We start from the raw sequence: 223913 nt of genomic DNA on the forward strand, positions 1-223913 counted from the left end.
GGACACCTTGCAACGCCCCGCAATGCCCGCCCGAGACACGTCCGTTATGCGGACTGGGGTTCCATGGGGCGGGACGGTCCCTTAGATTGCGTGCGCATGACGCCAGGTGATCAGTGAGGGGACGGAACGCCGTATGACACAGGAGAAACAACCAGTGGTCACCCCCGTGCGGGTGGTGGTGGCGCTCTGCCTGTTCGCGCCCTTCGTCGCGATGCTCTGGGTCAGCTCGTACGCGAAGGTCGAGCCGAAGCTCGCGGGGATCCCGTTCTTCTACTGGTACCAGATGGCCTGGGTCGTCATATCGACCGTGTTGACGATGGTGGCGTACAAGCTGTGGCACCGTGACCAGCGGTCCCGCAAGGGGGGTGCGTCGCAGTGAAGGACGGCGTGAACGGCGTCGCGCTCGCCGTCTTCATCTTCTTCTTCCTGGCCGTCACGGTGATGGGCTTCATGGCCTCCCGCTGGCGCAAGGCCGAGAACGAGCACAGCCTGGACGAATGGGGCCTGGGCGGCCGGTCGTTCGGCACCTGGATCACCTGGTTCCTGCTGGGCGGCGACCTCTACACGGCGTACACCTTCGTCGCCGTCCCGGCGGCGATCTACGCGGCGGGCGCGGCGGGCTTCTTCGCCGTCCCGTACACGATCCTCGTCTACCCGCTGATCTTCACCTTCCTGCCGCGCCTGTGGTCGGTGTCGCACAAGCACGGCTACGTCACCACCTCGGACTTCGTGCGCGGGCGGTTCGGTTCGAAGGGCCTGTCGCTGGCGGTGGCCCTGACCGGCATCCTCGCCACCATGCCGTACATCGCGCTCCAGCTCGTCGGCATCCAGGCGGTGCTGGACGTGATGGGCGTGGGCGGCGGCGAGACCACGCACTGGTTCATCAAGGACCTGCCGCTGCTGATCGCGTTCGGCGTCCTCGCGGCGTACACGTACTCCTCCGGGCTGCGCGCGCCCGCGATGATCGCCTTCGTCAAGGACACGCTGATCTACATCGTCATCGCGGTGGCGATCATCTACATCCCCATCAAGCTGGGCGGCTTCGACGAGATCTTCAGCAAGGCCGGCGAGGCGTACGCGCAGATCAACCCGGCGACCGACAAGCCGCGCGGCGCCCTGGTGCCGGGCGAGATGGGCCAGTGGGGTTACGCGACCCTCGCGCTCGGCTCGGCGCTGGCGCTCTTCATGTACCCGCACTCGATCACGGCGACGCTCTCCTCGCGCAGCCGTGACGTGATCCGCCGCAACACCACGATCCTGCCGCTGTACTCGCTGATGCTGGGTCTGCTGGCGCTGCTCGGCTTCATGGCGATCGCGGCGGGCGTGAAGGTGCAGAACGGCCAGCTGGCCATCCCGCAGCTGTTCGAGAACATGTTCCCGGACTGGTTCGCGGGCGTCGCCTTCGCGGCCATCGGCATCGGCGCGCTGGTCCCCGCGGCCATCATGTCCATCGCCGCCGCCAACCTCTTCACCCGCAACATCTACAAGGACTTCCTGAAGCCGGACGCCACCCCGGAGCAGGAGACCAAGGTGTCCAAGCTGGTGTCGCTGCTGGTGAAGGTGGGCGCGCTGGCCTTCGTCCTCACCATGGACAAGACCGTCGCCATCAACTTCCAGCTGCTGGGCGGCATCTGGATCCTCCAGACCCTGCCGGCGCTGGTGGGCGGCCTGTTCACCCGCTGGTTCCACCGCTGGGCGCTGCTCGCCGGCTGGGCGGTCGGCATGGTCTACGGCACGGCCGCCGCGTACGGCGTCGCCAGCCCGACCCAGAAGCACTTCGGCGGCTCGTCCGCCGAGATCCCCGGCATCGGCGAGATCGGCTACATCGGCCTCACGGCCTTCGTCCTCAACGTCCTGGTCGTGGTCGTCCTCACCTTCGTCCTCAAGGCCGTCAAGGCCCCGGAGGGCATCGACGAGACCTCGCCGGAGGACTACACGGCGGACGCGGGCGACCCGGGCGTCCAGGTGGAGCTCCCCAAGGCCACGGCGGGCTCGGGCCACTGACCCATCCGCGTACGACGGGCCGTCGCGCCTCCCTCACGGAGGCGCGGCGGCCCGCTTCGTTGTGCACTCTGGCCCCATGGACATCACCATCAGGGCGGTACGGCCGGAGGAGCACGCGGCGCTGGGCGAGCTCACGGCGCAGGCGTACCTCGCCGACGGGCTGCTGGCCTTCGCCGACAGCGACGAGTATCTGATCGAACTGCGGGACGTGGCCGGGCGGGCCGCCGGCGCCGAGGTCCTCGTGGCCGTGGAGCGGGGCGGCGTGGAGCCGGACGCCGTGGAGCCGGGCGCGCCCGGCCGGGGCGAGCGGCTGCTGGGCGGCGTGACGTTCGCCCCGGGCGGCGGGCCCCTGGCCGAGCTGGCGGGGAACGGCGAGGCCGAGATCCGGATGCTCGCGGTCGCGCGCGAGGACCGGCGGCGCGGCGCCGGGGAGGCGCTCGTCCGGGCGTGCGTGGAGCGGGCACGGGCGGCGGACGGCTGCCGCCGGGTGGTGCTCTCCTCCCAGCAGGCGATGCGGACCGCGCACCGCGTGTACGAGCGGCTGGGGTTCGTACGCACCCCGGAGCGCGACTGGACGCCGGTCCCGGGGGTGACGCTGCGTACGTACGCGCTCGACCTCTGACCGGCGCGTCTTGTGGTGGCCGACACAAGATGTGGGGGGTGGCTCAGCGGCCGCCCCCCACATGTATGCTCATCTCGCTGTCGTCGCAGGGGAATCCGGTGCGAATCCGGAACTGTCCCGCAACGGTGTGTTGGTGTGCCTTTGGGCACCCACGAGTCCGAGCACCTGCCGGCAGCGCGCCCGGACCGTCCGGCCCGGGTGCCCAGACGTCCGGGCCTCGCGGAATGGGCCGGTGGACGCGGATACGTGCGCCCCCGTGCCGGAGGCGCCCCGCTCTGCCGTGCCCCGCCGCCGGTGGCCCCGAGCCGAGCGAGGGAGAGCCCCACGTGACCATCGCGCCAGCCGATCCGGTGTCAGCGAGCCAGAGCGACGGGAACGACGCGGGCGACGGTCCCGGGACCGTCCTGCTGCGCACCCTGACCGACCTGACCGCCGACCTCCCCGACACCGACCCCGGCCGGGTCGCCGCCGCCGCGCTGCGCGGCCGGCACGCCGGCTCGGACGAGGCGGAGCTGCGGGAGCTCGCCACCGAGGCGGCCGCCGGGCTGATCGCCGAGGACCCGGCGTACTCGCGGCTCGCGGCCCGGCTGCTGACCATCGGCATCGCGGCGGAGGCGGCCTCGCAGGGGGTCACGTCGTTCTCCGGCTCCGTCGCCGTGGGGCACCGCGAGGGGCTGATCGCCGACCGCACCGCCGACTTCGTCCGCGTCCACCGCGAGCGGCTGGACGGGCTGGTCGACCCGGCGGCCGACGACCGGTTCGGCTACTTCGGGCTGCGGACGCTCTACTCCCGCTACCTGCTGCGCCACCCGATCACGCGCAAGGTCATCGAGACGCCGCAGCACTTCCTGCTCCGGGTGGCGGCCGGGCTGGCCGAGGACGACAGCGTCCGCGCGCTGGACGAGGTCGCGGCGCTGTACGGCCTGATGAGCCGCCTCGACTACCTGCCCTCCTCCCCCACGCTGTTCAACTCCGGTACGCGCCACCCGCAGATGTCGTCGTGCTACCTGCTGGACTCGCCGCTGGACGAGCTGGACTCGATCTACGACCGCTACCACCAGGTGGCGCGGCTCTCGAAGCACGCGGGCGGCATCGGCCTGTCGTACTCGCGCATCCGCGCCCGCGGCTCGCTGATCCGGGGCACGAACGGGCACTCCAACGGCATCGTGCCGTTCCTGAAGACCCTCGACGCCTCCGTCGCGGCCGTGAACCAGGGCGGGCGGCGCAAGGGCGCGGCCGCCGTGTACCTGGAGACCTGGCACGCGGACATCGAGGAGTTCCTGGAGCTGCGCGACAACACCGGCGAGGACGCCCGGCGCACCCACAACCTCAACCTCGCGCACTGGATCCCGGACGAGTTCATGCGCCGGGTCAACGCCGACGCCGCGTGGTCGCTGTTCTCGCCGGCGGACGTGCCCGAGCTGGTCGACCTGTGGGGCGAGGAGTTCGACGCCGCCTACCGCGCCGCCGAGGCCAAGGGACTGGCCCGCAAGACCATGCCGGCCCGTGACCTGTACGGGCGGATGATGCGGACCCTCGCCCAGACCGGCAACGGCTGGATGACGTTCAAGGACGCCTCGAACCGTACGGCCAACCAGACCGCCGAGCCCGGCACGGTCGTCCACTCCTCGAACCTCTGCACCGAGATCATCGAGGTGACGAACGACGGCGAGACGGCCGTCTGCAACCTCGGCTCGGTCAACCTGGGCGCCTTCGTCAACGGCGGGGACATCGACTGGGAGCGGCTCGACGCGACCGTCCGCACCGCCGTGACCTTCCTGGACCGGGTCGTGGACATCAACTTCTACCCGACCGAGCAGGCCGGGCGTTCCAACGCCAAGTGGCGGCCGGTCGGCCTGGGCGCGATGGGCCTCCAGGACGTCTTCTTCAAGCTGCGCCTGCCGTTCGACTCCCCCGAGGCGCGCACCCTGTCCACGCGCATCGCCGAGCGGATCATGCTGGCGGCGTACGAGGCCTCCGCCGACCTGGCCGAGCGCAACGGCCCGCTGCCCGCCTGGGAGCAGACCCGCACCGCGCGCGGTGTGCTGCACCCCGACCACTACGACACCGAGCTCACCTGGCCGAAGCGGTGGGCGGCCCTGCGCGAGCGCGTCGCCGCCGTCGGCATGCGCAACTCGCTGCTGCTCGCCATCGCGCCGACCGCGACCATCGCCTCGATCGCCGGTGTGTACGAGTGCATCGAGCCGCAGGTCTCCAACCTCTTCAAGCGCGAGACGCTGTCCGGCGAGTTCCTCCAGGTCAACTCGTACCTGGTGGAGGACCTGAAGCGGCTGGGCGTCTGGGACGCGCAGACCCGTGAGGCGCTGCGCGAGTCCAGCGGCTCGGTACAGGGCTTCTCCTGGGTGCCGGAGGAGATCCGCACGCTGTACCGCACGGCGTGGGAGATCCCGCAGCGCGGCCTGATCGACATGGCGGCGGCCCGTACGCCGTTCCTGGACCAGTCGCAGTCGCTGAACCTGTTCATGGAGACGCCCACCATCGGCAAGCTGTCGTCGATGTACGCGTACGCCTGGAAGCAGGGCCTGAAGACGACGTACTACCTGCGTTCGCGCCCGGCGACCCGGATCGCCCGCGCCGCGTCCGCGGCACCCACCATCCCCGTGCAGCAGGCCGCCGACCCCGAGGCCGTCGCCTGCTCCCTTGAGAACCCCGAGTCCTGCGAGGCCTGCCAGTAATGAGTTCCCCCGAAAAGAACCTTCTCGACCCGGGCTTCGAGCTGACTCTCCGCCCCATGCGCTACCCGGACTTCTACGAGCGCTACCGGGACGCCATCAAGAACACCTGGACCGTGGAGGAGGTCGACCTCCACTCCGACGTCGCCGACCTCGCCAAGCTGACGCCCGGCGAGCAGCACCTGATCGGCCGGCTGGTCGCGTTCTTCGCGACCGGTGACTCGATCGTCGCGAACAACCTGGTGCTGACGCTCTACAAGCACATCAACTCGCCCGAGGCGCGGCTGTACCTGTCGCGGCAGCTGTTCGAGGAGGCCGTGCACGTCCAGTTCTACCTGACGCTGCTCGACACCTACCTGCCCGATCCGGAAGACCGTACGGCCGCCTTCGCCGCCGTGGAGAACATCCCCTCCATCCGCGAGAAGGCGCAGTTCTGCTTCCGGTGGATGGACTCGGTCGAGAAGATCGAGCGGCTGGAGACGAAGGCCGACCGCCGCCGCTTCCTGCTGAACCTGATCTGCTTCGCCGCCTGCATCGAGGGCCTGTTCTTCTACGGGGCCTTCGCCTACGTGTACTGGTTCCGGTCGCGCGGTCTGCTGCACGGCCTGGCGACCGGCACCAACTGGGTCTTCCGTGACGAGACGATGCACATGAACTTCGCGTTCGAGGTCGTCGACACCGTCCGCAAGGAGGAGCCGGACCTCTTCGACGACGAGCTCCAGCAGCAGGTCACCGACATGCTGAGGGAAGCGGTGGAGGCGGAGCTCCAGTTCGGTCGCGACCTGTGCGGCGACGGCCTTCCGGGCATGAACACCGAGTCGATGCGCCAGTACCTGGAGTGCGTCGCCGACCAGCGCCTGATGCGCCTCGGCTTCGCGCCGGTGTACGGCTCGGAGAACCCGTTCTCGTTCATGGAGCTCCAGGGCGTCCAGGAGCTCACGAACTTCTTCGAGCGCCGCCCCTCCGCCTACCAGGTGGCGGTGGAGGGCTCGGTCGACCTCGACGAGGACTTCTGAGACGCCGACGGGCCCCGCTCACCGGGTGAGCGGGGCCCGTCGAGCCGTACGGCGGCTCAGTCGTTGGCGACGACCGGGTAGCGCGGCGTACCCGCCTCCATCTGCTTCAGCGCGTCCTTGCGGTCGCGCTTCGACAGGCGGTCGATGTACAGGTACCCGTACAGGTGGTCCGTCTCGTGCTGGAGGCAGCGGGCGAAGTACCCGGTGCCGCGCACCTTGATGGGGTTGCCCTTGGCGTCCTGCCCGCGCACCACGGCGTAGTCGGGCCGGGCCAGCGAGGCGTACGCCGTCGGGACGGACAGGCAGCCCTCGTTGGAGTCGTCGAGCACGCGCAGCTCCGGCGGCAGCTCCTCCAGCACGGGGTTGCAGACGACACCCACGTGCCGGACGCCCTCGTCGTCCGGGCAGTCGTAGACGAAGACCTTCAGGTCCACACCGATCTGATTGGCCGCCAGGCCGACGCCCTCGGCGGTCCGCTGGCTGGCGAACATGTCGTCGATCAGCCGGGCCAGCGAGTCGTCGAACTCGGTGACGTCCTTGCACTCCTTGTGGAGCACCGGGTTCCCGACGACGGTGATCGGGCGGGACGTGCCGCGCTCCCGGTGGGCGCGCTCGCGCTCCTCGCAGTCCTCCGTGTCGATGATGAAACCCTCGTCGTCGACGTACGGATCCGTCTCCTGCTGCGCCATGTCCGCCTCTGCGCCTTTCTCAGTACCCGATGCATGCATGCTGATGTGCTGGTACAGCCTACGACCCGGCTCAGCAGACTTCTTCGAGATCGCGCCACTCACGGCTGTCCGGGCTGTCCGCCACCCAGCCGTCCAGCAGCCCGCGGACCAGGCCGGCGGGCGCCGCGATGCCGCACTCGCGCTCCGGCACCCACAGTTCGCCCGGCGAGCGGTGTCCGAGCGGGCCCGGGTGCCCCGGCTCGCTGTGGTCGTGCGGGTCCAGGTGCTCGCCCTCGCCCTCGGCGCTCGGCATCCGCGACTCGGAGCAGGGCCGGCACAGCAGCCGTACGGACGAGGACCAGTCCTCGGCGGCGAACCCGGCGTCGGCCGCGAGCCGTTCCAGGGCGTCCCGGTCGGCCTCGGTCGCCGCCTCCAGGAGCACCACCCAGGTCGGTACGGGGGACGGCGCCCACAGCTCGATCTCGTCGAACACCGGGAAGCTGTGCCCGGCGGACGTGGTGCGCTCTCCATGGGGGACCCCGTCGTGCAGCACGACCTCGCCCCAGCGCCGGCCCGAGGACGGCAGCGGAATGGAGAGCACCTCTATCCGGGCCGGGTCGAGCCGTCGGCCCCACACCACCTCGGCCTCGCCCTCCGGCGACAGCCGTACGGCGGCGCTGCCCAGCTCCATCCCGGTCGGCTCACCGCCCGCCGCGGCGGCCCCCGGCACCTTCAGGCCGTACGCCTGCCAGGCGCGGCGCGCCAGCGGCCAGTCCTGGAGCGCGGTGGCGGCGATGCCGACGTTCCACCAGTCCGGGGCGCCGGTGTCCTTGTCGAGGAGCGCGACCGCCCGCAGGCCCGCCGTGCGCGCCTGCTCCCAGTCGTGCCGGAACTTGTGCAGCAGCGCCAGGTTGAACCAGGACTCCGAGAGCCAGGGCTCCAGGTCCGCCGCCCGCGTCAGCAGCGCGCCCGCGTCCTCGTACCGCCCGTCCCCGATCAGCGTGAACGCGCGGTCGGTGGCCTGCCGCCACGAGGCGGAGGGCCGATGCCGTACCTTCCCGAAGATCCTCACGATTCCCGCCTGCCGGTCTGCCGGTCGCTTTCGCTGAAGGTCTCTGCCCCCGGACACCCTCTTGTTCGCATCCAACCATGCCGGGTCGGGCGCCCGCTCATTACCCATGGGTTACCCAGCTGCGCGACCGGTGACGCAGCCCCGGGCCACCACCCTGGCCAGGGCTTCCACCACCGCGGGGTGGTAGTCGCGCGCGGTGCCCAGCCTCAGCTGCTCCAGGGCGGTGAGGGATCCCTGGGCGGTTTCCCCGGCCAGATCGTCGTACGCGTTGACGGCGCGGACGATCCGGGCGGGCGGCGGCTGCTCCCGGTACGGGTCGGCCTGCCGCTCCACGACGACCGCGACGGCCGCCGGCACGCCGGTCTGGCGCACCACGGCCCCGCCGAGGAGGGCGATGCGCCGCTGCTCGGCGGCCGGGAGGAGGGCGGTGGCCCCCTCCGGTACGGGGTCTACGAGGGACAGCTGTCCGATGTCGTGCATCAGCGCGGCGTACTCCAGCACGGTCAGGTCGGGCTCCGACAGGCCCAGCTCCCGCCCCACGGCGAGGCTGAGCGCCGCCACCCGGTGGGCATGTCCCGGGGTCGTGTACCCGGCGATCTCGGTGGCACGCGCGAGGGAGGCGATGGTCTGGCGGTACGTCGCGCGGACGGCGGCGTACCGGCGGAAGGACAGCTGGGTGAGGAGCAGGGGTACGCAGAAGAGGGGAAGCGCCCACAGTCCGGCGGCCGCGACGGCGAGGGCGATGACGGCGCCGGTGGCGCACACCGCGGAACCGACGCCGAGCAGGGCGCGCAGTTCGTCGCGGAGGAGGGGCCCGTACCGGTAGCCCGTGCGGGCGCGCAGCATGAGGGCGGCGAGGACGGCGTCGCACAAGGCGGTCAGCACCAGCAGGAGCGCCAGGAACAGGGCGTAGTAGGGGCCCTGTCCGACGGTCTCGTCCAGTCGTCCGGAGTTGTAGAGGGGCTGGAAGCAGACGGCGGCGAACGCCGTGGTCAGCACCCGGCGGGCCAGGTGGTCCAGCGCCGGCCCGCAGCCCCGGGCGACGTGCGGTACGGCTCCGACGAGCGCCCCGGCGAAGACGACGGCGATCGTCTGGAGGACCCCGTGGGTGGTGGGCCGCCCGGCGGACTCGCCGAGCAGGGCGTACGCGAGGGCCCCGGCGGCGCCGAGGGGCGCGGCTTCCCGGCCCCAGGGCTCCGCGAGCACGGGCCCGGCCGCCACCCCGGGGCGGGCGGCCCAGCGGGCGAGCTCCCCGACGGCGATGAGCAGGCCGAAGGCGAGCGCGGTGCCGGGCTCGGCGACGCCGTGCCACAGCGTCCAGGCGAGTCCGGCGGCGGTGAGCGCGGCGGCGGCCGCGTGGGCGGCCCCGAGCGCCCTCACCGGGCCCGGCCCCGCGCGTCGCGGCCCCGCATGTCTCCGTCCCGCTCGGCGCCGTCCCGTGCGGCGGCGTCGGGCACGTCCTCGGGCGCCGGTCCCGGGGGCCGGGGCAGGTCGCGTGGTGGAGGGACGTTTCGGCGCGCCGGGTCGCGGGAGTCGTCGGCGGTGACCGCCGGCTCCCAGCCGTGCCGCTCCAGCGCCCGCACCAGGGCCCGCACCATCCGGGGGTCGAACTGCGTGCCCGCGCAGCGCTCCAGCTCCGCGAGCGCCGTGGCGACCGGCCGCGCGCGCCGGTAGGAGCGGGTCGACGTCATCGCGTCGAAGGCGTCCGCGACGGCCACCACGCGCGCGAACTCGGGGATCTGGCGGCCGCGCAGCCCGTAGGGGTAGCCGCTGCCGTCCATCCGTTCGTGGTGGTGGAGGATCGCCGCCCGCGCCTCGCCCAGGAACCCGATGCCGCGCACCATCTCGTGCCCGTACTCCGGGTGCAGCTCGATCACCCGCCGCTCCTCCGGGGTCAGCGGTCCGTCCTTGCGCAGCACCCGGGTCGGCACGCCGAGCTTTCCGACGTCGTGGAGGATCCCGGCGAAGCGGATCACCTCAAGGCGCGCCTCGTCCATGCCCAGTTCGCGGGCGATCAGCACCGACGCGTGGCCGACGCGCTCGCTGTGGCCGCGGGTGTAGGTGTCCTTGATGTCGACGGCCTGGACCAGCGCCCGGATCGTCGCCTGGTGGGCGGCGCGCTCGCGGTGGTACTGCGCGAACATCCAGCAGGAGACGTACATCGGCAGCAGCACGAACAGCGCGGCGGGCCAGCCGTACGGGCTGCGCCACAGCACGGCCATCATCAGCCCGGCCAGCCCGTGCACGGCGTGCGGCGCCAGCGAACGCGGCAGCAGCCCGCGCCAGGCGCTGCGCACCGGCAGGCGTTCGGCGGTGGCGAGGATGCCGCCGTCGAGGGCGGTGAGGACGAGGCAGAAGGCGAGCGCCGAAAGGCCGGCGGGGAGCAGGACGTACGGGAAGCCGGGCGCGGCCGACAGGGCGTCGGGGCGGCCGCTGCCGAAGGCGACCGCCGTCTGCGCGGCGGCCCACGCGGCCGCCCAGGCGGCGATGGCCAGCCGTGCGGCGCGCCAGATGCGGCGAGGGGTGGCGGGCCGGTGCTCAACGGGGGCGGTCAGCGCCCCGGGCACGGCCACGAGGGCGGCCGCGGCGGGCGGCAGCAGCAGCGCGGCGGCGAGCAGGACGGGGAAGAACGACCCGGCGCTCACCGGTACGGCGGAGCCGCCCGGGACGCGCCCGGTCGCCCGCCCGATGACCGACCACCGGGCGGGCCACTCGCAGAAGGCGTAGAGCGCGGCGAGGAGCACGACCGCGCCCCAGGGGGTCTCGGCGGCCGGGTCGAACGCGGGCAGCGCGCACGCGGAGGCGCACAGTACGGCGCCCGCGATGTATGCCCACGCCCCCACCGGAATGCCCGCCACCGTTTCCGCCTCCCGCCGGCCCTCCGAATCGAGCGCCAGGCTACGAGCCGGTGGCCTCCCGGTGGCGGCGGACGGAATCGATTAGCCCCTTCGGGTGACCACGCCCCGCGGTCGACCGGCGCGTGCGGACGACCGGCGCGTGCGGACGACCGGCGCAGTCGGCCCGGGCCTACTCCTGGGTGGCGGGGGCGGGCCCGGCGGACACGTCGTGGTCGGGCACGGTCTCGCCCGCGCGGATCAGCTCGATGCGCCCCATGACCTTGGCCCGCAGGTCGCTCGGTACGTCGTCATGGCCGCAGCACCGCTTGACCAGCTTCTTCACGGCCTGTTCGAGCCCGTACTTCTCGAGGCACGGGGAGCACTCCTCGAAGTGCACCTCGAACTTGGTGCAGTCGCTGTCGGGCATCTCACGGTCGAGGAACTCGTAGAGATGGTCCAGGACCTCTGCGCATTCCGTCTCGTGCGGCTCTCCGCAGCTCATGAGCCCGAGCCTTTCCCGTTGTTCGACGACTCTCCGGCGCCCGCGGGGACCAGGCCGCGTTCGCGGGCGTAGTCCTCGAGCATGCCGCGCAGCTGGCGGCGGCCACGGTGCAGTCGGGACATCACCGTACCGATGGGTGTCCCCATGATGTCCGCGATCTCCTTGTACGCAAAGCCCTCTACGTCGGCCAGATACACGGCGATGCGGAACTCCTCCGGGATGGCCTGGAGGGCTTCCTTCACATCGGAGTCGGGCAGGTGGTCCAGCGCCTGCGACTCGGCGGACCGCAGACCGGTGGACATGTGCGACTCGGCGCGGGCGAGCTGCCAGTCCTCGATCTCCTCCGCGGCGCTGCGCTGGGGCTCGCGCTGCTTCTTGCGGTACGAGTTGATGAAGGTGTTGGTAAGGATCCGGTACAGCCAGGCCTTGAGGTTGGTCCCCTCCCGGAACTGGTGGAAGGACCCGTACGCCTTGGCATACGTCTCCTGGACCAGGTCCTCGGCGTCGGCCGGGTTGCGCGTCATGCGCAGGGCCGCCGAGTACATCTGGTCGAGGTAGCCGAGGGCGTCCCGCTCGAAGCGCGCGTTGCGCTCGGACTCCGTCTCCTCGGGGCCTTCGTTGGTCCCTGTGTCGGTCCCAGTGACCGGACCCACCTCCTCCAGCGCTGTGGCGAGACCGAGTGCGGACCCGCTCGAATCGGAGAATAGTCGACCTTCCGGCGCCAGTCCCTTCAGATTCGCTCCGCCCGATGCCCGGACAGGGACGGTCCTGGCCGCGGGAAGCACGGTCCAGTCGAGCTCAGTGGCCTCGGACCGGCTCGGGCAGCTGATCGAACCCATGCGACGGACTCCCTCTCCTGGCTCTGCTCTGTTCACCGACGCCCGTCACAACAACGCCCCGGCCGCTTCTCATTCCCGCAGGCCACTCACCCACTTCGCGACCGCCCCGGTGATGACCGCGAGCGCCTCCTCCTGGGTCACCGCCGCCCGCTTCGGCACGGCGAACCCGTGGTCCCCGTAGGGGACCTCCACGAGCTCGTACCGCTCCCCGGGGCCTGCCTCCGGGAACTCCGCCGGCCTGCCGAAGGGGTCGTTCCCGCCCTGGACGACGAGGGTCGGTACGCCCGCGCCGAGGAGCTCCTGTGCGCGGGAGCTCTCCGGCCTGCCCGGCGGGTGGAGCGGGAAGCTCAGCGCGAGGACGGCGCGGGCGCCCAGCTCGCCGGCGGTGCGGCAGGCGACGCGGGCCCCGGCGCTGCGCCCGCCGGCCACGATCGGCAGCCCGGGCACGCGCAGGGCGGGCCAGAGGTCCCGCCAGGCGGCGTCCAGGGTCTTGGGCGCGGGGGCGAGCTTCTTCCCGGCGACGCGCCACGGCTGTTCGACGAGGGCGACGGTCACCCCGGCGGCCGGCAGGCTCGCGGCGAGCGCCCGCAGGTCCCGCGCCTCGACACCGCCCCCTGCGCCGTGGCCGAGGGCCACGACGAGGCGGGCGTCGCCCTCGGCGGCGTACCAGGTGATACGGGCGTCGCCGACGCCGGTCGGCACGATCTCACTGTTGGTCACGGTGCCATGGTGCCAAGCCGGGGCCCTGGAACCCGGTCCTCAGAAGAGGGTTTCCTCCACCGGGCCGGGCAGCTCCTCGACCAGCTCGGGGCCGTTGTTGCGGACGTTGCTGACGGCGGGCGTCACCGGATAGGCCCGCATCAGGCCGGCGGGCGGCGGCGTGAGCAGCGAGCGCAGGTCCTCCACCTCCGTACGGGCCGGGTCCAGCCAGGCGTCCCAGCGGTCGGGCGTCAGCATCAGGGGCATGCGCGGGTGGATGTCCGCCAGCGAGCGCGGGCCCTCGGCGGGGGCCACGCCCAGGGGGTCGGTGTCCGCCTCCGTGGTGATCACCGAGCAGGTGGCCCACCACGCCTGCGGGTGGTCGGGCGGAAGGGTGGGGTCGCGCCAGAACTCGTACAGTCCCGCCATCGCGAAGACCGAGCCGTCGGCGGGCGTGACGAAGTACGGCTGCTTGCGCGTGCGCTTGCGCTTGCCCTGCTCCTCCAGCTGCCGCTCGTCGGCGCCGGTCACCCACTCGTAATAACCGTCGGCGGGCAGGATGCACCGGCGCGTGGTGAAGGCCTGCCGGAAGGAGGGCTTCTCGTGGACGGTCTCCGCCCGAGCGTTGATCATCCGGGCGGCACCCTCCGGGTTCTTCGCCCAGGACGGGACGAGCCCCCACTTCAGGGCCCTCAGCTGCCGGACCGGGCGCCGGGAGTCCGCTCCCTTGAGGGGGCGTTCGAGGACCGCGTAGACGTCCTTGGTGGGAGCCACGTTCCAGTCGGCGTCCAGGGTCTCCTTGGGATCCCACTTCTCGACGCCGAAGAGACCCGTCAGGTCCTCGGGCCTCCGGCTCGCCGCGTACCGTCCGCACATCGTCTGACCACCCCTCCTGTGTGTGCGCACACGAGCCTAGGACGTGTGCGCGACGGACGGGGCTTGAGTCCGTGCCCGCCGGACGCGGAGGATGCTCCGTACGCCCACGACTCCAGGGAGCCGCCCCACCATGGACAGCACGAGCCTCGCCGCCCTCTGGGACCGCCTCATCGGTACCCAGCCGGCCCCCGACAGGTGGCTCGTGATCGCCACGGCCGTCGCCGCCCTCGCCGTCACCGCGCCGCCCGGGATATGGCGCCTCGCCCGCAACGCCATCACCATCGCCCACGAGGGCGGCCACGGCCTGGTCGCCCTGGTCAGCGGCCGCCGTCTGCAGGGCATCCGGCTGCACTCCGACACCAGCGGCCTGACCGTCAGCCGCGGCAGGCCGACCGGCCTGGGCATGATCCTCACCGCGGCCGCCGGCTACACCGCGCCGCCCCTGCTCGGCCTCGGCGGCGCCTGGCTGCTGGCGGCGCACCGCGTCACGCTGCTGCTGTGGGTGGCGACGGCGCTCCTCGCGGCGATGCTCGTGATGATCCGCAACGCGTACGGGGCGCTCACCGTGATCGTCACCGGCGCGGCCTTCCTGCTGGTGTCGTGGCTGACGGGACCGGACGTCCAGGCGGCGTTCGCGTACGGCGCGGTGTGGTTCCTCCTTATGGGCGGTGTACGCCCCGCCTTCGAGCTCCAGGCGAAGCGGCGGCACGGCGGGGCGCCGGACTCGGACGCCGACCAGCTCTCGCGGCTCACCCACGTACCGCCCGCTCTGTGGCTGTTCTTCTTCCACACGGTGTCGGTGTGCTCGCTGATCGGCGGGGGGCGCTGGATGCTGGGGCTGTGAGCACCGCGGTCGGCCGGCCGGTCAGCTGATCATGACAATCCGGCGCAGGTGACCTCTGGCCATAGGGCCCGTCTAAAGTGAGGGGCATGACCGATAGCAGCCCCGTGCCCTCCGATCTCTGGCCCGCTCCCCACGCGCGCGGAGCCGTCGACGCGACCGTCACCGTGCCCGGGTCCAAGTCGGTCACCAACCGCGGTCTGGTCCTCGCCGCCCTCGCCTCCGAGCCCGGCTGGCTGCGCCGCCCGCTGCGCTCGCGCGACACCCTGCTGATGGCCGAGGCCCTGCGCACCCTGGGCGTCGGCATCGAGGAGGGCGTGGGCCCCGACGGCACCGGCGAGCGGTGGCGGATCATCCCGGCGGGCCTGCACGGCCCGGCCACCGTCGACGTCGGCAACGCCGGCACGGTGATGCGCTTCCTGCCTCCCGTCGCCGCGCTCGCGGACGGCCCGGTCCACTTCGACGGCGACCCGCGCTCCCACGAGCGGCCGCTGCACGGCGTGATCGACGCCCTGCGCGCCCTGGGCGCCCGCATCGACGACGACGGGCGCGGCTGCCTGCCGCTGACCGTGCACGGCAGCGGCGCCCTGGACGGCGGCCCGGTGGAGATCGACGCCTCCTCGTCCTCGCAGTTCGTCAGCGCCCTGCTGCTGTCGGCGCCGCGCTTCAACCAGGGCGTCGAGGTCCGGCACACCGGCTCCAAGCTGCCGTCCATGCCGCACATCCGGATGACCGTCGACATGCTGCGCGCGGTCGGCGCCCAGGTCGACGAGCCGGAGACGGGCGGCGAGCCGAACGTGTGGCGGGTCTCCCCCTCCGCGCTGCTCGGCCGCGACCTGACCGTCGAGCCGGACCTGTCCAACGCGCAGCCGTTCCTGGCCGCCGCCCTGGTCACCGGCGGGCGGGTCACCATCCCCGACTGGCCGTCCAGCACCACCCAGCCCGGTGACGCGCTGCGCCGGATCTTCACCGAGATGGGCGGTTCCTGCGAGCTCACCGAGCAGGGCCTGACCTTCACCGGTACGGGCGCGATCCACGGCATCGACGTGGACCTGAGCGAGGTCGGCGAGCTCACGCCCGGCATCGCCGCGGTCGCCGCGCTCGCCGACTCGCCGTCGACCCTGCGCGGCGTGGCCCATCTGCGCCTCCACGAGACGGACCGCCTGGCCGCGCTCACCAAGGAGATCAACGAGCTGGGCGGCGATGTCACCGAGACGGCGGACGGGCTGCACATCCGTCCCCGCCCGCTGCACGGCGGCGTCTTCCACACGTACGACGACCACCGCATGGCGACGGCCGGTTCGATCATCGGCCTCGCCGTCGACGGCGTACTGATCGAGAACGTGGCGACGACCGCCAAGACCCTGCCCGACTTCCCGCAGATGTGGACCGGAATGCTCGAGGCCTGACGACATGCGCCGCTACGGCAAGCACACGGACGAGGACGACATCCGTTCGCGGCCCAACCGCAAGGGCAACCGCCCCCGCACCACCATCCGCCCCAAGCACGAGGACGCGGCGGAGGGCATGGTCCTGACCGTGGACCGGGGCCGGCTGACGTGCCTGGTCGACGGCCGTACGGTCATGGCGATGAAGGCCCGGGAGCTGGGCCGCAAGGCCGCCGTGGTGGGCGACCGGGTGTCGCTCGTCGGTGACCTGTCCGGCAAGAAGGACACGCTGGCCCGGATCGTACGGATCGAACCGCGCTCGTCCGTCCTGCGCCGTACGGCCGACGACGACGATCCGTTCGAGCGGGTCGTGGTCGCCAACGCCGACCAGCTGGCCATCGTTACCGCCCTCGCCGACCCCGAGCCGCGGCCCCGGCTGGTCGACCGCTGCCTGGTCGCGGCGTTCGACGGCGGCCTGGAACCGCTGCTGGTGCTCACCAAGTCGGACCTCGCCCCGCCCGAGAAGCTGCTGGAGCTGTACGGCGCGCTCGACATCCCGTACGTCGTCACCAGCCGCGAGGAGCTGTACGACGGGCACACCGCCGCCGACCGGGTGCGCGAGTACCTCGCCGGCCGCACCACCGCGTTCGTCGGCCACTCGGGCGTCGGCAAGACGACCCTCGTCAACGCGCTGGTGCCGGAGGAGCGGCGCCGGCTCACCGGTGACGTCAACGCCGTGACGGGACGGGGCCGGCACACCACCACCTCGGCGCTGGCCCTGCCCCTCGACCGCGCGGACGGATGGGTGATCGACACCCCGGGCGTGCGGTCCTTCGGGCTGCACCACGTCGATCCGTCCCGGGTGATCAACGCCTTCCCCGAGCTGGTGCCGGGCACCGAGGGCTGCCCGCGCGCGTGCAGCCACGACGAGCCGGACTGCGCACTGGACGAGTGGGTGGCCGAGGGCCACGCGGATCCGGCGCGGCTGTACTCGCTGCGGCGACTTCTCGCCACGCGTGAGCGACGCGAAGGCGACTGAGTCGCGCACGTTTGCGTTTCCCGCCGCCCGACGAGTGCATAATCGCACCAAGTCGGGCCAAGTCCGACGAAGCAGTCACGGATCACCACGGACGCGGGAGGCACTGTGAGGACGGCGTGGCTGCTGGTGATCGTCGCGGGTTTACTGGAGACGGGTTTCGCGGTCTGCCTCAAGCTCTCGCACGGCTTCACCCGGCTGTGGCCGACGGTCGCCTTCGCCTGTTTCGCGCTCGGCAGCTTCGGCCTGCTGACCCTCTCGCTGCGGAAGCTGGACGTCGGCCCGGCGTACGCCGTGTGGACCGGCATCGGAGCGGCGGGGACCGCCATCTACGGCATGATCTTCCTCGGTGACCTGGTGTCCGTACTGAAGATCATCTCGATCACGCTGGTGATCGTCGGGGTCATCGGCCTCCAGTTGTCCGGCTCCTCCCACTGAGGCGCGACGACGTACGACAGCGCGAGGCGTACGAGCAGCTCGCAGGCGTCCCGGTCCACGCCCGGGCCCGCCGCCTCGCCCAACCGGTCCCGCACCGCCGCCACCAGTTGCCCGGGCGCCGGGGCCCCCGCGTCGGCCCGGCGCTGCGCCGGGGGTCCCGGTACGCGCGTACGGGGCCGAGCGGGGCCCGGCACGGGGAGCCGTTCGCTCCAGCAGCCGGTGAGCAGGGCACGCAGGAGGGGTCTCGCCCGGGCCTCGCGGACGGTCCATTCGGTGAGCGAGAGGAACCGGTCGACGGGGTCGGTCCGTTTCGTGGGGTCGGTCCGTTCCGTGGGGTCGGTCCGCTCGGCGAGGATCCGTTCGACGCCGCACAGATACGCGTCGGCCTCGTGCCGCACCAGGGCACGGGCCAGACCCTCCTTGCTGCCGAACTCGTTGTAGAGGGTCTGCCTGGACACCCCGGCGGCGGCCGCGACCTCGACCATCCGGACCGCCGGCCAGGGCAGGTCCGCGAGCGCCGCACGGGCGGCGTCGAGCAGGGCGTCTCGGGCAGTGGGCATCGTCACCTCCCAGACCAGCGGCTCACCACTAAGGGGGTGTCCTGGCGGCTCTGCGCTCAGAGTTGACGGGTGGCCACGCACTGTCAAGACTCCCTGCGGAAGGTGCCGGTCCACCGGGATAGAGTGCGGGCCATGGCCGATTACCACGATGATCTGCGTCTTGCCCACGTCCTCGCGGATGCCGCCGACGCCGCCACCATGGACCGGTTCAAGGCGCTCGACCTCAAGGTCGAGACCAAACCGGACATGACGCCGGTGAGCGAGGCCGACCGGGCCGCCGAGGAGCTGATCCGGGGCCAGTTGCAGCGGGCGAGGCCGCGCGACGCGATCCTCGGCGAGGAGTACGGCGTCGAGGGCACGGGCCCGCGCCGCTGGGTGATCGACCCGATCGACGGCACCAAGAACTACGTCCGCGGCGTACCCGTGTGGGCGACGCTGATCTCCCTCATGGAGGCGGGCGAGGGCGGCTTCCAGCCGGTGGTGGGCGTGGTGTCGGCCCCCGCGCTCGGGCGCCGCTGGTGGGCGGCGAAGGGGCTGGGCGCGTACACCGGGCGGAGCCTGTCGTCGGCCACGCGCCTCCATGTGTCGCAGGTGGCGGACGTGTCCGACGCGTCGTTCGCGTACTCCTCGCTCAGTGGCTGGGAGGAGCAGGGCCGTCTCGACGGCTTCCTGGACCTCACGCGTGCGTGCTGGCGTACGCGCGGCTACGGCGACTTCTGGCCGTACATGATGGTCGCCGAGGGCTCGGTGGACATGTGCGCGGAGCCGGAGCTGTCGCTGTGGGACATGGCGGCGAACGCGATCGTGGTGCAGGAGGCCGGCGGTGTCTTCACCGGCCTGGACGGCAAGCACGGCCCGCACAGCGGGAACGCGGCGGCGTCGAACGGCCTGCTGCACGAAGAGTTGCTGGGGTACCTGAACCAGCGCTCCTGACGACCATGGCGCGCACGGAGCGTCGTGGCGTATGTGCGCCAGGTGATGCAGACCCCTTGTTGCGGCACCACCGGGCTGCCACTCTGAGAGTCCCCCCACTTGTGAACTTGTGAACCCGTTCTCGAAGTGAAGGTTCACCCAAGGAGGTGGCTCCATCCATGCTCGTCCGTGACGCCATGAGCACGGTGGTCCTCACCATCGGACCCGCGCACACACTCCGCCAGGCGGCCGCCCTGATGGCGGCGCGCCGCGTCGGCGCGGCCGTCGTCCTGGACCACGACACCAGCGGCCTCGGCATCCTCACCGAACGCGACATCCTCGTATCCGTCGGCGCCGGCCAGAACCCGGACCTGGAGACCGCCGGTGCACACACGACGACCGACGTGGTCTTCGCCGCCCCGGAGTGGACCCTGGACGAGGCCGCCACCGCCATGGCGCACGGCGGTTTCCGGCATCTGATCGTGCTGGACGGCACCGGCCCGGTCGGCATCGTCTCCGTGCGCGACATCATCCGCTGCTGGGCGTCGCCCGTACGGCGACGTGAGGCGGCGGCCGTCCTGGCGTAGGCCGCTGCCGGCGGGCGGCCGACAAGCACCGACGGGCACCGGAAGGCCGGAGGGCCGGCCCCCTTGCGGGAGCCGGCCCTCTTCCTACGACAAGCGATCCAGTGCTGTTCAGCCGCGCAGGGCCTGGACCGCGGCCTCCAGCCGCTTGCCGAAGTCTCCGTCGGCCTGACGGAAGTTGTTGATCGCGCGCTCGACGATGTCGTCGCGCGAGACCTTGGCGATGAAGCCGGAGAGGTTCTCGATCAGACGGTTCTTCTCGTCCTCCGACATCAGCCGGTAGAGGTTGCCCGCCTGGACGAAGTCGTTGTCCTCGGCGTGGACGGGCGCCGGCTGCTCGCCGGTCGCGCCGGTCACCTGGATCGGCGCCCACAGCGGGCGGTCGATCTGGTGCGGGCCGCCGAAGCTGTTCGGCTCGTAGTTTTTCGCGCCCTTGTGGCGGCCGTCGTACAGGAAGCCGTCACGGCTGTTCGTCCGCGCCTCGGTGGCGTGCGGGCGGTTCACCGGCAGGTGGTCGGCGTTGATGCCGACGCGGTAGCGGTGGGCGTCGCCGTACGCGAAGAGGCGGCCCTGGAGCATCTTGTCCGGCGACGGGCCGATGCCCGGCACGAAGTGGGCGGGGCTGAAGATCGACTGCTCGACCTCGGCGAAGATGTTCTCCGGGTTGCGGTTGAGCTCCAGCTTGCCGATCTCGATGACCGGGTAGTCCGCGTGCGGCCACACCTTGGTCAGGTCGAACGGGTTGAAGCGGTACGTCGCGGCGTCGGCGGCGGGCATGATCTGCACCCCGACGGTCCAGGACGGGTACTCGCCGCGCTCGATCGCCTCGCGCAGGTCACGCTGGTGCGAGTCCGGGTCCTCACCGGCGAGCTTGTTGGCCTCGGCCTGGGTGAGGCACTTGATCCCCTGGTCGGTCTTGAAGTGGTACTTGACCCAGAAGACCTCGCCGGCCTCGTTGTTCCACTGGAAGGTGTGCGAGCCGAAGCCGTCCATGTGGCGGTACGAGGCGGGGATGCCGCGGTCGCCGAAGAGCCAGGTCACCTGGTGCGTCGACTCGGGCGACAGGCTCCAGAAGTCCCAGACGTTGTCCGCCTCCTGCGAGCCGGTGTACGGGTCGCGCTTCTGGGTGTGGATGAAGTCGGGGAACTTGATGGCGTCCTTGATGAAGAACACCGGCGTGTTGTTGCCGACGAGGTCGTAGTTGCCCTCTTCGGTGTAGAACTTCAGCGCGAAGCCACGCGGGTCGCGCACGGCGTCGGCCGCGCCGAGGTTGCCCGCGACGGTCGAGAAGCGGAGGAAGACCTCGGTCTCCTTGCCTATCTCCGAGAGGAACTTCGCGCGGGTGTACGGGGTGACGTCCGCCGTCACCTTGAAGGTGCCGTACGCACCGGCGCCGCGCGCGTGGACCACGCGCTCCGGGATGCGCTCGCGGTTGAAGTGCGCGAGCTTCTCCAGCAGCAGCTGGTCCTGGACCAGAACCGGACCACCGACGCCCGCGGTCTCGCTGTTCTGGTTGTCGGCGACCGGCGCGCCGGCCTCCGTGGTAAGCGGTCCCTGCGTCACGTGCGCCTCCTGCGTCATTCCTGCAAGTCCTGTCCCTTGGCTAATGCCGTTCCCGATCCTACAATGGACATTGTCTAAGTCAAGCGTCTATCCAAAGCCACACCCGTTCGGGACTGAGTCCCCTCCCTGTTAGGCTGGTCTGCATGAGCGACCTGTTGGAACGACTGCGCGGACGCGGCTGGCGTATGACCGCGCAGCGCCGTGTCGTGGCCGAGGTCCTCGATGGCGAACACGTCCATCTGACGGCTGACGAGGTCCACGCGCGCGCGGTGGAGCGACTCCCGGAGATCTCCCGAGCGACCGTGTACAACACGCTGGGTGAGCTGGTGTCACTGGGCGAGGTCCTGGAGGTCTCCACGGACCGCCGCGCCAAGCGGTACGACCCGAACGCCCACCGCCCGCACCACCACCTGGTCTGCGCGCAGTGTGGCGCGATCCGCGACGTGCACCCGTCCGGTGACCCGCTGTCCGACCTGCCGGACACGGAGCGCTTCGGCTTCACGATCTCGGACGTGGAGGTCACGTACCGCGGCGTGTGCCCCAACTGCGCGACTGCCTGACTCGTCTTGACTCGCCCTGACCGTCTTGCCGAAAAGGCCCCCCGGAGAACCGGGGGGCCTTTTCGCATGGTGCTTTCGCATGCGGGCGACGGGCGTGATGCGACGCGCACATGCCGAAGGCCCGGATCCATCAGGATCCGGGCCTTCGGTTTCAGTAGCGGGGACAGGATTTGAACCTGCGACCTCTGGGTTATGAGCCCAGCGAGCTACCGAGCTGCTCCACCCCGCGTCGTTGAACACAACCTTACGGGACGGCGTGGACCAGCGCAAATCCATAAGGGGGCCTTGGAGAGTGACCCGCGTTACGCGACGGGTCGCGCTACGCCGTGAGCTCCTGGTGCAGTGCCTCGCTCAGCCGCGCCGCCCGCTCGGCCACCTCCGCCGGGCCCAGCTCGACCGCGCGCGTGCACCAGCGGCGCCCCTCGGCCAGCTCGCCCCGGCGGGCGGCGAGCAGCGCCAGGCGCAGGGCCGCCCGGCCGTGCCCGGCACGGGCGGCGCGGGTCCACCACAGGGCCGCCTCGCGCTCGTTCCCGTCGCGGGCGAGGAGCAGGCCGAGGTTGAAGGCGCCGTTCCGGCTGCCCGCCTCGGCGGCCACCCGGTACCAGCGGGCCGCCTCGGTGGTGTCGCCGCGCGCGGCGGCGAGCATGCCGATCCGCACCTGGGCGCGGCGGTGGCCCTGCTCGGCCGCCCGCTCGTACCACTCCTCGCACTCGCTCTTGGCCGCCTGCGGCTCGCCCAGTGCGGGCGCGCCCGGCGGCGGCTGGCGCGCGTCGAGGACGCTGGCCAGGCGGAACGCCGCCTCGGCACTGCCGCCGCCCGCGGCGATCCGCAGGTGGCGCTCGGCCTCCTGCTCGTCGCCGTCCCGGAGCTTGGCGATGCCGACCTGGAGCGCGGCCTCGGTGTGGCCGGCCGCGGCGGCGCGCTCGTACCAGGTCAGCGCCGTACGGTCGTCGTCGCGGCCCGCGTAGAGGATGCCGAGGTTGAAGGCGGCGTCGACGCTGCCCGCCTCGGCCGCCTTGGAGAACCAGGGCTCGGCGCCGTTCGGGTCGCCGCTCTGGAGGAGCAGGATGGCGAGGGCGTTGGCGGCCTCGCGGTGGCCGGCGTAGGCGGCGCGGCGGTACCACTGCTCGGCCTGGGCGACGCGGTTCTGGGCGGCGTACAGCAGCCCGAGGTTGTACGCGCCGTTGACGTCGCCCGCGTCGGTGGCCGCGCGGTACCAGCGCTCGGCGGTCTGGTGCTCGCCGCGGGCGGCGTGCAGGGCGCCCAGCGCGTTGGCGGCGTTGCCGTCGCCGTCCTGGGCGGCGCGCAGCCACCACACGGCGGCGCTGTCCTCGTCGCCGGCGTCGCGCAGCAGGAAGCCCAGCGCGCAGGCGGCGCGGGGCTCACCGTCCTTGGCGGAGGTGAGGTACCAGCGGCCGGCCTCCTTGAGCTCGCCGCGCTTTTCGAGGATGGCGCCGAGGTGGAGCGCGGCGCGGCGGTGCCCGCGCGCGGCGGCCTGCCGGTACCACTGCTCGGCGGTCTCGGTCGCGGCTCCGGCGCTGAAGCGGGTGCCGGTGCCGGTGCCGGCGCTGAGGCGGGTACCGGTTCCGGGGCCCGTGCCGGTACCGAGGCGGGTGCCGGTGCTGGGACCCGTGCCGGTCGCGGTGGCGCCGTCGCCCTGCTCCTCCGCCTTGCGCTCCAGGGCGCGGGCGAGGCGGTAGGCGGCCTCGCGGTGGCCCTGTTCGGCGGCGGCGCGGAGCCAGCGCTCGGCGCCGACGTCGCTGCGGTGCTCCAGCAGGTCGGCGAGGGCGTACGCGCCGAGGGCGTGGCCCTGCTCGGCGGACTGGCGCAGCCAGTACTCGGCGGCGGGTTCGTCGCCGCGCTCGCGGTGGTAACGGCCCAGCGCGTGTGCGGCGGCGGCGGAGCCGGCCACGGCGGCGATGCGCCACCAGCCGGCGGCCTCCTCCGCGTATCCGCGCTGGTGCAGCAGGACACCCAGGTTGTTGGCGGCGGCACGGTCGCCGTCGGCGGTGGCCGCGCGCAGGTACGGCTCGGCGCCGTCGAGGTCGCCGCGGCGCAGCAGCATGGCTCCGAGGATGCTCATCGACGCGGTGTCGCCGGCGTCGGCGGCGCGACGGTGCCGTGCCTCGGTCTCGACGGCGTCGCCGGTCTCCGCACCGTCCACAAACCGCCCTGTTTCCAAAAGCGTTGCCCTGTCCCCCATGAATTCCATCGTCGCACCACCCGCAAACCGCGTACACCTGGTATACCGCAGCCAGTGAGGTCACTTCAGCGTTTTGTCGACATGCCCACAGGGAGACAAGTCAAACACGAGTCACTCCAACTGCCCCCACCCGGCCGCCGCTTGGCGCGTCGTACCGTGCACTCCCCCGGCACACACCAAGGGCCCGGATCTCGAAAGATCCGGGCCCTTGGCTTCAGTAGCGGGGACAGGATTTGAACCTGCGACCTCTGGGTTATGAGCCCAGCGAGCTACCGAGCTGCTCCACCCCGCGTCGGTGAAACCACAGTATCACGACGCGGGGTGGGCCTTTAACCTGCGGGTTTCTGGTCGGCGGGCTTCTGGTCCGCCGGCTTGCCGTCGGTCGGCTTCGGGTCGGCGGGCTTTCCGTCCGCCGGCTTCTGGTCGGCCTTGGCCGCCGCGTCCGCCGCCGCGGCGCGCCGCAGGGCGTCCGCGAGGGCTTCCTGAGCCTTGCCGTACGCCGCCCAGTCGCCCTTCTTCAGCGCCGCCTCGCCGTCCGTGAACGCCTTCTGCGCGTCCGCGATGGCCTGCTGCAGCGCCGCGTCGCCGGTGGCCGGCGGCTTGGTGGTGTCACCCGGCGGGGGCGGCGTGGTGGGCGTGCTGCCCTCCACCCCGAAGACCGCGTTCAGCGCCTTGGCGAGGTTGTCCTCGAACACCGTGGTGTCCTTGGTGGTGTCGCCTTCCGGCTGGTCCGCGTCGACGTACGACACGGCCACCTTCTTCAGCAGCGGATAGAGGGCGTTGCGGCCCTGCGCGTACACCGGCTCGACGTACAGGAACCCGCCGTCGAGCGGCACCGTCAGCAGGTTGCCGTACTGGATGTCGGAGTCGGCGCCCTTCATGTCGCGGACGAACTGGGCGACGGACGGCAGGCCGTTGAGCTTGCTCTGGACCTGCGCCGGGCCGGGCACGTCCTGCGTCACCCGCAGCAGCCTTATCCGGCCGTACTCCTTGCTGTTGGCGTCGGCGTCGACCGCCATGAAACCGCCCAGGTTGGGCCGCCCGTTGGGGGTGAACGTCGTCGTCAGCGAGAAGCGCTGCGCCGTGTCACCCGGCATCTTCATGCTCAGGTAGTACGGCGGAACGGCTTGGCCGTTCTTGTTGGTCGGGTCGTCCGGCACCTGCCAGGCGTCACTGCCGCTGTAGAACTGCGCCGCGTCCTTGACGTGATAGCGGGTGAGCAGCTCGCGCTGGACCTTGAACATGTCCTGCGGGTAGCGCAGGTGCTCCTTGAGGTCCGCCTTGATGGCGTCCTTCGGCTGGACGGTCCCGGGGAACGCCTTCATCCAGGTCTTCAGGACCGGGTCCTCGGTGTCCCACTGGTACAGCTTCACCGTGCCGTCGTAGGCGTCGACGGTGGCCTTCACCGAGTTGCGGATGTAGTTGACCTGGTTCTGCTGGGCGACCACCGCGCGGGTCTCGTTGCCGGCGGTCAGCGAGTCCGTGGTCGTCGTACCCAGCGTCGTACGGGACGCGTACGGGTAGCCGTTCGTCGTCGTGTAGGCGTCGACGATCCACTGGATGCGGCCGCCGACGACCGCCGGGTAGGCGTCGCCGTCGATGGTCAGCCACGGGGCGACCGCCTCGACGCGCTGCTTGGGCGTGCGGTTGTAGAGGATCCGCGAACCGTCGCCGATGGCTCCGGAGTAGAGGATCTGCGGCTCGCTGAAGGCCACCGCGTACGCCGCGCGGTTGAAGGTGTTCTCGAGGCTGACCCCGCTCTTGCCCTTGTAGCTGGTGGTCTTCTCGCCGTTCTGCTCGTAGTCGAGCTCCTTCTGCGGGCCGCCGACGATCGAGTACTGCTCGGTCTTCTCGCCGTAGTAGATCCGCTGCTCGTACGTCTTGAGCTGGCCGGAGGTGGGCAGACCGGCCTCGGTGAAGACGGGCGAGCCGTTGGCGTCCGTCCCCGTGCCCGTGGCCATGATCGCGCCATAGCCGTGGGTGTACGTGAAGTGGTCGTTGATCCAGTTCCGCTTCGGGATGCCGCGGATGTTGAGCTCGCGCAGACCGACGACCGTGTCCTTGCCCTGGTACCGGTCGACGTCCAGGGTGGTCGGGAACTGGTAGTACTTCCGGCGCTGTTCGAGCTGCTGGAAGGTGGGCGAGACGATGTTCGGGTCCACCACGCGGTAGCTGGCGGCCGAGTCGGCGTCGCTGCGCAGCTTGTCCTTGGCCTTGACGGTCGACTTGCCGGAGTAGTTCTCCGGCTCCGCCTCGTCGATGTCGTACGCCTTGCGCGTCGCCTCGATGTTCTTGGCGATGTACGGGGCTTCCTTGGCCTGCTCGTTCGGCTGGACCTGGAACTTCTGCACGATCGCCGGGTACAGCCCGCCGATGAGGATCGCCGACAGCACCATCAGGCCGAAGCCGATGACCGGCAGCTGCCAGGTGCGGCGCCAGAGCGTCGCGAAGAACAGCACGGCGCAGATGGCGGCGATGCAGAAGAGGATCGTCTTGGCCGGCAGGTAGGCGTTGGCGTCCACGTACCGCAGGCCCGTCCAGTTGCCGGTCGCCTTGAAGTCACTGGACTTCACGGCGAGGCCGTACCGGTCGAGCCAGTACGCCACGGCCTTGAGCGAGACGAAGACGCCGAGGAGGACGGAGAGGTGTCCGGTGGCGGCTCCGGTGGCGCGCGCGCCGGGGCTGGTGATGCGCAGCCCGCCGTACAGGTAGTGCGTCAGGGCGGCGGCGATCAGCGACAGCACGGTCGCGGCGAAGCCGAAGCCGAGCAGGAACCGGTACCAGGGCAGGTCGAAGGTGAAGAAGGAGACGTCCAGCCCGAACTGCGGGTCCTTCTGGCCGAACGACACGCCGTTCACCCACATCAGCCAGGTGCGCCACTGGCCGGAGGCGGAGGCGCCGGCGATCAGCCCGACCAGGGCGGTGATCGCCAGGAACACCCACTTCTTGTAGGGCGCCACGCCCATCCGGTACCGGTCCAGGCTCTGCTGCTCCAGCGACATGGCGCTGAGCGGCGGGCGCAGCCGGTGGGCGAGCCAGATGTTCAGCCCGACGGCGGTCGCCATGAGCAGGCCGAAGACGGCGAACAGGCCGATCTTGGTCCACAGGGTGGTGGTGAAGACGGAGGAGTAGTGGACCGACCGGTACCAGAGCCAGTCCGTCCAGAACCCGGCGAACATGACGAAGAGCATGGCCAGCACGGCCAGCACCCCCAGCGTCATGAGCAGGGTGCGGGCCCGCCGGGACGGCCGGCCGACTCTGATCCGTGGCCCGGTCGGGCCTCCGCCGCGGTCCGGCATCTGGAAAGCCAACGTGCGCCCCTCGAAGTTCGCGGTCGTGTCTGAGCGGGCCCAGCGAGCGTAGGGCCCACTGATGCAACTTACTCAGGCTTTACCTAGTTCCCGTATCCGGGTGGAAAGGAGGCAGGATATTGCCCATGTCCAACGTTTCCCCCTCCGGCCCCCCGATGGCCGCCAGTCCGCTCACCCGCGCGGTGCTCGAAATCGACGAGTACGCGTCCGGCCTCGGCTGGGACCAGCCGGCCCGGCTCTTCGCCCTCGTCGACACCGCGCGGTTGCGCTCCCAGGAGCCGGGACTCGCGTCCCAGCTCGGTCTCGACGCGGACGAGGCCGCCGCGCCGCTCACCCCGATCGAGCAGGACGAGATCCCCGCCGACCGGCCCCTCGACGAGTTCCTCGCCACGATCGCGTGGCCGGATGCGGTCGCCGGGTGCGCGATGACGGTGGAGCGGCTGATGCTGCCGCCGTCCGCCGAGGCGTCCGTGCCGGAGGGGCTCGACGAGGCGGCGCTGGCGAAGTGGGTCGCCGGCCACCCGGACCGCCAGGAGGTCCGGATGACGGTGGCGGTGCTGCGCAACGGGGCCCGGGAGTCGGCGCTGCGGCTGCGCGAGAAGGACTCGCCGACGGAGGTCCTCACGGGCGCCGACCTGGTCCCCGGCTTGGCGGAGGCCCTGGCGGCGACGTTCGAGGGCTGAGTCGGCTGCGCTGAGACGGCGCGGGTACGGAGGGGGCGCGGCGGATGCCGCGCCCCTCGTATGTGCGCCGTTCACGGCGCAGGCGACCTCTCTACGGCGTGACAGCGCGTACGGCGCTTACGACGCCGAGCAGCTCGGGAGGCCCGCGGTGTCGCCCTTGCGGACCTTTTCCAGGGCCTTCACCGCACCGTCGATCGTCTCCACCTTGATCAGGGTGAGGCCGTCGGGCGTGTCCGAGGCCGCCGCGGCGCAGTTGTCGGCGGGCGTCAGGAAGTAGCGGGCGCCCGCGTTCCGCGCGCCGACCAGCTTCATGTCGATGCCGCCGATCGGGCCGACCTTGCCCTTCTCGTCGATGGTGCCCGTACCGGCGACGAACGTGCCGCCCGTCAGGTCGCCGGGCGTCAGCTTGTCGTAGATGCCCAGCGAGAACATCAGGCCCGCGCTGGGGCCGCCCACGTCGGCGAGCGAGATGTCGATGGGGAACGGGAACGCGTGATCGACACCGGCCTGGATGCCGACGATCGCCCGGTCGCCCTCGGGTGACTTCTTCGTGGTGATCGTGATCTGCTCGGTGGTGGTGGGCTCCTGGCCCGCCTTCTCCGCCGCGGCCGCCGCCTTCGCCGGGACGATGGTGAAGACGACCTTCTCGCCGGGCTGGTGCTTGGTGACCAGCTTCGCGACGTCCTGCGGCTGCTTGACGGCCGTGCCGTCCACCGCCTTGATGACGTCGCCGGCGTGGAGCGTGCTCTCGGCGGGGCTGTCCTTCTGGACGGAGGAGACCACGACCCGCGACGCCACCGGGATCCCCAGCTGCCCGAGCGCGGCCACCTTGGCGCTCTCCTGGGACTGGCTGAACTCCTCGGCGTTCTCCTGGGAGGACTGCTCCTCGGTCTTGCCGTTCGGATAGAGGGTCTCGTGCGGCACCACGACACTGTCGTGGGCGAGCCATCCGTACACGGCCTCGACCAGGTTCATCCTGTAGTCCGCACCGGTGACCCTGACCGTCGTCATATTGAGATGCCCGGACGCCGGGTACGTCTTGTGGCCGGAGATCTGCAGCACCGGCTCGCCGCCGGACTCACCGAGCGTGTTGACCGTCGGTCCCGGGCTCATCTCGGAGTACGGCACCTTGATGAACACGCCCGCGCAGAGCAGCGCGATGAGGATGAGGGTCGAAGCGAGCATCGTCGCAGTGCGGCGTGGCATGGAACGACAGTACGGGACGCGTCTGTCAGTGCACCCCTGGGGCCGGTCCGTACGGGGTGACTCCCGGGCCCTCAGACGGGGCCGCCGCGGGAGTGGGACTTCTCCATCGCGTCACGGAAGCGGGCGTACCCGGCGAGCTCGGCCACGTCCTCCGTGGTACGGGTGCGCGAGGCCCAGCTCCCCCATATCGCGGCACCGATGGCGGCGAACAGCGGAATCAGCAACCACGCCAGAACCGCCATCGCGACCTCCCGTCCCCATGAGCGAACGCCACCGGCTCACTCGCCACTGGCTGATCAGCAGATTAACCATCCGCCGTTTCAACGCTCGTGCCCGGGGTGCGGTTACGCAAATCGGACGATCGTCCCACCCGACCGGAGCTCCGGTCGGCCTCCGAGGCTCAGCAGGCCCCCACCCACTCCTCGGTGCCGTCGGAGAACCGCTGGTGCTTCCAGATCGGCACCTCGTGCTTGAGGTCGTCGATCAGCTTGCGGCAGGCCGCGAAGGCCTCCGCGCGGTGCGGGCACGACACGCCCACGACCACCGCCAGATCCCCGACGGCCAGATCGCCCACCCGGTGCACCGCGGCCAGCGCACGGACCGGGAACTCCGCGACGACCTTCTCGGCGACCCGGCGCAGCTCGGCCTCGGCGCTCGGGTGGCTGGAGTACCCGAGGGCGTCGACGTCGGCGCCGCCGTCGTGGTTGCGCACGGTGCCCACGAAGAGCGCGGTGCCGCCGGCCGCGTCGTCACCGACGGCCTGGAAGACCTCGTCCAGGGACAGCGGGGTGTCGCGGATCTCCAGCAGCCGGATCGGGTCCGCCGCCGCGTGCTCGCCGGGGTGGTCGTACGTGGGTGCCATACCGCCCATCGTGCCGCACGGCACTGACATCGCGGAATAGCGTTTTCGCCCGGCCCGTCCACGTGCGCGTTGGAGCCTTCTACAGCTCCGGCCGGTCGGCGCTACAGGCCGCGGCGCCTGCGGGCCCGCCGTACCAGTGCCGCCGTGCCGAGCAGCGCCACCGTCGCGCCCGCCGCGCCCGCCGCGGTCGCATCCTTGCGGCCGAGGCGGCGTCCGGCGACCGTGTGGCGGCCCTGGACCTCCTCCAGGAGCGCGGCGAGGACCTCCTCGTTGGTCCAGCGCGGGCGCCAGCCGGCGTCGTGCAGCCGTCCGACGCTCACCACCCAGGGGTGCATCGTGTACGCGAGGTCACCGGCGGGCGACGGCGTGAGGCCGATCCGGTGCAGGCGGGCCGCCGCGCCCAGGGCCACCGCGGACGGCAGCTCCATGCGACGGATGCCGCTGAGCTCCTCGACCTCCTCCTGCTCCAGCCAGCCGTCGCAGCCGACGGCGAACTCCCCCTCGACCTTCTCCAGCGCCGCGTACTCCAGGGCGCTGACCAGGTCCTCGACGTGGCAGAACTGCCAGGTGGGATGGGATCCGGCCACCACGAGCAGGCGCGGCGACTCGAAGTAGCGGGTCAGCGCCGTGTCCGTACCGCCGCCGACCAGGACGGTGGGGCGCACGACCGTGACGTTCAGGCCGGGGTGCGCGCGGGGCGCCCGGCGTGCGAGGCGCTCGATCTCCAGGAGGTCTCCCACCCCGGTGGCCTCGGCGGTGGCCCGCAGCTCGGCGTCCTCGGAGAGCGGGACGTCGTTGTCGGGCAGTGCCCCGTAGACCATGGCCGACGTGCACAGCACCACCCGGTGGACGCCCGCCGCCGCGGCGGCGGTCAGCACGGTCTGGGTGCCGCGGACGTTGTACGCCGTGCGGGCGGCCGCGTCGGTCTCCAGGTCGAGGTCGAGGGCGAGGTGCACCACCACGTCCGCGCCGCGCAGCTTCTCGGCGATGGCCGGGTCCCGGACGTCCAGGATGTGCCAGTGCGCTTCGGAGACCTCGCCTCTGCGCTCGTCGATGGCGATGACCTGCTTGATCTGCTCGGACTCGACGAGGCGCCGGGTCAGCAGGTCACCGACGCCGGAGGCGGCACCGGTGACCGCGACGACGGGCCGGCGGGCGGCGGACTGGGTTGAGAGGTTTCGCGCTGCGCGAACCTGCGGATCTGGGGAACTCACCGGGCGTCTCCAGCGGTTGTCTTCAGTACGTACGTGAATGACGCGTACGTACCAGGTGGCGTCCATCCTGCCGCAGGCCAGGACTCAGTGAAGCACCGAGCCCATGTCCGGCTCGGATGTCTACGCTGGTGGTGTTGTCGGGCAGCCGCCGCCGGCAGGAGCCGGCGGCCCTACGAGCCGAGGAAACCCGTGAGTGACACCCCATTCGGATTCGGCCTTCCGCCGGAGGAGCCGGAGGACGGCGACGAGGGCAAGAAGAAGCCCTCCGAAGGTGACAAGGGTGCCGGTGCCCCCGGCAACCCCTTCGGGTTCGGCGGTCTGCCAGGTGGCATGGGCGGCGCGGACAACCCGTTCGCCGCGATGTTCGGCTCGCTGAACCCCAACGATCTGGGGGCGGCCTTCCAGCAGCTCGGCCAGATGCTGAGCTACGAGGGCGGTCCCGTCAACTGGGACATGGCCAAGCAGATCGCGCGCCAGACGGTCGCCCAGGGCACCTCGGACGGCACCAAGGACTCCAGCGTGGGTCCGGCCGAGCGCGCCGCGGTCGAGGAGGCCGTGCGTCTGGCGGACCTGTGGCTGGACGGTGTGACGTCCCTGCCGTCCGGTGCGCACTCGGCCGTGGCGTGGAGCCGCGCGGAGTGGGTCGAGGCGACGCTCCCCGCCTGGCAGCAGCTGGTAGACCCGGTCGCCGAGCGCGTGGGTGCCGCCATGGGCGACGTCCTCCCCGAGGAGATGCAGGCCATGGCCGGGCCGCTGCTCGGCATGATGCGCTCCATGGGCGGCGCCATGTTCGGCCAGCAGATCGGTCAGGCCGTGGGCGTGCTGGCGGGCGAGGTGGTCGGCTCGACGGACGTCGGCCTGTCCCTGGGCCCGGCCGGCAAGGCCGCGCTGCTCCCGCTGAACATGGAGGCCTTCGGCAAGGACCTCGGCGTCCCGAAGGACGAGGTGCGGCTCTACCTGGCGCTGCGGGAGGCCGCTCACCAGCGGCTCTTCGCCCACGTGCCGTGGCTGCGCTCGCACCTGTTCGGCGCGGTCGAGGGGTACGCACGCGGGATCAAGGTCGACACGACCAAGCTGGAGGACGCGGTCAGCGGTCTGGACCCGTCCAACCCGGAGCAGCTGCAGGAGGCGCTCCAGCAGGGCATGTTCCAGCCGGAGGACACGGCCGAGCAGAAGGCCGCGCTGGCCCGCCTGGAGACGGCGCTGGCGCTGGTCGAGGGCTGGGTGGACGCCGTGGTGCACGAGGCCGCGAAGTCCCGGCTGACGTCGGCCGCCGCGCTGCGCGAGACGCTGCGCCGGCGCCGGGCCTCGGGCGGGCCGGCCGAGCAGACCTTCGCCACCCTGATCGGCCTGGAGTTGCGTCCGCGCCGCCTGCGCGACGCGTCCCGGCTGTGGGCGTCGCTGACGGACGCGCGCGGCGTGGACGGCCGCGACGACCTGTGGCAGCACCCGGACATGCTGCCGACGGCGTCCGACCTGGACGACCCGGACGGCTTCGTCCACCGCGAGCACCTGGACTTCTCGGAGCTCGACAAGATGCTCGGCGAGGCCGCGGGCAACCAGGACCGGCCCGAGGGGCCCCAGCGCGACGACGAGGACGACACCGACAAGTGAACCTGCACGACGACGCCGTCCTCGTACTGAAGGCGTACGAGGACCAGCCCGAGCTGCGGCAGCTCTATCTCGATCACCTGGCGGCGCACCCGGACGGCATGTGGAAGGCGTGCGAGGCCGGGCACCTGACGGCGAGCGCGCTGGTGGTCGATCCGGCGCGCGGCCGGGTGCTGCTGACCCTGCACAAGAAGCTCGGCATGTGGCTGCAGATGGGCGGGCACTGCGAGCCCGGCGACGAGACCGTGGCCGCGGCGGCGCTCCGGGAGGCGACGGAGGAGTCGGGGATCCCCGGGCTCGCGCTGCGTCCGGGCGGGCCGGTGCGGCTGGACCGGCACCCGATCCCGGCGCCCTGCCACTGGCACCTGGACCTGCAGTACGTGGCGGTCGCGCCGCCGGACGCGGTGGAGGCGATCAGCGAGGAGTCGCTGGACCTGCGCTGGTTCGCGTACGACGAGGTGGCGGCGGTGGCCGACGACTCGGTCGTACGGCTGGTGGAGGCGGCCCGGACGGTTCCGTAGCGGCGAGGGGCGGCTGGCCCTGGCGGCCGCCCCTCACCCGCCCACGGCGGTCAGTTCCAGGCGTTGTTCTGGTTCTGGGCGTGCGCGCCGTGCTGGCCCACGCCGAACTGCGCGCCGACTCCCTGCCCGATCTGGGCCGCCTGCGGCGGCATGACCTCGCTGGGCTGGACGAGCACGAAGCCCTGCCCCAGGAAGCTCAGCTCCCAGCCCTCCCCCGTGGAGCCGCGGCGGCGGCGCACGCTGGAGGAGTGGGTCTGGGCCTGCATCTGGACGCGTAGCGACGACGACCAGGCGACGACCGCGTCGGAGTCGACGCTGACGTACTTCTCCGGCGTGACGTGCATCATCAGCGGCTGTCCGGAGGTCATCAGGGCGACCTGGCCGCGGCCGGAGATGTTCAGCTGGTACTTGCCGGAGCCGGAGATGCCGTACTGGCTGTCCACGGCGATGACCTCGGTGTGCAGGGTGGAGTCGAGCGCCAGCACATAGGCGCTGTCCACGGTCATGCCCTCCTGGTCGACCTCCACGACGTGGATGTACTGCGCGAGGTTGGCGAAGTAGACGGTGCCCTGGCCGGAGCAGCGCATCAGGTCCAGGCCCTCACCGGTGTTGGCGCGGGCGCGGCGCTGCGTCTGGTTCTGGTACTCACCGTCGAAGTCGATCAGTCCCTGGTAGGCGACCATGGCCCCCTTGCGGGCGAGGACGTCGTCGTGGCCGGTGAGCGCCACCCGCAGGAGCTGCGGGTTCTGGACGGCGTACCGGTCCTGGGTCTGCTGTTCCGTGTAGCTGAAAAGCGGGCTCTGCATGATGTGTTCTCGCTCCCCTCAGCCCCGGATCCGCAGGCGGTCGGTGCTGTCCTCGCTCGGCTGTACGACGACGATGCCCTGGCCGGAGAAGGCCATCTGGTACGCCTCCCCGCTGCCCCGCCCGATCAGGGAGGAGGCCTTGAAGCTGCGCTTGCCCTTCACCTTGAGCGTCGGCGACCAGGCGACGAGCGCGTCGGGGTCGACGTACGTCTCGTCCTCGCCGCGGCCGCAGTCGACCACGATCGGGGTGCCGCGCGAGGTGAGGGCGACCCAGCCCGTACCGGCGATCTGTACGTTCCACAGGCCCTGTCCGGCGAACTTGGCCAGGCCCTTGACCCTCTCGGCGCCCCACTGGAGGTGCGCGTCGAAGGCCAGCACGTTGGTGCCGTTGACGGAGATCGCGTCGTTGTTGAGGTTGATGACCACGACGTCGGCGCCGTAGTCGGCGAGGTACAGCAGGCCGTCGCCGGAGCACTTCATGATCGGTGCGCCTTCGCCGGTGATCCACTGGGAGGCGATCTGGCGGACGGCGGGCGGGTTCGGCTCGTACTGGACGAAGCCCTCGTAGGACACCATCGAGCCGGTGCGCGCGTACAGGTCCTGGCCGGAGGCCATGGCGACCTTGAGCATGTGGCGGCCGTGGTTCTCCATCCGGGCCGCGACGGGGGTGGGGGCGTAGCCCGCGAGTTGCTGGTTCATTCTTCGGGCTCCCTCAGACCTCGTACGGCTGGACGACGATGAAGTTGCCGGGGGCGCCCCGGAACTGCAGGTTGACGGTCTCCCCGCTGTGGCCGGGGTACGCGTTGCGGCGCAGCCGGACCTGGCTGGAGAGGATCACCTGGGACGCCGACGACCAGGCGACGACGGCGTTGCAGTCGGCGAAGGTGGTCGGTGTGACGGGGAGGACGACGGGGACGCCGTGCGTCTTGACGACGACCGTGCCCGTGCCGGTGAACTGCATGGTGAACAGCGCGCCGCCCGGAATGCCGTGGCCCTCGATGCGGCGGACCTCGTACTGCAGCGACTCGTCGAACGCGAGGACGTTCTCGGCGGAGACGCAGATGCCGTCGCCCTGGAGCTCGATGGGGTGCAGGTGGGCGCCGTTCTCGGCGAGGAAGACCTGGCCGCGGCCGGTGCAGCGCATCAGCTGCATCTCCTGGCCGGTGGCGTTGCCGACGATGCGGCCGGAGAAACCGGCGCCCTTGTAGCCGAATTCGACCTTGCCCTGGTACATGACCATGCTGCCCTGGCGGGCGAGGACGGGCGTGCCGCCCATGGCGAGGTCGACCCGCATGAGCTGCTGGTTCTGCGGGGTCCAGCGCTGGCCGGTGGCGGTTTCGCGGTACTTCTGGAGCGCCGCCTCCAGTCCGGCGCCGCCGCTCGGCGCCATGCCGGCGGGCGGCTGCTGGCCGTACTGCGGCTGACCGTAGGCGGGCTGTCCGTACTGCTGCTGGCCGTACGGGGCCGGGGCCGGCTGACCGTACGGGGCGGGGGCCGGGGCCGGCTGGCCGTACGGCGGGGTCTGGCCGGGGACCTGGCCCTGGCCCGGGCCGAAGTGCGGCTGCTGCGGCGGCTGTCCGTACGGCGACTGTCCGGGCGGCGGCGTCGGCGTGGCCGGCGGGGCCATCGGTGCGGCCATGGTCGGGGCGGCGTGCATGGGCTGCGGCGCGGGCGCCGGGGGCTCCGGGGCGGGCGCGGGCACTGGGGCCGGGGCGACCGGGGCGACCGGGGCGACCGGGGTTCCGAACGACGGTGCCGGCTGCGGCGGCTGAGCCTGCGGCTGGGCAGGTGGTGCGGAGGGGGCGGGCGCGGCAGGTGGGGCGAACGCGGGCGGGGCGAAGCCCGGCGCCGCGGTCTGCGGGGCCTGCGGGGCGGCGGGCTCCTCCTCGGCGACCTCGCCGCCGAAGTTCTTGAGCAGCGCCTCCAGGCCGCCGTCGAAGCCCTGGCCGACGGCGGCGAACCGCCAGACGTCCTTGAGGTAGAAGTCGCCCAGCATGACCGCGCGCTCGGTGCTGAACTCGGCGCCCGTGAAGGCGTACCGCGCCACTTCCTCGCCGCCCGCGACGATGCGGATGTGTCCGGGCCCGACCTGCGACATCTGTCCGGCGCCGTCGATCGTCGCGGTGAAGGACAGCTTGTGGATGTGGGCCGGGACGCGGTCGAGCGTGACACGGAAGGACTCGGTGTCGCCGGCCTGCGGGCCCAGGAGCTGGATGGACTCCTCGGGCGACTTCGGCTGGTTGAAGAAGATGAAATACCGGTCGTCGGACAGCCGTTCGTCGGCGTCGAGACCGAAACAGCTGATGTCGAAGGTCAGACCGGGCGCCGCGATCTGCACACCCACGTACAGATCGGTCCCGGGCGTCAGATCACTGATCTTGGCCTTGTGGCCGCGTTGGAATTCCCTGGCCATGCGTAACGACCGTCCCCCATCCCGAAACATGAATCCGTCGCGCCAGGCTAACGGCTCCCTACGACATCGGGCCAAGCCGGTACACGTTCGGTACAGGATCGGTGAATATCACTCTCCGCGACCGGGCGGTGGATGCGGCAGGCGGGCCGCCGCGACGACGCCTTCGAGGTAGCCGCGGGCCCGCTCGGTGCGGGGGTACGCCTCCAGCAGCCGCCAGAACCGCGGCCCGTGACCCGGCACCAGCAGGTGGGCCAGCTCGTGGACGAGTACGTAGTCGATGACGTACTCCGGCATGCCCTGCAACCGGTGCGAGAGGCGGATGCTGCCCTCCCCCGGTGTGCAGGAGCCCCAGCGGGTGTTCTGATTGGTGACCCACCGCACGGACGTCGGCCTGGCCCGGCCCTCGAAGTACTGGTCGGACAAGCGCGCGGCGCGCTCGGCCAGTTCGCCGTCGCCCGGGGTGCGCTTGCTCTCCTGGGCCGCGAGTTTGTCGAGCATCACGGTCACCCAGCGGCGCTCCTCCGCCTCCGACATGCGGGCGGGGATGAGCACGATCGTCCGGTCGCCCTCGCGGTAGGCGGATACCGTCCGGCGGCGCCGGGAGCTCCTTCGGACCTCGACCGCGCCGGCCCCCGGAGGGCGTGACGGGTCGCTGGTCAGACTGGGCTGCGGGTCGGCGGGCACGCCCCGACGTTACCCGCTGTCAGCGGGGGAAGTCCTCCCTCCGGCCGGGTTCCCGCATGATCCATCCATAGCCCGCACCATTTGAACGACTAAACGACTAATACCTCGGCCCTGTGGACAACTTTCCACCGGTATCGGCCGCGACGGGCATTCTGGCCGCAACGGATCAACGGGGATTCGGGCAGGGATCACGGGGGCGGATATGCATCCGATGGTGAAGCCCGCACTGCGGCGGGCATGGCGGAATCTGCAGTACGTGCAGTTCGGGACGACACCGGCACACGCGGTGGTGCTGGGCCCGGTGGATACGACGACGGGCAGTCTGCTCGGCCTCTTCGACGGGACGCGGGGGCTGGGGCTCCTGCGTGAGGAGGCCCGGGCGCTGGGGCTGCCGGAGGGCCGGATGGAGGCGCTGGTGGCCCGGCTGGCGGGGGCGGGGCTGCTGGACGACGCGGCGGCGGGCGATCCGGCGGCGGACGCGCTGCGCAAGGAGGACGGAGCGCTCGACCGGCTGCGCGCCGACCTCGCGTCGCTCTCCGTCGTCCACCGCGAGCCGGGCGGCGCGATACGGCGGTTGGCGGCCCGGCGCTCGATGCGGGTGCAGGTGCGGGGCGCGGGGCGGGTGGGCGCGAGCATCGCGGCGCTGCTGTCGGCGTCCGGGGTCGGCCGGGTGGAGGTGCTGGACGGCGATCGCGTGGAGCCGTGGGACGTCGCACCCGGCGGGCTGCCGGCCCAGGCGGTGGGCGAGCGGCGGGACGCGGCGGCCCGGCGGCTGGTGAGCCGGGCGGCACCGGCCGGCCGCGCGCCGCGGACCGTACCGCGGGCGGGGCGGCCGGCGGGCTCGGAGCCGGGTCTGTCGCTGGTCGTGGTGGCTCCGCGGGACGGGCTGTCGGCGTACGCCCCGGACCCGTTGACGGCGGACGACTGGGTGGCCACGGGCACACCCCATCTGTACGCGGGGGTCATCGAGGCCACGGGTGTGGTGGGGCCGCTGGTGCTGCCCGGTGGCACGGCATGCGTACGGTGCCTGGATCTGGAGCGGGTGGACCGCGACCCGGCGTGGCCGCGGATGCTGGCGCAGTGGCGCTCGGGCCGGCGGAGCCGGGTGCCGGCCTGCGACCTGGGCCTGGCGACGGCGGCCGCGGGGCTGGCGGCGGCGCACGCGCTGGCGTTCCTGGACGGGGAGCTGCCGGCGAGCACGGGGACCCGCTGGGAGACGTCGCTGCCGCTGCTGGACTGGCGGGCGCAGCGGATCGCCCCGCACCCCGACTGCGCCTGTGGCGCGGCGGGCCGCGGCGAGGGGGAGCACGCCTCGGAGGCCGGGGCCGCGCAGGACACAATGGCGGGGTAACGGCGTCAACGCAGTCATGCCGGAGGCAACGCGGCACGGCGGCCTGGGATGTGGAGGGGCAACATGTCTGATCTTCCCCGGAAGGCGGTCACCCGTACCGCCAAGTTGGCCGCGTTGCCGCTGAGCTTCGCCGGTCGGGCCACATGGGGGCTGGGCAAGCGGATCGGCGGCAAGTCGGCGGAGATAGTGGCCCGGGAGCTGCAGCAGCGGACGGCGGACCAGCTGTTCCGCGTGCTGGGCGAGCTGAAGGGCGGCGCGATGAAGCTCGGGCAGGCGCTGTCCGTCTTCGAGTCCGCGCTTCCGGAGGAGGTCGCCGGGCCCTACCGTGCGGCGCTCACCAAGCTCCAGGAGGCGGCTCCGCCGATGCCGAGCCGTACGGTCCACTCGGTGCTGGAGGAGCGGCTGGGCGCGGAATGGCGCGAGCTGTTCCTGGAGTTCGAGGACAAGCCGTCGGCGGCCGCGTCGATCGGCCAGGTGCACCGGGCCGTGTGGCACGACGGCCGTCAGGTGGCGGTGAAGGTGCAGTACCCGGGGGCGGGCGACGCGCTGCTGTCCGACCTGGCGCAGCTGAGCCGCTTCGCCCGGCTGCTGGGGCCGCTGGTTCCGGGCATGGACATCAAGCCGCTGATCACCGAGTTGCGCGACCGGGTCGCGGAGGAACTGGACTACAGCCTGGAAGCGGAGGCACAGCGGCAGCACGCGGCGGAGTTCGCCGACGATCCCGATGTGGTGGTGCCGGATGTGGTGCACCAGTGCGAGCAGGTGCTGGTGACCGAGTGGATCGAGGGCATACCGCTGGCGGAGATCATCACGGACGGTACGCCGGAGCAGCGGGACCGGGCGGGGCAGTTGCTGGCGCGGTTCCTGTTCTCGGGGCCCGCCCGCACGGGTCTGCTGCACGCCGATCCGCACCCGGGGAACTTCCGGCTGCTGCCCGCGGCGGACGGTGGCGAGGGCGAGTGGCGGCTGGGGGTGCTGGACTTCGGAACGGTGGACCGGCTGCCGGGCGGTCTGCCGGACACCATCGGAACCTGCCTGCGGATGACCCTGGAGGGAGAGGCGGAGACGGTCTACGGACTCCTGTGCGCCGAGGGGTTCGTCAAGGAGACGATCGAGCTCGAGCCGGACGCGGTGCTGGAGTACCTGCTGCCGATCATCGAGCCGGCGGAGGTGGACGCGTTCACCTTCACGCGCGGCTGGATACGTGCCCAGGCGGCACGGATCGCCGATGTCCGGTCTCCCGCGTACCAGTTGGGCAAGCAGCTCAACCTGCCGCCGTCCTACCTACTGATCCACCGGGTGACGTTGAGCACGATCGGGGTGCTGTGCCAGCTGAACGCGACGGTGCGGCTGCGGGACGAGCTGGAGTCGTGGCTGCCGGGCTTCCTGCCGGAGGACGACGGCGAGGACGACGCGGCCGTGGTGGAGGCGCAGGCCTGAAACGGCCGGCGGGGCGGCGCCGGGCCCGCCGGCCGGCGGGCCCCGTCACCACCAGGCGGAGTCGAGTCTGCTCTCGATGGCTCTGAGGTGGGCGCGGGCGCAGTCGTCGCAGAAGTAGCGGCGGCTGCCGTTCTCCACGGAACAGGTCCAGGTCACCGGCAGCTTGTCGGCGGTCTTGCCGCAGCGGGAGCACACCACGCTCTGCTTGCCCTGCGGCTCGGGGGGAGGAGTCCGCTCGTTCACTACGAGACGATAACCCCGCCCGGGCCGGGGCCGCGTGCAACGCACCGCGGGGGCCGGTCCGTTCGGACCGGCCCCCGCGAGGTTCCACTGTCTGGCTCAGTGCCGTGGGGCACTTAGTGCATAACAGCCATGGCCAGAGCACGGCGGGCGCGCAGCGAGACACGCTCGGCGCGGCGCTGCATACGGCGGGCGGCGACCAGGCGCACGGCCTGGCGTTCCGCGTTCACTTCCCGCATGCGCTCGTGCATATGGGCACGGGCCAGGGCTTCTTGGAGGAGTTGCATCTCACGGTTCCTGTTCTGACGCGAGACGTTCGCGCCGATGGTGGTGGCAGCTGGGGTGGTGGCGGAGCCGTTGGGCTCGCTCGCGGAAGAGGACATGGGGGCCTGCTTCTGGGGATCGTGCGTCAGGGGGCGGTCGATGGTTCCGGCAGTGGCGTTCATGCCACGACCGGGTTCTTGCGCGGGCGGCCACGCGGCCGCTTGCGGGCGACGACGACGCCCTGGACGAAGAGCTCACCGCCCCAGACGCCCCACGGCTCGCGCCGCTCCTTGGCGCCCGCCAGGCAGGCCTCCATGAGGGGGCAGGTCCGGCAGAGGGACTTGGCGTACTCGACGTCGGCCGGCGACTCGGCGAAGAAGACCTCGGGGTCGTAAGCACGGCAGGGAACGGGTACGCCCAGGTTCTCGATGGCGTCGTCGAGCGCGGTGAGCGCGGTGAGGGGGGTCAAAGCGGGGTCCTCCGTGAGGCCGGGCGGTGTGATCGTCTGTGAAGGCGGTACGGACGGGGCGTGCGCTTCGAGTTGCACGGTTCTGTCTTCCTCGTCTGGTCGGTCCGGCCTGTTGGCCGGTGGGCTGGTACCGGGTTCTGCCTTGTCCCGAGGCCCCTTCGCTCCGTCTCCCTCATCAGGGAAAACAGAAGGGCCGCGGATCCCGGGTGGGGTTCCGCGGCCCTGAAGGCGCCGGCCTGATGCTGGATCAGGCTGGATCACTCCAGGGTTCGAGCCCACGGAAGGCCCACATCGTGTGGTGGTGCTGCGTCTGCTTCTTGGTTCCGGCACTGGCCGCCGCAAAGGCATAGGCCTGGGCCTGTGCCTTCACTACTGCTGCTTCCAGTGCCTTGGTCGGTCGCTCATTGCGCTCCCGGACGGGAAGATCCGTCGGAAGCATGGCGGGACGCTCGGCCACGAGGCCGGACATACCGGTGCCAATGAACGCCGAACCGGAGAGGCCGAGCGAGCAGGCGGAGACGACCGAGTGACCGGTCAGTTTGGCGGTGGTGCTGATGGGGCTGGTGTTGATGCTGATCACTGGAATCGCCTCCTCTCGGCGTCTTGGGGGGATCGGTTGGAGCCGGTCCCACGCGTATTCGGATAAGTACAGCACAAGGACAGGGCTTCAGAGAAGCCGCTGTTCTCGTGGTTAAGAACCTATGGGGATCACTGCTGTGGGCGCAAACTATTTTTCCGACGAGTTTTCAGGAGTCCTCCCCTCCGCTCTCGCCGACCTCCTGACCTGCGCAAATGGCCAGAACGTCGGCGCCGAAGCGGTCCAGTTTGCGCGCTCCGACGCCCGAGATGGCGGCGAGCTCGCCATCGGTCGACGGCACGGCCTCCGCGATCGCCATCAGGGTCTTGTCCGTGAAGACGCAGTACGCGGGCTGGCCGAGCTCCCTGGCCTGCTCCGACCGCCACTCGCGCAGGCGCTCGTAGAGGCCCTCGTCCATGTCGGAGGGGCAGCCCTCGCAGCGCATGAGCTTCATCTCGCCGGCGTCGGTGAGGGTGCTGCCGCACACCCGGCACTGCACCGGGCCCCGGCGCTTGCGGCGGGAGCCGCCGCTGCCGCGCTCGACGCCGCCGCCCCCGCCGGCGGTACGGGTGCCGGGGGACGCCGAGCCGGGGCGCAGTCCGGCGAGGAACCGGGTGGGGCGGCGGGAGGCGCGGCCGCCGGGCGAGCGCGACAGCGCCCAGGACAGCGACAGGTGCAGCCGGGCCCGGGTGACGCCGACGTACAGCAGGCGGCGCTCCTCCTCGACCTGCTCGTCCGTCTTGGCGTAGGTGATCGGCATCATGCCCTCGGTGAGGCCGACCAGGAACACGGCGTCCCACTCCAGGCCCTTCGCCGCGTGGAGCGAGGCGAGGGTGACGCCCTGGACGGTGGGGGCGTGCTGGGCGGCGGCCCGCTCGTCGAGCTCGGTCACCAGGTCGCCGAGCGTGGCGTCCGGGCGGGCGCGGGCGAAGTCCTCGGCGAGCCGGACCAGGGCGGCCAGCGACTCCCAGCGGTCGCGGACGGCACCGGAGCCGGCCGGGGGCTCGGTGGTCCAGCCCTTGGTCGACAGCACGGCCCGCACCTGCGAGGGCAGGTCGTCGGCGTCGTCGAGCAGCGAGTCGTTCCCGCCGGCGCGGGCCGCGCCGCGCAGGGCGACGCCCGCCTCGCGCACCTCGGCGCGCTCGAAGAAGCGCTCGGCGCCGCGCAGCTGGTACGGCACGCCGGCGTCTGCCAGGGCCTGCTCGTAGACCTCGGACTGGGCGTTGATCCGGTAGAGCACGGCGATCTCGCCGGCCGGCACCCCGGCGGCGATCAGGTCGCGGATGCGGCGGGCGGTGCCCTCGGCCTCGGCGGGCTCGTCGGCGTACTCCGTGTAGGCGGGCTCGGGGCCCGGGTCGCGCTGGGAGATCAGCTCCAGGCGGTGCTCGGCGGCCCGGCCGCGGGCCTGGGCGAGGAGCCCGTTGGCCAGGTGGACGACCTGCGGCGTCGAGCGGTAGTCGCGGACGAGCTTCACCACGGTGGCGTTCGGGTGGCGGGCGCGGAAGTTCAGCAGGTGGTCGGGGGTGGCCCCGGTGAAGGAGTAGATCGTCTGGCTGGCGTCGCCGACGACGCACAGGTTGTCCCGGTCGCCCAGCCACAGGTCGAGGAGCCGCTGCTGGAGGGGCGAGACGTCCTGGTACTCGTCCACCACGAAGTGCTGGTACTGGCGGCGGATCTGCTCGGCGATGTCGTGGCGGTCCTGGAGGATGCCGACGGTCAGCAGCAGCACGTCCTCGAAGTCGATGACTCCGCGGTCCCGCTTGAGCTGCTCGTACATGGCATAGATCTGGCCAATCTCGGCGGGGTCGCGCGGGGCGTCGCGCTGGGCCTTGGCGACCGCGGCCGGATAGTCGGCGGGGACCGTCTGGGTGACCTTGGCCCACTCGATCTCGCTGGTGGTGTCGCGCAGCTCATTGCGGTCGAGCCGGATGCGGCAGCGCGCGGCGGCCTCGGCGACCAGCTGGATCTTGCGCTCCACCAGGCGGGGCAGATCGCCACCGACCACTTTCGGCCAGAAGTACTGGAGCTGGCGCAGGGCCGCGGAGTGGAAGGTGCGGGCCTGGACGCCGCCCGCGCCGAGCTGGCGCAGCCGCCCGCGCATCTCTCCGGCGGCCCGGTTGGTGAAGGTGACGGCCAGCACACTGGCGGGCGCGAGTATGCCCGCCCGCACGCCGTACGCGATCCGGTGGGTGATCGCGCGCGTCTTGCCCGTGCCGGCACCCGCCAGCACGCACACCGGACCGTGCAGGGCCGTCGCCACCTCGCGCTGCTCGGGGTCGAGCCCGTCGAGCACCGCGTCGGCCGTCTGGGGGACCTGCGGGAAGAGAGTGGAGTCCGTTGCTGCTGTCACCCTGCCATGCTGCCAGGTCGGCGACGGCGGTCCCGCCGGTTGTCCACAGGACGGGGGTCCCGGTCGTATTAATCCTCTCGCTCGGCCGCTCGGTGCGACCCCGGGAATGACGGGCGGAGGGCGTACGTTCTGTCTCCTGGTGCCGCAACCGGCCGGCACCCACCCCCAGTGAACGCGAGGAGCGCAGAGACGATGCAGGGCACCCTGACGATGTACAGCACGACGTGGTGCGGCTACTGCCGGCGGCTGAAGAGCCAGCTGGACCGCGAGGGCATCGCGTACACCGAGATCAACATCGAGCTGGACCCTGAGTCGGCCGCGTTCGTCGAGAAGGCCAACGGGGGCAACCAGACCGTGCCGACGGTTCGTGTAGTTCCCACCAACGGTGGCGACGAGGTCGTCATGACGAACCCGAGCCTTGCCCAGGTGAAGCAAGCTCTCGCCGTCTGACGCTCCCCAGCACTGCGCCCCCTCTGGTCGAGGTACCGGAGGGGGCCGCTCTGTATGTAGAGGAGCGGGCAGTGGGCTGCGCACGCCTGCCAACCGCTGCCCGGCCGCCACAGCCCCGTACAGGGATCGCTGGACCACTTCATGCAAGGACGTGCATACCCACGTTCGTGCATGGACGCGTATGCATGACGCCCGTACGGTCGTGTCCAACGGCTCCAGCCGGGGCCACAGACCAGGGGGTTACGCATGTCCGAGCGTGCAGGACTTACCCGCCTCACCGGCAACGGGAACGGGGAGTGCGGGCAGGGCGACTGCCCGAACGTGTACCTCACCGAAAAGGGATCGTTCGTGGTGCAGGGCGACATGTTCAACGGGTTCACTCCGCCCGAAGGGGAGGGGCTTGTCGAGATCCCGGCAAGCGTGCTGAGGGAGGCTTTCCGTGTTCTTGGATGGTGAGGACTGGCAGGCCAAGTTCCGCGACTTCCGTACGGAAGCGTGGCGGCTGGAGACCCTGCCGACTTACCGGGTACCGCAAGAGGCTGAGGAGTTCTCCCGATTCCTGGCCGGCGAGCGGTTCCCGGGACCGTACGAGGATTCATGGACGGAGATGATCCGGCAGCGCAAGGAAAATGGGGGAAGTGTCGGGCGAGTGCACATCCTGACTCGACCGCTTTCCGACTACCTGCGCTTCGAGTTCGAGCGGTACTACCGCCATCAAGCACCCATCGGGGAAGACATCCGAATCCTCGACGTGACCGAGCGGGAGAATCCGCTCCCGGGAGTTCAAGACTTCTGGATGTTCGACCGCTCCACGGTCGTCCTCATGCACTACGAAGAGGACGGAACACAGATCGGGCGAGAGCTGTACGAGGGCGACCCCACACCGTTCATCGAATACCAGCGCATCGCCATCGCCGAGTCCGTCCCCTTCCTCGAATACGCGGAGCGCGTGACAGGGTGACGTTCGAGCCCGAGGAGTTTGGCCAGTCCTGGCAAGAGTTGGGGGCCATGCTCCGTGGTCTACGCAAAGCGGCCGGTCTCTCCGGAGACCGGCTTGCCGCGCGTTGCAACATGTCGCAGTCCAAGGTGAGCCGCATTGAGAACGGCCGGGCACGGCCGAGTCTCCTTGACATCGAGACCCTGTTGACTGCCCTCGACGCCCCACCCCAAGTCGTGGCGGAGGTGTCCGCGCTTGCCCGGACGGCGAACACGGAATGGCAGGATGCGAGAGCGCTCCGGAGAAAAGGGCTCGACAAGAAGCAACGAGAGTTGGCAGGACTCGAAGCGTCGTCGGCGGAGTTCCGGTTCTTCCTGCTCTCCATGATTACGGCTCTGCTCTCGACGCCTGAGTACATTCGGGCCAGCCTCGCTCACATCCCCGGAGACCACAGCAAAGCCATCGCCAGGAAACTGGAACGGCAAGAAGTCCTCTACGACCGGTCCAAGCGATTCACGTTCATTCTGACCGAGCAGGCGGCACGGTCCCCGTTCCTGCCTCCAGATGCGATGGCTGTGCAGCTTGACCGACTGGCATCACTTACTCATCTACCCAACGTGCGTCTTGGAGTGATCCCACTCGACACCCCAATGCCGGGATGTCCGCTGAATACCTTCACCATCTACGACGACCGATTGGCCACGGCGGAGATGTCGACAGGCGTGATGGTGTTTCGTGACCCGAGGGACGTACGGGCATACGCCGAGGAATTCGCCGGATACGAGGAACGTACGCTGTTCGGGGAGAGCGCCAGAGCGAAACTCTCGGAATGGTCGGCTGCCTGTCGAGCGTGATCTTTACCCAATGACGTGACTGGAGTGCACGAACGACCATCGCTCGGCGGATCATTGCTGGGCACGGACAACCCATGCCAGGGAGGTTCTCGGATGGCGGCACGCAGACAGCAGGGCTCCACGCTCTCGCCCTTTCAGCGGGAGCCTGCGCCCGTGCCCGGCTGTTCGGAGTGTCTCGGGCTGGCGAATCGTCGGCAGAACGCGCGGTCGGTGTCGGATCACAGCGCGGTGACGGACGCGAACGTGTACCTGCGTCGGCACCTGAAAGCGCAGCACGGGGAGGGGTGAGCGATGGCTACGCGCTCCGTGCTGCGGCATGTGAGACACCGGATCACGCAGCACCCGGACACCGACGTGACCTTTGAGGCCGAGTGTCTGTGGTGTGAGTGGAAGGCGACGCCTTCGACGGATGGCGCGGCGGTCGACGTGGAGTGCATGAGCCACACCGGGCGGAGTGGACACAAGGGTTTCCGGCGGATCTGCACGTCGTTCGCGATGGTGGTCCGGGACGAGTGACTGACAGACCCCCGGTGTGCTGAGGGGACGGCGAGCACCACGGCCCGACGCGCGCCGGAAGGGGCGCGGTTCGAGCGACATGCGCCCCTGTGCCTGCCTCTGTCGGCTCCCCCGTGGTCGGCAGGGGCAGGCATCGTGACGCCTGTCAGACGGCGTGACACACCCGTGCATGACAGCGGCCCCCGGCAGGGGAGCCGAGGGCCTGTCTGGTCCGCTGTGCGCCTGTCTCAGGCGCTCTCGCCGAGATGACGGTAGAGGGTGGCTCGGGAGATCCCGAGAGCCTTGGCAATGGCGCTCACGCTCTCGCCCTTCGCCTTCCTGGCACGGGCCACCGTGAGCACGTCCTCATCGACCACGGACGGCCGTCCGCCGGTACGACCCTGCGCCTTGGCTGCGTCCAGTCCGGCACGGGTGCGCTCCTTGATGAGGCTGCGCTCGAACTCGGCCATGGCTCCGACCACCTGAAGCATGAGCCGGCCGTCTGCCGTGCCGGGGTCGATGTTGGCCAGTGCACCTGTGAGCACCTTGAACCCGATGCCCCGCTCTCGAAGGGTGTCGACCATGGTCACAAGGTCGATGAGGGACCGGGCGAACCGGTCCAGCTTCCACACGCACAGGGTGTCGCCAGGCCGGGCGTAGTCGAGTGCGGCCGTCAGCTCAGGCCGGTTGGTGTTCTTGCCCGATGCCTTGTCCTCGAAGATCCGGGCGCAGCCTGCGGCCGTCAGTGCGTCGCGCTGGAGCTGCGCTTCCTGGTCGTCGGTGGAGACGCGGGCGTAGCCGATGAGCTGACCGGTGATCGTGTTCGTCGTCACGATCGAGACTGTCTCAGAACTCGTCTCAATACGTCAAGCCTGGGACGGAAGTTTCGAGACGGGTTTTGAACAGTGCTGCGCCCCCTTCCGGGGCGCCTGTCGTCTCGTCTCACAAACCTTGGTTTTCGAGACGCCCTGTCGTGATCACTCTCCGCGTTGCTCGTGGTCCTGGTGCTCGCGCTCGACGCCTTCGGCAGTGGGGCGCTGGCACGCCCCGTCACGCCTGCTCCAGGGGGACGGCGAGCGGACGGCGAGGCGTACGAGCGCGACGGCGAAGGGGGTGGGGTATGACCCCTTGAGCCCGGCAAGAGGGACCGCCGGGTCTTCCCGGCAAAGATTGCGCCACCATTCCAAGGTCGATCAGGCGCGGCGGGTGGAGAAGCACCACCGGTAGACCTTGGCGGCCTCCCCGCTGCCACGGTTCCAGGGTCGATTCATGCGGCAGTGAAGGCGCGAGCCCCAGGAAAAGCCCAGGTCAGACCCGGTGAGCCGCCTCGGCCGGCACCGGACGGATGCACGAGAACGCGACGTCGTACGCCCTCCCCGGAACGGGGCCAGGGAGGGCGCGCCGCTACGGCCTACGCGCCGTCATCCCTCATGCCGGGGCGGTCCGCGCAGTACGCCCACGCAAGGGCGAGCGCCGGGCGGGTGGTCGCAATCCCACTGGCCACCATGCGCGGCGCCGTGGTCGAGTCGAACAGTCGGTGACAGGCACGGCACAGGGGCAGGTTCCGCATCGGATCCGTGGTGTACGGCCTGCCCGCCTCCCTGCCGTTGTCCATGCGCTTCTCGTCCGGGTCGGTGTGCGAGTACGCCCAGTCCCGCGCCTTCCCTCCGCACTTCCAGCACCGGTACGAGCTGGCACTACCCCGCTCCGCCTTCGTGCGGTTGTGCGCACCGTCGTACGTGATGCCGCCCCCCTTCGCCCGTGGGTCGGGGTGCTGGCTCCGGTCCGAGCAACGCACTGTTGCCCCACTTACGAGGTTGCTCAGGCCGTACTCTCGCACGGTGCCGCAGTCGCACCGGCAGACGACGCGCTGAGAACCGTTCACCTCACCGCGCCGCTCGACCAGCACGAGACTGCCGAAGCGGTGCCCCGGCTTGTAGAGCTGCCGGTTCGGCCGGGTCTTGGGGTAGCCCTTGCGGGCATACGAGGAACGCCCCGCCTCCCTGTCCCTCCGCCGACGCGCCCGGTCTCGGCAACGCTCTCCGCAGTACCGAGCCTGCGGACGCTTGCCCGTCAGCGCTTCTCCGCAGTGAGTGCAACGGCGAGGGTCTGGCGTTGTCTTGGCCTTACTCAAAAGCGAATCGTCTCCTTCCAGGGTGGCGGCCGTAAGGCCGCCCCATCTGCTTACGTCTTGGGCTTGGGCCTTGCTCCCTCCATCTCTTCGCCGCCGCTCCCCCGAAGGGGGCAAAGTAGAAAGAGAGGACGCGAACGTTTTCCCAGGTCAGGGCCCATGTGGGTACGCGCCTGAGGTGTACTTGGTACACGTGGGAGGCGTACCCCCTCCGCCTACTGGCGGTCCTTGTGCACCCGGCAGAGGACAGGCGCCCCCTTCTCCTTCTGGAACAGGTGGCGAGGCAGGACGAGGCACGCGGCCGACGACTGCGGCGACACGAGGTCCAGCGCCTTCGCACGACTTACCGCGCCGGTCGTGCTCTGCTTGCTCAGCGGCTTGCCGTGCTTGTCGGCGAGGATGGCCGCGAGTTCGCCAGCCTGAAAGCTGGCGTGCCCGTCGCGGTCGGCCCATCCGATGGCGGCGTACTGGACGCGGTAGTGGTTGATGTTCCTCGCGTCCCGTGCCATGCGGCGGAACTCGTGCTGGGCAACGGCGCCCCATGGCCGGCCGTTACCGAAGTAGATCGCCACCCGTTGCGGCTCCCTTCCTGTGAGGCGCACGCGGGTGCGCCAGCGACCCCCGCCGGACGGCGGGACATGTGTCTCCCTTCTTCGCGGGGGTGGCCGTGCGGGAGGCACGACGCTTCACAGGTGGGCGCCCAAGGCTTCGGGCCTGGACTCGGTCTCTTGCGGTCGGGAGCGACGGCGGCGACCTGGCCCGGCATCGTACAACATGCTGAAACGGGAAAGGCCCCCGTGGTCGGGGGCCTTCCTTGCTTGCTCGCCAGCATCAGGCGGGAGCCGTGACCTTCTCGGCCTCGCCTGCTGCCTTGGCTTCCTCTTCGGCCTTCGCTCGCTGCGCGGCACGTTCGGCTTCGAAGTCCTCCCAACGACTGACGATCTCCCACTCCGCACCCGTAAGCGTCTTGGGCTTCTCGTACGCATTGCCATGCAACGAGATGGGCGTGATCGGTGAGAGCACCTGAGAAGCCTTGGAGGGAAGATCCCAGTAGGAAATTCCCTGCTGCTTGATGTTCGCGATCAGGTCGCCGGGGTCGATGGCCAGCACGTCACGTCCGAAGTAGGCCTTCACCCTGTGCTTGTTCAGCCATTCGCGCCGTTCATCGACAGTCGACCGCTGCCACCATTCCGCGTAGCTCTCTCCCGTGGGAACCCACACGGTCACAGGCTTGGGTCCTTCCTGAGTGGTGATCTTCTCCCGGTCCTGGGCAAGACTGGTCATCTGAGAAGCGTAGGCGGTGGCGCTCATTTGTCCCTGCTGGAACTCCTTGTTGAGCTGGTTCATCTTGCCGTCGATTACCGCCAGCTTCGCTGCCCGACTCCGGTCGATGGTGGTACTGGACTCCATCCTTTCAAGGTGTCCGATCTCTCCGAGCAGAGTGGATTCAAGCCAGGGGTAAAGGTCCTCGGCCCAAAACGTTTGCTTCGGGCACGCCTTGATTCCCTTGCTCTTGTTCCCGTGGCACCGGTACCGCTCACGCTTGCTCTTGGACGGGTCACCCTTGACGTAGTAGATGGGGTTCTTGCACAGGAGGCAGAAGGTTACGCCCACCGTGGGGGACGTAGACCCCTTCTGCTTCTTGTACTTGACGGTTTCGACGGAGGCTTGCAGCCTCTCCCACTCCGCGTCATTCAGCACGGCCGCAGACCTCATCACGGGTGTACCGTCATCGTTGCGTACGATCGAGCCGTCAGCACGGGCGTACTCTCCGAGAAGTGACCGGCTGGTCAATACCGCCTGCACAGAAGTCGGGGTCCACTTGCTTCCTCGCGGCGCGGGATTGGCAAGCCGAGTGGTGCTCTCACCCGCAGCCGCACGAATACGGGCGATGTCCTGCGTGGTGGGAACACCCTCCGCATTGAGCCAATCAGCGACGGCGGAGAAGTTCGGTTCCTTGTTGAAGCGCCGGATCATTTCCAGAAGCGTCGGCCCATACTCAGGATCGAGTTCGAGAGTAAATCCGTCTTCCCCCTTGATCGCCCTGCGACCGAACGGCACCAGACCACCGGGCCATCGACCACTCTTCCGCATGGTTTCCCGTGACGCCTGAATGCGAGACTTGATGGCTTCGAGTTCTGCTTCCGCCACCACGGCAAGGATCTTGGCGATCGTCTTTCCCCACGGCTTCGAGAGATCGAATCCCTCTTCGCAGGAGATGAGTCCCTTACCGTTCGCTTCGCACCACTCGATGATGTCGGAGAGGTGGCGGACCGACCGAGCGATACGGTCGATCTTCAGCACGATGATGTGGTCGAATTTGTCTTTCTTGTTGTTGAGCCAATCCCCCAACGACGGACGCATCCACGGCGAAATGGATGCGGAGACGTCGATGTCGACGGCGAAGTCAACAAGGTCCATTTCCTCGGCGTCGGCCCGCTTGCTGATACGGGTACGCTGCGTCTCCTCGCCGGTCTGGTTCTCGTTGCCGACCGACAGGCGGACCACACCAAGAGCCCTGGGCTTGTCGCTCACCCTTGCCCCTCCCACGAACAGGGGGCGGCCCCCTGGCCGCCCTCATCCGGAGGGAACTCTACAGACCGTGCCGACCGTGCTCTTCGCGGACGGCACGACGCTGACGAACCCCTCGCTGGCCCAGGTCAAGCAGAAGATCGGCGCCTGACCGAAACCGGTCCGGCCCAAACCGGTCCGGCCCAAACCGGTCGAGCCGAAACCGGGCCGAAACCGGTCGGGCCGGGCCCGCTCAGGCCGCGTTTCCGGGCCTCGGGAGCGGCTTGCCGTACCAGAGCTCGATCAGTCGGGCCGCGATCGAGATCCCGTACGGGGGAAGAACCTCGCCGGACTCGAACGCGGCCCGCAGCTCGTCACGGGAGAACCAGCGGGCCTCCTCGATCTCGTCGCCGTCCACGTTGATCTCGTAGGAGGTGGCGCGCGCCATAAACCCCAGCATCAGGCTGGAGGGGAAGGGCCACGGCTGGCTGGCGACGTACTCCACCTCGCCGACCGTCACGCCGGCCTCCTCGTAGACCTCGCGCGCGACCGACTGCTCGATCGACTCGCCCGGCTCCACGAAGCCCGCCAGTGTGGAGAAGCGGCCCTCCGGCCAGTGGACCTGGCGGCCCAGCAGCGCGCGGTCCTGGTCGTCCGTGACCAGCATGATCACCGCCGGGTCGGTGCGCGGGTAGTGCTCGGCCCCGCAGGCGGGGCAGCGGCGGATGTGGCCGGCGGCCGCGATCACCGTGCGCTCGCCGCAGCGGGAGCAGAACCGGTGCATCCGCTGCCAGTTCTCCAGCGCCACCGCGTGCACCATCAGCCCCGCGTCGCGCGGCGACAGCAGCAGTCCCGCCTCGCGCAGACCGGCCGGGCGGGCCGACTGGTCCATGCGGCCCGGCAGCGCGTCCTTCTGCAGCGCGAAGTAGCTGACGCCCTCCTCGTCCGTCCCCAGGAAGTACCGGTGGGTCTCCGTGACCGGGGCCTCGAAGGACGGCGTCATGACCAGTTCGGTGCGGCCGTCGGGGGTGTCGTCGACCAGGGCCTGGCCGCCGGAGACCACGAACACCCGGGTCGTCGGGTGGCTCCACGCCGCGGCCAGCCACGCCTCGTCGAGGCGGTGGTGTGCCGCGCGGTCGATGCCGCTCGGGGCCGTCAGGCTGATCGGCCGGTGCGCTTCGTTGCTCATGGTGGTCACTGGTGGTTCCAACTCCCCCGGGTGAATGGGTGTCTGTTCAGCGGAGTGCGGCGGCGGGCTGTGCCGCGGACGGCGCCGCGGGCAGTGCCGTCGAGAGGTCGCTCCAGAGGTGGGCGGTCGCCTCCACGCCCTTGAGCAGCAGGTCGAGCTCGACCTTCTCGTTCGGCGCGTGCCAGCCGTCGGACGGTACGGAGATGCCGAGGAACAGCACCGGTGCCCCGAGGACGTCCTGGAGGTCGGCGGCCGGGCCGGAGCCGCCCTCGCGCGTGAAGCGGATCTTGGCGCCGTCGAAGGCCGTGCTCATCGACCGTGCGACCGCCTGGAGGGCCGGGTGGCCGAGCGGCGTCAGGCACGGGCGGGTGGGGGCGCCGAAAACGATCTCGTGGCGGATGCCCGCCGGGAGGCGGGCGGCGACCCAGTCGCGTACGGCCACTTCGAGCTTGTCCGGGTCCTGGTCCGCGACCAGCCGGAACGACAGCTTCACCTGGGCCGTGGCCGGGACGATCGTCTTGCCGCCGGGGCCCTGGTAGCCGCCGCCGATGCCGTTGACCTCGGCGGTGGGGCGGGCCCAGACCCGCTCCAGGGTGGTGTAGCCGGCCTCGCCGAGGGTGGCGTACGACTTCGCCGTGGTCAGCCAGGACGCCTCGTCGAAGGGGAGCTCCGCGATCAGCTCGCGCTCGCGGTCGGTGAGCTCCGCGACGTCGTCGTAGAAGCCGGGGATCGTGACGCGCTCGTCCTCGTCGTGCAGGGCGGCGACGAGGCGGGCGGCCGCCGTGGCCGGGTTCGGGACGGCGCCGCCGAAGGCGCCCGAGTGCAGGTCCTGGTCGGGCCCGTACAGCGTGATCTCGCAATCGGCGACGCCGCGCATGCCGGTGCAGACGGTGGGCGTGGTCTCCGACCACATCCCGGTGTCCGAGACGATCACGGCGTCGGCGGCGAGGCGGGCGCGGTGCCGTTCGACGATCTCCCGGAAGTGCGTCGAGCCGGACTCCTCCTCGCCCTCGATGAGCAGCTTGAGGTTGACGGCGGGGGCGGTGCGGCCGGTCAGCGCGAGGTGCGCGCGGACGCCCAGGGTGTGGAAGAACACCTGTCCCTTGTCATCGGCGGCGCCGCGCGCGTAGAGGCGGTTTCCGAGGATGACGGGCTCGAAGGGGTCCGTGTTCCAGCCGTCCTCGCGGGCCGCGGGCTGGACGTCGTGGTGGCCGTAGACCAGGACCGTGGGTGCCGTCGCGTCCCCGGAGGGCCACTCGGCGAAGACGGCGGGGGCGCCCGCGCCGTCCCCGGTCTCCCAGACCTCGGCGACCGGGAAGCCGGTCTCCGTCAGCTTCGCGGCGAGCCACTCGGCACTGCGCCGTACGTCCGGGGCGTGCGCGGGCTGCGCCGACACGGACGGGATGCGCAGCCACTCGGCGAGGTCGTCGAGGAAGGCGGCGCGGTGCTGCTCTATGTACGTACGTACGGTCTGGACGGCGCTGTCCGGGGTGTCGCTCATGCCCTTGAGCCTATCCGGGATCGGGGGTCGGCCCGCCGGGCGTCCCACGGAGCAGGATGCGCTCGATCTCGGCGCGTCCCGGCAGGTGGTCCGGGCGGACGACGTCGCCCGTGCGGACGTAGACGAAGGCCGCGCCGACCGCCTCCGGGGGGAGCCCGTGCCGCTCGGCCCAGGCGAGGCGGTAGACCGCGAGCTGGAGGGGGTCGCCGGTGTGGGAGCGGTTCGTCTTCCAGTCGACGATCTCGTACGCGCCGGTGTCGCGGTCCCGGTACACGGCGTCGATGCGGCCGCGGACGACGCGGCCGGCGAGGGTGAGCTGGAAGGGCGCCTCCACGCGGTACGGGGTGAGGTGGGCGTACGGGGTCCGCTCGAACGCCTCCTTCAGCGCGGCGAGGTCCCGTTCGTCGGCGATCTCGGGCTCGTCGGCGTACGCCTCGCCGCCGGGCAGCTCGTCGGGCCCGAGCATCGGGAGCGGCACCGCGTCGAAGCGGGACTCCACCCAGGCGTGGAACCGCGTCCCGCGGCGCGCGGCGGGCTGCGGGGGGCGCGGCATGGGCCGGGCGAGCTCCTGAGCGAAGCCGTCGGGGTCGGCGGCGAGGCGCAGCAGCTGCGAGGCGGACAGGGACGCGGGGAGGCGCACCTCGCGCGTGGTGGCGCGGGCGCGGAGGAGCTCGGCGGTGAGGGCGTCGAGGTCGCGGTCCCAGGAGGCGATGGTGCGGCCGTCCTCGGGGGTGAGCCCCTCCCCCACCCGGCCGCCCCTTCCCGGAACCGGGGGTACGCCCCCGGGGCGCGCGGCGGGGCCGTCGGCGGCTCCCGCGCGCCGGGGCGCGGGCACGGCTCCGGTGCCGACGGCGGAGCCGGAGCCGGTGGCGGTGCCGGTACCGGCGTCAGCCCCCGGTCCGGCTCCGCTGTCGGTACCGGCGGAGGGCGGCCCGGGTGCGACGGCGTCCCAGTCGTCCCAGTCGTCCCAGTCCGCGAGGCCGTCGGGCCAGGCTTCGTCCACGTCGACGGGGTCGTCCGGGTCGACCGGCTCATCCGGGTCGACCGGCTCGTCCAGGTCGAAGGGTCCGTCCGGGTCGGCGGGCTCGTCGGGCCACGGCTCGTCGGGGTCGGGGTCCGCGGCGGCCGCCGCCGGAGGCGCCGCATCGCCCTCGGTGTCCAGGTACCGCAGCACCCGCTCCGCGGCCGTGCGGCGGCGGGCGAGGGACGCCGGGTCCAGCGGCAGGGGCCAGGGGCGGTCCGCCGCGGACTCCTCCAGGGAGGGGTTCTCGGCGCCCTCCTCGGGTTCGTCGGCCCAGGCCTCGATCTCGCCGAAGCCCGCCGCGCAGTGGTCGTACAGGGCGTGCAGGAACGGGGACGGGCCGCGCGGGCGCTTCTGGGTGGGGCCCCACCAGTGCGCGGAGGCCAGCAGGAGGGAGCGGGGGCGGGTGAAGGTCACGTAGCCGAGGCGAAGCTCCTCGGTGTGCTGGTGGTCCTTCATGGCGTTCTTGAAGGACGTGAGCGACTTCGCGTCCCAGTCCTCGATCGCCGGGAGGGTGGGGGCGTCACCGCGCAGCGCGTGCGGCAGGACCTGCGGCTGGGCCGTCCACGACTCGCGTGACCTGGTGCTGGGGAACTGGCCGGTGACCAGGCCCGGGACGGCGACGACGTCCCACTCCAGGCCCTTGGACTTGTGGGCGGTCAGGACCTTGACGGTGTTCTCGCCGCCCGGCAGGGCGTTGTCGAGTCCCTTCTCGTACTGGGCCGCGGTGCGCAGGAAGCCCAGGAACGCCAGCAGCGTCGCCTCGCCGTCCAGCGAGGCGAAGCGGGCGGCTATGTCGAGGAAGTTCGAGAGGGTCTCGCGGCGGCGGGCGGCCAGGGCGTGCGGGGAGGCGGAGAGCTCGACCTCCAGGCCGGTGGTGGCGAGGATCCGGTGCAGGACGTCCATCAACGGGTCGGCGAGGGAGCGGCGCAGGTCGCGCAGCTCGGCGGCGAGGCGGGCGAACCGGACCCGGGCGTCGGCGGAGAAGGGCAGGCCGTCGTCCTCGCCGCCCCCGTCCAGGAAGGTGTCGAGGGCGTCGGCGAGGGAGACGACCTCGGCCGGGTCCACGCCCTCGACCGCCGCCGCCAGCCGCTCGTCGGGGTCCGTGGCGCCGTCGCGGTCCCGGTGGACCAGGAGCCGCGCGCGGCGGCCCAGCAGCGCCAGGTCGCGGGGGCCGATCCGCCAGCGCGGGCCGGTGAGGAGGCGTACGAGGGAGGCGTTGGCACCCGGGTCCTGGAGGACCTCGCAGACGGCGACCAGGTCGGCGACCTCCGGGAGGTGCAGCAGCCCGGAGAGGCCCACGACCTCGACGGGGATGTCGCGTGCGACGAGCGCGGCCTGGATCTCGGGGAAGTCGGTCGCCGTACGGCACAGGACGGCGATCTCGCCCGGCTCCTTGCCGGTCCGTACGAGGTGGGCGATGGAGTCGGCGAGCCAGGCGATCTCCTCCGCCTGGGTGGGCAGCAGCGCGATCCGCACCGTGCCGTCGCGCTCGGCGCCGGGCGCGGGGCGCAGGGCCTCCACGCCCGCGTGCATGGCGCGCAGGGGGGCGGCGAGGCCGTTCGCGAGGTCGAGGAGGCGGCCGCCGCTGCGGCGGTTCTCGCTGAGCGCGAAGCGGGTGGCGGGGGTTCCGTCCGCGTACGGGAAGTGCTCGGGGAAGTCGTCGAGGTTGGCCACGGAGGCGCCGCGCCAGCCGTAGATGGCCTGGCAGGGGTCGCCCACGGCGGTGACGGGGTGGCCCGTACCGCCGCCGAACAGGCCGGACAGCAGGAGGCGCTGTGCGACGGAGGTGTCCTGGTACTCGTCGAGGAGGACGACACGGAACTCGTCGCGCAGGATCCGCCCCACCTCCGGGCGGGTCATGGCGAGCTCGGCGGAGAGCGCGATCTGGTCGCCGAAGTCCAGCAGGTCGCGCTCGCGCTTGGCCGCGCGGTAGCGGATGACGAGGTCGGCGAGCTCGCGGCGCGCGGCGGCGGCCTCGGGGACCTTGCGCAGGTCGGCGTTGGTGAGGCGGGCGTTCTCGAGGGCGGCGAGGAGGTCGGCGTCGTACGCGAGGAGGCCGGCGGGGCGTACGAGGTGTTCGGCGAGCTCGGAGTCGAGGGCGAGCAGGTCGCTGACGAGCGTCGGGAACGACTTGGTCAGCGCCGGGTACGGGCCGGGTGCCTCGCGCAGCACGCGGGCGGCCAGCTGGTAGCGCGTGGCGTCGGCGAGGAGGCGGGCGGTGGGCTCCAGGCCGAGGCGCAGGCCGTGGTCGGTGAGCAGCTGGCCGGCGAAGGCGTGGTACGTGGAGATGCGGGGCTCGCCCGGCGGATTGTCTGGGTCGATGACGTCGGGGTCGGTGATCCCGGCCCGTACGAGCGCCTTGCGGACGCGCTCGGCGAGCTCGCCGGCCGCCTTGTTGGTGAAGGTGAGGCCCAGGACCTGTTCGGGCGCGACCTGTCCGGTGCCGACCAGCCAGACCACCCGGGCGGCCATCACCGTCGTCTTGCCGGAGCCGGCTCCGGCCACGATGACCTGCGGGGCGGGCGGCGCGGTGATGCAGGCCGTCTGCTCCGGGGTGAACGGGATGCCGAGAAGCTCCTTGAGCTGCTCGGGGTCGGTGAGGCGAGTGGTCACGGTCATCGAGGCTAACCGGCCCCACTGACAGTCCCGACCCGACGATCAGCCGACGATCAGCCGACGGCCGGCCGACGGTCGGTCGGCGGTCGGTCGGCGGTCGGTCGGCGATCACTCGACGATGTGGCGGCCCTCGGGGCGGGCGCTGCACGAGGCCCGGAACGCACAGTGGTCGCAGTGCTTGCCGGTGGCCGGGGTGAAACGTTCGTCCAGGACGCGTCCGGCAGCGGTGGCGAGGAGGTCGCCGACCCACTCGCCGCTGAGCGGCGCCTGCGCCTGCACCTTGGGCAGCGCCTCCCCGCCCTCCTTCTTGGGGGCGGCCTGGCGCAGGTGGACGAGTTCGGCGCCGCCGGGTTCGGGGCGGCGGCCGTCGAAGACCTCGTCGACGGCGCCCTCGCGGACGGCGAGCTGGTAGACGGCGAGCTGGGGGTGGTGGGCGACCTCGTCCTTGGTGGGTGCCTGCTTGCCGGTCTTGAAGTCGACGACGTAGGCACGGCCGTGCTCGTCGGCCTCGACGCGGTCCATGGAGCCCCGGATGCGCACCTCGTACCCGCCCGCTTCGAGGGTGACGTCGAAGTCGTGCTCGGTGGCCGCGGGAGTGCGGCCGGCACGGTCCATGACGTGCCAGCGCAGGAACCGCTCCAGCGCCACGCGCGCGTGCTCCTTCTCCTGGGCGGACTTCCAGGGGGCGTCGAAGGCGAGCGCGTCCCAGACCGAGTCCAGGCGCTCCATGAGGACGGCGAGATCGGCGGGGGTGCGGCCGGAGGCGACCTCGTCGGCGAGGACGTGGACGACGTTGCCGAAGCCCTGGGCGGCGGTGGCCGGGGCGTCCGCCTTGACCTCCCGGCCCAGGAACCACTGGAGGGCGCAGGTGTTGGCGAGCTGCTCCAGGGCGCTCCCGGAGAGGGCGACGGGCCGGTCGCGGTCCCGGAGGGGCACGGCGGAGTGCGTCGGGTCGTACAGGCCCCACCAGCGGTAGGGGTGGGCGGCCGGGACGAGGGGCTGGCCGTCCTCGTCGGTGAGCGCGGCGAGCCGGGCGAGGCGCCGGGCGGCGGCGTCGCGCAGCTCCTCGGACGCCTCGGGGTCCACGGTGGTGGCGCGCAGCTCGGCGACGAGCGCGGCCACGGCGAGGGGGCGGCGGGGACGGCCGGTGATGTCCTTCGGTTCGACGCCCAGCTCGGTGAGGAAGCGGGAGGGCTGGTCGCCGTCGTCGGCGGGCGCCTTGACGGCGGTCACGACGAGGCGGTCGCGCGCGCGGGTGGCGGCCACGTAGAAGAGCCGGCGCTCCTCGGCGAGGAGTGCGCCGGGGGTGAGCGGCTCGGCGAGTCCGTCGCGCCCGATGCGGTCGGCTTCGAGGAGGGAGCCCCGGCGGCGCAGGTCCGGCCAGAGGCCCTCCTGTACGCCGGCGACGACGACGAGGCTCCATTCGAGGCCCTTGGAGCGGTGCGCCGTCATCAGCCGGACGGCGTCGGGGCGGACGGGCCGCTTGGTGAGGGTGTCGGCGGCGATGTCCTGGGCGTCGAGCTCCTCCAGGAAGTTCAGGGCGCCCCGGCCGCCGGTGCGCTGCTCGGCGCGGGCGGCGGTCTCGAAGAGGGCGCATACGGCGTCGAGGTCGCGGTCGGCGTTGCGGCCCGCCGCGCCGCCGCGGAGCGCCGCCCGCTGGAGCCTGGCCGGCCAGGGGGTGCCGTCCCAGAGGAGCCACAGGGCCTCCTCGGCGGTGGCGCCGGCCGCGAGCAGCTCGCGGGTACGGCGCAGGAGGCCGCCGAGCCGCTGGGCGCCGCGCGCGTAGGCGGGGTCGTGGGCGACGAGCCGCTCGGGTTCGGCGAGGGCGCGGGCGATGAGCGTGTCGGAGGGCGGCGGCAGCTTGTTCCCGCCGGCCCGCTCCTCGTCGCGCAGCGCCCGTCCCAGACGCCTGAGGTCGGCGGCGTCCATGCCGCCGAGGGGCGAGGTGAGGAGGGTGATGGCCGTCTCGGGGTCGAGCCACGGCTCGTCACCGGCTCCGTCGGCCGCCTCATCGGCGGGGGTCTCGGGCTCGGCGGCCCCAGGTTCTGCGGCTTCCGGCGCGGCAGCCTCGGGCACGGCGGCCCCAGGTTCTGCGGCTTCCGGCGCTGCGGCCTCGGACGCGGCGTCCGCGGCGGCCTCAGCGTCTTCGGGCGCGGCGTCCGCGGCGGCCTCAGATTCTGCGCCGTCCGGTGCCGCCGTGTGCCGCAGCGCGGCCGTCGCCGTGGCGCGCAGGGCCGTCAGCAGTGGGGCCACCGCGGGCTCGTGGCGCAGGGGGATGTCCGGGGCGTCGACCTCCACGGGCACGCCGGCGGAGGTGAGGGCGCGGCGCAGGGAGGGGATCGTACGGGCACCCGCGCGGACGAGGACTGCCATCTCCTGCCAGGGCACCCCGTCCTCCAGGTGGGCGCGGCGCAGGATGTCCGCGATGTTGTCGAGCTCCGTGGAGGGGGTCGGGAAGGTGTACGCCTCCACGCGGCCGCCCGCGCGCACCGCCGCGAGCTCGCGGTGGGCGCGGACCTTGTCGGCCGGGAGACGCGGCAGGGGCATCCGCGCGGTCAGCAGACGCGTGGCGGCCAGCAGGGCCGCGCCCGAGCGGCGGGAGGTGGTCAGGACCGCGACCGGCGCGGGGGCGCCGTCCGCGCGGCGGAAGGTGTGCGGGAAGTCGAGGATGCCGTTGACGTCGGCGCCCCGGAAGGCGTAGATCGACTGGTCCGGGTCACCGAACGCGTACAGGGTCCGCCCGCCGCCCGCGAGCGCCTTCAGTAGGCGGACCTGGGCGGGGTCGGTGTCCTGGTACTCGTCGACGAAGACCGCGTCGTACGCGGGCAGCGTCACGGAATCCGCCAGCAGCACGGCCCGGTGCACCAGCTCGGCGTAGTCCAGCACGCCCTGCATGTCGAGCACGTCGAGGTACTCGGCGAGGAACTGCGCCGCCGCCGACCAGTCGGGCCGTCCCTGACGCGCCGCGAAGGCACCGAGCGCGCGCGGATCCAGGCCGAGCTCACGCGAGCGGGCCAGTACGGCGCGCACCTCGTCGGCGAAGCCGCGCGTGGTCAGGCAGGCCCGCAGCTCGTCGGGCCAGTGGACCCGGGCCAGGCCCTCGCGCTCCAGGTCCAGCTGGCCGGCGAGCAGCTCACGCACGGCGAGGTCCTGCTCGGGGCCGGAGAGCAGCCGCAGCGGCTCGGCGAACAGCTCCGCGTCCTGGTGCGCGCGGATCAGGGCGTAGCAGTAGGAGTGGAAGGTGGTGGCCTGGGGGGCGCGTGCGCCGGGGATGCGCGCCGCCATCCGGTCCCGCAGCTCCACCGCCGCCTTACGGCTGAAGGTGAGCACCAGGAGCCGTTCCGGATCGGCGCCCTGGGCGATGCGGGCGGCGACCGCCTCCACCAGGGTGGTGGTCTTGCCGGTGCCCGGTCCGGCCAGCACCAGCAAGGGCCCGTGGGCGTGGTCAACCACCGCACGCTGCGATGCGTCCAGGAGAGGGGGGTTCACGGGAGCCGGCGGGGTACGCACCAGCCGGTACGCGCCGGGAGTGCGCTCCCGGTACGGCGTACGCCCGGTGGTGGTGGAGGAGGAGCTCACGTTGGATCGCCGGTCCTGGTGGGTGTGCTGGTGGTGAAGGGCAACAACGTTACGCGGACGGCGGCACCGTCATGCGCCGCTCGCCGCATCACCCCCGGGCACATCACCGAGAGAGATGTCACCCGGGGAGGCGTCACCGGCAGGGACGTCACCGGGAGAAGTGTCTCCGCCGTCCCACCGTGCCCGTCGCATGTCGAGGCGCGGCATGTGCCCCTCCTCGGTCCTCGGGGCGGGGCGCAGCGGGGTGCCCTCCTCGCGGTAGTGCGCGAGCGCCCGCTGTTCGTGGCCGGGCAGCAGCCGCCCGTCGGCCCGCACCACGCGCCACCAGGGCACGGCGCCGCCGTACAGCGTCATGACGCGGCCGACCTGACGCGGCCCGCCCACCCGTCGCCCACCACCACCCTCGCTCGAGAGCGCTTCGCGCTCCTCCTGTGCCACCCACTCGGCGACGTCCCCGTACGTCATCACCCGGCCGGGCGGAATCAGCTCGGCGGTCGCCAGCACCCGCTCCGCGTACTCCGGAAGCTCCTGCGCACTCATTCGGACCATCCTGCACCAACCCGCCGGCAAGACGGTCCGTGCACCCTGATGCCCCCCGCCGACGCCAGGGCATGCCACCATCTTCCGGGCGGTGAGGGCGGTGACCGGTGATACGAGATCAACAAGACAGAGGCACCATGAAGGGGCAGGATGTACGGCCTCTCGGGGAGAAGCAGAAGGAGACGGTATGCGTGAACGCGGAGGGGCCCATCGACCGCGTCTCCGGTGACGAGCCGCTTCTCGCCGCCCGCGTACACCGCCCGTCCGATCTGCTGCGGCTGCTCATCGGTCTCTTCGCGATCGCCGTCGTCCTGGCCATCGCCGCGTTCGCCCAGGCCACCACGTCCGGCCTGGAGCAGGACATCAACGAGCGCACCGGCCAGGCGTCCGACCTCTTCGTCAAGCTCGCCGGTCTCGCGTCCAGCATCGCCGTCCTCCTGGTGCCCGTCGCCTTCGCCATCGAGCGGCTGATCAAGCGGGACGGCCTGCGCATCGCGGACGGCGTGCTCGCCGCCGTACTGGCGCACGGGGTGACGCTCGCCACCGACCTCTGGGTGGCCAGGGGCGCGCCCGGCACCATCCAGGACGCGCTGACGCAGCCGCAGGCCGGGGGCGGTCTGACCGACCCCGTGCACGGCTACCTGGCACCGGTCATCGCCTATATGTCGGCCGTGGGGATGGCCCGCAGGCCGCGCTGGAGGGTGGCCCTGTGGGTGGTGCTGCTGCTCGACGCGTTCACCATGCTGGTGGCGGGGTACACCACTCCCCTCTCGATCATCCTCACCATCCTGATCGGCTGGACCGTCGCCTACGGCACGCTCTACGCCGTCGGCTCCCCCAACGTCCGGCCCACCGGGCAGACGCTCCTCGCCGGTCTGCGCCACGTCGGGTTCCGTCCGGTCAGCGCGATGCGCGCGGAGGACGTGTCCGAGTCGGCCGAGCAGGGCGACCGGGGCCGCCGCTACATCGTCACCCTGGAGGACGGCCCTCCCCTCGACGTCACGGTCGTCGACCGCGAGCAGCAGGCGCAGGGCTTCTTCTACCGCCTGTGGCGCCGGATGACGCTGCGCGGCATCACCACCCGCCGGTCCATCCAGTCGCTGCGGCAGGCGCTGGAGCAGGAGGCGCTGCTGGCGTACGCGGCGATCGCCGCCGGGGCCAACGCGCCGAAGCTGATCGCCACCTCCGAGCTCGGACCGGACGCCGTGATGCTGGTGTACGAGCACCTGGGCGGCCGCTACCTGGACGCGCTGGCGGACGAGGAGATCACCGACGAGCTGGTGCGGGGCGCCTGGGAGCAGGTCAGGGCGCTGCAGTCGCGGCGCATCGCCCACCGCAGGCTCACGGGCGACGCGATTCTGGTGGATCGTTCCGGCAAGGTGATCCTCACGGACCTGCGGGGCGGGGAGATCGCCGCCGGTGATCTGGTGCTGCGGATGGACATCGCGCAGCTGCTGACCACGCTGGGCCTGCGGGTCGGCGCGGAGCGCGCGGTGACCGCGGCCGTCGAGGTGCTCGGCCCCGACAAGGTCGCCGACTGCCTGCCGCTGCTGCAGCCGATCGCCCTCAGCCGCTCCACCCGCGCCACGCTGCGCAAGCTGGCCCGGGAGCGCGCGGAGCGCGAGCGCGAGGCGGTCCTCAAGGCGTCGGACGAGGCCCGCCAGGCCCGTCTGGAGGCCGCGGCGGAGCACGGGCAGCCGGAGGGCGCCGTCAAGCTCGTCAAGGACGAGAGGGCCGAGCGCAAGGCCGTACGGGCCGAGAAGCAGGCCGAGAAGCGGGCGCTGGACGAGGCGCTGGACGAAGCCCGCGAGGAGGACCTGCTCGCTCAGATCCGGCGGCAGGTGCTGCTGATCAGGCCGCAGGCGCCGGTGGAGCCGGTGCGGCTGGAGCGGATCAGGCCCCGCACCCTGATCAGCCTGATCGCGGGGGCCATCGCGGCGTACTTCCTGCTGTCGCAGATCGCCCGTACGCCGCTGTCGACGATCGCCGAGGCGCACTGGGCGTGGGTCGCGATGGCCGTGCTCTTCTCCGCGCTGAGCTATGTGGCGGCGGCGATGAGCCTGCTCGGGTTCGTACCGGAGCGGGTGTCGTTCCTGAGGACGGTGGTGGCGCAGGTCGCGGGATCGTTCGTGAAGATCGTGGCGCCGGCGGCGGTCGGCGGCGTGGCGCTGAACACCCGCTTCCTCCAGCGGTCGGGCGTACGACCCGGGCTGGCGGTGGCGAGCGTCGGCGCCTCGCAGCTCTTCGGCCTGGGCGCGCACATCCTGCTGCTGCTGGCCTTCGGCTACCTGACGGGTACGGAGAAGACGCAGGACTTCACGCCGTCCAGGACGGTCATCGCGGGCCTGCTGACAGTCGCCGTGCTGGTGCTGGTGGTCACGGCGATCCCGGCGCTGCGCAAGTTCGTCTCGACGCGGCTGCGCTCGCTGTTCGCGGGTGTGGTGCCGCGCATGCTGGACGTGCTCCAGCGGCCGGTGAAGCTGCTCACCGGCATCGGCGGCATGCTGCTGCTGACGGCCATGTTCGTGCTGTGCCTGGACGCCTCGATCCGCGCGTTCGACCAGGGCGACCAGCAGCTGAGCTACGCCAGCCTCGCCGTGGTGTTCCTGGCCGGCAACGCGCTGGGCTCGGCGGCGCCGACGCCCGGCGGTGTCGGCGCGGTGGAGGGCGCGCTCACCTTCGGCCTGGTGGCGGTGGGGCTGCCGCTGGAGGTCGCCACGCCGGCGGTGCTGCTGTACCGGCTGCTGACGCTGTGGCTGCCGGTGCTCCCGGGCTGGTTCTCGTTCAACTACCTGACGCGGAAGGACGCGCTGTAGGAAGGACGCGCTCCAGCAAGGACGCGCTCCAGGAAGGCCCGGTGCCGGGCCCGGCCACCCGCATGGACCGCCGTCGCGGGCGGCCGGCCGGGCACCGGCGCAGCATGGAGGCATGCCGACGCCCACCCGCGCCCACCGGCGTACCGCCGCGCTCGCCGTGGCGAGCGCCGCGACCGCCGCCGCCGTCCTGCTCGCCGCCGGCTGCTCCGACGGCGGCGGGGACGGCGGGGGCCCGGACCGGCCCACGGACCTGGCGGCCCAGGAGCTGGAGTGGTCCCCGTGCCGTGCCCCGTCCGTCGGGGAGGGCGGTGGAACGGCCCCCTCCCCGCTGCCGGGGGGCGGGCGGTGGGAGTGCGCCTTCATGGACGCGCCGCTCGACTACGAGGACGTGGAGGGCGACACGATCGAGCTGGCCCTGATCCGGGCCAGGGCCACCGATCCGGCCCGGCGGATCGGCTCGCTGATCTTCAACTTCGGCGGGCCCGGCGGCTCCGGCATCACCGCCCTGCCCTCCTCCGCGAAGGACTTCGAGGAGCTGCGCGCCCGGTACGACCTGGTGAGCTTCGATCCGCGCGGGGTCGGCCGCAGCGAGGGCGTGGAGTGCCAGGACGACCGGGAGCTCGACGCGTTCTTCGCCCTGGACGCGTCACCGGACGACGCCCGGGAGGAGGAGGCGTACGAGAAGGCCCTGAAGGACTTCGCGGCCGCCTGCGAGGAGAACTCCGGCCACCTGCTGCCCCACATCGGCACCGTCGACGCCGCCCGCGACCTGGACCTGATCAGGGCGGTGCTGGGCGACGACAAGCTGCACTACTTCGGCATCTCGTACGGCACCGAACTGGGCGGCGTCTACGCCCACCAGTTCCCCGAACGGATCGGGCGCGCCGTCTTCGACGCCGTCGTCGACCCCTCCGGGACCGTCGCGCAGGGGTCGGTCGCCCAGGCGAAGGGGTTCCAGCTGGCGTTCCGCAACTTCGCGGCCGACTGCGTCAAGCGCGGCGAGGCGTGCAAGCTGCCCGGTGGCAGCGTCGAGGAGGTCGAGAGGTTCGTCGCGGACCTGCTCGCCCGGCTCGACGAGAAGCCCGTCGCCGGGATGGGCGACCGCAAGCTCACCCAGACCCACGCGGCCAACGGCATCGTGCAGGCGCTGTACTCCAAGGAGTTCTGGCCGTACCTGGAGCAGGGCATCGACGAGGCCGACGGCGGCCAGGGCGCGTTGCTCCTCGCCCTGTCGGACTCCATGAACGGGCGCGACCAGAACGGCAACTACAACAACCTCCAGGCGGCGAACACGGCCATCAACTGCGTCGACGACAAGGCCCGGTTCTCGTTGGAGGACACCAAGAAGAAGCTGCCCGAGTTCCGCGAGGCGTCCCCGCTCTTCGGCACCTTCCTCGGCTGGCGTCTGAGCGGCTGCTCCGGCTGGCCCGTGCCCGGCACCTGGGACCACCCGGACGTCGGCGCGAAGGGCGCGGCGCCCATCCTCGTCATCGGCAACACCGGCGACCCGGCGACGCCGTACGGGGGCGCCAAGAGGATGGCGGAGGCGCTCGGCAAGGGCGTCGGGATCGAGGTGACGTACCGGGGCGAGGGGCACGGCGCCTACGGCACCGGCGACGCGTGCGTACGCAGGACGGTGAACGACTACCTGCTGGACGGCAAGGTCCCGCGCTCGGGGACGGTCTGCCCGTAGGCGGGGGGACCGCTCGGCGTCGTCACTGTCAGTGGCCGGGCCTACGATGGGCGGTCCAGTGCACACGTTGGGGGGACACATGTCCATGCGGGTACGAGCAGGGGCCCTCGCCGCGGCCGCCGTGCTGCTCGCCGGCGCGGCGGCCGGCTGCAGCTCCGAGGCGGGTTCGGGCACCTCGGGTGGCGGCGGTGAACGGCCGGCACCCGAGCGGCAGGCCCCGACCGGGCAGGCGGCCACGCTGCCCGCCGCGCTCACCGGGCAGCGGCCGGAGTGGCGCGCGTGTGCCGCGCCCGAGGGTGGCGAGCGGCCCGGCGGGGAGTGGCGGTGCGCGAGCGTCAAGGTCCCGCTGGACTACAAGCATCCGGAGGGCGAGACGATCAGCGTCGCGCTGATACGCCAGGAGGCGAAGGACAAGGACCGGCGCATCGGCTCGCTGCTGTTCAACTTCGGTGGCCCGGGCGCCTCCGGCGTGGAGCTGCTGCCCCAGTTCGCCGACCAGTACCGCAAGCTCAACGCACGGTACGACCTGGTCGGTTTCGACCCGCGCGGGGTCGCGGGCAGCGCGGGCGTGCGGTGCCGGGACGACAAGGAGCTGGCCGCCGCCGAGGCGAGCGTCGACCTCACACCGGACACGGAGGCGGAGACGGCCGCGTTCCTCCGGGACGGCGCCGACTTCGGCAAGGACTGCGCCGCCCGCAACGGCAGGCTGATCCCGCATCTGACGACCTCCAACACCGCCCGGGACCTGGACCTCCTGCGGCACGTGCTGGGCGACCGGAAGCTGAACTACTTCGGCATCTCGTACGGCACGCAGCTCGGCGGCACCTACGCGCACCTGTTCCCGAAGAACGTCGGCAGGACGGTCCTGGACGCCGTCGTCGACCCGACGGCCGACTCGGTGGCACACGCCCGCCACCAGACCACCGGGTTCCAGCGGGCACTGGACAGCTACCTCACCTCGACCGGCGAGAGCGCGAAGGCGGGCACCGCGCGCGTGGCCGGGCTGCTGCAGCGGCTCGACCGGCAGCCGCTGCCGACGAGCAGCGGCCGGCAGGTCACCGACAGCCTGGCGCTGACCGGCATCGCGCAGGCGCTGTACGCGGAGAGCCTGTGGCCGCAGTTGACGGGCGCGCTGGAGGAGGCCGAAGAGGACGGCACCGGTGACAAGCTGCTGGAGCTCGCCGACTGGTACAACAACCGCGACGGCAGCGGGCACTACAGCACCCAGGCCCATTCCCAGCGGGTGATCTCCTGCGCCGACAGCAACCGGCGGCCGACGACCGACGAGGTGAAGGCGCTGCTGCCGGAGTTCCGGCGGATATCCCCGGTCTTCGGCGACTTCCTGGCGTGGGACCTGGCCGGCTGGTGTGCGGACTGGCCGGTGAAGGGTGAGGCCGCGCGCTCCGCGGCGAGCGCGCCGGGCGCGGGCCCGATCCTCGTGGTGGGCACCACGGGCGACCCGGCCACGCCGTACGAGGGGGCGCAGAGGATGGCGGCCGAGCTCGGCGCGGGCGTCGGCGTCCTCATCACCAACAAGGGCGAGGGGCACGGGGCGTACGGTTCGTCGTCCTGCGTGACCGGGACGGTGGACGACTACCTGCTGGACGGCAAGGTGCCGGCGAACGGCACGACCTGCTCGGCGTGAGGCGCACGCGGAGGGGCCGGATCCAGCCCCGGATCCGGCCCCTCGGCGTGTGAACGGTCAGAAGACCGGCTCGGTCAGTAGACCGGCTTCTCCGGCTCGATCTGGTTGACCCAGCCGATGACGCCGCCGCCGACGTGCACCGCGTCCGCGAAGCCCGCCGACTTGAGCACCGCGAGGACTTCCGCACTGCGGACACCCGTCTTGCAATGCAAGACGATCTTCTTGTCCTGCGGCAGGTCCTGGAGGGCGCTGCCCATCAGGAACTCGTTCTTCGGGATCAGCCGGGCGCCGGGGATCGAGACGATCTCGTACTCGTTCTGCTCACGGACGTCGATGATGTCGATGCTCTCGCCCTCGTCGATCCACTCCTTGAGCTGCTTGGGAGTGATCGTCGAGCCGAGCGCCGCCTCCTGGGCCTCCTCGGACACGACGCCGCAGAAGGCCTCGTAGTCGATGAGCTCGGTGACGGTCGGGTTCTCGCCGCAGACCGCGCAGTTGGGGTCCTTGCGGACCTTGACCTGGCGGTACTGCATCTCCAGGGCGTCGTAGATCATCAGGCGGCCGACCAGCGGGTCGCCCACGCCGGCCAGGACCTTGATCGCCTCGGTGACCTGGATGGAGCCGATGGACGCGCACAGCACGCCCAGCACGCCGCCCTCGGCGCAGGAGGGGACCATGCCCGGCGGCGGGGGCTCCGGGTAGAGGCAGCGGTAGCAGGGTCCGTACTCGGACCAGAAGACCGACGCCTGGCCGTCGAAGCGGTAGATCGAGCCCCAGACGTACGGCTTGTTGAGCAGCACGCAGGCGTCGTTGACCAGGTAGCGCGTGGCGAAGTTGTCCGTGCCGTCGACGATCAGGTCGTACTGGCTGAAGATATCCATCACGTTGTCGGCTTCGAGCCGCTCCTCGTGAAGGATCACGTTCACGTACGGGTTGATGCCGAGGACGCTGTCCCGCGCGGACGCGGCCTTGGAGCGGCCGATGTCGGACTGGCTGTGGATGATCTGGCGCTGCAGGTTCGACTCGTCGACCTCGTCGAACTCCACGATGCCGAGCGTGCCCACGCCGGCCGCGGCCAGGTACATCAGGGCGGGCGAGCCGAGGCCGCCGGCGCCCACACAGAGCACCTTGGCGTTCTTCAGCCGCTTCTGCCCGTCCATCCCGACATCGGGGATGATCAGGTGGCGGGAGTACCTGCGGACCTCGTCTACGGTGAGCTCGGCGGCCGGCTCGACCAGGGGTGGCAGCGACACGGGGACTCCGTTGGTCGGTAGTCAGTACGGTTGTTCTCCCCGTAACACTGCCACGGCCCTCCTCATTCCGAGACACCCGGTCCGATACGCGAGACGATTTCGTCCCAGTAGCCGGGCAGCGCCGCGAATGGACTGGTTTGTCCGACCCGGTCTTCCGCCTGGTCGGTGAAGAAGATCGTCCCGGCGCCCTGCCACCGGGCGATGCGCAGCGCCTCGTCGAGATGGGTGCGCGGCACCCCGTGGACGAGGTGCACGAACCGTTCGGGCGGATGGTCCGCCGTCCACTCCGCCGCCTGCGACCAGCGGTAATCCGCCCAGGATCCAGAGAAGGTCACCAGCTGGCCGGCGAGCCGCGCGTACCCGGGGTGGGAGGGGCCGCCGTGGCCCAGCACCAGGTGCCCGCCGTCGGCGTGGTCCAGGAGCACCTCCAGGGTGCCCGCCGTACGCCGGACGTCGGCGAGGTGCGCCCGGTCCGCGGGACAGCGGTCCAGCAGGAAGCCGTCCACCCGGTACCAGTCGACGTACCGCTGGGCGTCGGAGACGACCTCCTCGAAGGGCCGGGCTCCGTGGCACAGGTCCAGATGCCCGAGGACCGTCACGCCGGCGTTGCGCAGTCGGCCCGCCGCCTCCAGGCAGTGCGGGTCGGGGCGCGTCCCGGGGCCGCCCGCGACATCGAGGACGACCCAGTGCAGCGGCGTGCCCGGGCGGGTCAGCGCGGCCCATTCGGCGGGGGCGACCAGCGGGTGCGCGTAGCCGGGCACGCCGAGGCCGAGCCGGTCCGGCCCGGTCGCGGAGAGGGCCGTGCCCTGCGCCGTGCCCAGGGCGGTGCCCGGGAGCATGCCCTGCGCGGTGCCCGGGACCATGCCCTGCGCCGTACTCCGTGTCGCGCCCTGCGCCGTACTCCGTGTCGCGCCCCGCAGCCAGGCGCCCGTCCCGGTCAGATGCGGCATGCCGCCTCCATCCAGATGTCGGCGAGGGACTCCTCCAGGTTGATGCGGGGCCGCCAGCCGAGCCGGTCCCGCGCGGTGCGGACGTCCGCCTGCTGCCAGCTGCCGCATCCGTCGGGGTACGGGTACGGCGGGGCGGCGGCCAGGTGGTCCGGCAGGCTTTCACCGCGCTGGGCCCCGATGGCCGGTCCGCCGACGGGGCCGCCGAGGGGCCCGCCGAGGGAGGGGCGTCCCGGCGGGGCGTCCAGCTCGTGCAGGGAGCCCGCGAAACCGGCGACGCGCGCGAGGACCGCGGCCGCGTCCCGGAGCCGTACGGCACGGCCCGTGCCGATGTTGACGATGCCCTGCGCGGCGGAGAGGGACGCGGCGTGCACGGCCCGCGCCACGTCCCGTACGTCGACGAAGTCGCGCTGCGCGCCGAGCCCGCCCAGCTTCAGCTCGCCGTCGCCGGCCTGCATGGCGCGGCGCATCGCCTCCGCGAGCCGGCCGAGCGGGGACGCGGCCGGGGTGCCGGGCCCGACGGGCGAGAAGACCCGCAGGACGACGGCGTCCAGACCGGAGCCGAGGACCAGCTCGGTGGCGGCCAGCTTGGACACGCCGTACGGCCCGCCGGGGCGCGGCACCGCGTCCTCGGCGGTGGAGGAGCCGGGCTGCGAGGGCCCGTACTCGGACGCGCAGCCGACCTGCACCAGGCGGGCCCCGCAACCGCTGCGGCGCAGCGCCTCGCAGACGGTGGCGACGGCCACGGTGTTGTGCCGGATCAGGTCGCGCGCCCCGCCCCGGGTGGTGCCGGCGCAGTTGATGACCACCCCGGGGTGGACGGCGTCCAGGAACCGGGTGAGCGCGCCGGGGCTGCCGCCGGCGAGGTCGAAGCGCACGTCGGCGTCGTCGCCGCGCCCGAGGGCGGTCAGGTGCACGGCCGGGTCGGCGAGCAGCCGGTCGGCGACGAAGCGCCCGATGAATCCGTTGGCACCGAGCAGAAGCACCCTCATCGCGCGGCCCCTTCGTGCCGACCGGCCGTTGCTGGGGTTCGGGGTGTCATGTCTGTTCTCTCCTAGGGGTGGTGTGACGGGGTGGGGCTGTACGCCGCGCCCGTACGGTGTCGGCTCCGCGAGCGGGCACGGCGAAGGCGGGCGCCGTGGGGGTCAGGGCGCCACGTGGGCGGAGGCCCGGCCGAGGACGGCCGCGGCACGCGCCAGCAGGGCCAGCGCCGCCACGCCGCAGGCGAGCGCCGGTACGGCTCCGGTCCCCCAGGCCACGACCGCGGCCTCGACGGGCCGGGCGAGGACGTCGCAGCCGGGCAGACGTCCGGCGAGCAGGGAGGCCGGTGCGAGCGCCTCGGCGGCGCAGGCGCCGAGCAGCCCGGCGGCGGCCGGCTCGGGGAAGCCGTGGACGGTGAGCAGCCGGGCGGCGAAGAGCAGGACCCCGAGGGCGACGGCGGCCAGGAAGCCGCTGACGCCGCCGAAGGCGCCCCAGCCGCCCAGGCCACCGCCCACGCCGCCACCGGAGGAGTCGGAGCCCGCCGGCCAGGCCGCCGCCACGGCCGAGCCCGCGGCCGGCAGCAGGGCGACCAGCGCCGCCGCGTACAGCACGACGACGAGGGCGAGGAGCGGGCGTACGGCGGCGGCGACGTCACGCAGGGTCCGGCCGGCCGCGAGCCGGCGGCGCGCCCGTACGGCGAAGAACCGCGCGCACCAGGCGGCGGGCGCCACCGCGAACGCCAGGCCCACCAGCGGTGCCGGGGCCGGGGGCCACGGCTCGTCCGGGCCGCCGCGGAGGAGCGCGGCGAGCAGGCCGTCGCCGTACGCGGCGTACGCGAGCAGCAGCAGGCCGGGCCAGGCGCGCAGGACGGGGAGCGTGCGCCGGGCGCGCGGCCGCAGCGGCCCGCGCCGCAGGCACCCGGCGAGCGCCGCGGCGGCACCGACGGCCCCGGCCACGCCGACGGCGGTGCGCACCGCCCCGTCCGTCACGGCGACGCCCGCCAGCGCGGCCGCGCAGACGGCGCCGGGGAGCAGCGTGAGCAGCACCCACGCGTACCGCCGCCAAGACGCCTCGGAACCGGGAACGGGAACTGCAGGGGTAGGGGAAGGAACGGCAGGGGCAGGAGGCCCGGCGGCACCTTCGGCGGGGCGGGGCACACGCGCGTACAGCTCCTCGGCCAGCGAGAAGACGTCACGGTGCCGGAAGCGGGCGGCGGTGCGGTCGGTGATGCCGTACGCCTCCAGGCCCGCGGCGATGTCCAGCGGGTCGACGGCGCGCTCGCAGAGCTTCCGGTGGCGGAGCAGCAGCGTCCTGACGGGGTCAGCCACGGCCGCCTCCCGCGTGTGCGCCGACGGGGCGCTCGACCCACCCGGGGGCGCCGGGGCGCCCGGTCCAGGTGCCCTGGAGGAAGTCCTCGGCCGGGAGGGCGAAGGGCACGGGGTCACCGGCGGCGTTCACCGCCTCGGTGGTGCGCCGCGCCGGAGTGTGCGACAGCAGCTCCAGGTAAATGCCGCGAAATGCCGCCACGTTCTGCTCGGCGGTGAACAGTTCGAGCGCCCGGGCCCGTGCGGCGGCGCCCAGGCGCGCGCGGCGCGCGGGGTCGCTCAGCAGGGCGAGGCAGGCGTCGGCGAGCACCGGCGCGTTGCGCGGGGGGACGACCAGGCCGGTGCCTCCGATGACCTCGACGACCGCGCCCACGTCCGTGGAGACCGTCGCCCGGCCGCAGAGCATGGCCTCGACGAGCCCGGCCGGAAAGCCTTCGGCGGCGCTCGACAGGACGCTCACACCGCCCGCCGCGTACGCCTGCGCCGGACCGCCGGACCGCCGCTCGAACACCACCGGCGCATCGGACGGACCGGAGGGGCCGGAGGGACCGGACGGACCGGACGGACCGGACGGACCGGAGGGGATGAGCCGTGCCGCCAGGGCCTCGCAGTGGGCGAGGTACGCCGCGGAGTTCCGCCCGCGCCCGGGTTCGGTGATCACCCGGAGCCGCGCGTCGGGCTCCCGCTCGCGCACCCGGGCGAAGGCGTGCAGCAGCGTGATCAGGTCCTTGGCGGGTTCGACGCGCCCCACCCACACCAGCGTGCGCGCGACACCGGGGTCCAGGGTGTCCGCCGCCTCGCCGACCGCCGCGAAGGGTTCGGCGTCGATGCCCGCGTACACCGTGCGCAGCTTGGCGCGGTCGGCGCCGCACCGCTCCTGCCAGCGGCGGGCGTGCGTGGTGCCGGGGGTGATGACGGCGGCCTGTCGGTACACCTCGGCGGCGTGGAGGCGGTGGAAGGAGGCGAGCAGGGTGCGTACGGGAGCGCTCAGGCGCGCGTCGGCACCGGCGAGGTAGTGCGCGCGCAGCTGTACGCCGTACTCCGTGACCAGCAGCGGGACCCCGAAGAAGCGTTTGGCCAGCAGCCCGGCCAGCGCGGGGCGCCCCGCCGACGTGGCGTGGCACAGGTCGACGGCGCCGAGTCCGTCCTCCTCGCCGTACCAGTCGAGCGAGAGGGGGCGCAGGGCGCGCTCCAGCCGGTCGGTGACGGCGAGGAGTTCGGTCACGGTGACGCCGTGCAGGCCCCGGCGTGCGCCGGGCGCGCGGCACGCCGACTCCAGGGCGCGCAGGGCGGTCTCGGAGCGCAGCGCCGGGGCGAGGCCGCCGCTCTCGCGCGCCAGCTCCGCGAGCCCGTACAGCGCTTCGGCGAAGGAGCCGCCCGCGTCCTCCCGGGTGCCGCACACCGCCTGCGCAAGCTGCCCGATGTGCGCGGCGAACCGGCGGCGGGCGTGCCGTCCGGGACGGCGAAGGCGACCGTCCACCGCGGGCTCCCACAGGGCCGCCGTCCGCACCCGCGCGACCTGCGGCGGGAGGGAGACCCAACCGCCGTCCTCCTGGCGGGCGCTGCGGCTGAGCGCGTAGACGTCGACGACGTGCTGCGCGAGCCCGCGCACGAGCCGGTCGCACCAGAGCCCGCCCTCGTGTGACGCATACGGGTACCCGCCCTCGGCCAGCAGTCCGATCCGCACGAGCACACCCCCGATCTCCCTTGAGTACGGCCGCCGTTCAGCCCGGCGGCGCGCGGCTCGGACGAACGTAAGCGGATATGCCGATGGCGCGACGGACGGTTGTCCATCGCGCCACCGGAAGGGGTGAATGCACGTAACTTTCCCGTACGCGACGCGTTTGGTCGCGCTACGGGGCAGCCCTCTCACCCATGGTGAGGGGGCTGCTCAGGAATCGCCGGGGTAGACCCAGGGGTTGGGCCGGCACTTCACGCCGTCGATCTCCAGCGACTTGGTCTGCTGCTGCATGACCGGCGCGAGCGCGCCCGGCGTGCGGCACGTGACGTGGTTGTGCCCGAGGCGGTGCCCGACCTCGTGGTTGATCAGCATCTGCCGGTACGCGTACATGGCGTCGGCGCCGTACGTCTCGGAGCCCTGCGCCCAGCGGTACGCGTTGATCATCACGCGTTCGGTGGCGGCGGAGTCGCACGAGACGTTGTCGATCGTCGTGTCGAGACCGGACTTGGCGCACCAGACGCCGGTCGTGCCGGGGCTGGCGAGGGTGACGACGAACCGCGCCTCGCCGCTCGACACCCGCTCGAACGCCATGGCACCGCCGTGCGCCCAGCTGCGGTCGTCGTTCAGGGTCTTGTGGACCGCCTCGGCGAACAGCCGCGCGTCGAGCCCGAGCCCCTTCTCCACGTCGACGCGGTAGCGCACCTTCTCGCCCCGCCCGGGCGCCTTGTCGAACCCGGGGACGACCTCGAACGCCCCGGACCCCTTCAGCGCCGGGTCCATCGGGAACTGCCGGGTCATGAGCTGCTCGTACGTCGCGGGCGCGGCCGGCTGCTCCACCCGGCCGGCCTCGGACGGCACGGCACGGCCGTCGGCGCGGTCGGAACGGTCGGAGCGGGCGGCCGAGCCATCGTCGTCACGCGGGGCGGCCTCGCCCACCGACCGGTTGGCGGAGAGGTCCGGTCCGGTGCCGGTGACCTGGCCGGCCACGACGACCGCGAGGACCGTGGTGACGGCGGCGGCCGCGATGCCGGTGACGGTGCGGCCCTTGCCGGACCTGCCCTCCTTGGGGGCGGTGGCCGATGCCTCCTCGGGCCGCTCCTCCCCCTGGTCCGTCCGCCGGGCGTCCTCGCCCCGGCCCTGGTCGAACGCTTCCACGAACTCGCGCCGCGGTCCCGGTATCCGCGCCCCGGCACCCACGCCGCTCCGGGGCCCCGGCGCCGTACGGGGTGCGCCCTGCCAGTCGCCGTACCGAGCGGGCTGCTCCTGGTGCGGGTGCTCGGGGTGGCCGCCGCGCGCGTGCGGGGCCTGGTGCCGCTCGTCGGCGTACGCCCGCGGCGGCTCGTACGCCTCCGGCGCCTCGTACGGCCAGGGAGGCGGGGAGGCGGGAGAGGCCGGAGACGTGGGCGCGGCGCCCTTGCGGCGCCTTCCGGTGCCGGGGCCGGGTACGGCTCCGGGAGTGGGTACGGCGCCGGAAGCGGGTACGGCGCCGGGAGCGTGTGCGGGCCGCTCCGCCGGGGCGGGTGCGCCCTCGCTCCCGGCCGGCACGGCGGGAGCGGAGGCGGCGGAGGAGCCCTTGCGACTATGTCGTCCCACGCCCTGGATCAGCTCCCGCCGTCGTCGTCGCCACCGCCACCGCCAGGGGCGTCGCTTTCGTCGATCAGTTCCCGTACGGCCTTCGCGACCGTCTCCGGATACTCCATCATCGCGACGTGCCCGGCGTCCGGAAGCGTCAGCAACCGCGCGTCGCGGAAGGCGGCCGCGGCCCGGCGCGCCATGCGGAACGAGACGAGCTGGTCGCGCCCGCCGTACACCAGCAGCGTCGGCGCGAGCACCCGCTCCGCCTGCCGCCACAGGTTGTGCTGGCCGCCCACGGTGTACGCGTCGACGATGCCGCGCGCCGAGCGGGCCATGGCGTCCCAGAAATAAGGGAGGGCGAGGCGCCGCTCCATCTCCTCCACGGCGTTGCGGAAGCCCTCGTCGGTGACGCGGCCGGGGTCCCCGTAACAGAGGGACATCACACCCCGGACGCGCTGCTCGGCCGTCCAGTCCCTGGTCAGCCGGGAGAACAGCGTCGAGACGCCCGGCAGCGCGAGCAGCGCCGTCGGCCAGGCGCCGCGCTGCGGGCGGAGCTCCGGCAGCGCGGGCGAGACGAGCGTCAGGGTGCGGACGAGGTCGGGGCGGACGGCCGCGACGCGGGTGGAGACGGCGCCGCCGAGCGAATTGGAGATGAGGTGGACCGGCCCCCGGTCGGCGGCGTCGAGGAGCCGGATGACGGCGCGGGCGTGCGCGGTCACCGAGTAGTTGCCGTCGTCGGGCGGCGGCGAGTCACCGAAGCCGGGCAGGTCGACCGCCTCGCCGTCCACGCGGTCGGCCAGGAGCGGCATCAGCGCGGACCAGTTCTGCGAGGAGCCGCCGAGCCCGTGCACGTACAGCGCGGGCGGCAGTCCGGCGCGGGCGGCGGGCCGCGCGCGTACGGTCAGGGTCAGTCCCGGCAGCGCCACCGTGCGCAGCCGCTCGCCCTCCGCGACCCGCACGGTGCTCACCCGCGGCGCCGCCGCGGCGGCGGCAGGGGTTTCCGGCAGCTCGGTCGAAGACATGCGGCAATGTTACGAGACGATCACGCGGCGATTGCTGTGTCGGCCATCACAGATCGCATAGCGCCGTTCACGGGTACCTCCTAGGCTCGTAGAGACGGGGCATTTCGCCCAGGCCCCCGCCCGTCCACGTGAAAGGGAGCCCATGACCGTCGACCCGACCGACTTCGAGACCTTCGACGAGACCGCCGACGAGATCGCGGACGAGACCACGACCGGCGCGTTCACCGAGGAGACCCCGGAGGCGGACGCCGCCGAACAGCACACGGAGCTGCGGCCGCGCGAGGACGATCCGCTCACCCGCATCGACCCGGCGCTGGTGAACCCGGCCGACGCGGCCGAGCAGACGCGGGTGGTGGACCTCGACGAGGACGACTACCGCTGAGACGACTACCGCCGGCGGCCGACCAGCGGTGGTTTTGGCCTGTTTGACATCGTTAAAAGTTGAATCTGATGGCACCAGGGAGCTACCACGAGCGTCCGGTACGTGAAATTCTGCGCTCGCACCGCGCACAGCCGGGTTACCCAAAAGTACGATGGCGGGCGTGGCGCACAGCGCCACATGGATCGATTTTGGGAGGCGGCGTGACAGCCATCGAGCAGACAGAGGCGGCGCGCCCGAGGGGTACACGCCTGCCGCGCCGTGCCCGACGCAACCAGCTTCTGGGCGCGGCCCAGGAGGTCTTCGTCGCCCAGGGGTACCACGCGGCCGCGATGGACGACATCGCGGAGCGCGCCGGGGTCAGCAAGCCGGTGCTGTACCAGCACTTCCCCGGGAAGCTGGACCTGTACCTGGCACTGCTGGACCAGCACTGCGAGTCGCTGCTGCAGGCGGTCCGTACGGCGCTCGCCTCGACGACCGAGAACAAGCTGCGGGTCGCCGCGACGATGGACGCGTACTTCGCGTACGTGGAGGACGAGGGCGGCGCGTTCCGCCTGGTCTTCGAGTCCGACCTGACCAACGAGCCGGCCGTGCGCGAGCGCGTCGAGCGGGTCAGCCTCCAGTGCGCCGAGGCGATCTCGGACGTCATCGCCGAGGACACCGGCCTGTCCAAGGACGAGTCGATGCTGCTGGCCGTCGGGCTCGGCGGCGTGTCCCAGGTGGTCGCGCGGTACTGGCTGTCCAGCGAGTCGTCGATCCCGCGCGAGCGGGCGGTGCAGCTGCTGACCTCGCTGGCCTGGCGGGGCATCGCCGGCTTCCCGCTGCACGGCTCGGAGTCGCACTGACACCCGACGTGTTCGCTGTTGGCGTGTTCGACTGACGGCTGCCGGGTCCCCTCTCCGGGCTAATGTGTGCTGCGTACGGCGCGGCGAACCGCGCAACGCTGACCGTTCGGAGGGACATAGCCGTGGAGGTCAAGATCGGCGTGCTGCACGCGCCCCGGGAGATCGTTCTGGAGTGCGGGCAGTCGGCCGCGGACGTCGAGGCCGCGGTGGCCGACGCTCTGGCGGGCAAGGCGCAGCTGCTCAGCCTGACGGACGACAAGGGCCGCAGGGTCCTGGTGCCGGCGGACCGTATCGCCTACGTGGAGATCGGCGAGCCGGCGGCGCGCCGGGTGGGTTTCGGCGCGCTCTGAGACGTACGGGGCCCACGGGACCGGTACGAGGAAGGCCCGGCGGATGCCGTCGCATCCGCCGGGCCTTCCTCATGCCGTGTCACCGGTCGACGACCGGGCCGACGGTCCGGTCGGCTCGACCAGGGTTGTTTCGGTCACTGATCGGGTAGTACGGCCTACGACCGTTTTGCCCGCCCGGCCCCACCGCGAGGTGATCAGTTGTGCTCGTGGAAGCTCTCGGCTCCGTCGTGCTCGGACTCGCACTCTCCTGGGCTGCCCTCCAGCGGCTGGCCGACCGGCTTCCGCCGCGCCGCGCGGTACTGATCGCCGGCGCCCTGGGCGGGCTGTTCGGCGCGCTCGTCACCCACGCGGCGCTCGGGCCGGGCTTCGTGCTGGGCACCCTGCTGGGTGCCCTCGCCGTGGACGCGGTCGTCCTGTCACTGCTGCTGCGGCCGACCCGTCGGCTGCGCCGCACGGCGGCGACGTAAGCCCGGCGGCGTAAGCCCGGCGGCGACGTAAGGCCAGCGGCGCGAGTGCGGGCGCCAGGGCAGGCGTCAGGGCCGGGCGCCAGAGCAGCGTCAGGCCGCGAGGCCCAGCGCCGCCATCCGCTTGGTGTGGGCCTTGGTGATCCGGGAGAACATCTCGCCGACCGCCGCCAGGTCGAAGCCGTCCGCGACCCCGCCCACCAGCATCGTCGACAGCGCGTCGCGCTCGGCGACCACCCGCTGGGCCTGCGACAGGGCCTCGCCCATCAGACGGCGCGCCCACAGCGCGAGCCGGCCGCCCACGCGCGGGTCGGCCTCGATCGCGGCGCGCACCTTCTCCACGGCGAAGTTGCCGTGCCCGGTGTCGTCCAGCACCGCCAGCACCAGCGCGCGCGTGTCGGAGTCCAGGCGGGCGGCGACCTCGCGGTAGAAGTCGCTGGCGATCGAGTCGCCCACGTACGCCTTGACCAGGCCCTCCAGCCAGTCGGACGGCGCCGTCTGGCGGTGGAACTCGTCCAGCGCCCTCGCGAACGGCTCCATCGCGGACGTCGGGTCCACGTCGATCGCGGTCAGCCGGTCCCGCAGCCGCTCGAAGTGGTGGAACTCCGCCGACGCCATCTTCGCCAGCTCCGCCTTGTCGGCGAGCGTCGGCGCCAGCTTCGCGTCCTCGGCGAGCCGCTCGAAGGCCGCCAGCTCGCCGTAGGCGAGCGCGCCGAGCAGGTCCACGACCGCCGCGCGGTACTGGGGCTCGGCGGAGGCGCCGGCCCAGTCGAGGGCGGCGATCCCGGTCGGTTCTGCGGTCGGTTCTCCGGCCGGTTCTCCGGCGGTGGCGGAAGCGGTGGCGTTGTCAGGCGTCTCCATGAACCGCACAATAGCCCGCCCGTCGGCGCCCGCACGGGCGAGCCCGGCGCACGCCCGGCGCGACGCCGCGGCGGCGCGGGCTCCGACGCCGTCGAGTGTGACCTGCCCCTCGTTATGAATTGGCCCAACACAGATGCGCGAATCCGGGGTACAGTGATATTGCGCCTGCTGAGTATTCAGTCGTCTTCGTACACATACTCGGCGGGCCATCTCATGAATGAGGATGCCCGGTCGGTGGCCCGATCGGCTCCGACCCGACAGCCCTCGGGGCGCCTGGTGCGCCACTTGAGGGGCCCCTCAGCGGTATGACGCTCGAGCGACGGCAGTGGTCCCGCGCCACCCGACTGCGGCCTTGACGGCCTGCGGCCGGCCGTAACTGGCACGGTAAGACCCCCAGCGTTCGCCTCGTACCGCGTCTCACAGAAGAGGCAGCACCCTGACTACGACTTTCCGAGAGCTCGGGATCCTCCCCGAGACCGCCGAGGCGCTCGAAGCCGTCGGCATCACGACGCCGTTCCCCATCCAGGAGATGACCCTCCCGGTCGCGCTCTCCGGCACCGACGTCATCGGCCAGGCCAAGACCGGCACCGGCAAGACGCTCGGCTTCGGCCTGCCGCTGCTGGAGCGGGTCACCGTCCCCGCGGACGTCGAGGCGGGCCGGGCCACGCCCGGGCAGCTGACCGACGCCCCGCAGGCCCTCGTGGTCGTCCCGACCCGCGAGCTGTGCACCCAGGTCACCAACGACCTGCTCACCGCCGGCAAGGTCCGCAACGTCCGCGTCCTCGCGATCTACGGCGGCCGCGCGTACGAGCCCCAGGTCGAGGCGCTGAAGAAGGGCGTCGACGTCATCGTCGGCACCCCCGGCCGCCTGCTCGACCTGGCCGGCCAGCGCAAGCTGGACCTGTCCAAGGTCAAGGCCCTCGTCCTCGACGAGGCCGACGAGATGCTCGACCTGGGCTTCCTGCCCGACGTCGAGAAGATCATCAACATGCTTCCGGCGAAGCGCCAGACCATGCTGTTCTCGGCGACCATGCCGGGCGCGGTCATCGGCCTGGCCCGCCGCTACATGTCGCAGCCCACGCACATCCGCGCCACCGCGCCGGACGACGAGGGCGCGACCGTGGCGAACATCGCGCAGTACGTGTACCGCGCGCACTCCATGGACAAGCCCGAGATGGTCTCGCGCATCCTCCAGGCCAACGGCCGGGGACTCGCGATGATCTTCTGCCGTACGAAGCGGACGGCCGCCGACATCGCCGAGCAGCTGGAGCGCCGCGGCTTCGCGTCCGGCGCGGTCCACGGCGACCTCGGCCAGGGCGCGCGCGAGCAGGCGCTGCGCGCGTTCCGCAACGGCAAGGTCGACGTCCTCGTCTGCACCGACGTCGCGGCGCGCGGCATCGACGTCGACGGCGTCACGCACGTGATCAACTACCAGTCGCCCGAGGACGAGAAGACCTTCCTCCACCGCGTGGGCCGCACCGGCCGCGCGGGCCGCAAGGGCATCGCCGTCACGCTGGTCGACTGGGACGACATCCCGCGCTGGCAGCTGATCAACAAGGCGCTGGGCCTGGACTTCCACGACCCGGTCGAGACGTACTCGACGTCCCCGCACCTGTACGCGGACATGGACATCCCCGAGGGCACCAAGGGCGTCCTGCCGCGCGCCGAGCGGACCCGTGCGGGTCTGGACGCGGAGGAGCTGGAGGACCTGGGCGAGCCGGGCGGCCGCGGCCGTTCGCCTCGTACGTCGCGCTCGTCGCGTTCCGACCGCCCGGAGCGTTCGGGCCGCTCGGACCGTTCGGAGCGCTCGGACCGTTCGGAGCGTTCGGAGGACGCGGCTCCGGCGCGGACGCGCACCCCGCGCCAGCGCCGCCGCACGCGCAGCGGCGCCCCGGTGGCCGCGGACGCCGCGGTGACCGCCGCGGCGACCGCGGTGGAAGAGGCTCCCGCCTCGGACGCGCCCCGCACCCTTCGCCGCCGTCGGCGCACCCGTGTGGGCGCGGCGTCGGAGACGGCCCCGGTGACGCCGGTGGCCGCGGAGCCCCAGGCCGCCGCTCCGGTGGCCCAGGCGACCGAGGCCGCTCCGGTGGCCGAGCCCGTCGCCCAGCCTGCCGTGGAGCCCGTCGCGGAGGAGCCGGCGAAGCCGCGCCGCCGCACGCGCAAGAAGGCGGAGCCGGTGGCCGAGGCCGCGGCGGCGCCCGCCGAGGTGGCCGAGGCCCCTGCCGCCGAGGCTCCGGTCGAGCCGAAGCCGCGTCGTACGCGGAAGAAGGCGGAGCCGGTGGTGGAGGCCGCGGAGGCCGAAGCGCCGGCCGAGGCCAAGCCCCGCCGCACGCGCAAGAAGGCCGTCGCCGCCGAGCCCGCCGCCGAGACCGCGGAGGCACCCGCCGCCGAGGCGAAGCCCCGCCGCACGCGCAAGAAGGCGGAGCCGGTCGTGGAGGCCGCGGACGCCGAAGCCCCGGCCGAGGCGAAGCCCCGCCGCACGCGCAAGAAGGCCGTCGCCGCCGAGCCGGCCGTCGAGGCCGCCGAAGCGCCGGCCGAGGCCAAGCCCCGCCGCACGCGCAAGAAGGCCGTCGCCGCCCAGCCCGAAAGCTGAGTGCTGAGCGACCCGGCTTCGATGGCCCCCGCGTCCTCCTCCCGGAGGCGCGGGGGCCATCGCCTTGTGCAGGGCCCACCCGACCCACCGGTAACCTCGGGGCATGAGCCGGCCGCCCACGTTCACGCCACCCCCCTGCGCCCGCGCCTCCCGTCTGCGGACCGCGCGCGGCGACTTCGCCGTCCTCGACGCCCGCCCCGCCGAGGGCGTCCCGGTGAGGGGCACCGCCCTGCTGCTGCCCGGGTACACCGGCAGCAAGGAGGACTTCATCGCGATGCTCCAGCCGCTCGCCGACGCGGGCTACCGGACCGTCGCCGTGGACGGCCGGGGCCAGTACGAGACCAAGGGCCCGGACACCGAAGGCGCCTACGCGCAGGCGGAGTTGGCACGCGACGCGATCGCGCAGGCCGAAGCGCTCGGTAACGACGGCGGCAGCGGGCCGGTCCACCTCCTCGGGCACTCGCTCGGCGGCCAGATCGCCCGCGCCGCCGTCCTCCTCGACACCGCGCCCTTCGCCACGCTCACCCTCATGTCGTCCGGCCCCGCCGAGGTCGCGCCCGCCCAGCAGCAGAAGATCAAGCTGCTCGGCGACGCGCTGCGCGTCATGACCATGGACCAGGTCTGGGAGGCCATGCGCGCGCTCGACCCGCCGGAGGAGGCCGAGTACCTGCGCAGCACCCGTGAGGACCTGCGGCAGCGCTGGCTGCGGCACCACCCGCTCCAGCTGCTGGTGACGGGCCGCCGGCTGACCGTGGAGCCGGACCGGGTCCACGAGCTCGCCGCCCTCCGCCCGGCCCTCCCCTTGCACGTGGTGTCCGGCGAGAGCGACGACACCTGGCCCGTCCCGCTGCTCGACGCCATGGCGGAGCGCCTCGGCGCCCACCGCACGGTCATCGAGGGCGCCGCGCACTCGCCGAACACCGACCGGCCGGCGGAGACCGCGGCGGCCGTCGCGCGCTTCTGGGATACCCGGGGGTCTCGGCGGCAGGAGCTTCAGAACCGCGACTGAAGCTGCTGCCAGAAGCCGTCCCGCAGCGCCCGCCGCAGCACGGCGTGCCCGCGCAGCGAACGGCTCAGCAGCCGTTCGGCCTCCATCAGGAGGTCCTGGTCCACGGGCCCGGGCAGGTACGGGTGGCTCGGCAGCAGCTCGGCCATGGTGACCGGGCCCCGCTCCGCGAGCCAGGTCTCCGCGATCCGGGCGCCGAGGAAGCGCACCTCGTCGCGCGACGGCGGCGGCTCGCCCTCGTTCTCGTACGTCGTGACCGGGCGGCGCGTGACGTACGGGCGGCAGAAGTCCAGGTCGAAGGCGCGCCGGCTGTCGACCTCCCACAGCAGCGGCTCGGCCTGGTTGCGCCCGTCCGCCGCCTCGATGCCCCACAGGTGCACGCGCGCGCCGTAGCCCTGGGCCGCCTCGACCGCCGAGACCAGGTCCTCGTCGCCGCCGACGAGCGCCGCGTCGCTGATGGCGCGGTGGCGGGCGAGGGACTCCAGGTCGGAGCGGATGAGGGAGTCGACGCCCTTCTGCTGGTTGTTGGCGTTGAGGTTGCCGAGCCGGACCTTGACGTCGGGCAGTTCGGCGATGGCCTGCTGCTCGGGCGTGTGGATGCGGCGCCTGGCGCCGTCGTACCAGTACACGCGCAGCAGCCGGCTGTCGGCGAAGATCGTGCGGGCCTTGTCGATGAAGGCCTCGATCAGGCCCTCGGCGTCGAGGTCGAAGGCGCGCCGGTCCTCGGTGCCCGCCACCAGCAATCCGGCCGAAGCATAGACGTAACCGGCGTCGACGAAGATGGCATGCGTCGAGGGCGTCTTCGCCACCTCGACGAGCATGCGCTGGAGGAGCTCATTGGTGCGCTCCAGGCGACGGGACAGCTCGGCGGCTTCGTTCGCGGTGGGTTCGTTCACGGCGGCTTCGTTCATACCGGCTTCATTGTCCGTCGGCGGCTGACATGCCGCCAGTAGTTAGACACGTAAAAAATTTCCTTAGCGTAGGGAATGTTTAAGGTACGCAGGTCGTTGCACCCGTATGGAACACGACGAAGGGAGAAGCCCGTGCGCTTTGAGATCATGCGACTCGACGACGTCGACGGCACCGCCGTGGACAGCACCGTCGTGGACGCCGCCTCCGTCAACAGGATGGTGCAGCAGGCCGCCGCTATCGGCCAGCGCATCTATATCCGCCCGGCTGAGACCACGGCGTCGTAAGCGCCTGGGCATCGCCCACACACCGCCGCGCCCCCGCACGGAACGACTCCGAGCGGGGGCGCGGTCGTGCGCGGACCGCCGCGTCACGCGGCCTGGATCGTCTGCATCACGCCGTTGATGATCTGCTGCACCGCGATGGCGGAGAGCATCATGCCGGCGAGCCGCGTCACCAGCACCACACCGCCGTCCTTGATCACCCGGATGATCACCAGCGAGTAGCGCATGGTCAGCCACAGCACGACGTGCATGGCGGCGATCGCGCCCCAGACCGAGATCTGCTCCCCGACCCCGTCCGCGTGCTGCACGGCCAGGATGACGGACACGATCGCGCCGGGTCCGGCGAGCAGGGGCATGCCGAGCGGGACGAGGGCGACGTTGACGTCCTTCGTCTGCTTCGGCTCGTCCGTCTTGCCGGTGAGCAGGTCGAGCGCGATGAGCAGCAGGAGCAGCCCGCCCGCGATCATCAGCGCGGGAACGGAGACGTGCAGGTAGTCCAGGATCTGCTGGCCGAGGATGCCGAAGACGGTGATCACGCCGAACGCGACGGCGACCGCCTGCCAGGCCATGCGGCGCTGCGTCTTGGCGGGGCGGCCGGAGGTCAGGGCCAGGAAGATCGGGGTGATCCCGGGGGGATCCATGATGACAAAAAGGGTGAGGAAGAGGGAGCCGAAGACGGCAGCGTCGAACACAGTGTGGCCTTGCGGGAAGAGGTGCGAACAAAAAGGGAGGGGGGAGGGCGTCGCGGTTCACGGGCAGCGGAGGAACGCCCGGGCCGCCCACCACGCGGGGTCGTCACGGGCGTCCTCCCCCGGAGCTACGCCGGGGAGGGACCCCCGGTGCCCGGCACCGGGAACGCGCCGGTGGCGCGCCGGGTGATCTCGCCGTAGATCTCCGGGTCGGTGGTGTACTCGCCGAGCCGGCAGGTCTTGCGGCTGCCGTGGTAGTCGCTGGAGCCGGTGGTCAGCAGTCCGAGGTCCCCGGCGAGGCCGCGCAGCCGCGCGCGCGTCGGCTCGTCGTGGTCCATGTGGTCGACCTCGATGCCGTCGAGGCCGTGCGCCGCGAGGTCGGCGAGGACCGCCTCGGGCACGGTGCGGCCGCGCTTGACGGCGAGCGGGTGCGCGAAGACGGTGACGCCGCCGGCCGCCTTGACGAGGCGGATGGCGGTGTACGGGTCGAGCTCGTGCTTCTCGACGTACGCCCGGCCGCCGTCGGCGAGCCACTCGGGCGTGAAGGCGTCCGAGACGGAGCCGACGACACCGAGCTCGACGAGCGCCTCGGCTATGTGCGGGCGGCCCACGGAGCCGTCGCCGGCGATGGCCGCGACGCGCTCCCAGGTGACCGGTACGCCCAGCTCCTGGAGCTTGCCGACCATCGCCCGGGCGCGCGGCACACGGTCGTCGCGCACGAGCTCGCGCTCGCGGGCCAGCTCGGGCTCGTCCGGGTCGAAGAGGTACGCCAGCATGTGGACGCCGACGCCGTCGATGCGGCAGGAGAGCTCGGCGCCGGTGACGAGGGTGAGCCCCTCGGGGGTCGCCGCGAGGGCCTCCGCGTATCCGCGCGTGGTGTCGTGATCGGTCAGCGCGACGACGTCGAGCCCGGCCGCGGCGGCGGCGCGCAGCAGCTCGGCGGGGGTGTCCGTACCGTCCGAAGCCGTGGAGTGGGTGTGCAGGTCGATGCGCACGACGCGTGACTCCGGGGCTCGGTGACGGACAGGGGACACCCCAGGATAACCGCCCCGGAAGCCGCGTTCCGCACGTCAGAGCAGGCGTGGCGTCAGCGCGCCGCACGGCAGGAGCTCGACCTCCGCGCCCGACTCGCGGACGTCGGTCAGGACGAGTTCGTCGTACAGCAGCATCCCGGAATGCTCCGGCCAGACGATCGCCCACAGCCACAGCCCACGCGCCTCGCCCGCGAAGACCGCGCGGTCCTCGGGCGCGTCGGTGACGTGCCACAGCGGTGTGGGGCGGCCGGCGGCGAGGACCTTGGTCTGCGGCGGTTTGTCGCCGCAGATGTGCGGGCCCGGGTCGGGGCCGTCGATGCCCGCGTACCGCGCGCCGAGGCCGACGCCCAGCTCCTCGGCGATCAGCAGCAGCTCGCCGACGCCACCGAGCGGGCCGGGGCCCGAGCAGGCGACGGCGGTGGCGCGCCCGCCGCTGCGGTCGTCACCGGCGTACGCGACCCCGGTGAAGAGCCAGCCGAGCGGCAGGGGCCAGGGCATCCAGACGGGGACTCTCGCGCGGTGCGTCACGACGCCGAGCGCCTCGACGCTGGGTGGCAGCACGGGCTGCAGCGGGTGCACGGGGCCGTGCACGGCGCACTGCCAGGAGTCGGAGAAGAGGCCGGGCGCCCGGACCCGGCCTCCGCACTTCGGGCAACTGGGTTCGCCCCTCATAGCGTTCAACGGTCCTACCCTGCCGTCGCCGCGTCAAGGACGATCACCCTTCCGGTGTGCCATCCGGCCCAGGAAAAGTACATGTAATTTGCATCCATTAGCCTCTCTAATTTATTGTGTGCATACAGCACTCATCTCTGACTCCGGAGAGGACACCCCCGCATGACGGCTCAGGCACCCGACCCCCTCGACGCGGGCGCACAGGGCGGGCGCGGCATCCTGCGCCAGCCGAGGGCGGTGTGGGCCACCGCCGGCGCGTCCGTCGTCGCCTTCATGGGCATCGGACTGGTGGACCCGATCCTGCCGTCCATCGCCCAGGGCCTGCGGGCCACGCCCAGCCAGGTCTCCCTGCTCTTCACCTCGTACTTCCTGATCACCGCCGTCGCGATGCTGGTCACCGGCTTCGTCTCCAGCCGCATCGGCGGCCGCCGGACACTCCTCGCCGGCCTCGCGCTGGTGATCGTCTTCGCCGCCCTGTCGGGCACCTCCGGCTCGGTCGGCGAGCTCGTCGGCTTCCGGGCGGGCTGGGGACTCGGCAACGCGCTCTTCGTCTCGACCTCGCTCGCCGTGATCGTCGGCGCGGCGGCCGGCGGCAGCGCGGCGGCGATCCTGCTGTACGAGTCGGCACTCGGCCTCGGCATGGCGTGCGGGCCGCTGCTCGGCGCGGTCCTCGGCGACGCGAGCTGGCGCTACCCGTTCTTCGGCACCGCCGCGCTGATGGCGATCGGCTTCCTGTGCATCGCCGCGTTCCTGCAGGAGCAGCCGAAGCCCGCGCGCAAGACGGCGCTGCTCGACCCGCTGCGGGCGCTCGGGCACGGCGGTCTCGCCTCCGCCGCCGCGTCGTCGTTCTTCTACAACTACGCCTTCTTCACGGTGCTGGCCTTCACGCCGTTCGTGCTGGACATGACGCCGTACCGGTCCGGCGCGGTCTTCTTCGCCTGGGGCGTGCTGCTCGCGGTCTTCTCCGTGCTGGTCGCGCCGCGCCTCCAGGAGCGGTTCGGGTCGCTGAAGGTGCTCGCCGGCTCGCTCGTGCTGCTCGCCGCCGACGTCGTCGTGCTCGGGTACGGCGACCACACCACGGCCGTGGTGTGCACGATCCTGTCCGGCGCCTTCATCGGCGTGAACAACACCGTCTTCACCGAGTTGGCCCTCGGTGTGTCGGACGCCCCGCGCCCGGTGGCGAGCGCCGGCTACAACTTCGTGCGCTGGTTCGCGGCGGCCGCCGCCCCGTACTTCGCGCCGAAGCTCGAGGAGTGGAGCGACGTCCACCTGCCGTTCCTGGTGGCGGGCGCGGCGGCGCTGATCGGCGCGGGCATCGTGCTCGTACGGCGGCGCTCGCTGGCCCACGAGGCCGAGGAGCACCTGGAGGCCCGGCCCGAGCCCGCCCTCGTCAACTGACGTACGTCAGTCCAGGGTTACGGACCTGCGCAGCGGATCGCGCAGGTCCGTACCGGCGTTGAGCCACCGTTCCTGGAGCGCCTGCGCGCCGTGCACCCGCTTCCACGCCGCCTCGTTGGGCGTCATCGGCAGCAGCGGCAGGAACCGCACCGGGTCCCTCGGCTCGTCGAGTTCGAGGTCCTCGACCAGGCCCCCGGACTCCGCGACCAGCACGGAGCTGAACGGCGCGCCGGGCCACAGCGGTTCACCGAGGTCCAGGGACGCCCCCGGCGCCACGACCACGCCTTCGACCTGCGGCGAGGCGGCCAGCACGGCCAACGGGCGCAGCACCTTGTCGGTGTCGGCGATCCCCGCCCGTACCGTGAGGAGAAGCTCCGCGCGCGGGCCCTTGACCGGGTCGGCGAGCGCGGCCGTGGGATCGTTCATGGGCTGGGCCGACATGCCGAGGGTGGCGTACCGCACCACATCGCCCTCGGTGAAGCGCAGCACTTCGATGCGGTCCGTGCCGAGGAAGGTCACGGCGGCGCGCGCGTCCGGTTCACCGAGGGCGGTGCGCAGCCGGGCCTCGACCAGTGCAAGAACTTCTTCCATCCGCCGAGCATAAAGCGCGTATGGAATGGGCAAAGTAAGGGATTGACCGTCAGTCGGCTGATAGTCTTGGCCGCTGGTCGGGGCAGCAGGCCGAGCCTGCTTTCCAGCCCCGACGACACGTCGTCCCCCACGGGGGACCGGCCGGAGGAGGTGGGGCTGCGGTGGATCGAAGTCGATCGTGCAGTACCAACGGTTCTTCCGCCCGCTGCCCGGCTTCCTGGGCTTCCGCTCTGTGAGCTGAGGCACACCAGCCACTCCACACACGGCGACGCGCACGACGGAAGAGCACACCCTTTTTTGCCTGTCTGTAGCGAACGCCGTCACCGCGAGCACACCGCGGTGCCGCCCGCTTTGCGGACGTCATGACGCCACGTCCCCATTCCGGGCTGCGCCGGCCTTGTCCCGCGCCGCGCCGACGGCCTCTCCGTGAAGGAGCCAGCCATGTCGATGATCCGTGACCTGCGCGCAGCGGTACGCCCGTCCCTGCGCAAGCGCACCGGAGCCCCGTACAACGCGTACAACTCGTACGACGCCACCCGCGACCCGTCGGCGTCGAGCGCCGTCGTCGACTGCGCCGTCTACCGCGACGGCCGCCGCCTCAAGGAGGAGGCGTGCCTGACGCCGCGCGAGGCGATGCGGCAGGTGCGCGAGGGCGGCGGATTCGCCTGGATCGGGCTGCACGAGCCGACGGAGGCCGAATTCGCGGGCATCGCCGCCGAGTTCGGGCTGCACCCGCTGGCCGTGGAGGACGCGGTCCACGCCCACCAGCGGCCCAAGCTGGAGCGGTACGACGACACGCTCTTCACCGTCTTCAAGACCATCCACTACGTGGAGCACGCCGAGCTCACCGCCACCAGCGAGGTCGTCGAGACCGGCGAGGTGATGTGCTTCACCGGCCGGGACTTCGTGATCACCGTCCGGCACGGCGGGCAGGGCTCCCTGCGCAACCTGCGCCACCGGATGGAGGGCGAGCCCGAGCTGCTGGGCAAGGGCCCGTCGGCGGTGCTGCACGCCATCGCCGACCACGTGGTGGACGGCTACATCGCGGTCGCCGACGCCGTCCAGATCGACATCGACCAGATCGAGATCGACGTGTTCTCGCCGCCGACGAAGGGCTCGACGCGCGGCGCCGACACCGGGCGGATCTACCAGCTCAAGCGTGAGGTGCTGGAGTTCAAGCGGGCGGTGTCGCCGCTGCTGCGCCCGATGCAGCTGCTGAGCGAGCGGCCGATGCGGCTGGTGGACCCGGACATCCAGAAGTACTTCCGGGACGTCGCCGACCACCTGGCCCGGGTCCAGGAGCAGGTCGTCTCCTACGACGAGCTGCTGAACTCCATCCTCCAGGCGAACCTCGCGCAGGCCACCGTCGCGCAGAACGAGGACATGCGCAAGATCACCTCCTGGGCGGCGATCATCGCCGTCCCGACGGCGGTGTGCGGCGTGTACGGCATGAACTTCGACTACATGCCGGAGCTGCGCTGGAAGTACGGCTACCCGCTGGTGCTGGCCGGCATCTCGGTCATCTGTTTCGTCATCCACCGCACCCTCAAGCGCAACGGCTGGCTGTAGCGGCCGGCGCGGCTTCTTCTAAGCTGCGGGGCATGACACACGACGCGCTGCTCGGCCCCGCCCTCGTCGAGGAGGCCACCAAGAAGTCCGGCCTGATCTGGGTACGCGGCGAGGGCGGCCCGGCGCGCGCCCTGTGGCACGTGTGGCACGACGGCGCCGCGTACGTCATCGGCGACGGCCCCGGCGAGCAGCCGCTGCCCCCGGGTCTCGCCGACGGCTCCGCCGCCGAGGTCACCGTGCGCAGCAAGGACAAGGGCGGCCGGGTCGTCGCCTGGACCGCCGCGGTCACCGAGCCGGCGCCCGGCTCGGAGGAGTGGCGGGCGGCCGTCGACGAGCTCAAGGGCAAGCGGCTGAACGCCCCCGACGCCGAGACGATGACGGACCGCTGGGCCCGCGAGTGCCGCCTGCTGCGGCTGACCCCGGGTGAGGCGACGACGGCCCACCCCGACGGCTCGCTGTCGGCGGTCCCGCTGCCCAGCCCGGCGACCACCCGCCACCCGATCCCGGCAGCGCTGCCGCGGCTGCTGCTGAAGCGGCGCAAGCAGGCGAAGAAGGGCTAGTCGCTGGTGCGCGGCAGCTGGCGGCCGTAGTCGAGGGTCTCGTCCTTGGCGGGCTCCGCCAGGGGGAAGTCCTGGTTCCAGTCGGAGAGGGCCACCACGCCCCCGCCGCCGCCACGGGCGAACTGCAGGGGGTACGGGGTGCCCTCCAGGGACACGTCCAGCGTGCCGCCCTCGCCCGCCTTCCCGCCCGAGACCTTGATCGTGCGGATGCCGCCGATCTTGTCGCGGTCGCCCTTGACCACCTCGCCGTGCAGCTCCAGCAGGCCGCCCAGCAGGACGTTCATCTCGGTGAAGCCGCGCAGCTGCTTGTACGAGGGGTCGTCCTGCGGGACCTTGACGTACTTGTCGTCGAGCTTGTCCGCCGCCTGTGTGTCGGACTCGTCGGGCCCCTTCTCGTCCGACTCGCTCTCCGCGTGCGTCCAGAAGTCCGCGTCCGCCTTCAGGAACAGCGCGTCGCCGACCCGCAGCAGCTCGAAGGTGCTCGTACGGGAGGAGACGGAGCCGGTCGCGCCGGTGGCCTTCAGCCGCATGTCGAGCTTGTACGTGCCGCCCTTGCTGACCAGCGTCCCCGACAGCCGGACCGCCTTGGCGGTGTCCGCCGCGCCCTGGGCCTTGGTCTCGATCTCCGAGGCGGACAGCTTGCCCAGCCCGTTGGTTCCCGCGTCCGGGTCCTCCTCGCCACCGCACGCGGTGAGCATCGCGGTCAGTCCGGCGCAGAGTGCGACGGGGAGGGATGCCCGGACTGCCCGGCGGGCGCGCGAAGCCGGGGGGAGAGCGGTCACCTGCGCACTGCCTCTCGTCTGCTGGTGAGGGGTTGTGAGACCGCAGCGTACCGGGGCCTTCCGCGGGGTCCGGCAGAGAGCCGGACGGACGCCCTGCCTGGGCGACCCGCATCGGGACGGGCTAGCCTGAATCGTCGTAAAGCACTCATCGGTGTCGATTTCCGGCCGCCCGGTGGGACGGTGGCGGGCGAGGAGGTGTACGGCATGGCGTCAGGCACCGCCCGGGTCTTCGTCTCCCACCTCGCCGACGTCCCCGTCTTCGACCCCAACGGGGACCAGGTGGGCCGCGTCCGCGACCTCGTCGCGATGCTGCGCGTCGGCCGCCGCCCGCCCCGGCTCCTCGGCCTGGTCGTCGAGGTGATCGGCCGGCGCCGGATCTTCCTGCCCATGACCCGGATCACCGGCGTGGAGTCCGGCCAGGTCATCACCACGGGCGTGCTCAACGTCCGGCGCTTCGAGCAGCGCCCCACGGAGCGCCTGGTCCTCGGCGAGCTGCTCGACCGCCGGGTCCGGCTCGTCGAGGACGGCTCCGAGGTGACCGTCCTCGACGTGTCCATCCAGCAGCTCCCGGCCCGGCGCGACTGGGAGATCGACAAGGTCTTCGTCCGGCGGGGCGGCGGCGGGGCGCTGCGCCGCAAGGGCGAGACGCTGACCGTCGACTGGTCGGCGGTGACGGGCTTCTCGCTGGAGGAGGAGGGCCAGGGCGCGGAGAGCCTGCTCGCCACCTTCGAGCGGATGCGCGCGGCCGACCTCGCCAACGTCCTGCACCACCTGTCGCCCAAGCGCCGCGCCGAGGTCGCCGCCGCCCTCCACGACGACCGGCTCGCCGACGTACTGGAGGAACTGCCCGAGGACGACCAGATCGAGATCCTCGGCAAGCTGAAGGAGGAGCGGGCCGCGGACGTCCTGGAGGCGATGGACCCGGACGACGCGGCCGACCTGCTGTCCGAGCTGCCCGAGGCCGACAAGGAGCGGCTGCTCACCCTGATGCGGCCGGACGACGCCGCCGACGTACGCCGCCTGATGGCGTACGAGGAGCGGACGGCGGGCGGGCTGATGACCACCGAGCCGATCGTGCTGCGCCCCGACGCGACGGTCGCCGACGCCCTCGCGCGCGTACGCCAGCGGGACCTCTCCCCCGCGCTGGCGGCGCAGGTGTACGTCTGCCGGCCGCCCGACGAGACGCCGACCGGGAAGTACCTGGGGACGGTGCACTTCCAGCGGCTGCTGCGCGACCCGCCGTTCACGTTGGTGTCGGCGATCATCGACACCGACCTGGAGCCGCTCTCCCCCGACACCCCGCTCCCCGTCGTGACCAGCCACCTCGCCACGTACAACCTGGTCGCCGCCCCCGTCGTGGACGACGGCGGGTCGCTGCTCGGGGCCGTCACCGTCGACGACGTACTGGACCACCTGCTGCCCGAGGACTGGCGCGAGGCGGAGTTCGACCCCGAGGGCGGGGTGTCGCATGGCGGCTGAGCGCAAGCACGACCGGACGGAGCGCGCGGACCGCATGGACCGGGTGGAGCGCATGGACCGGGTGGGCGAGGCGCCCGCGCCGCGCATCCGGCTGGACCAGCCGCGCATCCGGCGGCCCAAGCTGCTGCCGGCGTACGACCCCGAGGCCTTCGGGAGGCTCTCGGAGCGGATCGCCCGCTTCATCGGCACCGGGCGGTTCCTGGTCTGGATGACGGTGGTCATCATCGTCTGGGTGCTGTGGAACGTCTCGGCGCCCGGCCACCTGCGCTGGGACGAGTACCCCTTCATCTTCCTGACCCTCGCCCTGTCCCTCCAGGCCTCCTACGCGGCCCCGCTGATCCTGCTGGCGCAGAACCGGCAGGCCGACCGGGACCGGGTCACGCACGAGCAGGACCGCAAGCAGAACGAGCGCTCGATCGCCGACACCGAGTACCTGACCAGGGAGATCGCCGCCCTGCGCATGGGCCTGGGGGAGGTCGCCACCCGCGACTGGATCCGCTCCGAGCTGGAGGACCTCGTACGGGAGCTCGACGAGCGGCGGGAGGCCTCGGCGCGCGGAAGTGACGAAGGCGACCGCTGACGGGCTTACCGGAGGCCGGGGGCGGCGCCGTACCATCTCCGTATGGTTACGGAAGACGCGGTGCGCGAGGCACTGGCGACGGTGAACGACCCCGAGATCAACCGACCGATCACTGAACTCGGCATGGTCAAGTCAGTGGAGATCGGTGCGGACGGTGCGGTCGCCGTCACCGTCTACCTCACGGTCTCCGGCTGCCCGATGCGCGAGACGATCATTACCCGCGTGACCGAGGCCGTCTCCCGCGTCGAGGGCGTCACCGGCGTCGACGTCACGCTGGACGTGATGAGCGACGCGCAGCGCAAGGAGCTGGCCGCCGCGCTGCGCGGCACCACCGCCGAGCGCGAGGTGCCGTTCGCCAAGCCCGGCTCGCTGACCCGCGTGTACGCCGTGGCCTCCGGCAAGGGCGGCGTCGGCAAGTCCTCCGTGACCGTGAACCTGGCCGCGGCGATGGCCGCCGACGGGCTGAAGGTCGGCGTCGTGGACGCCGACATCTACGGGCACAGCGTGCCGCGCATGCTCGGCGCGGACGGCCGCCCGACCCAGGTCGAGAACATGATCATGCCGCCGTCGGCCAACGGGGTGAAGGTCATCTCCATCGGCATGTTCACCCCGGGCAACGCCCCGGTGGTGTGGCGCGGCCCGATGCTGCACCGCGCGCTCCAGCAGTTCCTCGCCGACGTGTACTGGGGCGACCTGGACGTGCTGCTGCTCGACCTGCCGCCGGGCACCGGCGACATCGCGATCTCCGTCGCGCAGCTCGTGCCGAACGCCGAGATCCTCGTCGTCACCACCCCGCAGCAGGCGGCGGCCGAGGTGGCCGAGCGGGCCGGCTCCATCGCCGTACAGACCCACCAGAAGATCGTGGGCGTCGTCGAGAACATGTCGGGCCTGCCGTGCCCGCACTGCGACGAGATGGTCGACGTCTTCGGCACGGGCGGCGGTCAGAAGGTCGCCGACGGCCTGACGAAGACCACGGGCGCCACGGTGCCGGTCCTGGGCCAGATCCCGATCGACGTACGGCTGCGCGAGGGCGGCGACGAGGGCAAGCCCGTCGTGCTGTCCGACCCCGACTCGCCGGCGGGCGCGGCGCTGCGCGCCATCGCGGGCAAGCTGGGCGGCCGTCAGCGCGGCCTGTCGGGCATGTCGCTGGGGATCACCCCGCGCAACAAGTTCTGATCGCGTACGCGTGAGAGGGGGCGGCCTGCGGGCCGCCCCCTCTCATGTGTCCGGCGCCGTCGCTACGTGTACGCCGTGATGTCCCGGATCACCGCGAAGCCCAGGCCGTAGGCGCTCATCCCGCGGCCGTACGCGCCCAGGTGGACCCCGGCCCGTGTCGTGCCCGCCAGCACCCAGCCGAACTCGGACTCGCGGTAGTGGAACGGCACCGGCACGCCGTCGACGGGCAGCGACAGCGACGTCCAGGGCTGGCCGGTCAGGCCGTCGGCGAGCTCGAAGGCGGTCTCCGTCTGCTGGTCGAGCCAGTTGTCGCGCAGCGTGTGGTCCAGCTGGGGCGGCCACGTGTACGCGAGGAGCCCGGAGCCGGCCAGCCAGGCCGCGGAGGAGACGCTCGTGGCGTCGAGCACGCCCGTGCCGTCGCCGCTGCGCCGTACGGGGTTGGCGGCGACCGTGACGACCACGGCGAAGCGCTCCCGGTCGGCGGGGGCGCCGATCGCCTCGGGCCTTATCGACGGCTCGTCGCCGTGGCCGGTCGAGCCGTGCTGGACGGTGCCGTCCGCCGAGACCCCGACCTGCATCAGCCAGCGCGGGCCGGTGAACGCCTCGTCGAGGCCGTACCAGGGGAAGGGCGCCCGCAGATAGCCGTCCACCGTGCGGCGGGCGCCCGGCACCCCGTCGGACGCGGATCTGGCGCTGGGTGCGGCGCTCTGCGCGCCCACCCGACTTGTCGTCTCCATCTGTCCGGCCGCCTCCTCGATACGTGGACAGAGGGAGAGCTTAGCCACCGCGCGCCGCGGAAGGGCTCAGGTGGCGTCGGCGTCGAACGGGGGACGCTCGCCCGGCTCAGGGGTGTCGCGCTTCTTCAGCAGATCCGGGCCGCCTCCGTTGACGGTCGCCGGGACGGAGGAGTCGCCGCGGTCGTTGACCGCGTCCGCCACCTCGGTGATCTCCTTCTTGAGATCGAAGCTGCTGCGGATCTCCTTGAGGTCCTCGTTCTCGGTGAGCTGCTTGCGGATGAACGTCTTGGGATTGAGGTCCTCGAAGTCGAAGTCCTTGAACTCGGGGCCGAGCTCGCTGCGGATGTCCTGCTTGGCGTTCTCCGAGAACGAGCGGATCTTCCGGATGAAGCGGGCGGCGTCCTGGATGACCTTCGGCAGCTTCTCCGGCCCGAAGATGAGCACGGCAAGGACCACGAGCGCCACGAGCTCGAATCCGCCTATGTCGTTGAACACCTTGCCGCTCCTTCACAGGGTCCGGTTCCACAGGGGTCGGTACCGAGGGCCCGGGGCCCGCTCCACGGTACCTGGCCGGGCTGCCGGGACGGTACCTGGTGGTTACCGTCAGGTTGCCGTTCCACCACCGGCGGCAGCCACCGCCTCGGTCATCGCCTCGGTCATCGCGGCAGCCACCGCCTCCGTCATGGCGTCAGTCATCGGAGGACGAGCCCAGGGTGAGCGTCTTCGTCTGCTCCTTGCCGCCGCGCTCCAGCGTCAGCCGGAGCCGGTCGCCGGGACGGTGGGCGCGGATCTTCACGATGAGCTCCTCGCCGCTGTGCACCCGCTGGCCGTCCACCTTGGTGATGACGTCGCCGGGGCGGACGCCGGCCTGCGCGGCGGGTCCGCCGGGGACGACGGACGGGCTGCCGTCCTGGGCCTTCTCGCCGACCCGGGCGCCGTCGCCGCCGAACTTCATGTCGAGGCTGACGCCGATGACCGGGTGCGTGGCCTTGCCGGTGTTGATCAGCTCCTCGGCGACGCGCTTGCCCTGGTTGATGGGGATGGCGAAGCCGAGCCCTATCGAGCCCCCCTGGCCGCCGTCGAGACCCGCGCCGTTGTCGGCGGCGCGGATGGCGCTGTTGATGCCGATGACCCGGGCCTTGGAGTCGACGAGCGGGCCGCCGGAGTTGCCGGGGTTTATCGGCGCGTCGGTCTGGAGCGCGTCGACATAGCTGACGTCGCTGCCGTCGCCCTTCTCGCCGCCCGCCGTGATGGGCCGCTCCTTGGCGCTGATGATGCCGGAGGTCACGGTGTTCTGGAGGTCGAAGGGCGCGCCGATGGCGACGACCGGGTCGCCTACGCGGACGTTGTCGGAGTTGCCCAGGGGCAGCGGCTTGAGGTTCGAGACGCCGGTGACCTGGACGACCGCGAGGTCGTAGCCGCTGTCCTTGCCGATGAGCTTGGCGGAGGCCGTCTCGCCGCCGCTGAACGTCACGGTGATGTCGCCCGAGGTGCCGGCGGGGTCGACGACGTGGTGGTTGGTGAGGATGTGGCCGCGCTCGTCGAGGACGAAGCCGGTGCCGGTGCCCTGTTCGCCGCCGCCGCTCACGTGGATCGTGACGACGCTGGGCAGGGCGCTGGCGGCGATGCCGGCGACGCTGTCCGGGGCCCGGCCGGAGCCCTCGGGGCCGGCCTGGGGCAGCTCGACGGTCGTGAGCCCGCCGTGGCGCTCGACGTACGCGCCGACGCCGCCGCCGAGTACGCCGCTGACCAGTGCGAGCAGCAACGCGCCGGTGAAGGCGAGCCCGCGCCGCGGGGCCTTGCGGGCGGGCGGCTCACCGGCGTGCGTGAGCGGCTGCGGACGGCCGCCGGGGCTGCTCCAGGGGTCGTACTGCAGCCACTGCGAGGGCGCTCCCGGAGTCCCGTACGCGGGAGGTACGGCGGGTGCCTGCGGCGCCGGGGGCACCGGTGTGCCGTGCGGCGGGGTCGCCACCGGCCGCTGCACGGGCGGCGCGGGCGCCCAGGGCCCGGGCTCCCCGTACGGCGGCGTGCGGTACTCGTCGGGCTCGTGCAGCGGCTGCGGGCGCGCGGCCGGTGCGGGCTCCGCGGCCTGTACGGCCTGTACGGGCTCGGCGCCCGCCGGTACGACCGGTGCCGCCTCCGCGACTGGTACGGGCGTCGCAACCGGTACGGGCTGGTGGTCGGGCGCCGGGGCGGGGCGAGCCGGACGGCTCCACCATTTCGGCTTCGGACCGGTGGGCTTCCCGTCGTTCATGTGCTCCCCGCTGCGGCGCTGCTGTCCCGTCCCGCGCCCCAGCGAGCTGGAGGCGCCCTGCGGCATGGATTCAACCAGGTCCGGTGGTCCCGCGCAGGGCTCCCGGTCAGCGTCGGGCGATCAGTGGCAGAACGCCCGACGACGGTGTGGCCGTGGCGACCGGTCCCAGCCCCGGGGCGTTGGCGAGGTGGAGCAGCGGGGCCAGCGGCGCCGGAGGGGCGACCCCGGTCAGCGCGGTCGGCGGGAGGGTCGCCGGGAGAAAGGGAGGGGCTCCCGACTGCCGCGACTGCGCCCGTACGACCGGGGCGGGCGTGACGGCGCCGTGGGCGGCGCCACTGCCGTTGCCGTTGCCGTTGCCGTTGCCCGGGAGGCTGCCGCGGCGGCGGTCACTCGCGGAGTTGGTGGTGGCGTTCGCCGCCTGGCCGGGGGTACGCAGCGGGTTGACGCTGTTGCCGCCCTCGCCCCGGGCGTCGAGCGTGGCGGCCGTGGGCAGCGCGCCGCCCAGGGCGATCGCCGCGAACGACACGGCGCTCGCGGCGGCGAACGCGAACCGGCGGCCGCGCCACGGCGAGCGGTCCGCGGCCGGGCGTGCCACGTCGTGCACCTCGTGGATACGGAAGCCGGAGCCGGGCCCGCCGGGCAGCGCGAAGCCGTCGTGGGTCACCTCGAAGACTCCGTCGGCGAAGGGTCTGCGCCCGGCCGGTCCGCTCGGGCCGCCGCCGGAGCGTCGTTCGTCGTCGTCATCGCGGCCGACAGGACCCCCGGGCAACCCCTGGAGGCGTGCGAGCAGCCCCTCGGAGGGCGGCGGCGGGGCGGCCTGGGCGAAGACGCTCTTCACCCGGCGCTGGGCGTCGGCCTCGGCCTTGCACCGGGCGCAGGTGGCCAGGTGCGCGAGGACCCGCTCGCGGGCGTCATGGCCGAGCTCGCCGTCCACCAGCGCGGCGAGCCGGTCCCCCAGATGCTGCTCCGCGGGGGTCGGACGTGTGCCACTCACGCGGGTCCGCCCTCCCCGCCCACGGCCGCGAACGCGCGCCCCTCGGCGCGGGCCTCGGGCGACCGGTGCTTGAGGGCCTTGCGCAGGTGGGAGCGGCCGCGGTGGATGCGGCTGCGGACGGTGCCGAGCTTCACCCCGAGGGTCGCGGCGATCTCCTCGTACGACAGCCCCTCGATGTCGCAGAGCACGACCGCGGCGCGGAACTCGGGCGCGAGCGTGTCGAGCGCCTGCTGCACGTCGGCGTCGAAGTGCGTGTCGTGGAAGGCCTGCTGCGGGGACGGCTCGCGGCTGGGCAGCCGCTCCGCCGCGTCGTCGCCGAGCGCGTCGAACCGGATGCGCTGCTTGCGGCGGACCATGTCCAGGAAGAGGTTGGTGGTGATGCGGTGCAGCCAGCCCTCGAACGTACCCGGCGTGTACGTCGACAGGGAGCGGAAGACGCGGACGAAGACCTCCTGGGTGAGGTCCTCCGCGTCGTGCTGGTTGCCGGTCAGGCGGTACGCGAGGCGGTAGACGCGGCCGCTGTGCGTGCTGACGATCTCCTCCCACGAGGGCGGAGCCCACGCCTGCGATTCCGCATCCGAGGCGAAGGTCGCGGTGGTGGGTGCGGAGTCGTCGACGGCGTGAGAACGGTCAGCGGTGTAGGTCACGGATTTCGGCTCACCCGCCGACCTGAGAAAGCGCCGCAGCAGCGGCACTCCTCCCCGATCCACAGGCGCAGCCGCACCTCCCCTGTCGGCTCTGGTGGTGTCCAGTGGAGCCCCTACCATAGCCACCTCGCCCGTTAGCTCCGGATAAGAATCTTTACGTGAATTTGGGACCGTCTCCCGTGTCTTGGTCCCTCTGCCCCTCCCTAACGCCCGGTCCCATCTGCGGGTTCCCGGCCCCGAGCGGATACAGTCACCGTTGCGCCAACTACGGGGACAGGAGAGGGTCATTACCGCCAACCGGCAGACGAGCTGGGCGTTCGCCGACGCCTTTGTCGCCGAGGACGAAGCACTGCGCTGGGCCCGTGACCGGGCCCGGGAGGCAGGGCTGCCCTCGGTGTCGCCAGGCACCGGCGCCGCGCTGCGTTTGCTGGCGGCCACCGCGGACGCCAAGGCGGTGGCCGAGATCGGGACCGGGACGGGGGTGTCCGGGATCTACCTCCTGCACGGCATGCGCCCGGACGGCGTCCTGACCACGGTGGACCCGGAGCCGGAGCGGCAGCAGTTCGCCAAGCAGGCCTTCCGGGCGGCCGGCTTCGCGGGCAACCGCGCCCGGTTCATCCCCGGCCGGGCCCTGGACGTCCTGCCCCGGCTCGCGGACGGCGGCTATGACCTGGTCTTCTGCGACGGCGACCGCACGGAGTGCCTCGACTACCTCGCTGAATCGTTGCGCCTTCTGCGGCCCGGCGGGCTCGTCTGCTTCGAGGGCGTCTTCGCGGACGGCCGCACGGTCGACTCGGCGGCCCAGCCGGCCGAGGTGCAGCGCCTGCGGGAGCTGCTGCGCACCGTACGGGAGAGCCAGGAGCTGCTGCCGTCGCTGCTCCCGGTGGGTGACGGCCTGCTCTGCGCGGTACGGCGCGGCTAGAGGGCGTCCAGGCCTGTCTTCCGGATCCCGCACGGGAACACGACGGCCCCGGCGCGTACCTCCACGCCGGGGCCGTCGGAAAAAAACTGCGCGCAGTGTCAGGCCGTGACCTTCTCCAGCGCCTCGCCCAGTGCCTTCGCCTCGTCCGGAGTCAGCTCGACGACAAGCCGACCGCCGCCTTCGAGCGGAACGCGCATGACGATGCCCCGCCCCTCCTTGGTCACCTCGAGCGGGCCGTCGCCCGTCCGCGGCTTCATGGCCGCCATGCTCGTTCCCCTTCCTGAAACCAGCTCATCGTCGCCGACGGCCCTCTGGCATGGGCACGCATCACCGGCATCGAACACATTGCTTCCAGGTCATTATCCCGCATGGCGGGACCCGATGACCAACATCGGACCGCATCGCTTCCGCAACGCGCTCTCGCAAAACCGCATAATTCGGCGATCCGCCTGCGATACTTCGCCGCTGCGTACGGCCGCGTCACCGGAGTTTCTTTGACGCAGGTCACATGGAGGGGGGCGGAGATCTCCGCCATGCTGAGCGGACATCGTCGTCATCGAATGAGGGGATCCGCCATGGCCGACACCGTGCTGTACGAGGTGAGCGAGGGGCTCGCGACGATCACGCTCAACCGGCCGGACGCCATGAACGCGCTGAACATCGACGCCAAGGTGGCCCTCCGGGACGCGCTGCACGCCGCCGGCGACGACCCGGCGGTACGGGCCGTGCTGCTGACCGCGACGGGCCGCGCCTTCTGTGTCGGCCAGGACCTCAAGGAGCACATCTCGCTCCTGGGCGACGGCTCCGGCCGGACCATGAGCACGGTGCGGGAGCACTACAACCCCATCGTCCGGGCGATCACCGGAATGGAGAAGCCGGTGGTGGCGGGGGTGAACGGGGTCGCCGCGGGAGCCGGTTTCGGCTTCGCGCTCGCCGCCGACTACCGCGTCGTGGCCGACACCGCGTCCTTCAACACCTCCTTCGCCGGCGTGGCGCTGACCGCCGACTCGGGCGTCTCCTGGACGCTGCCCCGCGTGGTGGGCCCCGGGCGCGCCGCCGACCTGCTGCTCTTCCCGCGGTCGATCAAGGCACAGGAGGCGTACGACCTGGGCATCGCGAACCGGCTGGTCCCGGCGGCGGACCTGCCCGCCGAGGCCGCCTCGGTCGCCCGGACCCTCGCCTCGGGCCCGACGCTCGCGTACGCCGCGCTGAAGGAGTCCCTGGCGTACGGCGCGTCCCGGACGCTGGAGGAGGCGCTGGAGAAGGAGGACGAGCTCCAGACGAAGGCGGGCGCGTCGGAGGACCACACCATCGCGGTCCAGGCCTTCCTCGCGAAGGAGCAGCCGAAGTACCTCGGCCGCTAGCCGGAAACCCCCTAGGCCCGGCGGGCCACGCAGTCCGCCAGGTGGTCGTCGACCAGTCCGCACGCCTGCATCAGGGCGTACGCCGTCGTGGGGCCGATGAAGCGCAGCCCGCGCTTCTTCAGGTCCTTCGACAGCGCGGTCGACTCCTCCGTCACCGCCGGCACCTCCGCGATCGTGCGGGGCGCCGGCCTTCCGGCGCGGTCGGGGGCGTGGCCCCAGACGAGGGCGTCGAGCTCGCCGGGCGCCCAGTCCGCCAGCAGGCGCGCGTTGGCGAGGCAGGCGTCGATCTTGGCGCGGTTGCGGATGATGCCCTCGTCGCCGAGCAGCCGCTCCCGGTCGGCGTCGGTGAACTCGGCCACGGCCTCGATCCGGAAGTCGGCGAAGGCGCGGCGGAAGCCCTCGCGGCGGCGCAGGATCGTGATCCAGGACAGGCCGGACTGGAAGGCCTCCAGGCAGAGCCGTTCGAAGAGGGCGTCGTCGCCGTGGACCGGCCGCCCCCACTCCTCGTCGTGGTACGGCACGTACTCGGTCGCGGAGACGCCCCAGGGGCAGCGTGGCCTCCCGTCCGGGCCGGGTACGACTCCGCCGGTCACCGGCCCGGCTCCTCGTCGTCCCCGGAGCGCGTTTCCGGACGGGTTTCCGGACGGATCTCCGGGCGCGTTTCCGGGCGCGTTTCCGGGCGGGCGGGCCGCTTGTCGAAGAGGTCCGGCCCGCCGACCGCGGTGGCCTGCGCCCCGGCGAGCGCCGCCTCCAGCTCGGCGATCCGCGCGTCCCGCTCGGCGAGCTCCGCGCCGAGCCGGCTCAGCACGTCGTCGACGTCCGCCATCCGGTACCCCCGCGGCGCGACCGGCAGCCGCAGGGCGTCGACGTCGGCGCGGCCCACCGGGCGGGTCAGCGGCAGCGGGTCCACCAGCTGCTCGGGCGCCGCCTCGGGAAGGACCTCGCTCTCACCGCCGCCGACCACCGCGAGGGTGACCGCGGCGATCACCACGACCATCGCGATCATCAAGAACCAGAACACAGGCGTGCCTCTCCCGGTAAGAGCCGAACCGTCCGCTCCCGATCGTGCCATGCGCCACCGACAGCTAAGGTCGCAGTCGACGTAACGCGAGGAGGACGTACGGGATGCTGCGCTTGGGACGGCGTGAATTCGGCGCGCACGAGCCGGTGATCATGGCGATCGTGAACCGGACCCCGGATTCGTTCTACGACCAGGGCGCCACGTTCCGCGACGAGCCCGCGCTCGCCCGCGTCGAGCAGGCGGTGGCGGAGGGTGCCGCCATCATCGACATCGGCGGCGTCAAGGCCGGCCCCGGCGAGGAGGTCTCCGCCGCGGAGGAGGCGCGCCGCACGGTCGGTTTCGTCGCCGAGGTGCGGCGCCGGCATCCGGACGTCGTGATCAGCGTGGACACCTGGCGGCACGAGGTCGGCGAGGCGGTCTGCGAGGCGGGTGCGGACCTGCTGAACGACGCGTGGGGCGGCGTGGACCCCAAGCTCGCGGAGGTCGCCGCGCGGTACGGCGCGGGCCTGGTGTGCACGCACGCGGGCGGCGCGGAGCCGCGCACGCGGCCGCACCGCACCACGTACGACGACGTGATGGCGGACATCCTGCGCGTCACCGTGGGTCTCGCGGAGCGCGCGGCAGCGCTCGGGGTGCGGCGCGACGGGATCCTCATCGACCCGGGCCACGACTTCGGCAAGAACACCCGGCACAGCCTGGAGGCGACGCGCCGCCTGCCGGAGATGGTGGAGACGGGCTGGCCGGTCCTGGTCTCCCTGTCCAACAAGGACTTCGTCGGCGAGACGCTCGACCGGCCGGTCAAGGAGCGCGTCCTCGGCACGCTGGCCACGACGGCGGTCTCGGCCTGGCTCGGCGCGCGGGTCTACCGCGTCCACGAGGTCGCCGAGACGAGGCAGGTCCTCGACATGGTGGCCTCCATCGCCGGCCACCGGCCGCCGGCCGTCGCCCGCCGGGGGCTGGCGTAGGCGTGGCGAGGGGCCGGGGCACGAGCCCCGGCCCCTCGCAGCGCGGACCGGCTAACGCGGAGTCGCGCCCGTCTCCTTCGTCACCAGCGCCACCGCCTCGTCCACGTCGTCCGTCACGTGGAAGAGCATCAGGTCCCGCTCCGAGGCCTTGCCCTGCGCGATGACGGTGTTCTTCAGCCAGTCGACCAGGCCGGACCAGTACGCCGTGCCGAAGAGCACGATCGGGAAGCGGGTGACCTTTCTGGTCTGCACCAGGGTGAGGGCCTCGAAGAGCTCGTCCAGGGTGCCCAGGCCGCCCGGCAGGACGACGAAGCCCTGCGCGTACTTCACGAACATCGTCTTCCGCACGAAGAAGTAGCGGAAGTTGACGCCGATGTCGACGTGCGGATTCAGCCCCTGCTCGAAGGGCAGCTCGATGCCGAGTCCGACGGAGATGCCCTTCGCCTCGCGCGCGCCCTTGTTCGCGGCCTCCATCGCGCCCGGCCCGCCGCCGGTGATCACCGCGAAGCCCGCCTCCACCAGCGCCTTGCCGATCCGGACGCCGGCCTCGTACTCCGGCGAGTCCACCGGTGTGCGGGCGGAGCCGAAGACGCTGATCGCGCCCGGGAGTTCGGCGAGGGCGCCGAAGCCCTCCACGAACTCGGACTGGATGCGCATGACGCGCCACGGGTCGGTGTGCACCCACTCGGAGTCGCCCGCGGTGTCCAGCAGCCGCTGATCGGTCGTACCGGGCTGCACCTGCTCACGGCGGCGCAGCACCGGCCCCAGTCGCTGTTCCGCGAGCGCCCGCAGTCCTTCGGCCTCGGCCTCGGGGTTGCCCATGACCTGCTCCCTCCGCTGAACATCGTTTCCCGCTCAGGGTAGGGCGACGCACATGACGAATGGCGAAATTACGGTGGTCAGGCAGTGAGCCAGTCGTACAGGCGCCGCTCGCAGTGGGTGATCTTGTCGACGGCGACGTGCTCGTTCCGCTTGTGCGCGAAGAGCGGGTCGCCGGGGCCGTAGTTGACCGCGGGCACGCCCAGCGCGCTGAACCGGGCCACGTCCGTCCAGCCGAACTTGGGCCGCGCCGCGCCGCCCACGGCCTCCATGAAGGCCGCCGCGGCGGGGTGCGAGAGGCCCGGCAGGGCGCCGCCGGTGTGGTCGTCGACCACGAACTCGTCGACGCCGCAGTCCGCGAAGACCTCGCGCACGTGGGCCTCGGCCTCCTCCATGGAGCGGTCGGGCGCGTAGCGGAAGTTGACGACGACGGTGCACTCGTCGGGGATCACGTTCGTCGCGACGCCGCCCTCGATGCCGACGGCGTTGAGCCCCTCGCGGTACTCCAGCCCGTCGATCACCGGCCGCCTCGGCTCGTACGCGGCCAGCCTGGCCAGGACGGGGGCCGCGGCGTGGATGGCGTTGGAGCCCATCCAGGAGCGCGCGGAGTGGGCGCGCTCGCCCGTCATCCGCAGGTGGACCCGGAGGGTGCCCTGGCAGCCGCCCTCGACCTCGCCGTCGGAGGGCTCCAGCAGGATCGCGAAGTCGCCCGCCAGCCACTCGGGGTGTGCGGCGGCCACATGCCCGAGGCCGTTCAGGTGGGCGGCGACCTCTTCGTTGTCGTAGAAGACGAACGTCAGGTCGCGGTTGGGCTCCGGCACGGTCGCGGCGATGCGCAGCTGGACGGCGACGCCCGACTTCATGTCCGAGGTGCCGCAGCCCCACAGGATGCCGTTCTCGTCCAGGCGCGAGGGGACGTTGTCGGCGATCGGCACGGTGTCGATGTGCCCGGCCAGGACGACGCGCTCGGGGCGGCCCAGGTTCGTACGGGCGACGACGTTGTTGCCGTACCGGTCGACCGTCAGGTGCGGAAGGGTCCGCAGCGCCTGTTCGATCGCGTCGGCGAGGGGCTTCTCGGTGCCGCTGACGGAGGGGAAGTCGACGAGCGCGGCGGTGAGCGCAGGACCGTCCAGGGTCAGGTCGAGCGTGGCTGCGGAGGCGGTCGCGGGCATGGTCTCGGACATGGTGACGAGCCTATCCCGGCCTCCAGTACGGTGGGCTCGTGTCCGAGTCCACCCGCCCCCGCAACCCCAGGATCGTCCGCACCGCCGTCGCGTTCGCCGTACTGCTGGCACTCGCCGGGTACGTGGTGGCGCAGTACATGACGACGGGCAAGGGCGGCCCGCAGTGCACGGTGGGCACCGGCTCGCACACGTACCGGCTCACCCCCGAGCAGGCGTCGAACGCCGCGACGATCTCCGCCGTCGGCACCACGCGCGGGCTGCCGGAGCGCGCGGTCACGATCGCGCTGGCGACCGCCCTGCAGGAGTCGGCGCTGCGCAACATCCGGCACGGCGACCGGGACTCGATCGGCCTGTTCCAGCAGCGCCCGTCGCAGGGCTGGGGCACCGTGGAGCAGATCATGGACCCGGTCTTCTCGGCGAGCCGGTTCTACGAGCGCCTGGCCGAGGTCCCGGGGTACTCGCGCCTGCCGCTGACGGTCGCCGCGCAGCGCGTGCAGCGCAGCGGGTTCCCGCAGGCGTACGCGAAGCACGAGCCGGACGCCGCGCTGCTGGCCGCCGCGCTGACCGGGCGGTCGGCGGCGTCGCTGACGTGTACGCCGGGCAGCGCCGTACCGGAGGCGGGCGATCCGGCGAAGGTGCGCGCGGAGTTGGTGCGGTCGTTCGGCGAGGAGGTGCTGCCGGAGGCCCAGGGCGCGGCCTCCTCGGAGATCGCCCTGCCGGTGGCGGCGCTGGTGGAGTCCGCCGGGCCGGAGGGCACGGCCACGGGCGACGACGGCGCGGAGGGTTCGCGGCGCGGCTGGGAGCTGGCGCAGTGGGCGGTGGCGCAGGCGGACGCGCTGGGCATCGCGGAGGTGTCGTACGCCGGCCGCGTATGGAGCGTGGAGCGGTCGGCCGAGGGCTGGCGGGCGGATGACGATCCCCGCGAGCCGGGCGATGCGCACACCGGCGAAGTCCGTATCCGGGTCGCACAGTAGCCCGTATCCGGGTCGCACAGTAGCGCTGGAATTCACTCTCCCGAATTACTCGGCGGCTCCCCCTCGCCCTTTTTTCCGCCGACCTCGCGCCGCCCCTCGCCGATCCTCGCCCTTTTCCTTGCGGCGCCTGGGAAGTGACGGTTCTGCGCAGGGTTGCGGCCCCTCGCCCCTACACCTCACTTTGCCCGTTTTTGCGTGAAGCAGATAATGCGATGCATTACCAACTCTTTACCTTGGGCCACCGCAACCTCCCCCGCCCTCCGACCGGTTGTCACAGCGTCCGATCGTCGGACAGACAACGACCTCTCCCGTCGAAGGAGCATCATGTCCCTCCCCCTGACCCGTCGGATCGCCCGTGCCGCGCTGCTGATCGCAGCGGGCGCAGCTCCCGTGGTCGGTGCGGCCGGCTCCGCAAACGCCGTGGATCTGCCCCAGGCCACCGACCTCGGCGGCGTCTCCAGCCTCGACACCGCTTCGGCCTCCGACACCGTGGGCGGCGCCTCCCGTGGCGCCACCGACCTGGCCGGCGAGGCCGGCGGCTCGGCGGTGAAGAAGTCCGTGCCGGCCGTCGGCGACACCGTCGCCAAGACGGGCGAGACCACGACGCCCGCCGCCCAGCAGGCCGTCGGCGACGCCGCGGGCAACGCCGGTGACCTCGTCGGCGGCGCCGCCTCCGCCGCCCCGACCGACGCGCTCGGCGGCGGCCTGCCGGCGGCCCCGCAGCTCCCGGCCGGCGGGCTCCCGGCGCTGGGCTGACGCCGCCGCGTACACGCCGAAGGGCCCGGGGAGCGGCGCATCCGCTCCTCGGGCCCTTCGTGGTGCGTGTGCCGGGCGGGCGTCAGCCCAGCCGCTTCACCGCGGCCTCGATCCGCTCGTCCGTGGCCGTGAACGCCACCCGCACGAACCGCTCCCCCGCCTCGCCGTAGAAGTCCCCCGGCGCCACCAGGATCCCCGACTCCGCCAGGTACGCCACGGTCTCCCAGCACGGCTCGTCGCGCGTCGCCCACAGGTACAGGCTCGCCTCGCTGTGCTCGATCCGGAAGCCGTGCGACTCCAGGGCCCCGCGCAGCGCCGCGCGCCGCGCCGCGTACCGGGCACGCTGCTCCGCCACATGGGCGTCGTCGCCGAGCGCCACGACCGTCGCCGCCTGCACCGGCGCGGGCGTGATCATGCCGCCGTGCTTGCGGATCTGCAGCAGCTCGCCGAGGACGGCCTCGTCGCCCGCGAGGAACGCGGCGCGGTAGCCGGCCAGGTTGGAGCGCTTGGAGAGCGAGTGGACGGCGACGATGCCCTCGTACGAGCCGCCGCAGACGTCCGGGTGCAGGACGGAGACGGGGTCGGCCTCCCAGCCGAGCTCCAGGTAGCACTCGTCGCTGAAGAGCAGCACGCCGTGCTCGCGCGCCCACGCGACGATCCGCACCAGCTCGTCCTTGGCGAGCACGCGGCCCGTCGGGTTGGACGGCGAGTTCAGCCACAGCAGCTTGAGGTTGAGCCCGGCCGGGTCGAGCTCCGTCGGGTCGTCGTACACGACCGGGGTCGCGCCGCACAGCCGCGCGCCGACCTCGTACGTCGGGTACGCGAGCCGCGGGTAGGCGACCGCGTCACCCGCGCCCAGCCCCAGCTGCGTGGGCAGCCAGGCCACCAGCTCCTTGGAGCCGACCACCGGCAGCACGTTGGTGTGCGCGAGCCCGCGCCCGCCCAGGCGCCGCTCGCACCAGCCGGTGATCGCGTCGCGCAGCTCGGGCGTCCCCCACACCATCGGATAGCCCGGCGAGTCGGCGGCGCCGGCCAGGGCACGCCGGATCAGCTCGGGGACGGGGTCGACCGGCGTACCGACGGACAGGTCCACGATGCCGTCCGGGTGGGCGGCGGCCGTCTTCTTGTACGGCTCGAGCTTGTCCCACGGGAAAACGGGCAGGCGCGAAGAGACGCGCGAGGAGGCGGGGGACACGGTGCGGGCTCTCTTTCTCTACGTACGGCTTCTCTGCGTACGGCTTCTGTGCGTACGGGTACGGCGACCACGGCCACACCCGTACGGCCAAACACGTCGGTCCCGTACAGCGGACGAAGCCGTACGGGACCGAGGGCGCGCCGTCAGCCGTTAGGGTTGGCCGGAAGCGCGGCGATGAAGGGGTGGTCGCGCTCGATCAGGCCGAGCTTGGAGGCACCACCCGGCGAGCCCAGGTCGTCGAAGAACTCGACGTTCGCCTTGTAGTAGTCCTTCCACTCCTCCGGGGTGTCGTCCTCGTAGAAGATCGCCTCGACCGGGCAGACCGGCTCACAAGCACCACAGTCGACGCATTCGTCCGGGTGGATGTACAAGGACCGCTGGCCCTCGTAGATGCAGTCGACGGGGCACTCCTCGATGCACGCCTTGTCCTTCACGTCGACACAAGGCTGTGCGATGACGTAGGTCACGCTGTCGTTCCTCCTTGGTAGGGCTCTGGCTTGCGCGGGAGCGCGGCGTCGTCGATGCCCGCACCTAGTATCTCCGTTCTTGGTAACGATCCGAACATGAGGGGCGCGCGGAGCTGTGGAATTCACTGCTGGCGGACGGCTGGAGGTCCGCATCACCCCAGCTGACGTGGGGAAACGCGTCTCCGTCCGCCGGTTGGGCGACCCCGGTGCGGGCCGGGAGACGTTCACCGACGCGGTCGGCGTTCTCACATCATGGGACAAGGGTGTGCTGCTGATCACACGCCGGACCGGTGAGACCGTCCGCATCCCGGAATCCTCGCTGGTCGCGGGCAAGGTGGTCCCCGCGGCGCCGGCCCGCCGCCGCGGCCCCGCCGCCGACTTCCCGGAGCTCGCGCCGGTGCTGGCGCGCGCCTGGCCGCCGGTGGAGAGCGAGCCGCTCGGCGAGTGGACCCTGAGGGCGGCGTTCGAGGAGGTGCCGCCCGAAGGGCGTCCGGGAGGGGTGGTGGCCGGGCGACGGGTGGGCTTCACGCGGCGGGCCAACTCGGCGCTGCCGCTCGGCGATCCCGGCATACCCCTGGACGAGGCGCTCGCGCGGGTGCGCTCCTGGTACGGGGAGCGGGGCCTGCCGCCGTACGTGCAGGCCGCGACCGGGGCCGAGGGCACGCAGGAGCGGCTGTGCGCGGCGTTGGAGGAGCGGGGGTGGCGGCGCGAGGTGACCGCGGAGGTGCGGATCGGCGCGCTCGCGCCGGTCGCGGGCCTGGTGGAGCCGGAGGGCGTCGTCCTGTCCCGGGAGCTCGACGAGGCGTGGCTGCGACGGTACAACCGGTCCGGGGTGCCGGGGCCGCACGTGCTGAAGGTGCTGGCCGGCGGACCGTCGGTGTGGTTCGCCTCCGTACCGGACCCGGAGGGCGGCGAGGTGCCGGCCGCGATCGGGCGGTGCGTCGTCGACGGGCGGTGGGCCGGCTTCGCGGCGGTCGAGGTGGACCCGGCGTACCGGCGCCGGGGGCTGGCCACGGCGGTCATGGCGGCGCTGGCGCGCCGCGCGCTGGAGGAGGGCGCGTCGGCGGCCTGGCTCCAGGTGGAGGAGGACAACGGCGGTGCCCGCGCGCTGTACGACGGGATGGGCTTCGCCCTCCACCACCGCTACCACCACTTCCGGTCCCCCGAATCGGGTACGTGACCGGTATGCAACACACGAGCGAATGGCAGCGCCGGTTCGCCGAGGCGGCCCGCGAGGAACGGCCGGACCTGGCGACACTGTGCCTGCTGGTGGGCGCGGAGGCCGACCCGGAGCTGGGCGAGGCCGGGATCGACGCCGCCGAGATCGAGCTGGACCGGCTGGCCGGGCTGGTGCCGTACGGCCTGCGCGAGCCGCATGACTGGGCCGCCGCGCTCGCCGAACTGCTCGGTGAGCGGTGCGGCTTCCACGGCACGCCCGGCGACTACGAGCGTCTGGAGTCGTCGCTGCTGCACGAGGTGCTGCGGCGCCGCCGGGGCCTGCCGATCCTGCTGTCCGTCGTCTGGATCGAGGTGGCGCGGCGGGCGGGAGCGCCGGTGCACGGCGTCGCGCTGCCGGGCCACTTCGTCGTGGGCTTCGGCGGACCGGACGAGCGGGTCCTGGTCGACCCGTTCGACCGGGGCCGGCTGCTGACCGGTACGGACGTGGAGCTGCTGGTGGCGGGCGCGACCGGCGAGCCGCTGCGCCCGTCGATGCTGCGCCCCGCCGACCCGTTGGACGTCGTGCTGCGGATCCTCAACAACATCCGCGCCTGGGCCGCCGCCCGGCCCGAGTGCTCGCACGTGGCGCTGTGGGCGGTGGAGCTGTCCCTGCTGCTGCCGTCCCATCCGGCGCGGCTGCGGTACGAGCGCGCCCAGCTGCTCATCCAGCGGGGCGACTTCGTCGCGGGTGCGGCGGAGATGGACGCGTACGCCGAGGTGGTGGCGGGGGTCGAGCCGGTGGCGGCGGGGAAGATCCGGGACCTGGCGCGGGCGGCGCGGGCGATGCTGAACTGACGGCCCTCCCGTCGCGAGGTCCTAGTCGCGGTCGACGTGCTCGCGCAGGATCCGGCCGTTCGCCGCGTCGACGTCGTACGTCGTCTTGTACCAGTCCTTGGTGGTGACGACGTCGACGGACCAGACGAGGCGGTTGGCGTCGTCCTCGTCCAGCTGGACCGCGGTGACGGTGCCCTTCCTCTTGTCGGTGGCGGTCTTCGCGGCCTGCTGCGGGGTCCGCTTGGCCCGGCCCAGCCGGCCGGTGAGCTCGCGCTTGTCGTCGGCGTCTTGGCCGGGCTCGACTCGGGAGCGGGTCACCTTGCCGGTGACGGCGTCGATGTGGAGGGTGCGTACGGTGCCGTCGGTGCCGGCGACCTTGGCGACCCACTCGGGCGCGCCGGGTGTGGGGCTGGTGCCGGGGCCCGGGCTCGCGGGGGTCGGCGTGGCAGGGCTCGGGTTGAACGGGTTCGCGGTGTCCCCGGGGCTGGGCGATCCGGGGCTGGGGCTCGCGGCGGTCGCGCGCTTGAGCTCGATCTCCACGAGCTTGCCCCGCCGCACCTCGCCGACCGCCGTCGCGGCCGCCTTGTCCCAGCCGACCTTGGCCGCCGGGACGAGGGCCTTGCGCTCGGCCTGGTCCTGGGTGAGGCGCGGGCTCGGCGTCGCGTGCGTGGGGGTGGGCGCGGCGGCACCGGCCCGGTTCGTCTCTTCGGCCCCGCAGGCGGTGACCAGCGCGGCGGAACCGGCGAGGGCGCACACGGCGGCGATGGCACGGACACGGAGGGTGCGGTTCGTCACGCTCATGTGGCCACCCGTACCGCCGGCGCCGGACCGCCATGCGGAGGGAGCGGAAGCCAACCCGATCGGCCGAAGCCGTCACCGGGGCCCGCGTCCGTGTGGCCGGGGCTCCGGTGACGGCCGGCGCTTCGCCCGTTACGGGCAGCTGAGGCGGGTGTCGCCCGGGTCGGTGGTGCAGGTGTCGGAGTCGGGGCCTCCGTTGACCCGGGAGTTGTTCACGGTGGTGGTCGCCGTGGCGGTGTTGTCGCCGAGGTCGGGGCCGTCGGGTTCGGTGGTGGCGTCGACCGTGGGAATATCGGTCAGCGTGCCGGTCGACCGCGGCTCGGCGCGTTCAGCGGACCGAACCGCCCGCCCTCGGGGAGGTGTTCGGGCCTGTCGCGGCCGACCTGCCCGAGAGAGACGATGACGCACCCTTCCCTCGCCCGGCTCACCGCCCTCGTGCCTCCCCCCTCGACCCGCCGGAGCCCCGACTGGGCGCCCGTCGAGGCCGCACTCGGCAGTCCGCTGCCCGACGACTACAAGCGGATCATCGAGACGTACGGCGGCGGGGTCTTCGACGAGACCATCTGGGTGCTCGAGCCGGGCTGCTCCGACGAGGACTACGACCTCCTCGCCGAGGCCGAGGCGTGCGGCGACGCACTGGCCGGGCTCTGGGCCGCGGGCGAGCCCCAGCCCGCCGCACTCCGGGCCGAGGGCGCACGGGTGATCCCCTGGGCGTACGTCGAGGGCGCCGGCCACTACCTGTACTGGCTCGCCGGGCCGGGGCAGGAGCCCGCGGAGTGGACGGTGCTGCTCAACGAGGGGCGAGGGCCGGAGTGGGAGCACCACGCCCTGACGTGCGCCGGCTTCCTGGTGGGGGTGCTGACGGGCGAGGTCGAGTCCTGCTACGTCGGCGGCCTGGCGGACGGGCCTCACACGTTCACGCCGAACGCCGACATCCTGTGAGAGCGCCCCTGCGCGCCGCGCAGACGCAAGGAGCCCCCGCCCGGTCCGGGCGGGGGCTCCTTCGCGTACGGGAGGGTCAGCCCTCGCCGTCGAGGTCGATCTCCTCCGTGCGCTCCGCCGGGGTCTTGCCCAGCAGGGCCGTCTGGAGGGCGTGGGCGACGTCGTCGGCGGAGACCTGGTGCTGCTTGCCGTCCGCCTTGGTGATCATGACGCCGTCGAAGACCCCGTCCAGCAGGTCGTTGATCGCCTTCTTGTCGTAGACCTCGACCAGGCGGCCGTTGACCGGCTTCATGGAGAGGATCTTCGGCAGCGAGCGGCCCGGGCCGAACTGGATCTGCTTGCCGCCCGCCTTGATCGTGACGAGGCCGGACATCGCGGGCTTGGCGAACTCGTTCATCGCCCGGTCCAGTTCGGCCTGGGTGATCGTCGGCTGCTTGGTGGTGACGGGGAGCTCGACGACGTTCTCCTTGCCCGTCTCGACCTGGGCGCGGTACGCGTCGCGCACCGAGATCATCGAGCGCGGGACGTCGAGCGACTTGCCGGCCTTGCCCGGGACCGCGACGGGCTTGTTCGGCTGGAAGGTGATCGTGCCCTCGGTGGCCGAGCCGGAGGCGCCCGCCAGGTCCGTCAGGGCGACGCCGAGCTTCTCCTCGTCGACCGGGAACACCGGCTGGGCCGCGCGCTCGGCGCCGAAGAGGGAGCCGATGACGGAGACGGGGTTGTAGTCGCTGCCCGCGGCCGCGCGGACCGTCTCCTCGGCGTCCAGGGAGAGGCCCGCCTTGTCCGGGGCCAGCTCCTCCTTCTCGCCGCCCACGGACAGTTGGAGCGGGGCGGTGGCGCGCTTGCCGAAGGCGGCTTCCATCTTCTGGACCGCCTCCTCCTTCGTACCGCCGCCGATGTCGACGCCGAGCACCGTGGTGCCCTTCGGGACCTCGGCGTGGTTGAGGAGCAGGCCGGCGCCGTACGCCACACCGGCGAGGCCCACGACGCCCGCACCGAGCAGGACCAGCTTGGAGCGGCCCTTCTTCTTCGGGGCCGGGGCGGCCGCGGGGGCCGGTCGCGCGGGCGCCGGGGCGGCGGCGGGCTCGGCGGTGGCGTGGGTCGCGGCCACCTGGGCCGGGCCCGTCACCGGGAACGGCGAGGGGGACGGGGACGGGGCGCCGTGGTCGGCGGGGATCACCGGGAGGCCGCTGGTCAGCGTGTCCCCGGAGACGTGCCCGCCCGGCGGCGGACCCACCGGACCCGGAGCCACCGGACCCGGGGCAACCGGACGACCCGGAACCGGGGTGTAGGCGTGCTCCGCGGGCTCGGGGGCCGGCTTCTGCGGTGTCAGTACGGCGGTGTCGTCCGACATGCGCGGGACGGTGTTCATGGAGCCGGTCGCCGGGCCGGTGGTCGGCCCGTTGGGGCCGCCGCCGTGGCCGGGCCCCTGCCCTGGGCCGTACGCCGGCGCGTCCACCGTCCCCACGAGGTCCCGGAGGGCCGACGCGGGCGCCTCGGGTGCGGGCGCCTGGGGCGCGGGGGCGGCGGGCTCGGGTGCGGGCGCGGGGGGCTTGCGCGGGGCGAACCAGTCGCTCGCCGGCTTGTCCTGCGCCGGAGCCGGGCTCTGCGCCGGGCTCTGCGCCGGGACCTGTGCCTGCGCCCGGCCCTGCGACGGGGCCTGGGAGCGCGCCTGCGGCGCGTCCCCGGCGGGCTCCGGCGCCGCCGCGGACGCCGCGGTCCCGGCCCCGGCGTCCGCCTCGCTCATCGGCTTGCGCATGACGACTGGCGGGATCGGCCGCGAACCCGGGATGTTGATCCGGATGCGCGTCGTCAGCGTGGTTTCGGTCCTGGGCTCGTCCGGCTCCGCGACGGCCCGGGCCGCCTCCTCCGGAGCGTCGTACTGGCGCGATCCGTACGGCGGTGTACCCGAGGGGTACGCGGCTCCGCCGCGCCCCTGGGGGCCGGAGGACGAACTGTCAGTTTCACGACTCAAAGCAGGTTCTCCCGGTTGGCTCCGCCGCCCGCACTCACACCCGCGGGCGCCCGGCGGCGCGCACCACCATACTGGCCGCCGCCGGGACGTACCCCGTGCCCGGGAGAACCGGAACGGTCATTCCGGACGAAGTCCGGCGGGTCCGGGCACGTCACACGCCAAGTCGGCCGCTCGGGCCGCCCGATGGCGGCACCCGCACCATGGTGGCGCAGATCACAGCGACCGCCATCCCGCCCAGCAGGTAGACCAGCTCGACGACGCCGCCCGCGAAGGCCCCGTCGCCCTCCGGGCGGCCGAGGTTCAGCAGCAGGACGGCGACGAGCCAGCCGGCCCCGGCCGCCCCCACGCCCGCCGGGGTGCCGGTGAGGCGCAGGGCGCCGTAGAAGAGGCCGGCGGTGCCCGCCAGTGCGAGCAGCAACCCGCCCGGCACCCAGGCGCCTTGGACCAGCGAGCCCGCGATGCCCACCAGGAAGCCCAGGACGGCGAGGCCCGCGTACGAGGCGGCGCGTGCGGCGCTCACGCCCCGGTCCCTTCCGCGTGCGCCGCGCGCCCCGGGAGCGCCGCAAGCCCCGAGAGCCCCGCGAACAGGTCGTGTTCCCGCTCCCCGGCGGGCGCGCCGGAGCGGCCCTGCACCAACTGGTAGTACTCCGTGGTGAAGAGGGGTTGGCCCAGCTTGTTCGAGAGCGCGAAGAACGCGCCCTCCACGGTGATTTGCGTGGCGTGCGCCCGCATCGCGGCCGCCTTCCGCTCCGCGTACGCCGTCCCGTCGATCTCCGCCGTGACGAGGGTGTCGTCGGACCCGTCGTCCACGAGGCCGGGTACGTCCTCGACCGCCGCCACCTCCGGGAAGGCGCCGGCCGCGCGCAGCCGTGCGAAGCCCTCCTCGGCGACCGCCCGCGGCACCCGGTTCCAGTAGATCTTGGCGATCTCGTAGGGGTCGCCGAGGTCGCGCCGGTAGGCGGGTTCGGCGGCGAGTTCGGCCGCGCGCATGGCGACGCGGTGGGCCTGGATGTGGTCGGGGTGGCCGTAGCCGCCGTCGGGGTCGTACGTGATGAGCACCTGGGGCCGTACGGAGCGGATGACCTCGACCAGGTACGGCGCGGCGTCGTCCACGTCCGTGTGCCAGAAGGCGCCGTCGCGGTGGTTCTGCGGGGCGCCCATCATCCCGGAGTCGCGGAAGCGGCCGGGTCCGCCCAGGAAGCGGTGGTCGGTGACGCCGAGCTCCTTCATCGCGGCGGCCAGTTCGCCGACGCGATGAGGGCCCAGCCGGTCCTCCCGGTCGGGTGCGAGATGGGCGAGGCCGGGCGGGATGACCTCGCCCTCCTCGCCCTGTGTGCAGGTCACCAGGGTGACCTGGGCTCCCTCGGCCGCGTACTTGGCCATCGTGGCGCCGTTGTTGATCGACTCGTCGTCGGGGTGCGCGTGCACCAGGAGCAGACGACGGGAGGGCAGTTCCGTCATACGGACACCCTAGAACGGACGGGGTGCCCGGTACGGACGGACGGCGCCCTAGGACGGCCCGCGACGGGCGTCTAGAACTTGATCCCGCCGATCATGCCCGCCACGTTGGTCGTCAGCTCACTGATGGTGGGCGCGATGGAGGAGCTCGCCAGGTAGAAGCCGAGCAGCATGCAGACGGCCGCGTGCCCGCCCTTCAGCCCCGACTTCTTGATCAGCAGGAAGACGACGATCGCCAGCAGCACAACCACCGAAATCGAGAGTGCCACGGCGGTTCACCTCCATAGATATTCACGTCGGACCGGGCAGCGCGCATGTGCCGGAGGGTACATACCCATCTGGCCGTACGGATCATAACTATCCGATCTCACGCATCGATCGGTGCACGGCAGCACATGGGGGCGCACGACCGCTAGTTTCGGACGCATGACCTCCAGGCAACAGACCTCAAGGCAACAGCTTTCGTTCCCCCGTCAGTACGCCAGGACCCAGCGCTTCACCCTCGGCGCACCCCGGGCGTTCACCGTCTCACCCGACGGTCACCGGGTCGTCTTCCTCCGCTCACCCGGCTCCACCCACCGCGCCCACCAGCTGTGGCTGCTCGACCTCGAGGGCGAGCCGCGCGAGCGCCTCGCCGCCGACCCGGAAGCGCTGCTCGGCGGTGCCGAGGAGCAGTTGCCGCCGGAGGAGCGGGCGCGCCGCGAGCGCAGCCGGGAGGGCGCGGGCGGCATCGTCGGCTACGCGGTGGACGGCGCGGTGGAGTTGGCGGCGTTCGCGCTGTCCGGACGCCTGTTCGCGGCGGAGTTGCGCGCCGGGACGGCGCGCGAACTGCCCGCGCGCGGGCCGGTGATCGACCCGCGCCCCTCCCCCGACGGCCGGCACATCGCGTACGTGGCGCAGGGCGCGCTGCGGGTGACCGGCGCGGACGGGGAGGGCGACCGGGCCCTGGCGGAACCGGAGGACGCGCACGTCACCTACGGGCTCGCGGAGTTCGTCGCGGCCGAGGAGATGGGCCGCTCGCGCGGTTTCTGGTGGTCGCCGGAGTCGGACCGCCTGCTGGTCGCGCGGGTCGACGACAGCGACGTACAGCGCTGGTGGCTCTCGGACCCGGCGCATCCGGACCGGCGGCCGGCCGAGGTGGCCTATCCGGCGGCGGGCACGGCCAACGCCGACGTACGGCTGTGCTTCGTCGGGCTGGACGGGTCCCGTACGGAGGTGGAGTGGGACCGGGCGCGCTACCCGTACCTGGCGCGGGTGCACTGGTCGTCGGCGGGGGCTCCGCTGCTGCTGGTGCAGGCGCGGGACCAGCGGACGCAGGCGTACCTGGCGGTGGACACGGCCTCCGGGACGACGCGGACGGTGCACGTGGACGAGGACCCGGTGTGGCTGGAGCTGCTGCCGGGGGTCCCCGCCTGGGCTCCGGACGGCCGGCTGGTGCGGATCGCGGACGAGGCGGGGGCCCGGGTGCTGGCGGTCGGCGACCGCGCGCTGACCGGGGCGCAGACGCAGCTGCGGGCCGTGCTGGACGTCGGCGACAACGATGTACTCGTCCAGGCGTCGGCGGGCGAGGAGGCGCCCGGACCGGATCTGGAAATTGGCGAGATTCATGTGTACCGGGTCAATGAACTCGGCGTCGAAAGACTGTCCGAGGGCGCGGGGGTGCACTCGGCGGTGCGGTGCGGTGCGGTGACGGTCCTGGCGTCGTCGCGACCCGACGCGCCGGGGCAGACCGTGCGGGTGCTGCGCGACGGCAAGCCGGTGGCGGAGATCGCGTCGTACGCCGAGACGCCGGTGCTGTCGCCGCGCCTGACGCTCACCGAGTCGGGCCCGCACCGCATCCCGTGCGCCGTGCTGCTGCCGCGCGGGTACGAGGAGGGCGACGGGCCGCTGCCGGTGCTCCTGGACCCGTACGGCGGGCCGCACGGGCAGCGGGTGCTGGCCGCGCACAACGCGCACCTGACGTCGCAGTGGTTCGCCGACCAGGGGTTCGCGGTGATCGTGGCGGACGGGCGGGGCGCGCCGGGGCGGTCGCCCGCCTGGGAGAAGGCGGTCAAGGACCGGCTGACGCTGACGGTGGACGACCAGGTGGAGGCGTTGCACGGGCTGGCGGACCGCTTCCCGCTGGACCTGGACCGGGTGGCGATCCGGGGCTGGTCGTTCGGCGGCCTGCTGGCCGGTCTCGCCGTGCTGCGGCGGCCGGACGTGTTCCACGCCGGCGTGGTGGGGGCGCCGGTGACCGACCAGCGCCTGTACGACACGCACTACACCGAGCGGTACCTCGGGATGCCGCAGGAGGCGCCGGAGGTGTACGAGGCGAACTCGCTGGTGGGCGACGACGGTCTGGTGGCGCCGCAGGAGCCGGCCAGGCCGATGATGATCATCCATGGTCTGGTGGACGACAATGTGGTGATGGCCCATACGCTCCGGCTGTCGTCGGCGCTGCTGGCGGCCGGCCGACCCCATGAGGTGCTGCCGCTCACGGGCGTGACGCACATGACGCCGCAGGAGCAGGTGGCCGAAAACCTGCTGCTGCTCCAGGTGGACTTCCTGAAGCGGTCGTTGAACCTGGCCTGAGAAGGCGACCGGCCGGGGCGAGCTCGCTGCGCCCCGGCCGGTCCACGGCACCCGCACGGCCGTACGCCCTCCAGACTGGCGTGTCCGTATATCGGAGCGAAGTCCGTGCCGTTACCCGGCTGTTAAGCACTGAGTGCCCGTCAGGTGAGCCGGTCAGAGGGACGGCCCGGGCGCCACCACCCGCCTCTCCTCCGCGAAGTGGCAGGCCGAGTCGTGCCGCGCCGGGCCCTCCCGGTGCGCCAGCGGCACCGGCACGGCCAGCGGCGGCACCTCCAGGGCGCAGGTGTCGCGCGCCTTCCAGCAGCGGGTGCGGAAGCGGCACCCGGAAGGCGGGTCGGCGGGGGACGGCACGTCACCCGTGAGCAGGATCCGCTCGCCCCGCGACGCCCGCGCCGCCGGGTCGGGCACCGGCACCGCCGACAGCAGGGCCTGGGTGTACGGGTGCGTGGGGTGGTCGTAGATCTCGGTGTCGGTGCCGGTCTCGACGATCCTGCCGAGGTACATCACGCCGACCCGGTCGGAGATGTGCCGCACGATCGACAGGTCGTGCGCGATGAAGACGTAACTCAGGCCGAACTCGTCCTGGAGGCGCTCCAGCAGGTTGATCACCTGCGCCTGTACGGAGACGTCGAGGGCGGACACCGGTTCGTCGGCCACGATGACCTCGGGGCGCAGGGCGAGGCCGCGCGCGATGCCGATGCGCTGGCGCTGGCCGCCGGAGAACTGGTGGGGGTAGCGGTTGATGTACTCGGGGTTGAGGCCGACGACGTCGAGCAGTTCCCGCACCCGGCGGCGCCGGTCGCCCTTCGGCGCGGCCTCGGGGTGGATCTCGTACGGCTCGCCGACGATGTCGCCGACCGTCATGCGCGGGTTGAGGGAGGTGTACGGGTCCTGGAACACCATCTGGATGTTGCGGCGGACGGCCTTGAGGGCGCGGCCGGAGAGCCGGGTGATGTCCTCGCCCTTGTACAGGATCCGCCCGGCCGTGGGCCGTTCGAGGCTGACGAGCATCCGGGCGAGGGTGGACTTGCCGCAGCCGGACTCCCCCACGATGCCGAGCGTCTCCCCCGCGTCCAGCGTGAGGTCGACGCCGTCGACGGCCTTGACGGCGCCGGTCTGCTTCTTGAACAGGACGCCCTGGGTGAGGGGGTAGTGCTTGACGAGCCCGCGCACCTCAAGAATCGGCGGCATCGAGGGTCTCCTTCCAGAAGTGGCAGGCGCTGCCCCGTTCGTCGGACACCTCGTGGAGCGGCGGTTCGTCGATGCGGCACACGTCGCGGGCGCGCGGGCAGCGCGGGTGGAAGGGGCAGCCGGGCGGGATGTCCAGCAGGCTCGGCGGCAGGCCCTTGATCGCGTACAGCTCCCTGCCCTTGTCGCTCAGGCGCGGGATCGAGTCGAGCAGCCCGGCGGTGTAGGGGTGGGCGGGGGCCCGGTAGAGGTCGTGGACGGGCGCGGTCTCGACGATCCGGCCCGCGTACATGACGGCGATCCGGTCGGCGACGTCGGCGACGACGCCGAGGTCGTGGGTGATGAGGATCAGTCCCATGCCGAGGTCGCGCCGCAGCTCGGCGAGGAGCTCCATGATCTGGGCCTGGACGGTGACGTCGAGGGCGGTGGTGGGCTCGTCGGCGATGATGAGGGCCGGTTCCAGCGCCATCGCCATGGCGATCATGATGCGCTGGCGCATGCCGCCGCTGAACTGGTGCGGATACTGCCCGACCCGCTCGCGGGCCGCCGGGATGCGGACCCGGTCCATCAGCTCGACGGCCTTGGCGCGGGCGTCGCGCTTCGACATGCCCCGGTGGACGACGAACATCTCGCCGAGCTGGTCGCCCACGGTGAGCACCGGGTTGAGCGCCGACAGGGCGTCCTGGAAGACCATCGCCATCTCGGCGCCGCGGATCCGGCGCCGGGCGTCCTCCTTGAGGGTGAGCAGGTCGCGGCCCTTGAAGAGGATCTCGCCGCCCGTGATCCGGGCCGGCGGCGTGTCGAGGATGCCCATGACGGCCTGCGCGGTGACGGACTTGCCGGAGCCCGACTCACCGAGCACGGCGAGTGTCTCGCCGGCGTCGACCGCGTACGAGACGCCGTTGACGGCCTTGGCGATCCCGTCGCGGGTACGGAACTCCACGCGCAGGTCGCGTACCTCCAGCAGGGTGTCGGACATGGCGGCGGCTCCTGGGGATCAGCGCAGCTTCGGGTCGAGGGCGTCGCGCACGGCGTCGCCGAGCATGATGAAGGCGAGCACGGTGAGGGACAGGGCTCCGGCCGGCCAGAGCAGCATGTGCGGGGCGTTGCGGATCTGCGGGGCGGCGTTCGAGATGTCGATGCCCCAGGAGACGGTCGGCGGGCGCAGGCCGACGCCGAGGAAGGACAGCGTGGCCTCCAGGGCGATGTACGTGCCCAGCGCGATGGTCGCCACGACGATGACGGGCGCGACGGCGTTGGGCGCGACGTGGCGCAGCAGCATGCGCCCGCTGCCCGCGCCGAGCGCCCGCGCGGCCTGGACGTAGTCGTGCTCCCTGGCGGTGATGACGGCGCCGCGGGCGATGCGGGCGACCTGGGGCCAGCCGAGCAGCACGATGAAGCCGACCACGGGCCACACGGTGGAGCTGGTGACGACGGAGAGGAACACCAGGCCGCCGAGGACGACGGGGATGCCGAAGAACACGTCGGCGGTGCGCGACAGCAGCGCGTCCGACCAGCCGCCGAAGAAACCGGCGAGCCCGCCGAGCAGGCTACCCAGCAGCGCGGCGCCGAGGGTGGCGCACACGCCGACGGTGATGGAGGCGCGTGCGCCGTACACCGTACGGGTGTAGACGTCACAGCCCTGGGTGTCGTACCCGAACGGGTGACCCGGTGCCGGGCCCTGCTGCGACCTGGACAGGTCGCAGCGCAGCGGGTCGCCGGAGGTGAGGATCTGCGGCCAGAGGGCGATCAGGACGAGAAAGACGATGAGGAGGGCGGAGACGACGAAGACGGGGTTGCGGCGCAGCTGGTGCCAGGCGTCGCTCCACAGGGAGCGGGGGCGGCGGTCGTCGGCCCCGAGCGTGCCGGCCTCGGCGACGGCGAGGTCCATGGCGCCGCCCGCGCCGGTCGGGGCGACGGCGTCGAACCGGTCGCGTGCGGGTTCAGGCATAACGGATCCTCGGGTCCAGGACCGCGTACAGCAGGTCGACGAGCAGGTTCGCCACCAGGAAGACGATGACCAGGATCGTCACGAAGCCGACGACCGTGGGCGCGTTGTTGCGGAGGATGCCCTGGTAGAGCTGGTAGCCGACGCCGTGGATGTTGAAGATCCGCTCGGTGACGATGGCGCCGCCCATGAGCGAGCCGATGTCGGCGCCGATGAAGGTGACGACGGGGATGAGCGAGTTGCGCAGCACGTGCCGGGTGATGACCCGGTGGCGGGGCAGGCCCTTGGCGATGGCGGTGCGGACGTAGTCGGCGCGGAGGTTCTCGGCGATGGACGTACGGCTCAGGCGGGTGACGTACGCCAGGGACACCAGCGCCAGCACGGTGCCGGGCAGGAGCAGTTCGTCGAAACGGGCGTCCGGGGAGACGGAGGGGCGCACCCAGCCCCACTGCACGCCGAGGAGGTACTGGAGGAGGTAGCCGGAGACGAAGGTGGGGACGGAGATCACCACGAGCGTGAGGACGAGCAGGCCGGTGTCGAGGGGACGGCCGCGCTTGAGGCCGCTGACGACGCCGAGGGTGATGCCGATGAGGACCTCGATGACGATGGCGACGAGGGTGAGGCGGAGGGTGACGGGGAAGGCGGAGGCCATCAGTTCGGTGACGCGGCGGCCGTTGAAGGCGGTGCCGAAGTCGCCGCGGAAGATCTGGCCCATGTAGAGCAGGTACTGCTTCCACAGGGGTTCGTCGAGGTGGAGTTCCGCGCGGATGCGGGCGGCGGTGGCGGGGTCGGGTTCGCGGTCGCCGAAGAGCGCGGCGACCGGGTCGCCGAGGGCGTACACCAGGAAGAAGATGAGGAAGGTGCTGCCGATGAACACCGGGATCATCTGGAGCAGCCGCCGGATCACATAGCGTCCCATGGGAGCTCCGGTCGTCGTCGGGCGCGGTCGGGGCGGAATGCTCGCGCGGGCGTCAGCTGACCTTGATCCGGTCGTAGACCGGGACGCTGAACTGGTTCAGGGCCACGTCGGACAGGCGCTCGGAGTAGCCGGCGCTGCCGTTCTGGTACCAGAGCGGGATGACCGGCATCTGCTCCGCGAGGATCCGCTCGGCGGCCTGGAAGTCCTTGACCGCCTGGGCCTGGTCGGTCGTGCGGTTGGCCTTGTCGACGAGCGCGTCGAACCGCTGGTCGCTGAACTTGCCGTGGTTGGCGGAGCCGCCGGTGTAGTACAGCGGCTGGAGGAAGTTCTGGATGAGCGGGTAGTCGGCCTGCCAGCCGGAGCGGAAGGGGCCGGACATCCGGAAGGTCGTGGTGCGGTTGCGGTAGTCGGCGAAGGTGCCGACGGGGTCGACGGTGCAGACGGGCCCCTTGTCCAGCGCGTTGTTGACGCTGTTGCAGACGGCGTCCATCCAGGCGCGGTGCGAGCCGGTGTCGACGTTGGAGGTCAGCGTCAGCCGCCCGCCGGGCAGGCCGCCGCCCTCCTCGATGAGCTTCTTGGCCCGGGCCGGGTCGTACGCGCACGTGTCGCCGCACAGCTGCGTGTGGCCGCCCTCGCGGCCGAGGGCCGGGGAGGTCCAGTCCTTCGCGGGCGTCCGCGTGCCCTGGTAGATCTGGCGGGTGATCTCGTCGCGGTTGATGGCCATGGACAGGCCGCGGCGGACCTTCTCCATGCCGGGCTTGGCCCACTCCGGCCGGTACATCGGGAAGGCGAGGGTCTGGAGGATGAGGGCGGGCTGGTTGATGTAGCGGTCGCCGAGGTCGTTCGCGGCGTTCTTCAACTGCTGCGCGGGGACGTCGTCGACGAGGTCGAGGTTGCCCGCCATCAGGTCGGTGTAGGCGGTGTTGTTGTCGGTGTAGACGACGAGGTCCACGCCGCCGTTGCGCGCCTTGTCGGGGCCCCGGTAGCCGTCCCAGCGGCGCAGCTTCATGGCGGAGCCCTTCTGGTACGACTCCACGGCGTAGGGGCCGTTGCCGACCGGCTTGTCCAGCCAGCCGTCGTGGTCGGTGAAGAAGGCGCGGGGCAGCGGGACGAACGCGTGGTAGCCGAGGGTCTCGGGCCAGCTGGAGAAGGTGTCCTTGAGCGTCACGGTGAAGGTCCGGTCGTCCTTGACGACCAGTCCGCTCATCGTCTTGGCCCGGGGGGCGCCGGAGGTGGGGTGGACGTCGTCGTAGCCGGCGATGTCGCTGAAGAAGGGCGCGTTGTTCTGCTTGTTGTCGATGTGCGCCGCGTAGTTCCAGGCGTCGACGAAGGAGCGGGCGGTGACGGGCTCGCCGTTGCTGAAGGTCCAGCCGGGCTTGAGGGTGATGGTGAAGTTCTTCGAGTCGGTCGTCTCGATCTTCTCGGCCAGCAGGTCGCGCGCCTCGCCGGTCTCGGGGTCGTACCGCTTGAGGCCGCGGAAGACCATGTCGAGGACCTTGCCGCCCTGGACCTCGTTGGTGTTGGCCGGCTCGATGGGGTTCTGCGGGTCGCCCCAGGAGGAGCGCACGATCCCGTCGGCGCCACCGTCGGCGGCGCCTCCGCCGCAGGCGGTCGCCGCGAGGGCGACGGCCACGGCGCATGCGGCCGACCTGACGTACGTGGCTCCGCGCATGGGGTGCCTCCCGTGGGGGGTCGTCGGTCCCCGGGCCTCCGTCCTCGGTCCCGGCCTGGACCCACATACCACCGCATACCGGGCGGGCCCGCACGCCCATCGCGTCCGCAGGAGTGGCGGGGGCACGCGAAAGGGCCCCGTTCCGCCGCGGGTGCGGCGGTGCGGGGCCCTCGGGCGCACAAGCGGCGCTGCGCCGTGGCGCTACACCGTCTTCTTCGGCGTCGCCTCCGCCTCCAGGGCGGCCAGCGCCGGGTCGAGGACGATGTCCTCGCCGCGCGCCTCGGTCGTCGGCTCCTCCGGGAAGTGGCACGCCGTCAGGTGACCGTCGCGGTTGCCCTCCACCTGGACGAGCGGCGGCTCCTCGCTCGCGCAGATGTCCTGCGCCTTCCAGCACCGCGTACGGAAGCGGCAGCCGGACGGCGGCATGATCGGGGAGGGCACGTCTCCGTAGAGGCGGATGCGCTCCCGGCGCTCGGTGTCGAGGTCCGCCTCCGGCACCGCCGACAGCAGGGCGTGCGTGTACGGGTGGCGCGGGCGGTTGTAGAGCGAGTCGCGGTCGGCGACCTCCACCACCTTGCCGAGGTACATCACGGCCACGCGCTCGGAGAAGTGGCGTACGACGGCGAGGTCGTGCGCGATGAACACGAACGCGATGCCCATGTCCCGCTGGAGGTCCTGGAGCAGGTTGACGACCTGCGCCTGGATGGAGACGTCCAGCGCGGAGACCGGCTCGTCCGCGACGATCAGCTTCGGCTCCAGGGCGAGCGCCCGGGCCACGCCGATGCGCTGCCGCTGGCCGCCGGAGAACTCGTGCGGGAAGCGGTTGTAGTGCTCGGGGTTGAGCCCGACGATCTCCAGCAGCTCCCGGACGCGCTTCTCACGGCCGCCGGGCGGGTTGATGCCGTTGATCTCCATCGGCCCGGAGATGATCGTGCCGACGGTCTGCCGCGGGTTCAGCGACGCGTACGGGTCCTGGAAGATCATCTGGATCTCGGACCGGATCGGCGCCAGCTGCTTGCGCTTGGCGTGCGTGATGTCCTGGCCGCGGTAGGTGATGGTGCCGCCGGTCGGCTCCAGCAGGCGCGTCAGGAGCCTGCCGGTGGTCGACTTGCCGCAGCCGGACTCGCCCACCAGGCCCAGGCTCTCGCCGGGGTAGACGGTCAGGTCCACGCCGTCGACGGCCTGGACCGCGCCCACCTTCCGCTTGATGGGGAAGCCCCCCATGATCGGAAAGTGCTTGGTCAGTCCTTTGGTCACCAGCAGCGGCTCGGCCGAGGACCGGTCGCGCTGCTGCGGCACCGCTTCGCCGGCGGCCTTGGTGGTGTTGTTCTCGCTCATGGTCTTTAGCCCCAGTCGCCGGTCGTCAGCCCAGCCGGGGCTGAATCGTCTCGATGAAAACCTGCTGCTTCCGCTCGGGCGCGAGGTGGCACGCCGAGCCCCGTCCCGCGGGCAGCAGCGGGCGTTCGGTCACGCAGCGGTCGCCCTCGACCAGGTCCCGGAACTCGCACCGCGGGTTGAACGGGCAGCCGGGCGGCGGGTTCAACAGGCTCGGCGGAGAGCCGGGGATCGGGCGCAGCGGCTCGTTGACGTCTCCGGACAGGCGGGGCATGGAGCTGAGCAGACCCCAGGTGTACGGGTGCTGGGGCGCCTTGAGCACCTCGCGCACGGAACCGCGCTCCACGGCCCGGCCGGCGTACATCACCAGCAGGTCGTCGGCCATGTTGGCGACGACGCCGAGGTCGTGGGTGATCAGGATGATCGCGGAGCCGAACTCCTGCTGGAGGTCCTTGAGCAGGTCGAGGATCTGCGCCTGCACGGTCACGTCGAGGGCCGTGGTGGGCTCGTCGGCGATGAGCAGCGCGGGGTTGCAGACCAGCGACATGGCGATCATGGCGCGCTGGCGCATACCGCCGGAGAACTGGTGCGGGTAGTCGTCGACGCGCGTCTCGGGCGACGGGATGCCGACCTTGCCGAGCATCTCGATGGCCCGGTCGCGGGCCTCCTTCTTGCTGGCCCCGGTGTGCTTGCGGAACGGCTCCGAGATCTGGCGGCCGATCGTGTAGTACGGCGACAGGGCGGTCAGCGCGTCCTGGAAGATCATCGCCATCTTGTTGCCGCGCAGCGTCTCCAGCCGCTTGGTCGGGGCGTCGGTGATCTCTTCGCCGTCCAGCTCGATGGAGCCGGTGATCGTGGTGGAGCGCGGGTTGTGCAGGCCCAGGATGGACAGGTTGGTCACCGACTTGCCGGAGCCCGACTCGCCGACGATGCCCAGGGTCTTGCCCGGCTGGAGGTCGAAGGAGAGCCCGTCCACGGCCTTGACGATGCCGTCCTCGGTGGAGAACTGGACACGCAGGTCGCGCACCGACAGGAACGCGTCCGGCTCGGTCGGGGCCGGGGCGTCCTCGGTCTTGGTGAGTGTGGTCACGGTCGTTCTCCTAGGACAGACGCACGCGCGGATCGATGATGGCGTACAAGGCGTCCACGATGATGTTGAACAGAAGGATGAGGGCGGCGCTGAAGACCATCACGCCCATGGTCAGCGGCAGGTCCTTGTCGACGACCGAGTCACGGGCGAGGCGGCCGATACCCGCCAGGCCGAAGGTGAGCTCCGTGACCATGGCGCCGCCGAACAGCGCGCCCAGGTCCATGCCGAGGATGGTGACGATCGGGATGAGCGAGCCGCGCCACGCGTAGCGGAAGAAGACGAAGCGGCCCGACATGCCCTTGGCGCGGGCGGCGCGGACGTGCTCCTCCTGGAGCTGCTCGATCATCGTGGAGCGGGCCATACGCGTGTAGTTGGCCGTGAAGATCACCGACATCACGAGCCAGGGGATCAGCAGACCCATGAACCAGCCGCCGGGGCTCTCGCTGAACGGCACGTACTTCGGCTTGTTGAGCCAGCCCGTGCTGTAGACGAAGATGCCGAGCACCACCGGGCCGAGGAAGTAGATCTGCATCGAGGACAGCACCAGCGAGCCGCCGCTGAAGATCTTGTCGACGGCGGTGCCCCTGCGCCAGGCGGCGATCATGCCGGCGGCGAGGCCGACCGTCAGGAAGACGACGAGGCCGCCGAGCGAGAGCGAGACCGTCAGCGGGAGACGGTCGATGATCGTGTCCCACACCATCTGCTGGTTGTCGAAGGAGACACCGAAGCAGGGGGCCGCGCAGTGGCCGACCGAGAACTCGCGTCCGGCGAAGATGCCGACCATGTACGCCCAGAACTGCACCGGCACAGGCTGGTCCAGGCCCAGGTTCTTGTGAATGATGGCCAGCGCGTCAGGCGTGCAGTTCTTGCCGCAGGCCAGCAGTGCGGGGTCCTGCGGGATGGCGAAGAACATGAAGAACGTGAAGGCGCTGATCAAGAAGAGGATCAGGACTGCGCCGAGCGTCCGGCGCAGAAGGAATCGAAGCATGGCTGGTCGCTGCTCTCAGGACGGCGGCTGTGAGGGGTCGTGCGGGGGCCGGGGTTTTCCGGGGGTGTGCGCTCCGCCGGGCGCACACCCCCGGAAAACCGGCCTGCCTGAGCTGTCGTTACTTCTTCAGGTACAGGCGCGTGATGTCGATGACGCTCATCTCGTGCGAGTAGCGCGCACCGCCCACGTTGGAGCCCTGGATCTGCAGCGACTTGGTGAAGTACAGCGGAGCCGCGGGGTTGATGCGCTCCACGATGTCGTGGTGCAGCGCGGTCCACGCCTTCTGGGCCTCGGCCGGGTCCGTGATCTTCTTGATGCGGGCGATCTCGGCGTTCACCTTGGGGTCGTTGATGTGGGAGTACACCGACGAACCGTCCTGCAGCTGCGTACCGTCGAACAGCGGCGGGATGACCGTGGACATGGACGGCCAGTCCTGGCCCCAGCCGGTCATGTAGAGGTCGAGACCGTTGTCGACCTTGCCGACCTGCTCGTACCAGGTGGCGCCGTCGATCTCCTTCTTCTGGACGTCGAGTCCGATCTTGGTGAGCGCGTTCTCGATGACCACGGCCTGCTGCTGACGCTTCGGCGTGTTGGCGTAGGCGTAGACGACCTTCTTGCCCTCGGCGCCCGCCTCCTTGATCAGCTTCTTGGCCTTCTCGACGTCACCGAGCGGCTTCTTCAGCTTGCCGAACGGGTCGTAGTCCTTCTCGAAGCCCGGAACGGTGGGGGCGATCAGGCCGGTGGCGATCTCGCCGCCGTACGCGCCGCCGTCAGGCTGGAAGACGTTCGCGTTCGGCATCGCCAGCGCGATGGCGTCGCGGACCTTCTTGTCCTTCATCCGGTCGAGGTTGAAGTTCAGCTGCCAGACGTAGGGCTGGTAGCCCTGGATCGTGCGCTTCTTCGCCTCGGGGTTGGAGATGACGTTGCGGACCTGGGTCGTGGCGACCGTGCCGGTCAGCTGGATGGCGTTCTGCGCCTCACCGCGGTCGGCGAGGATCGCCTTCGTCTGGGCCTCGTCGTCCAGGTTGAAGGAGATGTCGAAGCCGTCGACGTACTGGTGACGGACCGAGTCGGTCTTGGGGTCCCAGTGCGGGTTCTTGACGAGCTTCATCGACTTGCCCGGCTTGAACTCGGCGATCTTGTAGGGGCCGAGGGAGCTGGGGGCGGTGTCGTACTTCTCCTTGGTGTCGGCCTTCTGCGGCACGATGGAGTAGCCGACCATGGCCAGCGCCTGCGGGAGGTCCGCCTGCGGCTCCTTGAACTTGAAGACGACCGTCTTCGGGTCCGGCGTCGCGAGGACCGTGTCCGGCAGGTGCTTGCCCTTGTACGGGCCGTCGGGCAGGGCCTTGCGGTACGTGGTGCCCTCACCGGACAGCCAGTTCTGCAGGTAGACCGGGCCGTCGGTGACGAACGGCGCGTACAGGCGCTCGATGGTGTGGCGGACGTCGGCCGAGGTGATCTCGGTGCCGTTCTGGTCCTTCACACCGCTCTTGAGCGTGTAGGTCCAGGTCTTGCCGCCGTCGGTGGTCTTGCCGGAGTCGGTGGCGATGTCACCGACGACGGTGAGCTTGCCGTTGTCGTCCTCCTGGTACTGCGTCAGACCGCGGTGGAGCAGGCGGCCGAGGGCACGGCCGTCGCTCACGTAGGTCTGCGCCGGGTCCAGGTGGGAGAAGTCGTCCGTCTGGTAGACGTTGATCGTGCCGCCGGGCTTGGCGCCCGGGACCTCCGCCGCCGGGCCGGTCGACGCCTTGGCGTCACCGAAGGAGACGGCCGCGGCCTGCTTGGCCGCGTCCTCCTTGCTGTGTCCCTTGGACTGGGATTCGCCCTTGCTGTTGCCGTTGTTGCCGCTGCAACCGGTCAGCGCCAGCGAGCCGGCCGCCAGGACGACCACGGCAGCACGTGCCGCGCGCGTGCCAAAGATGCTCATGGTGATGAGTACCTATCTGTCAGTAGTGATCCAACTGTGCTGTCCGGGTACGCCGCGGGTACGCGGCGAGGTGACAGCTATCCCGCTGGTATGACGTCAGCGACCGGACTTCGGGTCGAACGCGTCGCGTACCGAGTCACCGAGCAGGTTGAAGGCCACGACGAAGATGACCATGGCGACCCCGGGGAAGAACATGTACGCGGGGTCCTGCTCGTAGATGTCCGCACCGATGGCGAACATCCGGCCCCAGTCCGGAGTGGGCTCGACGAAGCCGACACCCACATAGGACAGGAAGGCCACCGACAGGATCGTGGCGGGCAGCATGAGCGTCGCCTGCACGAGAATCGGGGTGACCAGGTTGGGCAGCAGCTCCTTGCGGATGATCCGCCAGGGAGAAGCGCCCGCGATCTTCGCGGCCTCGACGAACTCCCGCTCACGCAGGGAGAGGGTCGCGGCCCTGATCAGCCGTGACAGGCCCATCCAACCCAGGAAGGAGAGGACCACGATGATCGCGCCTGCGCGCAACGCCGTGGGCGTCTCCTCTTCGGGGTTGACGAACGCGGCCACGACGACGGGCATCGACGCGATGAAGAACAGCTGGCTGGGGAAACCGAGCAGGAAGTCGGTGAACCGCCCAAGCCAGAAGTCGACCTTCCCGCCGTAGTACCCGCCTACCAGGCCCATCACCACGCCGACGACGACCATGAGGATCGTCGCGGCCAGAGCCGTGTAGATGGACGTACGCATGCCGTAGAGCAGCTGCGTGAACACGTCACGGCCCAGGATGGGCTCGATACCGAACCAGAACTCGCCGGACATACCGCCGAACGACCCGGTCGGGATGGAGAACTCGTCGAGGAGTCCGATGGTCTCCTGCCCGTAGAGGGTGTACGGGTTCTTGCCGTACACCTTCGCGATGAGCGGGGCGAGGAGAGCGATGACGAAGAAGAAGATGACGATCACAGCGGAGACGACTCCGGTGCGGTCACGCTTGAATCGACGCCACATCAACTGCCCGGGAGAGAGCCCGGCGGGGTCCTTGGCCGACGACGCCTCGTCCTTCGACGGGGCAACTACTTCCAAGACGGCGGACGCTTCAGCGCCCTCGGTCTGCGCTGGACTTGTCACGGTCGTTCCGCCCCCGTGGGGATCACTACCGCAGACACGACCCGATCGGTGCTTATGGCACCACGCATGGGGTCCTCCTCATGAGTTCACTTGTTACCGCAACAGGGATACGCGGCATCCCGCCGACACCCCTGACGGCGAGATCCCCAAGTACCCCGGTGTGCTCGTGAGTCGGCGCACTCCCCACAGTGCGTGACCCATTGACCCGAGCTCAATGGAGCCAACTATTAAGTACAGCCGGGCCGTAAACCACACTTAAAGGGTCTCGTTTTGACAACATCGCCAAGACCCCGAAGCCCGAAATCCGGACAAAGTGAGTCCAGACAGACACCCGCGAAACGGACCGTTAGACCACGTTCCGGAGAGCGACGGTCGATATGCGGACGCTTCGGCAGGGAAAAGGCATTGACGCGGGCCGTCCGCAGCCCTAGGACTCGTCCGGAGGGCGCCTCTCCGGCCCGCTCCCGCCCTCCGGCCCATCCTCCCGGTCCGGGAACGCCGAACGGCCGCCGGGGTCGAAACCCCAACGGCCGTTCGGTACAAGGACGTACGGCTCAGCCGTACCGCGGCTCGGTCAGCCGTGCTTGGCGCGCGAGGCGGCGCGGGCGCGCTCGCGCTGGTCCAGGTTCACCTTGCGGATGCGGACGGCCTCCGGCGTCACCTCGACGCACTCGTCGTCGCGGCAGAACTCCAGCGACTGCTCCAGCGAGAGCTTGCGCGGCGGGACGATCGCCTCGAAGGAGTCGGCCGAGGACGACCGCATGTTGGTGAGCTTCTTCTCCTTGGTGATGTTGACGTCCATGTCGTCGGAGCGGGAGTTCTCACCGACGATCATGCCCTCGTACACCTCGGTGCCCGGCTCCACGAAGAGGACGCCGCGCTCCTGGAGGTTGGTCATCGCGAAGGCGGTGACCGCGCCGGAGCGGTCGGCCACCAGCGAGCCGTTGTTGCGGGTCTGCAGCGGGCCGAACCACGGCTCGTGGCCCTCGTGGATGGAGTGGGCGATGCCCGTGCCACGCGTCTGGGTCAGGAACTCGGTACGGAAGCCGATGAGGCCGCGGGACGGCACGACGAACTCCATGCGCACCCAGCCGGAGCCGTGGTTGGACATGTTGTCCATGCGGCCCTTGCGGACGCCCATGAGCTGCGTGACGGCGCCCATGTGCTCCTCGGGCACGTCGATGGTCATGCGCTCGACGGGCTCGTGGACCTTGCCGTCGATCTCCTTGGTGACCACCTGCGGCTTGCCGATGGTCAGCTCGAAGCCCTCACGGCGCATCTGCTCGACCAGGATGGCCAGCGCCAGCTCACCGCGGCCCTGCACCTCCCAGGCGTCGGGGCGCTCGGTGTCCAGGACGCGCAGCGAGACGTTACCGATGAGCTCGCGGTCCAGGCGGTCCTTCACCTGGCGGGCGGTGACCTTGCGGTCCTTGACGGCGGCCTTGTTGTCGGCGCCCTTGCCGGTGGCACCGCGGCCGACCAGCGGCGAGGTGTTCGTACCGATGACCATCGAGATCGCCGGCTCGTCGACCGTGATCAGCGGCAGCGCGATCGGGTTCTCCGGGTCGGCCAGCGTCTCGCCGATCATGATGTCGGGGATACCGGCGACGGCGCAGATGTCACCGGGGCCCGCCACCTCGGCCGGCTTGCGGGTGAGCGCCTCGGTCATCATCAGCTCGCTGATGCGGACGTTGGAGATGGTGCCGTCCCGCTTGATCCACGCGACCGTCTGGCCCTTGCGCAGCTCGCCCTGCTCGACGCGGAGCAGCGCGATGCGGCCGAGGAAGTTGTCGGCGTCGAGGTTGGTGACGTGGGCCTGGAGGGGGGCCTCCTCGTCGAACACCGGGGCCGGGATGTGCTCCAGGATGGCCGAGAAGAACGGCTCCAGGTTGGTGGAGTCGGCCGGGACGGTGCCGTCCTCCGGCTTGGTCAGCGAGGCGATGCCGTCGCGGCCGCAGGCGTAGACGATCGGGAACTCGATCTGCTCCTCGTCGGCGTCCAGGTCCAGGAAGAGGTCGTACGTCTCGTTGACGACCTCGTCGATCCGGGAGTCCGGGCGGTCCGTCTTGTTGATGCAGAGGATGACCGGCATCCGGCGCTGGAGGGCCTTGCGGAGCACGAAGCGGGTCTGCGGCAGCGGGCCCTCGGAGGCGTCCACCAGCAGCACGACACCGTCGACCATCGACAGACCGCGCTCGACCTCACCGCCGAAGTCGGCGTGGCCGGGGGTGTCGATGATGTTGATCGTGATCGGGGCGCCGCCGTCCTTGGGGTGGTACTTCACCGCCGTGTTCTTGGCGAGGATCGTGATGCCCTTCTCACGCTCCAGGTCGTTCGAGTCCATGACGCGGTCATCGACGGAGTCGAGCTGGTGCGCGGCGAAGGCACCGGCCTGCTTGAGCATGGCGTCGACGATGGTCGTCTTGCCGTGGTCGACGTGGGCGACGATGGCTACGTTACGGATGTCGTGGCGCGTGGGCATAAGTGGCTGGCGCTTCTCTCAAAATCGTGGGTGCGGCGTCTCTTGGTCCTCGTACGCCCGCCGGGCGGTCGCGCCACGGCTGTGTTCCATGGTACGGGCCATGCGCGGAAGCGGCTTCCCGGCCCATTCGGGAAGCGCGAACCTCTGTCGGGTGGAGCCGGTGTGCGGCACTGGGGGTGCTGGTGAGGAGGGCCTGCGGGGGCCGGACGTGAGCTTGCCCACCGGGGTGTCCGGTGGGCAAGCGACTTGAGCGGATTCTGAGCTTGACCTGCTCTTTACGCAGTCGGTGTGCGCGGCGTCGTCACTTCCGCCGGAAGCCGATGTCCTCGTAGCGGGGCGTCGCGAAACCGAAGGCCCCGGCGTTGACCACGCGCGGCCGGGCCGCGACCAGCTGGGGCCGCTGGTAGAGCGGGATGGAGCCGGCGGCGGCCCAGAGCCGGGCGTCGGCCTGCTTCACCAGCTCCCGCGCCGCCTTCTCGTCGAGCTCGGCGGCCGCCTGGTCGAAGAGCTGGTCGATGTGGTCCGTACCGACCCGGGTGTAGTTCTGCTCCACGAGCAGGGACCCGTCCGTGGCCGGCTGCGGCTTGGCGAAGATCGGCCGCCCGTCGGTCGCCGGGTAGGCGGTGGCGGGCCAGGAGTAGAGGGCGAGGTCGTAGTCGCCGGCGGCGATGTGGTCCTTGAAGTAGCTCTCGTCGGAGACCTTGACGATGTGGGTGCGGATCCCGATCCGGTCCAGCATCCCGGTGATCTTGGCGCCGACGGTCCGCAGCGCCTCCGAGCCGGGCCCGGACGGCAGCACGAACCGCAGGCTCAGCTCCTTGCCGTCCTTGCCGAGCGGCCCGCCCGCCGCCTTCGCGGACGGCGAGGCGGGCCCGGGCGCGGCGGTGCCACGCGGGGCGTACGCGCCGGGGACGCCGCCCTTCGCCTTGTCGGCCTGGTCGGAGGTGTCCGCCTTGCCGGGGTTCTCGGCGTCGTCGGTCCCGCCGACGGCGGCCGCCTGCAGCAGCAGCGCGCCCCGGACCGCCTCGACGGGGGCGGGGGCCAGGATGCGGGTGCCGTCGTCGCCGCGGGGCGACTTGTCGTCGCCCACGATGTAGAGGCCGTCGTTCGAGGGCCGGTCCGGGGCGCCCTGGGTGTGCGCGGCCGTGCGGGCTCCCGGCAGGGACGCGGCGCGCGGCGTGCCCGGGGAGGCCTCGGCGCCCGCCTTCGTACCGTCCTTCGGCGCGGCGGGCCTGCGGGCCGCGCCGCCCGGGGTCCAGCCCGCGTCCGCCAGCAGGGCCCGGGCCTCCTCGGTGTCCTGCTCGCCCAGGGCGCCGCTGCTGTCCGCGTACGCCCACTGGCCCGCCAGCGCGAGGTGGCTGCCGACCGGGTGCGCGGGCAGCCCCAGCGGCTTCAGCACGGCCTCGGCGAGCTTCCGCCGGTCCAGCGCCCGGGCCACGGCCCGGCGTACCCGCTCGTCCGCCAGGGGCCCGGACTCGCCGTTCAGCGCGAGCTGGGTGTAGGCGGGCTCCAGCGACTTGCGGACGGTGAAGCCGCGCAGCGCCTCCCGCTCGGCGGCCTGTGCCGCGGCCGCCTGCCGCTCCTTCAGGCGCACGGCCTGGACGCGCGCGGCCGTGACCTCGTCGGAGCCGTACGCCAGCGCCCAGGACTTCAGCGCGGCGGACGGCGGGAGGGCGGCGGACGCGGGGCCCGCGGCGGCCGGCGGGGCTGCGGCGGCCGCGGGGCCGGCCGCACCCTTCTTGCGCTCCTCCGCCGCGAGCGCGATCCGGTCGGCCGTCGCGCGGTCGATCTCGGCCAGGTCCACCGTCCCGGCGGCGAGCGCGGCGGCGCGCCCGGTGCGCGGGACGGCGCGCAGCACGAGTGTGTCGAGCTTGGCGGGCTTTCCCCACCAGCGCGTGTTGCGTACGAGGGTGACGGTGCCGGCGTCGGTGTCGACGGCCTTCAGGCGGAAGGGCCCGGCGGAGGTGGCGAGCCGCGTCCGGGCGCCGTCGTTGAAGGTGTCCGGCTTGCCCGTGACGTCCTTCGGGTAGAGCGGCGTGAACAGGGCGCGCCAGTCGGCGTACGGCTTGTTGAAGGTGACCCGCACCTCCAGGTCGCTCGCGCCGCGCTCGATCTTCTCGATGCGTTCGTACCCGGCGTTGCGGGCGGTCCAGTACGCGGAGTCCTTGCCGCTGAGCGCGCGCCACTGGGCGGCGAAGTCGGGGGCCCCGATCTCGCGGCCGTCGCTCCACACCGCCTGCTGGTGGAGCTTGTAGAGGACGACCTGCTTGGGCTCGGTCTCGATGATCTCGGCCGATTCGAGGTAGTCCGGGTTGCGCTGCGGGCGGCCGCGGTCGTCGAGGGTGAAGAGGGCGGGCAGCACGGCCCCGGCGATGCGGGCGGTGGTGGCGTCGGCGTCGGCCTGGAAGGCGTTGAGCGTGGCCGGCACGGTGTCGACGGCCCAGCGCAGCGTCCCGCCGTCGGCGATCCGGTCGCGCGCGGCGGGGGCGATGTCCTGGGGGACGGGCCGCGCGGTGCTCTCCTCGTCGCCGGAGGCGCATCCGGTCAGGGTGAGGACGGAGGCGGCGATGACGCCCCCGGTGAGGAGGGCGACGGACCGGAGAGGAGCGCCGAGGTGGGACATGTCTTATACCTCTTCGTCCTGTTTTGTGGCATTTAGAGATGATCAGACCTATTGCCCCTACACTGAAAACCACACGGCCGGGCCCGCGGCGGCGACACGGCGACAGTGCTCGCGAAATGCCACCCGGGCGGCCCAACGGTGCCTCCAGAAGAGTGGAATCCGTGCACGCGGCTTCCCAATGGGCGATGTGACGCGCAACACTCGCAGGCGCGTGTTTGCCACCCCTTTGCCACCCCCGCGAGAGCGAAGTGAGGGTAACCCATGGCACTTCAGGACGATTTGACCGAGGTCAAGCGGAATCTCGAAGAGCTCGCCCGTTCGATCATCCGGCTGGAGCAGAACCTCACGCAGCAGCGCGAGGGGACGCCGGCGGCCGTCGGCCGGCCGGAGGGCCTGGTGACCATCTCGGACGACCCGTACGACTCGTCCCTCTGGATCGACACGGACGACGAGGGTCTGGGCGCCCGGGGCCGGCGCGCCCCCTGACGGGACCGGGGGTCGGCACGCTCGCCCACACCCACCCACAGGCCCCTCCTAGGAGACCCCGTTGGCCACAGGGACCCAACAACCACACACCGAACCGGCGGACCCCTCACGCACCGGCGTGCACAGCGCCACCCGTGCCGCCATCGCGCCCCGCCATCTGCGTACCGACCGCTGGTGGCTCGCACCGGCCGCCACGGCCGCCGGGCTCCTGGCGTTCATCGTCTACTCCACCTGGCGCGCCTTCGCCAACAGCGACTACTACGCCGCCCCGTACGTCTCGCCGTTCTACTCGCCGTGCCTCGCCGAGAACTGCGCGCCGATGAAGGACGGCCCCAACTGGGAGATCTTCGGCAGCTGGTGGGGCCTCTCCCCCGCCCTGCTGATCCTGATCTTCCCGCTGGGCTTCCGGCTGACCTGCTACTACTACCGCAAGGCGTACTACCGGGGGTTCTGGGCGTCGCCCCCGGCGTGCGCGGTCGCCGAGCCGCACAAGAAGTACACCGGCGAGACCCGCTTCCCGCTGATCCTGCAGAACATGCACCGGTACTTCTTCTACGCCGCGCTGCCGGTCGCCGGGATCCTCACGTACGACACCGTGCTCGCGTTCCGCGACGCGTCGTACGCGTGGGGGCACATGGGCCTGGGGACGCTGGTCTTCCTCGTCAACATCGTGCTGATCTGGGCGTACACCCTCTCCTGCCACTCCTGCCGGCACATCGTCGGCGGCCGGCTGAAGCACTTCTCGAAGCATCCGGTGCGCTACCGGCTGTGGGGCTGGGTCGGCAAGCTGAACGCCCGTCACATGCAGCTGGCCTGGGCGTCGCTGCTGAGCGTCGCGCTCGCCGACTTCTACGTGTACCTGCTCGCCACGGGCGCTTTCGAGGATCCGAGGTTTTTCTGATGACGCAAGCGGAACGGCAGCAGTGGGACGTCGTCGTGGTCGGCGCCGGCGGGGCGGGGCTGCGGGCCGCCATCGAGGCGCGCGAGCGGGGCGCCCGTACGGCCGTGATCTGCAAGTCGCTGTTCGGCAAGGCCCACACCGTGATGGCGGAGGGCGGCATCGCCGCCTCCATGGGCAACGCCAACGCCGGTGACAACTGGCAGGTGCACTTCCGCGACACCATGCGCGGCGGCAAGTTCCTCAACCAGTGGCGCATGGCCGAGCTGCACGCGCGCGAGGCACCCGACCGGGTGTGGGAGCTGGAGACCTGGGGCGCGCTCTTCGACCGCACCAAGGACGGCCGCATCTCGCAGCGCAACTTCGGCGGTCACGAGTACCCGCGCCTCGCGCACGTCGGCGACCGGACCGGCCTGGAGCTCATCCGTACGCTCCAGCAGAAGATCGTCTCCCTCCAGCAGGAGGACAAGGAGCGCTTCGGGGACTACGAGGCCCGGCTGAAGGTCTTCCAGGAGTGCACGGTCACCCGCGTCCTCAAAGAGGACGACAGGGTCTCCGGGGCCTTCTGCTACGAGCGCGAGTCCGGCCGCTTCTTCGTCCTGGAGGCCCCGTCGGTGGTCCTCGCGACCGGCGGGATCGGCAAGTCCTTCAAGGTCACGTCGAACTCCTGGGAGTACACCGGCGACGGCCACGCGCTGGCGCTGCTCGCGGGCGCGCCACTGGTGAACATGGAGTTCGTCCAGTTCCACCCCACCGGCATGGTCTGGCCGCCCTCCGTGAAGGGCATCCTCGTCACCGAGTCCGTCCGCGGCGACGGCGGCGTGCTGCGCAACAGCGACGGCAAGCGGTTCATGTTCGACTACGTCCCGGACGTCTTCAAGGAGAAGTACGCCGAGTCGGAGGAGGAGGGCGACCGCTGGTACGAGGACCCGGACAACAACCGGCGCCCGCCCGAGCTGCTCCCCCGTGACGAGGTCGCCCGCGCGATCAACGCCGAGGTGAAGGCGGGGCGCGGCTCCCCGCACGGCGGGGTGTTCCTCGACGTGTCGACGCGCATGCCGGCCGAGACCATCAAGCGGCGGCTGCCGTCGATGTACCACCAGTTCAAGGAGCTGGCGGACGTCGACATCACCGCCGAGCCGATGGAGGTCGGCCCGACCTGCCACTACGTGATGGGCGGCGTGGCCGTCGACTCGGACACGGCCGCGGCGGTCGGCGTCCCCGGCCTGTTCGCCGCCGGCGAGGTCGCGGGCGGCATGCACGGCTCCAACCGGCTCGGCGGGAACTCCCTCTCCGACCTGCTGGTCTTCGGCCGCCGGGCCGGGCTGTACGCGGCGGAGTACGCCGCCGGCCTCGGCGAGCGCCCGCGGGTGGACACCGCGCAGGTGGACGCGGCGGCGGCCGAGGCGCTGCGGCCGTTCGGCACCGAGTCCGGTGCCGGGGGCCCGGAGCCCGGCGAGGTGCCGGAGAACCCGTACACGCTCCACCAGGAGCTCCAGCAGACGATGAACGACCTCGTCGGCATCATCCGCCGCGAGGAGGAGATGGCGCAGGCCCTGCGCACCCTCGCCGAGCTGCACCGGCGGGCCCGGCGGGCGGTCGTCGAGGGCCACCGGCAGTTCAACCCCGGCTGGCACCTGGCCCTGGACCTGCGCAACATGCTGCTGGTCAGCGAGTGCGTGGCGCGCGCGGCGCTGGAGCGCCGGGAGAGCCGCGGCGGCCACACCCGGGAGGACTGCCCGGGCATGGACCGCGAGTGGCGGCGGATCAACCTGCTGTGCAAGCTCGCGGCGCCGGACTCCGCGCGCGGGCGGATCACCCTGGAACGCACGACGACCGAGCCCATCCGTACCGACCTGCTCGCCCTCTTCGACAAGGAGGAGCTGGTCAAGTACCTCGCCGAAGAGGAGCTCTACGAGTGACCACGTACGACGCGAGCTTCCGGGTGTGGCGGGGCGACACGGCCGGCGGCGGCCTGAAGGACTTCACCGTCGAGGTCAACGACGGCGAGGTCGTGCTCGACATCATCCACCGGCTCCAGGCCACCCAGGCCCCGGACCTGGCGGTGCGGTGGAACTGCAAGGCGGGCAAGTGCGGCTCGTGCAGCGCGGAAATCAACGGACGTCCGCGGCTGATGTGCATGACGCGCATGTCGACCTTCTCGCGGGACGAGACGATCACGGTGACACCGCTGCGGGCCTTCCCCGTGGTGCGGGACCTGGTGACCGACGTGTCCTTCAACTACGAGAAGGCGCGCGAGGTGCCGTCGTTCGTGCCGCCGCAGGGGCTGGCGCCGGGCGAGTACCGGATGCAGCAGGTGGACGTGGACCGTCCGCAGGAGTTCCGCAAGTGCATCGAGTGCTTCCTGTGCCAGGACACCTGCCATGTGGTGCGCGACCATGAGGAGAACAAGACGGCCTTCGCCGGGCCGCGCTTCCTGATGCGGATCGCGGAGCTCGACATGCACCCGCTGGACGCGGCGGCGGACAGCGGCCTGGACCGCAAGGCGACGGCGCAGGACGAGCACGGACTGGGCTACTGCAACATCACCAAGTGCTGCACCGAGGTCTGCCCCGAGGGCATCAAGATCACGGACAACGCCCTGATCCCGCTGAAGGAGCGGGCCGTGGACCGCAAGTACGACCCGCTGGTGTGGCTCGGCAACAAGATCGGCCGGCGTCCGGTCGCGAAGCCCCAGAAGGGGACATAGCCTCACAGGTGTGACGCTGGGTACCGGCCCCCCGTACGCGTACGGGGGGCCGGTGTCATCGAGGAGAGGTGCCATGACCACCAAGCAGACCGTCCTCGGCCGGGTGGCCCAGCTGGCGAAGGCCGACGTCAACGCCCTGCTGGACCAGGCGGAGGACCCGCGGCGGATGCTGGACGAGCTGATCCGCGACTACTCCACGCACATCGCCGAGGCCGAGCGGGCGGTGGAGAGCACCCTCGACGGCCTGCGGCTGCTGGAGCAGGACCACGGCGAGGACGTCACGGCGGCCCACGAGTGGGGCGTCAAGGCCCGTGAGGCGAGCCGCAAGGCGGACGACCTGCGCAGGGAGAACCGCGGCGGCCTCGCGGACAAGTTCGACACCCTCGCGAAGGTGGCCCTCGGCCACCAGCTCCAGGCCGAGGAGGACGCACGGGCCGCCGAGCCGACGATCACGGCCCAGCGGGAGCTCGTGGCGACACTGCGGGACGGCCTGGAGCGGATGCGGCGGAAGCTGACGGAGCTCGAAGGGGTGCGTACGGACGCGACCGCCGTCAGCCGTACGCCGAAGCTGGACGTGGTCCGCTCGATCGACGTCCTCGACCCCACGAGCGAGCTGAGCCGCTTCGACGACAAGGTCCGCCGGGAGGAGGCCAAGGCGCTGGGCAAGCAGGAGCTCGCGGCGTCGTCCCTGGACGGTCTCTTCGAACGGCTGGACCTGCCCGACCTCGCCACCCGCCGCACGGAGATCGAGGCGCGGCTGGCGGCGCTGAAGGCGGCGGCCTGACCCTCGTTCCCGGTCAGAACATGCTCAGGAGCTGGTCGACCGTCGGTTCCGAGGGGCTCGTGCCCGACGGGAGCGGGAGGTCGAACCAGACCGTCTTGCCGCGCGGTGTGCGCCGCGAGCCCCAGGAGGTGGAGAGCAGGCCGACCAGCTGGAGGCCCCGGCCGCCCTCGTCGGTGTCGCGGGCGCGGCGGCGGCGGGGCTGGACCAGGCCCGCGTCCCACACCTCGCACACCAGGGTGCGGTCGCGCAGCAGGCGCAGGCGGATCTCGCCCTCGCCGTACCGCAGGGCGTTGGTGACGAGCTCGCTGACGAGCAGCTCCACGGTGTCGACGAGCGGCTCCAGCTCCCAGGCGGTCAGCTGGGCGCGGGCCAGTTCGCGGGCGCGGCCGACGGAGCGCGGTTCGCGCGGCAGCCGCCAGTCGCCGACCGCCTCGGCGGGCAGGCCCTGGACGCGGGCCATGAGCAGGGCGATGTCGTCCTCGCCGTGGCGGGTGTCCAGGGTGGTGAGGACGTGGTCGCAGACGTCCTCCAGCGGGCGCTCCGGATCGGTCAGCGCGCTGCGGAAGGCCCGCAGGCCCTCGTCGAGCGGATGGTCGCGGGACTCGACGAGCCCGTCGGTGTACAGGGCGAGCAGCGCGCCCTCGGGGAGCTCGATCTCGACCTCCTCGAAGGGCTCGCCGCCGACGCCGACGCCCAGCGGCATGCCGGGCGGTACGTCGAGGAGGAGCGCCTCCTCGCCTTGTTCGACCAGCACCGGCGGGAGGTGGCCGGCGTTGGCGAACGTACAGCGGCGGGTGACGGCGTCGTACACGGCGTACACGCAGGTGGCGAGGTAGACCTCGGAGCGTTCCGCCGTGCCGCGGCCGGCGCGGCCGGCGCCGGTGGGGGTGCCGAGGCCGCGGGCGATCTCGTCGAGGTGGGAGAGGACCTCGGCCGGCTCCAGGTCGAGCTGTGCCAGGGTGCGGACGGCCGTGCGCAGTTCGCCCATCGCGACGGCGGCGCGCAGTCCGCGGCCCATGACGTCGCCGACGACGAGCGCGGTGCGGTGCCCGGGCAGTTCGATGACGTCGAACCAGTCGCCGCCGACCTCGGTGGCGGTGTTGCCGGGCAGGTAACGGCAGGCGATGTCGAGGCCGGCGGCCTCGGGGTCGCCGGGGGGCAGCAGGCTGCGCTGGAGGATCACCGCCCGCTCGTGCTCGCGGCGGTAGAGCCTGGCGTTGTCGATGCAGACGGCGGCGCGGGCGGCGAGCTCGACGGCGAGGGCCCGGTCCCGTTCGCCGAAGGGCTCGCTGCCCTTCGTACGGGAGAACTGGACCAGTCCGACGACGGTGTCGTGCGCGACCATCGGCACCACGAGGGTGGACTGGACGAGGCTGCCGTCGGCGGGCGGCAGGGTCTGCGGGCGGCCGGTGCGCAGGGCGGTCGCGCACGGTGAGTTGAAGGGGTAGCGGTGGACGGCGCCGACGTCGATGGGCGCGGTGTCGCAGCAGCCGGGCGCCTGGGCGGGGTTGACGCTCGGGCTGACCAGCGGGGTGTCCGAGACGGCGCTCGCGAAGGCGACGCGGCGCAGGTCGGCGCCCCCGTCGGCGGCGCGGCCCGGCGGGGCCTCGTCGCCGGTGAGCAGCCCCTGGTAGAGGTCGACGGAGGCGAGGTCGCAGAAGCCCGGGACGGCGACGTCGAGGAGCTCGCGGGCGGTGGTCTCCAGGTCCAGGCTGTTGCCGATGCGGGCGCTGGCCTCGTTGAGGAGGGCGAGGTTGCGGCGGGCGCTGGCGGCCTCGCGGGCGGCGATCTGGCGCCGGGTGACGTCGGTGCCGAGGCCGGCGACCCCGATGGGGCGGCCGGTGCCGCTGTGCACCCGGTAGAGGTTGATCGACCAGTGGCGATGCTCGTTGCCGCCGGGCACGGAGCCGGTCAGCTGGAGGTCGGTGACGGCCTCGCCGGTCTGCAGGACGCGCTTGAGCGCGGCGGTCATCCGCTCCGCCTCGGGGCGCGGGAGGTAGTCGTGGACGGTACGGCCCCGGTGGTCGTCGACGGAGCCGCCGAAGACGGTGGCGAAGCGGCGGTTGGCGCGCTGGACCGTCAGGTCGGTACCGAAGAGGAGAAACCCGAAAGGCGATTGACCGAAAATCGCCTGTGATGCGGCAAGATCGGTCTCGATCCGCCGGAGGGCGCGGACGTCGACGACGATGCACAGCGCGCCCCGCTCGCCGTCCGCGGTCTCGCTCGGCATCACGTACAGCTCGGCTATGCCGCGCGTGGTGCGCTCACCGGGGATGCGGAAGGGGACGAGGCCCGTCCACTCCTTGCCGTCGAGGATCTCGGCGACCTTGCGGTGACCGCGTGCGCGCAGGTCGGGGGGCATGAAGGCCTCGACCGGGTCCTTGCCCCTGACCTCGCGGGCCGGGATGCCGAACAGCTCGGCGGCGCGAAGGCTCCACTGATCGACCAGGCCGTCGGGGCCTATCGAGAAGGACGCGACTCTGATGTAGTCGTAGATCGAGCCGGGCGGGCTGCTCTGCCACATGACGCCGCTCGCCGTCTCAGGTATCTCGCTCACGCGACCGTCCCCTCCAGCTCACCGCACCGGACCGGCCATTCCCGCAGTATTCAGCACTACGGCCCCCGTCGGCACGCCGTTCACGATCACAGGGTGGTCTCGGTCGTTTTGAGCCTGCCCGAAAAGTGATCGTCCCTTCACTCTTCTAACCAGGCAGGGCCAGCTCGAACCACACGGTCTTGCCCGCGCGACCGCGGCGGGTCCCCCAGCGCCGGGCGGAACAAGCCACCAGCTGAAGCCCGCGACCGCCTTCCTCGTCGGGGCTGGCGGACCGCGTCAGGGGCGGATCCGGAAGCGGATCGGAGACCTCCACAGTGAGGGCGGGGGCCCCGTCCCCGTGCGGCGGCCGGCTCAGCCGGACCCCGATGGGCCCGGTGGCGTACCGCATGGAATTGGTCACCAGCTCGCTCACCAGCAGCACCGTCACGTCTCCGACGGCCGCCTCCAGGTCCCAGCCGCGCAACGTCTCGCGCACGGCGTGCCGGGCGGTCCGTACGGCGTCGAGCTCGGCCGGGAAGGTCCACTCGGCGACGCACTCGCCTTTGGTGTCGATCACGCCGACCACTTCCCAGAGCGAGGCAGACCCACGTCCATTTTTGGGGGGTTAATCAGGACATACCCGATATTCGGGGCGCGCTATCGCGCCCGGGGGCGCACGGTGGCACGAACGGCGTACACGGGGGTCCTTGCGGGCGGCATCGGGGTACGGGCGCCAGGGCGTCAGACTCCGGGGCGGGAGGGCTTCTCCGCGGGGAAGTGGCGCGCCGCGGCGGCGACGGCGGGGCGGTCCTGATCCAGCCAGTCGACACTGTCCAGTTCATGGCGGTCCAGCCACCGCAACGCGTCGTGGTCCTCGAGCGCCTGAGGTTCCCCCGCGAGGAGCCGCGCCGTCCAGACCTGGAGGACGTACCCCGGCGCGAGCGGCCACTCGCCGGGCACGCGCTCCAGCGGCTCGGTCTCCACACCCAGTTCCTCGCGCAGCTCCCGTACGAGCGCCTCCTGCGCCGTCTCACCCGGCTCCAGCTTGCCGCCGGGCAGCTCCCAACGGCCTGCCAGCGCCGGAGGGGCGCTGCGGCGCGCGGCCAGGAGCCGCCCCTCATGGAACACGGCTCCGGCCACCACCACACGATCCGTCATGCGCCGGAGCGTAACCCGCACCTGGTCAGACGGTCACACCGTCGTCTGGCCCACCCGCTCGACCCAGTACATCTGCTCGCGCCCGCGCGAGTGGAGGCTGTCGGCGAGCTTCTGCGCCTCGTCCCTGGTGGCGCACCTGCCCACCCGGTACTGGTTGCCGTTGTCGTCCTGGCGAATGACCAGCCACGGGAGCACCGCACCGCTGTCGCTCATCGCACCTCTCCCCCCGCCGACGGGCATATCTCCAAGAATGCCGAGGAAACCGCAATCCGCATATGCCCGAGCCTACGCCTGACCTTTACGCAGCGGATACGGGTTTTCACAAAGAGATACGGTTCCGGCCAGGAAATCGGCACAGAAAGGGGGCGCACTCGGCCGAGTGCGCCCCTTGCGCCGGAGCTGAAAGCCCGTCAGGGCCCCCGGCCGTCAGGGCCCCGGCCGTCAGCACACCGGGTCGTCAGCACACCAGGCGTCGTCAGCACACCAGGCGCCGTCAGCGCACGGGCAAGTGGTACGAGAGCCGGTAGCGGTCGGCGGGGACCACCACATCGGCCGTCTCCACGGCCCGCCCCGACGCGAAGTACGTCCGCTCCACCACCATCACCACGTGCCCCGGCACCCCGCCGAGGGTCAGCAGCTCCTCCGCGAGCCCCGGCCGCGCGCCGACCTCCTCCACCACGTTGTCCACGACGACGTCGATGGCGGCCATCCGCTCGACGACCCCGCAGCCGCCGAGCGGCCCCTCCTCCGGCAGCATGACCGGCGTGCGCCCGGTGACGGCGAGCGGCTCCCAGGAGGTCGAGAGCATCATCGGCTCGCCGGCCTCCCGGAAGACGTACCGCGTGCGCATCACGCGCTCGCCGGGCGCGATGCCGAGCCGCTCGGCGATGGCCGCGCTCGCGCGCTCCTGCTCGCTGCTGGACTCCCAGGTGCCGCGCGCCTCCTCGTCCGCCTGCTCCTGCCGGAAGGGGCTGGCCCCGGACGGCCGGCGGTAGCCGGAGCGGGCGATCCGGCGCGGCACGGGCCGCTCCCGTACGTACGTCCCCGAGCCGGAGCGGCCCTCCACCAGGCCCTCGGCCATGAGCACCTTGCGGGCCTCCAGCGCGACGGTGTCCGAGACCCCGTACTCCTCGCGGATGCGGGCCTGCGAGGGGAGCCGGGTGTGCGGCGGCAGCGAGCCGTTGACGATCTTCTCCCGAAGATCGCTCGCAACGCGCAGATAGGCGGGCTGCTCACCGAATGTCACGGGCCACTCCCATCAGCTTGACAGACAGCTACAGCGTGGCAACCGACGGTTGAGCGCCGCAAGCATGAGCCAGAGATTCACCCAAAGTGATGACGGCCGTTCAGACGGCCGTCCCCGCCCCGGAACCCGGCGCCGACCCCTCCGATTCCTCCAACTCCCCCGACTCGCCCGGCTCGTCGGAGCCCTCCGGGTCCCCCGGCTCCTCGACGGGGGCGTCCGGCGGGGTGTCCGCCAGCCCGAGCGCGGTGCGCGCCTCGAGCCCCAAGTCGTGCGGAAGGGCGTCGTACCCGTCGGTGTAGTACTCCCAGAAGGCGTCGGGGTCGGAGGTGTCCGCCGCCTTCTTCCAGTGCCCGCGGGCGGTCTTCAGCTGCGTCGCGAGGTCCGTCACGGCCTTGTCGGCCGCGGCCGGCCACTGGTGCTTCTCCAGCGCGGCGACCGACGCCGTCAGGGTCGACTCGACGTCGGCGGCCCAGGCGGCGTTCCCCTCCGGGTCGTCCTCGACGGCCTCCTCCGGCTCCTCCATCAGCGCGGTGTCGATCGGGTTCAGCGCCTGGAGGTACGCGAGCTGGTGCGGGTCGAGGGTCGTGGCGTCCGCGCGGACCGACCCGGTCAGCTTGCCGGTCTCGGCGGTGACGGAGCAGGTCACCTCGCGGTCGCCGTACCGCCAGCTCTCCTCGCTCGGCTTGTAGTAGTACAGCCACGCGTTCTCCGGTCTCGCCCAGGAGTCCATCGCGTACGCGTCGCTGATCGGCTGGCAGCGCTCCTCGGCCTGCTCGTCGATGCGCTTGTCGCCGGGCCACTCCTTGCCGAAGCCGGTGAGCGTGAAGGAGCCGCTGACCTCGCCGTCGTGCGGTCCGGAGCACGCGACGATCCGCACCTCGGCCGCCTCCGTCTCGCGTACGCCGCCGGGCCGGTCGAAGCACTGCCCCTTGCGCAGGTCGAACGTGGAGCGGGAGCTCTGCGCCTCCCGCATCCCCTTCCGGAAGCCGTCGTAGGCCTCGCGGAAGCCGCCGCTGGCGATCCCCGCCGTCACGAGCAGCGTGCCGACCAGGGACATGATCATGCCGCCGATGGCCAGGCCCTTGCCCCGTTCGCCCTTCTTCTTGATCCGGGCGAGGGCGATGGCCCCCAGGATCATGCCGAGCGGCGGTATGCAGCACAGGATGCCCACGACCAGGGACGCGATGGAGAGCCCGTTGATGGGGGGAACGGGCGGCGGGAGCGGGCCGGGCGCCCCGGGGAGGCCGTAACCCGGTATGCCGTAGGCGGGGTGGGGCTGCTGGGGCGGGGGCCACCCCTGGGAGGACGGTTCCACGGCGTGCGGTGCTCCTGTCGGGGGCGGATTCGAGCATGTGATCGGGCGCGCGGCATCGTACGCGACGCGACGCGCGAAAGGGCGGCCGCCATGGGATGGCGGCCGCCCTTCACGTGCCCTTCACGTGCGGTGGGTCGGGAGCGTCAGGACATCAGAACTGCAGGGCCCAGGAGTCGATCTTCCCGGTGTCGTAGTTCGCGTTGTCGCTCACCCGCAGCTTCCACGTGCCGTTCGCGACCTCCGAGGAGGCGTTGACGGTGTACGTGGTGTTGATGTTGTCGGCGCTGCCGCCGGTCCCGTACGCCTTCAGTGTGTACGCGGTGCCGTCGGGCGCGATCAGCTGCACCTGGAGGTCACCGATGTACGTGTGGACGATGTTCACGGGCACCTGGAGCGCGGAGGGGGCGTTGCCCGTGACGCCGGAGACGGTGACGGGCGACTCCGCGGTGGCGTTGTCGTTGATCGCGTAGTCGGCGGTGTTCTCGAACCGCTTGCCGGGCGGCGGCGTCGTACCGCCGTCACCCACGTACAGCAGGCGGTTCGGGGAGCCGGTGCCCGGGTTGGTGACCACGCCGGTGGTGGCGGCGGAGGTCAGGGCCGAGGCGACCTGGGACGGGGTCGCCGTCCGGTTGTTGGCCAGGTACAGCGCGGCGGCGCCCGCGACGTGCGGGGTGGCCATCGACGTACCGGAGATGGTGTTGGTGGCGGTGTCGCCGGTGTTCCACGCGGAGGTGATGGAGGAGCCCGGCGCGAAGATGTCCACGATGGAGCCGTAGTTGGAGAAGCTGGACCGCGCGTCGGTGTTGGTGGTGGAGCCGACCGTGATGGCCTCGCTGACGCGGGCCGGCGAGGTGCCGGAGGCGTCGCGGCCGTCGTTGCCCGCCGCGATGGCGTAGGTGACGCCCGAGGCGATGGAGTTGCGTACGGCCGTGTCGAGCGCCGAGTCGGCGCCGCCGCCGAGGCTCATGTTGGCGACGGCCGGCTTGACGGCGTTGCGGGTCACCCAGTCGATGCCGGCGACGACCTGGGCGGTGGTGCCGGAGCCGGAGTTGTTGAGCACGCGGACGCCGACGATCTTGGCCTTCTTGGCCACGCCGTACGCGTTGCCCGCGACGGTGCCGGCGACGTGCGTGCCGTGGCCGTTGCCGTCCTGCGCGGTGTTGTCGTTGTCGACGGCGTCGAAGCCGTACGAGGCCCGCCCGCCGAAGTCGCCGTGGGTGATGCGCACGCCGGTGTCGATGATGTACGCGGTGACGCCCTCCCCGGCCGGCTCGGGGTAGGTGTAGCTCTGGTTGAGCGGCAGGGCGCGCTGGTCGATGCGGTCCAGGCCCCAGGAGGGCGGCGAGGGCTGCGTGCCGTTGATGCTGAAGACGCGGTTCTGGACGACGGAGTCGACGGCCGGGTCGGCGGCGAGCTTCTTCGCCTGGGCCTCGGAGAGCTCGACGGCGTAACCGTTGAGGGCCGAGGTGAACGTCTTCTCGATCTTCGCGCCGTACTTCGCGGCGACCGCGCGGCCCGCCTTGGATTCGGCGGGAGCCTCGGACTCGTCCAGGGTGACGATGTAGCTGCCCGCGACGGCGTTGGGAGCGCCCGCGTACTGGATGACGCCTTCCGGTGCCACCTCGGCCGCGGCGGACGGCAGGGCGGACGCGGTGCCGAGCGCCAGGGCGGCGACGGCTATGGCGCTGGCCGCGGCGAGTCTTCGCCGCGAGGTACGCATCACTGACATGTGAGGGGTCCTCCTCATCGGGTGGTGCGTTGCTGTGGGGGTGCGGCACCCAGGCATGGACGTGCCCATGACAAACGACGTGACGGATGAACGCCGTCGTGTACGGGGTGTTTCCCGTGCCTGACCGCCGAGCGAAAGATTGGCTGATCCATAGGAATCGCACAAGGGTGCCGACGTGCCGGTAACAAGGTCGCCATACGGCCGCCACACCGGAACGCGCGCTCGCGACGGGGTCGTACGCCTGCGCACGATGCGGAGTCCGGTCCCCCACTTCGGCCCTGACCTGGTCCGGCGCCACCGGACATGGCCGGACGAGCTTGCTTGTCGAACCCACGGGCGCGGCGCGCAGGGGGCCGATTTCGGGTGCAGCATGGAAGTGAGCCCACAACCACAACCCCGGAGGTGCGGGAGCCATGGGTACGTACATGGACGTCCACCGCGGAATGAAGGGCATCACGTCCGACCAGCTGCGCGAGGCGCACGAGGCGGACCTCGCCATCGAGAAGGAGGAAGGCGTCCACTTCGAGAGGGCATGGGCCGACCCGCAGTCCGGCACGGTCTACTGCCTGTCCACCGGCCCCTCGGCGGACGCGGTGAAGCGCATCCACGAACGGACCGGCCACGCGGCCGACGAGATCCACGAGGTGCCGCTGTCGGTGTGAGCGCCTCGGCGCGCCGGCACCCCGACGGCTACGGCCGGCGGTTACGGCCGGCGGCGGGGCTTGCCCCGCTTGGCGCCGCTCTTTCCGGCCGGCTTTCCAGCCGACTTTCCCGTCGCCTTTCCGGCCGACTTTCCGGTTGACTTGCCGGTTGACTTGCCGGGAGCGGGCTTCCGCCGTGCGCCGGCTCCCGTCGTCTCGGGACGCTTGCGCTGCTTCGGCTGAGCGGCCGGGGCGGCGGCGCGACCACGCGTGCTGTTGACGGTCCGCCCGCGGACGATCCCGATGAAGTCCTCCACCCTGTCGGTGGTGGCCTCCTCCGGCCACGACAGGGCGACGCGCGACTGCGGAACACCGGTGACCGGCCGGTACGTGAGGTCCTTGCGGTGGTGGAGACGCGCCAGCGACTGCGGGACGAAGAGCAGGCCCACCCCCGCCGCCACCAGCTCGATGGCGTCCGCCGTCGTGGCCGGGCGCTCGATCGCGGGCCGTCCCGGGGGGTGCTCCCAGTCGAGGGTGTCGTCGAGCGGGTGGAAGACGACCTCGTCGGCCAGCTCCTCGGCGGCGACCTCCTCGACCGCCGCCACGATGTGGTCCTTCGGCACCACGACCACCGTCGTCTCGGTGTAGAGCGGGATCGCGCTGAGGTCGGTCCCGTCGACCGGCAGCCGCAGGAAACCGGCGTCGGCGTCGCGCCGGCGCAGTACGTCGGGGGCCTCGGCGGCCGGCACCGCGACGAGCTCCAGCGGGATGTCGGGCAGGCGCTCCTGCCAGATCCGCACCCACTTGGCGGGGGTCACGCCCGGGACGTACGCGAGCCGGAACGGGGAAGGTGCTTCCGAGCCTGTCACCCGGCCAGGTTACCGGGCGTGGTCGGCGGTCGCGCGCATGCTCGATATCCTTGGTCCCATGACGTCGCACAAGACCGCCCAGACGATGAAGCCCGCCACCGCGGCGAAGAAGCTGGGTGTGTACCTCGAGGCCACCCCCGCCGAGTTCCGTGAGGGTGTCGTCACGCGCGACGAGCTGACCGCCCTCCAGACCGACCCCCCGGAGTGGCTCCGCGAGCTGCGCCGCAACGGCCCGCACCCCCGCCCGGTCGTCGCCGCCAAGCTGGGCGTCTCCATCTCGGGCCTCGCCCGCGGCGGAGTGACGGAGGCCCTCACCACGGAGCAGATCGAGGCGCTGAAGCAGGAGTCCCCCGAGTGGCTCCAGAAGGAGCGCGCCACGCAGGCCGAGGTCCGCAAGGAAGCGGCCCGCCTGAAGGCGAAGCAGGCGGAGCAGGAGAATCAGGGCTAGCAAGCCCGCGACACGCACTCCCGACCGCGCTCACGGTACGTAGCGAAAAGGGGGCCGGCCCCGGAGGGAGCCGGCCCCTTTTCGTATGCGCATGCGGACGCATGCCCAGCCGCACGATCTCGCGCCCCCGGGCATCGGCGAGTCGCTACGGTAGTGCCACGACCGCGCTGCCCGACTGGATGCGCCCGCCGCGCGCGGAAGGCTGGTTCGCGGAGGACCTGGACCGCCTCCCCGAGGCACCGCGCCACACCGAGCTGATCGACGGATATCTCGTCTTCAGGATGGTGCCTCAGGGGTGGTGGCATAGCCACCTCGTCACCGGGCTCACCATGGCCCTCATGGAGCAGGCGCCCGCCGACGTCAGCGTCGGTCGCGAGATGACCGTAAAGCTGGATGAGCGCAATCGTCCGGAACCGGATCTGCTGCTGACGACGGCCCACTTCGACGGCGACCGCACCTGGTTCCTTCCGGACGAAGTGCGACTGGTCGTCGAGGTTGTGTCCCCCGAGTCCGCGCACCGTGACCGCACGGTCAAGCTCCGCAAGTACGCGGAGGCCGGCATCCCGCACTACTGGTGCGTCGAGGACGAGGACGGCTCCCCGGTCGTCCACGTCTACGAACTCGACGAGCCGACGCGCGCGTACGCGCCCGCCGGCATCTTCCGGGGGGAGCTCCGGCGTCCGGTGCCGTTCGAGATCAGCCTCGACCTGGACAAGCTGACTCCGCCCCGCAGGGGCTGACGGAAAAGGGGCCGGACTCGGGTGAGTCCGGCCCCCTTCGCTGTCCGAGGTTCTACAGGGTGCCGGTGAGGTGCTCGGGGCGGACCGGCGTCTTGTTCAGCTCCAGGCCCGTCGCGTTCCGGATCGCCGCGAGGACGGCCGGGGTGGACGACAGGGTCGGGGCCTCGCCGATACCGCGGACGCCGTACGGAGCGTTCGGGTCCGCCAGTTCGAGGTAGTCGACGGGGATGGTCGGGGTGTCGAGGATGGTGGGGATCAGGTAGTCCGTGAAGGAGGGGTTCTTCACCTTCGCGGTCTTCGGGTCGACGATGATCTCCTCCATGACCGCGACGCCCAGGCCCTGGGTGGTACCACCCTGGATCTGGCCGACGACGGACAGCGGGTTGAGGGCCTTGCCGACATCCTGGGCGCAGGCCAGCTCGATGACCTTGACCAGGCCCAGCTCGGTGTCCACCTCCACGACCGCGCGGTGCGCGGCGAAGGAGTACTGGACGTGGCCGTTGCCCTGGCCGGTGCGCAGGTCGAAGGCCTCGGTCGGGCGGTGACGCCACTCGGCCTCGACCTCCACGGCCTGGTCCTCCAGGACGTCCACCAGGTCGGCGAGGACCTCGCCGCCGTCGGTGACGACCTTGCCGCCCTCCAGGAGGAGTTCGGCGGTGGCCCACGCGGGGTGGTACGTGCCGAACTTGCGGCGGCCGATCTCCAGCACCTTCTCCCGCACGAGCTCGCAGGAGTTCTTGATGGCGCCGCCGGTCATGTAGGTCTGGCGGGCCGCCGAGGTCGAACCCGCCGACCCCACCTGGGTGTCGGCGGGGTGGATGGTCACCTGCTGGACGCCGAGTTCGGTGCGGGCGATCTGGGCGTGGATCGTGACACCGCCCTGGCCGACCTCCGCCGCGGCCGTGTGCACCGTGGCGACGGCCTCGCCGTTGATGACCTCGATACGCACCTTGGCGGTGGAGTAGTCGTCGAAGCCCTCGGAGAAGCCGACGTTCTTGATGCCGACCGCGTAGCCGACGCCGCGGACGACGCCTTCGCCGTGCGTGGTGTTCGACAGACCGCCGGGCAGCGCGCGGACGTCGGCGCCCGCGGTGGTCTCCCACTGGCGCTCCGGCGGCAGCGGACGGGCCTTGACGCGCCGCAGCAGTTCGGCGACCGGGGCGGGCGAGTCGACCGGCTGGCCGGTCGGCATGAGCGTGCCCTGCTCCATGGCGTTGAGCCGGCGGAACTCCACCGGGTCCATGCCCAGCTTCGCCGCGAGCTTGTCCATCTGGGCCTCGTACGCGAAGCACGCCTGGACCGCGCCGAAGCCGCGCATGGCGCCGCAGGGCGGGTTGTTCGTGTAGAGGCCGATCGCCTCGATCTCGACGTCGTCGATGACGTACGGACCGGCCGAGAGGGACGACGCGTTGCCGACGACCGAGGCCGTGGACGACGCGTACGCGCCGCCGTCCAGCACGATCTTGCACTTCATGTGCGTGAGCTTGCCGTCCTTGGTGGCGCCGTGCTCGTAGTAGAGCTTCGCCGGGTGCCGGTGGACGTGGCCGAAGAACGACTCGTAGCGGTTGTAGACGATCTTCACCGGCTTGCCCGTGCGGAGCGCGAGCACGGAGGCGTGGATCTGCATCGAGATGTCCTCACGACCGCCGAACGCGCCGCCGACGCCGGCCATCGTCATCCGCACCTTCTCCTCGGGCAGGCCGAGGACCGGGGCGATCTGCTTGAGGTCCGAGTGCAGCCACTGGGTGGCGACGTACAGGTCGACACCCCCGTCCTCCGCGGGCACGGCGAGACCGGACTCGGGGCCGAGGAAGGCCTGGTCCTGCATGCCGAAGGTGTACTCGCCCTCGACGATCACGTCGGCGCGCTTGCGCGCCTCCTCCACGTTGCCGCGGATGATCGGCTGACGGTGCACGATGTTCGGGTGCGGTACGTGCCCGGCGTGGTGGTCGGTGCGGTTCTCGTGGACGAGGACGGCGTCGGGAGCGGTCGCCGAGGCCTCGTCGGTGACGAGCGGCAGCTCCCGGTACTCGATCTTGATCTTCGCGGCGGCGCGGCGGGCCGTCTCCGGGTGGTCGGCGGCCACGAGGGCCACCGGCTCACCGTGGTGACGGACCTTGCCGTGGGCGAGGACCGGGGTGTCCTGGAACTCCATGCCGTAGTACTTCATCGGGGCCGGGAGGTCGTCGTACGTCATCACCGCGTAGACGCCGGACGTGGCCAGGGCCTCGGAGGTGTCGATGGAGACGATCTCGGCGTGCGCGACCGTGGACCGCAGGATCTGGCCCCAGAGCATGTCCTCGTGCCACATGTCCGAGGAGTAGGCGAACTCGCCGGTGACCTTGAGGGTGCCGTCGGGACGGAGCGTCGACTCGCCGATACCGCCCTTGGCCCGGGAGCGCTGGGTGACGTTGGTGGGGATACCCGTGGTGGTGCCGGCCATGATCAGACCACGCCTTCCTGGAGTCCTTGACCTTCTCGGCGGGCCGCGGCCAGACGGACCGCGTCGAGGATCTTCTCGTAACCGGTGCAGCGGCAGAGGTTGCCGGAGAGCCCTTCGCGGATGTCCTCGTCGGACGGCGACGGGTTGCGCTCCAGCATCTCGTCGGCCGCGACCAGCAGACCCGGGGTGCAGAAGCCGCACTGGACGGCGCCCGCGTCGATGAAGGCCTGCTGGATCGGCGAGAGCGCCGTACGCGGGGAGCGGCTGCCCTCGCCGGTCCGCGTGTCGGTGGCCGCGCCGGTGACCGCCTCGCTCGGCTCGCTCGCCTCGCTCGCCTCGCTCGCCTCGCCGTGGTGGGTGCCGCGACCCCCGTGCGCGGCACGCTGTTCGGCGTAGTCGGCGAGGCCCTCGACCGTGACGACCTCGCGGCCCTCGACCTGCCCGGCGGCGACCAGGCACGAACACACCGGGACGCCGTCGAGGCGGACCGTACAGGAGCCGCACTCGCCCTGCTCGCAGGCGTTCTTGGAGCCGGGCAGACCCACGCGTTCGCGCAGGACGTACAGGAGGGACTCGCCCTCCCAGACGTCGTCGGCTTCCTGCGGACGTCCGTTGACCGTGAAATTGACGCGCATGGTTATGCAGCTCCTTCAAGGGTGCGGCCGGTGCCGCGGTACTGCTCCCAGGTCCAGCCGAGCGTGCGGCGGGCCATGATCCCGACGGCGTGACGGCGGTACTTGGCCGTGCCTCGTACGTCGTCGATCGGGTTGCAGGCGGCGGAGGCGAGCTCCGCGAACTGCTTGGCGATCGAGGGAGTGATGATCTTGCCGTTGTCCCAGAACCCGCCCTCTTCGAGCGCGGCGTTCAGGAACTCCTCGGCCGCCTTGGCCCGCACCGGGGTGGGAGCCGCGGAGCCGATGCCCGTGCGCACGGTCCGGGTCTCCGGGTGCAGCGCCAGGCCGAAGGCGCAGACCGCGATGACCATGGCGTTCCGCGTGCCGACCTTGGAGTACTGCTGCGGGCCGTCGGCCTTCTTGATGTGCACCGTCTTGATGAGCTCGTCCGGGGCGAGCGCGTTGCGCTTCACACCGGTGTAGAACTCGTCGATCGGGATGAAGCGGGAGCCGCGCACGGACTCCACCTCCACCTCGGCACCCGCCGCCAGCAGCGCCGGGTGGGCGTCACCGGCCGGGGACGCGGTGCCCAGGTTGCCGCCGACACCGCCGCGGTTGCGGATCTGCGGCGAGGCGACGGTGTGGGACGCCAGGGCCAGGCCCGGCAGCTCGTCACGGAGGTTCTCCATGATCCGCGTGTACGGCACGGAGGCGCCCAGACGGACGTTCTCCTCGCCGATCTGCCATTCCCGGAGCTCGGCGATACGGCCGAGGTCCAGGAGGTGTTCGGGGCGGCGGTGGTCGAAGTTGATCTCGACCATCACATCGGTGCCACCGGCGATCGGTACTGCCGTGGGGTGCTCGGCCTTCGCGGCGAGCGCCTCCGCCCAGTCGGCGGGGCGAAGAAATTCCATGAGCGGCTCTCCTGGTCGGTCTTCTGGGGTGGTTCGTGGCGAGTCGTTCGTCCGGGCGCTGCCCCGAGTGAGGGGCCCGAAGTCGCTGTCGGCCGCACGCGGAGAAGTAGACAGCGCGATGACCGGGGCGAGGCAGTCACCGATCGCTCAGAAGCGCCTTCTCCGCCGCCTGTGGACGACCGTGCTTTCCCACCGTCTCAAAGCGGTGAACTGCGGTGATTCCCGCCCGACATGCAGCGCCGCATGAGAGAGTGGCGCTCATGCGGCTACGCGAACTCCTGGGCATCGAGGAGCTGGGACTGCTCCTTCTCGTGGGCCCGGACGCCGACGAAGGCGTCCTCGATCGAGCCATACGCGCCGTTCCGACCATCGACCTGGCCGACCCCGGCCGCTTCCTCACCGGCGGCGAACTCGTCCTCACCGGGCTCGCCTGGTGGCAGGCGGACGGAGACGCCGAGCCTTTCGTACGCATCCTCGACCGCGCGGGCGTCACGGCTCTCGCCGCCGGCGAGGTGGAACACGGGTGCGTGCCGGACGACGTCGTACGCGCCTGCCGGCGCCACGGCCTTCCCCTCATCGCCGTACGGCCGGAGACGTCGTTCGGCGCGATCACCGAACACGTCCTGCGCCGCGTACAGCACCGGCCCGGCGGCGACCTCGCCTCCGTGGTCGAACGCCACCGCCGGCTCCTCACCGACCAGGGCGCCCCGGACGCCGTACTGGAGCTCCTGCGCAGCAGCCTCGGCCTCGACGTGCGGGTGCTGTCCGCGACCGGGCGTCAGATCGCCGGGGCGCACCCCGCGCTGCGGCCCAAGACGGCGGTGGCGCTGGCCTCCCGGTACCTCGCGGCACGCCGCGCACACGAGGCGGCGCCCCACCGGGTCGCGCTCGGCGACCGGCTCTACTCGCTCGTGCCGGTACGCGACACCGCGACACTGTCGACGCCGTCGGCGGCGCCTGCGGCGTCGGCAGCCGCATCGGCCGCCGGGGGGCACGCCGCCGAGCTGGGTGACTGGCTGCTCGTCGTGGACGCCGACACGTCGCGGTGGCCCGCGGCGGACGCTGAACTCCTCGACCGGATCGTCGAACTGGTCGCCGACGCGCGCTCCGTACACGCCCAGGAGAAGGCGGTGCTCAGCGACCTCGCCCGCCGCATCCTCGACCTCCTGTACAGCGACGTCCCACCCGACGAGTGGCCCATCCGGCTGCGCAGCACCGCGCACTGCGTCGTCACCCGGCGCGACCGCTGGCAGCGCAGCCAGTTCGTGGTGGCCGAGGGGCAGTGGGACGCGGTCCGCCCCGTTTCCGCCGCCGCCCTGCGCGTCCTGCTGGAGGAGGCCCTGATCCACGAGGACGGCCCGGTGCTGGTACCGCCGGAGGACGTCGCCGGAACCGTCGACGGCGAACAGGCCGTCCTCCTCGTACGGTTGCCCGAGCGCCCGGGCGCGGCCCCCGACCCGGTCCTCGACTGCGCCGCCCTGCAGCGCAAACTCGCCGCGGTGCTCACCCGCTGGCTCGGCCCCGAGGGCAGCGTCTCCCTCGGCGTCAGCTCTCCGGTGTCCGCCCCCGGGAACGCCCGCCGCGCGCTCGAGCAGGCCCGTACCGCGCTGCGGGTCGCCGCCGACGGCCCGGACCGCGTGACCGTACGCGGCCCCGACGACCTCACCTCGCACATCCTGTCGCTACTGCCCCTCATCCCGGCCGAGACGCGGCACGCCTTCGCCACCCGACTCCTCGGTCCGCTGCGCGACCACGACAGCCGCCACCGCACGGACCTGCTGCCCACGCTGGAGGCGTTCCTCGACTGCGACGCGTCCTGGACCAAGTGCGCCGCCCGCCTGCGCCTGCACGTCAACTCGCTGCGCCACCGCATCGCCCGCATCGAGCACCTCACCGGCCGCGATCTGACCCGGCTGGAGACGAGACTGGACTTCCTCGCGGCGTTGAGGGCGGGCTGAGTGGCCACCGATGGAACGCGAGACGAGTCGCCCGGCTCGTACGCGCCCGGCCCCGACCGCGGCCTTGAGCTCGGCGGCCCGGGTCCAACTGACGGACCACAGAGGCCAGATGACACGGTTGTGCCGGGACGGATCATGCCAGGCGATCTCTCTGTCGGCGCGCCCGGTCCGACGGCAGTATCGGTGTCGCCGGGGAACACCGGCAGCCACGACCCGTCACTTAGCGAATAAGGGATTCCGCATGCTTCGCGCCGCCGTCACCGCCACCGTCACCGCTGCCGCCCTCGCCCTCGTCGCTCTGGGCGGTACGACCGCCGCCGCGGAGCAGCAGACCGGTCCGGTCCTCGCGACCACCGCCTCCATCAACTCCACCGGCTCCACCACCAACAACGAGCCGATCTGGGGCTGACGCCCCCGCCCTCTCGCCGTGACGGCCCAAGGCCACCGCACCCGCTGCCCGGGTGCGGTGGCCTTGGCCGTTGCCTTGCCGTCGCGGGTGTTGCGGCAGTTTCGCGCGGTGCGCTTTCGTGCCGGAAAGGGCGCGTGGCGCATCCCGGTGCGGCGGCGGAGGGCCCGTCCCCCACGAACGCCGAGGATTGTCTACACATGGCACACTCGGTGCACTTAACGCATGACGCAGCCGCTACCCATAGAGTCCATCCGCGACGTGCGCGCACACTTGGCGGAGGTGGTGGAGCGCGCGGACCGCGACGACGTGCCCACGGTGATCACACGTCGAGGCAAGGAAGTCGCCGCCGTCGTCTCGACGGTCGACGCCGTCGGCGTCGGCGTCGGCGTCGGCGTCGGCGGCATCGGCGGCGCCTGTCCTGCCCCGGGACTGTGCGCGCCGTTCATGATGTCGTGGCAGCGGTCCCAGGCTGCGGGGACAAGCCAGCCGTGGACGTCGGCGGTGGGCGAGTCGCCGGGAGACCTCGGGAGGGGGACGCTGTCATCGGCTTTTCCCTGTGTTCACGGACTCCACGTCACGAGGGGACGGACACGAGGATCTTCCCTCTGGGACGTCCCTGTTCGCCGTGGGTGTGCGCGGAGGCGAGGTCGGCGAGGGGGAAGGAACTATCGATCCGGGTACGGAAGACGCCTGCCGCCACCAGGGGGAGCACGGAGGCGACCGGTTCGGCGTTCGGGGTACGGCTCCCGGTGGAAGTACGGACGCCGAGCGAGGCGGCCTCGAACCCGGCGACGGTCAGGACGCGCTGCGGATCGCCGGTCAGCCGGACGGCAGTGGCGGCGAAGCCGTGGCCGGCGGCGTCGTAGACCGCATCGACACCGCGCGGGGCGAGGCCGCGGATTCTCGCCTCGACGCCGTCGCCGTACCGGACGGGGACGGCGCCGAGGGAGGTGACGTACGGGTGATTCTCCTCGGACGCCGTGCCGATGACCATGGCGCCTCGTGCGGCGAGCAGCTGCACGGCCGCGCCGCCCACCGCGCCGGACGCCCCGTTGACCACCACGGTCCAGCCCGGCCGTACCCCGAGCGCGCTGATCCCCCGCGTCGCGGTCTCCACGGCGACCGGCAGGGTGGCCGCGGTCTCGAAGGACACCCCGTCGGGCAGGACCGCGAGCGCCTCGGTCCTGGCCACGCAGTATTCCGCGTAGGCGCCGGAGTCAGCGAAGCCGGCCACCCGGTCCCCCACCGTCAGCCCGGCCGTCCCCGGCCCCAGGGCCTCGACCGTACCCGCGACCTCCTTGCCGAGCACGGCCGGCAGCGGCGTCGGGAACATGCCCTCCAGCCGGCCGCTCCGGATCATCCGCTCCAGACTGTTGATCCCGACCGCCGAGATGCGTACGAGAACCTGGCCACGGGCCGGGACGGGGGTGGGCACCGTGGACAGCTCGAAGTTCTCGGCGCTGCCGAATGCGGTGAGGAGCTGGGCCTTCATCGTGTCCGTGACTTTCAGGGGCGGGGGGATTCGGGGTGCTGTCCGGAGCGCCGGTTCATCCACGCCGCGACCAGCGCACCGGACAGGTTGTGCCAGACCGAGAAGACCGCGGCGGGCAGCGCGGAGAGCGGGGAGAAGTACGTCGCGGCGAGCGAGGCGGCGAGCCCGGAGTTCTGCATGCCCACCTCGAAGGCCATCGCCCGGCTGGCCGCCGGTTCCAGCCGGGCGGCCCGGCCCGCCGCATAACCGAGTGCGAGGCCGAGGCCGTTGTGGAGGACCACGGCGAGCAGCACGGCGAACGCCGCCTCCTTGAGCGCGGAGGCGCTCGCGGCCACCACGATCAGGACGATCACACCGACGGTGACCGCGGACAGCCAGGGCAGTACGGGCAGACAGCGGCGTATCGCTCCGGCGGCCAGGCGCCGTACGAGCAGGCCGGCGACGACCGGGGCGAGGACCGTCTTCAGGATGTCCAGGACCATGGCGCCGGCCTCGACGTCGAGGAGGTGCCCGGCGAGGAGCAGGACGAGGTAGGGCATGACAACCGGGGCGACGAGGGTGGAGACGGTCGCCACGGACATCGACAGCGCAACGTCCCCGCGGGCCAGGAACGTGACGACGTTGGACGCCGTCCCGCTCGGAGCGCAGCCGACGAGGATCACACCTACGGCCAACTCGGCCGGAAGGTCGAGGAGTTGGACGATGAGCCAGCCGAGGCCCGGCATGATGACGTAGTGGGCGACCAGGCCGAGGCCGACCGCCCAGGGTCTTCCGGCGACGATCCGGAAGTCCTGTGACGTCATCGTCAGCCCCATGCAGAACATGATCAGGCCGAGCAGATAGGGGATGGCCGGTTTGCCTCCGTCGAACGCCGACGGTGCGGCGAGACCAAGACCACCGGCCGCGAGCACGAGCAGCGGGAAGACGGTGACGGCGAGACGGGCCGTGCGGTCGGCTCCGGTGGTCTCTTCGGCCCGCGGCCCGGACGCGACCGGGGCGTGAAGGTCGTCCATGGTCTGTGTGTCTCCTGATGCGGTGTCCGCCGTGGGGCCCGCCGCGTAGGGCGGCGGGCGGTGGGTGTCCGTTCCTGGTGATGGTCGTTCCCGGCTCGGGCGGGGCCGAGCCGGGAGGGCCGGGGGCGGCGGTGACCGGCCGGGCTACCGACCTTCCGGGATTTCCGCCGGTGCCGGCCGGGACGTCGGCCGGCCGGGACGTCGGTCGGCCGGGACGTCGGCCGGCCGGGACGTCGGCCGGCCGGGACGTCGGCCGGCCGGGACGTCGGCCGGCCGGGACGTCAGTCGGCCCGGACACCGTTCGGCCCGGATGTCAGTCCGCGGGCACGGCGCGCACCGCGCCGGTGTCGGCGGACTGGGCCCAGGCCGCGTACGCGCGCAGTGCGGTGGTGACGGGCCGGTCGGCGCGGTTCGGACGGTAGCCCGTGGCCGCCCGCTCGGCGCGGCGCGCGGCGAGCTCCGGCTCGGGGACCTGGAGACGTAGGCTGCGCCCGGGGATGTCGACCGTGATCAGGTCGCCTTCGGCCACCAGGGCGAGCGGGCCGCCGGCCGCCGACTCCGGCGAGACATGGCCGACGGAGAGGCCCGAACTCCCCCCGGAGAAGCGCCCGTCGGTGACGACCGCCACCGACTCGGCCAGGCCGCGGCCCTTGAGGTAGGCCGTGGGGTACAGCATCTCCTGCATACCGGGGCCACCGCGCGGACCCTCGTAGCGGATGACCAGGACGCTGCCGGGCTTGACCCGTCCGGAGAGGATCGCTTCAGACGCCTCCTCCTGGGAGTCGGTGACCACCGCCTGCCCGGTGAAGACCTCCATGCCGTCGGCGACGCCCGCGGACTTGACCACCGCCCCGTCCGGCGCGAGGTTGCCGCGCAGTACGGCGAGGCCGCCGTCCTCCGAGAAGGCGTGCGCACGGTCGCGGATGCAACCGCCGGCCGCGTCCAGGTCGAGGGAGTCCCAGCGGGCGGACTGGGAGAAGGCGGAGGCCGAGCGTGCGCCGCCGGGCGCGGCATGGAAGAGCTCGACCGCCTCGGCAGCGGGGGAAGCGCCGCGCACGTCCCAGTCGGCGAGCCACTCGCTGAGCGAGCCGGCGTGCACGGCGTGCACATCCGTGCGCAGCAGCCCGGCGCGGTGCAGCTCGCCGAGGAGCGCCGGAACTCCGCCCGCCCGGTGCACGTCCTCCATCAGGTACGCACTGCTGGGCGCCACCTTGCACAGGCACGGCACCTCGCGCGAGCGCGCCTCGATGTCGGCCAGCCGGTAGTCGAGCCCGGCCTCGTGTGCGGCAGCCAGCAGATGCAGCACGGTGTTGGTCGAGCCGCCCATGGCCAGGTCCAGCGCCATCGCGTTGTCGAAGGCCGCCCGGGAGGCGATCGCCCGCGGCAGGACGGTGGCGTCGTCCTTACCGTAGTACCGGTCGGCCAGTTCCACGACGGTACGTCCGGCCTGCTCGTACAGCGTCTTGCGGGCGGTGTGGGTGGCCAGCGTGGTGCCGTTTCCGGGCAGCGCCAGTCCGAGCGCCTCGACCAGGCAGTTCATAGAGTTGGCGGTGAACATCCCGGCGCACGACCCGCAGGTGGGGCAGGCCGATTCCTCGATGGACTCCATGTCCGCGTCGGAGACCGCGGAGTTGACCGCCTCGGTGATGGTGTTGACCAGGGTCAGTCCGGTCCGCACGGTGCCGTCCGTCATGACCGCCCGGCCGCCCTCCATGGGGCCGCCGGAGACGAACACGGTGGGGATGTCGAGCCGCAGCGCGGCCATCAGCATCCCCGGGGTGATCTTGTCGCAGTTGGAGATGCACACCAGCGCGTCCGCACAGTGCGCCTGGACCATGTACTCAATGGAGTCCGCGATCAGCTCGCGGGAGGGCAGTGAGTACAGCATCCCGGAGTGCCCCATGGCGATGCCGTCGTCGATCGCGATGGTGTTGAACTCCCGGGCGATACCGCCGGCTTCACGTACCGCCTCGCTCACGATCCGCCCCACCGGCTGCAGATGCGTGTGGCCGGGGACGAACTCGGCGAAGCTGTTGGCCACCGCGACCACCGGCTTGACGCCTATGTCCGCGCTGGGGACGCCGGAGGCGCGCATCAGGGCGCGAGCTCCGGCCATGTTCCGGCCATGGGTGACGGTGCGGGATCTCAACTGCGGCATGTTCCGCATACTCGGGGAAGTTCCGACCGGGCGGGAAGACGCCCTCGCTGCTATCACTCCCACTACCAGCACTTATCCTGCGTGCATGGAATCAGCGGCGGAACGGCGTAAGGAACTGGGCGGCTTCCTGCGCGCCAGCCGCTCCCGTCTGGAGCCGACCGAGGTCGGCCTTCCCCCGGCCGGCCCGCGCCGCCGTGGCGGCCTGCGCCGCGAGGAGGTCGCCACGCTCTCCCAGGTCAGCGCCACCTGGTACACCTGGCTGGAACAGGGCCGGGACATCCAGCCCTCCCGCGAGGTCCTGGACGCACTCGCGCGCACCTTGCGCCTGACCCCCGCCGAACACGGCTATGTGCTCTCGCTGGCCGGCTACGCCCCCCGCACCGAAACCGCGGGTCCGGCCACCCACACCGCGCCCGCCCACGTCCAGCGGCTCCTCGACGCGCTCGTCGGATTCCCCGCGTACGCCATCGCACCCGACTGGACGATCACTGGCTGGAACGCCGCCTACCTCGACCTCTATCCGAATGTCGCCACCGTCCCGCCGACCGAGCGCAACCTCCTCTGGCTGGTCTTCACCGACCCCTACGTCCGCGGCCTGCTCCCCGACTGGGATGTGACGAGCCGTCGGTTCCTGGCCGAGTTCCGCGCCGAGGCCGGGCCGCGACTGGGCGACCTCTCCAACTCGTCGACCGTGCAGCGCCTTCTGGAGGTGAGCCCGGAGTTCCGGGCCGCCTGGCAGGACCACTGTGTCGAGGGTTTCGCCTCCCGCCTGCGCACCTTCGACCACCCCACTGCGGGGCCTCGCCACTTCGAGCACCACCGCCTCTCCCCAGCGGACCACCCCGACCTCCATGTGGTCGTGTACACCCCGACCACGCCGCCCGCAATGCCGGAATCCGGGCGATAAGTCCGCGACTTTAAAGATCGTTTACGATTGACAACGGCCTCCGCCGTGATGAACGATCACCACCGCGCCGAGGGGAACAGGCTTCCCCGAGGGTCGGCCGGGCCTCCGAAAGAGGCCCTCTCCCCTCTCGCCCTGAACCGGTATGTCCGTTGCCGTACGCATCGGCGCCAGGAGCGCGCGCACTCGACGCCCTATCCGGGCCAGCCCCCCACCTCCCGCTTTCCGTCACGGCGATCGGCCGCGCCCGGCACCCCTCGGGCGCCGGCCAGGAGTTGATCCAAGGAGAATGAATTGACCGTCCTCTGCCGTCCCGCCGTCGCCGTGCCCGAGCACGTCATCACCATGGAGCAGACCCTGGAGTTCGCCGCCGAGGCCCATGCGGGAAAGCCGCAACTGGCCCTGGCGCTCCGGCTCATACAGAACACCGGGGTACGGAAACGGCATCTGGTCCAGCCCATCGAGGAGACTCTGAGCCACCCCGGCTTCGAGGAGCGCAACCGCATATTCGAGACGGAGTCCAAGAAGCGCTGCCCGGACGTGGTCGAGGAAGCCCTGGCCAACGCGCAGCTGCGGGCCCGTGACATCGACGCCATCATCTACGTGTCGTGCACCGGATTCATGATGCCGTCGATGACCGCCTGGCTGATCAACACCATGGGGTTCCGCTACGACACCCGGCAGATCCCCATCGCCCAGCTGGGCTGCGCGGCCGGCGGCGCGGCGATCAACCGGGCCCACGACTTCTGCGCGGCCCACCCCGGCAGCAACGTCCTCATCGTCTCCTGCGAACTGTGCTCGCTGTGCTACCAGCCCGACGCGGACGACGTCGGTTCGCTGCTCTCCGACGGCCTGTTCGGAGACGCTGTCGCGGCCGCCGTCGTGCGGGGCGAGGGCGGAACCGGCATCGCGCTGGAGCGCAACGCCTCCTACATCATCCCGAACACCGAAGACTGGATCTCCTACGCCGTCCGCGACACCGGGTTCCACTTCCAGCTCGACCGCCGCGTCCCGGGCACCATGGAACCGCTCGCACCGGTGCTGCGCGAGCTCGCCGCGGGCCACGGCTGGGACGCCGGCGACCTCGACTTCTACCTCGTCCACGCCGGCGGCCCCCGGATCCTGGACGACCTCGCCACCTACCTCGGCGTCGACCGTACGGTCTTCCGGCACAGCTGGGCGACGCTGACCGAGTACGGGAACATCGCCAGCGCGGTCGTCCTCGACGCGGCCCGGCGGCTCTTCGACGAGGCCGCCCCCCAGCCCGGCGCGACCGGCCTGATCGCCGGCTTCGGCCCCGGCATCACCGCGGAGATGGCGCTCGGGCGATGGAGCAGCGACGCCGTCCGGGCCGAGGGCGGCGGCCGGAGTGGGCAGTACGCACATGACTGATCTCGTCGTTCCGCCGGGCGCCGGACGCAAGCTGGTCACCCCGGCCCAGGAAGTCACCTTCAAGGCGACCCGGGAGATGGGTTCGGCCGTATCCGTCTTCGAGGTGGTCGTCCCGCCCGGATTCGATGTCGGCGCGCATGTGCACACCCGGTCCCAGGAGTTCTTCTACGTCCTCCGGGGCGAGCTGGACGTGCTCTGCTTCGAGCCGGTCGAACGCACCCCGGACACCTGGCACCACTGGACCTCCCCCAAGGGCGACCGCGTCGTCCGAGCGGAGGAGGGGAGCTGCATGTTCGTACCTCCGGGCACCCCGCACGCGTTCCGCAACGCCACCGACAGGCCGGTGAAGATGCTCTTCCAGAGCTTCCCCTCACCCGATCACGAGCAGTACTTCGAGGAGATCGCGGAGATCTGGTCCCGCGGCGCCACGGTGGACGCCGCGGCCGTGGAGGACATGCGCAAGCGGTACGACGTCAGCCAGATCACCCCCCTTCGTTTCGAGCGCCCGCAGCCGGACGCCCCCGCACCCCGAGCCGAGGAGAAGTAGGACATGACCACAGCCGTAGGGATCGACGAGATCTACGCCGCCATCGAGGAATCCGCCCAGCTGCTCGGCCTGCCCATGGAACCGGCGAAGGTGAAGTCCGCCCTGATCGCCTTCGAGGACGCCTTCACCGACTCCACGGTGGCCTTCCGGATAGCCACCGGGACGCGCCGCGAGCAGCTGTTCGGCTACCGGTACATCAAGTACCGCGGCGATCTCGACCCGCTGGAGACCGCGATCGCCGCGGGAATGGTGGAGCCCAGCGACCACCCCGCCGCGCGGCTCTTCCACGAGGTCAAGGAGCGCCTCCCCATCGAGGGCACCGGCGGCGACTTCGAGATGGGCGCCGGTTTCCAGAAGATCTGGTGCTTCTTCCCCAGCGGCCGGCAGCAGCCGCTCGACGAGTTCGCCGCGCTGGAGTCGATGCCTCGCGCGGTCGGGGACAACCTCGGACTCCTGGCGCGGTACGGGCTGACCTCGGCGAGCCTCTTCGCGGTCGACTACACCTCCCACACCCTCAACATCTACTTCGACGGCCTCCCGGCCGGCACCTTCGCACCGGACAGGGTCCGCGCACTCACCACCGAACTCGGCATTCCCGAGCCCACCGAGGCCGAACTCGACCTGTGCGCCAAGGCGTTCGCGGTCTACTTCACCTTCTCCTGGGACTCCTCGGAGATCGACCGGGCGTGCTTCCCCGTGCTCGTCCCCGACCCCGGTCAGGTGCCCACCACCCTGGGCCCGACCATCACCCGCCTTGCGAACGGGGTCCCGTTCGCCGGTGTGGACCGCAAGTGCATCTACGCGACGACGCTGTCGGCGCGCGGCACGTACTACAAGCTGGAGCCCTTCTTCCACTGGAAGCCGGAGCTGGTGAACGCCATGCACCTGGACGGCGCCCCGGAGCAGCGGCCCGCCCGGTGACCTCTGACGTCACGACGTCTCCGCACGTCCATCGCAGACCAGCCATGAGAAGGAAGCCCATGTCCCTCAGTCCGTCCACGCCCCTTGCCGACCCGCCTCCCGCCGTGATGCTGGAGCTGGTGGACGAGGAGGGCACCACGATCGGCACCGCGGAGAAGCTGTCGGCGCACCAGGCGCCGGGGCGGCTCCACCGGGCTTTCTCGGTGTTCCTCTTCGACTCCGAAGGCCGGATGCTGCTGCAGCGCAGGGCGCTGGGCAAGTACCACTCCCCCGGCGTGTGGTCGAACACCTGCTGCGGGCATCCGTATCCGGGGGAGCTCCCCTTCGTGGCGGCGACCCGCCGCACCGGGGAGGAGCTGGGGCTGGCGCCGGAGCTGCTCCAGGAGGCGGGGACGGTGCGCTACAACCACCCCGATCCGGCGTCCGGCCTGGTGGAGCAGGAGTACAACCACCTCTTCACGGGTCTGGTGTCCCAGCGACCGCGGCCCGACGCCGGGGAGATCGCGGAGACCACGTACGTGACCGCGCGGGAACTCGCGGAACTCCAGGGGCGCGAGACGTTCTCCGCCTGGTTCCCCACGGTTCTCGACGCGGCGCTCCCGCAGATCCGCAAGCTGGCCCCGCGAGGCGGCTGGTAGTCCGTGACCAGCCAGCAGATCGTCGTCTTCCTGCTCGATCTCGCACTCGTCCTCACCGGGTGCGCCCTGCTCGGCGCACTTGCCACCCGCCTCGGGCAGCCCGCCGTGATCGGCGAACTCCTCGGTGGCATCCTGCTCGGCCCGACCCTGCTCGGGGCATGGTCGCACCTGGTGGTCCCGGACACCGTCCGGCCGCTCCTCGCCGGGGTCGGCGATCTCGGCGTCGCCCTGTTCATGTTCGGTCTCGGCCTGGAGTTCCGGCGGGGCTCACTGCGCGGTGGCGGGCGACGGTCGGCCGGTATCGCGTTGGGCTCGCTGCTGCTGCCCTTCGTACTCGGCTCCCTGCTCGGCGGGTGCCTGGTGCTGACCGGCTACTGGCGGCAGCCGGACCCGACGGGCTCCGTGCTCTTCATGGGCATCGCCATGTCGGTGACCGCGTTCCCGGTCCTGTCCCGGATTCTCACCGACCGGGGCATGACCGCCACCGAGACAGGCACGTTGGCGATGGCCGTCGCCGCGGTGGCCGATGTGCTCGCCTGGTCCGGGCTCGCCGTGGTCGTCGCGCTGGCCGGGGACCACAGCGGTTCACCGTGGCGGGTGGCTCTTGTGGTGCCGTTCGCCCTGGTTCTAGGAGGGGTCGCGCCGCCGCTGCTGCGGTGGCTGACCTCCGTGGGCTCGCCGGCCATGTCGGCCGCCTGTCTGTTCGGCGGCGCTCTCGCGAGCGGTGCGGTCACCGAGCTGATCGGACTGCACTTCATCTTCGGTGCCTTCCTGTTCGGGCTGGTCAGCCCACGCGTCCCGGCGACCGCGCAGGTGGCGGAGCAGGCGTCCGTGGTCAGCCGGTTCTTCCTGCCCGTGTACTTCGTGGTCGCGGGGCTCCAGGTGGACCTGGACCCGACCGGCGGGGCGCTGGGGCTACTCGCCGTCATCGTGCTTGTCGCCGTGACCGGCAAGGTGGTGGGCACCTACGCCGCCGCCCGGATGTGCCGCCTGCCCCGTGAGCCGTCCGTGCTGCTGGCCCTGCTGATGAACACCCGGGGGCTCACCGAGTTGATCGTGCTCACCACCGGCATGGAACTCGGCCTCATCGGCCAGGAGCTCTACTCGGCCATGGTCGTGATGGCCCTCCTGACCACCGCGGTAACCGGACCGCTGCTCACCCGGTACGGAACACGCCGAGCGGTACCGGTCTGACCCGTACGACTTTCTTTCCGTACAGCGCCCGGACCGTACGGAATCGCACCACACACCGACGTCATGACGTCATGACGCCTTCCGCGTTCATGACGTCATCCGAGCGAACGACGAGACGAGGAAAAGACTTTGTCGAACAATGTCCTGGTAGTGGGCGGAGGCCCGGCCGGCTCGGTCGCCGCGACCTTCCTGGCGCAGGAGGGCTTCTCGGTCCGGCTGATCGAGCGGGACCACTTCCCCCGGTACCACATCGGGGAGTCCCTGACGCCGGCCAGCCGCCATGTCCTGGAGGTCCTCGGCGTGGCGGACCGGCTCGACGAGCTGAACTTCCAGCGCAAGCGCGGTGCCGTCTTCGCCTGGGGCGAGGACACCTGGGTGATCGACTGGAGCAAGATCTTCGGCAAGGACATACACACCTGGCAGGTCGACCGGGGCCGGTTCGACACCTTCCTTCTCGACAACGCCCGTGAGAAGGGGGTCAAGGCCGAGCACGGTGTCACGGCCCGGTCGGTGACGTTCGGTCCCGACGGCCGCCCGTCCGCGGTCGAGTGCAGGTCGGAGGACGGAACCGCCTTCACCATCGACGACTTCGACTTCCTGGTCGACGCCTCCGGGCGGTCCGGTCTGCTGAGCAAGCAGTTGCGCAACCGCCGGCAGCACGAGCTCTTCCGCAACGTGGCGATCTGGGGCTACTGGGACAACGCGGGCGCACTGCCCGACTGCCCCGAGGGCGGCATCAATGTGATCTCCTCCCCCAAGGGCTGGTACTGGGTCATCCCGCTGGGCGACGGCCGCACCAGCGTGGGGCTGGTCACGCACAAGGACCTGTTCGCCCAGGACAAGCGGCAGCACGCGGACACCGAATCGCTCTACCATGCCTACCTCCAGGAATCCGCGGAGGTCATGGGGCTCCTTGCGGACGCCACCTACACCGCGCCGGCCCGGGTGGAGACGGACTACTCCTACATCGCCGACGAGTTCTCCGGCCCCGGCTACCTCATGGTCGGGGACGCGGCCTGCTTCCTCGATCCCCTCCTTTCCAGCGGAATCCACTTCGCCATGTACGGCGGGATGGTGGGCGCCGCCGCCCTGGCCTCGGCCAGGCGGGGCGAGATCACCGAGGCCGAAGGGCTGCGCTTCTTCGAGTACGCCTACAAGCGGGCGTACAACCGCACGCTGACCCTGGTCAGCAACATGTACCAGGGTTATCGCGGCAAGGACGACTTCTTCTGGACCGCCGACCGCCTGGTCGGCAAGGCGCCGACCGGCCAGGAGGAGGCTTTCGGCGAGGTCATCGGCGGCCTCACGGACATACGGGAAGTCACCGACGCCTCGACCCGGGTCGTCTCCTCCCAGCTGGAGGAAGAGGCCCGCCGCATCCACCAGGACCAGGGATCCGACCCGAACCGCCCTCTCTTCCTCGCCCAGCCCCGGCTGGCCCAGGTCGAGGACCCCATCGACGGCCTCCAACTGGTCACCTCCCCCCACCTGGGCCTGCAGCGCGTCCCGGAGGCGTGACCGGAAGACACGTGACCACCGCGTTACCCAGGTGCCGACGGTCACGTACACGAGGGAGTCGTCGGGCCGGGCTACGCGGATGCTCTCGAATCTGGCCAGGGTGTGGTCGGCTCCCTCAGGGGCGCGGACCACACCCCACCCCGGTCGCCACCATCGACAACGCCCCGGTGACCAGCGGTGATGAGCCTCGAACGTGACGACGCAACGTATGACCACAGCAGGCCCGGAATGCGGAAATCCCCCTCTGACCCGCACTTACGCAAGCCAGAGGGAGATCCTGGAACTCGACTACACGTTGAAGCGGAACTCCACCACGTCGCCGTCCTGCATCACGTACTCCTTGCCCTCCATGCGGGCCTTGCCCGCCGCGCGGGCCTCGGCGACCGAGCCCGTGGCGACCAGGTCGTCGAAGGAGATGACCTCGGCCTTGATGAAGCCCTTCTGGAAGTCGGTGTGGATCACACCGGCCGCCTCGGGGGCCGTCGCGCCCTTCTTGATGGTCCAGGCGCGGGACTCCTTCGGGCCCGCCGTGAGGTAGGTCTGGAGGCCCAGGGTGTCGAAGCCGACGCGGGCCAGGGTGGCCAGGCCGGGCTCCTCGGCGCCGACGGACTGGAGGAGCTCCATGGCGTCCTCCTCGTCGAGCTCGGCGAGGTCCGCCTCCAGCTTGGCGTTGAGGAAGATCGCCTCGGCCGGGGCCACCAGGGCGCGCTGCTCCTCCTTGAAGGCCTCGTCGACCAGCTCGTCCTCGTCGACGTTGAAGACGTACAGGAACGGCTTGGTGGTGAGGAGGTGCAGGTCGTGGAGGAGCTCGGCCTTCTCGGAGCCCTGGACGATGCCGTGCGAGAAGAGCGTGTCGCCCTTCTCCAGGATCTCCTGGGCCGCCTCGACCGCCGCCACCTTGGGGGCGACGTCCTTCTTGATCCGGGACTCCTTCTGGAGGCGCGGCAGGACCTTCTCGATCGTCTGGAGGTCGGCGAGGATCAGCTCGGTGTTGATCGTCTCGATGTCGTCCTTCGGCGAGACCTTGCCGTCGACGTGGACGACGTTCTCGTCCTTGAAGGCGCGGATGACCTGGCAGATCGCGTCGGACTCGCGGATGTTCGCCAGGAACTTGTTGCCCAGGCCCTCGCCCTCGCTCGCGCCGCGCACGATGCCCGCGATGTCGACGAAGTCGACGGTCGCCGGGAGGACCCGCTGCGAGTTGAAGATCTCGGCGAGCTTGGTGAGGCGGGCGTCCGGGACACCGACGACGCCGACGTTGGGCTCGATGGTGGCGAACGGGTAGTTGGCCGCCAGCACGTCGTTCTTGGTCAGGGCGTTGAACAGGGTCGACTTGCCGACATTCGGCAGGCCGACGATTCCGATCGTGAGCGACACGTTGGCGACTTCCCTAGAAGTGTGGATGGTGGGCCGACCCCCCAGTTTACGGGCGTGCCGGGGCGGGCGGCGACGGCCGGAGGGGGCGTCGCCCGGGCGAACTCCCGGCCAAGGTCGTATAAACGGCGTGTCCGATGCCGGATTCCCGCCCGCTCGCGACCTACGTTGTCCACGTGGAGCAGCAACGGAACAGTCCCCCTCGGCGCCGGCAGCGACCGCGCCAGCGCCCCCCGGTCGCCCCGCCGCCCCAGGGTGCGCTCGTCGAGGGGCCGCCCCGCCCGGTGGTACGGCGGGGCCCACGGCCCGGTCCCGGTGCCCGGCCGGAGCGGCCGCGCGGCGGGCCGGTGCGCCGCCCCCGGCCCCGGCCGGTGCCGCCCGTCGTCCTCGCGCTGCGGCGGCTGCCCCGGCCACGGCTGACCGGGCTCGGCGCGGGGCTGTTCGCCGCCGGGGCCATGTTCGTCGTCGGCTGCCTGGACTGGCTGCTGTTCGACGGCTCGCCGCTGGTGTACGGGCTCCTCTTCCTGCCCGTCAGCGCGCTCACCGCGCTGTGGGTACGGGAGGCCGACCTGGTCACGGCGCCGATCAGCGTGCCCATCGCCTTCGCCGTCGGCGTCGTACCGATCGCGGGCGGCGTCGGGGGCGTCGGCGGCCGGACCATGGCCGTGGTCACCGCGCTCGCCGTCCACGCCGGGTGGCTGTACGGCGGCACGCTGGTCGCGGGCCTCATCACCTGCGTACGCAAGGTGCGCGAGATGGGCCGGCGCCAGCGCGCCGCGGCCGCCGCGCGCCTGGCGCAGCGCCGCACCACGCCGTAGCGCCGCACCACGCCGTAGCGCCAGGCCGCGGCGGGCGCGGGCGACGCCCGGCCCGGCGGGGGCCTTCCCCGCCGGGCCTCCTGCGTCTCAGCGCTGTGCGGCCGCCATCGCCGCGCCGACGATGCCCGCGTTGTTCTGCAGCTGCGCGGGAACCAGCTCCGCCCGGACGTGCTTGATCAGCGGCAGGAACTTCTCCGCCTTGCGGCTCACGCCGCCGCCCAGGATGAAGAGCTCCGGTGAGAAGAGCATCTCCACGTGCGCCAGGTACTTCTGCACCCGGTGCGCCCACTCCTCCCAGCTCAGGTCCTTGTCGTCCTTCACCTTCGTGGAGGCGCGCTTCTCCGCCTCGTGGCCGTCCAGCTCCAGGTGGCCCAGTTCCGTGTTGGGCACCAGGTGCCCGTCCGTGAAGACGGCGCTGCCGATTCCCGTGCCGAGGGTCAGCACGATCACCGTGCCCTTGCGGCCGCGCCCGGCCCCGAAGGTCATCTCGGCGAGGCCGGCCGCGTCGGCGTCGTTGAGCACCGTCACGGGCGGGGAGCCGTCCAGCAGCTCGCGGATGAGGGCCGCCGCGTCGACGCCGATCCAGCTCTTGTCGACGTTCGCCGCCGTACGGATCGTCGAGCCGGTGACGACGCCGGGGAAGGTGACGCCGACCGGGCCCGACCATCCGAAGTGGGCGACCACCTCGGCGACGCAGCCCGCGACACCGTCGGGTGTCGCGGGCTGCGGGGTCAGTACTTTGTGGCGGGCCTCGGTCAGATCGCCGCGCTCCAGATCCACGGGAGCGCCCTTGATCCCGGACCCGCCGATGTCCACTCCGAAGACGTTCATGGACTCAACGTTACGGGGCGGCACCGACACGTCACGAATCACCGCTTCTCGGCGCGGGCCTCCGCCTGTGCCACCAGCGCCGCCGCCTCGGCGCGCAGGTCGCGCCGCAGTTCCTTCGGCAGCGAGAAGGTGATCGACTCCTCGGCCGCCTTCACGATCTCGACGTCCTCGAAGCCGCGCTGCGCCAGCCACTCCAGTACGCCCTCGACCAGGATGTCGGGGACGGACGCGCCCGAGGTGACGCCGACCGTCGCGACGCCCTCCAGCCAGGCCTCGTCGATCTCGTCGGCGAAGTCCACGAGGTGGGCGTCCTTCGCGCCCGCGCCCAGGGCGACCTCGACGAGGCGGACGGAGTTGGAGGAGTTCTTCGAGCCGACGACGATGACGAGGTCCGCCTCGGCGCCCATCTGCTTCACGGCGAGCTGGCGGTTCTGCGTCGCGTAGCAGATGTCGTCGCTCGGCGGGGAGACGAGCAGCGGGAACTTCTCCTTCAGGGCGTCCACCGTCTCCATCGTCTCGTCGACGGAGAGGGTGGTCTGGGAGAGCCAGACGACCTTCGACGGGTCGCGGACCTCGACCTTCTCGACGTCGCCCGGGCCGTCGACCAGGGTGATGTGGTCGGGCGCCTCGCCGGACGTGCCGATGACCTCCTCGTGGCCCTCGTGGCCGATCAGGAGGATGTCGAAGTCCTCCTGCGCGTACCGGATGGCCTCCTTGTGGACCTTGGTCACCAGCGGGCAGGTCGCGTCGATGGTGGCGAGCCGGCCGGCCGCCGCCTCGTCGTGGACGACGGGTGCCACGCCGTGCGCCGAGAACATCACGATCGAGCCGGGCGGGACCTCCTCCGTCTTCTCGACGAAGACGGCGCCCTTCTTCTCCAGCGTCTGGACCACGTACTTGTTGTGCACGATCTCGTGCCGTACGTAGATCGGCGCTCCGTACTGCTCCAGGGCCTTCTCGACGGCGATCACGGCGCGGTCCACGCCCGCGCAGTAGCCGCGGGGGGCGGCGAGGAGGACGCGGCGGGCGGCAGGCGTAGCAGCAGTCATGCGTCCCATCGTAAGGGCGCGTCGGACAGGCGCATGATCCGCCGCGTACGGAGACTGGGTCGCATGGTCGGCACCAGTACGCAGGAGGCGGAGCCGCGGCACGGCGGGGGCGGGCTGCGGCGGACGCTCGGGTTCCGGGATCTCGTCGTCTACGGGCTGCTCTTCATCGCGCCCATGGCCCCGGTCGGCGTCTTCGGCACCCTGGACGCCAAGTCGGGCGGGGCGGTCGCGCTGGTCTACGTCGTGGCGACGGCCGCGATGGCGTTCACCGCGTACAGCTACGCCCAGATGGTGCGGGTCGCCCCGCAGGCGGGATCGGTCTTCACGTACGCGCGCAAGGGCCTGGGGGAAGGGCCGGGGTTCGTCGCCGGGTGGATGGCGGCGCTCGACTACGTGCTGATCCCGGCGGTCGCGTACCTCTTCGCGGGCATCGCGATGGAGGCGCTGGTGCCGTCCGTGAACCGGTGGGTGTGGACGGCGCTCGCCGTGGTGATCACGACGCTGCTCAACCTGTGGGGCGTACGGGCGGCCGCGCGCGTGGGCTTCGCGGTGCTGGCGCTGGAGATCGCGGTGCTGGGTGTCTTCGTGGTGGCGGCGGTGGTGGTGCTCGTACGGGACGGGGCGCGGCGCGGCTGGCTGTCGCCGCTGACGGGCGATGCGGGGTTCTCCATGGCGGCGGTGCTGGGGGCGGTGTCCGTGGCGGTGCTGTCGTACCTGGGTTTCGACGCGATCGCGTCGTTCGCGGAGGAGGCGACCGAGGGCTCGCGGAAGGTGGCCCGCGCGGTGCTGTTCTGCCTGGCCCTGGCGGGCGTGCTGTTCGTGGCGCAGACGTACCTGGTGGCGCTGCTGGAGCCGGTGCCGTCGGCGCGGCTGGCGGCGGAGCCCGGGCGGCAGGGGTCGGCGTTCTACGACGCCGTGCAGGCGTCGGTGGGCGGCTGGCTGCACGACCTGGTGGCGACGAGCAAGGCGATCGGCGCGGCCTTCGCGGCGCTCGCGGGGCAGGCGGCGGCGGGCCGGCTGCTGTTCGCGATGGCGCGCGACCGGCGCCTGCCGCGGGTGCTGGCGCGTACGGACGGCGGGGTGCCGCGGGTGGCGCTGGCGGTGGCGGCCGTGGTCACGATGGTGGCGGCGGTGTGGGCGGCGCGGCGGGACGACGGGATGGACCACCTGGTCTCGGTGGTAAACATGGGGGCGCTGACGGCGTTCGTCCTGCTGCACGCGAGCGTGGTGGGCTGGTACGCGGTACGCAGGGGCGGTACGGGGCGGCCGCCGCACTGGCTGAAACACGTCGTCCTGCCGGTGGTCGGTGCCGCGATCCTGGTGGCGGTGATCGCGGAGGCGGCGACGTCGGCGCTGGTGGTGGGGTCGTTGTGGCTGGCGATGGGGCTGGTGGTGCTGGCGGTGCAGAGGGGACGGCGGGACAGGACGGCGTAGGGGGCGGCCCCGGGACCGGGGGCCGGGACCGGGCCTCGGGACCGGAGTCGCCCCCGGCCCCGGGGTCCACCCGTTCAGCTTGCGGGCGCGTACGGCAGGAGCCCCGCGTCGATCCGCTCCCACCGGGCCCGCAGGTCGGCCAGGAGCGCGGGCTCGGCGGTCGCCCTGTCGGCCTGTTCCCGCTGGTCCGACGGAAGGTGGAAGAGCCGGTCCCGGCCGTCCTTGCCGCGGTGGTACTTCCACTCGCCCCGCCGCAGCGCCCGTTCACCCCGTACGCGCCAGAACAGCGACCGTTCCGGGAGTTCCCGCCCGTGCAGGAGGTGGCCGGCGAGGCTCGTCCCGTCCAGGGGGTACGCGGGATGGGGCCGCGCACCCGCGACGTCCAGCAGGGTGGCCGTCCAGTCCGGTGAGAAGACCGGCTCGTCGGTGACCTGGTGCGGATCGATGCGGGCCGGCCAGCGCACGATGGTGGGGACGCGGATGCCGCCCTCCTGGAGGGAGCCCTTGGTGCCGGACAGCGGCCAGGTGTAGGAGAAGCGCTCCCCGCCGTTGTCGCTGGCGAAGACGACGAGGGTGTCCCGCTCCTGTCCGGAGCGCCGGAGCGCGTCGAGGACCGTGCCTATGGAGCGGTCGAGGTCCTCCACCATCTGCGCGTACTTCTCGACCGAGCCGCCGTCCGCGTGCCACAGGGCCCGGGTGTCCCCGGACTTGATGCGCCGCACGAGGTCCGCGCTCGCCTCGGTGTCGCCGTCGGCGATCCAGGGCCAGTGGGGGGTGGTGTAGTTCAGGTTGAGCAGCCAGGGCCGGTCGTGGTCCGGCCGCAGGACGTACTCGGCGGCCCGCTCCGTCAGGATGCGGGTGTAGTAGCGCAGGTCCTTGTACTGCGCGTCCCCTTCGTAGAGGTCGTACTCGCCGCCGAGGCCCAGCTTGGAGTAGTACTCCAGGGCACCGCCGAAGTTCCCGAAGAACTCCTCCCAGCCGGAGCGGACGGGGCTGTAGTCGGGCAGGTAGCCGCAGTACCACTTGCCGATGAGGGCGGTGCGGTACCCGGCGGCGCGCAGCAGGGACGCCAGCGTCGGGTGGGTCGGCTCCAGGCCCTGGGACCTGTCCGCGATGGGCTCGGCGAGGCCGCCCTTCGTACGCCCCGGGTAGCGGCCCGTGTAGAGGCTGAAGCGGGTCGGCGAGCAGGTGGACGATCCGGCGTACGCGTGGGTGAAGCGCAGCCCCTGGGCGGCCAGCCGGTCAAGGTGCGGGGTCCTGATGTGCCGGGCGCCGTACGAGGACAGGTCGGCCCAGCCGAGGTCGTCGCCCAGGATGAAGAGGATGTTGGGGCGCGGGGAGCGCCTCCCGGCAGCGGCGCGGAAGGGCCGCTCGCGCGTGTGCTCCGCTCCCGCGGCCTCACCCGCGGTCGGGCCGGCGACGGTGACGGCCGCTGCGGCGGCTGCGGCGGCTGCGGCGGCGCCGAGGGCGCGGCGGGACAGGCTCGGGCGGTCGGGCGAAAGGGAGGGCGAGGGCGAGGGCGTGGGTGAGGGCGAGGGCGTGGGTGAGGACGTCATGGGGTCTCCAGACACGGCGGTGCGTCCGCAGCGCATGGCAGGGCGCTGCGGCGCACGGCGAGGGACAGCCCCGGGAAGGGCTGGAAAAGGGTGAGAGGGAGGATTCAGCGCGCCGTCAGCAGGGCGACCGCCTCATGCCGGCGGCAGGCGAAGGGTGGGACGGCGGTGCGTCAGGCGCGCACGAGGGCGCGGCGACAGATGGCGCTCGCGACACGGACCAGGTCGACGTGGCGGCGCTCCACGAGCGTGACCGCGCGGTCACGGGAAGCCTGCATGGGGCAAGAGCTTCACGGAAGACGGTGTACCTGTCAACGCCGGATCGGATCGCGGACGGCCCGGCGGGGCCGCGGCGGTGTCGGTGCGGGCGCGTACGCTCGCTCGCATGGGTCTGAATACGTCTGCCGAAGCTCCGCTGCCCGTCGGTGAGGTGTCGCGGCTCATCGGAGGGTGGATCGACCGGCTCGGCGCCGTGTGGGTCGAGGGACAGATCACGCAGTTGTCGCGCCGGCCGGGCGCGGGGGTCGTGTTCATGACCCTGCGCGACCCGTCGTACGACATCTCCGTGAGCGTGACCTGCTACCGGCAGGTGTTCGACGCGGTCGCGGACGTCGTCGCCGAGGGCGCGCGGGTCGTCGTGCACGCGAAGCCGGAGTGGTACGCGCCGCGGGGGCAGCTGTCGCTGCGGGCCGCGGAGATAAGGCCCGTCGGGATCGGGGAGCTGCTCGCGCGGCTGGAGATGCTGAAGCGGTCCCTGGGGGCGGAGGGGCTGTTCGCGGCGGAGCGGAAGAAGCCGCTGCCGTTCCTGCCGCAGCTGATCGGGCTGGTGTGCGGCCGGGCCTCGGCGGCCGAGCGCGACGTGCTCGAGGTCGCGCGGCGGCGCTGGCCGGCGGTCCGCTTCGAGGTGCGGAACGTCGCCGTGCAGGGCGTGCACGCGGTGCCGCAGGTCGTCCAGGCGGTCCGGGAGCTGGACGCGCTGCCGGACGTCGACGTGATCGTCGTCGCGCGCGGCGGCGGCAGCGTGGAGGACCTGCTGCCGTTCTCCGACGAGCAGCTCGTACGGGCGGTCGCCGCGTGCCGTACGCCGGTGGTGTCGGCGATCGGGCACGAGCCGGACTCGCCGCTGCTGGACCTGGTCGCGGACCTGCGGGCGTCCACGCCGACGGACGCCGCCAAGAAGGTCGTGCCGGACGTCGGCGAGGAGCTGGAGCGCGTGCGCTCGCTGCGGGAGCGGGCCCTGCGGACGGTGCGCGGCCTGCTCGACCGCGAGGAGCGGGGCCTGGCGCACGCGCTGCACCGGCCGGTGATGGAGCACCCCCAGCGGATGGTGGACGAGCGGGAGGCGGAGGTCGACGCCCTGGTGGCGCGCAGCCGCCGGGTGCTCGGGCACCTGCTGGACCGGGCCGACTCCGAGCTGTCGCACACCCGCGCCCGTGTGGTGGCGCTTTCGCCGGCGGCGACCCTGGAGCGGGGGTACGCCGTGCTCCAGCGCGCGGACAGCGCGGTGGTGCGCTCGCCGGAGGAGGTCGCGCCGGAGGAGGAACTGCGGGCGCGCGTGGCGGAGGGCGAGTTCGCCGTGCGCGTGACCGCCGACGGTGTCGTACCCCGCCCTTAGGGTGGTGCGCATGGCAGCCAACACGACGGACACGGACACCGGCACGGGCCCCGGCGCGGACTCGGGAGCCGGCGCGGGCGCGGGCGCGACCGAGGCGGCGATCGGTTACGAGCAGGCGCGCGACGAGCTGATCGAGGTCGTACGCCGCCTGGAGGCGGGCGGCACGACGCTCGAGGAGTCGCTGGCGCTGTGGGAGCGGGGCGAGGAGCTGGCGAAGGTGTGCCGCCACTGGCTGGAGGGCGCCCGCGCCCGCCTGGACGCGGCGCTGGCGGAGCAGCGGCCGGAGCGCGACGACCACTGAGACGGTGGCGGCGCGACGGCTACGGAAACGGGCGACGGGATCCGGAGAGCCGGGTGACATGGATCACTCGGACCCCGATTTAGTTGAAAGTTAATACATCTCGGGGGTACGGTCGTGACATCGCCTGATACCCGCATCACGAAAGGCACCAGCATGTCCCTCGTTCTCGACGCCGCCGCCCAGGACCTCCTCTTCCGCGAGGCCCGGACGGCCAACACCTTCACCGACGAGCCGGTGACCGAGGAGCAGGTGCAGGCGATCTACGACCTGGTGAAGTACGGCCCCACCGCCTTCAACCAGACCCCGCTGCGCGTCGTCCTGGTCCGTTCCGCCGAGGCCCGCGAGCGCCTGGTGAAGCACATGGCCGAGGGCAACCAGGCCAAGACCGCCTCCGCCCCGCTGGTCGCGATCCTCGCCGCCGACAACGAGTTCCACGAGGAGCTCCCGCAGCTGCTGCCGCACTTCCCGCAGGCCAAGGACATGTTCTTCGCGGAGCGCCCGGTCCGCGAGCAGTCCGCCGCCCTGAACGCCGCCCTGCAGGCCGCGTACTTCATCGTCGGCGTCCGTGCCGCGGGGCTCGCCGCCGGCCCGATGACGGGCTTCGACTTCGCCGGCGTCCAGAAGGAGTTCCTGGACGGCGACCACACCCCGCTGATGGTGGTCAACATCGGCAAGCCGGGCGAGGACGCCTGGTTCCCGCGCAGCCCGCGCCTCGCCTACGACGAGGTCGTCAAGACCGTCTGAGCCGTACCGCCCCGTGGGCCCCGAGCGCCGTGCGCTCGGGGCCCACGGGCGTTCACGCCTTCTTCGGGGTCTTCGACGAGGTGAGCGCCGCCGCCATCTCGGCCAGCCGCTCGTACGACGCCGTGCCCGTCACCACCGTCGTGACGCCCTTCTCACGCCGCACCAGCGCGTCGTACTTCGGCCCTTCCCAGCGCTGCCACACCTCCGCGCCGACCTGCTGCGTACGGCCCGTGTCCCGCGCCTCGTGGCTCACCTCGGCGATGAACTTCTCCGGCCTGGCCGTCGACTGCTCCACCGCCACGTACTGCCGGTCCGGCGCGTCCGGCGACAGGAAGCCGAGGTGCCAGGCGTTGCCCTCCGCGCGCTCGTACGAGACCGAGGTCGGCGTCCACCCCTTGGCGAGGCCCTCGGGGGCCAGCACGGGGTACGGGGCGGCGCGCTGGGCCGTCACCAGCTCGACGCGGTAGTCCACCGGCTTGACGGGGTCCGCGTTCTCGTCGTGCGGAATGAAGAAATAGATCACGCCGGAGGCAGCCAGGATGACCGCCATCGACTGGAACATCCCGCGCACTGTCCGGTTGCCTCGCATACCTGCCACGCCCCCTATGGTCGCATCAGCGTGGCCTGCTCATACGTGGGCCCCTCTGCTCAATATGTCGACCTACCGATAGAGTCGCAGCACCCTCTTCACCACTTGCGGCCGTCGCCGTACAGAAAGGTGCGTACCGATGACCGACAATCATCTGCCGTCCGAGCTCGAGGTCTCCCCCGAGGCTCCCGACCGCAACCTCGCCCTCGAACTGGTCCGGGTCACCGAGGCCGCCGCGATGGCCGCCGGCCGCTGGGTCGGCCGCGGGGACAAGAACGGCGCCGACGGCGCGGCGGTGCGGGCCATGCGGACCCTCGTCTCCACCGTGTCGATGAACGGCGTCGTCGTCATCGGCGAGGGCGAGAAGGACGAAGCCCCGATGCTGTTCAACGGCGAGCGCATCGGCGACGGGACCGGCGCCGAGTGCGACATCGCCGTGGACCCGATCGACGGCACCACGCTCACGGCGAAGGGCATGCCCAACGCCATCGCCGTCCTGGCGGCCGCCGACCGCGGCACCATGTTCGACCCGTCCGCGGTCTTCTACATGGACAAGCTCGTCACCGGCCCGGAGGCCGCCGACTACGTCGACATCAACGCCCCGGTGTCCGTCAACATCCGCCGCGTCGCCAAGGCCAAGCACTCCTCCCCCGAGGACGTCACGGTCGTCATCCTGGACCGCCCCCGCCACGAGGGCATCATCAAGGAGATCCGCGAGACGGGCGCGCGCATCAAGTTCATCTCGGACGGCGACGTGGCCGGCTCCATCATGGCCGTACGCGAGGGCACCGGCGTCGACATGCTGATGGGCATCGGCGGCACCCCCGAGGGCATCATCAGCGCCTGCGCGATCAAGTGCCTGGGCGGTGTGATCCAGGGCAAGCTGTGGCCGAAGGACGCCGAGGAGCGGCAGCGCGCGCTCGACGCCGGCCACGACCTGGACCGCGTGCTGTCCACCAACGACCTGGTCAGCGGCGACAACGTCTTCTTCGTCGCCACCGGCATCACCGACGGCGAGCTGCTGCGCGGCGTGCGCTACCGCGCCGAGACGGCGACGACGTCGTCGCTCGTCATGCGCTCCAAGTCGGGCACGATCCGGCAGATCGACTCGACGCACCGGCTGTCCAAGCTGCGCGCGTACAGCCAGATCGACTTCGACCGGGCCAAGTAGAGCCCGAAGGCACGAAGAGGGGCGCCCCCATGTGCGGTGGGAGCGCCCCTTCCCGTACGGGCCGGGCGGTGGCCGTCAGGACGGTGGTCGTCAGCCCGCGGCGGCGATCTGCCGGCCCGTCGAGGCCGCCGCCTTCTTGAGTTCGACCTCGCGGCGCCTGCGCCGGGCCAGGACCACGCGGCGCTCGGCCGCGGTCAGGCCGCCCCACACGCCGTACGGCTCGGGCTGGAGCAGCGCGTGCTCCCGGCATTCGACCATCACGGGGCAGCGCGCGCAGACCCGCTTGGCGGCCTCCTCGCGGGCCAGCCGGGCGGCCGTGGGCTCTTTGGACGGGGCGAAGAACAAGCCTGCTTCGTCCCGGCGGCACACCGCCTCGGTGTGCCACGGCCCGGCCTGGTCCTCTCGCGCGGGAAGGCGCGGGGCAGGGACGGTGGCGACCTGGAGGGGCTGATGCGGCAGTTGCAGCACGGTCTACTCCTGACGACGGCTTCGCGAGCGAGAGACGATGCAGCAAGGCTTACCCGTTGTGCGCGCGCCTATGCCGTGCGTGGCGTTCCGGTCCGGCAGGTGGGATTCCGGTCGGCCGAAAGCCGCCGCGGGGCAGGTCGGCCCTGGGCGGGACGGGCCGTCCCGGCGTCAGTGGCCGAGGTGCTTGCGCATCCGGTCGTGCAGGTCGGCGATCCGCTTGCCGCGCTTGGGGCGGACCTCGGCGCTGCCGAAGACCGCCGCGCCGTTGACGACCACGACCGGCGCCTCGGGGTCGGTGGCCTCCAGGGCGGTCACCTCGAAGGTGCCGAAGACGCCCGTGCCGCCGCCGCGCAGGGTGATGTTCTCGGGGACGCGGACCTCGACGCTGCCGAAGACGGCGACGGCGTTGAGGATGGTGAGCCGCTGGGTGAAGATCGCCTCGCTGAGGTCGATCTCGACGCTACCGAACAGCGAGAAGGCGTGCGTCCGGCGGCCCACGCGCCAGCGGCCCTTGCGGGTCGTGCTGGAGAAGACCGCGACCACCTTGTCGGCGGGCCCGGCGTCGTCGTCGGGGCCGTGGGCGTACGTGTACGACGGCGGGGTCGCCGGTCGGCCCGGCGGACGGGCGGCGTGCGCGGCGGGCAGGTCGCGTACGAGCGGTTCCAGCTCGCCCATGGTCTTGGCCCGGTAGACGGCGTCGATGCGTTCGGCGTGCTCCTCCGGGTCGATCCGGCCCTCGGCCAGGGCCTCCCGGAGGATGTCCGCGATCCGGTCCCGGTCGGCGTCCGAGGCCCGCAGGGCGGGCGGCTCGGCGGGCGCGGCTGCGGGCGCGGGCGCGGCCGGCTTCTGGGGCTGCTTCTCGAAGTCCACGGGACCAGCCTGCCAGACGCGATACATCGCGACCAGTCCCCGCGCACCGTGGTGCCGGCCCGGAGCGCCGTGGTGCCGAGGCGCCGAACCGGCGCAATCGACTCCGGCAACTGAGCCTTACCTCACAGGTTCGGGCGGCTCGGGGCGTTCTACGCTTGTGGGCGCGCTGCCAACGGAGGCCGCGCCACCGCCCGCCGAGTGAGGAATGGCCGTAATGCCAGAGTTTGCGTACTCCGATCTGCTCCCGCTGGGAGAGGACACCACGCCCTACCGCCTGGTGACCGCCGAGGGTGTCTCCACCTTCGAGGCCGACGGCCGTACGTTCCTCAAGGTCGAGCCGGAGGCGCTGCGCAAGCTCGCCGAAGAGGCGATCCACGACATCCAGCACTACCTGCGCCCCGCGCACCTGGCGCAGCTGCGCAAGATCATCGACGACCCGGAGGCGTCGAGCAACGACAAGTTCGTCGCGCTCGACCTCCTCAAGAACGCGAACATCGCCGCCGCCGGCGTCCTGCCCATGTGCCAGGACACGGGTACGGCCATCGTCATGGGCAAGCGCGGGCAGAACGTCCTCACCGAGGGCGAGGACGAGAAGGCCCTCTCGCGCGGCGTCTACGACGCGTACAAGAACCTGAACCTGCGCTACTCGCAGATGGCTCCGCTCACCATGTGGGAGGAGAAGAACACCGGCTCCAACCTCCCCGCCCAGATCGAGCTGTACGCGACGGACGGCGGCGCGTACAAGTTCCTGTTCATGGCGAAGGGCGGCGGCTCGGCCAACAAGTCGTTCCTCTACCAGGAGACGAAGGCGGTCCTCAACGAGGCCTCCATGATGAAGTTCCTGGAGGAGAAGATCCGCTCCCTGGGCACCGCCGCGTGCCCGCCGTACCACCTCGCCATCGTCGTCGGCGGCACCTCCGCCGAGTACGCGCTGAAGACCGCGAAGTACGCCTCCGCGCACTACCTCGACGAGCTGCCGGAAGAGGGCTCCATCCTCGGGCACGGCTTCCGCGACAAGGAGCTGGAGGAGAAGGTCTTCGAGCTGACGCAGAAGATCGGCATCGGCGCGCAGTTCGGCGGCAAGTACTTCTGCCACGACGTGCGCGTGGTGCGCCTGCCCCGGCACGGCGCGTCCTGCCCGGTCGCCATCGCCGTCTCCTGCTCGGCCGACCGCCAGGCCGTCGCCAAGATCACGGCCGAGGGCGTCTTCCTGGAGCAGCTGGAGACCGACCCGGCGCGCTTCCTGCCGGACACCACCGAGGACCACCTGGACGAGGGCGACGTCGTCAAGATCGACCTCAACCAGCCGATGGACGACATCCTCGCCGAGCTGGCCAAGTACCCGGTCAAGACCCGGCTCTCGCTGACCGGCCCGCTGGTCGTGGCGCGCGACATCGCGCACGCCAAGATCAAGGAGCGGCTGGACGCGGGCGAGGAGATGCCGCAGTACCTGAAGGACCACCCGGTGTACTACGCCGGTCCGGCCAAGACCCCCGAGGGGTACGCCTCCGGTTCCTTCGGCCCGACGACGGCCGGCCGCATGGACTCGTACGTGGAGCAGTTCCAGGCGGCGGGCGGCTCCAAGGTCATGCTGGCCAAGGGCAACCGCTCGAAGCAGGTCACGGACGCGTGCCACGCGCACGGCGGCTTCTACCTGGGCTCCATCGGCGGCCCGGCGGCGCGCCTCGCGCAGGACTGCATCAAGAAGGTCGAGGTCGTCGAGTACGAGGAGCTCGGCATGGAGGCGGTCTGGAAGATCGAGGTCGAGGACTTCCCGGCGTTCATCGTGGTGGACGACAAGGGCAACGACTTCTTCCAGGACCCGGCCCCGGCGCCGACGTTCACGTCGATCCCGGTGCGCGGTCCGGGCCTGGCGTAACCCCCGGATCCCGTACGGGCCCGGTCACCTCGCGGTGGCCGGGCCCGTCCGCGTCCGCAGCGGTTACACGAACCGCTGCTTCGCCGAGCCGTCGCACGGCTGGAGCCTCAGCGGGTCCTTCGCCGCGCCCAGGGTGAGGCACAGCGAGGGGGCCGCCGCCGGGCGCAGGGTGGCGTCCTGGCGGACGAACTGCTGGTTGGCCGCGCCGGAGCAGTTCCACAGGATCAGGGCCTTGCCGGCGGTGTACGCGGCGCCGGGGACGTCCAGGCAGCGGTCGTGCGTGAGCTCCGTGCGCAGGGACTTGCGCGCGCTGTCGTACCACCAGTTCTGGTTGCGGCCGCCGTGGCAGTCCCAGCCGCCGACCGCGGTGCCGTTGCGGGTGACGGAGGCGTTGACGTCGACGCAGGTGCCGGTGGCCTCGTTGCGCAGTGGCTTGAACTTGTCGTCCCAGGCGCCCGGGATCAGCTCCGGCCTGCCCGTGGAGGCCGGGTCGGCGCAGCTCGCCTCCCGTACGCCCGCGCCCGCCTGGTAGAGCTGCGTGAGGCAGGAGGCGAAGGCGGCGTGGCCGGCGGCGTTGGGGTGGAAGGACTGGCGGACGGAGTTCTCGTCCGGCAGGCCAGGCTTGGAGAGGTCGATGTAGAGCCCGCGCGCCCAGGCGCTGTCCATGCAGACCTCGTGGCCGTGGAAGAGCCGGGAGTTGTCGAGGTAGACGGCTCCGGTGTTCGCCGCGGCGCGCCGCATGCCGCGTTCGAAGGCGGGGACGGCGGTGTTGCGGCCCCAGACGGTGTCGGAGTCGTAGCCGAGACCACCGCAGGCGATCTTGGTGCTGAAGTTCGGGTTGTCGTAGAAGTCGGGGCCGATGGGGCTGGGGTAGCCCATCGCCACGAGCTTGTAGTCGCCGTCGGCATACCCGGCGTCGCGCATCACGGTGCGCAGGTCGCGGAGGGTCTGCTCGACCTTGGGGACGAGGCCGTCCACGCGGGCCTGCCAGCCGGGCGCGTACTTGGGCTCGCAGGGGCCCTGGAGGGTGAGGTAGCGGACGACGCAGTCGGTCATCACGGGGCCGAACTGGAGGTCGTCGTTGGCGCCGGCCACCAGCAGCACCATCTTGATGCGGGTGTTGCGCGCCTTGATGGCGAGGCTGTCGCTCTGGACCAGTTCGTCGGCGTACTGCTTGCTGCCGCCGATGCGGATGTTGGCGGTGGACGCGCCGGAGCACGAGACGTTGTACGTGACGTCGGCGGGGATGCCGGTGCGGTGGATGGCCGCCTCGGGCGAGCGGTGGCACCAGTTGTCGGGTCCGTTGGTGGGCGGTTCGTACGTACCGACGCCCTCGCCGGATATCTCGCTGTCGCCGAGCGAGATGAGCCCGGTCTTGCGCTCGGCGAGCGGGCGTTCCTCGGGGCTTCCGTACAGCGCGGTGGCCTCGGCCGCGCGGATCCGTTCCAGTTCGGGCGGAAGGGGTACGGATGCGGTGGTACGAGGGGCTTGTGCCGTGGCGTTCGCGGGTGACGTGGCGGCCGTCATCCCGGCGAGCGCGGCGGCGAGCGCGGCCACGGCCGCGACGGGCCCTCGCACCCGGTGACTGGTGCGCGTCATTGCGCCTCCTGGAAGTGGGGTTACCCACGGTTTTTACTGGCCGGTACGCACCTTGGGAATACGCGGAACAAGACAAGTGCTCAACTTTCGCAGGAGGCTGACGACATGACGGATGCGCCGGAGTACCGGATCGAGCACGACTCCATGGGAGAGGTGCGGGTCCCCGCCCACGCCAAGTGGCGGGCCCAGACCCAGCGGGCGGTGGAGAACTTCCCCATCTCCGGCCAGCGCCTGGAGCGCGCCCACATCGAGGCCCTGGCCCGCATCAAGGCCGCCGCGGCCAAGGTCAACGCCGAGCTCGGGGTCCTGGACAAGGAGATCGCGGACGCCATCCAGGAGGCGGCCGCCGAGGTCGCCGAGGGCCGCTGGGACGAGCACTTCCCGGTCGACGTCTTCCAGACCGGCTCCGGGACCTCCTCCAACATGAACACCAACGAGGTGCTCGCGACCCTCGCCGGGGAGCGGCTCGGCGCGAGACTCGGCCGCCCGGACGCCGTCCACCCCAACGACCACGTCAACGCCTCGCAGTCGTCCAACGACGTCTTCCCCTCCTCCATTCACATCGCGGCCACCGCCGCCGTCACCAAGGACCTCGTCCCGGCCCTGGAGCACCTCGCCGCCGCCCTGGAGCGGAAATCGGCCGAGTTCGCCGACGTCGTCAAGTCCGGCCGTACGCACCTGATGGACGCGACGCCCGTGACGCTCGGTCAGGAGTTCGGCGGCTACGCGGCCCAGGTGCGGTACGGCGTGGAGCGGCTGCGCGCCTCGCTCCCCCGCCTCGCCGAGCTGCCGCTGGGCGGCACGGCGGTCGGCACCGGCATCAACACCCCGCCCGGCTTCTCCGCCGCCGTCATCGCCGAGGTCGCCCGCGCCACCGGGCTGCCGCTGACCGAGGCGCGCGACCACTTCGAGGCGCAGGGCGCGCGCGACGGGCTGGTGGAGACGTCCGGTCAGCTCCGTACCATCGCCGTGTCCCTCACGAAGATCGCCAACGACCTGCGGTGGATGGCGTCCGGGCCGCGCACGGGCCTGGCCGAGATCAACCTCCCCGACCTCCAGCCCGGCTCGTCGATCATGCCGGGCAAGGTCAACCCGGTCATCCCCGAGGCCGTGCTGATGGTCGCCGCGCAGGTGACCGGCAACGACGCGACGGTGGCGGTGGCCGGAGCCGCCGGGAACTTCGAGCTGAACGTCATGCTCCCCGTCATCGCCAAGAACCTGCTGGAGTCCATCCGGCTGCTCGCCAACGCCTCCCGCCTCCTCGCCGACCGCACGGTCGACGGCATCACCGCCAACCGCGAGCGGGCGCGCGAGTACGCCGAGTCCTCGCCGTCCGTCGTCACCCCGCTCAACAAGTACATCGGGTACGAGGAGGCCGCGAAGGTCGCCAAGAAGTCGCTGGCCGAGCGGAAGACCATCCGCGAGGTCGTCCTCGAGTCGGGCTACGTGGAGCGCGGGGACCTGACGCTCCAGCAGCTCGACGAGGCCCTCGACGTCCTGCGTATGACCCGCCCCTGACCTGCGGGTTCGTACGCCGCCGACCTCGCTCGCGGTGATCCGCGCCGCAGCGGGGCCGGGGAGGGGGGTCCTAATATCTGCACATGACAGCCGAGACGACGGGACGACGCGGGGCGGGAGCGGGTGCGGACGGGCGCTGGGCGCCCGGTACGCGGATTCTGTGGCGGTACCGGGACAACGGCGGCGACGGCGTCCACATCTGCCGGCCCGTGACCGTCGTCCAGGACACCGACGACCTCCTCGCCGTCTGGATGGCGCCCGGCACCGAGTGCGTCAAACCCGTGCTCGCCGACGGCACTCCCGTGCACGAGGAGCCGCTCGCCACCCGCTACACCGCGCCGCGCACCACCACGCGCACCCGGTGGGCGGGCAGCGGCGTGCTGAAGCTGGCGCGCCCGGAGGAGCCGTGGTCGGTGTGGCTGTTCTGGGAGCACGGCTGGCAGTTCCGCAGCTGGTACGTCAACTTGGAGGAGCCCCGTCTGCGCTGGTCCGGCGGTGTCGACTCCGTCGACCACTTCCTGGACATCTCGGTCTATCCGGACCGTACGTGGCTGTGGCGTGACGAGGACGAGTTCGCGCAGGCGCAGCGCAGCGGGCTGATGGGCCCCGCGCAGGCGCGGCGGGTGCGGGAGGCGGGCCGGGCGGCGGTCGAGGTGATCCGGGCCTGGGGCACGCCGTTCGCGGACGGCTGGGAGGACTGGCGGCCCGATCCGCGCTGGACGGTTCCGGAACTGCCCGCGGACTGGGATCGCAGCCCGGCGCAGACGGCTCCGTGAGACCCTTGATGCGCCCCTGGGGGTCAAACGTAGGATCGTCCTCCGCAAGGCCGCGTGTCCGTAACGACTGAGCACCGAGCAGGACCTGACCGTAAGTCATCCATGAGGGGGTGGAGCGTGCCTGATCTGCGCACGGATCCCCCGCCCCTTGTCAACGCCGCCCTCAGAGCGGGTATAGCGCCTGACAGAGCGATTGCATCGCCCAACCGGCCCGGATGGACGGAATCCCACGCGTGACGGAGCATCCCACGTCCCATGACGGCAGGCAGCCGCTCGCTGCCCGCCCGCAGGAGCGCACCCGGACGCGGCAGGAGGCGCCCCCGGCGGCGCCCGCCGCGCCCGCGGCGCCCCCCGCAGGCGCGGATGCCGGTGCGCGGCGCGACCACGCGCCGGTGGCCGCGGCGGCGGGCGCCGCGGTGCCCGGGTGCCGGTGCGGGCACGGCTCCGACGACGTACAGGCGGCGAGAGCCGCGGCGGCCCCGTCCGGGCAGGGGCACGACAGCGGTGACGGTGGCGGTGGCGGGAACGGCCGACGGACGGGCGCGGCGCCCGCCGGTGGGCGCGGGGACGGAGGCGGCGGCGTGGTCGCGGCGGCAGGAGGGCTCGGCGGGCTCGGGGGCGTCCCCGCGCAGACGGGGCACGGGCACGGGCCGGACGGCCACGAACCGGCGGGCCACCAGGCGGTGGGGCGCGAGCCGGCCGGTGGTGTGCGCGACCCCGCCGGTGGTGTGCGCGAGACCGCCGCCCACGAGCCCGTCGGCACCGCGCGGCGCGAGGGCGACCGGCTGCGGTTCGTCGGGGCCGCCACGCGGCGCATCGCGCGCGGCATAGACCTCGACGAGATCGTGCTGGGCCTGTGCCGGGCGACCGTGCCCACGTTCTCGGACGCGATCCTCGTGTACCTCCGCGACCCGCTGCCCGTCGGGGACGAGCGGCCCGTCGACCCGTTCGTGCTGCGGCTGCGCCGCACCGACCGGCTGCGTTTAACGGACGACGACTCCGAGTTCGCGCTGGCGATCGCCTCGGACACCGACCTCGACCTCGGGCCGGCCGCCGAGCTGTGCGAGGTGCGCCCGGGCGGCGCGCTCGCCGAGGTCCTGCGCGGTGTGCGGCCCGTCTTCGGGGACTCCGCCGCCGCGCGCGCCGCGCTGCCCGAGCTGCTCGGCGACGGCCGTTCCGTGCCGTCCGGCCACCGCGCGATCCTCGCGCCGCTGCGCGGGCGGCGCCGGGTCATCGGCGCGGCGGTCTTCCTGCGCCGCCCGGACCGGCACGCCTTCGATCCGAACGACCTGCTGGTGGCGGCGCAGCTGGCCACGCACACCGCGCTCGGCATCGACAAGGCGGTGCTGTACGGGCGCGAGGCGTACATCGCGGACGAGCTCCAGCGCACCATGCTGCCGGAGAACCTGCCGCAGCCGACGGGCGTGAAGCTCGCCTCCCGCTACCTGCCGGCCGCGGAGACGGCCCGGGTCGGCGGTGACTGGTACGACGCGATCCCGCTGCCCGGCAGCCGGGTCGCCCTGGTCGTCGGCGACGTGATGGGCCACTCCATGACGTCCGCGGCCATCATGGGCCAGCTGAGGACCACCGCGCAGACCCTCGCCGGGCTCGACCTGCCGCCGCAGGAGGTGCTGCACCACCTCGACGAGCAGGCCCAGCGGCTCGGCGAGAACCGCATGGCGACCTGCCTGTACGCGGTGTACGACCCGGTCGCGCACCGGATCACCATCGCCAACGCCGGCCACCCGCCGCCGGTGCTGCTCCACCTCGGCGGGCGGGCGGAGGTGCTGCGGGTCCCGCCGGGCGCGCCCATCGGCGTCGGCGGCGTGGACTTCGAGGCGGTCGAGCTGGACGCCCCGGCCGGGGCGACGCTGCTGCTCTACACCGACGGCCTGGTCGAGTCGCGGCTGCGCGACGTCTGGACGGGGATAGAGCAGCTGCGGGAGCGGCTCGCCGCCACCGCCCAGCTGACCGGCCCCGACCACCCGCCGCCGCTGGAGGCGCTCTGCGACGACGTGCTCGACATGCTCGGGCCCGGCGACCGGGACGACGACATCGCGCTGCTCGCCGCCCGCTTCGACGGGATCGCGCCGAGCGACGTCGCCTACTGGTTCCTGGAGCCGGAGGACGCGGCGCCCGGACGGGCGCGCCGCCTTGCGCGGCGGGCGCTGGCCCGCTGGGACCTGGAGGAGCTGTCGGACAGCGTGGAGCTGCTGGTCAGCGAGGTGGTCACCAACGCGGTGCGGTACGCGGAGCGGCCGGTGACGCTGCGGCTGCTGCGGACGGACGTGCTGCGCTGCGAGGTCGGTGACGACTCTCCGCAGCTGCCGCGCCAGCGGCGGGCGCGCGACACCGACGAGGGCGGCCGCGGGCTGTTCCTGGTGAACCGGCTGGCCCGGCGGTGGGGCGCGACGCGCCTGTCGACGGGCAAGGTGGTGTGGTTCGAGCTGCCCACCCGCGTGTGACGGTGCGCAGGTGACGGTACGACGAAGGCCGGGCCCCTCGCGTGGAGGGGCCCGGCCTTCGTCGGCTCACGGGCCGTACGTCACGGCCTGGGCGGCTTGATGTCGCCCGGCTTCGCCGGTTCGTCGACGTCCCCGCCCGGGTCGCCGTCGTCACCGCCGGTCGCGCCGTCGGTCGGCCCGCCGGTCGGCACGCCGGGCGTCGTCGGCGTACGCGTCGGCGTCGGCTCGTCCGCCGGTTCGCTGGGCTCCTCGGTCGGGGTCGAGGTCTCGCTCGGCTCGTCCGCGGGCTCGGACGCGTCGTCGGTGGGCTCCTCGGTCGGCGTGGGGCTCTGCGTCGGCGTGTTCGTCGGCTGCGGCTCGGAGACGACGGTGTCGGCGGCCTCCAGGTCGAAGCGGGCGTCGGAGCCGCCGCCGAGGGCGCCGGTGGTGTACTCGCGCCAGATCTTGGCGGGAACGCCACCGCCGTTGGCGCGGCCCGGGTTGATGGTGTCGGTCAGCGTGACCTGCCCCGTACCGTCGGGCTTCTCGCCGAAGAGGCCGACCGCCGTGACCAGTTCGGGCGTGTAGCCGACGAACCACGCCGAGCGGTTGTTCTCCGACGTGCCGGTCTTGCCGGCCGCCTGGTAGTTCCCGGCCGCGTTCACGCCGGAGCCGCTGGAGACGACGCCGGTCAGCGCCTTGGTGACGGTGTCGGCGGCCTCGCGGCTCAGCACCCGCTCGCCGATCGCGTCGACGGGCTCGACCTTGCGGTCCTTGTGCTCGGCGGACTGCACGATCGTCGGGGTGACCTTCTCGCCGTGGTGGGCGAAGGTGGCGTACACGCCCGCCATGTCCCAGGGGGAGGCGCCCATGGTGCCCAGCGACATCGCCGGCTGCTCCCCGAAGCCTTCGCCGTCCTTCAAGCCGAGGTCCAGCGCGGTCTTCTTCACCTTCTTGGGGCCCACGTCCACGATCATCTGGGCGTAGACGGAGTTGATCGAGCTGTTGGTGGCCCTCTGCACGGTGACGGGTCCGTAGCTCTGGTTGTTGAGGTTCTCGGGCGCGAACGGCGTGTCGCTGCCCTCCACGGGCCGCTTGCTGGTGCCGTCGTAGACGGTGCCGAGGCCTATCTTCCGGCCGTCCTGGGTCGTCGCGCCGTTGTCCAGGGCGGAGGCGAGGACGACCGGCTTGAAGGTCGAGGCGGGCTGGTAGTCGCGGCGGGTGGCGTTCGACATCCAGTGCTCGGTGGCGCCGATGCCGCCGTAGAGGGCCACGACCTTGCCGGTCTTCGGGTCGACGGAGGTGGCGCCGGCCTGGACGGTGGCGTCGGCTTTGTCGCCCTTGCGGTCGAGCTTCTCCTCCAGCTGGTGGTCGACCGCGGCGACGAGCTCCTTCTGGCGCTTCTCGTCGATGCTCAGCGTGATGGACCAGCCGCCGGCCTTCAGCTGCGCCTCGGGGATGCCCTGGCGCATGAGCTCCTGGTTGGCGGCCTCGACGAGGTAGCCGTTCGTGCCCTCCGCGCCGGGCGCGGCCTTCGGCTTGCCCGGCACGGGGAACTCCTGCTTCGCCCGCTCGGCCTGGGAGAGCCAGCCCTCCTCGACCATGTTGTCCAGGACGTAGTTCCAGCGCTCGGTGACGAGCTTGCGGCCGGTGGCGTTGGCGGAGGTCCAGTCGTACTGGCTGGGCGCCTGGAGGACGGCGGCGAGGTACGCGCCCTGGGCGACGTTCAGCCTGCTCGCGTCGACGCCGTAGTACGCCTGGGCCGCGGCCTGGACGCCGTACGCGTTGCGGCCGTAGTAGCTGGTGTTCATGTACCCGGCCAGGATCTCGTTCTTGTCGAGCCGCTGGTCGACCTTGAGGGAGATCACCATTTCCTTGAGCTTGCGGCTGACCGTCGGGTCCTGGGTGAGGTAGTAGTTCTTGACGTACTGCTGGGTGATGGTGGAGCCACCCTGCTTGCCCTTGCCCGTGATGGTGTTGAGCACGCCGCGCGCGGTGCCCTTGATGTCGACGCCGGAGTCCTCGAAGAAGGTCTTGTTCTCGGCGGCGACGAAGGCGTACCGGACGTCCTTGGGGATCTTGTCGAGGCCGACGATCTCGCGGTTGACCTCGCCGGTGCGGGCGAAGATCTTGCCGTTGCTGAACTTGTAGACGTTGCTCTGCTTGGTCGCCATGGCGTTGGCGTCGGGGACGGGCACGAGCAGGTAGAGGACGTAGAAGGCGCCCATCACGAGCAGGCAGAAGCCGAAGAAGGTGCCCAGCAGCTTCTTCCAGGTGAAGAAGCGGCGTATGCCCCCGCCCTCGCTCTTCGTCCCGCGGGCTTTCGCTTGGCCCATCGCTTCGTCGCTCCGCTCTTCGTCGACCAGATCAGCAGCTCAGCAAACTAACACCGGGAGAACCGGCAAACCTCAACGGATCACGCCTTTTCGGGACGTGAGAATCAGCACCCGTGTCAATGGAACCGACTCCTGAGGATGCCGAACGGTTGCGATCACCGTTAAAGTGATATCAGTTTGCTAGACCACACGAACGGGGGACACCCATGTCCGACACCACACCGACGCCCGACGCGCCGGACACGCCCGAGGTCCCGGAGATGCCCGAGCCGAGCGTCCGGGAGTTCGCCGCGCACAGCATCGGCGGCGGCCTCGCGCTGCTCCTCGGCCTGGTCGGCCTGGCGGCCGGCGTCTGCCTGGTGGTCGCCGGCGCGGCCATCGGCTCGACCGGCGCGAAGGTGGCGTTGGTCCTCACCGGCGTCGCGGTCGGGATCGCGGCGTTCCTCGCCATGTGCGGGCTGAACATGGTGGCGCCCGGCGAGGCCCGGGTGGTGCAGCTCTTCGGGCGCTACCGCGGCACGATCCGCGACGACGGGCTGCGCTGGGTCAACCCGTTCACCTCCCGCCAGAAGATCTCCACGCGGGTGCGCAACCACGAGACGGCGGTCCTCAAGGTCAACGACGCGTACGGCAACCCGATCGAGCTCGCCGCGGTCGTGGTGTGGAAGGTCGAGGACACGGCGCAGGCGACGTTCGAGGTGGACGACTTCCTGGAGTTCGTCTCCACGCAGACGGAGGCGGCGGTACGGCACATCGCGATCGAGTACCCGTACGACGCCCACGACGAGGACGGCCTGTCGCTGCGTGGCAACGCGGAGGAGATCACCGAGAAGCTCGCCGCCGAGCTGCAGGCTCGCGTGCAGGCCGCGGGCGTGCACATCATCGAGTCCCGCTTCACCCACCTGGCGTACGCTCCGGAGATCGCCTCCGCGATGCTCCAGCGCCAGCAGGCGGGCGCCGTGGTGGCGGCGCGCCGGCAGATCGTGGACGGCGCGGTCGGCATGGTCGAGGCGGCGCTGGACCGCCTGGAGGAGCGGGACATCGTGGAGCTCGACCCGGAACGGAAGGCGGCGATGGTGTCGAACCTGATGGTGGTGCTGTGCGGTGACCGTGCGGCCCAGCCGGTGCTGAACACGGGCACGCTCTACCAGTGACCGAGCGCTCGCAGCGCAAGCAGGTGCTGCTCCGCCTGGACCCGGTGGTGCACGAGGCGCTGGCGCGCTGGGCGGCGGACGAGCTGCGCAGCGCCAACGCCCAGATCGAGTTCCTGCTCCGCAAGGCCCTCGCGGAAGCGGGCCGCCTCCCGGCCGCCCCGGGCCCGCTCCCGCGCCGGGGCCGGCCGCCGAAGGCGGCGAGGCCGCAGCAGCAGCCACCGGGGGAGCGGCCGGAGGAGCGGGCCTAGGCTCCCCCCTCCGGCGGGAGTATCCGCACCGGCAGGTCCGCCATCGCCTCGCGCAGCGCGCCCGCCAGCTCCTCGAACTCGGCTTGGCGCGCCGCGCCCGTACGCATCGCCAGGGCCACCCGCCGCGACGGCGCCGGGGCGGCGAACCGGCCGGTCAGCAGCCGCTCGTTGCGGCCGGTCTCGACCGTGACCGCCGTCCGCGGCAGCAGCGTCACGCCGAGGCCGCCCGCGACGAGCTGCACCAGCGTGGAGAGGCCCGCGGCGGTGGTGGTGACGGCGGCGCCGTCCTGGCGGCCGGCCTCACGGCAGATGTCCAGCGCCTGGTCGCGCAGGCAGTGCCCCTCGTCCAGGAGCAGCAGCCGCAGCTCGCGCAGCGCCTCGCGCGGGATGTCGTCGCGGCCGCCCAGCTCGTGCCCCTCGGGCGTGACGAGCACGAAGTCCTCGTCGAACAGCGGTAGTTCGGTGACCCCCGGCACGCCCAGCGGCACCGCGAGCAGCAGCAGGTCGAGCCGCCCCGCCGCCAGGCCCTCCAGCAGCGAGGAGGTCTGCTCCTCGTGGACCTGGAGGTCCAGCTCCGGGTAGCGCTCGTGCACCAGGCGCAGGACCGTGGGCAGCAGGTACGGCGCGACGGTCGGGATCACCCCGAGCCGCAGCACCCCGGTGAAGGGCGCGTGCGCCGCCTCCGCCTCCTCCATCAGCTCACCCACCGTGTCCAGCACGGCCTTGGCCCGTACGGCGAGCCGCTCACCCGCCGGGGACAGCAGCACCTTGCGTGTCGTACGCTCCAGCAGCTGGACACCGAGTGCCTCTTCGAGGGCCGAAACCGCGCCCGAAAGCGCCGGCTGGCTCATGCCGATCGCCGCCGCCGCGTCCCGGAAGTGCAGATGCTCGGCCACCGCCACGAACGCGCGGAGCTGGGCCAGACTGGGCTGCTTACCCTTATATACGGACACCACTGATAACCACCTTCGATCAACACGACCCAGTCTAGCTATTTCACTGATCAATGCACGCCGTGCCATGCTGGGGCTCCGTCCAACCCCCACGGAAGACCCCAAAAGGGACTTCCCCGCTGCAAGGAGAGCGTGTGCTCACTGTCGGTGACCAGTTCCCCACGTACGACCTGACCGCCTGTGTGTCGCTGGAGAGCGGCAAGGAGTTCGCGCAGATCGACCACAAGTCCTACGAGGGCAAGTGGCGCGTGGTGTTCTTCTGGCCGAAGGACTTCACCTTCGTCTGCCCCACCGAGATCGCCGCCTTCGGCAAGCTGAACGACGAGTTCGCCGACCGCGACGCCCAGATCCTCGGTGTCTCGGGCGACTCCGAGTTCGTGCACCACGCCTGGCGCAAGGACCACGCCGACCTGCGTGACCTGCCCTTCCCGATGCTCGCCGACTCGAAGCACGAGCTCATGCGCGACTGCGGCGTCGAGGGCGAGGACGGCTTCGCGCAGCGTGCCGTCTTCATCGTCGACCCGAACAACGAGATCCAGTTCTGCATGGTGACCGCCGGCTCCGTCGGCCGTAACCCCAAGGAGGTCCTGCGGGTGCTGGACGCCCTGCAGACCGACGAGCTGTGCCCCTGCAACTGGACCAAGGGCGAGGACACCCTCGACCCGGTCAAGCTGCTCTCCGGCGAGTGACGAAAGCGACCCTGACATGGCTCTCGACGAACTGAAGTCCGCCATACCGGACTACGCCAAGGACCTGAAGCTGAACCTCGGCTCGGTCATCGGCAACAGCGAGCTCCCCCAGCAGCAGCTGTGGGGCACGGTCCTCGCCTGCGCGATCGCCTCGCGCTCGCCGAAGGTCCTGCGCGAGCTGGAGCCGGAGGCCAAGGCGAACCTCTCGCCCGAGGCGTACCAGGCCGCCAAGTCCGCCGCCGCGATCATGGCGATGAACAACGTCTTCTACCGCACGCGCCACCTGCTCTCCGACCCGGAGTACGGCACGATGCGCGCCGGTCTGCGGATGAACGTCATCGGCAACCCGGGTGTGGAGAAGGTCGACTTCGAACTGTGGTCGCTCGCCGTCTCCGCCATCAACGGCTGCGGCATGTGCCTCGACTCGCACGAGCAGGTGCTGCGCAAGGCCGGCGTGGAGCGCGACACGATCCAGGAGGCGTTCAAGATCGCCTCGGTGATCCAGGCGGTCGGCGCGACGCTCGACGCCGAGGCCGTCCTCGCGGAGTAGTCAGCCGTACGCGTACGAAGGGGCCCACCGACCCGCAGGTCGGTGGGCCCCTTCTCGTACCGCTACTCCCCCGGCGCCACCCGCGGCTCCCCCGGCGGCGCGTGCCGCAGGGCCTGCTCGTAGCTGAACGCCCGCAGGTAGCCGACGACCGTGTTGGTGACCGCGACCAGCGGGACCGCGACCACCGCGCCGCCGATGCCGGCGATCAGGCCGCCCGCCGCGACGGTGAGGACCACCGCGAGCGGGTGGACCCGCACCGCCCGGCCCAGGATGAACGGCTGGAGGACGTGGCCCTCGATCTGCTGGACGGCGAGCACCACGACCAGCACCATCAGCGCGGTGAAGACGCCCTGGGTGACCAGGCCGACGATCACCGCGAGGGCACCGGAGATCACCGCACCCACCAGCGGGATGAAGGCGAAGAGGAAGATGAGCACGCCGAGCGGAACGGCCAGCGGCACATCGAGGAAGTAGATGCCGAGCCCGATGAAGACGGCGTCGATGAGGGCCACGATCAGCGTGCCGCGTACGTACGCGGTGAGGGTGCGCCAGGCCCGCGGACCGGCGCCCGCGACGCCCGGACGTGCCTGCGCCGGTACGAGCTTGAGCACCCAGCTCCAGACCTTCTTCCCGTCGTACAGCAGGAAGAGCGTCGAGAACATCGTCAGCAGGATGCCGGTGATCACCTCGACCAGCACGGTCACGCCCTGGAGGCCGGCGGTGGTGATCTCCTCGGTGTTGGTGCCGATGGTGTCGCTGAGGTTCTTGGCGATGTCGTTGATCTGCTGCTCGGTGACGTGGAAGGGGCTGTTCAGCAGCCAGCGCTTCAGCTCGTCGATACCGTCCCGGAGGCGGTCGGAGATGTCGCCGAGGTTGTCCAGCACCTGCCAGACGACGAACCAGCCGACCAGGCCCATGATGATGAAGCCCGTGATGGCCGTGACGGCGGTGGCCACGCCGCGCGGCAGGCCCCAGCGCGTCAGCCGGGCCACGGTGGGCTGCAGCAGCGCGGTGATCAGCAGGGCGGCGACGAAGGCGAGCACCACCAGCTGGACGTTGCTGATGGCCTTCATCAGCAGCCAGAGGGCGCCCGCGAGGACGAGCAGCCGCCAGCCGGCCTCGGCCGCGACACGGATGCCCCAGGGGATGGCGTCGACGGGGTCGGGGCGGGCGGCGACGGCGGGGGCGTACGCGGGCGGGGCCGGAACGCTGCCGGGTGCCGGAGCACCGCCGTTCTCGCCGGTCGCGCCGGAGCCGCCGGCACCACCCGAGCCGCCGGCCCCCGCACCGCCGGCCGCGCCCGGGAAGCCGGGGCCGCCCGGACCGGCGGGCACACCGGGCACGGCCGGCGCATCGGGCGCACCGGCCTCGCTCTCGGCTCGGCGGCGCTCCTCCAAGCGCCGCCCCATCCGGCTCAGTCCGGCACCGAGCCGGCCCAGCCACCCTGGCACTTTCGACATGATCTTCTCTCTTCCCCCCACCGCTCCCCCGGGAGTACGGGCTCCACGACGGTACACGCACGGAGCCCCTCACCGTAGGACGGTGAGGGGCTCCGCGGAGTCGAGCCGGGTGGCGGCCCAGTACCAGGGGGTGGCCTAGTACCAGTGGTTGGCCTAGTACCAGTGGTTGGCCTGCCAGAAGCTCCACGCGCCGCACGGGCTGCCGTAGCGGTCGTTCATGTAGTTCAGGCCCCACTTGATCTGGGTGGCCGGGTTGGTCTGCCAGTCGGCACCGGCGGACGCCATCTTGGAGCCCGGGAGCGCCTGGACGAGGCCGTACGCGCCCGACGAGGGGTTCGTCGCGCGGTAGTTCCAGTCGGACTCGTGGTCCACGATGTTGCTGAAGCACTGGAACTGGTCGCCCGGGATCATCTGACGGGCCATCGCCTGGACCTCGGCGACGCTGTACGACGACTGGGTCGCGAAGCTGGTGGCCGAGCGCACCTCGTCGCGGCTGGCGCGCTCCTGCTGCTCCTTGGCCTCGCGCTCCTCCCGCTCCTTGCGCTCCTTCTCGGCCTTCTCCTCGGCGGCTTCCTTCTTCGCCTGGGCGTCCTTGGCGGCCTGGAGGCGGGCGGCCTCCTCGGCGGACTTCTGGGCGGCGGAGTCGGCGGCGGCGGCCTGGGCCTCGGCCTGCTGCGTCAGCGACGAGACCTGTACCTGGGCCTGCTGGCCGACGGGGATGTCCGCAAGGAGCGTCGCGTCGGCGGCAGCGGCCTCGAAGTTGTTCTCCGAGGGCTGGGCGTTGCCCGAGGCAACACCGACGACGGCGCCGACAGTGGTGACCGCGGTGGCCGACGCCACCGCGAATCCCCGGACCGAGATCCGGCTCACACGGTTTCCTTCCAGCATCGCCCGCTTAGGTGACCTCGCGGGCGAAAATCGTGCCCCTGGCGCTGGTCCCCCCACTGCTGGGTCACGGGGGACACGGGCCCGGTGGGCAACTCCCTTGCGGGAGCGCCGCGTGGTGCTCGGGCGGCATACGGCGAACAGGTCTTGAGTTGTTACAGGTGTGCCGTATGCGGGGCCTGACGGAAGCAAGACTCTGCCCGACCGCGACACCGCAAGGCAATTATTCGTTGCGTGGGAAAGCTCACACGCCCTTTCCGGCAGGAGTTTTGCGGAAGGGGGCGCGCGACACGACGCCGCCCGGCTAAGCTCTCGCGCTTTGCCGGGCGGCGCCAACTGCCGGGTCTCATTACGGGCGTTCGCGGATCAAATCGCCCCGTCCTCCAGCATTTCGGTCACGAGCGCGGCGATCTGCGAGCGCTCCGAGCGGGTCAGGGTCACGTGCGCGAAGAGCGGATGGCCCTTCAGTTTCTCGACGACGGCGACGACTCCGTCGTACCGGCCGACCCGCAGATTGTCGCGCTGGGCCACGTCGTGCGTGAGGACGACCCGGGAATTCGACCCGATACGGGACAACACGGTCAGCAGGACGTTGCGTTCGAGCGACTGGGCCTCGTCCACGATGACGAACGCGTCGTGGAGGGAGCGCCCGCGGATGTGGGTGAGCGGCAGGACCTCCAGCATGCCGCGGCTGAGGATCTCCTCGATGACCTCCTTGCCCGCGACCGCCGACAGCGTGTCGAAGACCGCCTGCGCCCAGGGGCCCATCTTCTCCGCCTCGGTGCCCGGCAGATAGCCGAGCTCCTGGCCGCCGACGGCGTACAGCGGCCGGAAGACCATCACCTTCTGGTGCTGCCGCCGCTCCAGGACCGCCTCCAGGCCGGCGCACAGGGCGAGCGCCGACTTGCCCGTGCCGGCCCGGCCGCCCATCGAGACGATGCCGACGTCCGGGTCGAGGAGCAGGTCGAGCGCGATGCGCTGCTCAGCGCTGCGGCCCCGGATGCCGAACGCCTCGCGGTCGCCGCGCACCAGGCGCACGTTTCCGTCGGGCGCGATGCGGCCGAGCGCCTTGCCTCGCTCCGACGACAGGACGAGACCGGTGTGCACCGGCAGCCCGACCGCTTCGGGGACGTACAGCGACTCCTCGGTGAACAGGAGGTCGATCTGGTCCGCCGAGAGGGGCAGTTCCGACATTCCGGTCCAGCCCGAGTCGGTGATGGCGAGCTCGGCGCGGTACTCCTCGGCGAGCAGGCCGACCGACGACGCCTTGATGCGCAGCGGCAGGTCCTTGGAGACGACCGTGACGTCGTACCCCTCGGCCTGGAGGTTGCGGGCGACGGCGAGGATCCGCGAGTCGTTGTCCCCGAGGCGGTAGCCGGCCGGGAGGACGGCGGGGTCCGAGTGGTTGAGCTCCACACGCAGGGTCCCGCCGAGCTCGCCGATGGGCAGCGGGGCGTCGAGGCGGCCGTACCGGACCCGCATGTCGTCCAGCAGGCGCAGCGCCTGCCGGGCGAAGTAGCCGAGCTCCGGGTGGTGCCTCTTGGCCTCCAGCTCCGTGACCACGACGACGGGGAGCACGACCTCGTGCTCGTCGAAACGGGCCATGGCACCGGGGTCGGCCAGCAGGACGCTGGTGTCGAGGACGTAGGTGCGCCTGTCGTTGAGGCGGCGCTTTGTGCTGGTCACCACGGTAGGACGGACCCCCTCTGATAGAGGTGCATGAGGTCGGGGTGCGACGGCGGCGGCGACGGCGGTTTCGGCGACGGCGGCGGCGTCGCGGGAGATGGAGCCGGGCTCCGGCCACCTTGCGCGGGCCGAGCTCCGGCCCTCCGCGTCGTCCGTACACGGGGTGCACGGTCGTCCTGGTGCAAAGGGCCTCCCGGGCGAGCGGGCTTGAGTGCCGCTCACTCTGGGAGGGGTATTCCCGTACTACCGCAGGTCCATGCCATGGCATATGACGACGCGTCGGTGAACGGGGAGTGTCCTGGGGGCGGGGTGTCGGTGCCGTGGTGCGGCGGTGGCGTCAGGTGCCGTAGCGCCGGTGGCGGGCGGCGTAGTCGCGCAGGGCACGCAGGAAGTCGACCTTGCGGAAGGCCGGCCAGTGGACCTCGCAGAAGTAGTACTCGGAGTGGGCGCTCTGCCAGAGCATGAAGCCCGACAGGCGCTGCTCGCCGCTGGTGCGGATCACCAGGTCCGGGTCGGGCTGGCCGCGGGTGTAGAGGTGCTCCGAGATGTGCTCGACGTCGACGATCTCGGCGAGCTCCTCGAAGCTCGTGCCCTTCTCCGCGTGTTCCAACAGCAGCGAGCGGACCGCGTCCGCGATCTCCTGGCGGCCGCCGTAGCCCACGGCGACGTTCACGAGTATGCCCGTGTGGTCGCGGGTCTTCTCCTCGGCCTCCTTCAGGACGGCCTGGGTCCGCGCGGGCAGCAGGTCGAGCGTGCCGACGTGGTGGACGCGCCAGCGGCCGTCGGCGGCGAGGTCGCGCACGGCGTTCTCGATGATGCCGAGCAGCGGGACCAGCTGCTCCTCGGGCCGGTTGAGGTTGTCGGTGGACAGCATCCACAGGGTGACGACCTCGACGTCCGTCTCGGCGCACCAGCCGAGCAGCTCCTGGATCTTGCTCGCGCCGGCCTTGTGACCCTGCTCCGGGGTGCCGCCGGACGCCTTCGCCCACCGCCGGTTCCCGTCGAGGATGACGCCGATGTGCTTCGGCACCTGGGCGTGGTCGAGGCGGCCCTCGACCCGGCGTGCGTAAAGCCTGTACACCAGGTCGCGCAAGTTCACCGATCTCACCTCTCGATTTGCGTGCGGGCCCGCAGCGGCGTCGGCCCAGGGGGATCGATTCCGGCTCACCGCCGCCGTCCCCGAGGCCGCCACATTACTGCGCGGGGGTCACGGCGGCCCAACCCGGCCTGTCACAGGTCCGTGATAAGGAGAGAGACGTGACTGATACCGCCGCATACCGACCCGCCGCCGACCGCTACGACTCCATGGAGTACCGCCGCACCGGCCGCAGCGGCCTGAAGCTGCCCGCCGTTTCGCTGGGCCTGTGGCACAACTTCGGCGACGACCGTACGCTCGCCTCGCAGCGCGCGATCCTGCGCCGCGCCTTCGACCTCGGTGTGACCCACTTCGACCTGGCGAACAACTACGGGCCGCCGCCCGGCTCCGCCGAGCTGAACTTCGGCAAGATCTTCGCCCAGGACTTCGCGCCGTACCGTGACGAGATCGTCGTCTCGACCAAGGCCGGGTATCTGATGCACCCCGGCCCGTACGGCGAGTGGGGCTCCCGCAAGTACCTGCTGTCCTCGCTCGACGCGTCGCTGCAGCGGATGGGCCTCGACTACGTCGACATCTTCTACTCCCACCGCTTCGACAAGGACACCCCGCTCGAGGAGACCATGGGCGCCCTGGCCTCCGCCGTGCAGCAGGGCAAGGCGCTGTACGTCGGCGTCTCCTCGTACAGCAGCGAGCAGACCGCCGAGGCGGCCCGGCTGCTGCGGGAGATGGGCGTTCCGGCGCTGATCCACCAGCCGTCGTACTCGATGATCAACCGTTGGACCGAGGAGGACGCCCTCCTCGACACCCTGGAGGAGGCGGGCATGGGCTGCATCGCCTTCGCGCCGCTCGCCCAGGGCCTGCTCACCGACAAGTACCTCACGGGCATCCCGGAGGGTTCGCGGGCCACGCAGGGCAAGTCCCTCGACCCGAACCTCCTCTCCGACGAGGTCGTCCGCCGGCTCCGCGGCCTGGACGACATCGCCCGCCGCCGCGGCCAGTCGCTCGCGCAGCTGGCGCTGACCTGGGTGCTGCGCGACGAGCGGATGACGTCGGCGCTGATCGGCGCGTCCAGCGTGACGCAGCTGGAGCAGAACATCGCGGCGCTGGGCGGGGCGCCGCTCACCGAGGAGGAGCTGAAGGAGATCGACTCGTACGCGGTCGACACCGCCGGCACCAACATCTGGGCGGCGCGCGGCTGACCGGAGGCCCAGGTCGGCGCGGGAACGAAAAACGGGCCGGTCCGTGGGGGGGATACGGACCGGCCCGAGGGGGGGTTTCCACCATAACCCTTCGTGAGACGTGCTGCGTGCCGCGACAGGCCGCCACTACGCTCCGAAAACGCGGGACCGCGCTGCGGACACGGCGGGGAGCCCGCGGGCGGGGCGCGGCGCCTGTACTCCCCAAGGGGGACCCGGCTCCGGGGGCGCCGCGTTGACGGCCCCGCGGCGGGCCGCGGCTACCGCCGCCGGAGGAGCGTGATGCCGTCCCGCCGGGCGACGCGCTCGTAGCCGTACCGCTTCTCGGCCGCGGCCAGTTCGGCCAGCTGCTGCTTGATCGGGTACGGCCAGTGCCCCGTCCGGTACGGCCACGCCTCGGGCGGGCGGCGGTCGAAGACGATCCACTCGGCGGTGGGGCGCGGCAGGCGCTTCCTGTCGTACTCGTAGAGCTTCCCCGCCACCGGGAAGGCCGGGAAGACGACGACCGTGCAGCGGGAGGTCAGCTGCGGGACGAGCCGGTTGGAGGCGGCGACGGTCGCGCCGTCCGGGATCCTCGCGAGCAGCGCGCGGGCCGCCTCGACGTGCGGGGTGGTACGCCAGGTCGCGCGCTGGGCGAGCAGCGCGAGCGGGAACGACGGCAGCATGACGAGGGTCACGGCGAGGGCGGTGGCGAGCGAGGCGCGCACATGGCGGTGGGCCAGGGGGTGGGCGGTGCGGCGCCAGGCGGTGAGCGCGTCGATCAGCCCGGCGGTGACGACGGGCATGAGCACGGCGCTGTAGTGGAAGGCCGTGCCCCAGTGGAAGGCGTTCTGCGACAGCATGCGCCAGGCGAGCGTCGGTACGGCGATCAGCGCGAGGGGCGAGCGGAGCGCGAGCAGCGCGGAGGGCGCGAAGACCAGGACCAGGGTCATGGCCTTGATGTCGGGGCGCAGCGCGTCGAGGGGGGCGTGCGCGAGGGTGGAGAGCAGTGAGCCGTGCCCCTCGGTGAGGTTGCCGCCGTGCGCGTACGCGTCGCCGGGGTGGAAGGCGGGGAGCAGGAGCAGGATCTCGACGGCCGATCCGGCGACCCCGACGACGGCGGTGGCGATGCCGAGCCGTCGCGGACCGCCCCGCCAGGCGATGTACGCGCCGATGGCGGCGAGGGTGAGGCCCAGGTCCTCCTTGACCAGCAGCAGGGGCGCGGCCCAGGCGACGGCCGCCCGCCAGCGCCGCCGGGCCAGCGCTTCGAGCGAGCAGGCGAGCAGCGGTACGGCGAGGGCGACCTCGTGGAAGTCGAAGGCGGCCGCCGACGCGATGCCCCAGCTCAGCCCGTACACGGCGGCCACGGCGTGCGCCGCGCGGCGGCCGAGCGCGCGGGCGGCCCAGCGGGCGAGGGGGACGACGGCGACGGCGAGCAGCGCGGACTGGGCGACGAGCAGGCACAGCGGGGACGGCCACAGACGGTAGAGCGGCGCGAGGGCCGCCAGCAGCGGGTGGAAGTGGTCGCCGAGGAGGTTGAAGCCCTCGCCGCGCAACGGCACGACGGGGGCGCGGAGTTCGGCGTACGCCCGTACGGCCTGCTCGAAGATGCCGAGGTCGTAGCCGGTGGTGCGCAGGAGCTGGTGGCGGCGTACGGCGACGGTGGCGTACAGCACGCACAGCGCGGCGGCCCACCCCCAGGCGAGGAGCCGGGGGGAGGGCGTGTGCACCGTGACGGGGGCGGCGGCCGGCGGCGAGACCTTTTGGGTGGGGAATGTCCGCATACGCCGGATGCTAGGGGGTGTCTTGTCGATCAGGCCGCGGACGGCGCGGGTCAGGTGAGGGCGTGGCCCGCGGTGCTGTCCACGTGGGCGGGGAGCTCCCCTTCATGGCGGTCGCCGGTGGACACCGTCCCGGACGGCTCGAACATCAGGATGTCCGCCCCCTCCGGCGCGGACGGCCGGTGCTCCGTCCCCTTCGGCACGACGAAGGTGTCACCGCGCCGCAGTACGACGCTCCGCTCGGTGCGGGTGGTGGCGTCGCGCAGGGCGATCTCGAACCGCCCGTCCAGCACCAGGAAGAACTCGTCCGTCTCCTCGTGGACGTGCCAGACGTGGTCACCGACGGCATGGGCGACGCGTACGTCGTAGTCGTTCATGCGGGCGACGATGCGGGGGCTGTAGACGTCGTCGAAGGAGGCGAGGGCTTGGGTGACATTGACCGGGTCTGTGCGCATGGCCGGCATTTTGTCAGTCACCACGGTGCCGAGGAGGCGGTGAACGCGCCGAGCAGCAGCCCCACCAGCGCCCCGCCGATCATGAACGGCCCGAACGGGATCGCGCTCTTGCGGCTCGCCCGCCGCAGAAGCACCAGGCCCATCCCGTACGCCGCGCCGAAGAGGAACCCGGCGAAGGCACCCGTGAAGAGGATGTCCCAGCCGTACCACCCGAGGGCGACCCCGAGCGACAGCGCGAGCTTGACGTCTCCGAAGCCCATGCCGTTCGGGTGGATCAGGAAGAGTGTGAAGTACGCGCCGCCGAGGGCGAGTCCGCCGAGCAGGGCGGAGGGCCACGACCCGGCGTGCCCGGGCAGCAGCGCGGCCACCCCGAGGAGCCCGGCGGCCGCGCCGGCGAGCGGCAGCGTCAGCCGGTCCGGCAGCCGGTGCACACGCGCGTCCACGGCGGCGAGCAGCACGGCGCACGGCGCGAGCAGCAGCCACACGGCGAGCTCGGGCCGCGGCCCCGTCGCGGCGGCGAGCACGGCGCACGCGAGGGCGGCACCCAGGGTGAGGGCGTTCCCGGTGGGCAGGGCGCCCGCGGTCCCGGGGCCGGGTACGCCGCAGGGCGCGCAGCGCGCGGGGCCGACCCAGCCGCGCGCCGGTCCGGTGAAGGCGTGCCCGGCGGGGCAGGTGTCGCGCCACGCCTCCTCCGGCTCGACCGACAGCCGGTACGCGGCGCGCGGCAGGAGCAGCCCGGTGGCGGCGCCCCACAGGGCGGCGACGGCGATCAGCGTGGCGTACACGCAGCGAACCCTAGGGCGACGCGGGGCACCGGTCATGGGCCCGTGGGCCCATTCCCGTACGCGGCGGGCACCGCTACGGTCCTGCTCCATGGGGAAGACGGGGAACACGGGGAACACCGGGAAGAGGACCAAGTGGCGCAACGGCACGGCGCGGTTGGCGGTCGCGGGCGGCCCCGCGGCCGTCCCGGTCGAGGTCGCGGCCTCCTACGGCACCCGGCGGCGGGGACTGCTCGGCCGGGACGGCGTCGAGGGCGCCATGCTCCTGACGCCGTGCAACAGCGTCCACACCTTCCGGATGCGGTTCACCATCGACGTCGCGTACCTGGACCGCGAGCTGAACGTCCTCGCCGTCACCACCATGCCGCCCGGCCGCCTCGGCCTGCCGCGCCCGCGCGCCCGCCACGTACTGGAGGCGGAGGCGGGGGCCATGGAGCGGTGGGGTGTGCGCCCGGGCGTCCGGCTGACGGTCAGCGAGGGCTGAGCTTGGCGGCCTGCGCGGTGATCAGGGCCGCGGGCATCTCCGGCGTCTTCGGTCCTTCGAGGTTCGCGGTGTAGAAGGTCGCCACCGTGGCTCCGGAGCGCACCACGTGGAAGACCAGCGGCACCGGGTCGCCCTCGAAGTCGGCCGTCAGCTGGTACGCCACGCCGTCGTCGCCCGCCTTCACCGGCGGCAGCGCGCGCACGCTCCGGTACGTGGAGGGGCCGGTCGGTCCGGTGGTGGTGAAGCCGTCGCGGCACGCCGTCACGGCGGTGCGCAGCCGGTTGAGGACGGTGGCCGCGCCCTGGTTCCCGTGGGTGGTGAGGAACACGGAGACGGCCGGGCGGCTCTCGGCGTTCGCGCCGGTGATCTGGCGGTACGCGGACGCCTGCGCGGCCGGCTCGGGCTTGCCGTTGAGCAGGGCGGTGAGCGGCGCGCACGCCTCCTCGGCGGGCGTCTCGCCCTGCGGGGGCGGCGGGTCCATGGGGCCGACGGCGTAGCCCGGTACGTCGGCGGTGGCGAGGATCGCCCGGTCGAGCTCGGCCCGGGTGAGGGGCTTCGACGCGCCGGGGACGCCGGGGTTCGCGGTGCCGCCGGGGGCGGGGGCGGCGGGTGTCGTGGCTTCCGGGGTGCCGCGGCTTCCGGCGCCCGGGGCCGCGCTCGTACGCGGGCTCGCGTTGTCGCCCGCACCCGTGGGCTTCTCCGGCTCGTCGGGTCCGCACGCCGCCAGCACCACCGACGCGAGGGCGGCGACGGCCACCGCTCGTGCCGTACGTTCCGTACGCCTGGTCATGGCCGGACGCTAGCAACGCCGTTCGGCCGGGCGCATGGGTCCACGGGCCCAAAGCGGCTACGGCGGCCCGGCCCCCAGCAGCGTGAACGCCCCATACGCCCCCGACGCGAGCGCCAGCCCCGCCACCACGAGGACCAGGTTCCGGTCGCGCAATCGGGCGAGGGCGACGGCCGCCGGGAGCAGCAGCGGGAAGGCGGGCATGATCAGGCGCGGGCGGGAGCCGAAGTACGCGGCGCCGACGAGCGAGACGACGACGATCGCGAGCCCGTACACGAGCACGGGCAGCGGCTGGCACTGCCGGACGCACAGCCACACCACCCAGCCGAGCAGCGCGAGCGCCGCGCACAGCCCGACCCCGGCGAGCGGCTGCGGCCCGGTGAGGTTCCGCCAGACGAAGCGGCCGAGGGCCACGCCCCCGTCGATGCTGTTGCCCCAGGCGGCCTGGACGTCGAAGTACGCGGTCGGGCTGGACTTCCGTACGGCGACGAAGACGACGTACCCGAGCCAGCCCAGCGGTGCGAGCAGCACGCCGACGGCCATCCGGAGCGTGAGCCGCCGCTCGCGTACGACCGTCACCAGCGCCGTGACGCCGAGCGCGGCGATCAGCGCGGCGGCCGAGGGACGGGTGAGCCCGGCCAGGACGCAGAGGGCGCCCGCCCGGATCCAGTGGCCGCGCAGCACGGCGTGGAGCGACCAGGCGGCGAGCGCGGTGAACAGGCTCTCGGTGTACGCCATCGACTGCACGAACGCCGTCGGGTACACCCCCCACAGCACCGCGAGCACCACCCCGGCGCGCCGCCCGGCGATGTGGGCGCCGACGGCGTAGACGCCCCACGCGGCGGCGAGCGAGGCCACCCACGCCACCAGGAGCCCGGCGTCGTCGGCCCCGAGGGGCAGCACGGCCGCGAGACCCCGCTCCAGGGCGGGCAGCAGCGGGAAGAAGGCCAGGTCCGAGTGGAGGCTTCCGTCGGGGAGGCGGACCTCGTGCCCGTATCCGTGCTCGGCGATCCGTACGTACCAGACGGAGTCCCAGCGGCCCTTGAGCCGGTGGAGGGCGTCCTCGCCGGTGACGGCGGCGGCGACGGCGAGGACCGCCATGCCGACCAGCCGTACGGCCGCGTACCCCCACAAGGCGGGCGCGGCCCCGCTGGTCTGTCTGTCTTCGGGCATGCAGCCGATTATGTGCCGCTCATGTCCAGGGCAGGTGCGGGGGCCGCCGACGCCACCACCAGCCGCGGTCCAGGACGGCCGCGCCCGAGCCGGTGAGCCGTCCCAGCAGCTCGCCGCGGTCGTCGCGGGTGTGGACGCGGAAGAGGGCGTCGAGGTCGTCGACGGCGCGGGCGAGTGGTTCGCGGAGGCCTTCGGGCGCGGCCGCCAGTCGGTGGGCGAGGGCGTCGCGGGTCCGGAGGTCCTCGACGTACGACTCCTGCGGATAGCGGCCGGTGGGGGCCCAGTCGCCGGCCATGCGGCGCACCAGCCTCTCCCAGAGCAGCAGGGCCTCCCGCGCGCGGTTGACCCGGCTGCGCGCGGGCGCGACGCGGTCCGGGTCCGTGGCCGCGACGAACGCCTCGGTGGCCGGGACGGGCACCTTCTCGGCCCGGTACACCTCACGGAGCAGCTCCACGCGGGCGCCGGGCAGCTGCGGAACCGGGGCTTCGACGGCGTCGACGGTGAGGACGGGCTCCTCGTCGTCCGACTCGTACAGACGGGCCCGGGCGACCGCGCCCTCGGGTGTCGCGGCCCAGTACGCCGAGGGGTTCTCCAGGTCCGTCGCCGGATACAGCACGGCCGTCCCGGTCGCGGCCGCGACGCGGCGGGCCGCCGTCGGCTCGTCGGGCGCCGTGGGGACGGCGCCGTCGGAGACGTACACGTCCCACGACAGCGCGAGGTCTCCGTGGACCGCGTGATAGCCGCACAGGACGGGGGCGTCCCAGTTCCGGCCCTCGGGGTCGGCCTCCTCGTCGGCGACGTCCACGTCCGTCACGGGCACGCCCACCGCACCGGCCAGCGCCGCCGCCATGCCGGCGGGGGACGGCCGGTGCACGGTCAGGAGGTTGTAGAGCACCGCACCGCTCACGGCCCGACGTCGGTGTCGCGCCCCTCGCGCAGGTCGAAGTACGTGACCCGCCAGCCCGCGCCGAGCTCCCGCCGCAGCCGGCCGGCGAGCTCCGCGCCCCGGGCGGCGAAGGCCTCCTCGTCCTGCGGCGTCCGGAAGCCCGACGCCATCGGGTCGTCGCGGTCGAGCGTGGCGTCGAAGGCGTCGCCCCAGCGCTCCAGGTCCTCCCGCAGCTCCGGGCTCACCGGGAGGTCGGCGGGGGCGATGTTGTCGAGCCCCTCGTCGGACCGGATCCACACCGGATGGCAGTCGTAGTCCGCCGCCACCCGTACCGTCCTGCCGCTGACCATCGTGCCACCCATCATCCGACGCTCTTGGGGTTCGCCCCGACGACGAACCCATTGTTCCCGACGGTCACGGCCACGCGCCGCTTCTGCCCCTTGAACTCGACCTCGTAAACCGGCCGGCCCTCGCCCTTGCCCTGGTAGCCGACCTTCTTGCCCTTGGTCGCCGCCGCCATCACCAGGTCGGGGATGTCCTCCCTGGCGACACCGGCGCGCTCGAAGTCGTCCGCGTGCTCCTCCAGGATGTGCTTCAGGCCGGCGCGGGAGTTGCCCTCCTCCAGGAAGACGATCTTCCCGTCCGCGTTCCGCTCGGCCCGGAGCACCTTCTCCGGGTCGAACTTGACGCCCTGCTCCTTCATTTCGTCGAGCAGCGCCTGGTCCACGCAGTCGTTGTTGTGGACGAGGGACGCGCTCCGCGCGCCGACCGCGACGTAGTACGTGTGGAGGCCCGCGACGCTCAGGTCGTGCGTGGTCTGCCGCTGCGTGTAGCGCTCGACCGCCGTGACCCGCAGGACTCCGCCGGCCGGCGTGCGCAGCGCCGCACCGGGCCGGATGTCGCCCGCGTCGGACCAACCGCCCTCGTCGCTGAGCCAGAAGGGGTGCGTGTCGGTGGCGGTGACCGTCCCGGCGGCCGTGGTCAGCCGCGTGAACTCCTTGTCGTCGTGCGTCGTGAAGGTGCGCGTGACGGTGCGCGGGGCCGTCAGGCCGGTGGCCGGGTCGGTGGCGAGGACCTGGTCCCCGATGCGCACCGACTCGATGGGGACGCTGAGCCCGCCCGCGACGAGCACCCTGGTGCCGGGCGGGAAGCTGTGCCCGACGGGACAGGTGACGGGCTTCTTCGGCTCTTGCTGCTCCTTCTGTTTCTCGGGGTCCCATTTCTTCTTGGCGTCGTCGAGCTTGTCCTGCGCCTCGGCGACCCTCTTGCGGTTCTTGATGAGGCCGGTGAGGCCGTCGTAGAGGTCGCCGCCGTGCTTCTTGAGCCTGCGGACGAGCTCGACGGCCTGCTTCCACTTCCACGGAGCCCCGTACTTCGCGGCCAGCTTGCCGACCGCGCCGCCGATCAGGCTCGTCAGGACGTTGATGAGCGTGTCGGTGCAGGCGCCCATGTCGCCCTTGGTGATGCAGTCCAGGGCGTCGGTGATGCCGAGCTCCTCGGCGAGGATCTTCGCGAGCTCCTTCGCCGCCGCGATGGCCTTGTCGCGGTCCGCCTTCTCGGCGGCCTGGGCGTCCTGGAGCTCCTTCAGCGCCTGCTCGTAGGCGAGCTGCTCGGGCGACTTGCCGGTGTCGTCGGCGGCGGGTTTCCGGCCGCCGGGGTTGTCGTCACCGGGACCGTCGTCACCGGGACCGTCGTCACCGGGCTGGTCCTGCGCCTGCGGCTGCTGCGTGTTCCCGCCGCAGTTGTCGCCGCCGGTGACGCGGCACACCTGCGTCTTCAGCTCGGCGGCGATGGTGGGACCGAGCCCGGTGGCCAGCAGCGCACCCACAATCGCCACGACGACGGCGACCAGCCCGACGTACTCCAGCGTCGACTGACCGGACTGCGCAGCCTTCCGCCGGCGCAGCCCCAGCAGCCGCGCCTCGGTGCGCGGCATCCGCCACGCCTTCCATGCCCGTACCCGACGACACGACATACCGCCGACGGTAGGAGCGCGGCCCGCGGAAGTCTTGGGCCCAGGGGCCCAGGGACGGTCTCATTCGCGGCGCGGGGCCTGCGGTTCTACTCGCCGGCGGCGTCCACCAGATCGTCCCTCGTCGTGGTCGCGTCGATCGTGACGTCGAAGTGGTAGCCCTCGTCGCAGAAGACGAGGTCGATGCCGGCCGGGACGAATTTGCGGTACCAGAGAGCGAAGTCGGCGACCAGGCCGATGTCCCCGTCCAGGTAGAGGCACCGCCCGTCGACGTGGGAGCGGCCCTCCAGGTCGGCGTCGCCGCGCCGCAGCTCCCACTCGACGTCGCCGTACTTGTCCCCGTCGGACAGCTCCCTGCGGCGTACCGCGGCGTCGGGCCACTCCGCCGCCAAGGAGGCCACGAGCAGGTCCTGCCCGACGCGCCACTCGTCGCTGTCGAACGCCACCAGATAGCTCATGCCTGCAGGTCCGCCCTTCGTCCGTCCGTCGCGTCTGTCGCGTCTGTCGCGTCTGTCAGCCGCTTCTACCCTGGCACGCGGTTGTCCACAGGGGATGACGCGTGCGGGGCGGCCCCGGGACGATGGTGTCCATGCGGGGGGACCTGGTCGGCCTGGTCACACAGGATGTGCTGCTCACACGCGACGCGGTCGCGGCGGGCTGGCACGGCGGCGCCCTGTCCCGGGCCCTGCGCGGGGAGGGCTGAGCAGCCGGGGGTACGCGGCGCATGGGCGCGCCCGGGCACAGAGGTGACCGCACGGACGGTGCTGCGGGCCCTGCAGATGCTCCAGCCGCGCCTGGTGGTGAGCCACCGTTCGGTCGCGGCCCTGCACCTCGTCGAGGTCCTCCGTTACGAGACCGAGTTCACGGACCCACACGTGTGCGTCAGGGGCAAGCGGCACGGGCTGCGCGTCCGCCGAATGCCACTACGGGACGACGAGGTGGTGGTGCGGCGCGGATTGCGTACGACGGCGGCGGTGCGCACGGTGGGTGACCTGCTCCGCGCCGGCCCCGTGGAGGAGGCGGTGGTCGCCGCGGACTCCGCGCTCGGCCACCGGACCGTCGGCGGGGTGAGCCGCCCGCCGCTGACCACGATCGCCGCGCTGGAGACCGAAGTCGCGGCCGACGGGCCCGGGCCGCGGCGCGGCTCGGCGACGGGACGACGCCCGCTGCGCCTCGCCGAACCGCGGTGCGGCTCCCCCGCCGAGACCCTCGCGCGCCTGCGGATACACGAGGCGGGGCTGCGCCCGGAGCCGCAGGCGTGGCTGCGTACGCCTCGGGGGCGGGCGCGACGCGTGGACTTCCTGTTCCGGAGGGAGCGGCTGGTGGTCGAGATCGAGGGATACGCCTTCCACAGCAGCCCCGAGGCGCACCGCAAGGACCTGGAACGCTTCAACGACCTGGCCTCCTGCCCCGAGGTCGGCACGATCCTGCGCTACCCGGCCTCGGTGGTGTTCCGCACGCCGGACCGCATGGTCGCGGAAATCCGCGAGGCCTTGGCGGCGGCGAGCTGGAGCACGGCTACGTGAGGGGGCGGTTCCGGGAGCTCGGGCCCCGGGCGGGGCGAGGTGTGGCCGCCCTCCTTCCCGAGAGTCGCGGCCTCCGCCGCCCCGTCAAGGGCGCTTCCGTTGGTCGCGTCGGCTGCGCCGATGGGCTTCGCCCACCCTTGACAGGCCGCCTCCACCCGCGGTTTTTCTCTCGGGAGGGCGGCCGGGGGTGAGGGCCGGCGGCGGACGTGCGTGGGTGGCGGGGGCGCGTGGCCGGGCGCCGGGCCGGTGGGTGGGGTGTGCGGCAGTGGAATGGGGCGGCTGATCTCTGCTTGGCGGCTGGGGCCCGTCGATCGGCCGGGGTACAGGACCTCGCTTCTGCCCGGTGTCCCTCGGGGTGAGTCAGTCTGGCTAGGGGGTGTGCCCATGGGTCACACCAGCCACACGCTGTTGCACGATTGGGCACTTCGGCCCAACGCCGAGCTCCCGGAGGCTGCTGTGAGCCCCAGGCTTGGGCCCAAGTGCCCACACACGTGAACCGTGTCTGGATCACCCGTCGTGGACCCTCGCGCGTGGGCCCACAAGGGCCGATCAGCGCTGATGGCCGCCCACCATGTGCGCAGGTTCTGCCCGTCCGGCACCGCCGAAGACCAGCACCGCATCAGCTCGTGGCGCGATGCACGGACAACCCACGCAGTAAGCCGCACGGCCACACCCACCACCGGGCAGAAGCGAGGTCCTGCCCCCCAGCCGACAGGCGGACCGCAGCCGCCTAACCAAGCCGGACCACCCCATTCCGCTGCCGCGCACACCACCCACGCTCCCGCGCCCGGCAGCGGACCCGCGCTGCCAACAGCCCTCCGCCGGGACCCGTTCCCCCGGGCCGCCCTCCGCGTGTGAAAAGGCGGGTGGAGACGGCCCGTCAAGGGTGGGCGAAGCCCATCGCGAAGCGACGCGACCAACGGGAGCGCCCTTGACGGGCCGACGGAACCCGCCACACTCGGAGCGAGGGCGGCCCACACCGCGACCCACCGCCGCCGCCCCACCCCGAGGGCCAAGCCTCAGCCCGCAAGCGGCAAGGCCACCCGAGACCTGGTTCCGGTTGGGGATGGGTTGTAGCCGGCGCGACGCGCAGGCTCAGGGACGGACCAAGCGACCGATGGCGTCCACCACCGCGGCGTGGGCCGCGCGGGCCCGGGCGGATCGGGCTGCCAGGTCCTCCCCGTCGGTGGCGTAGTGCAGCGTGAACGAGGCCTCTGCCAGCTCCGTGAGCCGCTCCCGCGCCTCGGCGTCCTCGGTCAGCAGCTGGACCTCAGCCAAGGCGGCTATCACCTCCGACCGCGCCCCCAGCGCGGCTGCCGTTGCCGCGTCCTTCTCGGGGGCCGGAGCGTCACGCGCTCCCCACCGGTCGTACTGGAGGCGACGGAAGGTCGCCTCGGCGGCGAGGAGGCAGCCCGTGGCCTGGCGCAGTTCGCGTCGGGTCTCGGCGCCGATGGCACCGGCATGGAGCCGTGTGGCCGTACGGGACTGGAGGACGTGTGAGACGACCGCGCCCAGCAGCGTGCCGGCGACGGCGATGATCCCCACCCATAACTCCATGCGGCCCCCTTCAGCGGAACTCGTGGACGACCTCGATCGTGCCGACGATGTGCGCGTTGAAGTCGTCGAGCTCCTCCGCCGGAACCCAGAGCTCCAGGATGGTGCGACCGCCGGCCTGCTGGACCGGGTAGCGGCTCAGGAAGTCCGACTCGACCTCGAAACGCGTCACGAAGCCGGCCCCGTCGTGCTGGACGTTCCAGTCCCGTGCGATGCGGATCGCGTAGTCCTCGTTGAGGACCGGATAGAAGATCGGCTGCTCCGGAAGCCGGGGCGGCCAGGCGCGCCACTCCAGCTCCTCGACGAGCGCGAGCTCCTTCGGGCCGGTGGGGCGCCAGAGAGTCGTCGTCGCAGGCTGGAGGGACATGAGCTTCGCTCTCTGACGTGGGGATCGGAAACCTGGACGATACCGGCGCCTTGATCGTCCGGCCAGGCGGTTTCGTAGCCGTGCGGCCCCATGCGGCTCGGCCGTGACCCCACACATCGACACGCTGCTCTACCGGCGCCGCAGTCAGTCGGCGAAGCGGCGGACGTAACGCTTCTGCCAGGGCGTCTCGACGGCGTGACGGTCGTAGTGCCGGCGTACGTACTCCACGGCCTCGTCGGCCGGGACCCCGTCGAGTACCGCGAGGCAGGCCAGCGCGGTACCGGTGCGGCCGCGACCGCCGCCGCAGGCGATCTCAACGCGCTCGTCGGCAGCTCGCTGCCACGCCTCTCGGAGGACGGCCGCTGCCTGGGCGCGGTCGCCGGGCAGCCGGAAGTCGGGCCAGCGCAGCCATCGGGTTTCCCACGGCACCTCCGGGGGCTGCTTGCCCAGCAGGTACACGGCGTACGTCGGCGTGGGCCCTGCGGGCAGCGGCTTGCGCAGTCCGCGGCCTCGGACCAGGCGCCCGGAGGGCAGCCGCAGCACGCCCGGGTCGGTGGCGTTCCAGGTCTGGGTCACTTCGGTCACCCGTTCACCGTAGTCATCACCCCGGCGAGCGAAGGCGTTTTACTCCCTTTGCCAGCAACCACCTTTGCATGGATGTCCGCCAGCCGTTCCTGGGGCTTCGTCGAGCGGCGGACGGGCCGCGTCCTGTGACACGGCCCGTGCCGTTCTAGTCGCCTGCCGCGCCGCGCTGGAAGGAGACCTCCACGCGGCGGTTCTTCTTGCGGCCCTCTTCCGTGCTGTTGTCGGCGATCGGGTACTGCTCGCCGTAGCCCCGGATCTCGAAGGTGATGCCGTCGGCGGCCAGCTTCTTCGACAGGACGTTGTGCACGGCCTCGGCGCGCTGCTTGGACAGCACGTCGCCGTGGGCGGAGGAGCCGAGGTTGTCGGTGAAGCCGAAGACGCGGACCCGCTTGGCGTCCTGCTTCTTGATCTCGGCGGCGATCGCGGAGATACGGGCGTTCGCGCTGCTGGACAACGCGGCGCTGTCCTTGCCGAACAGCACCTCCGCCTGGAGCGCGAACTTGATGTCGGCGTTCGTGTCCTCGCGGCGCTCCTCACCCGCGAGGTCCTCGACGACCGACTTGATGTCGAGCACCTTGGGCGGCGCGAGGGTCGCCCCGTCGGGCAGCTTGAGGTCAGCGTCGTTCGCGTCCACCTGCACCGGCGGCGCGGCGGACGCGGACGGGTACGGGCTGTCCTCGGCCAGCGCCTCGGGGGCGAGCCCCACCCCGAAGGCGAGCGCCCCGGAGAGGGCGGTCACCGCGAGGCGGGCGGCCGTTCTCTGGTGGGTGGTGGTGCCGCTCATCAGGAGATCTCGATCGGGGCGTTGGGGAAACCGGGGAACTGGAGGTCGACGGTGGTCGTGGTCTGCGGCGGTGCGGGGAACTGGGCGAAGAACGTCATGCTCTGGCCTGCGGCAATACTCGGCTCGTAGCCGCTGGTGGTGAGTGGACGGTTATCGGTGTCGCGAAGCACGTAGTACCGCTTCTTCTCCTTGGAGTCCACAAGCGTCATCGCGGCCAAGGAGCGTCCCGTACCCGCTACGGCCGTCTCCTGACCACTCCACTGGATCGGGGTGGTGTACAACGAGCCCCCGGTGTTCTGGAATTTACCGCTCACGGTGACGAAGCCACCGCCATCGCGCCGCACCTCATGGATCACCATTTCGATGCCACGGTCACCTTTAAGCGTAGCCACGATTTTACTCGTATCCGGAAGTGTCTTTCCGTCAGCCGCCGGAGAGCCTGTGCTGCCTGCCGGTGCTGATGACTTCCGGGCGTCGTCCTGTTTGGCTTCATCCGCCCCGTCGTTGCCGCACGATGCAACGGTGAAGACCAGGCATGTGGCCAACAGGGCGGCGACGACACCCCGGCGTACGCCCGTTACGTGCCGAACACTCATTCTCGCTCTTCCTTTGCGCTCGTCATCTGCGGTCAGTCCTCGGCCAGCCTGACGGTGAAGAGGTCGGCAATATCGGGCAGCAGCTTGAGGTTCTCGGGATCGATATCCCATGTCTCACCGTCGCAGACGAGCTCGCCCGGGGATACCGGCTTCTCGGCGCCCGCCTCGTCGCCCCCGTCATCCAGTTCGTCGTCCTGCGTGTTGCGCTCGAAGGTACAGCGCGGCTCGACCAAGGCTGTGGCCTCGGTCTCCGCGTGTTTCCTGTCCGTGCCCTCGATGATGCTCGTGCCCATCGACTCCTGCGACTTGACCTTCACCGTAAAGCCCCAGCGGCCACCACCTGCCCAGCGGCAGTTCTTCACCTCGGCCTTGTTCTGTGCCGCGTACTGGCCGGCGGCGTTGCAGCCGTTTGCCGTGCCGATCACATCACCGTTGAAGACGTCCTCAAGGTAGTCAGGATCGAGGACGCCCCCGAGAAGAATCTGCTCGAACCGGTCGCGCGACTCCCTGGCGGCCGCCAGGGCAGCGGCATCAGCAGCAGATTGCGTTCCGTTGCGCGAGACGTCCGCCTGACCGAACGCGAAGAAGGCCAACCCAAGAAAGAGCAGGCCAACGACCGCCATGATGTACAGCGGTGTGGCCTGCCCTGCCTCGTGGCGTGACGCCATCGTCATCCACCGTTGTTGAGAACTTCGTTGATCTTTTCGGTGAACTTGTTGGCGATCGACTCGCCCATCTTCGTGTTCATCACAGCCACCACGATCGCGACCACCAGAATCGTGATCCCCACGTACTCGATCGCGCCCTGCCCCCGGTCCCTGCGTGCCTTCATCTTCTCGACGCGGGTGTTCGCCCAGTGCCCGATGTAGACCTGCGTCGTGGTGACGGCCTTCAGCGTGGCGTCCTTCATCATGGTGTGCCCCTCCCGGTCCGGCGTGAGTTCTGGTGCCGTGTGCGGGACCGGGTTCCTCCTGGCCGGTCTCGCTGGCGACACCGAGAACGTACGGCCGGGCGGGGGCCGGGGGCATGGGCCTGCGGGCCCAACCGCGGGCCCATTCCGGGGATTGGGTCCGGGGGGTCATGCCGGGCCTCCTCGGCGGAGGGTGTGCCAGAGGGCGATGGCCTCGCCGCGGCTCGTGGCGTTGAGTTTGGCGAAGATGCGGTTGATGTGGTTCTTGACGGTCTTCGGGCTGATGAAGCACGTGGCGGCGATCTGCTGGTTCGTCATGCCCGCCGCGATCAGGTCCATCACCTCCACCTCCCTCTGGCTCAGCTCCGTCAGGACACCCGGAGACGAATGTGCCACATTCGCTTGCGGAAGCGAAGCGTTTTGAGCAGATCCCGGTGCGGCCAAGTCCCGCCGAGCAGCGTTTACCTGGGCGTCTGGCGCCGAAATTGCATGTGCGGTTGCAGATGGTTGACGGTGCGACGGCGTCGACGTGAACGCCGCGCCCAGGCCGTCCGGCAGCGGGCCCGGCGGGGCGGCGGCGGGGGTGCCGTCGCGGACCGTGGCCAGGAGGGCGCCGGCGGCCGTGGGGGTGAAGTGCGGGCGGCCCCGGCGGACGTCGCGGACCGCCGCGACCAGTTGGTCCGCCGTGAACTCGCCGTGGACCAGGTAACCGCCCGCACCCAGGCGCAGCGCCTCGTGGACGATGGCGCTCTCGCGGCTGTAGGTCATCATCAGCACCGGTGCCAGCCGCACCAGGTGCGGCAGTGCCGAGATGCCGTCGACGCCCGGCATGCGGACGTCCAGCAGGATGACGTCCGGTCGGTGCTCGACCGCCGCGGCGTAGGCCTCGCGGCCGTCGCCCGCCTCCGCGACGACCTCGATGTCGTCGCGGCCGGACAGCAGGACCGTCAGGCCCGCCCGGACCACCGGGTTGTCGTCCGCCACGACCACCCGCAGTAAGGGTGGGGCGGGGAGCGACGGGAACTCCGTGCTTTCGGTCGGCATGGGGCGGCGCCTCCTCTCTCAGGTGGTGATCGGCTGTTTCGGGATGTACGGGAGCGGCGACGGGCCCGGTGTGAGGGCCCGCACCGGGATGTCGAGGCGCACCTCGGTGCCGTGGGCGGCGCGGCCCCGGCCGATGCGGATGCGGGCGCCGATCGACGCGGCGCGCTCGACCATGCCAACAAGGCCGAAGTGACCGGCCCGCTTGAGTTCGTCGAGGGTCGTGCCGGCCGGCAGGCCGCAGCCGTCGTCGTACACGCTCAGGCGCAGGACCTCGCCGACCACGCCCGCCGAGACGTCGACGTGCGTGGGGTGGGCGTGGCGGTGGGCGTTCTCCATGGCCTCGGAGGCGATGGTGAGCAGCTGCCGGGCGACGATCTGCGGGACCGGCGGCGGGGTCGCGGTGCCGAGGCGCCGGAAGTCGGCGCGTACCGCGTGGCGGCGGGCGAAGTCGGCGGTGCGGGCGGCGAGTTCGGCGAGGACGTCGACGCCGCCGTCGAGGCCGGACTCGCGGCGCAGGTCCGAGAGGAGTTCGCGGGACTCGGCGGCGGCGCGGCGGGCCGAGCGGGCCACCATCTCCGCCTGGCGCTTGAGGGTGGGCGGGTCCATCCGGTCGGCGGAGGCGACCAGCCCGTCGGCCTGGAGGGCGATGCCGTGCAGGGTCTTGGCGACGGAGTCGTGCATCTCGCGGGCGAGGCGGGCCCGTTCCTGCTCGATGGCCTCGTGGACCGCGAGCCGCGCCCGCGCCTCGGTCAGCGCCTGGCTGGCGGCCCCGAAGCCGAGGACCAGGCCCCGCAGCGTACTGCCGACCGCGCCGGTGATGAGGCACAGGCCGGGCAGCAGGAGGGCTCCCGCGCTGAGCGCGACGCGGTCGCTGACGCCGTACGCGCCGGCCAGGACGAGCGACTGGCACCCCGCGAAGAAGGCGGCGCCCCGCCAGCCGTAGACCAGGCCCGCGAGCAGCGGCGTACAGATCGTGACGTACGCGAGGGTCGACTCGGGCGACGCCGTCACCAGCAGCAGCGCGCCGAAGAGCATGTCGACGGCGAGGAGCGAGGGGTGGCGCAGCAGGACGGGGCCGAAGCGCTCCCAGTCGCGGAGCAGCGCGTACGAGGCCATGAAGGTGGCGGTGACGGCGGCGACGACCAGCCACATGCCCACGCCCGCCCGGATGCCGCCCAGGGAGAAGGGGACGGCGAGCGCGATCATCGCCATGCGGAAGCCGAAGACCTGGCGGCACATCGCCTGCAGCGCGTTGACCTGGAGGGCGACCGAAGGGCCGCCGGGGACGGTGGCGGTGGCGGTGGCGGTGGTGTCCATCAGCTGCCGCCGAACATGTCGTCGAAGTTGACGCCGGACGCGTAGTAGAAGCCGACCGCGATGAGGATCATCGTGCCGGGGAGCATGAAGCTGGTGACGATGAGCGTCGCCTTGGGGACGGCCTTGGCGGCCTTGCGGCGGGCGTTCTGGGCGTCCGTACGGCGCATGTCGTCGGCGATCTGGATGAGCGTGTCGACGATGGGGGCGCCGAGCTCCTCGCCCTGCTGGAGGGCGGAGACGAACATGGACACCTGCTCGGACTGGTTGCGGCGCCGCAGCTGTTCGAAGGCGTCGCGGCGGCTGACGCCCATGTCCATCTGGCGCAGGGTGATGCGCAGCTCGTCGGCCCAGGGGCCCTCGTACTTCTCGGCGACACGCTCCAGGGCCTGCCGGAAGCCGAGGCCGGCGGAGACGACGACGGCGAGGACGTCGAGGAAGTCGGGGAGGGTGCGTTCGATGTCGTCCTTGCGGCGGCCGATGGCGGACCGGATGACGACGTCGGTCCAGAACCAGCCGTAGACGAAGAGCAGGACGGCGAGGACGAGCTGGCCGTTCATCAGCATGGCGAGCGCGGAGATGGTGCCGAGGCCGGTGTAGACGGCGCGGCGGGCGGCGTACCGGTCGACGGTCATTCCGCTGGGGTTGCCGGCCATGTCGAGCTTGCGGCGCACCTTGTCGACGCGCTTGGGGCCCATCATGCGCAGCACGCGTGGGGCGTACCGCATGCCGACGCGGTCGATGGCGGAGCCCGCGGCGGTGGTGCGGGTGGCGCCGACCTCCAGGGCGATGGCGAGGTCGCCGGGGAGTTTGGCGTCGGCGCGGTACATGCGGACGCCGTGGAAGGCGCCGTAGACGGCGAGTCCCGCGATGGCGGCGAGGAGCAGTTCCATGTCCCATCCCCCTAGATGCGTACGCGGGTGAGGCGGTTGATGAGGAAGAAGCCGAGCGCGTACAGGCCGGCGGAGATGATGACGGCGACCTTGCCCGCGAAGGCGCCCGTCATGTCGTCCAGGGCGCCCGCACGCATGGAGTTGATGAGCATCAGGAAGCCGAGGCCGAGGACGGGCACCATCACGGCCGTGACCTTGACCTGGGAGAGCAGGGTGGAGACCTCGCGCCGGGTCTCCTTGCGCTCCTCCAGGGTCTCGGTGAGGTTGCGCAGCGAGGAGACGATGGTGCCGCCGGCGCGGTTGGAGAGGATGAGGGTGGTGACGAGGACGGTCAGCTCGCGGGAGGGGAGCCGTTCGACGAGGTCGCCCAGCGCGTCGTCGAGGGAGCGGCCGACCGCCAGCTGGTCGGCGACCCGCTTGAGCTCCTCGCCCGCCGGGTCGTCGAGCTCCTCGGCGGCCATGGCGATGGCGGTACGGAGCGCCAGGCCGGCCTGGGTGGCGTTGGCGAGGACGCGGGTGAGCTCGGGGAGCTGGTTGATGAAGCCCTCGGTACGCTTGAGCACCTGCCAGTTGAGGAAGGCGTTGGCGCCCCACAGGCCGATGACGGCCGCGATGAGGCCGAAGAAAGGGGCGAAGACCGAGCCGACGACGAAGTACAGCGCGAGCAGCGCGGCGATGACGTAGACGACGTACTCGCCGACCGTCAGGTCCAGGCCCGTGGTGGTGATCTTGCGCTCGATGCGCTTGCCGAGGGTGGTGCGGCGCAGCCGGCGGTCCACGCCCGCGAAGCGACGGCGGCGGCCCGGGAGCGCGAGCTGCCCGGTCTGGGACATGCGCTCCAGGAGGGCCTGCTGGTGGGCCTTGCCCGAGGTGTAGACGTGGACGCCGATGACGGCGGTGAGGCAGGCCAGCAGGGTGACGCCGATCGTCAGGAGGGTGAGGTCAGTCATGTCGCGTGTCCATGTCCGGTGCCTTCGGGGCTCAGAGGGGTGAGGGCTGCGTACGGGTCAGGCGGCCGCCCTGCGCAGGGCCAGCTGCTCCTCGGACTCGGCGACGCCGAAGGCCGCCGGGATCGCCTCGCCCTTCATGTACAGCCGCTCGGCGGTGCCGCGCGGCAGCGGGTAGTACGCGAAGTGGCCGTGGATCCGGCCGTCGGCGGTCATCGGCTGGGCGTGGAACCGGCAGACGGTCACGATCCGGTACTCCTCGCGGCCGTGCGAGTCGACGACGGCGATCTCGGTGATCTTGCGGGCGCCGTCGGCGTTGCGGGTGAGCTGGACGATGACGTCGACGGCGCTGTTGATCTGGTCCTTGATCGCGACGAACGGGATCTCGACCTCGGACATCGAGCCGAGCGTCTGGAGGCGCATCAGCGCGTCCTCGGCGCTGTTGGCGTGGACGGTGGCGAGCGAGCCGTCGTGGCCGGTCGACATCGCCTGGAGCATGTCGAGCGTCTCGCCGCCGCGGACCTCGCCGACGATGATGCGGTCGGGGCGCATGCGCAGGGAGTTGCGCACGAGGTCGCGGATGGAGACGTGGCCCTTGCCCTCGACGTTCGCGGGGCGGGACTCCAGGGTGATGACGTGGGACTGCTGGAGCTGGAGCTCGGCGGAGTCCTCGATCGTGACGATGCGCTCGCCCTCGGGGATGAGGCCGGAGAGGGCGTTGAGGAGGGTGGTCTTGCCGGTGCCGGTGGCGCCGGAGACGATCACGTTGAACCGGGCCCGGACCAGCCCCGCCAGCAGCATCATCATGTGCTCGTCCAGCGAGCCGAGGGCGATCATCTCCTGGAGCGTGTACGCCCGGGGGAAGCGCCGGATGGTGAGGATGGGGCCGCTGAGCGAGAGCGGCGGGATGATGACGTTGACGCGCTCGCCGCTGGGGAGGCGGGCGTCGACCATCGGGTTCGCCTCGTCCACGCGGCGGTTGACGGTGGAGACGATGCGCTCGATGGTCTGCATCAGCTGCTCGGTGGAGGAGAAGCGGAGCGGGAGCTGTTCGAGACGGCCGCCGCGCTCCACGAAGACCTGGTCCGGGCCGTTGACCATGATCTCGCTGATGGAGGCGTCCTCCAGGAGCGGTTCGAGGATGCCGAGCCCGAGGGCCTCGTCGACGACGCGCCGGATGAGCTGCGAGCGCTCGACGGTGGAGAGGACCGGGCCCTCGCGGCTGATGATGTGGCCGAGCACCCGCTCCAGGCGGGCACGGCGCTCGGCGGCCGCGAGGGCCGACATCTCGGCGAGGTCGATCTCCTCGAGCAGCTTGGCGCGGTAGACCCCGACGAGGTGGTCGGTCTCGGTGTGGCCCTTCGCCGGCTCCGGGCTGGTGATGCGCGCCCGCAGGCTCATGTGGTCCTCAACTCCCTGAGCTCTCTCAACGGTCCATGGGCATGGTGGTGCTCTGGCGAACGGGGCCGAAGGAGAGTCCGGGCACCACGGAGGGGACCTCGACCCTGGCCGTGACCTGGACTCCGTCACCCGTCCTGGCCTCCTCGAAGGACGCCTCCAGCCAGTCGCTCATCGCCGCCCTGCCCGCCTGCTGGGCGCTGCCCTGGTCGAGGGAGACCGCCCGGGCCGCCGCCCGTGACGCCGTGCCCGCCTGCTGGGCCGCGTACACCGCGAGGCCGAGCTGGACGACGGCCATGGCGACGAACAGCAGCAGCCCGAGCATGCCGACGTACTCGATGGCGGCCTGGCCCCGCTCCCTGCGGGAGGTACGCGTCGCGCGCACGGTCACCACCTGCTCTCGACCGGTACGGCGGCTTCGCCGGGGATGGTGATCGGCAGGTTGAAGCCGCCGGGGAAGAGGAGCGGGACCTGGACGCGGGCTTCCGCCCGGTAG

The 223913-nt window shown here is 71.9% G+C and carries 209 protein-coding genes, 2 tRNA genes, 2 pseudogenes and 1 riboswitch (1 of these 214 cut by a window edge); of the genes and pseudogenes, 83 read left to right on the forward strand and 130 right to left on the reverse strand.

Annotated elements, in window-relative coordinates; all coding sequences use genetic code 11:
• The first annotated feature begins 133 nt into the window (after positions 1 to 133).
• The 5 genes from AC07FJ_RS11545 (at position 134) to AC07FJ_RS11565 (ending at position 6335) form a co-directional block, all read left to right on the forward strand.
• Complete coding sequence (locus tag AC07FJ_RS11545) at positions 134 to 379, forward strand: DUF3311 domain-containing protein (RefSeq protein WP_361419403.1); 246 nt, start codon at positions 134 to 136, stop codon at positions 377 to 379.
• Positions 376 to 2004, forward strand: coding sequence for a monocarboxylate uptake permease MctP (mctP, locus tag AC07FJ_RS11550; protein WP_355362564.1), 1629 nt, complete (start codon positions 376 to 378; stop codon positions 2002 to 2004). The genes AC07FJ_RS11545 and mctP overlap by 4 nt, the downstream gene beginning before the upstream one ends.
• A gap of 76 nt (positions 2005 to 2080) precedes the next feature.
• Entirely contained in the window at positions 2081 to 2626 is a 546-nt protein-coding gene (locus AC07FJ_RS11555; protein WP_479047786.1) for a GNAT family N-acetyltransferase, read from the forward strand.
• Positions 2627 to 2690: 64 nt separating this feature from the next.
• Positions 2691 to 2813: riboswitch (cobalamin riboswitch) on the forward strand.
• A gap of 139 nt (positions 2814 to 2952) precedes the next feature.
• Positions 2953 to 5322 carry a ribonucleoside-diphosphate reductase subunit alpha gene (locus tag AC07FJ_RS11560; protein WP_479047789.1) on the forward strand — a complete coding sequence of 790 codons (2370 nt, stop codon included), beginning with the start codon at positions 2953 to 2955 and terminating at the stop codon, positions 5320 to 5322.
• Positions 5322 to 6335, forward strand: a complete 1014-nt coding sequence (locus AC07FJ_RS11565; RefSeq protein WP_479047791.1) for a ribonucleotide-diphosphate reductase subunit beta — start codon at positions 5322 to 5324, stop codon at positions 6333 to 6335. The genes AC07FJ_RS11560 and AC07FJ_RS11565 overlap by 1 nt, the downstream gene beginning before the upstream one ends.
• Before the next feature lie 56 nt (positions 6336 to 6391).
• Here the strand turns inward: AC07FJ_RS11565 and def are convergent, their stop codons facing one another.
• The 8 genes from def to AC07FJ_RS11605 form a co-directional block, all read right to left on the reverse strand.
• Positions 6392 to 7024 carry a peptide deformylase gene (def, locus tag AC07FJ_RS11570; protein ID WP_479047793.1) on the reverse strand — a complete coding sequence of 211 codons (633 nt, stop codon included), beginning with the start codon at positions 7022 to 7024 and terminating at the stop codon, positions 6392 to 6394.
• 70 nt (positions 7025 to 7094) lie between these two features.
• Positions 7095 to 8075 carry a tetratricopeptide repeat protein gene (locus AC07FJ_RS11575; RefSeq protein ID WP_479047795.1) on the reverse strand — a complete coding sequence of 327 codons (981 nt, stop codon included), beginning with the start codon at positions 8073 to 8075 and terminating at the stop codon, positions 7095 to 7097.
• 111 nt (positions 8076 to 8186) lie between these two features.
• Positions 8187 to 9455, reverse strand: coding sequence for an HD-GYP domain-containing protein (locus tag AC07FJ_RS11580; RefSeq protein ID WP_361419420.1), 1269 nt, complete (start codon positions 9453 to 9455; stop codon positions 8187 to 8189).
• Positions 9452 to 10933: an HD-GYP domain-containing protein gene (locus AC07FJ_RS11585; protein WP_479047797.1), complete on the reverse strand. Its 1482-nt coding sequence runs from the start codon at positions 10931 to 10933 to the stop codon at positions 9452 to 9454. The genes AC07FJ_RS11580 and AC07FJ_RS11585 overlap by 4 nt, the downstream gene beginning before the upstream one ends.
• Positions 10934 to 11102: 169 nt before the next feature.
• Positions 11103 to 11414 carry a mycothiol system anti-sigma-R factor gene (gene rsrA, locus AC07FJ_RS11590; protein WP_355362579.1) on the reverse strand — a complete coding sequence of 104 codons (312 nt, stop codon included), beginning with the start codon at positions 11412 to 11414 and terminating at the stop codon, positions 11103 to 11105.
• The gene (locus tag AC07FJ_RS11595) at positions 11411 to 12067 is read right to left on the reverse strand and encodes a sigma-70 family RNA polymerase sigma factor (RefSeq protein ID WP_355362581.1); all 657 of its coding nucleotides are present in this window, start codon (positions 12065 to 12067) and stop codon (positions 11411 to 11413) included. Before AC07FJ_RS11595 ends, rsrA begins: the two co-directional genes overlap by 4 nt.
• 255 nt (positions 12068 to 12322) lie before the next feature.
• The gene (locus tag AC07FJ_RS11600) at positions 12323 to 12973 is read right to left on the reverse strand and encodes an alpha/beta hydrolase family protein (protein ID WP_479047800.1); all 651 of its coding nucleotides are present in this window, start codon (positions 12971 to 12973) and stop codon (positions 12323 to 12325) included.
• Between the two features lie 39 nt (positions 12974 to 13012).
• Entirely contained in the window at positions 13013 to 13828 is an 816-nt protein-coding gene (locus AC07FJ_RS11605) for an SOS response-associated peptidase (protein ID WP_361419430.1), read from the reverse strand.
• Between the two features lie 130 nt (positions 13829 to 13958).
• On the opposite strand from AC07FJ_RS11605, the gene AC07FJ_RS11610 reads away from it, so the two are divergent.
• The 4 genes from AC07FJ_RS11610 to AC07FJ_RS11625 all read left to right on the forward strand — a co-directional run bounded on the left by AC07FJ_RS11610 (position 13959) and on the right by AC07FJ_RS11625 (position 17531).
• Entirely contained in the window at positions 13959 to 14672 is a 714-nt protein-coding gene (locus AC07FJ_RS11610) for a M50 family metallopeptidase (RefSeq protein ID WP_479047801.1), read from the forward strand.
• Positions 14673 to 14758: 86 nt separating this feature from the next.
• Entirely contained in the window at positions 14759 to 16078 is a 1320-nt protein-coding gene (aroA, locus tag AC07FJ_RS11615) for a 3-phosphoshikimate 1-carboxyvinyltransferase (RefSeq protein WP_361419436.1), read from the forward strand.
• 4 nt (positions 16079 to 16082) lie between these two features.
• On the forward strand, positions 16083 to 17096 hold the full coding sequence (gene rsgA, locus AC07FJ_RS11620; RefSeq protein ID WP_479047804.1) for a ribosome small subunit-dependent GTPase A: 1014 nt from the start codon (positions 16083 to 16085) through the stop codon (positions 17094 to 17096).
• A 105-nt stretch (positions 17097 to 17201) separates the two neighbouring features.
• Positions 17202 to 17531, forward strand: a complete 330-nt coding sequence (locus tag AC07FJ_RS11625; protein WP_361419442.1) for a DMT family transporter — start codon at positions 17202 to 17204, stop codon at positions 17529 to 17531.
• Here AC07FJ_RS11625 and AC07FJ_RS11630 read toward each other — a convergent pair.
• Entirely contained in the window at positions 17423 to 18091 is a 669-nt protein-coding gene (locus AC07FJ_RS11630) for a TetR/AcrR family transcriptional regulator (RefSeq protein WP_479047807.1), read from the reverse strand. The genes AC07FJ_RS11625 and AC07FJ_RS11630 overlap by 109 nt on opposite strands.
• Before the next feature lie 132 nt (positions 18092 to 18223).
• On the opposite strand from AC07FJ_RS11630, the gene hisN reads away from it, so the two are divergent.
• Together hisN and AC07FJ_RS11640 are read left to right on the forward strand one after the other, a co-directional pair.
• Positions 18224 to 19024, forward strand: a complete 801-nt coding sequence (hisN, locus tag AC07FJ_RS11635; RefSeq protein ID WP_479047809.1) for a histidinol-phosphatase — start codon at positions 18224 to 18226, stop codon at positions 19022 to 19024.
• Between the two features lie 158 nt (positions 19025 to 19182).
• Positions 19183 to 19590: a CBS domain-containing protein gene (locus AC07FJ_RS11640; RefSeq protein WP_361419451.1), complete on the forward strand. Its 408-nt coding sequence runs from the start codon at positions 19183 to 19185 to the stop codon at positions 19588 to 19590.
• A 108-nt stretch (positions 19591 to 19698) separates the two neighbouring features.
• Here the strand turns inward: AC07FJ_RS11640 and AC07FJ_RS11645 are convergent, their stop codons facing one another.
• Positions 19699 to 21150 (reverse strand): catalase, encoded by a 1452-nt coding sequence (locus AC07FJ_RS11645; protein ID WP_479047811.1) that lies wholly within the window; start codon positions 21148 to 21150, stop codon positions 19699 to 19701.
• Positions 21151 to 21293: 143 nt separating this feature from the next.
• Here AC07FJ_RS11645 and AC07FJ_RS11650 point away from each other — a divergent pair, with 143 nt between their 5' ends.
• Positions 21294 to 21710 (forward strand): Fur family transcriptional regulator, encoded by a 417-nt coding sequence (locus AC07FJ_RS11650; RefSeq protein WP_355362603.1) that lies wholly within the window; start codon positions 21294 to 21296, stop codon positions 21708 to 21710.
• Positions 21711 to 21865: 155 nt separating this feature from the next.
• On the opposite strand, the gene AC07FJ_RS11655 is transcribed toward AC07FJ_RS11650, so the two are convergent.
• The 4 genes from AC07FJ_RS11655 to AC07FJ_RS11670 form a co-directional block, all read right to left on the reverse strand.
• A tRNA-Met gene (locus AC07FJ_RS11655) sits at positions 21866 to 21939 on the reverse strand.
• 90 nt (positions 21940 to 22029) lie between these two features.
• Positions 22030 to 23922: a tetratricopeptide repeat protein gene (locus AC07FJ_RS11660; protein WP_479047814.1), complete on the reverse strand. Its 1893-nt coding sequence runs from the start codon at positions 23920 to 23922 to the stop codon at positions 22030 to 22032.
• A 209-nt stretch (positions 23923 to 24131) separates the two neighbouring features.
• Positions 24132 to 24205, reverse strand: a tRNA-Met gene (locus AC07FJ_RS11665).
• A gap of 37 nt (positions 24206 to 24242) precedes the next feature.
• Positions 24243 to 27212, reverse strand: a complete 2970-nt coding sequence (locus tag AC07FJ_RS11670) for a UPF0182 family membrane protein (RefSeq protein ID WP_479048329.1) — start codon at positions 27210 to 27212, stop codon at positions 24243 to 24245.
• A 137-nt stretch (positions 27213 to 27349) separates the two neighbouring features.
• Between AC07FJ_RS11670 and AC07FJ_RS11675 the strand changes: the two genes are divergently transcribed.
• Positions 27350 to 27907 (forward strand): PPA1309 family protein, encoded by a 558-nt coding sequence (locus AC07FJ_RS11675; RefSeq protein ID WP_361419460.1) that lies wholly within the window; start codon positions 27350 to 27352, stop codon positions 27905 to 27907.
• Between the two features lie 117 nt (positions 27908 to 28024).
• Here the strand turns inward: AC07FJ_RS11675 and AC07FJ_RS11680 are convergent, their stop codons facing one another.
• The 4 genes from AC07FJ_RS11680 to AC07FJ_RS11695 all read right to left on the reverse strand — a co-directional run bounded on the left by AC07FJ_RS11680 (position 28025) and on the right by AC07FJ_RS11695 (position 31189).
• Positions 28025 to 29113 (reverse strand): YlbL family protein, encoded by a 1089-nt coding sequence (locus tag AC07FJ_RS11680; protein ID WP_479047816.1) that lies wholly within the window; start codon positions 29111 to 29113, stop codon positions 28025 to 28027.
• 71 nt (positions 29114 to 29184) lie between these two features.
• Positions 29185 to 29355 carry a hypothetical protein gene (locus tag AC07FJ_RS11685; protein ID WP_361419465.1) on the reverse strand — a complete coding sequence of 57 codons (171 nt, stop codon included), beginning with the start codon at positions 29353 to 29355 and terminating at the stop codon, positions 29185 to 29187.
• A gap of 158 nt (positions 29356 to 29513) precedes the next feature.
• Positions 29514 to 29975: a molybdenum cofactor biosynthesis protein MoaE gene (locus AC07FJ_RS11690; RefSeq protein ID WP_361419468.1), complete on the reverse strand. Its 462-nt coding sequence runs from the start codon at positions 29973 to 29975 to the stop codon at positions 29514 to 29516.
• A gap of 101 nt (positions 29976 to 30076) precedes the next feature.
• Positions 30077 to 31189, reverse strand: coding sequence for an SDR family oxidoreductase (locus tag AC07FJ_RS11695; protein ID WP_361419471.1), 1113 nt, complete (start codon positions 31187 to 31189; stop codon positions 30077 to 30079).
• Positions 31190 to 31378: 189 nt separating this feature from the next.
• Here AC07FJ_RS11695 and AC07FJ_RS11700 point away from each other — a divergent pair, with 189 nt between their 5' ends.
• Together AC07FJ_RS11700 and AC07FJ_RS11705 are read left to right on the forward strand one after the other, a co-directional pair.
• Entirely contained in the window at positions 31379 to 32803 is a 1425-nt protein-coding gene (locus tag AC07FJ_RS11700) for a zinc-dependent metalloprotease (RefSeq protein WP_479047819.1), read from the forward strand.
• On the forward strand, positions 32800 to 33321 hold the full coding sequence (locus AC07FJ_RS11705; protein WP_479047822.1) for an NUDIX hydrolase: 522 nt from the start codon (positions 32800 to 32802) through the stop codon (positions 33319 to 33321). The genes AC07FJ_RS11700 and AC07FJ_RS11705 overlap by 4 nt, the downstream gene beginning before the upstream one ends.
• 50 nt (positions 33322 to 33371) lie before the next feature.
• On the opposite strand, the gene AC07FJ_RS11710 is transcribed toward AC07FJ_RS11705, so the two are convergent.
• From AC07FJ_RS11710 to AC07FJ_RS11725, 4 genes are all read right to left on the reverse strand, one after another.
• On the reverse strand, positions 33372 to 34127 hold the full coding sequence (locus AC07FJ_RS11710) for an AIM24 family protein (protein WP_479047825.1): 756 nt from the start codon (positions 34125 to 34127) through the stop codon (positions 33372 to 33374).
• Positions 34128 to 34145: 18 nt separating this feature from the next.
• Positions 34146 to 34826: an AIM24 family protein gene (locus AC07FJ_RS11715; protein ID WP_361419483.1), complete on the reverse strand. Its 681-nt coding sequence runs from the start codon at positions 34824 to 34826 to the stop codon at positions 34146 to 34148.
• 13 nt (positions 34827 to 34839) lie between these two features.
• Entirely contained in the window at positions 34840 to 36540 is a 1701-nt protein-coding gene (locus tag AC07FJ_RS11720) for a TerD family protein (protein ID WP_479047828.1), read from the reverse strand.
• 108 nt (positions 36541 to 36648) lie between these two features.
• The gene (locus AC07FJ_RS11725; protein WP_479047831.1) at positions 36649 to 37224 is read right to left on the reverse strand and encodes a M48 metallopeptidase family protein; all 576 of its coding nucleotides are present in this window, start codon (positions 37222 to 37224) and stop codon (positions 36649 to 36651) included.
• A gap of 202 nt (positions 37225 to 37426) precedes the next feature.
• Here AC07FJ_RS11725 and AC07FJ_RS11730 point away from each other — a divergent pair, with 202 nt between their 5' ends.
• Positions 37427 to 38575: a TOMM precursor leader peptide-binding protein gene (locus tag AC07FJ_RS11730; RefSeq protein WP_479047833.1), complete on the forward strand. Its 1149-nt coding sequence runs from the start codon at positions 37427 to 37429 to the stop codon at positions 38573 to 38575.
• A gap of 63 nt (positions 38576 to 38638) precedes the next feature.
• Positions 38639 to 40015, forward strand: coding sequence for an ABC1 kinase family protein (locus AC07FJ_RS11735; RefSeq protein ID WP_479047835.1), 1377 nt, complete (start codon positions 38639 to 38641; stop codon positions 40013 to 40015).
• 45 nt (positions 40016 to 40060) lie between these two features.
• Here AC07FJ_RS11735 and AC07FJ_RS11740 read toward each other — a convergent pair whose 3' ends face one another.
• The 5 genes from AC07FJ_RS11740 to AC07FJ_RS11760 form a co-directional block, all read right to left on the reverse strand.
• On the reverse strand, positions 40061 to 40258 hold the full coding sequence (locus tag AC07FJ_RS11740) for a hypothetical protein (RefSeq protein ID WP_355362632.1): 198 nt from the start codon (positions 40256 to 40258) through the stop codon (positions 40061 to 40063).
• A 113-nt stretch (positions 40259 to 40371) separates the two neighbouring features.
• Positions 40372 to 40701, reverse strand: coding sequence for a hypothetical protein (locus AC07FJ_RS11745; protein WP_361419501.1), 330 nt, complete (start codon positions 40699 to 40701; stop codon positions 40372 to 40374).
• Complete coding sequence (locus AC07FJ_RS11750) at positions 40698 to 41066, reverse strand: WhiB family transcriptional regulator (protein WP_361419504.1); 369 nt, start codon at positions 41064 to 41066, stop codon at positions 40698 to 40700. Before AC07FJ_RS11750 ends, AC07FJ_RS11745 begins: the two co-directional genes overlap by 4 nt.
• Before the next feature lie 169 nt (positions 41067 to 41235).
• Entirely contained in the window at positions 41236 to 41568 is a 333-nt protein-coding gene (locus tag AC07FJ_RS11755; protein WP_479047838.1) for a hypothetical protein, read from the reverse strand.
• Positions 41569 to 41734: 166 nt separating this feature from the next.
• On the reverse strand, positions 41735 to 43915 hold the full coding sequence (locus tag AC07FJ_RS11760) for an ATP-dependent DNA helicase UvrD2 (protein WP_479047840.1): 2181 nt from the start codon (positions 43913 to 43915) through the stop codon (positions 41735 to 41737).
• Between the two features lie 192 nt (positions 43916 to 44107).
• On the opposite strand from AC07FJ_RS11760, the gene AC07FJ_RS11765 reads away from it, so the two are divergent.
• The 5 genes from AC07FJ_RS11765 to AC07FJ_RS11785 all read left to right on the forward strand — a co-directional run bounded on the left by AC07FJ_RS11765 (position 44108) and on the right by AC07FJ_RS11785 (position 46672).
• On the forward strand, positions 44108 to 44365 hold the full coding sequence (locus AC07FJ_RS11765) for a mycoredoxin (RefSeq protein WP_479047843.1): 258 nt from the start codon (positions 44108 to 44110) through the stop codon (positions 44363 to 44365).
• A gap of 246 nt (positions 44366 to 44611) precedes the next feature.
• The gene (locus AC07FJ_RS11770) at positions 44612 to 44821 is read left to right on the forward strand and encodes a hypothetical protein (RefSeq protein ID WP_466692964.1); all 210 of its coding nucleotides are present in this window, start codon (positions 44612 to 44614) and stop codon (positions 44819 to 44821) included.
• Positions 44805 to 45326, forward strand: a complete 522-nt coding sequence (locus tag AC07FJ_RS11775) for a DUF6879 family protein (protein WP_466692967.1) — start codon at positions 44805 to 44807, stop codon at positions 45324 to 45326. Before AC07FJ_RS11770 ends, AC07FJ_RS11775 begins: the two co-directional genes overlap by 17 nt.
• The gene (locus AC07FJ_RS11780; RefSeq protein ID WP_466692969.1) at positions 45323 to 46156 is read left to right on the forward strand and encodes a helix-turn-helix domain-containing protein; all 834 of its coding nucleotides are present in this window, start codon (positions 45323 to 45325) and stop codon (positions 46154 to 46156) included. The genes AC07FJ_RS11775 and AC07FJ_RS11780 overlap by 4 nt, the downstream gene beginning before the upstream one ends.
• Positions 46157 to 46447: 291 nt before the next feature.
• The gene (locus tag AC07FJ_RS11785) at positions 46448 to 46672 is read left to right on the forward strand and encodes a DUF7848 domain-containing protein (RefSeq protein ID WP_247464482.1); all 225 of its coding nucleotides are present in this window, start codon (positions 46448 to 46450) and stop codon (positions 46670 to 46672) included.
• Positions 46673 to 46899: 227 nt separating this feature from the next.
• On the opposite strand, the gene AC07FJ_RS11790 is transcribed toward AC07FJ_RS11785, so the two are convergent.
• From AC07FJ_RS11790 to AC07FJ_RS11800, 3 genes are all read right to left on the reverse strand, one after another.
• Entirely contained in the window at positions 46900 to 47484 is a 585-nt protein-coding gene (locus tag AC07FJ_RS11790) for a recombinase family protein (RefSeq protein WP_466692971.1), read from the reverse strand.
• A gap of 1513 nt (positions 47485 to 48997) precedes the next feature.
• The gene (locus AC07FJ_RS11795) at positions 48998 to 49354 is read right to left on the reverse strand and encodes a hypothetical protein (protein ID WP_466692973.1); all 357 of its coding nucleotides are present in this window, start codon (positions 49352 to 49354) and stop codon (positions 48998 to 49000) included.
• A gap of 259 nt (positions 49355 to 49613) precedes the next feature.
• The gene (locus AC07FJ_RS11800; protein WP_466692976.1) at positions 49614 to 51317 is read right to left on the reverse strand and encodes a recombinase family protein; all 1704 of its coding nucleotides are present in this window, start codon (positions 51315 to 51317) and stop codon (positions 49614 to 49616) included.
• Positions 51318 to 51369: 52 nt separating this feature from the next.
• On the opposite strand from AC07FJ_RS11800, the pseudogene AC07FJ_RS11805 reads away from it, so the two are divergent.
• Positions 51370 to 51465, forward strand: a pseudogene (locus tag AC07FJ_RS11805) (NrdH-redoxin); the annotation flags it as partial.
• 81 nt (positions 51466 to 51546) lie between these two features.
• On the opposite strand, the gene nudC reads toward AC07FJ_RS11805, so the two are convergent.
• The 5 genes from nudC to AC07FJ_RS11830 form a co-directional block, all read right to left on the reverse strand.
• Positions 51547 to 52482, reverse strand: coding sequence for an NAD(+) diphosphatase (gene nudC, locus AC07FJ_RS11810; protein ID WP_479047849.1), 936 nt, complete (start codon positions 52480 to 52482; stop codon positions 51547 to 51549).
• A gap of 46 nt (positions 52483 to 52528) precedes the next feature.
• Positions 52529 to 53983 (reverse strand): dipeptidase, encoded by a 1455-nt coding sequence (locus AC07FJ_RS11815; RefSeq protein WP_479047851.1) that lies wholly within the window; start codon positions 53981 to 53983, stop codon positions 52529 to 52531.
• 10 nt (positions 53984 to 53993) lie between these two features.
• A complete protein-coding gene (locus tag AC07FJ_RS11820) occupies positions 53994 to 57620 on the reverse strand; it encodes an ATP-dependent helicase (protein WP_479047854.1) in 3627 nt (1208 codons plus the stop codon).
• Positions 57621 to 57731: 111 nt separating this feature from the next.
• A complete protein-coding gene (locus tag AC07FJ_RS11825) occupies positions 57732 to 61202 on the reverse strand; it encodes an ATP-dependent helicase (RefSeq protein WP_479047857.1) in 3471 nt (1156 codons plus the stop codon).
• A gap of 69 nt (positions 61203 to 61271) precedes the next feature.
• On the reverse strand, positions 61272 to 61751 hold the full coding sequence (locus AC07FJ_RS11830) for an MGMT family protein (protein ID WP_479047859.1): 480 nt from the start codon (positions 61749 to 61751) through the stop codon (positions 61272 to 61274).
• Between the two features lie 128 nt (positions 61752 to 61879).
• Here AC07FJ_RS11830 and AC07FJ_RS11835 point away from each other — a divergent pair, with 128 nt between their 5' ends.
• The 3 genes from AC07FJ_RS11835 to AC07FJ_RS11845 all read left to right on the forward strand — a co-directional run bounded on the left by AC07FJ_RS11835 (position 61880) and on the right by AC07FJ_RS11845 (position 67896).
• Positions 61880 to 64558 (forward strand): lysylphosphatidylglycerol synthase transmembrane domain-containing protein, encoded by a 2679-nt coding sequence (locus AC07FJ_RS11835; protein WP_479047860.1) that lies wholly within the window; start codon positions 61880 to 61882, stop codon positions 64556 to 64558.
• A 112-nt stretch (positions 64559 to 64670) separates the two neighbouring features.
• On the forward strand, positions 64671 to 66251 hold the full coding sequence (locus AC07FJ_RS11840; RefSeq protein WP_479047863.1) for an alpha/beta hydrolase: 1581 nt from the start codon (positions 64671 to 64673) through the stop codon (positions 66249 to 66251).
• A 79-nt stretch (positions 66252 to 66330) separates the two neighbouring features.
• Positions 66331 to 67896 (forward strand): alpha/beta hydrolase, encoded by a 1566-nt coding sequence (locus tag AC07FJ_RS11845; protein WP_479047866.1) that lies wholly within the window; start codon positions 66331 to 66333, stop codon positions 67894 to 67896.
• A gap of 74 nt (positions 67897 to 67970) precedes the next feature.
• On the opposite strand, the gene moeZ is transcribed toward AC07FJ_RS11845, so the two are convergent.
• The 7 genes from moeZ to AC07FJ_RS11880 form a co-directional block, all read right to left on the reverse strand.
• Positions 67971 to 69149, reverse strand: a complete 1179-nt coding sequence (moeZ, locus tag AC07FJ_RS11850; protein WP_479047868.1) for an adenylyltransferase/sulfurtransferase MoeZ — start codon at positions 69147 to 69149, stop codon at positions 67971 to 67973.
• Between the two features lie 62 nt (positions 69150 to 69211).
• Positions 69212 to 69988 (reverse strand): spherulation-specific family 4 protein, encoded by a 777-nt coding sequence (locus AC07FJ_RS11855; protein ID WP_479048332.1) that lies wholly within the window; start codon positions 69986 to 69988, stop codon positions 69212 to 69214.
• Positions 69989 to 70086: 98 nt separating this feature from the next.
• A complete protein-coding gene (locus tag AC07FJ_RS11860; RefSeq protein WP_479047870.1) occupies positions 70087 to 71088 on the reverse strand; it encodes an NAD-dependent epimerase/dehydratase family protein in 1002 nt (333 codons plus the stop codon).
• A 153-nt stretch (positions 71089 to 71241) separates the two neighbouring features.
• A complete protein-coding gene (locus tag AC07FJ_RS11865; RefSeq protein WP_479047872.1) occupies positions 71242 to 72405 on the reverse strand; it encodes a hypothetical protein in 1164 nt (387 codons plus the stop codon).
• A complete protein-coding gene (locus AC07FJ_RS11870; RefSeq protein WP_479048334.1) occupies positions 72398 to 74089 on the reverse strand; it encodes a DUF3492 domain-containing protein in 1692 nt (563 codons plus the stop codon). The genes AC07FJ_RS11865 and AC07FJ_RS11870 overlap by 8 nt, the downstream gene beginning before the upstream one ends.
• A 204-nt stretch (positions 74090 to 74293) precedes the next feature.
• Entirely contained in the window at positions 74294 to 75676 is a 1383-nt protein-coding gene (locus AC07FJ_RS11875; RefSeq protein ID WP_479047874.1) for a DUF3152 domain-containing protein, read from the reverse strand.
• Between the two features lie 8 nt (positions 75677 to 75684).
• Entirely contained in the window at positions 75685 to 76680 is a 996-nt protein-coding gene (locus AC07FJ_RS11880; RefSeq protein ID WP_479047877.1) for an alpha/beta fold hydrolase, read from the reverse strand.
• Positions 76681 to 76822: 142 nt separating this feature from the next.
• Between AC07FJ_RS11880 and AC07FJ_RS11885 the strand changes: the two genes are divergently transcribed.
• From AC07FJ_RS11885 to AC07FJ_RS11900, 4 genes are all read left to right on the forward strand, one after another.
• Entirely contained in the window at positions 76823 to 77062 is a 240-nt protein-coding gene (locus tag AC07FJ_RS11885) for a hypothetical protein (protein ID WP_479047879.1), read from the forward strand.
• Between the two features lie 200 nt (positions 77063 to 77262).
• Positions 77263 to 77904 carry a TetR/AcrR family transcriptional regulator gene (locus tag AC07FJ_RS11890; protein WP_355364199.1) on the forward strand — a complete coding sequence of 214 codons (642 nt, stop codon included), beginning with the start codon at positions 77263 to 77265 and terminating at the stop codon, positions 77902 to 77904.
• Between the two features lie 122 nt (positions 77905 to 78026).
• A complete protein-coding gene (locus tag AC07FJ_RS11895) occupies positions 78027 to 78254 on the forward strand; it encodes a DUF3107 domain-containing protein (protein WP_361419554.1) in 228 nt (75 codons plus the stop codon).
• 200 nt (positions 78255 to 78454) lie between these two features.
• Positions 78455 to 78721: a hypothetical protein gene (locus AC07FJ_RS11900; protein WP_479047881.1), complete on the forward strand. Its 267-nt coding sequence runs from the start codon at positions 78455 to 78457 to the stop codon at positions 78719 to 78721.
• Between the two features lie 90 nt (positions 78722 to 78811).
• On the opposite strand, the gene AC07FJ_RS11905 is transcribed toward AC07FJ_RS11900, so the two are convergent.
• Positions 78812 to 79579, reverse strand: a complete 768-nt coding sequence (locus AC07FJ_RS11905; RefSeq protein ID WP_479047882.1) for a ferritin-like fold-containing protein — start codon at positions 79577 to 79579, stop codon at positions 78812 to 78814.
• 529 nt (positions 79580 to 80108) lie between these two features.
• Between AC07FJ_RS11905 and AC07FJ_RS11910 the strand changes: the two genes are divergently transcribed.
• Together AC07FJ_RS11910 and AC07FJ_RS11915 are read left to right on the forward strand one after the other, a co-directional pair.
• On the forward strand, positions 80109 to 82172 hold the full coding sequence (locus tag AC07FJ_RS11910; RefSeq protein WP_479047884.1) for a DEAD/DEAH box helicase: 2064 nt from the start codon (positions 80109 to 80111) through the stop codon (positions 82170 to 82172).
• A gap of 103 nt (positions 82173 to 82275) precedes the next feature.
• Positions 82276 to 83181, forward strand: a complete 906-nt coding sequence (locus AC07FJ_RS11915; protein WP_479047886.1) for an alpha/beta fold hydrolase — start codon at positions 82276 to 82278, stop codon at positions 83179 to 83181.
• Here the strand turns inward: AC07FJ_RS11915 and AC07FJ_RS11920 are convergent.
• Positions 83166 to 84089 (reverse strand): NYN domain-containing protein, encoded by a 924-nt coding sequence (locus AC07FJ_RS11920; protein ID WP_479047889.1) that lies wholly within the window; start codon positions 84087 to 84089, stop codon positions 83166 to 83168. The two genes, AC07FJ_RS11915 and AC07FJ_RS11920, sit on opposite strands and share 16 nt — an antisense overlap.
• A gap of 132 nt (positions 84090 to 84221) precedes the next feature.
• Between AC07FJ_RS11920 and AC07FJ_RS11925 the strand changes: the two genes are divergently transcribed.
• Positions 84222 to 84374 (forward strand): hypothetical protein, encoded by a 153-nt coding sequence (locus tag AC07FJ_RS11925; protein WP_361419566.1) that lies wholly within the window; start codon positions 84222 to 84224, stop codon positions 84372 to 84374.
• A gap of 83 nt (positions 84375 to 84457) precedes the next feature.
• Here AC07FJ_RS11925 and AC07FJ_RS11930 read toward each other — a convergent pair whose 3' ends face one another.
• From AC07FJ_RS11930 to AC07FJ_RS11940, 3 genes are all read right to left on the reverse strand, one after another.
• Positions 84458 to 85063, reverse strand: a complete 606-nt coding sequence (locus AC07FJ_RS11930) for a MarC family protein (protein ID WP_355364178.1) — start codon at positions 85061 to 85063, stop codon at positions 84458 to 84460.
• 125 nt (positions 85064 to 85188) lie between these two features.
• Complete coding sequence (locus AC07FJ_RS11935) at positions 85189 to 86055, reverse strand: PHP domain-containing protein (protein ID WP_479047892.1); 867 nt, start codon at positions 86053 to 86055, stop codon at positions 85189 to 85191.
• Positions 86056 to 86130: 75 nt separating this feature from the next.
• A complete protein-coding gene (locus AC07FJ_RS11940) occupies positions 86131 to 86766 on the reverse strand; it encodes a DUF6758 family protein (protein ID WP_479047895.1) in 636 nt (211 codons plus the stop codon).
• A 162-nt stretch (positions 86767 to 86928) separates the two neighbouring features.
• On the opposite strand from AC07FJ_RS11940, the gene AC07FJ_RS11945 reads away from it, so the two are divergent.
• The gene (locus tag AC07FJ_RS11945) at positions 86929 to 88164 is read left to right on the forward strand and encodes an MFS transporter (RefSeq protein WP_479047896.1); all 1236 of its coding nucleotides are present in this window, start codon (positions 86929 to 86931) and stop codon (positions 88162 to 88164) included.
• Positions 88165 to 88170: 6 nt separating this feature from the next.
• Here the strand turns inward: AC07FJ_RS11945 and AC07FJ_RS11950 are convergent, their stop codons facing one another.
• Positions 88171 to 88755 (reverse strand): suppressor of fused domain protein, encoded by a 585-nt coding sequence (locus AC07FJ_RS11950; protein WP_479047898.1) that lies wholly within the window; start codon positions 88753 to 88755, stop codon positions 88171 to 88173.
• 441 nt (positions 88756 to 89196) lie between these two features.
• On the opposite strand from AC07FJ_RS11950, the gene AC07FJ_RS11955 reads away from it, so the two are divergent.
• A complete protein-coding gene (locus AC07FJ_RS11955) occupies positions 89197 to 90324 on the forward strand; it encodes a magnesium and cobalt transport protein CorA (protein WP_468284462.1) in 1128 nt (375 codons plus the stop codon).
• A 32-nt stretch (positions 90325 to 90356) separates the two neighbouring features.
• Positions 90357 to 90884 carry a hypothetical protein gene (locus tag AC07FJ_RS11960; RefSeq protein WP_479047901.1) on the forward strand — a complete coding sequence of 176 codons (528 nt, stop codon included), beginning with the start codon at positions 90357 to 90359 and terminating at the stop codon, positions 90882 to 90884.
• Here the strand turns inward: AC07FJ_RS11960 and AC07FJ_RS11965 are convergent.
• Positions 90881 to 91666 (reverse strand): hypothetical protein, encoded by a 786-nt coding sequence (locus tag AC07FJ_RS11965; protein WP_479047904.1) that lies wholly within the window; start codon positions 91664 to 91666, stop codon positions 90881 to 90883. The genes AC07FJ_RS11960 and AC07FJ_RS11965 overlap by 4 nt on opposite strands.
• A 204-nt stretch (positions 91667 to 91870) precedes the next feature.
• Here AC07FJ_RS11965 and AC07FJ_RS11970 point away from each other — a divergent pair, with 204 nt between their 5' ends.
• The 3 genes from AC07FJ_RS11970 to AC07FJ_RS11980 are packed head-to-tail and all read left to right on the forward strand — an operon-like array spanning position 91871 to position 94901.
• Positions 91871 to 93145 (forward strand): magnesium transporter MgtE N-terminal domain-containing protein, encoded by a 1275-nt coding sequence (locus tag AC07FJ_RS11970; protein WP_361419593.1) that lies wholly within the window; start codon positions 91871 to 91873, stop codon positions 93143 to 93145.
• Positions 93146 to 93179: 34 nt separating this feature from the next.
• Positions 93180 to 93725, forward strand: a complete 546-nt coding sequence (locus AC07FJ_RS11975) for a DUF1003 domain-containing protein (protein ID WP_479048336.1) — start codon at positions 93180 to 93182, stop codon at positions 93723 to 93725.
• A gap of 42 nt (positions 93726 to 93767) precedes the next feature.
• Positions 93768 to 94901, forward strand: a complete 1134-nt coding sequence (locus tag AC07FJ_RS11980; RefSeq protein WP_479047907.1) for an Mrp/NBP35 family ATP-binding protein — start codon at positions 93768 to 93770, stop codon at positions 94899 to 94901.
• A gap of 62 nt (positions 94902 to 94963) precedes the next feature.
• Here the strand turns inward: AC07FJ_RS11980 and AC07FJ_RS11985 are convergent, their stop codons facing one another.
• The 5 genes from AC07FJ_RS11985 to sigE form a co-directional block, all read right to left on the reverse strand.
• Entirely contained in the window at positions 94964 to 95638 is a 675-nt protein-coding gene (locus tag AC07FJ_RS11985; protein WP_479047909.1) for a hypothetical protein, read from the reverse strand.
• A gap of 66 nt (positions 95639 to 95704) precedes the next feature.
• Positions 95705 to 96133 (reverse strand): sec-independent translocase, encoded by a 429-nt coding sequence (locus AC07FJ_RS11990; protein WP_361419602.1) that lies wholly within the window; start codon positions 96131 to 96133, stop codon positions 95705 to 95707.
• Between the two features lie 193 nt (positions 96134 to 96326).
• Positions 96327 to 97892 carry a S1C family serine protease gene (locus tag AC07FJ_RS11995; protein WP_479048339.1) on the reverse strand — a complete coding sequence of 522 codons (1566 nt, stop codon included), beginning with the start codon at positions 97890 to 97892 and terminating at the stop codon, positions 96327 to 96329.
• A 106-nt stretch (positions 97893 to 97998) separates the two neighbouring features.
• Positions 97999 to 98886, reverse strand: coding sequence for an anti-sigma factor family protein (locus AC07FJ_RS12000; RefSeq protein ID WP_479047912.1), 888 nt, complete (start codon positions 98884 to 98886; stop codon positions 97999 to 98001).
• Positions 98883 to 99653: an RNA polymerase sigma factor SigE gene (gene sigE, locus AC07FJ_RS12005; RefSeq protein WP_468284447.1), complete on the reverse strand. Its 771-nt coding sequence runs from the start codon at positions 99651 to 99653 to the stop codon at positions 98883 to 98885. The genes AC07FJ_RS12000 and sigE overlap by 4 nt, the downstream gene beginning before the upstream one ends.
• 136 nt (positions 99654 to 99789) lie before the next feature.
• Here sigE and AC07FJ_RS12010 point away from each other — a divergent pair, with 136 nt between their 5' ends.
• Complete coding sequence (locus tag AC07FJ_RS12010) at positions 99790 to 100455, forward strand: O-methyltransferase (protein WP_355364133.1); 666 nt, start codon at positions 99790 to 99792, stop codon at positions 100453 to 100455.
• 98 nt (positions 100456 to 100553) lie between these two features.
• Here AC07FJ_RS12010 and AC07FJ_RS12015 read toward each other — a convergent pair whose 3' ends face one another.
• Positions 100554 to 100721: a DUF3117 domain-containing protein gene (locus AC07FJ_RS12015; protein ID WP_179198936.1), complete on the reverse strand. Its 168-nt coding sequence runs from the start codon at positions 100719 to 100721 to the stop codon at positions 100554 to 100556.
• A 309-nt stretch (positions 100722 to 101030) separates the two neighbouring features.
• On the opposite strand from AC07FJ_RS12015, the gene chcB reads away from it, so the two are divergent.
• Positions 101031 to 101819 carry a 2-cyclohexenylcarbonyl CoA isomerase gene (gene chcB / locus AC07FJ_RS12020; RefSeq protein WP_479047915.1) on the forward strand — a complete coding sequence of 263 codons (789 nt, stop codon included), beginning with the start codon at positions 101031 to 101033 and terminating at the stop codon, positions 101817 to 101819.
• Positions 101820 to 101830: 11 nt separating this feature from the next.
• Here the strand turns inward: chcB and AC07FJ_RS12025 are convergent, their stop codons facing one another.
• Together AC07FJ_RS12025 and AC07FJ_RS12030 are read right to left on the reverse strand one after the other, a co-directional pair.
• Positions 101831 to 102412, reverse strand: coding sequence for a DNA-3-methyladenine glycosylase I (locus tag AC07FJ_RS12025; protein ID WP_479047917.1), 582 nt, complete (start codon positions 102410 to 102412; stop codon positions 101831 to 101833).
• The gene (locus tag AC07FJ_RS12030) at positions 102409 to 102840 is read right to left on the reverse strand and encodes a hypothetical protein (protein ID WP_479047920.1); all 432 of its coding nucleotides are present in this window, start codon (positions 102838 to 102840) and stop codon (positions 102409 to 102411) included. The genes AC07FJ_RS12025 and AC07FJ_RS12030 overlap by 4 nt, the downstream gene beginning before the upstream one ends.
• 104 nt (positions 102841 to 102944) lie before the next feature.
• Here AC07FJ_RS12030 and folP point away from each other — a divergent pair, with 104 nt between their 5' ends.
• Positions 102945 to 103805: a dihydropteroate synthase gene (gene folP, locus AC07FJ_RS12035; protein ID WP_479047922.1), complete on the forward strand. Its 861-nt coding sequence runs from the start codon at positions 102945 to 102947 to the stop codon at positions 103803 to 103805.
• A gap of 51 nt (positions 103806 to 103856) precedes the next feature.
• Here folP and AC07FJ_RS12040 read toward each other — a convergent pair whose 3' ends face one another.
• Positions 103857 to 104627, reverse strand: coding sequence for an LOG family protein (locus tag AC07FJ_RS12040; protein ID WP_361419622.1), 771 nt, complete (start codon positions 104625 to 104627; stop codon positions 103857 to 103859).
• A 77-nt stretch (positions 104628 to 104704) separates the two neighbouring features.
• Entirely contained in the window at positions 104705 to 105808 is a 1104-nt protein-coding gene (gene dapE, locus AC07FJ_RS12045) for a succinyl-diaminopimelate desuccinylase (RefSeq protein WP_479047924.1), read from the reverse strand.
• A gap of 38 nt (positions 105809 to 105846) precedes the next feature.
• Here dapE and AC07FJ_RS12050 point away from each other — a divergent pair, with 38 nt between their 5' ends.
• Together AC07FJ_RS12050 and AC07FJ_RS12055 are read left to right on the forward strand one after the other, a co-directional pair.
• Positions 105847 to 106782, forward strand: coding sequence for a VldE C-terminal domain-containing protein (locus tag AC07FJ_RS12050; RefSeq protein WP_479047926.1), 936 nt, complete (start codon positions 105847 to 105849; stop codon positions 106780 to 106782).
• A 324-nt stretch (positions 106783 to 107106) separates the two neighbouring features.
• Complete coding sequence (locus AC07FJ_RS12055) at positions 107107 to 107538, forward strand: ATP-binding protein (protein WP_361419628.1); 432 nt, start codon at positions 107107 to 107109, stop codon at positions 107536 to 107538.
• Positions 107539 to 107620: 82 nt separating this feature from the next.
• Here the strand turns inward: AC07FJ_RS12055 and dapC are convergent, their stop codons facing one another.
• Entirely contained in the window at positions 107621 to 108733 is a 1113-nt protein-coding gene (gene dapC / locus AC07FJ_RS12060) for a succinyldiaminopimelate transaminase (RefSeq protein ID WP_361419631.1), read from the reverse strand.
• 143 nt (positions 108734 to 108876) lie between these two features.
• On the reverse strand, positions 108877 to 109200 hold the full coding sequence (gene fdxA / locus AC07FJ_RS12065) for a ferredoxin (protein WP_361419634.1): 324 nt from the start codon (positions 109198 to 109200) through the stop codon (positions 108877 to 108879).
• 115 nt (positions 109201 to 109315) lie between these two features.
• Here fdxA and AC07FJ_RS12070 point away from each other — a divergent pair, with 115 nt between their 5' ends.
• Positions 109316 to 110380 carry a GNAT family N-acetyltransferase gene (locus AC07FJ_RS12070; protein ID WP_479047929.1) on the forward strand — a complete coding sequence of 355 codons (1065 nt, stop codon included), beginning with the start codon at positions 109316 to 109318 and terminating at the stop codon, positions 110378 to 110380.
• 5 nt (positions 110381 to 110385) lie between these two features.
• Positions 110386 to 111213, forward strand: a complete 828-nt coding sequence (locus AC07FJ_RS12075; RefSeq protein WP_479048341.1) for a SirB1 family protein — start codon at positions 110386 to 110388, stop codon at positions 111211 to 111213.
• A gap of 21 nt (positions 111214 to 111234) precedes the next feature.
• Here the strand turns inward: AC07FJ_RS12075 and AC07FJ_RS12080 are convergent, their stop codons facing one another.
• Positions 111235 to 111993 (reverse strand): PepSY domain-containing protein, encoded by a 759-nt coding sequence (locus AC07FJ_RS12080; protein ID WP_479047932.1) that lies wholly within the window; start codon positions 111991 to 111993, stop codon positions 111235 to 111237.
• Between the two features lie 396 nt (positions 111994 to 112389).
• Between AC07FJ_RS12080 and AC07FJ_RS12085 the strand changes: the two genes are divergently transcribed.
• Positions 112390 to 112932, forward strand: coding sequence for an SMI1/KNR4 family protein (locus AC07FJ_RS12085; protein WP_479047935.1), 543 nt, complete (start codon positions 112390 to 112392; stop codon positions 112930 to 112932).
• Positions 112933 to 113008: 76 nt separating this feature from the next.
• Here AC07FJ_RS12085 and AC07FJ_RS12090 read toward each other — a convergent pair whose 3' ends face one another.
• From AC07FJ_RS12090 to AC07FJ_RS12105, 4 genes are all read right to left on the reverse strand, one after another.
• Entirely contained in the window at positions 113009 to 114907 is a 1899-nt protein-coding gene (locus tag AC07FJ_RS12090; protein WP_479047938.1) for a peptidoglycan binding domain-containing protein, read from the reverse strand.
• 151 nt (positions 114908 to 115058) lie between these two features.
• A complete protein-coding gene (locus AC07FJ_RS12095) occupies positions 115059 to 115427 on the reverse strand; it encodes a DUF6113 family protein (RefSeq protein ID WP_479047940.1) in 369 nt (122 codons plus the stop codon).
• Entirely contained in the window at positions 115424 to 116368 is a 945-nt protein-coding gene (gene mshB, locus AC07FJ_RS12100) for an N-acetyl-1-D-myo-inositol-2-amino-2-deoxy-alpha-D-glucopyranoside deacetylase (RefSeq protein ID WP_479047943.1), read from the reverse strand. The genes AC07FJ_RS12095 and mshB overlap by 4 nt, the downstream gene beginning before the upstream one ends.
• Before the next feature lie 71 nt (positions 116369 to 116439).
• Positions 116440 to 116634 (reverse strand): hypothetical protein, encoded by a 195-nt coding sequence (locus tag AC07FJ_RS12105; RefSeq protein ID WP_355364084.1) that lies wholly within the window; start codon positions 116632 to 116634, stop codon positions 116440 to 116442.
• 157 nt (positions 116635 to 116791) lie between these two features.
• Here AC07FJ_RS12105 and AC07FJ_RS12110 point away from each other — a divergent pair, with 157 nt between their 5' ends.
• A complete protein-coding gene (locus AC07FJ_RS12110; RefSeq protein ID WP_479047945.1) occupies positions 116792 to 118939 on the forward strand; it encodes a prolyl oligopeptidase family serine peptidase in 2148 nt (715 codons plus the stop codon).
• Between the two features lie 153 nt (positions 118940 to 119092).
• Here AC07FJ_RS12110 and AC07FJ_RS12115 read toward each other — a convergent pair whose 3' ends face one another.
• The 12 genes from AC07FJ_RS12115 to AC07FJ_RS12170 form a co-directional block, all read right to left on the reverse strand.
• On the reverse strand, positions 119093 to 120130 hold the full coding sequence (locus tag AC07FJ_RS12115; RefSeq protein ID WP_479047947.1) for an ABC transporter ATP-binding protein: 1038 nt from the start codon (positions 120128 to 120130) through the stop codon (positions 119093 to 119095).
• Positions 120114 to 121106, reverse strand: coding sequence for an ABC transporter ATP-binding protein (locus AC07FJ_RS12120; RefSeq protein WP_479047950.1), 993 nt, complete (start codon positions 121104 to 121106; stop codon positions 120114 to 120116). The genes AC07FJ_RS12115 and AC07FJ_RS12120 overlap by 17 nt, the downstream gene beginning before the upstream one ends.
• A gap of 18 nt (positions 121107 to 121124) precedes the next feature.
• Positions 121125 to 122078, reverse strand: coding sequence for an ABC transporter permease (locus tag AC07FJ_RS12125; protein WP_361419667.1), 954 nt, complete (start codon positions 122076 to 122078; stop codon positions 121125 to 121127).
• Positions 122071 to 122994, reverse strand: a complete 924-nt coding sequence (locus tag AC07FJ_RS12130; protein WP_479047953.1) for an ABC transporter permease — start codon at positions 122992 to 122994, stop codon at positions 122071 to 122073. The genes AC07FJ_RS12125 and AC07FJ_RS12130 overlap by 8 nt, the downstream gene beginning before the upstream one ends.
• Before the next feature lie 52 nt (positions 122995 to 123046).
• The gene (locus AC07FJ_RS12135; RefSeq protein WP_479047955.1) at positions 123047 to 124666 is read right to left on the reverse strand and encodes a peptide ABC transporter substrate-binding protein; all 1620 of its coding nucleotides are present in this window, start codon (positions 124664 to 124666) and stop codon (positions 123047 to 123049) included.
• 201 nt (positions 124667 to 124867) lie between these two features.
• Positions 124868 to 126004 carry an ABC transporter ATP-binding protein gene (locus AC07FJ_RS12140; RefSeq protein ID WP_479047956.1) on the reverse strand — a complete coding sequence of 379 codons (1137 nt, stop codon included), beginning with the start codon at positions 126002 to 126004 and terminating at the stop codon, positions 124868 to 124870.
• A gap of 25 nt (positions 126005 to 126029) precedes the next feature.
• Positions 126030 to 127091, reverse strand: coding sequence for an ABC transporter ATP-binding protein (locus AC07FJ_RS12145; RefSeq protein ID WP_479047957.1), 1062 nt, complete (start codon positions 127089 to 127091; stop codon positions 126030 to 126032).
• 10 nt (positions 127092 to 127101) lie between these two features.
• On the reverse strand, positions 127102 to 128079 hold the full coding sequence (locus AC07FJ_RS12150) for an ABC transporter permease (protein WP_479047959.1): 978 nt from the start codon (positions 128077 to 128079) through the stop codon (positions 127102 to 127104).
• 118 nt (positions 128080 to 128197) lie between these two features.
• Positions 128198 to 130006, reverse strand: a complete 1809-nt coding sequence (locus AC07FJ_RS12155; RefSeq protein ID WP_479047961.1) for an ABC transporter substrate-binding protein — start codon at positions 130004 to 130006, stop codon at positions 128198 to 128200.
• A gap of 96 nt (positions 130007 to 130102) precedes the next feature.
• Entirely contained in the window at positions 130103 to 131089 is a 987-nt protein-coding gene (locus tag AC07FJ_RS12160) for an ABC transporter permease (protein WP_468284397.1), read from the reverse strand.
• A gap of 619 nt (positions 131090 to 131708) precedes the next feature.
• Entirely contained in the window at positions 131709 to 133616 is a 1908-nt protein-coding gene (gene typA, locus AC07FJ_RS12165) for a translational GTPase TypA (RefSeq protein ID WP_479047962.1), read from the reverse strand.
• A gap of 301 nt (positions 133617 to 133917) precedes the next feature.
• Positions 133918 to 136239 (reverse strand): ABC transporter family substrate-binding protein, encoded by a 2322-nt coding sequence (locus tag AC07FJ_RS12170; protein WP_479047964.1) that lies wholly within the window; start codon positions 136237 to 136239, stop codon positions 133918 to 133920.
• A 261-nt stretch (positions 136240 to 136500) separates the two neighbouring features.
• Between AC07FJ_RS12170 and AC07FJ_RS12175 the strand changes: the two genes are divergently transcribed.
• From AC07FJ_RS12175 to AC07FJ_RS12195, 5 genes are all read left to right on the forward strand, one after another.
• On the forward strand, positions 136501 to 136725 hold the full coding sequence (locus AC07FJ_RS12175) for a hypothetical protein (RefSeq protein WP_468284395.1): 225 nt from the start codon (positions 136501 to 136503) through the stop codon (positions 136723 to 136725).
• A 61-nt stretch (positions 136726 to 136786) separates the two neighbouring features.
• Positions 136787 to 137626: a hypothetical protein gene (locus tag AC07FJ_RS12180; protein WP_479047966.1), complete on the forward strand. Its 840-nt coding sequence runs from the start codon at positions 136787 to 136789 to the stop codon at positions 137624 to 137626.
• A complete protein-coding gene (locus AC07FJ_RS12185; protein ID WP_479047968.1) occupies positions 137626 to 139545 on the forward strand; it encodes a fumarate reductase/succinate dehydrogenase flavoprotein subunit in 1920 nt (639 codons plus the stop codon). Before AC07FJ_RS12180 ends, AC07FJ_RS12185 begins: the two co-directional genes overlap by 1 nt.
• Positions 139542 to 140333 (forward strand): succinate dehydrogenase/fumarate reductase iron-sulfur subunit, encoded by a 792-nt coding sequence (locus AC07FJ_RS12190; RefSeq protein ID WP_361419703.1) that lies wholly within the window; start codon positions 139542 to 139544, stop codon positions 140331 to 140333. Before AC07FJ_RS12185 ends, AC07FJ_RS12190 begins: the two co-directional genes overlap by 4 nt.
• A 73-nt stretch (positions 140334 to 140406) precedes the next feature.
• Entirely contained in the window at positions 140407 to 141117 is a 711-nt protein-coding gene (locus tag AC07FJ_RS12195) for a PspA/IM30 family protein (protein ID WP_479047971.1), read from the forward strand.
• A 13-nt stretch (positions 141118 to 141130) separates the two neighbouring features.
• Here AC07FJ_RS12195 and AC07FJ_RS12200 read toward each other — a convergent pair whose 3' ends face one another.
• The 7 genes from AC07FJ_RS12200 to AC07FJ_RS12230 form a co-directional block, all read right to left on the reverse strand.
• Positions 141131 to 143641, reverse strand: a complete 2511-nt coding sequence (locus AC07FJ_RS12200; RefSeq protein ID WP_479048343.1) for a SpoIIE family protein phosphatase — start codon at positions 143639 to 143641, stop codon at positions 141131 to 141133.
• A 178-nt stretch (positions 143642 to 143819) separates the two neighbouring features.
• Positions 143820 to 144239, reverse strand: coding sequence for an ATP-binding protein (locus AC07FJ_RS12205; RefSeq protein ID WP_479047973.1), 420 nt, complete (start codon positions 144237 to 144239; stop codon positions 143820 to 143822).
• Positions 144240 to 144394: 155 nt separating this feature from the next.
• Positions 144395 to 144811: a (deoxy)nucleoside triphosphate pyrophosphohydrolase gene (locus AC07FJ_RS12210; RefSeq protein ID WP_479047975.1), complete on the reverse strand. Its 417-nt coding sequence runs from the start codon at positions 144809 to 144811 to the stop codon at positions 144395 to 144397.
• A gap of 33 nt (positions 144812 to 144844) precedes the next feature.
• Complete coding sequence (locus tag AC07FJ_RS12215; protein ID WP_479047978.1) at positions 144845 to 145024, reverse strand: SPOR domain-containing protein; 180 nt, start codon at positions 145022 to 145024, stop codon at positions 144845 to 144847.
• A gap of 280 nt (positions 145025 to 145304) precedes the next feature.
• Entirely contained in the window at positions 145305 to 146057 is a 753-nt protein-coding gene (locus AC07FJ_RS12220; RefSeq protein ID WP_468284382.1) for a GntR family transcriptional regulator, read from the reverse strand.
• Between the two features lie 100 nt (positions 146058 to 146157).
• Positions 146158 to 147372 carry a DUF4190 domain-containing protein gene (locus tag AC07FJ_RS12225; protein WP_479047981.1) on the reverse strand — a complete coding sequence of 405 codons (1215 nt, stop codon included), beginning with the start codon at positions 147370 to 147372 and terminating at the stop codon, positions 146158 to 146160.
• A gap of 151 nt (positions 147373 to 147523) precedes the next feature.
• Complete coding sequence (locus tag AC07FJ_RS12230) at positions 147524 to 149101, reverse strand: S8 family peptidase (protein ID WP_479047984.1); 1578 nt, start codon at positions 149099 to 149101, stop codon at positions 147524 to 147526.
• Positions 149102 to 149514: 413 nt separating this feature from the next.
• Between AC07FJ_RS12230 and AC07FJ_RS12235 the strand changes: the two genes are divergently transcribed.
• Complete coding sequence (locus AC07FJ_RS12235; RefSeq protein ID WP_355364010.1) at positions 149515 to 149763, forward strand: SCO4226 family nickel-binding protein; 249 nt, start codon at positions 149515 to 149517, stop codon at positions 149761 to 149763.
• A 41-nt stretch (positions 149764 to 149804) separates the two neighbouring features.
• Here AC07FJ_RS12235 and AC07FJ_RS12240 read toward each other — a convergent pair whose 3' ends face one another.
• On the reverse strand, positions 149805 to 150611 hold the full coding sequence (locus AC07FJ_RS12240; protein WP_479047986.1) for a LysR family substrate-binding domain-containing protein: 807 nt from the start codon (positions 150609 to 150611) through the stop codon (positions 149805 to 149807).
• 58 nt (positions 150612 to 150669) lie between these two features.
• Here AC07FJ_RS12240 and AC07FJ_RS12245 point away from each other — a divergent pair, with 58 nt between their 5' ends.
• Positions 150670 to 151059 (forward strand): DUF5997 family protein, encoded by a 390-nt coding sequence (locus AC07FJ_RS12245; protein WP_479047988.1) that lies wholly within the window; start codon positions 150670 to 150672, stop codon positions 151057 to 151059.
• Positions 151060 to 151160: 101 nt separating this feature from the next.
• On the forward strand, positions 151161 to 151799 hold the full coding sequence (locus AC07FJ_RS12250; RefSeq protein ID WP_479047991.1) for a Uma2 family endonuclease: 639 nt from the start codon (positions 151161 to 151163) through the stop codon (positions 151797 to 151799).
• 52 nt (positions 151800 to 151851) lie between these two features.
• On the opposite strand, the gene AC07FJ_RS12255 is transcribed toward AC07FJ_RS12250, so the two are convergent.
• From AC07FJ_RS12255 to AC07FJ_RS12265, 3 genes are read right to left on the reverse strand one after another with little or no spacing between them, the layout of a single operon-like run.
• On the reverse strand, positions 151852 to 154242 hold the full coding sequence (locus tag AC07FJ_RS12255) for a xanthine dehydrogenase family protein molybdopterin-binding subunit (RefSeq protein ID WP_479047994.1): 2391 nt from the start codon (positions 154240 to 154242) through the stop codon (positions 151852 to 151854).
• 2 nt (positions 154243 to 154244) lie between these two features.
• Positions 154245 to 154877 (reverse strand): (2Fe-2S)-binding protein, encoded by a 633-nt coding sequence (locus AC07FJ_RS12260; RefSeq protein ID WP_479047995.1) that lies wholly within the window; start codon positions 154875 to 154877, stop codon positions 154245 to 154247.
• Between the two features lie 2 nt (positions 154878 to 154879).
• Positions 154880 to 155770, reverse strand: a complete 891-nt coding sequence (locus AC07FJ_RS12265; protein WP_479047997.1) for an FAD binding domain-containing protein — start codon at positions 155768 to 155770, stop codon at positions 154880 to 154882.
• A 260-nt stretch (positions 155771 to 156030) separates the two neighbouring features.
• Here AC07FJ_RS12265 and AC07FJ_RS12270 point away from each other — a divergent pair, with 260 nt between their 5' ends.
• The 3 genes and pseudogenes from AC07FJ_RS12270 to AC07FJ_RS12280 form a co-directional block, all read left to right on the forward strand.
• Positions 156031 to 157728 carry a PucR family transcriptional regulator gene (locus AC07FJ_RS12270; protein ID WP_479047999.1) on the forward strand — a complete coding sequence of 566 codons (1698 nt, stop codon included), beginning with the start codon at positions 156031 to 156033 and terminating at the stop codon, positions 157726 to 157728.
• Between the two features lie 241 nt (positions 157729 to 157969).
• Positions 157970 to 158137 carry a hypothetical protein gene (locus AC07FJ_RS12275; RefSeq protein ID WP_479048001.1) on the forward strand — a complete coding sequence of 56 codons (168 nt, stop codon included), beginning with the start codon at positions 157970 to 157972 and terminating at the stop codon, positions 158135 to 158137.
• Positions 158138 to 158359: 222 nt separating this feature from the next.
• Positions 158360 to 158494: pseudogene (locus AC07FJ_RS12280) on the forward strand (type II toxin-antitoxin system Phd/YefM family antitoxin); the annotation flags it as partial.
• Between the two features lie 217 nt (positions 158495 to 158711).
• On the opposite strand, the gene AC07FJ_RS12285 reads toward AC07FJ_RS12280, so the two are convergent.
• The 3 genes from AC07FJ_RS12285 to ilvD all read right to left on the reverse strand — a co-directional run bounded on the left by AC07FJ_RS12285 (position 158712) and on the right by ilvD (position 162800).
• Entirely contained in the window at positions 158712 to 159629 is a 918-nt protein-coding gene (locus AC07FJ_RS12285) for an NADP-dependent oxidoreductase (RefSeq protein ID WP_479048004.1), read from the reverse strand.
• Between the two features lie 14 nt (positions 159630 to 159643).
• Positions 159644 to 160642 carry a bile acid:sodium symporter family protein gene (locus AC07FJ_RS12290; RefSeq protein WP_403555515.1) on the reverse strand — a complete coding sequence of 333 codons (999 nt, stop codon included), beginning with the start codon at positions 160640 to 160642 and terminating at the stop codon, positions 159644 to 159646.
• 313 nt (positions 160643 to 160955) lie between these two features.
• Positions 160956 to 162800: a dihydroxy-acid dehydratase gene (gene ilvD / locus AC07FJ_RS12295; protein ID WP_479048007.1), complete on the reverse strand. Its 1845-nt coding sequence runs from the start codon at positions 162798 to 162800 to the stop codon at positions 160956 to 160958.
• Positions 162801 to 162885: 85 nt separating this feature from the next.
• On the opposite strand from ilvD, the gene AC07FJ_RS12300 reads away from it, so the two are divergent.
• From AC07FJ_RS12300 to AC07FJ_RS12330, 7 genes are all read left to right on the forward strand, one after another.
• Entirely contained in the window at positions 162886 to 163707 is an 822-nt protein-coding gene (locus AC07FJ_RS12300; RefSeq protein ID WP_479048009.1) for a helix-turn-helix transcriptional regulator, read from the forward strand.
• A gap of 342 nt (positions 163708 to 164049) precedes the next feature.
• The gene (locus tag AC07FJ_RS12305) at positions 164050 to 165096 is read left to right on the forward strand and encodes a type III polyketide synthase (RefSeq protein ID WP_479048345.1); all 1047 of its coding nucleotides are present in this window, start codon (positions 164050 to 164052) and stop codon (positions 165094 to 165096) included.
• Entirely contained in the window at positions 165089 to 165643 is a 555-nt protein-coding gene (locus AC07FJ_RS12310) for a cupin domain-containing protein (protein WP_479048011.1), read from the forward strand. The genes AC07FJ_RS12305 and AC07FJ_RS12310 overlap by 8 nt, the downstream gene beginning before the upstream one ends.
• 3 nt (positions 165644 to 165646) lie before the next feature.
• Positions 165647 to 166564, forward strand: coding sequence for an aromatic prenyltransferase (locus AC07FJ_RS12315; RefSeq protein ID WP_479048013.1), 918 nt, complete (start codon positions 165647 to 165649; stop codon positions 166562 to 166564).
• A 59-nt stretch (positions 166565 to 166623) separates the two neighbouring features.
• Positions 166624 to 167202, forward strand: a complete 579-nt coding sequence (idi, locus tag AC07FJ_RS12320) for an isopentenyl-diphosphate Delta-isomerase (RefSeq protein ID WP_479048016.1) — start codon at positions 166624 to 166626, stop codon at positions 167200 to 167202.
• A 3-nt stretch (positions 167203 to 167205) separates the two neighbouring features.
• Positions 167206 to 168396 carry a cation:proton antiporter gene (locus AC07FJ_RS12325; protein WP_479048019.1) on the forward strand — a complete coding sequence of 397 codons (1191 nt, stop codon included), beginning with the start codon at positions 167206 to 167208 and terminating at the stop codon, positions 168394 to 168396.
• 129 nt (positions 168397 to 168525) lie between these two features.
• Complete coding sequence (locus AC07FJ_RS12330; protein WP_479048022.1) at positions 168526 to 169914, forward strand: NAD(P)/FAD-dependent oxidoreductase; 1389 nt, start codon at positions 168526 to 168528, stop codon at positions 169912 to 169914.
• 288 nt (positions 169915 to 170202) lie between these two features.
• On the opposite strand, the gene ychF is transcribed toward AC07FJ_RS12330, so the two are convergent.
• The gene (gene ychF, locus AC07FJ_RS12335) at positions 170203 to 171291 is read right to left on the reverse strand and encodes a redox-regulated ATPase YchF (RefSeq protein WP_468284355.1); all 1089 of its coding nucleotides are present in this window, start codon (positions 171289 to 171291) and stop codon (positions 170203 to 170205) included.
• Between the two features lie 344 nt (positions 171292 to 171635).
• Here ychF and AC07FJ_RS12340 point away from each other — a divergent pair, with 344 nt between their 5' ends.
• Positions 171636 to 172106, forward strand: a complete 471-nt coding sequence (locus AC07FJ_RS12340) for a DUF6542 domain-containing protein (protein ID WP_479048024.1) — start codon at positions 171636 to 171638, stop codon at positions 172104 to 172106.
• Between the two features lie 87 nt (positions 172107 to 172193).
• On the opposite strand, the gene ppgK is transcribed toward AC07FJ_RS12340, so the two are convergent.
• Together ppgK and AC07FJ_RS12350 are read right to left on the reverse strand one after the other, a co-directional pair.
• Positions 172194 to 172937, reverse strand: coding sequence for a polyphosphate--glucose phosphotransferase (gene ppgK, locus AC07FJ_RS12345; protein ID WP_479048027.1), 744 nt, complete (start codon positions 172935 to 172937; stop codon positions 172194 to 172196).
• 38 nt (positions 172938 to 172975) lie between these two features.
• On the reverse strand, positions 172976 to 173995 hold the full coding sequence (locus tag AC07FJ_RS12350; protein ID WP_479048029.1) for a 4-hydroxy-3-methylbut-2-enyl diphosphate reductase: 1020 nt from the start codon (positions 173993 to 173995) through the stop codon (positions 172976 to 172978).
• Positions 173996 to 174049: 54 nt separating this feature from the next.
• Here AC07FJ_RS12350 and AC07FJ_RS12355 point away from each other — a divergent pair, with 54 nt between their 5' ends.
• Positions 174050 to 175420 (forward strand): APC family permease, encoded by a 1371-nt coding sequence (locus AC07FJ_RS12355; protein ID WP_479048031.1) that lies wholly within the window; start codon positions 174050 to 174052, stop codon positions 175418 to 175420.
• Between the two features lie 74 nt (positions 175421 to 175494).
• Here the strand turns inward: AC07FJ_RS12355 and AC07FJ_RS12360 are convergent, their stop codons facing one another.
• Together AC07FJ_RS12360 and AC07FJ_RS12365 are read right to left on the reverse strand one after the other, a co-directional pair.
• Positions 175495 to 176976 carry a sulfatase family protein gene (locus AC07FJ_RS12360; protein WP_479048033.1) on the reverse strand — a complete coding sequence of 494 codons (1482 nt, stop codon included), beginning with the start codon at positions 176974 to 176976 and terminating at the stop codon, positions 175495 to 175497.
• Positions 176977 to 177146: 170 nt separating this feature from the next.
• Positions 177147 to 177251 carry a putative leader peptide gene (locus AC07FJ_RS12365; protein WP_355367749.1) on the reverse strand — a complete coding sequence of 35 codons (105 nt, stop codon included), beginning with the start codon at positions 177249 to 177251 and terminating at the stop codon, positions 177147 to 177149.
• Positions 177252 to 177358: 107 nt separating this feature from the next.
• Here AC07FJ_RS12365 and xseA point away from each other — a divergent pair, with 107 nt between their 5' ends.
• The 3 genes from xseA to AC07FJ_RS12380 all read left to right on the forward strand — a co-directional run bounded on the left by xseA (position 177359) and on the right by AC07FJ_RS12380 (position 179633).
• A complete protein-coding gene (xseA, locus tag AC07FJ_RS12370; RefSeq protein WP_479048036.1) occupies positions 177359 to 178588 on the forward strand; it encodes an exodeoxyribonuclease VII large subunit in 1230 nt (409 codons plus the stop codon).
• Positions 178589 to 178598: 10 nt separating this feature from the next.
• Complete coding sequence (locus AC07FJ_RS12375; protein WP_479048038.1) at positions 178599 to 178889, forward strand: exodeoxyribonuclease VII small subunit; 291 nt, start codon at positions 178599 to 178601, stop codon at positions 178887 to 178889.
• A 153-nt stretch (positions 178890 to 179042) separates the two neighbouring features.
• Positions 179043 to 179633: a malonic semialdehyde reductase gene (locus tag AC07FJ_RS12380; RefSeq protein ID WP_361427658.1), complete on the forward strand. Its 591-nt coding sequence runs from the start codon at positions 179043 to 179045 to the stop codon at positions 179631 to 179633.
• 52 nt (positions 179634 to 179685) lie between these two features.
• Here the strand turns inward: AC07FJ_RS12380 and AC07FJ_RS12385 are convergent, their stop codons facing one another.
• A complete protein-coding gene (locus AC07FJ_RS12385; protein ID WP_479048041.1) occupies positions 179686 to 180231 on the reverse strand; it encodes a DUF4245 domain-containing protein in 546 nt (181 codons plus the stop codon).
• Positions 180232 to 180361: 130 nt separating this feature from the next.
• Here AC07FJ_RS12385 and glpX point away from each other — a divergent pair, with 130 nt between their 5' ends.
• Positions 180362 to 181393, forward strand: coding sequence for a class II fructose-bisphosphatase (gene glpX, locus AC07FJ_RS12390; RefSeq protein WP_361427661.1), 1032 nt, complete (start codon positions 180362 to 180364; stop codon positions 181391 to 181393).
• A gap of 90 nt (positions 181394 to 181483) precedes the next feature.
• Here the strand turns inward: glpX and AC07FJ_RS12395 are convergent, their stop codons facing one another.
• Positions 181484 to 181861, reverse strand: coding sequence for a WhiB family transcriptional regulator (locus tag AC07FJ_RS12395; protein WP_479048044.1), 378 nt, complete (start codon positions 181859 to 181861; stop codon positions 181484 to 181486).
• Positions 181862 to 182029: 168 nt separating this feature from the next.
• On the reverse strand, positions 182030 to 182731 hold the full coding sequence (locus AC07FJ_RS12400; protein WP_479048045.1) for a DUF1707 SHOCT-like domain-containing protein: 702 nt from the start codon (positions 182729 to 182731) through the stop codon (positions 182030 to 182032).
• A 214-nt stretch (positions 182732 to 182945) separates the two neighbouring features.
• On the opposite strand from AC07FJ_RS12400, the gene AC07FJ_RS12405 reads away from it, so the two are divergent.
• Positions 182946 to 184610 (forward strand): fumarate hydratase, encoded by a 1665-nt coding sequence (locus AC07FJ_RS12405; protein WP_479048047.1) that lies wholly within the window; start codon positions 182946 to 182948, stop codon positions 184608 to 184610.
• Positions 184611 to 184673: 63 nt separating this feature from the next.
• On the opposite strand, the gene AC07FJ_RS12410 is transcribed toward AC07FJ_RS12405, so the two are convergent.
• Positions 184674 to 186209 (reverse strand): ricin-type beta-trefoil lectin domain protein, encoded by a 1536-nt coding sequence (locus tag AC07FJ_RS12410; protein WP_479048049.1) that lies wholly within the window; start codon positions 186207 to 186209, stop codon positions 184674 to 184676.
• A 105-nt stretch (positions 186210 to 186314) separates the two neighbouring features.
• On the opposite strand from AC07FJ_RS12410, the gene AC07FJ_RS12415 reads away from it, so the two are divergent.
• From AC07FJ_RS12415 to AC07FJ_RS12425, 3 genes are all read left to right on the forward strand, one after another.
• Positions 186315 to 187727 (forward strand): class II fumarate hydratase, encoded by a 1413-nt coding sequence (locus AC07FJ_RS12415; protein WP_479048051.1) that lies wholly within the window; start codon positions 186315 to 186317, stop codon positions 187725 to 187727.
• 83 nt (positions 187728 to 187810) lie between these two features.
• Positions 187811 to 188503 carry a cytidylyl-2-hydroxypropylphosphonate hydrolase gene (fomD, locus tag AC07FJ_RS12420; RefSeq protein WP_479048052.1) on the forward strand — a complete coding sequence of 231 codons (693 nt, stop codon included), beginning with the start codon at positions 187811 to 187813 and terminating at the stop codon, positions 188501 to 188503.
• Between the two features lie 707 nt (positions 188504 to 189210).
• Positions 189211 to 190968, forward strand: coding sequence for a SpoIIE family protein phosphatase (locus tag AC07FJ_RS12425; protein ID WP_479048347.1), 1758 nt, complete (start codon positions 189211 to 189213; stop codon positions 190966 to 190968).
• 80 nt (positions 190969 to 191048) lie between these two features.
• Here the strand turns inward: AC07FJ_RS12425 and AC07FJ_RS12430 are convergent, their stop codons facing one another.
• Entirely contained in the window at positions 191049 to 193283 is a 2235-nt protein-coding gene (locus AC07FJ_RS12430; protein ID WP_479048055.1) for a transglycosylase domain-containing protein, read from the reverse strand.
• A 206-nt stretch (positions 193284 to 193489) separates the two neighbouring features.
• Here AC07FJ_RS12430 and AC07FJ_RS12435 point away from each other — a divergent pair, with 206 nt between their 5' ends.
• Complete coding sequence (locus tag AC07FJ_RS12435; protein WP_479048057.1) at positions 193490 to 194437, forward strand: SPFH domain-containing protein; 948 nt, start codon at positions 193490 to 193492, stop codon at positions 194435 to 194437.
• Positions 194434 to 194685 carry a type II toxin-antitoxin system antitoxin gene (locus AC07FJ_RS12440; protein ID WP_479048059.1) on the forward strand — a complete coding sequence of 84 codons (252 nt, stop codon included), beginning with the start codon at positions 194434 to 194436 and terminating at the stop codon, positions 194683 to 194685. Before AC07FJ_RS12435 ends, AC07FJ_RS12440 begins: the two co-directional genes overlap by 4 nt.
• On the opposite strand, the gene AC07FJ_RS12445 is transcribed toward AC07FJ_RS12440, so the two are convergent.
• Positions 194682 to 195638, reverse strand: a complete 957-nt coding sequence (locus AC07FJ_RS12445) for a LysR substrate-binding domain-containing protein (protein ID WP_479048061.1) — start codon at positions 195636 to 195638, stop codon at positions 194682 to 194684. The two genes, AC07FJ_RS12440 and AC07FJ_RS12445, sit on opposite strands and share 4 nt — an antisense overlap.
• A 134-nt stretch (positions 195639 to 195772) precedes the next feature.
• On the opposite strand from AC07FJ_RS12445, the gene AC07FJ_RS12450 reads away from it, so the two are divergent.
• Together AC07FJ_RS12450 and AC07FJ_RS12455 are read left to right on the forward strand one after the other, a co-directional pair.
• Positions 195773 to 196327 carry a peroxiredoxin gene (locus tag AC07FJ_RS12450; RefSeq protein ID WP_361427695.1) on the forward strand — a complete coding sequence of 185 codons (555 nt, stop codon included), beginning with the start codon at positions 195773 to 195775 and terminating at the stop codon, positions 196325 to 196327.
• A 16-nt stretch (positions 196328 to 196343) separates the two neighbouring features.
• Positions 196344 to 196877, forward strand: coding sequence for an alkyl hydroperoxide reductase (locus tag AC07FJ_RS12455; protein WP_355359188.1), 534 nt, complete (start codon positions 196344 to 196346; stop codon positions 196875 to 196877).
• Positions 196878 to 196939: 62 nt separating this feature from the next.
• Here AC07FJ_RS12455 and AC07FJ_RS12460 read toward each other — a convergent pair whose 3' ends face one another.
• The 4 genes from AC07FJ_RS12460 to AC07FJ_RS12475 form a co-directional block, all read right to left on the reverse strand.
• Positions 196940 to 198337, reverse strand: a complete 1398-nt coding sequence (locus AC07FJ_RS12460) for an AI-2E family transporter (protein WP_479048063.1) — start codon at positions 198335 to 198337, stop codon at positions 196940 to 196942.
• Between the two features lie 153 nt (positions 198338 to 198490).
• Positions 198491 to 199207, reverse strand: a complete 717-nt coding sequence (locus tag AC07FJ_RS12465; protein WP_361427704.1) for an aggregation-promoting factor C-terminal-like domain-containing protein — start codon at positions 199205 to 199207, stop codon at positions 198491 to 198493.
• A 381-nt stretch (positions 199208 to 199588) separates the two neighbouring features.
• Entirely contained in the window at positions 199589 to 200911 is a 1323-nt protein-coding gene (locus AC07FJ_RS12470) for a PhoH family protein (RefSeq protein ID WP_479048067.1), read from the reverse strand.
• Positions 200912 to 201245: 334 nt separating this feature from the next.
• A complete protein-coding gene (locus AC07FJ_RS12475) occupies positions 201246 to 202007 on the reverse strand; it encodes an isoprenyl transferase (RefSeq protein WP_361427710.1) in 762 nt (253 codons plus the stop codon).
• A gap of 158 nt (positions 202008 to 202165) precedes the next feature.
• Between AC07FJ_RS12475 and mgrA the strand changes: the two genes are divergently transcribed.
• Entirely contained in the window at positions 202166 to 203203 is a 1038-nt protein-coding gene (mgrA, locus tag AC07FJ_RS12480) for an L-glyceraldehyde 3-phosphate reductase (protein ID WP_479048070.1), read from the forward strand.
• A 257-nt stretch (positions 203204 to 203460) separates the two neighbouring features.
• Here mgrA and AC07FJ_RS12485 read toward each other — a convergent pair whose 3' ends face one another.
• The 3 genes from AC07FJ_RS12485 to AC07FJ_RS12495 are packed head-to-tail and all read right to left on the reverse strand — an operon-like array spanning position 203461 to position 206200.
• Positions 203461 to 204963 (reverse strand): DUF2079 domain-containing protein, encoded by a 1503-nt coding sequence (locus AC07FJ_RS12485; protein ID WP_479048073.1) that lies wholly within the window; start codon positions 204961 to 204963, stop codon positions 203461 to 203463.
• Between the two features lie 50 nt (positions 204964 to 205013).
• A complete protein-coding gene (locus AC07FJ_RS12490) occupies positions 205014 to 205415 on the reverse strand; it encodes a cupin domain-containing protein (RefSeq protein ID WP_479048075.1) in 402 nt (133 codons plus the stop codon).
• Positions 205416 to 205432: 17 nt separating this feature from the next.
• Entirely contained in the window at positions 205433 to 206200 is a 768-nt protein-coding gene (locus AC07FJ_RS12495) for a prepilin peptidase (protein WP_479048078.1), read from the reverse strand.
• Between the two features lie 88 nt (positions 206201 to 206288).
• On the opposite strand from AC07FJ_RS12495, the gene AC07FJ_RS12500 reads away from it, so the two are divergent.
• The gene (locus tag AC07FJ_RS12500; RefSeq protein ID WP_479048080.1) at positions 206289 to 206681 is read left to right on the forward strand and encodes a DUF192 domain-containing protein; all 393 of its coding nucleotides are present in this window, start codon (positions 206289 to 206291) and stop codon (positions 206679 to 206681) included.
• Here AC07FJ_RS12500 and AC07FJ_RS12505 read toward each other — a convergent pair.
• The 6 genes from AC07FJ_RS12505 to AC07FJ_RS12530 form a co-directional block, all read right to left on the reverse strand.
• Positions 206668 to 207471, reverse strand: a complete 804-nt coding sequence (locus AC07FJ_RS12505) for a hypothetical protein (protein WP_479048083.1) — start codon at positions 207469 to 207471, stop codon at positions 206668 to 206670. The genes AC07FJ_RS12500 and AC07FJ_RS12505 overlap by 14 nt on opposite strands.
• Before the next feature lie 57 nt (positions 207472 to 207528).
• Positions 207529 to 208641 (reverse strand): hypothetical protein, encoded by a 1113-nt coding sequence (locus AC07FJ_RS12510; RefSeq protein ID WP_479048085.1) that lies wholly within the window; start codon positions 208639 to 208641, stop codon positions 207529 to 207531.
• Between the two features lie 19 nt (positions 208642 to 208660).
• Complete coding sequence (locus tag AC07FJ_RS12515) at positions 208661 to 209548, reverse strand: hypothetical protein (protein ID WP_479048087.1); 888 nt, start codon at positions 209546 to 209548, stop codon at positions 208661 to 208663.
• Positions 209545 to 209892 carry a hypothetical protein gene (locus AC07FJ_RS12520; RefSeq protein WP_479048090.1) on the reverse strand — a complete coding sequence of 116 codons (348 nt, stop codon included), beginning with the start codon at positions 209890 to 209892 and terminating at the stop codon, positions 209545 to 209547. The genes AC07FJ_RS12515 and AC07FJ_RS12520 overlap by 4 nt, the downstream gene beginning before the upstream one ends.
• Positions 209889 to 211463, reverse strand: coding sequence for a polymorphic toxin-type HINT domain-containing protein (locus AC07FJ_RS12525; protein ID WP_479048092.1), 1575 nt, complete (start codon positions 211461 to 211463; stop codon positions 209889 to 209891). Before AC07FJ_RS12525 ends, AC07FJ_RS12520 begins: the two co-directional genes overlap by 4 nt.
• A gap of 125 nt (positions 211464 to 211588) precedes the next feature.
• A complete protein-coding gene (locus tag AC07FJ_RS12530) occupies positions 211589 to 211957 on the reverse strand; it encodes a hypothetical protein (protein ID WP_361427742.1) in 369 nt (122 codons plus the stop codon).
• 288 nt (positions 211958 to 212245) lie between these two features.
• On the opposite strand from AC07FJ_RS12530, the gene AC07FJ_RS12535 reads away from it, so the two are divergent.
• Positions 212246 to 213025, forward strand: coding sequence for an endonuclease domain-containing protein (locus AC07FJ_RS12535; RefSeq protein WP_479048094.1), 780 nt, complete (start codon positions 212246 to 212248; stop codon positions 213023 to 213025).
• A 1095-nt stretch (positions 213026 to 214120) separates the two neighbouring features.
• On the opposite strand, the gene AC07FJ_RS12540 is transcribed toward AC07FJ_RS12535, so the two are convergent.
• The 14 genes from AC07FJ_RS12540 to AC07FJ_RS12605 form a co-directional block, all read right to left on the reverse strand.
• Positions 214121 to 214582 (reverse strand): hypothetical protein, encoded by a 462-nt coding sequence (locus AC07FJ_RS12540; protein WP_479048096.1) that lies wholly within the window; start codon positions 214580 to 214582, stop codon positions 214121 to 214123.
• 10 nt (positions 214583 to 214592) lie between these two features.
• The gene (locus AC07FJ_RS12545) at positions 214593 to 214946 is read right to left on the reverse strand and encodes a hypothetical protein (RefSeq protein WP_479048098.1); all 354 of its coding nucleotides are present in this window, start codon (positions 214944 to 214946) and stop codon (positions 214593 to 214595) included.
• A 144-nt stretch (positions 214947 to 215090) separates the two neighbouring features.
• A complete protein-coding gene (locus tag AC07FJ_RS12550; RefSeq protein ID WP_479048349.1) occupies positions 215091 to 215522 on the reverse strand; it encodes a protein-tyrosine phosphatase family protein in 432 nt (143 codons plus the stop codon).
• A 154-nt stretch (positions 215523 to 215676) separates the two neighbouring features.
• On the reverse strand, positions 215677 to 216315 hold the full coding sequence (locus AC07FJ_RS12555; RefSeq protein WP_479048099.1) for an OmpA family protein: 639 nt from the start codon (positions 216313 to 216315) through the stop codon (positions 215677 to 215679).
• A complete protein-coding gene (locus AC07FJ_RS12560) occupies positions 216315 to 216911 on the reverse strand; it encodes a hypothetical protein (RefSeq protein ID WP_479048101.1) in 597 nt (198 codons plus the stop codon). The genes AC07FJ_RS12555 and AC07FJ_RS12560 overlap by 1 nt, the downstream gene beginning before the upstream one ends.
• A gap of 32 nt (positions 216912 to 216943) precedes the next feature.
• Positions 216944 to 217585, reverse strand: a complete 642-nt coding sequence (locus tag AC07FJ_RS12565) for a pilus assembly protein TadG-related protein (RefSeq protein WP_479048103.1) — start codon at positions 217583 to 217585, stop codon at positions 216944 to 216946.
• Positions 217582 to 217824, reverse strand: coding sequence for a hypothetical protein (locus AC07FJ_RS12570; RefSeq protein WP_479048105.1), 243 nt, complete (start codon positions 217822 to 217824; stop codon positions 217582 to 217584). The genes AC07FJ_RS12565 and AC07FJ_RS12570 overlap by 4 nt, the downstream gene beginning before the upstream one ends.
• A 165-nt stretch (positions 217825 to 217989) precedes the next feature.
• Positions 217990 to 218865 carry a response regulator gene (locus AC07FJ_RS12575; protein ID WP_479048107.1) on the reverse strand — a complete coding sequence of 292 codons (876 nt, stop codon included), beginning with the start codon at positions 218863 to 218865 and terminating at the stop codon, positions 217990 to 217992.
• An 18-nt stretch (positions 218866 to 218883) separates the two neighbouring features.
• Positions 218884 to 220182 carry a sensor histidine kinase gene (locus AC07FJ_RS12580; RefSeq protein ID WP_479048110.1) on the reverse strand — a complete coding sequence of 433 codons (1299 nt, stop codon included), beginning with the start codon at positions 220180 to 220182 and terminating at the stop codon, positions 218884 to 218886.
• Positions 220182 to 221072 carry a DUF5936 domain-containing protein gene (locus AC07FJ_RS12585; protein ID WP_468284267.1) on the reverse strand — a complete coding sequence of 297 codons (891 nt, stop codon included), beginning with the start codon at positions 221070 to 221072 and terminating at the stop codon, positions 220182 to 220184. The genes AC07FJ_RS12580 and AC07FJ_RS12585 overlap by 1 nt, the downstream gene beginning before the upstream one ends.
• A gap of 11 nt (positions 221073 to 221083) precedes the next feature.
• Positions 221084 to 222022, reverse strand: a complete 939-nt coding sequence (locus tag AC07FJ_RS12590; protein ID WP_479048112.1) for a type II secretion system F family protein — start codon at positions 222020 to 222022, stop codon at positions 221084 to 221086.
• Positions 222023 to 222079: 57 nt separating this feature from the next.
• Positions 222080 to 223420 (reverse strand): TadA family conjugal transfer-associated ATPase, encoded by a 1341-nt coding sequence (locus tag AC07FJ_RS12595; protein ID WP_361427793.1) that lies wholly within the window; start codon positions 223418 to 223420, stop codon positions 222080 to 222082.
• Positions 223421 to 223445: 25 nt separating this feature from the next.
• Positions 223446 to 223808: a TadE/TadG family type IV pilus assembly protein gene (locus AC07FJ_RS12600; RefSeq protein ID WP_479048115.1), complete on the reverse strand. Its 363-nt coding sequence runs from the start codon at positions 223806 to 223808 to the stop codon at positions 223446 to 223448.
• Positions 223805 to 223913, reverse strand: the 3' portion of a protein-coding gene (locus AC07FJ_RS12605) for a TadE/TadG family type IV pilus assembly protein (protein WP_361427799.1). 269 nt of this gene lie beyond the right edge of the window; the window shows 109 of its 378 coding nt (coding positions 270-378); the start codon falls outside the window, past its right edge; the stop codon is at positions 223805 to 223807. The genes AC07FJ_RS12600 and AC07FJ_RS12605 overlap by 4 nt, the downstream gene beginning before the upstream one ends.

The organism is Streptomyces sp. NPDC045998 (genome assembly GCF_056430285.1).

Excerpts from the sequence above, each read along its gene's own strand:
- AC07FJ_RS11545 (WP_361419403.1), top strand. The coding sequence starts at position 134 with ATGACACAGGAGAAACAACCAGTGGTCACCCCCGTGCGGGTGGTGGTG.
- AC07FJ_RS11555 (WP_479047786.1), top strand. The coding sequence starts at position 2,081 with ATGGACATCACCATCAGGGCGGTACGGCCGGAGGAGCACGCGGCGCTG.
- AC07FJ_RS11565 (WP_479047791.1), top strand. The coding sequence starts at position 5,322 with ATGAGTTCCCCCGAAAAGAACCTTCTCGACCCGGGCTTCGAGCTGACT.
- def (WP_479047793.1), bottom strand. The coding sequence starts at position 7,024 with ATGGCGCAGCAGGAGACGGATCCGTACGTCGACGACGAGGGTTTCATC.
- rsrA (WP_355362579.1), bottom strand. The coding sequence starts at position 11,414 with ATGAGCTGCGGAGAGCCGCACGAGACGGAATGCGCAGAGGTCCTGGAC.
- AC07FJ_RS11605 (WP_361419430.1), bottom strand. The coding sequence starts at position 13,828 with ATGTGCGGACGGTACGCGGCGAGCCGGAGGCCCGAGGACCTGACGGGT.
- AC07FJ_RS11610 (WP_479047801.1), top strand. The coding sequence starts at position 13,959 with ATGGACAGCACGAGCCTCGCCGCCCTCTGGGACCGCCTCATCGGTACC.
- aroA (WP_361419436.1), top strand. The coding sequence starts at position 14,759 with ATGACCGATAGCAGCCCCGTGCCCTCCGATCTCTGGCCCGCTCCCCAC.
- rsgA (WP_479047804.1), top strand. The coding sequence starts at position 16,083 with ATGCGCCGCTACGGCAAGCACACGGACGAGGACGACATCCGTTCGCGG.
- AC07FJ_RS11630 (WP_479047807.1), bottom strand. The coding sequence starts at position 18,091 with ATGCCCACTGCCCGAGACGCCCTGCTCGACGCCGCCCGTGCGGCGCTC.
- hisN (WP_479047809.1), top strand. The coding sequence starts at position 18,224 with ATGGCCGATTACCACGATGATCTGCGTCTTGCCCACGTCCTCGCGGAT.
- AC07FJ_RS11640 (WP_361419451.1), top strand. The coding sequence starts at position 19,183 with ATGCTCGTCCGTGACGCCATGAGCACGGTGGTCCTCACCATCGGACCC.
- AC07FJ_RS11650 (WP_355362603.1), top strand. The coding sequence starts at position 21,294 with ATGAGCGACCTGTTGGAACGACTGCGCGGACGCGGCTGGCGTATGACC.
- AC07FJ_RS11660 (WP_479047814.1), bottom strand. The coding sequence starts at position 23,922 with ATGGAATTCATGGGGGACAGGGCAACGCTTTTGGAAACAGGGCGGTTT.
- AC07FJ_RS11670 (WP_479048329.1), bottom strand. The coding sequence starts at position 27,212 with ATGCCGGACCGCGGCGGAGGCCCGACCGGGCCACGGATCAGAGTCGGC.
- AC07FJ_RS11675 (WP_361419460.1), top strand. The coding sequence starts at position 27,350 with ATGTCCAACGTTTCCCCCTCCGGCCCCCCGATGGCCGCCAGTCCGCTC.
- AC07FJ_RS11680 (WP_479047816.1), bottom strand. The coding sequence starts at position 29,113 with ATGCCACGCCGCACTGCGACGATGCTCGCTTCGACCCTCATCCTCATC.
- AC07FJ_RS11685 (WP_361419465.1), bottom strand. The coding sequence starts at position 29,355 with ATGGCGGTTCTGGCGTGGTTGCTGATTCCGCTGTTCGCCGCCATCGGT.
- AC07FJ_RS11690 (WP_361419468.1), bottom strand. The coding sequence starts at position 29,975 with ATGGCACCCACGTACGACCACCCCGGCGAGCACGCGGCGGCGGACCCG.
- AC07FJ_RS11710 (WP_479047825.1), bottom strand. The coding sequence starts at position 34,127 with ATGCAGAGCCCGCTTTTCAGCTACACGGAACAGCAGACCCAGGACCGG.
- AC07FJ_RS11715 (WP_361419483.1), bottom strand. The coding sequence starts at position 34,826 with ATGAACCAGCAACTCGCGGGCTACGCCCCCACCCCCGTCGCGGCCCGG.
- AC07FJ_RS11720 (WP_479047828.1), bottom strand. The coding sequence starts at position 36,540 with ATGGCCAGGGAATTCCAACGCGGCCACAAGGCCAAGATCAGTGATCTG.
- AC07FJ_RS11730 (WP_479047833.1), top strand. The coding sequence starts at position 37,427 with ATGCATCCGATGGTGAAGCCCGCACTGCGGCGGGCATGGCGGAATCTG.
- AC07FJ_RS11735 (WP_479047835.1), top strand. The coding sequence starts at position 38,639 with ATGTCTGATCTTCCCCGGAAGGCGGTCACCCGTACCGCCAAGTTGGCC.
- AC07FJ_RS11745 (WP_361419501.1), bottom strand. The coding sequence starts at position 40,701 with ATGAACGCCACTGCCGGAACCATCGACCGCCCCCTGACGCACGATCCC.
- AC07FJ_RS11765 (WP_479047843.1), top strand. The coding sequence starts at position 44,108 with ATGCAGGGCACCCTGACGATGTACAGCACGACGTGGTGCGGCTACTGC.
- AC07FJ_RS11770 (WP_466692964.1), top strand. The coding sequence starts at position 44,612 with ATGTCCGAGCGTGCAGGACTTACCCGCCTCACCGGCAACGGGAACGGG.
- AC07FJ_RS11785 (WP_247464482.1), top strand. The coding sequence starts at position 46,448 with ATGGCTACGCGCTCCGTGCTGCGGCATGTGAGACACCGGATCACGCAG.
- nudC (WP_479047849.1), bottom strand. The coding sequence starts at position 52,482 with ATGAGCAACGAAGCGCACCGGCCGATCAGCCTGACGGCCCCGAGCGGC.
- AC07FJ_RS11815 (WP_479047851.1), bottom strand. The coding sequence starts at position 53,983 with ATGAGCGACACCCCGGACAGCGCCGTCCAGACCGTACGTACGTACATA.
- AC07FJ_RS11830 (WP_479047859.1), bottom strand. The coding sequence starts at position 61,751 with ATGGTCCGAATGAGTGCGCAGGAGCTTCCGGAGTACGCGGAGCGGGTG.
- AC07FJ_RS11835 (WP_479047860.1), top strand. The coding sequence starts at position 61,880 with ATGAAGGGGCAGGATGTACGGCCTCTCGGGGAGAAGCAGAAGGAGACG.
- AC07FJ_RS11840 (WP_479047863.1), top strand. The coding sequence starts at position 64,671 with ATGCCGACGCCCACCCGCGCCCACCGGCGTACCGCCGCGCTCGCCGTG.
- AC07FJ_RS11845 (WP_479047866.1), top strand. The coding sequence starts at position 66,331 with ATGTCCATGCGGGTACGAGCAGGGGCCCTCGCCGCGGCCGCCGTGCTG.
- AC07FJ_RS11855 (WP_479048332.1), bottom strand. The coding sequence starts at position 69,988 with ATGCTCCCGGGCACCGCCCTGGGCACGGCGCAGGGCACGGCCCTCTCC.
- AC07FJ_RS11860 (WP_479047870.1), bottom strand. The coding sequence starts at position 71,088 with ATGAGGGTGCTTCTGCTCGGTGCCAACGGATTCATCGGGCGCTTCGTC.
- AC07FJ_RS11880 (WP_479047877.1), bottom strand. The coding sequence starts at position 76,680 with ATGTCTTCGACCGAGCTGCCGGAAACCCCTGCCGCCGCCGCGGCGGCG.
- AC07FJ_RS11885 (WP_479047879.1), top strand. The coding sequence starts at position 76,823 with ATGACCGTCGACCCGACCGACTTCGAGACCTTCGACGAGACCGCCGAC.
- AC07FJ_RS11905 (WP_479047882.1), bottom strand. The coding sequence starts at position 79,579 with ATGGAGACGCCTGACAACGCCACCGCTTCCGCCACCGCCGGAGAACCG.
- AC07FJ_RS11910 (WP_479047884.1), top strand. The coding sequence starts at position 80,109 with ATGACCCTCCCGGTCGCGCTCTCCGGCACCGACGTCATCGGCCAGGCC.
- AC07FJ_RS11915 (WP_479047886.1), top strand. The coding sequence starts at position 82,276 with ATGAGCCGGCCGCCCACGTTCACGCCACCCCCCTGCGCCCGCGCCTCC.
- AC07FJ_RS11920 (WP_479047889.1), bottom strand. The coding sequence starts at position 84,089 with ATGAACGAAGCCGCCGTGAACGAACCCACCGCGAACGAAGCCGCCGAG.
- AC07FJ_RS11940 (WP_479047895.1), bottom strand. The coding sequence starts at position 86,766 with ATGAGGGGCGAACCCAGTTGCCCGAAGTGCGGAGGCCGGGTCCGGGCG.
- AC07FJ_RS11945 (WP_479047896.1), top strand. The coding sequence starts at position 86,929 with ATGACGGCTCAGGCACCCGACCCCCTCGACGCGGGCGCACAGGGCGGG.
- AC07FJ_RS11950 (WP_479047898.1), bottom strand. The coding sequence starts at position 88,755 with ATGGAAGAAGTTCTTGCACTGGTCGAGGCCCGGCTGCGCACCGCCCTC.
- AC07FJ_RS11955 (WP_468284462.1), top strand. The coding sequence starts at position 89,197 with ATGTCGATGATCCGTGACCTGCGCGCAGCGGTACGCCCGTCCCTGCGC.
- AC07FJ_RS11960 (WP_479047901.1), top strand. The coding sequence starts at position 90,357 with ATGACACACGACGCGCTGCTCGGCCCCGCCCTCGTCGAGGAGGCCACC.
- AC07FJ_RS11970 (WP_361419593.1), top strand. The coding sequence starts at position 91,871 with ATGGCGTCAGGCACCGCCCGGGTCTTCGTCTCCCACCTCGCCGACGTC.
- AC07FJ_RS11975 (WP_479048336.1), top strand. The coding sequence starts at position 93,180 with ATGGACCGGGTGGAGCGCATGGACCGGGTGGGCGAGGCGCCCGCGCCG.
- AC07FJ_RS11980 (WP_479047907.1), top strand. The coding sequence starts at position 93,768 with ATGGTTACGGAAGACGCGGTGCGCGAGGCACTGGCGACGGTGAACGAC.
- AC07FJ_RS11985 (WP_479047909.1), bottom strand. The coding sequence starts at position 95,638 with ATGGAGACGACAAGTCGGGTGGGCGCGCAGAGCGCCGCACCCAGCGCC.
- AC07FJ_RS11995 (WP_479048339.1), bottom strand. The coding sequence starts at position 97,892 with ATGAACGACGGGAAGCCCACCGGTCCGAAGCCGAAATGGTGGAGCCGT.
- sigE (WP_468284447.1), bottom strand. The coding sequence starts at position 99,653 with ATGGTAGGGGCTCCACTGGACACCACCAGAGCCGACAGGGGAGGTGCG.
- AC07FJ_RS12015 (WP_179198936.1), bottom strand. The coding sequence starts at position 100,721 with ATGGCGGCCATGAAGCCGCGGACGGGCGACGGCCCGCTCGAGGTGACC.
- chcB (WP_479047915.1), top strand. The coding sequence starts at position 101,031 with ATGGCCGACACCGTGCTGTACGAGGTGAGCGAGGGGCTCGCGACGATC.
- folP (WP_479047922.1), top strand. The coding sequence starts at position 102,945 with ATGCTGCGCTTGGGACGGCGTGAATTCGGCGCGCACGAGCCGGTGATC.
- AC07FJ_RS12040 (WP_361419622.1), bottom strand. The coding sequence starts at position 104,627 with ATGGGCAACCCCGAGGCCGAGGCCGAAGGACTGCGGGCGCTCGCGGAA.
- dapE (WP_479047924.1), bottom strand. The coding sequence starts at position 105,808 with ATGTCCGAGACCATGCCCGCGACCGCCTCCGCAGCCACGCTCGACCTG.
- AC07FJ_RS12055 (WP_361419628.1), top strand. The coding sequence starts at position 107,107 with ATGTCCCTCCCCCTGACCCGTCGGATCGCCCGTGCCGCGCTGCTGATC.
- AC07FJ_RS12075 (WP_479048341.1), top strand. The coding sequence starts at position 110,386 with ATGCAACACACGAGCGAATGGCAGCGCCGGTTCGCCGAGGCGGCCCGC.
- AC07FJ_RS12080 (WP_479047932.1), bottom strand. The coding sequence starts at position 111,993 with ATGAGCGTGACGAACCGCACCCTCCGTGTCCGTGCCATCGCCGCCGTG.
- AC07FJ_RS12085 (WP_479047935.1), top strand. The coding sequence starts at position 112,390 with ATGACGCACCCTTCCCTCGCCCGGCTCACCGCCCTCGTGCCTCCCCCC.
- mshB (WP_479047943.1), bottom strand. The coding sequence starts at position 116,368 with ATGACGGAACTGCCCTCCCGTCGTCTGCTCCTGGTGCACGCGCACCCC.
- AC07FJ_RS12110 (WP_479047945.1), top strand. The coding sequence starts at position 116,792 with ATGACCTCCAGGCAACAGACCTCAAGGCAACAGCTTTCGTTCCCCCGT.
- AC07FJ_RS12115 (WP_479047947.1), bottom strand. The coding sequence starts at position 120,130 with ATGCCGCCGATTCTTGAGGTGCGCGGGCTCGTCAAGCACTACCCCCTC.
- AC07FJ_RS12120 (WP_479047950.1), bottom strand. The coding sequence starts at position 121,106 with ATGTCCGACACCCTGCTGGAGGTACGCGACCTGCGCGTGGAGTTCCGT.
- AC07FJ_RS12125 (WP_361419667.1), bottom strand. The coding sequence starts at position 122,078 with ATGCCTGAACCCGCACGCGACCGGTTCGACGCCGTCGCCCCGACCGGC.
- AC07FJ_RS12130 (WP_479047953.1), bottom strand. The coding sequence starts at position 122,994 with ATGGGACGCTATGTGATCCGGCGGCTGCTCCAGATGATCCCGGTGTTC.
- AC07FJ_RS12135 (WP_479047955.1), bottom strand. The coding sequence starts at position 124,666 with ATGCGCGGAGCCACGTACGTCAGGTCGGCCGCATGCGCCGTGGCCGTC.
- AC07FJ_RS12140 (WP_479047956.1), bottom strand. The coding sequence starts at position 126,004 with ATGAGCGAGAACAACACCACCAAGGCCGCCGGCGAAGCGGTGCCGCAG.
- AC07FJ_RS12150 (WP_479047959.1), bottom strand. The coding sequence starts at position 128,079 with ATGCTTCGATTCCTTCTGCGCCGGACGCTCGGCGCAGTCCTGATCCTC.
- AC07FJ_RS12155 (WP_479047961.1), bottom strand. The coding sequence starts at position 130,006 with ATGAGCATCTTTGGCACGCGCGCGGCACGTGCTGCCGTGGTCGTCCTG.
- typA (WP_479047962.1), bottom strand. The coding sequence starts at position 133,616 with ATGCCCACGCGCCACGACATCCGTAACGTAGCCATCGTCGCCCACGTC.
- AC07FJ_RS12170 (WP_479047964.1), bottom strand. The coding sequence starts at position 136,239 with ATGTCCCACCTCGGCGCTCCTCTCCGGTCCGTCGCCCTCCTCACCGGG.
- AC07FJ_RS12175 (WP_468284395.1), top strand. The coding sequence starts at position 136,501 with ATGGCACTTCAGGACGATTTGACCGAGGTCAAGCGGAATCTCGAAGAG.
- AC07FJ_RS12185 (WP_479047968.1), top strand. The coding sequence starts at position 137,626 with ATGACGCAAGCGGAACGGCAGCAGTGGGACGTCGTCGTGGTCGGCGCC.
- AC07FJ_RS12195 (WP_479047971.1), top strand. The coding sequence starts at position 140,407 with ATGACCACCAAGCAGACCGTCCTCGGCCGGGTGGCCCAGCTGGCGAAG.
- AC07FJ_RS12200 (WP_479048343.1), bottom strand. The coding sequence starts at position 143,641 with ATGTGGCAGAGCAGCCCGCCCGGCTCGATCTACGACTACATCAGAGTC.
- AC07FJ_RS12210 (WP_479047975.1), bottom strand. The coding sequence starts at position 144,811 with ATGACGGATCGTGTGGTGGTGGCCGGAGCCGTGTTCCATGAGGGGCGG.
- AC07FJ_RS12215 (WP_479047978.1), bottom strand. The coding sequence starts at position 145,024 with ATGAGCGACAGCGGTGCGGTGCTCCCGTGGCTGGTCATTCGCCAGGAC.
- AC07FJ_RS12230 (WP_479047984.1), bottom strand. The coding sequence starts at position 149,101 with ATGTCAGTGATGCGTACCTCGCGGCGAAGACTCGCCGCGGCCAGCGCC.
- AC07FJ_RS12235 (WP_355364010.1), top strand. The coding sequence starts at position 149,515 with ATGGGTACGTACATGGACGTCCACCGCGGAATGAAGGGCATCACGTCC.
- AC07FJ_RS12245 (WP_479047988.1), top strand. The coding sequence starts at position 150,670 with ATGACGTCGCACAAGACCGCCCAGACGATGAAGCCCGCCACCGCGGCG.
- AC07FJ_RS12250 (WP_479047991.1), top strand. The coding sequence starts at position 151,161 with ATGCCCAGCCGCACGATCTCGCGCCCCCGGGCATCGGCGAGTCGCTAC.
- AC07FJ_RS12255 (WP_479047994.1), bottom strand. The coding sequence starts at position 154,242 with ATGGCCGGCACCACCACGGGTATCCCCACCAACGTCACCCAGCGCTCC.
- AC07FJ_RS12260 (WP_479047995.1), bottom strand. The coding sequence starts at position 154,877 with ATGCGCGTCAATTTCACGGTCAACGGACGTCCGCAGGAAGCCGACGAC.
- AC07FJ_RS12265 (WP_479047997.1), bottom strand. The coding sequence starts at position 155,770 with ATGGAATTTCTTCGCCCCGCCGACTGGGCGGAGGCGCTCGCCGCGAAG.
- AC07FJ_RS12270 (WP_479047999.1), top strand. The coding sequence starts at position 156,031 with ATGCGGCTACGCGAACTCCTGGGCATCGAGGAGCTGGGACTGCTCCTT.
- AC07FJ_RS12275 (WP_479048001.1), top strand. The coding sequence starts at position 157,970 with ATGCTTCGCGCCGCCGTCACCGCCACCGTCACCGCTGCCGCCCTCGCC.
- AC07FJ_RS12285 (WP_479048004.1), bottom strand. The coding sequence starts at position 159,629 with ATGAAGGCCCAGCTCCTCACCGCATTCGGCAGCGCCGAGAACTTCGAG.
- AC07FJ_RS12290 (WP_403555515.1), bottom strand. The coding sequence starts at position 160,642 with ATGGACGACCTTCACGCCCCGGTCGCGTCCGGGCCGCGGGCCGAAGAG.
- ilvD (WP_479048007.1), bottom strand. The coding sequence starts at position 162,800 with ATGCCGCAGTTGAGATCCCGCACCGTCACCCATGGCCGGAACATGGCC.
- AC07FJ_RS12300 (WP_479048009.1), top strand. The coding sequence starts at position 162,886 with ATGGAATCAGCGGCGGAACGGCGTAAGGAACTGGGCGGCTTCCTGCGC.
- AC07FJ_RS12305 (WP_479048345.1), top strand. The coding sequence starts at position 164,050 with ATGGAGCAGACCCTGGAGTTCGCCGCCGAGGCCCATGCGGGAAAGCCG.
- AC07FJ_RS12310 (WP_479048011.1), top strand. The coding sequence starts at position 165,089 with ATGACTGATCTCGTCGTTCCGCCGGGCGCCGGACGCAAGCTGGTCACC.
- AC07FJ_RS12315 (WP_479048013.1), top strand. The coding sequence starts at position 165,647 with ATGACCACAGCCGTAGGGATCGACGAGATCTACGCCGCCATCGAGGAA.
- idi (WP_479048016.1), top strand. The coding sequence starts at position 166,624 with ATGTCCCTCAGTCCGTCCACGCCCCTTGCCGACCCGCCTCCCGCCGTG.
- ppgK (WP_479048027.1), bottom strand. The coding sequence starts at position 172,937 with ATGAACGTCTTCGGAGTGGACATCGGCGGGTCCGGGATCAAGGGCGCT.
- AC07FJ_RS12350 (WP_479048029.1), bottom strand. The coding sequence starts at position 173,995 with ATGGGACGCATGACTGCTGCTACGCCTGCCGCCCGCCGCGTCCTCCTC.
- AC07FJ_RS12355 (WP_479048031.1), top strand. The coding sequence starts at position 174,050 with ATGGTCGGCACCAGTACGCAGGAGGCGGAGCCGCGGCACGGCGGGGGC.
- AC07FJ_RS12360 (WP_479048033.1), bottom strand. The coding sequence starts at position 176,976 with ATGACGTCCTCACCCACGCCCTCGCCCTCACCCACGCCCTCGCCCTCG.
- AC07FJ_RS12365 (WP_355367749.1), bottom strand. The coding sequence starts at position 177,251 with ATGCAGGCTTCCCGTGACCGCGCGGTCACGCTCGTGGAGCGCCGCCAC.
- xseA (WP_479048036.1), top strand. The coding sequence starts at position 177,359 with ATGGGTCTGAATACGTCTGCCGAAGCTCCGCTGCCCGTCGGTGAGGTG.
- AC07FJ_RS12375 (WP_479048038.1), top strand. The coding sequence starts at position 178,599 with ATGGCAGCCAACACGACGGACACGGACACCGGCACGGGCCCCGGCGCG.
- AC07FJ_RS12380 (WP_361427658.1), top strand. The coding sequence starts at position 179,043 with ATGTCCCTCGTTCTCGACGCCGCCGCCCAGGACCTCCTCTTCCGCGAG.
- glpX (WP_361427661.1), top strand. The coding sequence starts at position 180,362 with ATGACCGACAATCATCTGCCGTCCGAGCTCGAGGTCTCCCCCGAGGCT.
- AC07FJ_RS12405 (WP_479048047.1), top strand. The coding sequence starts at position 182,946 with ATGCCAGAGTTTGCGTACTCCGATCTGCTCCCGCTGGGAGAGGACACC.
- AC07FJ_RS12410 (WP_479048049.1), bottom strand. The coding sequence starts at position 186,209 with ATGACGCGCACCAGTCACCGGGTGCGAGGGCCCGTCGCGGCCGTGGCC.
- AC07FJ_RS12415 (WP_479048051.1), top strand. The coding sequence starts at position 186,315 with ATGACGGATGCGCCGGAGTACCGGATCGAGCACGACTCCATGGGAGAG.
- fomD (WP_479048052.1), top strand. The coding sequence starts at position 187,811 with ATGACAGCCGAGACGACGGGACGACGCGGGGCGGGAGCGGGTGCGGAC.
- AC07FJ_RS12430 (WP_479048055.1), bottom strand. The coding sequence starts at position 193,283 with ATGGGCCAAGCGAAAGCCCGCGGGACGAAGAGCGAGGGCGGGGGCATA.
- AC07FJ_RS12435 (WP_479048057.1), top strand. The coding sequence starts at position 193,490 with ATGTCCGACACCACACCGACGCCCGACGCGCCGGACACGCCCGAGGTC.
- AC07FJ_RS12455 (WP_355359188.1), top strand. The coding sequence starts at position 196,344 with ATGGCTCTCGACGAACTGAAGTCCGCCATACCGGACTACGCCAAGGAC.
- AC07FJ_RS12460 (WP_479048063.1), bottom strand. The coding sequence starts at position 198,337 with ATGTCGAAAGTGCCAGGGTGGCTGGGCCGGCTCGGTGCCGGACTGAGC.
- AC07FJ_RS12485 (WP_479048073.1), bottom strand. The coding sequence starts at position 204,963 with ATGCGGACATTCCCCACCCAAAAGGTCTCGCCGCCGGCCGCCGCCCCC.
- AC07FJ_RS12490 (WP_479048075.1), bottom strand. The coding sequence starts at position 205,415 with ATGCGCACAGACCCGGTCAATGTCACCCAAGCCCTCGCCTCCTTCGAC.
- AC07FJ_RS12500 (WP_479048080.1), top strand. The coding sequence starts at position 206,289 with ATGGGGAAGACGGGGAACACGGGGAACACCGGGAAGAGGACCAAGTGG.
- AC07FJ_RS12505 (WP_479048083.1), bottom strand. The coding sequence starts at position 207,471 with ATGACCAGGCGTACGGAACGTACGGCACGAGCGGTGGCCGTCGCCGCC.
- AC07FJ_RS12510 (WP_479048085.1), bottom strand. The coding sequence starts at position 208,641 with ATGCCCGAAGACAGACAGACCAGCGGGGCCGCGCCCGCCTTGTGGGGG.
- AC07FJ_RS12520 (WP_479048090.1), bottom strand. The coding sequence starts at position 209,892 with ATGATGGGTGGCACGATGGTCAGCGGCAGGACGGTACGGGTGGCGGCG.
- AC07FJ_RS12525 (WP_479048092.1), bottom strand. The coding sequence starts at position 211,463 with ATGCCGCGCACCGAGGCGCGGCTGCTGGGGCTGCGCCGGCGGAAGGCT.
- AC07FJ_RS12530 (WP_361427742.1), bottom strand. The coding sequence starts at position 211,957 with ATGAGCTATCTGGTGGCGTTCGACAGCGACGAGTGGCGCGTCGGGCAG.
- AC07FJ_RS12540 (WP_479048096.1), bottom strand. The coding sequence starts at position 214,582 with ATGGAGTTATGGGTGGGGATCATCGCCGTCGCCGGCACGCTGCTGGGC.
- AC07FJ_RS12545 (WP_479048098.1), bottom strand. The coding sequence starts at position 214,946 with ATGTCCCTCCAGCCTGCGACGACGACTCTCTGGCGCCCCACCGGCCCG.
- AC07FJ_RS12555 (WP_479048099.1), bottom strand. The coding sequence starts at position 216,315 with ATGAGCGGCACCACCACCCACCAGAGAACGGCCGCCCGCCTCGCGGTG.
- AC07FJ_RS12560 (WP_479048101.1), bottom strand. The coding sequence starts at position 216,911 with ATGAGTGTTCGGCACGTAACGGGCGTACGCCGGGGTGTCGTCGCCGCC.
- AC07FJ_RS12565 (WP_479048103.1), bottom strand. The coding sequence starts at position 217,585 with ATGACGATGGCGTCACGCCACGAGGCAGGGCAGGCCACACCGCTGTAC.
- AC07FJ_RS12570 (WP_479048105.1), bottom strand. The coding sequence starts at position 217,824 with ATGATGAAGGACGCCACGCTGAAGGCCGTCACCACGACGCAGGTCTAC.
- AC07FJ_RS12575 (WP_479048107.1), bottom strand. The coding sequence starts at position 218,865 with ATGCCGACCGAAAGCACGGAGTTCCCGTCGCTCCCCGCCCCACCCTTA.
- AC07FJ_RS12580 (WP_479048110.1), bottom strand. The coding sequence starts at position 220,182 with ATGGACACCACCGCCACCGCCACCGCCACCGTCCCCGGCGGCCCTTCG.
- AC07FJ_RS12585 (WP_468284267.1), bottom strand. The coding sequence starts at position 221,072 with ATGGAACTGCTCCTCGCCGCCATCGCGGGACTCGCCGTCTACGGCGCC.
- AC07FJ_RS12590 (WP_479048112.1), bottom strand. The coding sequence starts at position 222,022 with ATGACTGACCTCACCCTCCTGACGATCGGCGTCACCCTGCTGGCCTGC.
- AC07FJ_RS12595 (WP_361427793.1), bottom strand. The coding sequence starts at position 223,420 with ATGAGCCTGCGGGCGCGCATCACCAGCCCGGAGCCGGCGAAGGGCCAC.